Raw genomic sequence first — 230,686 nt, forward strand, 5'->3', positions numbered from 1 at the left:
GTTATAATTTACATGAATTTACCAGGAGCGGGTTTCTTTATTATTCCTGTTTTTGCTTCTTTATTCATTTTAGCAATATTACTGTTTATGAATATTAACAAAGCATCTAGAGCTGCATTATTTGCAATTATATCTATTCCTACAATTTATATGATTGCTCCTATGATTCAGTTATTTCCTGTAGCGCTAGGTTTAAAAACATTATTTATTTCAGCCATACTTTTAGTGTTTCTTTTCGGGTTGATGCTTCCTGTTTTTTATCAGGAAAAAACTAAAAACGGATGGCAAACATTAACTGGTTTTCTTGCGTTATTATTTTTTGGTTATGCAACTTTTGATAGTGGTTTTTCAATAGAAAAGAAAAAGCCTAATAGCTTAGTTTTTATTCAAAATTCTGACACTAACACCTCGTATTGGGCTAGTCATAATAAAACATTAGACGGATACACGAAACAATATTTTAATGATGAATCTAAACAAGGTGGTGCCGATTTAATGGCTGGAAAAAGTAAATACAATACTTCTTTTAATTATTACCAAAAAGCAGAAAATAAAAACATTCGTATTTCTAACATCAAGATTCATCAAGATACCATTATTAATAGCCAACGAAATGTTTCATTCACAATTACACCTACGCGAAACATTGATAAATATGAGTTGTACACAAATACCCAAATAGAGTTAACTAATTTTACTGTTAACGGAACTTTGTACGATAAAGGAAAAGCCTTTACGGCCGATAAAGGAACGCTATTAATTTATCAAATGGCAAATACTGATAAGGATTTGACTATTTCTTTTACAATTGATAAAAATACCCAACCTGATATTGTAATTAATGAAATATCTAATGATTTATTATCGCATCCTAAGTTTACTATACGACCTAGAAGTGAAATAATGATGCCAATGCCTTTTGTGGTTAACGATGCCATTATTTGTACTCGAAAACTTAAATTATAAAACAAAAAGCCCAACTTTTAAAGTTGAGCTTTTTCTATATTTTATTACCTTTATTTAGTCAATATGAGAAACACGTAATGTGTTTACCATACCTTTTGCTTTTACAGGCATTGATGATAAGTTTATCATAAAATCTCCTGTTTTTACATAGCCTTTTTCTTTAGCTATTTCGTTAATATCTTCAATAGTATCATCGGTACTTAGTTCTCTATCGTAAAAATAGGCTCTAACACCCCACAGAAGGTTTAACTTTCCTAAGATTCTTTTCTCAGATGAAAACGCTAGTACGTGTGATTTTGGTCTCCAAGCAGAAATTTGAAAAGCAGTATATCCACTATTAGTTAAAGTCGATATTGCTGCCGCATTAATATCATCTGCCATAAGAGCTGCATGATGGCATACAGATTTAGTTATAAATCTTTTGGTACGGATGTGAGGTGGCTCTTGCGGAACTTTTATTAAATCTGAAAATTCTACACTTCCAATAATTTCTGTCATTTTTTGAATAACTCTTATTGGGTGTTTTCCTACTGAAGTTTCCCCTGAAAGCATTACAGCATCTGCACCATCCATAATAGAGTTTGCTACATCATTTACCTCTGCTCTTGTTGGTACAGAGTTTTCAATCATGGTTTCCATCATTTGAGTAGCAATAATTACCGGAATTCTTGCTTGCTTAGCTCTACGGACTAACATTTTTTGAATTAATGGTACATCTTGCATTGGTACTTCAACTCCTAAATCACCACGCGCTACCATTAAACCGTCGCAATACGGGATTAAAGCATCTATATTTTCAACAGCTTCAGGTTTTTCTATTTTTGCTATTACAGGAACTCTATAACGTGATTTCTGTTTAATGATATCACGTAAAATACGTAAGTCTTCAGGTGTTCGTACAAATGAAAGAGCTATCCAATCTACTTCTTGCTCTAATGCGAAAACTACATCTTTTTTATCCTTTTCTGTTAAAGCTGGTAAAGAAATTTTAGTGTTTGGAAGATTAACTCCTTTTTTAGATTTTAATGCTCCTCCTACTATTACTTTGGTAACAACTTCATTTTCTTTATTTGTTGCTGTTACTTCAAACATCAGTTTACCATCATCAACTAAAATCTTCTCTCCTACTTTTACATCTTTTGGAAAATGCTGATAGGTCATAAAAGCTTTCTCTTGTGTTCCTTCACATTTTTCGGTGGTAAAAGTAAACGTATCACCTGCTTTTAATTCTACTCCCTCTTGCATTACACCAACTCTAAGCTTTGGCCCTTGTAAATCTGCTAATATTGCTACGTTATAACCTCTTTCATCATTTATTTCACGTATTTGACGTATGCGTTCTTTTACTACTTCATAATCGGCATGTGAAAAATTAATTCTAAAAACATTTACACCAGCTGCTGCCATATTGGCCAAAATTTCTTTTGTATTTGTTGCTGGTCCTAATGTTGCTACAATTTTTGTTTTCTTGTTGTGTGGCATATATTAAAAAATTAAAAAATCTTTCGATTTTAATGAATCTACCTCTATTTCATAAGAGGTTATTATTTGAGGGATTTTTTTTATTATGTCTATAATCTTTACAATTGAGTTATGATCAAAATCTCCTTCTAGTTTTAAGAAAAAGTCAACCTTCTTCTTTTCTGGTATCAAACGTGTAATTGAATCACTTTGATTAAAAAGACTTATTGATTCTGCTTCAAGAGTTGACTTATATACATTTGTTATTAAAAACCAATCTTGATATAATTTCGTATTAGTATACTCATATATTGCATAAGATGATTGATTTCCTTTTGTAACAAAATCTAAATCATAAGTTGCTCTATTAAATTTAATTTGTAAAAATTTATTTAGTAAATACGCTAATTTATACTCACTTAGAGTTGTATGAATTCCAATTAATCTATAATTATAATTAGAAAACTCATTTATATTCACCTCGTAAATAGGCATAAAAACAATTATTTGCTTTTGCTAAATTAAGAAATGTATAGAAAATACTATGTAAAATTTATGAAAACGTTTATTGTTTATACGTTAAGATTTTAGCATTTGTTTTTGCATTGCAAAATAAACCCTTTTAGCAGCAATTTCTTCTGCTTTTTTCTTAGAGGTAGCTCTTCCCTTAGCTACAATACTACCATCAATACTTACGCGTACACTAAAATGTTTTTTACTCTGGTTACCTGAGTCTTCGTATGATTCAAACTTATACTTTTTCTTCTGCTTTTGACACCATTCTATAACAAAACCTTTATAACTAGATATTTTACCTTCTAATCTTTCAATATCTACATAAGGCATTATTACTTGCTCGTAAATAAACTGGTGGCAATAATTGTATCCTCTATCTAAGTAAATTGCACCTACCAGAGCTTCAAAAATATTTCCGTGAATATTATTGCTAACATGCTCTTTAGAAATATTACTCTTTATAAATCTGATCAACTCTAGATCTTTACCTAAGCTATTTAAATGCTCTCTACTTACTATTTTAGATCGCATTTGTGTTAAATACCCTTCATCTCCTTCAGGTACTTTTTTAAATAAATAGGAAGCAATTACAGTTCCTAAAATAGCGTCACCTAAAAACTCTAACCGTTCGTAGTTTATTGGATGCCCTTTACTATCTACTAATTTTAAAGATCTGTGCGTAAATGCTTTTTTATAATACGATAACTTAATTGGTTTAAAATTAAGCAGCTCTTTTAATTCGTAGTAGAAGTTTTCATCCTCTTTGTTTTGGGGTTTAACAATTCTACGAAGAAAATTCATAAAAGATTAATCTAGTTTTCTAAAGGCTATACAAGCATTATGCCCACCGAAACCAAATGTGTTGCTTATAGCAACTTTAATATCTCTTTTTTGAGCATTATTCAACGTTAGGTTTAATTCTGGATTGATGTTTTCATCAACATTAACATGATTAATTGTTGGAGGAACAACACCATGTTCCATTGCTAATAGTGATGCTATTGCTTCAATAGCACCTGCAGCCCCTAACAAGTGTCCAGTCATAGACTTTGTTGAGTTAATATTAATATTCTTTGCATGATCTCCAAAAACTTCAGATATTGCTTTTAATTCGGCAACATCTCCTAAAGGTGTTGAGGTTCCATGTGTATTAATATGATCTACATCTTCAGGTTTTATACCTGCGTTTTCTAAGCAGTTTTTCATTACTGCAATTACACCTATTCCATCTGGGTGAGGTGCTGTCATATGGTAAGCATCTGACGATAACCCTCCACCAATAACTTCAGCGTAAATCTTTGCTCCTCTAGCCTTAGCATGTTCATACTCTTCTAAAACTATAGCTCCTGCACCTTCTCCTAAAACGAATCCATCACGTTCAGCATCAAATGGTCTTGAAGCTGTTTCTGGACTTTCATTTCTAGTAGATAGGGCGTGCATAGCGTTAAAACCACCCATACCTGCAATTGTAACAGCAGCTTCACTTCCCCCTGTTACAACTACATCACAATGACCTAGTCGAATATAGTTCAAAGCATCAATCATAGCATTTGCAGACGATGCACAAGCAGATACCGTAGTATAGTTAGGCCCCATAAATCCATTTTTAATAGAAATATTCCCAGGGGCAATATCTGCAATCATTTTTGGAATAAAAAAAGGATTGAAACGAGGAGATCCATCTCCTTCAGCATAGTTTAACACCTCATTTTGAAACGTTTCCAATCCTCCAATACCAGCTCCCCAAATAACACCAACTCTTAATTTGTTAACATCATCTAGATTTAGCTTAGCATCAGCAATTGCTTCATCTGAAGCAACCATCGCATATTGCGTAAACTTATCCATTTTACGCGCCTCTTTTCTGTTTATAAAATCGGTCGCGTTGAAATCTTTAAGCTCACATGCGAAACGAGTTTTGAACTTGGCAGCATCAAAATACGTTATAGGTGCTGCTCCGCTAACTCCGTTAACCAAGCTATTCCAATACTCTTCTTTATTGTTTCCTATTGGCGTTAATGCGCCAAGTCCAGTTACTACAACTCGTTTTAATTGCATATAATCTTATTTTTTTGCGTCTTCAATATAGCTAATCGCTTGACCTACAGTACCAATGTTTTCTGCCTGATCATCTGGAATTTGAATATCAAATTCTTTTTCGAATTCCATGATTAACTCAACCGTATCTAAAGAATCTGCTCCTAAATCGTTTGTGAAGCTTGCTTCGTTAGTTACTTCGTTATCGTCTACTCCTAATTTGTCTACGATAATTGCTTTTACTCTTGATGCAATGTCTGACATAATTTGTTTGTTTTAAAATTTAAAATCGAGGCAAAAATACAAATCTTAGTTATTAATTCTAATTTTTGCTCAAAAATGTGATGTCTAAAATAAAAAAAATACCTGAATATTTTGCTACATACACCACCATTGTTAATAATTATTCTTTTTTTTGTAGTAACAAAACAACTAAATTTTAACATGAAACGCATCGTTATTTTTGCTTCTGGTTCGGGTTCCAATGCCGAAAACATCATAAAACACTTCAATTCAACTAAAACTGCAATTGTTACTCATGTGCTTTCTAACAACCAACGTGCCAAAGTTTTTGACCGTTGCGAACGACTAAACATTGATGCATCTTTATTTGATAGAGAAAGCTTTAGTAAAGATGACACTGTTTTAAACTTTTTACTCGCTGAAGCTGATATTATTGTATTAGCTGGTTTTTTATGGCGTATTCCTTCTAAAATTGTGGAAGCTTTCCCTAATAAAATAATCAATATACACCCAGCATTGTTACCAAAATATGGAGGAAAAGGAATGTACGGAATCAACGTACATAATGCTGTAAAAGAAAATAATGAAACTGAAACAGGTATTACTATACATTACGTGAATGAAAATTATGACGAAGGTGCTATTATCTTCCAAGCTAAAACAGCTATTTCATTTGATGATACTCCAGAGACTATAGCAAAGAAAGTTCATGAATTAGAATATAAACATTTCCCAAAGGTTATAGAAGAGGTTATTTTACACAATGAGTAAGAAGAAAAAATATTATGTAGTTTGGAAGGGAAAAAAAACAGGTGTTTTTTCATCTTGGGATACTTGTAAAAAGCAAATTGATGGTTTTACTGGTGCACAATACAAAGCTTTTGCTGATAAAAACGAAGCTGAATTAGCCTTAAAAAAAAGCTATAATGACTATAAAGGAAAAGATACTAAAAAAATAAGCCTTTCCGCAAAAGAAAAAGCCAAATACGGCTCTCCCATCTTAGAAAGCATTTCTGTTGACGCTGCTTGTGCCGGAAACCCTGGCTTAATGGAATACAGAGGGGTATTAACTCATAACAAGAAAGAAATATTTAAAATGGGACCATTTAATAACGGCACTAATAATATTGGTGAGTTCTTAGCTCTTGTACATGGAATTGCTTTGTTAAAAAGTAAAAATATGGATTCTCTCCCTATTTATTCTGACTCTAAAATCGCTATGAGTTGGGTTAAAAAGAAGCAATGCAGAACCAATATTACATTTGATAGTTCTAATAAAGAAATTTTAGATTTAATTAGACGTGCTGAAAAATGGTTGGAAGAGAATTCTTATAAAAACCCGTTATTAAAGTGGGAAACTAAGGCTTGGGGTGAAATCCCTGCTGATTTTGGTAGAAAATAAAAAGACCGAGTATCTAAAATACTCGGTCTAATTTTCTTATTCTGCAAAATATTAACTTATTTCACTGCCATTTTGGTCTCTTCCTTCCAAGTTTGTACGCTTGCTATGGCATTGTCTTTAAAATCAATTTCTTTTAACCCATCTTCTTTCCACATAAACCATTTACCTACTTTTTTTCCTGCTTCATAATGACCGATAGTTACTTTATTTCCTTTTTTATCAAAAGAAGTCCAAGTACCTGTTAACTTTTTATCTTTGAAAAAACCTTGCTCTTTAATAGTGCCATCTTTATAAAAATAAGTAGCTTTTACTAAGTCTCCTTCAACTTCATATTTTGGTTCCACGTCTTGAGCTTGCATAAATGAAACCGACAACATACAAACTGCTATTATTAATTTTTTCATAATGTAAATCTTTTAAAGTTAATACCTCTTAACACAAATATACAAAAAATTTACATATTAAAAACATTTACATAACATTAAATTAACATTAGATGTTTCATCTACATAAAAACATTATTAAAAGCTTATATTTACATGTATTAATCTTTAAAAAAATTATTATGGCAGTAATGAAAGTTATTGAAATTTTAGCAAACTCTGAAAAAAGCTGGGAAGATGCTACTAGAAAAGCAATTAAACAAGCTTCTAAATCGGTAAAAGGAATTAAATCTGCTTTTGTACAATCACAAAGTGTGGTTGTTAATGATGATGAAGTAACTGAGTTTAGAGTAAACCTAAAAGTAACTTTTGAAGTAAATTAACATCAATATAAACTAGTCACTTACCATATGCAGTTTTAGTAGTTGCTCGAGCAGCATATTTCATCTTTATTAATTATCATGAACATTATACAATATTCTCTTTTAACTCTAGTAGCTATTATTCATTTATATATTCTTGTACTAGAGATGCTTTTATGGACCAAACCTAAAGGAATAAAAACCTTTGGTTTAAAATCAAAAGATTTTGCTGAGGAAACAAAAGTATTAGCCGCTAATCAAGGGTTATACAACGGTTTTCTTGCAGCTGGTTTAACTTGGTCTATTTTATCACAAAAAATTGATGTGGGAATATTTTTCTTGATTTGTGTTTTTATTGCTGGTCTTTATGGTTCTTTTTCTACAAAAAAACCTCGTATTTTTGTCATTCAGTCTATTCCTGCTTTATTAGGTTTAATCAGTTTAATACTATAAAAATCTAACCGCTACTTATTAAAAATCATTTATTAACAACTAAAATTTACCATAAAAATGGAAAAGTATTTTGAAAAATTTCAAGATTTAATAATGACATACGCTCCGAAAGCGATTATGGCTATTATTATTTACATTGTAGGTTCTTACATTATTGGACTACTACTTAAAGCTACAAGAAAAATAATGATTAAAAGAGAAGTAGACATTACGCTACAAAAGTTCTTAGTTAATTTGCTGCATTGGACTTTAAAAATCCTTTTAATAATCACAGTAATAGCAAAATTGGGTGTTGAAACCACATCTTTTGCTGCTATTTTAGCCTCAGCTGGTTTGGCTGTTGGTCTTGCTTTACAAGGTTCTTTAGGTAATTTTGCTGGCGGTGTTTTAATTATGCTTTTTAAACCTTTTAAGATTGGAGATTTAATAGAGGCTCAAGGTGAAATTGGTGTTGTAAAAGAAATAGAAATATTTACTACCAAGCTTACGGGCTTATCTAACAAAGAAATAATTATACCTAATGGTTCTTTATCTAATGGAAACATTGTTAATTACTCTGCCGAAGGTACACGTAGAGTAGATTTAACCTTTGGTGTTTCTTACGATGCTGATATTAAACAAACCAAAGAAATATTAATGAATGTTATTACCTCGCACCCAAAAGTATTAAAAGACCCTGCTCCTACAGTAAATGTATCTGAATTGGCAGATAGTTCTGTAAATTTTGCTGTGAGACCTTGGTCTAAAACAGAAGATTATTGGGCTGTATACTTTGATATAACTGAAAACACAAAAATAGCCTTAGATAATGCTGGAATTGAAATTCCTTACCCTCACTCAGTAGAAATCCACAAAGAGGGTTAACGTTTTTTTTCAGGTGTAACTACAAAATCTTTTAAATAAAAAGGTTCAAAATAAGCGACATCTTCGATGTCGTTTTTTTTGTACTTATCTAAACTTAACTGAACCATTTCTTTTGCAGAAGGAAACTCTCCATCAATAAAAACTGCATTTTCGTTCACAATTACTCCTTTACACTTTTCTGCTCCATCACCTATAAAGTATACCTTCCCTTTAGATAAATATTCTTCAAAAGAACTTTCATTTATGATTTCTGCTTTTATATCTCTTATCTGTTCGTATTTAGAATTATATACAGCTGCATATACTTCCATACGACGTGCGTCTAACATCGGGACAACAACTCCTTCCTTTACAGAAACTTTATGAGCTAATGATTGTAATGTTTCAATAGATATTAAAGGCTTGTCAAAAGCAAAACATAATCCTTTTGCTGCTGACACTCCAATACGTAGTCCTGTATAAGAACCAGGACCTTTACTTACTGCAACAGCATCAATATCATTAAAAGAAAGCTTTGCTTTTTTCATTACTTGTTGAATAAATGGATGCAGCTTTTCAGCATGTGAATAATTTCCATCATTTAACTCTTGTAAAGCTAAAAGCTCTCCTTTTATTGCTACGCTAACCGAACAGTTTTTTGTTGCTGTTTCTATGTGTAAGATTGTTGCCAAATCTGAAAATTTATTTTTGGCAAAGATACATTATAAAGAAAAACCTCATTAGTAAAATTCTAACAAGGCTTTTTCAACAATAAATAAATTTTTCTTAGTTAGTCAACAATTGACTCCCCGTAATAAAATTTCAATACTTTCGTTTTAAATACATAATCATATTTAGCCCTAATCATTGCTCCTTCTGCATTTACTAATCGATTACGTACTTGATCAAAATCAAATTGAGTCATTGATCCATAGTCATAACTAACTTGTGCATTTTTAAAGGCTTCTTTTTGAGCCTCTAATGATACTTGTGCTGCTTCATATGTTTTAGCAGCTGCTTTAGCATCTAAAAAAGCTCTTTCAATTTCTTGTTGCAACTGTAATTTTTGACTTTCCAATCTAAATTCACTAATTGAATTATTTACAATAGATCGTTCAACATTAGCATCATTTCTAAACCCATTAAAAATTGGAATATTAACGCTAAATCCTAGGCTAAAACCTAAATTACCATCTAACTGATCTAAAAGCCTACCTGCTGGAGCTGAAGGGTCTAAAAAATACCTATAATTTGTGTTGGCTCCTAAAGAAGCATTGATAGTAGGATAATATCCTGATTTAGCAATTTCAACACCTAATTTAGTGCTTTCAACATCTAATTTAGCTCTTTCTATATCTGGCCAAACAGTTAATGCTTTTTCATATACCACATTTGCGTTATCATATAATAATGCTGCTGAAGGAGACCCTACTTCAATATCTGCTACATTAAAATCTTTGGAAGGAATTTGTAATAATTGACTTAATCTTAGTAAAGCTATACTCAAAGTATTTTCTTGTAGTACTACATTTTGAACATCATTTGCAGCCGTAGATTCGACGTTTAATAAATCTCCTTTGGGTATTACTCCTCCTTCAAACTGAGCTCTTGCTCTTTCAATTTGCTTTTTACTGATTTCTGCTTGCACCTTAGCTACTGATAAATTTTCTTTAGCAAATAATACATTTAAATACTCATTAACTACATTAAGTGAAATATCATTTTCTACTTTGGCTAAATCTAGTTTACTCCCTTCTACTCCTAATACTGCTTGCTTTTTTTGATTTAAGTTTTTAAAACCATTAAAAACCGTATAACTAGCATTTACACCTAACGCCCCTCCAAATAGGGTTGTATTTTCTGTTCTGTTTTGAGATACAGGGTCAAATGAAGACCCAGTAGAAAGGTTTCCTGATGTTGAAGCATTTATACTTGGTAAAAAATTAGCTTTATTACTTTTAACATCTGCTTCAGCAATCTCAATATTTAAGCGGTTTTGCTTAACTGTTATATTATTTTTTAATGCGTAATCTACACACTCTTTAAGTGTCCATTGTTTTTGTGAAAAAACAGCTACAGAAGTAAAAATAGCTGCAAATAATGCAATTTTAGTTTTCAAAAGATCAATATTTTTTATTTAAACTCAGTTAGTTGATATTTCTAAAAGTAGAAATATATCGCTTTTCTATTAATTACAAAAGCTAGCAAACAATTTTATAACTTAATATGTAAATATGGTAAGTTATTTTATTTATTGCTACTATGTGACGATTAAAACAAAAAAATGTTACAAAAAATTCTTGATTTTTAGGAAAACTAATTTTTTGCTTTCTTTTTGTGACGATAAATAAAGTAAAATAAAAGTCCGACTAATATATATGGAAACACCATTAAATAAGTTATTCCATTATTTACTCCTTCAGCAATAGTTTCATTTCCTCCTTCTATCACTGCCTTACACATTGCACATTGTGCTGAAGTATTGAAAGAAAAACCAAGTAATATTAAAAATATAATCTTTTTAAACATAATAAGGTGATATCATTAAATAAACAACTACTCCAGTAACCGCTACATATAACCATAAGGGAAATGTAATTTTTGCTATTTTTTTATGTTCAGGAAAATTACCCAAACGAGCCCTCATAAAAGTTATCAATACAAATGGAATAATGATTATTGACAATAATATATGAGTAATTAAGATGAAAAAATACACATATTTAATTATTCCTTCTCCTCCAAATTTAGTAGAATCTGAAGTCATGTGATATGCTACATACATCACTAAGAATAGTGCTGAACAAACAATAGCTGTGGTATTTAGCTGTTCATGTAATTTTATTTTTCCGTTTTTGATTGCAACTACTGAAGCGACGAGCAACATAGCCGTAAAACCATTTATACTAGCATAAATAGGCGGTAAAAAAGACAATGGTTCTACATTAGGTATTTTAATTCCAAATAGAGCAGCTACTGCTATAGGGATTACGATAGAAACTATAGTAATAAATTTTTTATATTTTTTTTCTTCTGTTGCACTCATGTTACTCTTTCAGTAATAACTTAATATCTTCTTTTAACTCACTAATTTGGTTTCCGAAATTATGTTCATCTAAGGCTCTGTAATACATAATTGGATTTCCATGTTCATCATATCTTGAACGGATATATCCATCTTTATCTACTAATGCAAACAAACCAGAATGTTCAAATCCACCATGGCTAGCTTCTCCTTTCCCTGCATACAGCTTAAAACCTTCATTTGACAAATTATATACAATATCCTCTGGTTTTCCAGTAAGTAAATGCCAGTTTCTATGGTTTATACCATTATTCTTAGCATATTCTTTCAATTGGTGTGGTGTGTCAATTTCTGGAGTAATTGAAAATGATGCTATACCAAAATTAGGATTCCCCATAAATTCATTTTGAATTTCTACCATTTGTGCATTCATTAAAGGACAGATAGTAGGACAAGTGGCAAAAAAGAACTCAACTACATATACTTTTCCTTCGTAGTCCTTATTGGTGATTGTTCCACCGTCTTGATTGATAAATTCGAAGTCGGGTACTTTATTAAATTTATGCAGATTTGCTGTTTGAAAATGTGCTATAATCTTAGGAATTGCATAAATACCAAAAAGCAATACTATTAGTGAAATACCTATGTATGAATAATTTTGTTTTTTCATGTGAGTCTTCCTTAAATTTCTCTATCTGCGTTATTCTTTTTTAATGCCAAACGATATTCAGCCAATACTACCTTAACATCATCTTTCATTTTATTGTTTAATTCAGCTACAGACTTCATATTATAACCAAACAACTTTCCTCCTAAACTATCTTCATCATCTGTTCTGCCTCTTAAGCTCCCATTTTTATCAATTATAAAAGCTTTTGAAGAATGTAAATTTCTATCTAATGATTGGTTTGTTTTAAAGCTATCATACAGTACCTCAATTTCAGCATCACTAGCAAAGATAAAGTTCCATTTTATCATATTGGTATAAACTCCTATTTCCTTCTGAAGTTTTTCTACTTCTTCTTTTGCTTCTTTAGAAGCAATAACAACTAGCTGAAAGTCTTTGAATCCATAAAATGGTTTATAGATTTTTTCATTGAGATTAAATAATTCTCCTTTTGCGTCTTGTACATTACTTCCTATAAAGGTAACTATTGATATTCTCTTATCAAACTGATCTTTATTACTAATTGATGAGACATCAATTACATTTTCTGTTAGTACAGGTAACTTAGCAAAGTTATTAATTCCTAATGACAAAAATATATAAAACAATAGCGGCACAATAAACAGTGCAAATAACACTATGTTTCTTTTCGTTTTATTCATTTTTAATGTTCTTATATAAAAAAAGGTGGTTTACACCACCTTTTAACTGTTTTTATACGATTACCATTTTACTAATGGTGATAATGTTTCAAATAAGTAATCACCTTCAATTAAAACGAGTGTAACTAAATAGCAAATTAAGAAAACTCCCGTCCAAACTATAGAACGCCTAAGCCATGGCTTTTCTCCTTCTAAATGCATAAAAGCCCATGCTATATAATATGCTTTTACGATTGTTAATATTATAAATATCCAGTTTAACCAACTAGTACCCCAACCATGTAGGTGTAAAGATGCTGGTTTAATAATACCTAATACTACCTCTACTGTTGTAACTATTGTTAAGATTGCTAAAACAACCCAAATTCTTTTTGTATTTGATTCGTGTGCGTGACCCATTTTTACTATTGTTTTTTTAATTATACTAAGTAGAAGAAAGTAAATACAAATACCCAAACTAAATCTACAAAGTGCCAATATAAACCTACCTTCTCAACCATTTCGTAGTGTCCTCTACGTTCGTAGGTACCTAATACAACGTTAAAGAAAATAATGATATTTAAAATAATACCTGAAAATACGTGAAATCCGTGAAATCCTGTAATAAAGAAAAAGAAATCAGCAAAGATAGGATTTCCATACTCATTTTCTATTAAGTTAGCACCTTCAACAACTTTTGTAGCTGTAGCTAACTTTGCAATACTTTCTTCTCTTGACAAAACAATTTTTTGTTTCGTTTCAGGATTAATTTTTTCAATTCTTATTAATAAAGATGGATCTGCTTTAAAAGCTTCTTGTACCTGAGCTACTGAATACTGAGAAATAGTTGCTTCATTTTGAAACCATAAACCATTTTCTCTGGTGTGTTGTATTCTTTCATCTTTTCTATCGTTATGAACAAAATCTGCTAATGCAATTTGATGACCATCTTTTACAAACTGTAAAATATGATTATCTGCAGACTTTACAGCTCCATAAGAACCATTAATAAAGTTTTTCCATTCCCAAGCCTGTGACCCAACGAAAATAATACCAAAAACGATAGTAGCAAACATATACCAAGCTACTTTTTTCTTTTGCATTTTATGACCTGCATCTACAGCTAACACCATTGTTACCGACGATACAATTAAAATAAATGTCATTAATGCTACATAGTACATCGGTGCATGTACACCGTGTAATCCAGGAAAGTGTGTAAATACCTCATCAGCAATAGGCCAAGAATCAATAAATTTAAAACGTGTTAAACCATACGCTGCTAAAAAGCCCGAAAAAGTTAATGCATCTGATACGATGAAAAACCACATCATCATTTTACCATAACTAGCTCCAAATGGTTTTACACCACCTCCGCCCCAGGTCTCTTTGTTGTCAGAATTTACAGCAATATTTGCTCCCATAAATCTCTTATTGTTAATTTTTGTTAAATCAGTGCGCCAAAATTACGCATTTTTCATCATCTAATAAAATAGAAAAAGAAAAATAGATAAATCCATAGCACATCAACGAAATGCCAAAAGATTGCACCTAGTTCAAATCCAAGCATATCAGCTGAAGAATACTTCTTTTTAAAATGATTATAAATAACGACAAAAAGCACTATTACACCCGCTAATAGGTGTAAAACATGCATAAACGTAATTCCTATAATAAATGATGTAGACACTGTGCTTTCAGGACCTGTAAAGTAAAGCCCTACAGCTTTTAGCTCGTTAAACCCTACATATTGATACCATACAAAACCTAACCCTAAGACTAAAGTAATTAGTAATAAAGTAAACGAAGCTTGTATATTATCTTTTTTTAATAGTTTTTGAGAAAAAAACAGCGTAACACTACTCAACACTATTAATACAGTACTTATGTAAAAAGCTTGAGGTAAATCAAACGTCACCCAGTCTTCACGGTTCATACTAACAACATAAGCACTTGTTAACCCTGCAAAAAACATTACCATACTAATCATGGAAATCCACAACATAGGTTTTGCCGATTTACGTTTTGCTACTTTTAACTCTTCTTGTAACGTTTGTTCACTCATTAGTGTAAAAATTTATCTACCACATAAATAATGGGTACAATTGTAATGTAAAAAACACTCGCTAACATTAACTTACGAGCATCTGTATTTTTTTCTGTTTTGTATAACTGTATCGCGTAATACAACATCAACACTCCTAATAATAAAATAATTACTGCTGTTATAGGATATATATAAAAATCTCCCGTCACCTTTAATACAGGCGCAATCGACATTAAAATCATAATACATGTATAAAAGATAATCTGAACAACAGCTCCTTTGTCTTTCTTATCCATTGGAAGCATATGCAACCCTGCTTTATTGTACTCTTCAAACTGAAGCCACCCAATAGCCCAAAAGTGTGGAAATTGCCAAAAAAACTGAATCATAAATAAAAACCCTGCTTCTATACCAAATTTTCCTGTTGCAGCTACCCAACCTAACATAAAAGGAATAGCCCCAGGAATAGCCCCTACAAAAACAGCCAAAGGTGTTACAGCTTTTAACGGTGTGTAAGCACTTGTATATAAAAAGATAGAAATTGCGCCAAATAAGGCACATTTAGGATCGATTACGTATAATATAGCAATACCAGCAACAGTAAATAGTGTAGCAATAATTAAAGCTACAGTTGCTGACATTCTTCCAGAAGGTAAAGGACGGTTTTTAGTACGTTGCATTACGGCGTCAATATCCTTTTCTATTACTTGGTTAAAAGCATTTGACGCTCCAACCATTAAATATCCTCCTAAAGCTAATAAAATTATTGTAGTGTAATTAATCGATTCTGCCCCTAATAAATATCCAGTGATAGAAGTAAAAACCACACTAATAGACAACCCAACTTTCGTTAACTGTTTAAAGTCTTTAACTATTGATTTTATGGAAGTTTTAGTATGTACAGATGAAACAGAATCCACTTCTAATTTTAAAAATTTCTGCAAAGATATTCCATTCTTATTGAACAACCATAAAATTTTATTGGAATTAAAATTAAAAAAAAATGAAAACTGCTTTGTAATTAAAAAAATGGTATTATATTTGCACCCGCATTCGCAGTAATGCACGTTCATTAAAATAAAAAATGACTACGCGAAAGTAGCTCAGGGGTAGAGCATCACCTTGCCAAGGTGAGGGTCGCGGGTTCAAATCCCGTCTTTCGCTCAATCCTTTTTATAAAAGAGTATGCTGAAGTGGTGGAATTGGTAGACACGTTGGACTTAAAATCCAATGAGCCGTAATGCTCGTGCGGGTTCAAGTCCCGCCTTCAGTACCAAGAAACCTCACTTATATGAGTGAGGTTTCATTTTAAAAGTAGTCATTAACAAAGCACATACGCTGAAGTGGTGGAATTGGTAGACACGTTGGACTTAAAATCCAATGGGCCGTAATGCCCGTGCGGGTTCAAGTCCCGCCTTCAGTACAAAAGCCTTAACATTTATTTGTTAAGGCTTTTTTGTTTTATAAAATTTACACCTATCTTAGCTTTTAAAATTAAAAATTATGAAAAGGAATACAGCCCTATTTTTTCTTATAACAGTCCTAATAGTTACTTTGTCTTGTAACAAAGAATACATACTAATAAATAATTACATTTCAAGTAACGAAAATGAAATACTAAGCTTTTCTATCAAAAAAGGAAGTTTTATTAAAAATTTTGAAATTTCAGAAGACTCTATTATAGGTCTAATTCCCGACTACGTAGAACTGGACGATGTTGAATTAGAAGTATTTATTTCTGAAAAATCCACCATAAACCCAGATCCAAAATCAATCACAAAAATAAACAAACCACTAACTTTTACTGTAACCGCAGAAAATGGCACTACTAAAACCTATACTATTGATATTAAAAGAGAATTAAGCGACCAAAACGATATCATTTCTTTTAAAATTAAAACAACAAATCAAACATTAGCAACAAGTATTGATAATATAGAAAATAAAATAACAAAAAAACTTCCTACTTTTTTAAACCTCTCTAACCTAACAACTGAAATAAACATATCAGAAAAAGCTTCAATTTCTCCTCTACCAAGCGATATAATAGATTACTCTTCCCCTGTTAACTTTACAGTTAAGGCAGAAAATGGCGTTGAAAAAACTTACACCGTAATTCTAGAACACGTTAGCAACTCTTTTTCAAACACCTGTAATCAATCAAATGCTAATAAATGGTTTGGCGGAGACAGCAGAACTAACGCTCCAGATATATCACCATACGATAGAAACCTAGGAACTGGTCAAAGTGTATTATTCCAAAACGACACAGAGTTATCCTCTTTTAGTGTTAAACTAGAAAGCAACTTTAAACATCATGAAACTGGAACTCCACATAATAAGACAATTAAACTAAACCTAGACATTAGAAACATAAGAGGTGAAATAGTTTCCACTGCCATAACAGAGTTAGACTCAACATTTCTTGGTGGATGGGTTGACTTTAATCTTTCTGATTTACAACTATTTTTTGAAGCAAATACTGAATATATATTCACATGGTACTTGATTGACGGAGCTAACTTAGGTGTAAATACAGGCTCTTCCGCATACATTAGTAGTGGAAACGGACTTTGTTTTGGACAAGGTTACTCTGGTCAGTCCAATATATCCTTAAATAATAATCTGAAAAACTGGAATACTTGGATAAAACATGAATGGTACTTCAATATAAAACTTCAGGGAAAACAATAATTTTAAAACCTTAACAAATAAATGTTAAGGTTTTTTTGTATCAAACTTTTAAAAATATCCTCTGTAATGTTCCCTCAAAACCTACGTCTAAACTTTAAAATCGAAAATCATGCGAAATATATTTTTACTGTTAAGTTTAGCTTTCTTCTTAAATTCTACTGCTCAAACCAACACTTTTGATGCGTTACTAAAAAAACATGTAAATACAAAAGGAAGTGTTAACTACAAAGGATTTAAACAAGACAAAGCTAAACTTCAAGCTTATTTAAATGAGTTAGCAAACATAAAACCTCAAAAATCTTGGTCAGCTTCAAAAGCTAAAGCCTTTTGGGCAAACGCATATAATGCGTACACCATTCAACTAATTTTGGACAATTATCCTCTTAAAAGCATTATGAATATTAAAAAGAAAGGTAAAGACGCATGGAGTATTCCTTTTGCTAAAGTTGGCGGTAAAACCTATACCTTAAATCAAATTGAACATGAAATTTTACGTAAAAAATATAGCGACCCAAAAATTCATGTCGCTGTAAACTGCGCATCAGGCTCTTGTCCTCAATTACCAAATTATGCCTTCACAGAAAAAAATTATGAATCAAAAACTACTCTTTTAATGAAAAAGTTTATCAATGATTCTTCAAGAAATAAAATCTCAGAAAATAACATCCAATTATCTAAAATATTCGAATGGTTTCAAGGAGATTTCACAAAAAAAGGAGACTTAATCAATTTTCTGAATCAATACTCAAATGTAAAAATTAATCAAAAAGCAAAGGTTAGTTATTTAAAATACGATTGGTCTTTAAATGGAAAATAATCTCATTACCCTTTTGTAAAACAGCTGTGAAAACAATTTGGTATTTTTACTTTTTTAATAGAAATGAAATAACATGTCAAAAACATACTACGATCCAGCCGACTTACGAAAGTTTAGCAAAATAACAGAATGGAGTGAAGAATTAGGAAACAAGTTCTTTGATTATTACGGAAAAGTCTTTGAAGAAGGAGCTCTAACCGCACGTGAAAAAAGCTTAATCGCTTTAGCTGTTGCACATACTGAACAATGCCCTTATTGTATTGATGCATACACTAAAGACGGGTTACAACGAGGTATTACTAAAGAGGAAATGATGGAAGCCATTCATGTAGGAGCTGCCATTAAAAGTGGAGCAACTTTAGTACACGGGGTTCAAATGATGAATAAAGTCAATAAATTAGAAATGTAAGCAGAAAACTAATTTTGAAAATCAAAATTATGTGAATCACTTATCCCGAGCATTAGTTTCAATCAAAGTGTATTTTGATTGAAACTACATTAGGAACTAGTCAAAGGATATTAAACACTAAAAAAGATGAGAAGCTGACCTTATTTCAGCTTTATAGAAAGGATAATGAAAAAATCTTTAAAATCTAGAAACAACGATTTAGCTAACACGCAACGCCAGCTTGAAATCATCTCAAACGGAATTTTTGCTGATGGTGAATTACCTACGTTTGCCAAAAAACTCAAAGAGACCAATCAGTTTCCATTACATCCTAAAAAATTAGAAATTCTTCAAATTAATTTAGGGTACATGTGTAATCAAGTTTGTGCACATTGCCATGTTGATGCTGGTCCTGACCGAAAAGAAATTATGACCACAGAAACCATGGAGCAATGTTTAGATGTGATTCGAAAAACTGGAGCACACACCCTGGATTTAACGGGTGGAGCTCCTGAAATGAATCCGAATTTTCGATGGTTTGTAGAAGAAGCTTCCAAAGCAGGAATTAAAGATTTTATTGTGCGCTCTAACTTAACTATTATTAGAGCGAATAAAAAGTATTACGATTTACCCGAGTTTTTTAAAAAGCACAATGTACATGTAGTTTCTTCTATGCCTCACTGGACTCGTGGAAAAACCGACAAACAACGCGGTGATGGTGTTTTCGACAAATCTATTGAAGCTTTAAAAATGCTAAATGCTGTGGGATATGGAATTGAAGGAACTGGCTTACAACTAGATTTAGTCTATAATCCATCAGGAGCTTTCTTACCAGGAGACCAAGCAGCTTTGGAAGCTGATTTTAAAAAAGCTTTGAAAGAAGATTTTGATATTATTTTCAATTCACTTTTTGCTATTACCAATTTACCTATCAGTCGATTTTTAGATTACTTAATTGCTTCCGAAAATTATGAAGATTATATGTATTCGTTAGTAGAAGCCTACAATCCTATGGCAGTAGAAAATGTAATGTGTACCAACACACTATCGGTAAGTTGGGACGGATATTTATATGATTGCGATTTCAATCAAATGCTAAATCTAAAAGTAGCAAGCAAATCACAGCACATTTCTGAATACAACGAAGCATTATTACAAAACAGAAATATCATTATCAATCAACACTGTTATGGTTGTACCGCTGGTGCAGGAAGTAGTTGTCAAGGAACCGTAGCATAGCTCAATGAATTAATAAAACAATGAAGTTATGTAAAAGTAAAATAATGTCACATCGAGTGGTTTTTCTGACATTTTGGAAGAAAAATTGTATCGAGATATAATCACTTTAATTCTCTATAGATTTTATCAAACACCGTGAATGTTTTTAGATATGAAAAACCTCTTCTTTCTCATATTATTAATATCCGTAAATTCTTTTTCTCAAAAGAACCTAGAACAGTTATTAAAAAAATATAATACTGAAAGTGTTCCGTATATTTCTGTTAGTGAACTACAAAAAGAAAAGCCTTTCGACTCCGCTCAAGGTGACAACACAATTATACTCGACGCTCGTGAACCTAGAGAATTCAAAGTCAGTCATCTTAAAAATGCTATTTGTGTCGGTTATGATCTTTTTAATTTAGAAAACACCTTAGCAAAACTTCCTAAAAACAAGAATACCAAAATTGTAGTATATTGTTCTTTAGGAATTCGTTCAGAAGACATTGCCGAAAAACTACAAAAAGAAGGTTTTATCAACATTTTTAACCTATATGGTGGTATTTTCGAATGGAAAAACCAAGGAAACACAATCGTTAACCTACAAAACAAACCTACAGAAAAAGTCCATGCTTTCAATAAAGAATGGAGTAAATGGTTACACAAAGGAGAAAAAATATATGAATAATCAAAATGAAGTGTCATTTCGAGAGCAGTCGAGAAATCTTCTTCTAATATTTACTAGAAACCCAGAATTAGGTAAAGTAAAAACACGTTTAGCTAAAACAATTGGAGACGAAGCTGCGTTAGATATTTATAAATTCTTATTAGAACACACAAAACAAGTTACCCAAAATTTAACTTGCGATAAAGCTGTATACTACTCGGTAAAAGTTCACGAAAATGATATTTGGAATGCTCCAGTATATCAAAAGCACCTGCAAGAAGGAAACGATTTAGGTATACGAATGCACAACGCTTTTCAACAAGCATTTTCTACTAGATATGAAAAAGTTGTAATTATTGGTAGTGATCTACCTGATTTAACTTCCGAACACATCAATGAAGCTTTTGAAAAATTGAATTCTAATGATGTAGTTATGGGGCCTGCAGAAGATGGTGGTTATTACCTATTAGGCATGAAAAAACTCCATGCTAATATTTTTCAAAATAAAGACTGGGGAACCTCAACTGTTAGAAAAGATACCTTAAACGATTTACAAAACGAATCAGTACATTTGTTAGAAACCTTAAATGATGTAGATGTTTTTGACGACATCAAAAACAACCCAGTATTCAATCAATTTTTAAACTAACCGTCATTACAAGGGAGTATACGAACGAAGTAATCTGCCTATCTCGAAGTCATAACTTAAAGATTGCTTCGCCATCGCTCGCAATGACAAACACAATATAAAATGCTAAAAAAACAACAACTACAAGAAACACAAGAATTTCTTCAACATAAAGGGATTACCAACCCAGAAATAGGAATAGTTTTAGGAACAGGATTAGGAAAATTAGTCGATGAAATAACCATTGAACAAGAAGTACCGTATGCTGACATTCCACATTTTCCACAAGCAACTGTAGAATTTCATTCAGGAAAATTAATTTACGGAACCTTATCGGGTAAAAAAGTGGTAGTGATGTCTGGTCGTTTTCATATGTACGAAGGGTATAATCTATGGGAAGTGACCTACGGTATTAGAACTATGCACGCACTAGGTATTAGAACTTTGTTAGTTTCTAATGCTGCAGGCGCTATCAACCTTTCTTATAAAAAGGGGGATCTAATGCTATTGGAAGATCATTTGAATTTACAAGGAGGTTCTCCTCTAGCCTTTAAAGGAGCAAATGAGTTTGGAAATATTTTTGCCGATATGTTAGAACCATATTCAAAAAAATTGAACACTCAAATGAAAGCTATTGCTAAAGCTAACGACATAGACCTGAAAGAAGGTATATATGCTAGTGTTGTAGGTCCGCAATTGGAAACTAGAGCTGAGTATAGAATGTTACAAATTTTAGAAGTAGATGCGGTAGGAATGAGCACTGTTCCTGAAGTTATCGTAGCAAAACAACTCAACATTCCGTGTGCAGCTGTTTCGGTATTAACCGATGAATGCGATCCCAAAAATTTACAACCTGTAAATATTACCGAAATCATTGAAGTTGCAGGAAAAGCAGAACCTAAAATGATCACGCTTTTTAAAGAATTAATTAATGAATTATAACATCATTCCGAACATAGTGAAGGAATCTTTTTAATGGAAGTAGCATCCAACCTTGAGGTTTCTCGCTTTAGCATGTCTTAAGCGGCAGTCGAAAGGCTCGAAATAACAAAACAAATTATAAAGCAAGACTATTAGAATCAAGAACCTAGACAAACAACACAAGTCTTTATTCTTTTATCTAACAGCGTAGCGGTCTTTAATCTTAAAAAATATGAGTTACTTAGAAACCACCAAAAATGTATATAAAGAAGCAGCGTTAACCCCTGATGTTGGTTTATGCTGTACAACAAACCCTATTTGGGAGTTACCAGGATTAAAAATTCCGAAAATCATGCAAGAAATGAACTACGGATGTGGTTCTACCGTACATGCTCGTGATTTAACCAACAATCCTAAAATATTATATGTAGGTGTTGGTGGCGGAATGGAATTGTTACAATTCTCTTATTTCTCACGTCAGAAAAACGGAGTGATTGGAATTGATGTGGTAGATGAAATGCTAGAGGCTTCTCGAAAAAATTTTGTGGAAGCAGAAGCTCAAAATCCTTGGTTCAAAAGTGAGTTTGTCGATTTACGAAAAGGTGATGCTTTACACTTACCTGTAGAGGACAACTCTATTGATGTAGCTGCTCAAAACTGTTTGTTTAACATTTTTAAAGCTGAAGAACTGAAAAAAGCCATTGCTGAAATATACCGCGTGTTAAAACCTCACGGACGTTTGGTTATGAGTGACCCTACGTGTGAGCAACCTATGAACGAAACCTTACGTAATGACGAACGTTTACGTGCCTTATGCTTAAGCGGAAGTTTACCGATTACGGAATACGTAAAAATGCTGACGGATGCTGGTTTTGGAACTATTGAAATTAGAGCACGTAAACCATACAGAATTTTAGACCCCAAAAATTACCCTACCGATGAATTGATTTATATCGAATCGATTGAAGTAGCTGCGATTAAAGATCCAATGCCTGCTGATGGTCCATGTGTATTTACAGGTAAAGCTGCCATTTACTTTGGAGATGAAGACTATTTTGATGACGGAGCAGGACACACCTTATTAAAAAATCAACCCTTAGCGATTTGTGATAAAACAGCCGCAGCCTTAAAAGCGTTAGGAAGAGACGATATATTTTTCTCAGAATCTACCTATCATTACGATGGTGGTGGATGTTGTTAGACATAAACTACTTTAGTTCTGAACCTCGCTAAAGCGAGGTTTTTTATTGCAAAAAAGGTTAACTTCGCCTCCAAAAAATAAAGTTTTTTATAAACTTACAACCATAAAAACACTTTTAAAAACAACCATGATAAAACCAAAAAAATTACAAAAAGGAGATAAAGTAGCTACAATTTCTTTATCATGGGGAGGTGCTGGAGAAATACCTAATAGATATCAAATAGGAAAAAAACAGATACAAGATAATTTTGATTTAGAAGTTGTTGAAACTAGAAATGCGTTAAAACCTGCTAAATGGATTTATGAAAACCCAAAAGCAAGAGCTGAAGACTTAATAGAAGCTCTTGAGGACAAGTCTATAAAAGCAATCATTTCTAACATTGGAGGAGACGACAGCATAAGAATGCTACCTTTTATCGATTTAGATATTATTAGAAAAAACCCAAAAATTTTTATTGGTTTCTCAGACTCTACTGTAACACATTTTTGTTTTTATAAAGCGGGAGTAACATCTTTTTATGGAACTTCAACACTTGTTGGATTTGCTGAAAATAATGGAATGCATCAATACCAAATAGATGACATTAACCAAACTTTATTTTCTAATAAAATTATAGGGAAAATTAGCCCTAATACTGAAGGTTGGACATCTGAACGATTAGAATGGGAAAATCCAGAAAACCAAAATACATCAAGACAGTTAACAAAACCCAATGGATGGAAGTTTTTACAGGGTACAAAAACAGTATCTGGAGAACTATTAGGGGGATGTTTCGATGTTTTAGAAACCTTAAAAGACACAAAATTATGGGTAACCCCTTCAGATTGGAAAGGTAAAATATTGTTTTTTGAAACATCAGAAGCAATGATGCCTCCCCATTATTTTCTTTGGATTTTAAGAAACTATGTTGCTTCTGGTATTATACATAATATTAAAGGATTAATAGTTGGTAGACCTTACGATAATCAATATGTAGTAGAATATGAGAAAGCATTAATTCAAGTAATTAGAGACGAAGCTGGTTTAACAGATTTACCAATAATTACAGAAATGGATTTTGGACATACTTGCCCTACTTTCACAATTCCCTACGGAATAAAAGCAGAAATAAACCCCGTAGATAAAACTTTTTCTATAATTGAAAGCGCTCTAACAAATTAAAACCAATTTCTAATCACATCTCTCTTAACCCAAACCATTATATTACACTCTTACAATTTTACCAACTAGAATTCGTTATTTTGTACAATGAAAATATTGAAAGAAATACAACTTCAACTTAAAGGAAGTAAGAAATTAACTCTTTTGTTAAAATACGCTACAGGATTAATACTGTTTGGAGTTCTTTTAGTAGTAGTATTATTTTCGTTAGTATATTTTGAAGTCTTTGGGAAGCTCCCTAATAAAGAAGAATTGACATCTATCATCAATGAAGAAGCTTCTTTAATTTATTCATCAGACGAGATAATTATAGGTAAACTATTTGCTGAAAACAGAACCAATGTTCGACTAGAACAAATCCCAAATCATTTAAAAGAAGCTTTAATAGCTACAGAAGATAAACGGTTTTACTCACATAACGGTTACGATGGTCAAAGCTATGCACGTGTTTTCTTTAGAAGTATTTTACTACAAGACGCCTCAGGTGGTGGCGGAAGCACCATTACACAACAGTTAATTAAAAACCTATACGGAAGGCAATACCATGGTTTTTTGAGCATGCCTATCAACAAAATCAAGGAGCTCATCATTGCCAGTCGTATGGAGAAACTATACAGCAAAGATGAGATCTTGTTATTGTATTTAAACTCGGTTCCTTTTGGAGAAAACAATTTTGGGATAGAATCGGCTGCTAATCGATTTTTTAACAAATCAGTTAGTGAATTAAACATTGAGGAGTCTGCCGTACTTGTAGGAATGTTAAAAGCCAACACCTATTACAACCCAAGATTAAATCCAGAGAACGCAAAAAAACGTCGCAATACAGTTCTTCAGTTAATGAATAACGAAGCCTATTTAAGTAATAAAGTTACCGACAGTTTACAAAAACTACCTATTACACTTAACTACAAAAACCTTGATGTAAATGCCACCGCTGGTTATTTTACCTATCAAGTGAAGAAAAAAGCAGTAGAAATTGTAAAAAAAATAAATGATAGCACCAATACTTCTTATAATTTAGAAACCGACGGATTAAAAATTCATACAACACTGAATTACGATATTCAAAAAATTGCAGAAAAATCTGCTAAAGAGCAACTCATCATCAAGCAACAACAGTTGAATAAGGAGCTAGCTTCAAACAGACTAAAAAATAGATGGTTAAAAAAGCAGCAGTTTACAGAAAAAGATAAACAAAACAGAACTATTCAACTTTTTGATTGGGATAGCACAAAAACCATTACTGGTAATAAAATTGATAGTCTTTGGTATTATGATAAAATGCTAAATGCTTCTGTATTAGTTACGAATCCGAAGAATGGCGCAGTAATCAGTTGGGTTGGCGGAAATAACTTTAACACACTTCCTTTTGATATGGTGTTATCACACCGTCAAATAGCCTCTGCCTTCAAACCATTTTTATACGCTACAGCACTAGAAAATAGAATTTCTCCGTGTGATTATTTTGAAAACGAGGAAAAAACCTATCCTGAATACGATAATTGGGAACCGAAAAATGCCGACCATAGCTCAACTCCCGATAAAAAAGTTGCCATGTGGTATGCGTTGATAAAATCTATGAATATTCCTAGTGTAAACCTATATTTTAAACTAGAAAAAGAGTGGTTGATTAATGCTTGTGAAAAGTTACTATTCCCAGAAATTACTGACGATGCTCCTTCTATTGCTTTAGGCACACTAGATTTATCGCTATTTGAAGCCACAAGAGCTTACGGTGCCTTTGCCAATAAAGGTAAAATGAATGATTTGTACATGATTCATAAAATTACCGATAAAGAAGGAAATATCATTTACGAAAGTGAAAAGCAAAAGGCAAAAAGAGTATTTACAGAAGAAAGTACACAAACGTTAACTACTATTTTACAACAAGCTGTAGAGCAAGGAACAGGAGCTAGCATAAGAAATAGGTATAAAATTAAAAGTCCGTTAGCCAGTAAAACAGGTACCGCTCAAAACTATACCAACGCTTGGTTTATGGCGTATACACCGAATATTGTTCTCGGAACCTGGATTGGTACCTCTAAAAATGACGTACATTTTACTAGCGGAAATGGCTCTGGTTCTTCTTTAGCACTGCCTATTGTAGCCAACATTCTAAAAGAAATAGAAAACACACCCGAACTAAAGGAAAGATACTTAACCTCTTTTGGTATTCCTGAAGAGATTTCTTCGTCAATAGACTGCCCTCCTTACAGAGAAAAAGGAATTAAAGGATTTTTAAACAGACTTTTTGGAAAGAAAAAGGAATAGGTTATTCTATTTGGTTAATGAGAATCAACAGGCTATTTTTAAACAAAAAATCAACTAATAAAAAAGAGAACCTAAAAGGTTCTCTTTATTTTTTATTCGAAAGTATAAGCAAAGCTACCATCTCTTAGTCTATGAGCTATTACCCCAGTAGAATCATAGTTCTCAACATCCAACTCAAAAGTACCTTTCACTACTTTCTTATCATTATCAACCAATGTTATTGTTATACTTCCTGATACCGTAACTTGTAAATCATCATCTAATAAATCTATATACTTTATATAAGTATCATTATCTACACTTTCTCTATTTATTTCTATTGTTTTTCCAGCAACTAAATGCTCTCTATTAATCCACATATTTACTTCTTTAGGTAGTAAAGTTCCTTGCAAGTAAATAAATTTATCATTTGGATAATTAGTGTTTATACTATTAGAAGCCTTCTTTGTACCCAAAGCATTATTCATCTCATACACTTCTCCATTAATAGTTACTTTCATAGCATAATTTCCTAGACTTAAATCTTCATCTTCTCCCGAAGAAGAACAAGAAGCAAATCCAAAAAGCACTAACATTACAAGAGGGATAAATAAATTCTTTTTCATTTTTTTTAATATTTAGGTTTATAATTAATTTTCTAAGCAAACAAGGTAGCAAAAGCCTCTTCAATCTTACTTACTAAAATCAGTTTTATAGAATGGTTTTTGCTCGTAATCTTGTTGTATTTTGAGGTTACAAAGGTTTTATATCCTAACTTTTCAGCTTCGGTAATACGCTGATCTATTTTAGAAACAGGACGAATTTCACCTGCTAAACCAACTTCAGCTGCAAAACACACATCTGGATTGATGGCTAGATCTTGATTTGATGATAAAATCGCTGCCACTACCGCTAAATCTATTGCTGGATCGTCTACATGAATTCCACCGGTAACATTTAAAAACACATCTTTCGCTCCTAATTTGAACCCCGCACGCTTTTCTAGCACCGCCAAAATCATATGCAAGCGCTTCAAGTTGTAACCCGTTGTAGTTCGTTGTGGAGTTCCATAAACTGCTGTTGAAACTAGCGCTTGAATTTCTATCATTAACGGACGAATTCCTTCTAAGGTAGATGCAATGGCAGTTCCACTTAAATCAGCGTCTTTTTTTGAAATTAAGATTTCTGAAGGGTTCGATACTTCTCGCAATCCATCCGATAACATTTCATAAATCCCTAATTCAGCCGTAGAACCAAAACGGTTTTTTTGTGAACGTAAAATTCGGTAGGTATGATTTCGATCTCCTTCAAATTGCAACACTACATCCACCATGTGCTCTAAAATCTTAGGCCCCGCAATATGTCCTTCTTTATTAATATGTCCAATTAACAAAACTGGAGTTGCCGTTTCTTTTGCAAATTTTATCAATTCTGCGGAAGTTTCTCGTATTTGGGAAATACTTCCTGGTGACGCTTCAATTGTATCCGTATGTAAAGTTTGGATAGAGTCTATTACCAACACATCTGGCTGAACTTCTTCAATATTTTTAAAAATCTGTTGGGTATTCGTTTCGGTAAGAATTAAACAGTTAGGATTTTTTCCTTCGATACGTTCAGCACGCATTTTTATCTGCGACTGACTTTCTTCTCCAGACACATACAATACTTTTTGCGGAATTTGTAAAGCAATTTGTAACAACAACGTAGATTTTCCAATTCCTGGTTCTCCGCCTAATAATACTACTGCTCCTTTCACCAATCCGCCACCTAAAACAGTGTCTAACTCTTGATTCTTGGTGCCAAATCGCTCTTCTGGATTCAATTGAATATCTTCAACTCGTAAAGGTTTCGCTATTCTTTTTTGTGTGTTTGATGGCGATTTCCAACTTCTTTTTTCTTCTTTTTGAATCACTTCTTCAACAATAGTGTTCCATTCTTTACATGAGCCACATTGCCCTACCCATTGCGCGTGTTGCGCGCCACAATTTTGACAGAAAAAAGTTGTTTTGGTTTTTGCCATTCGATTTGTAAGATTTACTTACAAAGAAAAGAAAACTATTTGTTTTTATTATAGATGGGTAAGAACAAAAATGCTAACCCTCCAAAGACAATAATCATAGCCGTTTGAGCTGTCCACATAATCCAACCAAAGGCTGTTGCAGGTTCTTCAGCAATTCCAAATAAAGCCAAAGCTCCAGCTACGGCAACAGGATACAATCCTATCCCTCCATTAGTCGCCGCAATCGCAAATCCACCAGCGATAAACCCGATTAAAACACCTCCTAACGGAACCTGTAATCCATCAATTGCTGGAATGGTTGCCCAAAACATTAACACATACATTACCCAAATAAATACGGTATGAAATATGAATGCCCATTTATGTTGCATTTTCAAAATACTGGTTACTCCCTCAATTAATCCTGCTACAAAATTTTTGATTTTTAGTCCAATTCCTGATTGCGCTTTTTTTACAAACCTTGTAAAAATCATAAACACTAAAACCAAGCCACCAATAAGAACTCCTATTTTAATTGGATCAAAATTTTTAGTCAGTAATTCATAAATAAAATCAAATTGTACAAAAAGTGTAATTACTATAATACTCAACATCATTAGTAAATCTGCCATTCGTTCGGCAACGATAGTACCAAAACCTTTTTCAAACGGAATGTTTTCATAATTAGTCATTACAGCTGCACGAGACACTTCTCCTGCTCTTGGGACTGCATAGTTTACTAAATACGCTACTAAAACCGCCATAGTACTATTGCCAAAATCTGGTTTATACCCCATAGGCTCCAATAAGAACTTCCAACGATAAGCACGAGATAAGTGACTTAACACCCCAAAAAACAGTCCTAAAGCTATCCATCCGTAATTAGCATCTTTAAAATATTGTACTAAGGTTTCAATTGAAATTTTTGACAATGAATACCAAACTAAAAAACCTCCCAAAATGAGAGGTAATAGTATTTTTGTGATTTTCTTTACTGATATACTCAAACTATTCTAGCAAGTTGTTTTCTTCGTTAGGAAATACTAATTGTGGTTTAAACTTTTTGGCTTCTTCTAACTCCATAAAAGCATATACAATTAAGATAAGTACATCTCCTTTTTGAACCCTACGAGCTGCAGCTCCATTCAAAGTAATTTCACCACTCTTTCTTGGTCCTGGAATTGCATAGGTTTCTAAACGCTCTCCATTATTGTTATTCACAATCTGTACACGTTCTCCTTCAATAATTCCAGCAGCATCCATTAAATCTTCATCAATGGTGATACTTCCTATATAATTTAAATCCGCGTTGGTTACTTTAACACGGTGTATTTTAGATTTTACTACTTGTACTAACATGCTGCAAAAATAATTGTTTTTTAATGAATACTAGATTGTTTTTTGATGATTTTAACATTATTACAAAGCTCATTCTTAAGCTCAAACATTAACTCTTTAAACGAATATTATCTATCAAGCGAATGTCTCCAGCAAAAACAGCTATAAACGCACGATACTTCATATTTTCTTTAGTCTCTGTTACCGTTTGCAATGTTTTTTCATCTGCAATGGTAAAATATTCTAATTCAAGTAACGGATGATTTTTAAATTGTTTTTTCACCCATTTTGTTAACTCTTTTGGATCTTTTACTCCAAATTTCTTTTTTGCTTTTTTTAATGTTTTATAAATAAATGGTGCAGCTTCACGGTATTCTTTTGTTAATCTCGTATTTCGAGAACTCATAGCCAACCCATCATCTTCTCTAAAAATTGGTCTTCCTTTAATTTTTACTGGTAAGTTATATTTTTCTACTAACTTTTTAATAATTTGCAATTGCTGAAAATCTTTTTTACCAAAATAAGCAGTATCTGGTTCTACTATTTCAAATAACGTTTTTACTATTGTTCCAACACCATCAAAATGACCATCTCTAAACCTCCCTTCCATTTGATGTTCTAGCCCATCAAAATCAAACTTTTCTGATGTAATATTTTCGGCATATATTTCTTCTACTGAAGGAAAGAACAACACATCACAATTAGCAGACGTTAACAACTCCACATCACTTTCATAAGTCTTGGGATATTTATCTAAATCTTCTTTATTATCAAACTGTGTAGGATTTACAAAAACACTAACTACTGCAATATCATTCTTCTTTTTTGCTCTTCTAATAAGCGATAAATGCCCTTGATGAAGAGCCCCCATAGTTGGAACAAACCCGATTGATTTTTTATCCTTTTTTTGAGATGATAAAAACTCTTTTATTTCAGATTTTCTTGTGAAAATTTTCATTGTTATTTAATTGAAATGCATGCAAAATTAGCAATTTAACACGATTTTTGCATTAATTTTCGTATTTTTGCACCTTCAATAAAAGAGACCGATTTAATGAAGGATAAGAGAATTTTATATGTTTCATCAGAGGTAACACCATATTTACCAGAAACAGAATTATCGTCTACCGCATTTAACGTTGCTAAAAATGCACATTCTAAAGGAATTCAAACCCGTATTTTCATGCCTCGATTTGGGGTGATTAATGAGCGAAGGCATCAGTTACACGAAGTTATTCGTCTATCGGGTATGAACCTAATTATTAACGACATGGATATGCCTTTAATAATTAAGGTTGCATCCATTCCTAAAGAAAGGATGCAAGTATACTTTATTGACAATGATGAATATTTTAAGCGTAAAGCAGTTTATTCTGACGAAGACGATAAGCTTTTTGAAGATAACGATGAGCGTATGATTTTCTTCGCTAAAGGTGTAGTTGAAACCGTTAAAAAATTAAACTGGGCTCCTGACATTATTCATGTTCATGGATGGATGGCATCTTTATTACCTCTATATTTAAGAGAATATTATAAAGAAGAACCTTTGTTTGCAGAAAGTAAGATTGTAACTTCGCTTTACAATAGCGACATTGAAGATTTAAATAAAGAAATGGCTAATAAAGTTCGTTTTGATAAGATTGAGGAATCAAAGGTAGCAACTATCGAAACACCGAGTCATTTAAACATTTTGAAAAGTGCTATTGAAAACTCAGATGCTATCATAAAAGGCAGTGAAGTTTTACCGGAGGAAGTTGAAACCTATATTAATGACAATAATGTAAAAGTTTTAGATTTTCAATCGGAAGAAACCTTAACTGAAGCATATTTAGAATTTTATAAAGAGAACGTTTTAGAATTAAGCGAATAATGATTAGAAAAATTGGTGTACTTGGTATTAGCTTGCTATGTTTAGCAACTATTACATCTTGTGAAAAAGACTTTAGTGAAGTTGGGACAAATGTTATTAATAATGACAAGTTTGAAACAGGAGAAATTCTATTGGATGTTAAAATAACTCCAATAGACACAAAAAATGTACAAGCTGATAATATTAACGCTACTATTAGTGATTATTGGCTAGGAGTGTATAACAATCCTAATGCTGAAAAAATTGAAGCATCAATCATTTCTCAATTTGGTTATTTATCTGGTTTAAAAAACAAAGAAAATGTTACCGATGGTGATACCATATTTAATTTAGATAAAGTAATTTTAAAAATTCCGTACCAAGCAACATCTAAGGGTACTACAAATGGTATTACTACTTTTAAATTAGATTCGGTATTAGGTAACCCAAATATTGCTACTTCTATACAAGTATTTCAAAATGAAACCTATTTAAATACACTAAACCCAAGTGACCCTTCTAAAAGAAACACTTTTTTTTCTGATAGTGAATACTTAGGTAATACTATTTTAAATGAAGATGGAGTTTATGAAATGAAACCTAAAGCTACAGACACTACATTCATTTTTGATAGAATTGACAGGTCTTCTTCATTAACAAACACAACCACTTATAAATACACCGTTAAAGCAGAAAACTCACAAAAGCTTAAAGTTCCATTTTTAGCAATTCCTTTAGATTTAGCAAAAATGAAAACTTTATTCTGGGATAAATTTGAAAATGGAGAATTTGCTTCAAAAGAGGCTTTTGATAATTACTTCAGGGGTTTAAAAATTATGGCTACTGGAAACGATGGTTCTTTAGTCCCTCTGAATCTCGCAGCTTCTCCGACTCCTTCAGTAGATTTTTACTACACTAAATCAGTAGTAGATGGAACTACAGTAAAAGACACTATACAAAAAGAATATTCCTTCCCCCTTGCAGGAGTAAGAAACAGTATTTATAAAATGACTCCTGCTGCAAATCCTGCTCCCACTAACAACTTTGTTATTCAAGGAACAGCAGGAAGTATGGCAAAAGTTGAAATTTTAGACGATACAAAAGTTCAAGAGTTAAAAAGTAATAACTGGCTAATCAACGATGCCTCACTTACTTTTTATATAAATCAAACAATTAACAATGATGCCAATGTTATTCCTCAGCAATTATTCTTATATCAAAATAAGAAAAACGAGACAAATGGAATTTCTCCAACACAGCTGACAGACTCATATGTTGATCCAGCTTCATTTAGCGGAGTTTTAAAGAAAACTGACGACAATACTCCTGAAAAATATACGTTTAGAATTACCGATTACATTTCTAAATTACTATCAGCTGAAGAAAACACAACTACTGATCCTTTAGTTTTAAAAGTATACAATCCTACAGATGCCCCTGTAGTTAATAATGTTTTAACAACCTCTGTTAAATCCTATAACTGGAACCCAAGGGCTGTAACATTATTAGATGGTAATGAGACTACTAACGGAACTAAAAGAGCTGTTTTAAAAATATCATATTCAAAAGAAAAGTAAGTTGTATGTGTGGAATTACTGGATATATTGGACATAGAGAAGCTTATCCAATTGTAATTAATGGATTAAAACGTTTGGAATATAGAGGTTATGATAGTGCGGGAATCATGATGTATGATGGTGAAACAATGCACTTATCAAAAACCAAAGGAAAAGTTTCTGATTTAGAAATAATTACAAACAAAGAAGAAAAAAGAAAAAATGGAAAAATAGGCATAGGACATACTCGTTGGGCAACACATGGCGTTCCTAATCATGTAAATTCTCATCCTCATTTTTCTCAATCTGGAAATCTTGTAATTGTTCATAATGGAATTATAGAAAATTATGATACCATTAAAAAAGAATTGCTTTCTAGAGGCTATGAATTTAAAAGTGATACCGATACTGAGGTTTTAGTAAACCTTATTGAAGAAATAAAAAAAAGCGAGGAATGTAAATTAGGAAAAGCTGTTCAATTAGCTTTAACCAATGTAATTGGAGCTTATGCAATTGCTGTTTTTGACAAAACAAAACCTAATGAATTAGTCGTAGCTCGATTAGGTAGCCCTATTGCTATTGGGGTTGGAAAAAACAACGAAGAGTTTTTCGTAGCTTCTGATGCTTCTCCTTTTATTGAATATACAAAAGATGCTATTTACCTTGAAGATGGTGAATTAGCTATTATAAAAAAGGATAAAGGGATTAAAGTTCGTAAAATTGAGAGTGATAAAGAAATTGATGCGAATATTCAAAAACTACAATTAAGTCTTGAACAGATAGAAAAAGGTGGTTATGATCACTTTATGTTGAAAGAAATATATGAACAACCTAAAGCTATTATAGATACTTATAGAGGAAGAATGCTAGCCAATGAGGGAATTATACGAATGGCTGGTGTTGATGATAATATGTCTAAATTCTTAAACGCAGACAGAATTATCGTTGTAGCTTGTGGTACTTCTTGGCATGCAGGGTTGGTTGGAGAATATCTTTTTGAAGATATGGCACGTATTCCTGTTGAAGTTGAATATGCCTCAGAGTTTAGATATCGTAATCCTATTATTACCCCAAAAGATGTAGTAATTGCCATTTCTCAGTCTGGTGAAACAGCTGATACTTTAGCTGCTATTAAACTTGCTAAATCTAAAGGAGCTTTTGTTTTTGGTATTTGTAACGTAGTAGGCTCTTCAATTGCTAGGGAAACACATGCTGGTGCTTATACGCATGCTGGTCCAGAAATTGGAGTAGCTTCAACTAAAGCATTCACAACACAGATAACAGTACTTTCTCTAATTGCTTTAAAACTAGCACAAGCTAAAGGAACTTTATCAACATCTGCAGTGAATACTTATTTACAAACGATGCAACAAATTCCTACTCAGGTAGAAAGTTTATTGAAAATTGATTCCCAAGTTAAAGAAATAGCAGCCGTATATAAAGACGCTAAAAACTGTTTATATTTAGGTAGAGGGTTTAACTTTCCTGTTGCTTTAGAAGGGGCTTTAAAACTAAAAGAAATCTCTTACATTCATGCTGAAGGGTATCCTGCTGCTGAAATGAAACACGGACCGATTGCCTTAATTGATGAAAACATGCCTGTTTTTGTCATTGCAACAAGTAGAGGACATTACGAAAAAGTAGTAAGTAATATTCAAGAAATTAAGTCTCGTAGCGGTAAAATAGTAGCAATTGTTACGGAAGGTGATGAAACAGTTAAGGAAATAGCTGACCATGTAATTGAAATACCAGATACAGAAGAAGCTTTTTCTCCTTTATTAACTACAATACCACTCCAGTTACTTTCATACCATATAGCAGTAATGTTGGATAAAAATGTTGACCAACCAAGAAACTTAGCAAAATCGGTTACTGTAGAGTAACAATTCATTTTATTCAAAATACAAATCCTGAGAGTTTTCTCAGGATTTTTTTATCTATCTTTTTCTAGAGTAATATAAACAGGAAAATGATCTGAAAACCCGCCCTTATAAAAAGGTCCTATAAAAGTTCTAAACGGACTTCCTTCATATTTCCCATTGAATATTTTTAACCAATCTCTATTATAAATTTTTGCATCTAAAAATGTGTACTTACTTTTTTTCTCATCAAAAAAATCTCTAGAAAACATAATCTGATCAAATAAATGCCATTCTTTGAAATGAGTGGTTGTTCCTTTACCTCTTTTATATAAAGGCTTCATTGGGTTATACAAATCATCTGACATCAAATACTCTTCAACACTTTTATTTACGGGGTTATCATTAAAATCTCCCATAATAATAAACTTTGCAGTACTTTCTTCTTCTTTAATCTTATCCATAACACTTCGAGTCAATTGGGCTGCTTTTATCCTATTATTTTCAGTTTCTGACACCCCTTCTCTACGTGAAGGCCAATGGTTAACTAAAACGTATACTATTTCATCATTAAGCATCCCTTTAACCACTAATAAATCACGCGTATAATCTACCCCACCTTCTTCATCGTTTAATAAAAGTGAATGCGTTTCTGAAAATATAACCTTAAAAAAGTCTTTGTTATACATCAAAGCAACATCAATACCTCTTTCGTCTGGTGAATCGTAATGAACATAATCATAATTAAATCTTGACAGGTTTTTGTGCTTTACTAAATCGTTTACAACAATGGCATTTTCAACCTCAACCAATCCTATAATAACAGGTGGATATGCTGATTGGTTATTTCCTAACTGACTAATAACAGATGTTATTTTTCTAAGTTTATGACCATACTTTTTTCTATTCCATCTTAGTTTACCATTTGGTGTAAAATCATCATCAAAAGTATTTGGATTATCTACAGTATCGAATAAATTTTCAACATTATAAAAAGCAATTGTATATCTATTTTTTCTCTTATTTGCTGTCATTTAAAAAAATTATCATTCGAAAATACAAAAATCAAGCAAGCTTTATAACATAAAGCTAACCTTAAGTATTTAGGTATTCGATAAATTTTAAAAAACAATCTTATATATTTTAATAAAAATCACTAAACTGTTTAAAATTCATCAAAAAAGAAACTTAAAAAAAGAAATATATTCAATATTAATTATTTGTAAAACAGTTATAAGGCGCTTATTTATTTTACTTTAAAACAATATTTTATTAATTACCAACATCCAATTAAAAACCTCATTTACAATACTTTTACAGTGTTAAATTTTAACAAACAAACTTAAAACAAACCCTAAAACTCTAAAAAATGAAAAAGTTATTTGTATTAATGTTCGTCACTCTAATGAGTACTTCAGTTTTTTCAACAAACGAAAATCCTGCAAAAGAGAAAATTAGAACAAAAATCGTTGAACTATTAGGTAACCCTAACTTTGTTCTAGATAAAGAAGTAAAAACTACCGTAGAATTTTTAATAAACAAAAACGGAGAAATAGTTATTTTGAATGTTAACTGTGATACTGAACAAGTTTGTCACTATGTAAAAAGCAGATTAAATTATAAGTTTATAAATAATGAATTTAAGTTAAAAAACCATATTTATAAAATGCCTTTAACTATACAGAAAAGTAGTAGTAAGTAATTACTTACCGATTATCCCCTAATAAAAAAGCCTCATAGAAATATTTCTATGAGGCTTTAATGTTATTATCTATAAAATTATACCGCTCCTTGATCCAACATTGCATCAGCAACCTTAACAAAACCAGCAATATTTGCTCCTTTTACATAATCAACATACCCACCTTCTTGTGTACCATATTTTACACAAGCTTCGTGAATATTATTCATAATAGAATGTAACTTGCTATCTACTTCTTCACGAGTCCAAGACAAACGTAAAGAGTTTTGAGACATTTCTAATCCAGATGTTGCTACACCTCCTGCATTTGAAGCTTTACCTGGTGCAAATAAGATTTTTGCATTTTGGAATACTTCAATAGCTTCTGGAGTAGATGGCATGTTTGCTCCTTCTGCAACACAAATACATCCATTATCAACTAATACTTTTGCTTCATCTCCATTTAACTCATTTTGAGTTGCACATGGCAAAGCCACATCACACTTAGTTCCCCAAGGTCTTTCACCTTTGAAGAATTTTGCTGATGGGTATTTTTCTACGTATTCATGGATTCTTCCACGTTTTACATTCTTTAACTCTTGTACAAAAGCTAATTTTTCAGCATCAATACCATCTTCATCATAGATATAACCTGATGAATCAGATATAGTAACCACTTTAGCTCCTAATTGAGTTGCTTTTTCAGTAGCATATTGTGCTACGTTACCAGAACCAGAAACAACTACAGTTTTACCCTCGAAAGAATCTCCTTTGGTTTTTAACATGTTTTCTGCAAAGTAAACATCACCATAACCTGTAGCTTCAGGACGGATTAATGAACCTCCCCAAGAAGCTCCTTTACCAGTTAATACTCCGGTAAATTCGTTACGTAAACGCTTGTATTGACCAAACATGTAACCAATTTCACGACCTCCAACACCAATATCTCCAGCAGGAACATCAGTATCAGGACCAATATGACGTGCTAACTCTGTCATAAATGATTGACAAAAAGCCATTACTTCACGGTCAGACTTTCCTTTAGGGTTAAAGTCAGATCCTCCTTTACCACCACCCATTGGTAAGGTTGTTAATGAGTTTTTGAAAACTTGCTCAAATCCTAAAAATTTTAAGATTGATAAGTTTACTGAAGGATGAAAACGTAACCCTCCTTTATAAGGACCAATTGCTGAGTTAAACTCAACTCTATATCCTCTGTTTACTTGAGTTTCTCCGTTATCATCAACCCAAGGCACTCTAAACATAATAGTACGTTCAGGTTCAACCATACGCTCTAGTAATTTCTTACCCTGATATTTTGGATTATTTTCTATAAACGGAATTACTGTTTCTGCTACTTCATGTACAGCTTGCAAAAACTCTGGTTCGTATGCATTACGTTCTTTTACGTAATCCATAAATGCTTGTATGTTAGATTCCATAAACTTAGTTGTTGTTCTGTTATTTTATAATATTAACAATTTTACTATGCAAATATAATTATTTTACTATTCGTTAATTTCTATTTTACCGTTTATTTCCCTTATTTTATTGGTGTTTATGCAAACCCTATTAAAAGTCCTTTTTTTTAGACAAAAAAACGTAAATTTGCACCTTAACTTTTGGAAAGATTATGTTAGACAAGGTAAAAGAATTGATTGAAGAGGTAAAAGCTTTTAATACCACTTCAAAAGAAGAAATTGAAACATTTAGAATTAAATATTTAGGAAGTAAAGGAATTTTAAAAGATTTATTTACTGAATTTAAAAATGTACCTAACGACCAAAAGAAAGAATTTGGGCAAACCATAAATTTACTTAAAACTTCAGCTGAAGATAAAGTAAATTCTTTAAAAGAGGCTATTGAGAATGCTGTTGAGGAAAAAGGTGTTTATGGTGATTTAACGCGTCCATCTGAACCAATCAACTTAGGTTCTCGACACCCGATTTCTTTAGTAAAGAATCAAATTATAGAAGTATTTAACCGTATTGGTTTTACTGTTTCTGAAGGACCAGAAATTGAAGATGATTGGCACAACTTTACTGCTTTAAATTTACCAGAATATCACCCGGCACGTGATATGCAAGATACTTTCTTTATTGAAAAGAATCCTGACACATTACTAAGAACACATACCTCATCAGTTCAGGTGCGTTATATGGAAAACAACGAACCTCCAATTCGTACCATTTCTCCAGGACGTGTGTTTAGAAACGAAGATATTTCAGCACGTGCACACTGTATTTTCCACCAAGTAGAAGGGTTATATATAGATACTGACGTTTCTTTTGCCGATTTAAAACAAACCTTATTATACTTTACCAAAGAAATGTTTGGTAAATCTAAAATACGTTTACGTCCGTCGTACTTCCCATTTACTGAGCCAAGTGCAGAAGTAGACATTTACTGGGGATTAGAAACTGAAACCGATTACAGAATTACCAAGGGAACTGGTTGGTTAGAAATTATGGGATGCGGTATGGTAGATCCTAATGTTTTAAAGAACTGTAATATCGACCCTACAAAATATAGTGGTTATGCTTTCGGAATGGGTATTGAACGTATTGCAATGTTGTTATACCAGATTCCAGATATTCGTATGTTCTATGAAAATGACAAACGTTTCTTAGAACAATTTAAATCTGTAATTTAATTTTAAAGATAAATTCAAAAAATAAAAGACGAAAGCGTTAAACTTTCGTCTTTCCGTTTTAAAAAGTTTTCAATGAGAAAAGATATTGAAATCCCTAAAGTAACAGGTGTAGAAATCGCAGTAGTTTTAGAAACTAATGAAATTGATGGTAAAGAGGATTGGAATGTATACATTCTAAACAGAAAAGATGTTGATTTAGAAATGGTCGTAATTGTTTCACAAGGATTTTCAGATACTAAAACTACTTCTATTTTCAGAAGAAAAATAGATACTCTTCCTGCAAATAGTTATCAAAAGTTTGAATTAATGCAACCTGAATTGTTCGATTTAGACAACCGTTTTCAGGTAACATTTTTTGAAGACAACAGACTACATGATAAAACTTTTATTTTTCAAGCAGAAACCATTCAAAAAGGCTTTTTAAGAGACATTGAATTCTTAGGAAAAAAAGGAATTGTTTGTAAATAAAAATTCACAAAAGAACGATAGTTGTTAAATCACAGCTATCGTTCTTTTTTTACTATCACTTTTTAGTACTTTCGTAAAAATCCTATTTCATGTTTTTAAACATTCAAGACTCAGTTGCTCAATTTTCTTCTTGGGTATGGGGAATTCCCTTACTAATTTTATTAATTGGTGGTGGATTATACCTTTTTATCTATTCAGGGTTAATTCCGTTCAGGTACATTGGTCATGCTATTGCTATTTTAAGAGGAAAATATGACAAAGTAGACTCTCCTGGAGATTTATCACATTACGAAGCCTTATCATCTGCTATTGCAGCTACGGTAGGAATGGGAAATATTAGTGGTGTTGCCATTGCCATTGCAACAGGTGGTCCGGGTGCTATTTTTTGGATGTGGATTAGTGCTTTTGTAGGTATGGCTACCAAATTTTTCACCTGTAGCTTATCAGTAATGTATCGCGGAAAAGATGAAAACGGAAACGTAAAAGGAGGTCCTATGTATGTAATTACTGAGGGTTTAGGAAAAAAATGGAAACCTTTAGCACTATTCTTCTCAGCAGCTGGATTGATAGGTACACTACCTGCATTTCAGGCCAACCAACTAACACAAACATTAGTAGATGTTTTTCAAATACAAGAATCCAGCCATTTTACAGCTAAATTACTATTAGGTATTTCTACTGCTATTATAGTGGCCATGGTTATTTTTGGTGGAATTAAACGAATTGGTAGTGTTGCAGGAAAATTAGTTCCCATAATGGTTGTTATTTATTTACTTACTGTTTTAACCATTTTATTTTTGCGATTAGAACAAGTTCCATCTATTTTTTCTTTAATTTTTGAGGATGCTTTTTCAGGAAAATCTGTTTTAGGTGGTGCTTTAGGGGTTTTGATAATCACTGGAGTAAAACGTGCTGCTTTTTCTAACGAAGCTGGCTTAGGTACTGCACCTATGATGCATGGGACTGCAAAAACCAAAGAACCAATCCGTGAAGGATTAGTCGCTATGCTGGGGCCTGCTATTGACACCTTGTTAGTTTGTTCTTTAACTGCATTAGCCATTTTAGCCTCAGGAGTTTGGGAAAACTTTGAAGGTAATGGAATTTCTATGACACTGGCTGCATTTGATGCGGTACTTCCTTACAAGATTGGAAGTATTATTTTAACCATTTGTGTATTAATATTTGCTTTCTCAACACTGTTCACCTACTCTTTTTATGGATTGAGTTGTTTAAGCTTTTTAACTAACACCAAGATTGGAAAATCATACAATTATATTTACATCATTACTATTGTAATTGCTTCTATTATAAAATTAGACTTTGTTATTAACCTAATTGACAGTGCTTATGCTTTAATGGCAATTCCTACTGTGCTTTCAACACTAATTTTAGCGCCAAAAGTAAAGAGAGAAGCTGCTAAGTATTTTCAGAAGTTAAAAAGAGGAGCTTTTAATGTTTAGCCAAGGGCTCTCCTTCAAAAAGTAAGCCTTCAAAACCTGTTTTTATAAAGTTTCTAATATTTTGATGATCTGTTCCTTCTGGATTATTTAAAACATCTTCAAAATAATACTTTCCAAAACACGCTAAGGTTTCCTTTTTACTAAATCCCTGCTGTATAGCAAACGAAAATACTTTACACGAACCTTGATTTTTTTCAGCTTCGTTGTATAAACTTCCATTTTTAAAGGCAGTAGGAGTGAAACTATACAGACTTTCAATTACCGAAATAGTGTCAGAAAACTCAACTTTTTTTGGTGTATTTTGTATGGTTTGTTTAAATACGTCTAATGTCATTTGAAAAAGGTTTTTATACTGCAAAACAAATGATTTAAAGTCATAAAAACTAAGTCGTGGTAATTTTTTACAAACTAACATTTATAGTTAAATTTGCACAGCAAAAATTTCTAGATTCCGAAACAAGTTCGGAATGACAAATTTGTAAGAAATCTCGCTATGCGAGAATAAAATTTTTAAAAATGTACAGAACGCATACTTGTGGTGAGTTAAGAGCATCGCACATTAATACTGAAGTTACCCTTTCTGGATGGGTACAAAAATCACGTGATAAGGGTTTTATGATTTGGGTAGATTTACGTGACCGTTACGGAATTACACAGTTAATCTTCGACGAGGAACGCACTTCTAAAGACTTAATGGAGAAGGCAAAAACTTTAGGGCGTGAGTTTGTAGTACAAGTTACTGGAAAAGTTATTGAGCGTCAATCTAAAAACGCAAATATTCCAACAGGTGATGTAGAGGTTTTAGTATCTAGTTTAGAAATTTTAAACGAAGCTAAATTACCACCTTTTACAATAGAAGATGAAACGGATGGAGGTGAAGATTTACGTATGAAATATCGTTATTTAGATATTCGTCGTAACCCAGTTAAAAACAGCTTAGTTTTCCGTCATAAAGTATCGATGGAAGTTCGTAAATATTTATCTGACAAAGGATTTATTGATGTGGAAACTCCATATTTAATCAAATCCACTCCAGAAGGAGCACGAGATTTCTTAGTACCTTCTCGTATGAATGCTGGTCAGTTTTATGCCTTACCACAATCACCACAAACCTTTAAACAGTTGTTAATGGTAGGTGGTATGGATAAATACTTCCAAATTGTAAAGTGTTTTAGAGATGAAGATTTACGTGCCGACCGTCAACCAGAGTTTACACAGATAGACTGCGAAATGGCGTTTGTTGAGCAAGAAGATATTTTAGAGATTTTTGAAGGAATGACGCGTCATTTATTAAAAGAAATCAACGGAGTTGAAGTAGACAAATTCCCAAGAATTACGTTTGATGAAGCCATGCGTAAATATGGTAACGACAAGCCAGATATTCGTTTCGGAATGGAGTTTGGTGAGTTAAACGAAGTAGCACAGCACAAAGATTTCAAAGTATTTAATTCAGCAGAATTAGTAGTAGGAATTGCTGTACCAGGAGGAGCTTCATACACTCGTAAAGAAATTGATAAATTAATCGATTGGGTAAAGCGTCCGCAAGTAGGAGCTTTAGGAATGGTATATGTGAAATGTAACGAAGATGGAAGCTTTAAATCATCGGTAGACAAGTTCTACGACCAAGAAGATTTAGCAAAATGGGCTGAAGCTACTGGAGCTAAAGCAGGAGATTTAATTTGTGTTCTTTCAGGAAATACTAACAAAGTTCGCGCGCAATTAAGTGCTTTACGTATGGAAATGGCAGAACGCTTAGGTTTACGTAAACCTGATGAGTTTGCTCCGTTATGGGTAATCGATTTCCCATTACTAGAATTAGATGAAGAAACAGGGCATTACCACGCAATGCACCATCCATTTACTTCTCCAAAACCAGGTCAGTTAGCATTATTAGATACTGATCCAGGAGCTGTAAAAGCAAATGCTTACGATTTAGTGTTAAACGGAAACGAAATTGGTGGAGGTTCTATTAGAATTCATGATAAAGAAACACAAGCTATCATGTTTAAGCATTTAGGATTTACCGAAGAAGAGGCAAAAGCTCAGTTTGGATTCTTAATGGATGCTTTTGAATACGGAGCACCACCTCACGGAGGTTTAGCTTTCGGTTTAGATCGTTTGGTAGCTATTTTAGGAGGTCAAGAAACCATTCGTGATTTTATTGCTTTCCCTAAAAACAATTCAGGACGCGATGTAATGATTGATGCTCCTGCAACTATAGACGATGAGCAATTACAAGAATTGAGCATTAAACTAGATATCAAAGGGTAGTCTACCTTGTTACAAAACAAGAGGGTTACCACATCGAATACAATTTACTTCGTAATAACCAATAAAAAATCCCGTTCTAGAATTAGAATGGGATTTTTCTTTTTTATAAAAACCTACAACTTTTCTTAATAAATTATATCTTTAATTATTCATATTTAGCTTTTCAAAAATTAACTAAGCATCTAGAACACAATGCCTACATCTAAAGAAGCTTATAAAAAAATATTAATTTGGAGATACAAACATATCTCTGAACGACAGTTTGTATATGTTTTAAGCATTTTAGTAGGGTTTTTAGCGGGTATTGGTACCTTAATTCTTAAGAACCTTACTTTTTACTTCCATCGTATTTTAGAAGATGGACTTATTAAAGATTATCATCATTCATTATACTTTATTTTTCCTATCATCGGGTTATTTTTAGTGTATTACATTAAAAAATATCTAATTAGAAAAGATATTGATCATGGTATTTCTACTACTTTACAATCTATTTCTAAAAAGAATGGAATTATTGAACGTTATAAAATTTATGCTTCATTAATTACCGCTCCTATAACTGTAGGTTTTGGAGGTTCTGTAGGGCTACAAGGCCCTGCTGTAAGTACTGGTGCTGCCTTAGGCTCTGGTGTTGCTAGGCTTTTTCATATGAATATGAGAACTCGTATGCTGCTAATTGGTTGTGCTACCGCTGGTGCGATGTCTTCAATGTTCAAAGCTCCTATTGCTGCTATCATTTTTGCAGTGGAAATTTTTAGTTTGGATCTTGCTTTTGCATCTTTAGTTCCTTTATTATTAGCATCGGTTTCAGCGGTGATTACTTCTTATTTCTTTTTAGGAAAAGATGTATTATTTAGTGTACAACTACAAGATGCTTTTGAAATTAACGATCTTATCTTTTACATAGCCTTGGCTATTTTTACAGGGTTTTCTTCTGTATATTTTTCTAAAATCTATTTTAGAATTATTAATTTTTTCAAAAAATACACTCCTTTTAAACGATTAGTATTTGGTGGAATTGCAATTGGTATAATGCTGTTTTTAATTCCTCCTTTATTTGGTGAAGGTTATGGAATTATCAACAATTTATTGTCTGAAAATGCCAGTGCCGCTCTTAAGAATATTCATTACAACATTGATTTTAATAATGTTTGGATGGTTATTATTTTTCTGTTAATTATTGGTGTTTTTAAAGTAATTGCCATGACTACTACTTTTGCTGCTGGCGGAGTTGGTGGTATTTTTATTCCTACACTTGTTATGGGAAGTGCTTTGGGAAATGTTACTGCTAAAATTATCAATCAATTCGGGTTTGATGTCTCAGAAACTAACTTCACATTGATTGGTATGACGGGCTTAATGGCTGGTGTTTTACACGCACCTTTAACGGCTATTTTCTTAATTGCTGAAATAACTGGAGGTTATGATTTATTTGTTCCATTAATGCTTGTTTCTGCTGTTTCCTATGCTATTACCAAGTATTTTGTATCAAATTCTATTTACACAATTGAACTAGCAGAACGTGGCGAGTTAATTACGCATAACAAAGATAAAAATGTGATGATGATGATGAAAACGAGTCAAATTATTGAAAAAAACTTTGTAAAAATTCATCCTGAAATGAGTCTTGGAGATATGCTAAAAAAAGCAGTTGCCAAATCAAAACGTAATATTTTTCCTGTGGTTGATAATGAAGATAAGTTTATGGGGATTGTTTTATTAGATGATATCCGCCCTATGATGTTTAATCAAGAATTATATGAAACTACGAAGGTAAGAGATATTATGAAAATTGCTCCGGCAATTATTTTTTATAATGACACCACTGAAAAAGTCATGCAAAAATTTAAAGAAAGTGGCGCATGGAATTTACCCGTGGTAAAAAACAGAGTGTACATTGGTTTTATTTCTAAATCAAAACTACTTTCAGTATATAGAAAAAAATTGTTAGAGGTTACTGTGTAGCTAAAAACTGACCCATTTTATCTGGAAAATCGGTAAAACCGCCATCAACATTTGCTTCAAAAAACAGTACTTGCATCATTTCTTCAAAAGAAGAAAACTCACCCAATTGATCTGCTCTAAAAGTATATGGATGTACTTGTAATCCTAGTTTATGAGCATCTTTAACTAGTGTTGTAAACTGCCACTTCTCTCCTACTTTTTTATCTAAAATTTGCTTGTACCAAGGTCCCAACCCGTCTGCATACGATGCGAAATGTGCTAATTCTTTGGTTTCTTCAGGGAACTCAATTAATTGTACTAAGAATAATTCGGACTTCAATTCTTTTCGAATTCTTTCCAATTCTTTCGCATCAAAACATTGAAACATACATTTATCGTTTGTTGTTTTGTAGCCATAGCTTGAAAGGATATCCAACGAAATTTTAGCAATATCTTTTCCATTCTTATGATGAAATGCTGGGTTTTTAATTTCTGGATAAATTCCGATATTTTTTCCTGTGGAAGCATTTAATCCTTGAATTAGCTCTATTTCCTCTTGTAAAGAGTGTAATTTAAAGTTACCTCTCCCCTTCGGAAATCGATTCGGGTACACTTGTTCTCCTGTTTTCGGATTAAAACGTTCTGTTACATTTAGTTTTTGTAATTCTCCAAACGTAAAATCAATTACATAAAAACGTTCATCTTCTCGTTTTTTTTCTGGATATTTTTCAGCAACATCTGTAACATCATCCAAATAAATATCATGAATAACAATTGGAATGTTATCTTTACTCAATACTAAATCTTGTTCTATATAATCAGGATTCATTGCGTATGCCATGGCTTTGGCTTCCATCGTGTGTTCTGGTAAGTATCCTGAGGCTCCTCGATGAGCGATTACAACTTTCTCTTTCATATTGGTCAGTTTAGTTTCTGGCTTGCATCCGAAGAAAAATATCAAGAAAAACAGCGCATAAATTTGTTTCATTATTTACAAGTATACTTGGGCGGTTAAAACTAGCATTGTAAAAATTGTTAAGATAATTACTAACGGAATTACAAACTTTAACCATTTATCATATCCTACTTTCACAATGGCTAAAGATGCCAAAATTAAGCCTGTTGGGTTGATAAAAGCAAACAAACCCATACCATATTGATAGGTATTTACAATAACTTCTCTACCAACACCAACTGTATCTGCCAACGGAGACATGATGGGCATCGTTAATACTGCCATTCCTGATGAACTTGGAATAAAAAATGATAGTCCTGAATAAATGAATAACATTACATTGGTAAAAATTCCTTTAGACATTCCTGTAGTAAACTCGCTTGCGTGTTGTAAAATAGTGTCGCTTATTAAACCTTGTTCCATTAATACGGAAACTCCTCGTGCAATACCGATAATAAAAGCAACTCCTAATAAATCTCCAGCTCCTTTAATAAACGTGTTTACAAAGTTTTCTTCTTTCATCTTAGCTAGAAAACCTATTAAAATAGCACCTATTAAAAACACCACGGTCATTTCTTCAAACCACCATCCTAAACGAGATACTCCATAAATCATAATTACAAAACACATGGTAAAAATGGTTAATATAATTCGTAGTCTACCTGTTAAGCTATGTGTACTTGATGTTGAGCTGCCAAAAAGACTTTCAATCATTTCTTTTTGATCGTAAATAATGGATTTTGTTGGATCTTTTTGAACTTTGTTTGCATAACGTAAAATATAAATTACACAAATGATAATTCCTCCAATTAGCATTAACAACCTCCCTGTAAAGCCAGTAGTCCAATTAATTCCTGCTGCATCTGAAGCAATAATAACACTAAACGGGTTTACCGTTGAACACATTGTACCTATAGACGACCCAATATACACACAAGCTAAAGCTACTATAGCATCGTATTTTGCTGCTAAAAATATGGGAATTAGTATTGGATAAAAGGCAATGGTTTCTTCTGCCAACCCAAAAGTTGTACCTCCTACAGCTATTAAGGTTGTTACCACAAATATAAGCCAGTACTCTTTTCCTTTCAATGTTTTTGCTAACCAAGCTATTCCAGCATCAAAAGCACCTGTGAAATTCATTATTCCTATAATTCCTCCTAAAATCAGGACAAATAAAATAATATCTGACGATTGAATGATTCCTTTTATTGGCGATTTAAAAAAGTCTAAAAAACCCTGTGGTTTTGGGGCTAGCTGAGTATACGTTCCTGGTACACTGATTGGTTTTGCGATATCACCGTTGATAAACTTTTCTAATGGAATTTTAATTCCTAAGCTTTCTAATGTTTCTTGACTTGCCTGTATTGTTTTCTCTTCCTCTAAGTGTAAATACGTAAATGAATTATTGTTTTTCTGATACTGTAACGTGTCAAACTTACCTGCTGGTACAAACCATGTTAAAATAGCTACCAACCCAGCAATTAATAATAAGATAGTATGCGGAGTTGGGAATTTAATGTTTTTCAAAATAAAAAGTTATTATTTATCCGCATAAAAGTAAAAAAAACCAAGAGATGTACATCTCTTGGTTTTAAAATAATTATTGAGAACGTCTTAAAAAAAGACTTATTAAACTTATATCATAGAAGACCTCGCTCCTCCTGAAGCAAATAAAGCTCTCATTCTGTTACGCTGACCATCAGTAAACATATACATACAAGCATCGTTTGTATAATCCATATAGTTCATTGTCATATCAGCAGATTTACAGCTAACATCTGGATACGTTGGACATCCGTAGTTTGAGGCATCAGAAGATGGAGTATCAGCTACGAAATCGTCTTGACGACATCTTCCGTCTCCCCAAATGTGACGTAAATTTAAGTAATGACCAACCTCATGGGTTGCAGTTCTACCCATATTATATGGAGCAGAAGACCCTCCTGGTAAAGTTCCTGCTAATAACACTACACCATCTGTAGATAAAGAACCTCCTGGAAATTGAGCATATCCTAAGATACCTCCTCCTATTTCACATACCCAAACATTTAAGTGTGTTTCTGGTGTAATTGGAGGATAAGCAGCCTTAACAGCATCGTTAGTTCCCCAAGATGACCTAGAGTCATCATGCCTAAAAGTGCCTGCTAATGTAAACTGGATTCCTGTATCAGTTGCATCGTTGATAAAATCCGAAGCCCCTGAAGGAAGTTGATTTGTATTTGGATTACTAAAGTCGTCATTCAATACATTCATTTGTGCTTGAATTTGAGAATTTGTAACACTATTAGAGTTTGGTAAAACAATATGTACATATACAGGAATATTAATAGTTCCTAAACCATCTTCTATTGGAGCTACATCTACATCTCCTCCAGTACTTCCTCCCCCTGGTTTACCTTTCTTTGTTGTTATTTTTCTTGTAGCATACTCAATATCATACATTTTTTTGTATAACCCTGGGTTTTCTTTTACCTGCCTGTTTAAAACTCTCATTGAGTGGCATTGTTCTGACCCTCCTCTATGAGAAACTTCTTCTGTTTCTACATAAAAGTCACTCATATCAATTGATTCTTGAGGGTCTAAAGCTTCGTCTTTAGAGTTTTCCTGACATCCTACTAAAAATGAGGCTGCTACAGCTAGTGTTAAAAAAATTCTTTTCATGTTGTGAATAATTAAAAAATTAGTTATTGATAAAACTGCCCATAAGGCAATAAACTTGTTAAAAAACTCAAAAAAAAGGTATCATCAATTAAATTGTTAAATACCTGTAAATTTGATAGTTATTTGAAGGATTTTTTAACGATATGCAATATATGATTTTTTTTAAACGCTAAATAAAAGTTAAAAAAAAGTTAATTTATTAGGTTTTATCACTTGGGAACACCCTTATCCTAACAATCTTAGAATGTTAAAATTTAACAAAAACAATAAAAAAACGTCAATTTTAAACAATAAAAATTTTAAATACGACATTTTTAACACACTCAAATTGTATTTTCTACAACATGGAAAGATAAATTTAAAATCACCTAAAAAACATATCTTTACATCGTATTTAAAAAATTAATTATGGAAAACTCATTTGAACCAAAAGTGCTTGTTGCACAAGTATCAGAAACTGACAGAATTGCTTTTTATAAAAAAACCTATGCGCACGTTGCTGGTGGCGTATTATTGTTTGTTTTGTTTGAATATTTATTTTTACAAAGTGCTACGATTGTAGAATTTGCCTTATCAATGACCCAAGGTTATAAATGGTTATTGTTACTGGGTGGTTTTATGTTAATTACAAACTATGCAGAAAGTACTGCCTTAAAAACTTCTGACAAAAACTTACAATACTTAGCATATTCAGGGTATATCTTTGCTGAAGCATTTATTTTTATCCCTTTAATTTACATTGCTATTTCTTATACCAATAACTTTGATGTTATAAAACAAGCAGGAATTGTTACGTTAGCATTGTTTGTTGGAATTTCATCAATCGTTTTTATTACTAAAAAGGATTTTTCTTTTATTAGAGCTGGATTATCTGTTGGATTCTTTATCGCTATCGGATTAATTATCGCTGGTGCTTTATTCGGATTTAATTTAGGCTTGTGGTTTTCTGTTGGAATGTGTGTGTTAGCTGCTGGTTCTATTTTATACCAAACATCTAACTTAGTTCACAAGTTTTCTACGGATGATTACATTCCTGCAGCATTAGGCTTATTTGCTTCTTTAATGCTATTATTCTGGTATGTATTACAAATATTTATGTCAAGAGATTAGTAAAAAAACTATTATAAACTAAAAAAGCCTCCAAATGGAGGCTTTTTTATATTCTTATGCTAAATTCTTCTAACTTAACATCATTTTCGCTTTCTTAACTGCGTTTACCAATACATCAACTTCTTCTTTCGTATTATAAAAAGAAAAAGAAGCTCTCACTGTTCCTGGAATACAATAAAAATCCATAATAGGTTGTGCACAATGGTGACCTGTACGAACAGCAACTCCTAACTTATCTAAAATAGCTCCAACATCATACGGGTGAATTCCTTCTAAATTAAAAGATATTACTGATGTTTTGTTAGTTGTTCCGTAGATTTTTAACCCATCTATTTTTTCTAATTCTTGGGTTGCGTACGATAACAGTTCGTTTTCTTGTTTCTCTATGTTAGAAAAACCAACTGAATTCATATAATCAACAGCAATTCCAAAAGCAATACCTCCGCAAATATTAGGTGTTCCTGCTTCAAACTTATGAGGTAACCCTGCATAGGTTGTTTTTTCAAAAGTTACGGTTTCAATCATTTCTCCTCCTCCTTGGTATGGTGGTAATAACTGCAATAGCTCTTCTTTACCATACAACATTCCAACACCTGTTGGTCCGCACATTTTATGAGCTGAAGCTACATAAAAATCAGCATCTAATGCTTGTACATCTGGTTTTATATGCGGTACTGCTTGTGCTCCATCAATCAATACATAAGCTCCAAATTTGTGTGCAGCATGAATAATTTCTTTTATTGGATTAATTGTTCCTAATGCATTAGATACATGATTACAAAAAACTAATTTTGTTTTTGGGTTCAACAATTCATGGTATATATCCATGCGTAAAGAACCATCTTCATCCATCGGAATTACTTTTAAAATAGCTCCTGTTTTTTCACATAACATTTGCCAAGGCACAATGTTAGAATGATGCTCTAAAGCTGAAACAATTATTTCATCTCCTTCTTGTAAAATAGACGCGAAACCAGATGCTACAATATTAACCCCATGTGTTGTTCCTGAAGTTAAAATAATTTCATACGAATGCTTCGCATTGAAATGTTTTTGAATCTTAATTCTGGCTTCCTCATACTTATCAGTTGCTTCCTGACTTAATGTATGTACACCTCTATGAATATTTGCATTGTAATTAGAGTAATAATCTACAATAGTGTCAATTACTACCTGTGGTGTTTGTGAAGTTGCTCCGTTATCTAAATACACTAATTTTTTTCCATGTACTTCTCTTTGTAAAATAGGAAAATCAGCGCGAATTTTATCTATACTAAACATATAAAATATCAAATTTAGTACAAAGGTAGGGCTTGCGTTTTAAATACAAACATCAAACAATTAAATTCTTACATTTGCTAGAAACCCATTCCATGAAAAATTTAAAAAGAATTCTTTTACTCGTTTTAATTGCTTTAACAATTGCTGTTTTTTACAACTATCCGAAGTTAAATATTTTGGCAGGATACTCCGCCAAAAATACCGCTTCTTCAGTATTTCTAGCAGAAAGAAGTTTAGCTTTTACCGATGCTAATGACAATAATTTTTCTCCCATAAATATTACTTCTGATAAAATTAATACAGAAGAAAAATCAGCTACTGGTTCTGTATATGGATTGCTAAAAAGAAAAGCTGTATACAGAAAAGGTCTTGGTGCTGTTTTAGTTACAGATGATTTTGATGTTACCAAACCTCAACTTACTCCAAAACGTTCAAAACCTGATAATATCACTCCTTTTCCTTATGGAAATGCAGATCATAAAGACACTATTTTTGCTAACATTGATTATACAAAACTAAACGAAACTATTGATACTATTTTTAATGATAGAAATCAAACACGCTCGGTAGTAGTGGTATATAAAGACAAGATTATTTTTGAAAAATATGATACTGGTTTTACCAAAGAATCGAAGCAGTTGGGTTGGTCTATGACCAAAAGTATTACAGGTACTTTGTTTGGAATTTTAAAATGTCAAGGAAAAATTGATGTTCAAGAAAACAGCTTATTTTCTGAGTGGGAAAACGACAATCGTAAAAACATTACGATTCATAATTTACTACAAATGAATTCTGGTTTGGAATGGAATGAAGACTATAACACTATTTCAGACGTTACAAAAATGTTGTTTTTAGAAAAAGACATGACCAAGGTACAGGTAAGCAAACCATTGGTAGGAAAACCAAACGAAACTTGGAATTATTCTTCTGGAACGTCTAATTTGTTATCGGGTATTTTACGAACAAAATTCAACACACACCAAGAGTATCTTGATTTTTGGTATAGTGGTTTGATTGATAAAATAGGCATGAACTCAATGATTGTTGAAACGGATATGAGTAACCACTTTGTAGGCTCTTCATACGCCTGGGCAACGGCAAGAGATTGGGCTAAACTTGGTTTGTTATACTTACATAACGGAGAGTGGAACGGAGAACATTTGTTTGATAAAGACTGGGTAAACTACGCTACAACGCCTACTCCAACTTCTGATGGTTGGTATGGGGCACAAATTTGGTTAAATGCTGGTGGGCGTTATCCTGATGCTCCAAAAAATATGTTTTCTTTTAACGGATATAAAGGTCAAAATGTATTTATTTTGCCTAGTCAAGATTTGGTTGTAGTTCGTACAGGACTTACCAAAAACGCAGACGTAAATACCTTGTTAAAAGGAATTATAAATTCTATTAAAAATTAAACCATGAATCCATTTTATTATGTGCTTTCTATAAACGGATTGCTTTTTTTATTCAGTATTGTTTTTCATTTTTTTCCACCTAAAAAAATCAATGCTATTTATGGGTATCGTACTAATAAAACTATGAAAAATGATACTATTTGGCAATTTGCTAATACTTTTTTCACCAAAGAGTTTATGAAGTATTCAGCAATTTCGTTAGTTGCTGCTTTGGTTTTAGCCTTTATATCAAAAGAATTAACATGGCAACCTATGGCAATTATGTTATTATCATTAGCCGTATCGGTTGTTAAAACCGAACAAGAAATAAATAAGAACTTTGATGGGGATGGAAATAGGAAGTAAAACTCATCAAGACGTTTTAACCAAAAGACCTTGATGTTTTTGTAAAAACATCAAGGTCTTTTTTTCAACTCATATGTGTCTTTTGTAGAAACCTCCTCTACAAATTACTTTTTATACTCTTCTTTAAGCAGTGTAATATCATCAATAATTTTCTGCATATTTTCTTTTTTAGTTCCATCATACGAACCTCTTATGCGTCCTTCTTTATCAATTAACACAAAATTCTCTGTGTGAACCCAATCACTTTCTCCGCCATCACCTTCATCCAATACAGCAAAATAGTGTTTACGTGCTAAGTTGTAAATATGTTTCTTCTTTCCTGTAGTTACATTCCATTTTCCATCAATCACCCCTTTTTCAGTAGCGTACTTTCGTAATTGTGGAACGCTATCCATTACTGGAGTCACGGAGTGTGATAAAAACATGATGTCATCATCATTTTTATAATGCTCTTGCAACTCACTCATATTATACGCCATCGCAATACAAATAGTTTGACAACGGGTAAAAAAGAAATCGGCTATATAAATCTTTCCTTTATAATCAGCATTCGTAATCGTATCTCCATTCTGGTTAATTAAGGAAAACTCACCTACTCTATGGTTTTTTGTTCTGTTTCTTACAGAACTATCCACCAATTTAGGGTTAATATCAGCAGGGTTATAAATAGGCAGTTTGTTATCAACTTTTACCAAATGATAAAAAACAGGAACTCCAATAGCACAAAAAACTAAAATAAAAATTAAGGTGCTTTTTGATTTTTTAAAGAATTTAATATCCACAGTACTAAAATTTTCTACAAAAATACGACTAAAAACAGCGTTTATAAACCACTATCCTAAAAACTTTGTTAAAACCAAAGGCTAACTTACGTGCAAACTTTTACAACTGTTGTTAAAAACGTACATTTGTCAGATTTTAAATTTAGACGAACACCATTTATGGAGATTTTAATAAAAGCATCACAGTTTATTTTAAGCTTATCGCTCTTAATCGTTTTGCACGAATTAGGACACTTTATTCCTGCCAAATTATTCAAAACCCGAGTAGAAAAATTCTATCTGTTTTTCGATTATAAATTCTCTTTATTTAAAAAGAAAGTAGGAGAAACTGTTTATGGTATTGGTTGGATTCCGTTAGGAGGTTATGTGAAGATTGCGGGAATGATTGATGAGAGCATGGATACTGAACAAATGCAAAAACCTGCGCAACCTTGGGAATTTCGTTCTAAACCTGCATGGCAACGTTTAATTATTATGTTAGGTGGTGTTATTGTAAACTTTATACTAGGTATTTTAATTTATATATGTTTAATGTGGGCTTATGGTGAGAAATACTTACCGAATGAAAGCTTAAAAGATGGAGTTTGGGTTCAAGACCAATTAGGAAAAGATTTAGGTTTAGAAACTGGAGATAAAATCTTAACTATTGACGGACAAAAAATTGAGAAGTTCGGAGAGCTTCCTTTAGAGTTCATCAATGGTACTAATTACACAATAGAAAGAAACGGAACTGTTCTTGAAAAAGAAATTCCTACAGATTTTATCTCGAAATTAGTTGATAGAGGCAAAGATGCTGGAGCTTTTATAATGTACAGGCAACCTTTTGTAATTGGACAAGTTCCTGAAGACTCTCCAAATAGCAAAAGTGAGTTACAAAAGAAAGATATTATAACCGCTATTGATGGCGTTTCTACTCCTTATTTTGATCAAGTTCAAGTAATTTTAGAAAGTAAAAAAGGACAGGAAATAAATGTTACTGTTAAACGAAATAGCCAAAACATTACTATTCCTGCTAAAGTTTCTGACGAAGGAAAACTAGGAATTTATGCTACAAACTTACCTTTAACAGATTTAGAAAAGCTAGGGTATTACAATTTAGCTGAAAAAACTTATTCTTTTGGAGAAGCTATTCCAGCTGGTACCAAAAAAGCATGGACAACCTTAACCAACTATATTAAGCAAATGAAAAAGATTTTAAACCCTAGTACAGGTGCTTATAAAGGTTTAGGTGGGTTTATTTCTATTGGAAGTATATTTCCTTCAGAGTTTAACTGGCAAGCATTTTGGAACATTACAGCATTCTTATCTATCATGTTAGGATTTATGAATTTACTACCAATTCCTGCTCTAGACGGTGGTCACGTGGTGTTTACTTTATGGGAAATGATTACAGGTAAAAAACCAGGTGATAAGTTCTTAGAATATGCTCAAATTACAGGATTTATCTTATTAATTGCCTTATTATTATTTGCTAACGGAAACGATATTGTAAGAGAAGTTAGTAAATTTATGAAATAACAGTAATTATCTTTTACATAAACTAAAAAAGCATCGTACTACTGAATAGTACGATGCTTTTTTAGTTTATGCTATTTTTAACTTGGCCTCTACTTATTTAAATTCTCTGCTGCGCGACGTTCTAATTCTTCTTGAAATTCTTCCATAACAGGTTTTACAGTGCTTTCTGGTATATCTGCTACCTTTATATACATTAACCCATCAATAGCGTTATTAAACTTCGGATCTACATTAAATGCAACTAAACGAGCATTTTGCTTCACATACTTTTTAATTAATACCGGAATACGTAATTCTCCTGGCTCAAGCTCGTCAATAATTTTATCAAACTTTTGCATGTCTGCCTCAGTAGCATCAAATACAAAGTCTTTATCAGCATCTTTTAATTTTACTTTAAATTCTTTCTTCGGACGAATGTATTGTGCCACATACGGATCGTAATAATGAGATTTCATAAACTCAATCATTAACGATTTTGAGAATTCAGAAAACTGATTACTTATGCTTACTCCTCCCATTAAATATTTATGTTCTGGGTAACGTAATGTAACATGTACAATCCCTTTCCACAATAAAAATAATGGCATTGGTTTTTGTTGATATTCTTTAATAATAAAGGCACGTCCCATTTCAATGGTTTTTTCCATCATAGGGTATAATTCTGGCTCTATTCTAAATAATGTTTGAATATAAAAACCATTTATTCCGTGTTTCTTAAAAATATCTTTTCCTAAGCCCATTCTATAGGCTCCAACCAATCTGTTTTGTTGGTCATCCCATAAAAATAAGTGGTGATAATATTTATCAAACCTATCTAAATCAATAGGTTTATTTGTTCCTTCTCCTACTTCTCTAAAGGTAATTTCACGTAAACGACCTATTTCATGTAAAATATTTGGTATTTCTTTTGCACTAGCAAAAAACACCTCGTAGTTCTTACTCTGTAATAATCTACTTCCTTTTTCTCGTAAAGCGTCAACTTCTTTTACAAATAACTCTGGTGATTTTTGAGAAGTGATTTTTTTGGCTTTCTTCGGAATTTTTAAATTGTGTGTTGACAATATTTTCGGAGATGCTTTCTCATACGGATTCGCCAACATATACGTTTTTCTACGTAAAAACTGGTAAAAATCAGGTATTTCAGTAAATGAATCTTGGTCTTTTACTGAAATTGGTTTACCAATTCTTACTTTAATAACTCTGTTTTTCTGAGATAATAATTCTGACGGAAGCTTTGCAGTTCTTAGCGTATCACTAATCTTAGACAATGTGTAAAACAGCTGACTATTTTTAGCGTGAAAATAAATAGGAATAACAGGTACTTTCGCTTTTTTTATCAAGCGTACAGCTCCTTGCTCCCATTCTTTATCAACCATTAGCTTTCCATCACGATACGTAGATACTTCTCCTGCTGGAAAAAGCCCTAACGGCTTTCCTTCTCTTAAATGTAATAAGGCATTTTTAATTCCTGCTACACTCGATTTGGCATCCTTATGATTCTCAAAAGGATTTACTGGCATTACATAAGGCTTTAAAGGCTCTATTCTATGCAGTAAAAAATTTGCTATAATCTTGTAATCAGTTCTATGCTCTAATAAGAGTTTTAATAATAAAATACCATCTATCCCTCCAAGCGGATGGTTAGAAATTGTTATAAAAGGTCCTTCCTTAGGAATACGTTTTAAATCTTCTTCAGGAATTTCAAACTCTATTTGAAACTCATCAAGCAAACCATTTAAAAAAGGTAAATCTTTTTTGTGCTTGTGCTTGTTATAAATTTCATTGGCGGTAGAAATTCGCAAAACTTTCATCAGCAACCAACCTGAAAACGTTCCGAAAACGCCGAACTTGTCGGCTCCTATTGCTTTTGCAACTTCTTTAGGTGTTACTAATCCCATACATAGTTATCAATTGACATAACTGCAAATATAATCGATTTTTTGCAAGCTTTACATGTTTTCTTGAATCACTAACTGTGCTGTTTCAGTATTTATTTGACGAATGATTGATTTTCCTCGCTTTCTTATCGTTTTTATCGCTTCATCATTAAAATGACGAATTGTGTATAAAGTAGTATCCTTATAAGCTCTAATTTTATAAGCGCCTTTTAAATCATTGTAAAAATTCTCAAAATTATTGTACTTATCTTCTATACAAACAGAAAAACTAATCGCTGAATTCTGAATTAGGTTTACTTTTAAATTATAGTCGTGTAACTTTTTAAAGACATCACTAATATTATCTTCTACCATAAAAGAGAAATCTTTTGCTGAAATCGCTACTAAAATTTGATTTTTCTTTACGATAAAACACGGAACTTCTGGTGTTATTTTTTTCCCTCTTCCAACACACGTTCCTGATTTAGTAACATCTTCAAACGAACGTACATATAACGGAATGTTTTTTTGTTCTAATGGCTGAATTGTTTTTGGGTGAATTACTGAGGCTCCGTAAAATGCCATTTCAATAGCTTCTGTATACGAAATTTCTTGTAATAAAGCTGTTTCTGAAAACACTCTAGGATCAGCATTTAATACTCCTTGAACATCTTTCCAAATAGTAACACTATCAGCATCCAAACAATAGGCAAAAATACCTGCGGTATAATCAGATCCTTCTCTTCCTAACGTTGTTGTTTCTGTACCAAACCCTCCTAAAAATCCTTGTGTAATATTTAGTTTAGACACATCAACTTTTTCTTTGATTTGTTGCTCAGTTTGCTCCCAATCTATTTTAGCGTCTCGATAAGTACCATCGGTTTTTATGTACTCTCTTACATCTAACCATTGGTTCTCTACTCCTATTTCAGACAAATAAGCACTTACAATAGTAGTAGATAAAAACTCTCCAAAACCAACCATTTGATCATACACATAATTATAATCTTTAGAAGTGTTTCGAGCCATGAAACCACTCAATTCACCAAATAAATGATTTACTTTATTATATACTTCATGGTTTGTGCTGAACAAATTGTTCAACATATTTTGATGAAAGCCTTCTACAAAACTCAAAGAATCTTTAAGACTTTCTTTTTTATAGAAATAATCATTAACCACCTGCTCAAAAGCGTTGGTCATTTTTCCCATGGCAGAAATTACAACCAACGTATTTTCTGTACCTTCATGTTGCAATACTTTTGCAACATTTTTTACTCCATTCGCATCTTTTACCGATGCTCCTCCAAACTTAAATATTCTCATTACAAAATTGTTCTAAGCTTTGTTCATTCATATGACATACTCTCCACTCATCATATACCGTTGCGCCTGTACTTTTGTAAAAATCAACAGCCCCTGTATTCCAATCTAATACTTCCCACGCCACTCTTTTACAATTGTTTTTATGTGCATAATTCATAACAGCACTATACAATGCTTTTCCTGCCCCAATACCTCTTTTAGATTGCGTTACCATTAAATCTTCTAAGTGAATTGCTTTTCCTTTCCATGTAGAATAACGTTCATAAAACAACGCCATACCTATAATCTTATTACCTTCTTCAGCTACAAAGGTTTTAAACTTCGGTTTTTCAGAAAAACCATCTTTAACAATGTCTTCTACCGTAATTTTAACCGCGTTGGGTTCCTTCTCAAAAACAGCTAATTCGACGATTAAATCTAATATAGCTTGAGCATCTTTTTGCTCTCCTGGTCTGATAATAAAACTCATTTCTTACTTTTTTTGGTAAAGATACTTCTCTTAAAACTTTCTGATAAAACAAATGAAAAATTAAAACACATCATATTTTTTTGTTGAAAATTTTAAAATACTAAATAAAAGTTGGCATCTTTGTACGCACAACACAAAAATTTGACATGAGTAACAAGCATATGACGCTGGGTGAGTTTATCATCAGCAAACAAAAAGACTTTAAATATTCTTCTGGTGAATTATCTCGTTTAATAAATTCTATCCGTTTAGCTGCTAAAGTAGTAAACCACGAAATTAGAAAAGCAGGATTGGTTGATATTACTGGAGCTGCTGGTGATATTAATGTACAGGGTGAAGCACAACAAAAACTAGATGTTTTAGCCAACGATTTATTTAAACAAACATTGATTAATCGTGAAATTGTTTGTGGTATTGCTAGTGAAGAAGAAGACGACTTTGTTGTGGTTGAAGGTCAAAACAAAGCCAACGAAAATAAATATGTGTTGTTAATGGATCCTTTAGACGGATCATCTAACATTGATGTAAATGTTTCTGTAGGAACTATTTTTTCTATTTACAGAAGAATTTCTCCTGTTGGAACTCCTGTAACTAAAGAAGATTTCTTACAAAAAGGTAGCGAGCAAGTAGCTGCAGGTTATGTAGCTTACGGTACCTCAACCATGTTAGTGTTTACTACTGGTAATGGAGTAAACGGATTTACGTTAAATCCTGCTATTGGTACTTTTTACTTATCGCACCCAAACATGAGTTATCCTGAAATTGGTAGAATTTACTCAGTAAGTGAAGGGTATTTCACACATTTCCAAGAAGGAATGAAACGTTTCTTAATTCACTGTAAAGAATTAAACGAAGCAGATAACCGTCCGTATACAGCACGTTATATTGGCTCGTTAGTTTCAGATTTTCATAGAAATATGATAAAAGGTGGTGTATATATTTATCCTGCTACTGCTATAACACCAAAAGGAAAGTTACGTTTATTATACGAATGTAATCCTATGGCGTTTATTTGTGAGCAAGCAGGTGGTAAAGCTTCTGATGGGTTTACTCGTATTTTAGATATTAAACCAACCGAACTACACCAACGTGTACCTTTTTATTGTGGAAGTATACAAATGGTTGAAAAAGCGGAAGAGTTTATGACTAAATTTTCATCTGATGATAAACCAATATACTAAATAATAGTTATTATTTATACTCAAATAAATTATCCATAAGGCAAACAGTTGTTTGCCTTATTTTTTTGGGTTAAATTTACATTCGGAAAAACGAAAAAATTAATCTATTAAAAAACAAATAATTATGGCTTTTAACTTACCAGAATTAGGATACGCTTACGACGCTTTAGAACCACATATAGATGCTAGAACTATGGAAATTCACCATAGCAAGCACCACAACGGATATACTACTAAATTAAATGCTGCTATTGAAGGTACTGATTTAGAAGGAAAATCTATCGAAGATATTTTAACTAACTTAGACATGAACAACGCTGGTGTTCGTAACAATGGTGGTGGTTTTTACAATCACTCTTTATTCTGGACAGTAATGAACCCAGAAGATAGAGGTTATTTATCTGGAGAATTAAAAGATGCTATCGAAGCTGAATTTGGTTCAAAAGAAGCGTTTATCGATGCTTTTTCTAAAGCAGCTGCTACACAATTTGGTTCAGGATGGGCTTGGTTATGTGTACACAAAGGAGGAAAAGTAGAAGTTTGCTCTACTCCTAACCAAGACAACCCATTAATGCCAGGTGTTACTTGTGGCGGAACTCCTATTTTAGGATTAGACGTTTGGGAACACGCTTATTACTTAAACTACCAAAACCGTCGTCCTGATTACATTGAAGCTTTCTTTAAAGTAATCAACTGGAACGAGGTAGAAAGAAGATATGCTGAAGCTAAATAATTTTAGCTTTTGCAATAAATAAAAAAAGACCTGCATTTTGCAGGTCTTTTTTATTATGACACTTTTTGATATCGAAAACTTTTTGTTCTTTCTTCAAAACTAGTTTGTTCTATTGGTAGAACAGCATTTTCAAACAACTCTAATAAATCTTCTGAGTGTTTTGCTGTTGATAATTTTATCAAATCAAAATACACAAAAGAGCTCCAAAGTATTGCTTTCAATTCTGTCTTATCTTCATTCCACATGCGTATTTCAACTAACAAATTTCTTTCTCCATAATGAATTAACTGAGAATCTATCGTTACTGTTTCCATTAAGGTTGCTGGTTTTAAATAAGCTATTTGATGTGAACCTACCACCCAGCTCTTTCCTCGCTCTTTTCCGTGTTGGTAGATATCCAAATTATAATTAGCTATTAATTGATCTTCTCTAGCATTGATAAGATAATTGAAATAGGATGCATTATTTAAATGATTAAAAGGGTCACAATCTTGAAATCTGATTTTTGTTTTACTTTCTAAAATTTTTGGTATTTCCATGGTATTAAGTTTAAAATATACCAAACGGTATATTTTTGATTAAAAAAATAGTTATTTCTGTAATTCTTGTTTTATAATTTGTTGTAATACTGTAGATACATCCTTTAAGTAACTGTCATCTTTCATTATATGTGTCATATATACCGCTCCTTCAATCATGTAAAAAAAGCGTTTAGCATATAACATACTATCTATTGAGTTTTTAATCTCATTGGCTTCTTTTGCTTTTTCAATGAGTATAGAAAACTGTTCTAAAATTCTGTGATTATACGATTGAACCAGTTGAGCAATTACCTTATTTTGATTATTAGCATCTACACCGATGTTTAAAATAGGGCAACCGCCAAATTGCTTATTATATTCATAATAACCTTCATAAAAAAGTGCCACATTAAATAACATTTCTATAGGTGTCTCACCCTTATTAACAGTTTCATTAAGATCTTTTAGTACTTTTCTTACTGAAAACTTAAACGATTCTATGGCTAACTCTTCTTTGTTTTCAAAATGTCCGTAAATGGCTCCTTTAGTCAAACCTGTAGCCTCAGTAATTTTAGATAAACTCATGGCTGCATAACCATTCTTATTAAAAATAGGAGCTACTGTTTCTATTATAAAAGCCTTTGTTCTTTCTGATTTAGACATTTTTCAAAAAAGTTTGAGATACAAATATATATAAAATATACTGAACGGTATATTTTATCCTTGAAAGGATAAAAAAACCGAAGCTTTGATGCTTCGGTTTTTTTCATTTTTATTCTTGGTTGTCTTTTTTATTTAGAAAGTGCCTGCTCTAAATCACCTAGTAAATCATCGATATCTTCTACTCCAACACTTAAACGGATTAAAGAGTCGGTAATTCCTATTTTTAAACGATCAGCTTCAGGAATTGATGCATGCGTCATCGTTACTGGGTGACTTACCAAGCTCTCTACTCCTCCTAGTGATTCTGCCAAGGTGAAAATTTTAGTATTTTCTAAGAAAGATAAGGCTGCTTGTTTACTCTGATCTTTCAATAGGAAAGAAACCATACCTCCAAAACCATCCATTTGTTTTTTGGCGATTTCGTGATTTGGATGATTCTCTAATCCTGGATAAAAGACTTCACTTACTTTTGGATGCTTTACTAAAAACTCAGCCACCGCTTTTCCATTTTCGCAATGACGTTGCATACGTAAATGCAACGTTTTTACTCCTCGAAGCGCTAAAAACGAATCCATAGGTCCTGCAATAGCTCCTGCTGCAAACTGAATAAAATGTAATTGTTCTGCAAGTTTAGCATCCTTTACCATTAAAGCTCCCATCACCAAATCAGAATGCCCTCCTAAATATTTTGTTGCTGAATGCATCACTATATCAACTCCCAAATCTAACGGACGCTGTAAATAAGGGGTTGCAAACGTGTTATCAACAGCTACTAGAATATCTTTATTCTTTGCTTTTACTACTTTTGAGACTTCCTCAATATCCGCAATTTTCATTAGCGGATTGGTCGGTGTTTCTATCCAAATGAGTTTTGTTTTTTCAGAAATAGCATTGGTTACATTCGTAACCTCATTCATATCCACATACCGAAATTGCAATCCGTATTTTTCAAACATATTGGTAAACATTCGATACGTTCCTCCGTAAATATCATCTCCTGCAATGACCTCATCACCTGGATTCAACGTTCTCAATACACAATCTATCGCCGATAAACCAGAAGAAAAAGCAAATCCGTGTGTTCCGTTTTCAAGAGCAGCAAATGCATTTTCTAAAGCAGTTCGGGTTGGATTTGCTGAACGTGAATACGCATACCCTTTGTTCACACCTGGACTCGACTGTGCGTAGGTTGATGTTTGAAATATAGGAGACATTACTGCACCTGTAGCTTCTTCAGGTTTTTGACCTCCATGTATTGTTTTCGTATTGAATTTCATGCTTTGACATTTTTTTACCTGAATGTATACCTGTCTCGTTAGGTTTACACCAATTTGGTCAAATTCATAATAATACCTAAATGCATACCTTCGTGTAAATTATTAAAAGCCATAGCGCTTTCAAAAGAATCTATCACAAAACCTGTACTGGTTTCGTATTCTTCATACGTTTTAAAAATTCCTACTTCAAAATCTTCTTCTAAAGTATCTGGTAATCCAATTAACAGTTCTTTTACTTCTTCAAATTCTTCTTCAGTAAAATCTTTGGTAGGAAATGTTCCTTTTCTGTATCCTTCAATTAACTCATCAGGTGCTAAGCAATCCAATCCAGACATTTTATAATGCAATAGTTGCTGTGTAACCACCAAGTGTGCTACATTCCAAGCAATGTTGTTATTAAATCCTTCTGGAATTATATGTAATTGTTCATGCGATAAACCTTCTATTCTTTTTAAAACTAACGCTCTCGATTTTTTTAAAACTTCAAATTGTTTGTTCATTTTTCTAGTTATTTTAGCTATTTCAAAGATACCTATTTAGCCATGAAAACCTACAATGAGTGTTTGTTATTTAATGGTTAAAACTAAACTATAGCTAATACAATAAAAACGTAAACAGATGAAAAAAGTTTATTTTTTACAAACTTGTGATACTTGTCGAAGAATTTTAAAAGAAGTAAATATTAACGGATTTGAAAAGCAAGAAATAAAAACCAACCCAATTACAGTTGCTCAGCTGGAATCAATGCGCGAGTTAACAGACAGCTACGAAAGTTTATTTAATAAACGTGCTAAACTGTATCGAGAAATGGATTTAAAGAATCAAAATTTAACGGAAGCTGATTACAAACAGTATATTTTAGATGAATATACATTTTTAAAACGCCCAGTTTTTATTGTTGACAACCAAATTTTTATTGGAAACAGTAAAAAAGTGGTGGAAAGTTTGAAAGAACTTGTGGGGTAAAAAACAAGAAAACTCCGACATTTTACAGTCGGAGTTTCTTATAAGTTATATACTTCCCTTCGACTACGCATAGGGAACATAGAAGTCTTTTTAATTTGAAGCTATGCTTTTATTTTTTGTAGATGCTTCTACCATAGCCGATAGTTCATCCATAGTAAGGTTGGTTTTAATTCCTAATAATACCATTTCATCACTTTTATCATGAACATTGACGATAATTTCTTTAATACGATCTTTTGTTTCTCTAAAATATACCGTAACTCTTTCGTTGCCATCCTTAACTCTTACTAAAGTTTTCAATTTATTTCTTCGTGCAAATTTTTTAAAATCTTTTTGTACTGAAGCCATGTTGTTATTGAACACCATGATTTTATAATTTTTAGATTTCTTTAAGAAGACCCCAAACTCATCAGTATCTTCATCAGAGATGAACATATTGGCAAAAAAACTAGGAATATTTAAAGATACCTCGGCTCTATCTTTATTAGATTGGTAAAATGTTTTAAAGTTTTCTTTTTGTGCAAAAGAACTTAACACAAAAAAGCAGAAAAAGATGGTTGCTATTCGTTTCATAATAATAGTGTTTTAATTGAAGACGAAATGACTAATGTTTTGTTACATAAAAATTATATTAGTGTTTAATAATTTTTATTGAGGTATTTTATTTGCTTTTTTGGTTAAGAGAATATTCCTATAAGTATTCCACCTATTATGTAAGCAATACTACCTACTGAAGAATAAAGGTAATATTGCCTAATTTTTCTTTTAAACTTAAATGTTTCAAATCTTTTAATATCTGAATTATGAGAATGAAGAAATATATTAATAACACCAAAAGGAACTAGTACATAAAAAAGCTTCAATTCAAGTTCTAAAGATTCATTAATTCTTTTGTAAGAAACATCAATATTATAAAGCAGACTTTCTGCTTCTTTTATAGTTAAAGAACTTTTATCATAAGCATTGATAAATGTATCTTTACTTATTTTATTATTATATATATACTCTATAAGTTCTTCAATTGAGTATTTTTTTACCTTTTCAATACTTACCATATAGCAATCCTTAATTTAATTTATTAATAACAACCCCAATTATACTCATTATAAATTTGGTTAACTGTTAACACAAAAAAAAGCCTTAACTTATTCAGTTAAGACTTTTTAGTTGGCCCACAAGGACTCGAACCTTGAATATCGGTACCAAAAACCGGTGTGTTACCATTACACCATGGGCCAATGTTTACAGTGCAAATATAAAAACAAAGTTTTATATTTAGAAATCATTAAACACTTTTTATAAAAAAATCCTCACGAAACTCGTAAGGATTTTGTTGGCCTACAAGGACTCGAACCTTGAATATCGGTACCAAAAACCGGTGTGTTACCATTACACCATAGGCCAATTGCTTATTGCGGGTGCAAATATAAAACAAAATTATATTTCAGCAAATTTTTTATACTTTTTTTCGTTCACTTCTTTTTCAACCTCAAAAATTTCATTTAACAGAACTTTATATAAGTCGCTATTTTAGAGAAACTGTTAAAATTATATTTTTGTTTTCAACGAAAAAATCATTAGTAATTAATACATTCGTACTTTATATCTAGACAAAAAACTATGACTGAGTTTAACTATAAAAAGTGGAACATCATTTTAGGATGGGTTTCGTTTGCAGTAGCGTTAATCACTTATACCTTAACTCTTGAACCCACAGTGAGTTCATGGGATTGTGGAGAATATATCGCAACTGCTGTAAATTTAGAAGTTGGACACCCTCCTGGGGCTCCTTTATTTCAAATGTTGGGTGCTTTTTTCGCTATGTTTACTAGTGATCCTAGTCAGTTGGCAAAAATGGTCAACTTTATGTCTGGATTGGCAAGTGCTTTTACTATCCTTTTCATGTTTTGGACAATTACCAATTTAGCTAGAAGAATGGCTATAAAAAATGGAAAGTTAGGTAATAATGAAGCTATTGCTGTATTAGGAAGCGGATTAGTAGGTGCTTTAGCGTATACTTTTTCAGATAGTTTTTGGTTTAGTGCTGTTGAAGGGGAAGTGTATGCTATGTCTTCTTTCTTAATGGCGCTACTATTTTGGTTAGGGTTACGATGGGAAAGTGAATTAAATACTCCTAGAGGAAATAAATGGTTGGTATTAATTAGCTTTGTAGTTGGACTATCTTTTGGAGTTCATATACTTTCTTTATTAGTAATTCCATCAATCGTTTTGGTATATTTCTTCAAAACATATAAGGATATCAACATAAAAACAACGGCAATTGCTACGCTAGTTGCAATACTAGTTTTAGCGTTTGTGTTTAAGTTTTTATTCCCTTTCACTTTAAAATTCTTTAGTGTTGCTGAACTATTTTTTATCAACCAAGTAGGATTGCCTTATAACTCAGGAACCATCATTGCTGGAATTGTTTTAATCGGTTTGTTCTTTTACGGATTAAAATATACACGTAAAAAGAATTTAGTTACTGCAAATACTTTAGTGCTTTCAGTACTATTCATTATGATTGGTTTCTCGTCTTGGTTAATGTTACCAATTCGTGCGAATGCTGATACCATTATTAACGAGAACAATCCATCAAGTGCACGCGAATTATTAGCATATTATAACCGTGAACAATATGGTGATGCAAATGTTTTTTATGATAATTACTATTCTGTAGCTTATGATAGAGAACAAGATGCCGATAATCCTTATAAAGACGATAAACCTAAGTACGAAAAAATAGATGGTAAGTATGTTATTGTAAACAGATACAAAAATGTACTTCCAAATTATTCAAGTAAACACAAAGGGTTTATTCCTCGTATGGTAAATCCTGCTTCTGAACAACAATACAAAAGTATTGCTGGAATTCCTGCTCGAAGTAAAAGACGTCCAACGTTTTTAGAAAACATAAAATTCATGGTTGATTTTCAATTTGGATATATGTACGGGCGTTATTTTATGTGGAATTTTGTAGGTCGCCAAAACGATATTCAAGGACATTTAGACATTGAAAATGGAAACTGGTTAAGCGGTATTAATTTTATTGATGAAGCTCGCTTAGGCTCTCAACAAAATTTACCAGATGATGTTAAAAACAATAAGGGACGTAACACCTACTTCTTTTTGCCTTTTATTTTAGGGCTTATTGGCTTGTTATATCAACTCAATAGAGATAAGAAGAATTTTTATGTGCTAACACTGTTCTTTTTATTCACAGGATTAGCTATTATATTTTACACCAACCCTAAACCTTTTGAACCTCGTGAACGTGATTATGCGGTAGTTGGTTCCTTTTATGTCTTTGCTATTTGGATTGGTTTTGGAGTACTTGCCCTTTATGATTACTTTAAAAAGTATGCTCCTAAAAAGGTAATTGCTATTGCTGTTTCAGTAGTATCATTACTAGCTGTTCCTGCTTTAATGGGCTTCCAAAATTGGGATGATCACGATAGAGCTGACCGTTATTTAGCACAACTAAATGCACAAACCTATCTAGAAAGTTGTGACCCGAATGCGATTATCTTTACTATTGGAGACAACGATACGTTTCCTCTTTGGTATATGCAGCAAGTAGAAGGTGTACGTAGAGATATTAAAATAGTAAATACAAGTCTTTTTCAAACAGATTGGTACATCGATCAAATGAAAAAGAAAACCTACGATGCTGAGCCTATTCCATCACAGTTAACACACGATCAGTACAAGTATGGAACCTTGGATATGGCATACTACTACCCACTTCCACAGTTAAAAGATTCTTTACTTAATATAAAAGATTTCATGCGTTGGATAGCTAGTGATAATGATGCTACTTATTTAGACGCAGGAGATGGCGCTAAGGAAAAATTTTATCCAACCAACAGAATTCGTATTCCTGTTAACAAAGAAAATGCTTTAAAAACTGGATTAGTAGCACAAAAAGATGCTGATAAAATGGTAGATTATATTGACATTACTGTTGATGATAGAGGTTTATCAAAAGCAAGACTTTTAATGCTAGACATTTTAAATAATTTCGACTGGAAGCGACCTATTTACTTTACTGGTGGTGCAAATGCTGATGAAGAATACATTTGGCTAAAAGATTACTTACAATTAGATGGAATGGCGTACAAATTAGTACCTATAAAAACATCTAATAAAGGGAGAACAATTTTTGACATGGGACGCATAGATCCTGAAAAAATGTATAACAATGTTAAAAAATGGGATTGGAAAACAATCAATAACGGAGAAATATACCTAGATGAGCAAAGTAAGCGTAACGCAATTTCATTACGTAATAACTTAATTCGTTTATCTGAAGAATTCTTACAAAAAGGAGATTCTGTAAATGCAAAAGACGTGTTAGATTTATCGTTACACAAAATGCCTATTAAAGATTTTGATCACTACAATTTCTCTTTAGGCTATCCAGAATTGTATTATCGTATTGGTGATATTAATAAAGCTAGAGAAACTGCCGAAACCTTAGCTGATATTTTCCAACAGAAGTTAAAGTATTATAGCACATTTAATACTCAGGACATTGATTTAATCATCGATAATTTAGAAACAACTCTGTACATGTATCAAAACTTAGTTCAGCAAATTACTCGATATGACAAAGATGAAGATTATGGTAAAAAGTTTTTTGAAGATTATATAACACATGCTCGTCTATTTAGTCATTTAATGCCTGAAGAAGAACCTGAGCTTCCGCAAGAACTCGATACTATTAAACCTTAATTTAATGAGGTTCTATTTTATAAAGACACCACGTATACTTAAACGTTTATTCGCTAAATATACGTGGTCTTTTTTTTCTACTCAAAAAGAAATATTTCTAACCTTTGATGATGGACCTATTCCAGAAGTAACAGAATTTGTACTTGACCAACTTCACCAATTCAATGCAAAAGCTACTTTTTTTTGTATTGGTGATAATATTCGAAAATACCCCGCTGTTTTTTCAAGAATTGTTAATGAAGGACATTCGGTAGGAAACCACACTTTTAATCATTTAAACGGCTGGAAAAACAGCAATACAACTTACATTAACAACATAAACAAATGCGAAAACTTATTATCGCATCAAAAAACAAAACTATTTCGCCCTCCTTACGGAAAAATAAAAAGAAAACAAGCCAAACAACTTCTTGCCAATGGTTATAAAATTATTATGTGGGATGTATTGTCAGCAGATTTTGACCCGACTATTACTAAAGAAAAATGTTTACAAAATGTACTCAGAAATGTAGAAAATGGGAGTATTATCGTTTTTCACGATAGTATAAAGGCTAGCGACAAGTTATATTATGTGCTTCCAAAAGTTCTAGAAGAATTTTCGTTACAAGGTTATAAGTTTAAGGCAATTTCTTAAACAAACTGCTGAACTAAGCCTATTAACGTATTAGCGTCTTGCTCTCCAGTTTGGCGCCATTTCATCTCTCCATTTTTATAAATCATAAAAGTTGGATTTCCTTTAACACGTAAGGCATCTGCAAGAATTTCATTCTTGTTAATATCTATTTTAATCACCTTGGCTTTGTCTCCTAATGCAGCAGCTACATCACGAAGTGTATCTAAACTAGGTTCTAGTTCACTCCAATCTGCATAAAAATCGATTAACACAGGTTTGTTAATGCTTATAATTTCACCAAACTTTGTCATCTTTTGCATAAGTTTTATCAGTAAAGTGCCTAAAATTACTAATTTTTTGTTAGGTAATTATTATGATAATCTTAAAAATACTGAAAAATCAAGCTTTTTTTAGCTCAATTACGGTAATTTCAGGCCAAATCCCTACTCTACCAGGAAAGGCATGGTAACCAAACCCTCTATTCACATTAATATACCTATTAAACTCTTTATATAACCCTGCCCATTGTTTATAAACATATTTTGATGGGCTCCATTTTATCCAACCAGGAATTTCAATCCCAAATTGTAAACCATGCGTATGTCCGCTTAAAGTTAAATGATAATTAAAATCGTCTTGTTTTATTTTATATTCCCAATGACTTGGGTCGTGGGACAGTAAAATTTTAAAATCATCTTTACTTACCCCTTCTGATGCTTTTTTAAGATCTCCTGCTTTATTAAAGCCCTTTCCCCAGTTCTCTACTCCAATCAATGCTATTTTTTGTCCGTCTTTTTCAATGTATTTATGCTCATTTAATAATAATTCAAATCCTATTTTTGGATGAATATCTTTTACTGCTTTGAAATTTGCTTTTTTATCTTCTGGTGTTTTCCAATCAGAATAATCTCCATAATCATGATTACCTAATACTGAGTATTTTCCAACAGGTGCCTCTAACTTTGAAAAAACAGAAATCCAATCATCCATTTCGTGTGCAAAATTATTTACAATATCTCCCGTAAATAAAATCATATCAGATTTTTGCTCGTTAATTAAATCTACTCCATATTTAATTTTTTCTTTATTATCAAAACTTCCTGAGTGAATATCGGTAATGTGAGATATGGTAAAACCATCAAAAGCTTCTGGTAAGTCTTTAAAACTTAACTGGTATTTAAGCACTTTGTAATTGTATTTTCCTTTAAAAATACCATACAACATACTTGCAAACGGTAGTGCTGCCAGTCCTAAAGCTAGTTTTGATATGAAAGCTCTTCTACCAACCAAGTCTTTGGTTTCTTCTTTAAACAAAAATGAGATTCCTTTTTGAGACCATCTAACCACATCTTCTCCAAACATTAATAAAAAAATCACCACCTTAGGAACTAAAACAAGTAAAAGCATCCCCATTGCCCATTGAAACTCTCTTGTTTGTCCAGAGCTTCTATCGTAACCAAAAATTACATAAAAAAAGTGTATGTAAGCTAATACCCCAATTAACAACCATCCATAACGAATAATTTTACTTCTTGTAAGTGTTTTTATTGCTTGAAAAGCATATGCTTCAAATACAATAATTATTGCGGATATTATAATAACTGTTACTAACCAACGAGACATCTATTTCATTTTTAAGGAGAAACAAAGATACTGCGATTCTTAAAATTGATTTTTAACATCTTGTTAAAGTTTTGTAGCTTTACCTCCAAAGTTCATAGAAACGATAGTTTTTCTACTTTTTCTGTAAACAAATCGATATCAACATTTTATTTCAATAGGCTTAAGACTTAACATGGCAAATCAAAAACGACTTTTTTTACTCGACGCGTATGCTTTAATTTTTAGAGGATATTATGCCTTTATTAAAAACCCACGTATCAACTCTAAAGGGTTAGACACCTCAGCTATTATGGGGTTTACCAACTCTTTACTAGATGTAATAAAGCGTGAAAAGCCAGATTATTTAGCCGTTTGTTTCGACAAAGGAGGAAGTACTGACCGCGTTGAAGCTTTTGAAGATTATAAAGCAAACCGACAAGAAACACCTGAAGCCATTCGTTTAGCTGTTCCTTACATTGAAAAAATATTAGGAGCCATGAACATACCTGCCATTGTAAAAGAAGGGTACGAAGCCGATGATATTATTGGTACGCTGGCTAAAAAAGCTGAGAAAGAAGGACTACACACTTACATGGTAACGCCTGATAAAGATTTTGCTCAACTGGTTTCTGATAATATTTTTATGTACCGCCCACCTCGTATGGGAAATGGATATGAAAAGTGGGGTGTTGAAGAAGTGAAAACTAAGTTTGGTGTGGAAAACCCGTTACAAGTAATTGACTTTTTAGGAATGATGGGGGATTCTGTTGATAATATCCCTGGATTACCTGGTGTTGGTGAAAAAACAGCCAAGAAATTTCTTGCTGCTTATGGTAGTATGGAAGGTTTGTTTGAAAACATCCATGAGTTAAAAGGAAAAATGAAAGAAAAGGTAGAAGCTAATCAAGAATTAGGCTTGCTTTCTAAAAAACTAGCAACCATTATGCTAGATGTTCCTGTTGAGTTAGAATTGGATAAATTGGTTTTTGAGCAACCCAATGTTGAAGCTACCAAAGAAATTTTTACTGAATTAGAATTTCGTCGTTTAACGGAAAACTTCTTAAAAACATTTGCTCCTTCTGAAGAAACTACTGCTGCAGTAGAAATACCTAAAACAACAAAGACTAGTGCTGCAGGTCAATTTGATTTATTTGCAACTCCTGGTAGTGGAAGCGCTACTAAAGACACAAATATTAACGGTTTTAAAACCATTGAAAATACGAATCATTTCTATCAATTAATAGAAACACCTCTTTCAAGAAAATTATTGTTAGAGAAATTAATGCAACAAAATTCTGTGTGTTTTGATACTGAAACAACTGGATTAAAAGCCTTAGAAGTTGAGCTAATTGGAATTGCTTTTTCATGGGAAGCTGGTAAAGGCTATTATGTTTCATTTCCAGAAGATCAAGAACAAACAAAAGTTATCTTAGAAGAATTTCGTCCATTTTTTGAAGCTGAAATCATTGAGAAAATTGGTCATAATTTAAAATACGATATCAAAGTATTATCAAATTACAACATGCCTGTAAAAGGGAAGTTGTTTGATACCATGATTGCGCATTACCTTATCAATCCTGATATGCGTCATAATATGGATGTACTTGCTGAAACCTACTTAAATTACCAACCTGTTTCTATTACAGAATTGATTGGTAAAAAAGGTAAAAATCAACTTTCAATGCGACAAGTTGAGTTACCAAAACAAACCGAATATGCAGTTGAAGATGCAGACATCACCTATCAATTAAAAGAGCACTTTTCTAAAGAGTTGGAAAGTGGCAATGTTACCAAGTTATTCAACGAAGTAGAAACACCATTAGTTTCTGTATTAACAGCTATGGAAATTGAAGGTATTAATTTAGATACTGACTTCTTAAAAACACTTTCGAAAGCCTTATCTAAAGACATCTCACAACTTGAGCAAAACATATACGAACAAGCCGGTGAAGAATTTAACATTGCATCACCTAAACAATTAGGTCCTATCTTGTTTGATAAGCTAAAACTAGTTGACAAGCCTAAAAAGACTAAAACAGGTCAATATTCTACAGCAGAAGATGTGCTTTCTTATTTAGCTAAAGACCATCAAATAGTTGCTGATATTCTAGAATATCGTCAGTATAAAAAATTACAAAGTACCTACGTTGATGCACTTCCTAATGAAATCAACCCTAAAACAGGAAGAGTACATACCGTATACGCTCAGGCTGTAGCAGCTACAGGACGCTTAAGTTCTAACAACCCGAACTTACAGAATATCCCAATCCGTACAAAACGTGGACAAGAAGTACGTAAAGCTTTTATTCCGAGAAATGAAGACTATGTATTGCTAGCGGCTGATTACAGTCAAATTGAATTACGAATTATCGCTGCTTTAAGTGAGGAAGAAACCATGATTAAAGCCTTTCAACATGGTGAAGACATTCACGCTTCTACTGCTGCAAAAGTATTTAATGTTCCTATTGAGGAAGTAACCCGCGAGCAACGTAGCAATGCTAAAACTGTAAACTTCGGAATTATTTATGGAGTTTCTGCTTTCGGATTGAGTAATCAAACCGATTTATCTCGTAAAGAAGCAAAAGAGTTGATTGACACCTATTATGCAACCTATCCGAAACTACGAAATTATATTTCTAAGCAGGTAGATTTTGCTCGTGAACACGGATATGTGGAAACTGTTTTACATCGTCGCCGTTATTTAAAAGACATCAATTCTCGTAATGCTATTGTTCGTGGTGCTGCAGAAAGGAATGCGGTAAACGCTCCTATTCAGGGTTCTGCTGCCGACATCATTAAACTTGCCATGATTAATATTTACAAGCGATTTGAGCAAGAAAACTTCAAGTCGAAAATGTTACTACAAGTACACGATGAATTGGTTTTTGATGCTCATAAAGATGAATTAGATATTATTAAACCGATTATTAAACAGGAAATGGAAAACGCCTTTAAAATGAGCGTTCCGTTAGATGTTGAAATAGATACAGGAGCAAACTGGTTAGAGGCGCATTAAAGTTTAGTAATTGCCTTTGCTAAAATCTCTTTTACCTGAAGTTTTAAACTTTCAGGTTCAATGATTTTAGCATAATCTGAAAACACAATATACCATCTTGAAAAACTGTGTTCAACATAAGATGTCATGAATGTCATTTCCACTTGGTTTCCTTTTACTTTTTCAGAGACAAAACCGTGTTGCATTTTACTATTGTTAATATATCGCACCACACTTTTATCAACGGAAATAACAACTTTTGTTTTTGGTATATTTTCATACTGACTACGGTATTCATCTAACGTAATGTGTTCTCTAGTAAAACTATGTTGAGTTGATTTTATTGCTAACATTCTATCGGTTCTAAATTGCCTGTAGTCACTTCTTAAATGGCAAAAAGCCAATACATACCAAAATCCTGATTCGTGATAAATACCCACAGGTTCCACAAAACGTTCAGAAGGTGTTTCTCTATTTACCGCCTGATATTTTAAAAATACCTGCCTTTTTTCAGCAATACTTTCAAACAAGGTTTCAAGTGCATTTGGTAAACTATCGTTGAACAATTTATTTGTAGGGTCCACTAATATTTGTGATTCTAAGGCAGAAATCCAATCTTTTTCACGACCACGCAACACTGATTTTAACTTCATCATAGCAGACTCATAATAATTTCCTAATGATTTATCTACAAACTTCTGCATTAGTTTTTCGGCAGCCACAAAACTTCCTACTTCTTCTCTAGTAAACATAACAGGAGGCAAACGGTACCCTTCCATAATAGAATAACCAACACCAGCCTCACTTATTATGGGCACACCTGATGCTTCAAGGGTTCGTATATCACGATAAATAGTACGTAGGCTCACCTCAAATCTATCAGCCAATTCTTGTGCTTTTACTATACGTTTAGATTGTAACTGAATAAGTACTGCCACAATTCTATCAAAACGTTTTACCGTGTCTAAACTCATAATGCTATAACATATTTCCCAAAGATAGGATTTCAGGCTGAAGTATTTTTTAAATTTTAGCTTCAACATAATAACTATACTTTATACAAAGTAACATACAGTAAGTGACAACCGCTTGTCAATAGTCTTTTTAAGATTTATTTTTTTTCTACTGACATAAAGCTGTCACCACCCCATATTAATTTTGATTTCAAATAATAAAAATTACAATTATGGAATCAAAAACAAGCACATTATTAGAACAAGTAATTACACCTTCTGAGTTATTAGCACATTGGCAAGGGCATCGAGGTTTAACCCGAAGAACTATTGAAGCTTTTCCTGAGGAAGCCTTTTTTAATTACTCTATAGGAGGTATGCGTACTTTTGCTGATATGGTTATGGAACTTTTAGGTATAGCTGGACCTGGTATTAAAGAAATTGCTACTGGAGAAATTCAAGAATTAATTGAAAGGGTTGACCACGGTAACAAAAAAGCAAAAATTATTGAACTCTGGGACAAGGCTACTGACGAAATAAACACTTATTGGGCTAAGATAAAACCAGAGCAGTTTCAACAAAACATTAAAATCTTTGGTCAATATGAAGGTACTGTTTGGTCATCAATATTCTATTTTATTGACAATGAAATCCATCATCGCGGACAAGCCTATGTGTATTTGCGCGCTTTAGATATTGAACCTCCATATTTTTATGAACGTTAATCAAACTAAAATGAAAACAGTTTTGGTATTTAAGACATCCATTACAAAAAACAATGAAATTAAAATTGTTCAACCTACTTTAAATCGTTTGATTACCAAAAATGACCGCTGGAATTTTGACTTAGAAGATTGCGATAATATTCTTCGGGTAGAGACTCAAATGATTAAAGCTGATGCCATTTTAAAAGCAATACAACATCATGGTTTTTATTGTGAAGAATTGTTGTAAAAACAGTAATATTTTCTAGAAACAGTAAATATAATGTAAATAAGAAACCGAATGAAGAAACTAATTGCTTCTCTATTCGGTTTCTTTACTCTTTCAAGATGATATTATCTATTTTATTACAAATGTTTCGTTTTGTATCCAATTAGCCCTTAGTTTAAATACAGTTTCTAAATAGATAATTTGCTCTGGCTCTTTTCTTAATAAGAAATTTCCAGTATCCCACATACGATTATTATTTTCATCAACTATAGCTCTAACACTATATTCCTTAGGTTCTAGTAAGATAAATTCTATCTTTTTAGAAGAAGTAAGATACCTTTTTTCTACAACCTTATCTTGACTTAATAATTCAATAATAACAGGATATTCTGTTTCGTTTTTAACATCCAAAACAATACTTCCATAATCTTCCACAGTACGCGTTGTGAATTTATAATCTAACGTATCGTTTGTAGTTTCAAAAACATCAGTTATTCCTTTAGGTAAGCCTTTAAAAATGTATCCATATTTAGGTTTCTTTTCAAACAATACAGCTAGTTTATTAATCGACTGCTTTTGCAATTCAAAAGGTACATCAACAGTATCTTTATCTATCAATGAAAACTTCGATTTATCAAAAGAAACAATTGGATTATTTGTTTTAATAAACATAGTATCTTTCAGGTTAAGAACTCCACTTACACTAGATGACACAGATAAAGAGTCAATTTTCTTTTTTCTTAAAAACACTGTAACAGTATCTTTAAAATTCTGATTATTTACTATAAAATTCAATGAATCTCTCTCTACAGGTGTATACCAATAATTGAGTGTATCTTTATCTTCCTCAAACTGAGTAAACGACTTGTAATCTTGCGGAACTTCCGATAACAGTTCAATACTCATATCTTCCTGCTTCCCTTCAAAACCAAACTGAATTTTTCCTTTTGTTACTTCTTTTCCTCTTTTAAACTCATATGGCTGAATTTCTTTAAAAAAACGAATAGGTTTATTTAGCAAAGTATCTTTTGGTAACGTAATTGTATCTACTACAAAACCAATTTTATCTGTTCTACTATTAAAAATATAATCACTTGAAGGCTCTTTTAATGCTAGCATTAAATATTTTCCTTCACGTAAATTACTAAACTCAAAATTTGTAGAATCTAGCGTGCTTGTTACATAATTTGGCTTTTTCTTAAAAACAATAGAATCGTTGTAGGTACTATCAATCTTATATAACAAAACACTAACTTCTTTCACCTCTTTTTTATCAAAAGCATCAGCTACTGCACCTTTAATTTTTAAAGAATCAATATAGTCTCCTGTTGAAAACACATACTTAAAGCTCTCTAACTTGTTGTTTTCGTTGTTATCTTGAACTGCATTTCCAAAGTTAAAAGTATAGGTGGTATTTTTCTGTAACGTGTCTAATATTTTAATATTAATATACTTACTTGGTGTTCCTTGTGGTGTAATTAACGGTGGATTTTTCATTGGCGGAGAAACTACCAACTGTTTTTGTAGGTCTTTTAAAACAATATACTCATCAAAATAAATACGAATGTTATCATCTTTAAAATGAATAGTTTCATAAGGAGGATTTGCAGTAACCATTATTGGTGCGGTTTCATCCTTTGGACCTCCTTCTGGTCGTCCTTTACGTGCACAACTACTTATTAAAAAAGCGAAAAGAGTTACTAAAATAAAGTGTTTATTTTTCACAAATTATTGGTTTAAAATCCATTTTCAAAAGTAGTAAATTAAGATGGAATGATATTAGTCTTTTTGTGTATACGCCATTGTAGCAACACTTATCTTTATGTTTTGCGTTTTTAAAAGTTCGTTTGCACAAGCTTCTAATGTTGCTCCTGTTGTAATAACATCATCAATAAGTAAAATATGTTTATTTTCAAAAAGTGTTGTATCAACAAGTTTAAACTTTGTTTTGTTATTAGAAAACCGTTCAAATCGTTGTTTTAATGTTTGCGTTTTAGTTTTGGAAGTTCTTATAAGAATATCTGGCTTATACTCTACATTCAAAATATCACTTAATCGTTTTCCAAACATGGTTACTTGATTATATCCTCTACTTTTAAGCTTTTTTAAATGTAATGGTACTGGAATAATATAGTCTATATCTATAAAAGTATTTAATGTTTTTAATCGTTCTCCAAACCAGTCAGCAATAAATATTCCAATTTCTGGCTGATTTTTATACTTTAATTGATGGATCAATTTTTGGGTAACTCCTTTCTTCCTGTAAAAAAGAAAAGAATGTACTGCTTGTATTGGTACTTTCCCATAAAAATTTGACATTAATGTAACATTTATATGCTTATTATCGTCTATAATTGGCAAGTCGTTTTTACAAATAACACAGAGAAGTGTTTCATTTTGTAATAACGTTTTTTCACAATTTACACATAATTTGGGGTAGAATAAGTAGAATATCTCTTTTAAAAATTGCATCTTTACAAGCCTTTTTTAACATAGGAAGATACAAAAAACAACAATAAATTATATTTTGAGTAAAAAGTTTAATTTTTTTAAAGAAGCTGTAAAAAATTACAAAACATCAGGCACAGTTGTTCCAAGCTCTAGATACCTAGCTAACAAGATGCTAAAAGAAATTGATTTTAAATCTGCTGAAGTTATTGTAGAGTTAGGACCTGGAAACGGAGCCATAACACAATATTTACTAAAAAAACTTCAACCCAACACCATATTAATATGTTTTGAAATAAATGATGCTTTCTATAGAGAATTAAAAAAAATACAACATCCACAATTAGTTGTTTTAAAGGCTTCTGCAGAAAACATAAAACTTGAAATACAAAAGCTTGGTTTTTCAAAAGCCAACTACATTGTTTCTAGCTTGCCCCTTACCATAATCCCAAAAGAAATATCGCACGCTATCTTAACAAAAAGCTATAACTTTTTAGCTCCATCAGGACTATTTATTCAATATCAGTATAGCTTAACTTACTACAAAAAACTAAAAGAAGTTTTTGGAGACAACATAAATTTGAGCTTTGAACCATTAAACTTTCCACCTGCTTTTATTTATAAATGTGTTAAAAAATAAATAGTATATTAGCACAGAGCGTCCCCTTTTTTTATACCCTTTAAAATGATGATAGTCTCAAAAATAAAAAATAATAGTTTTGTTGCCTTCTTAATTTTACTAATACTTGTTATTGGTTTTTTGTCTTATCAAAATGCTAGAGACTATTCTGAACTCAAGGCAATTTTTGAACTTGAAAAAAAAGAACTAGAGGGCGAATTAACAAACATTATTGAGGATTATGAAGAAGCTAGCTATAAAAAAAATGAATATTCATTAAAGCTAAAAGGTGGGCTTAACAAAGTAATTCAACTAAGAGATTCTATTAAAAACCTAAAACAAGTAGACTATAAATTTATTGGGTATTTTAGGAAGAGAACAAAAGTACTTATTGAAGAAAACAAAAAGCTTTTTACTGAAGTAAGTCACTTAAACACTATAAATAACAAACTAATTATAAAGAACGATAGTGTTAAAGAAGCATTATTAATAAAAGAAAAACAAAACACTAAACTTACCAACATAAATCGTTTTTTAAGTAATGAAAAGTTAGCTTTAAAGAAAAAAATAGCCACTGCTGAACTTATTGAAGTTTCTTCTATAAAAGCAGAGGCAATGAGAAAAAAAAGAAACGGAAAGTTTACATCTACTTCAAAATCGACAAAAGTAAGTGCTTTTAAAATAGAGTTTGAGTTAATGCAAAATAAAGTAACACCACCTGGTTTAAAAGAAGTTTACATTCAAATAACAGATATGAATAAAAATGTGATTGCCCCATATAAAGAAGTAAATTTACAAAACAATAAAAAAATATGGTGTAGTGATATTTTAATAGCTGAATACAATAACGAACAACTATCTATGATTTCTTTTATCAATATAAAAAATAAAATTAATGCAGGAATATACCATATAAATACATTTGTGAACGGTATTTATACTGGTAATAAATCTCTAGCATTAAAGTAAAACACCCCTTAATAAATAACTTAATATAATCAATTTCCCCTTAACTTATGAATCAACAAAAAACCAAAAATGTTTTAATTTTAGTATTAATTATCTTATTACTTTTCCTATTTTTTTATTCTCATCAAAAATCAAATGAAAATGAAAACCTTCAAAATATTTTTTTAGAAGAAAAAGCTGAGTTACAACAAGATCTAGACGAAATGATTAAAGATTACACAGATGTTGTTGTTGGTAAAAAACGTTTAGCTGACAGGTTAGAAGTAGAGCTAATTAAAATGAAGAACTTAAGAGACTCAATAAAACTCTTAAAATCTGATAACTTTGGACTTATAAGAAAGTACAGAAGTAGAATTGCTAGCTTAGAACGTGAGAATAAGAAACTTTTCATTCAGATAGATTCTTTAAACAGTGCTAACGATGCTTTAACACAAGAAAATGTTATTGCTAATGAAATTTTACAACAAAAAGATAGTGTAAATGAAACTCTAACAGAAAAAAACAAAGAATTAGAGGCAAAAGTAGCTATTGGTGGAATTATTAAAACTAGTCCAGTAAAAGCTATTGCAATGAAAGAACGAAGTAGTGGAAAGCTAACATCTACAAGTAGATCTAGCAGAACTGATGCTTTTAGAATTAATTTCGATTTGTTAGAAAACCCAATTACTAGTGCTGGTGAAAAACGCGTATACATTCAAATTATTGATGAAAACAAAAATGTAATCGCTCCTAAAGGTAAAACTGACTTAAAAAACGGACAAAAAGTTCAATACACAGACTCTTTAGAAGTTAACTACAACAATAACCGTTTAAGTCTTGTATCTTTAATATTAGTAAACAGAGACGATATTAAAAAAGGAAAGTATATAATTAGTGCTTTTGTTGATGGTGTTTATTCTGGAAATACAACAATAAAGCTAAGATAAAACCATAACTATTAATTATTAATAAAAAAGTGAAGGGCTTAATTTATTCTTCACTTTTTTCTTTTTCCATACCCTTAGTTTAAATCCTTATTTTATTTTTGCAATATGGCAAAACAAGAAGATCAATTTAAAAAAGTATTATCACACGCAAAAGAATACGGTTATGTATTTCAATCATCTGAAATTTACGATGGTTTAAGCGCAGTGTATGATTATGCTCAAAACGGAGTAGAATTAAAGAAGAATATTCGTGATTATTGGTGGAAAGCAATGGTGCAAATGCATGAAAACATTGTAGGTATTGACGCTTCAATACTAATGCACCCAACTACTTGGAAAGCCTCAGGCCACGTTGATGCTTTCAACGACCCTTTAATTGATAACAAAGACTCTAAAAAACGCTATAGAGCTGATGTTTTAGTTGAAGATTTTAGAGAAAAAATCAACGAAAAAATTCAAAAAGATATAACCAAAGCAAAAAAACGTTTTGGTGAAGCTTTTAATGAAGATGAATTTAGAAGTACAAACCCTAATGTTTTAAGACGTCAAAAACAAATTGACGAGATAACAGTTGAATTAACTAGAGTTCAAGAAGAAAACGATTTAGAAGGGTTTAGAAATTTAATTATAGACTTAGGCATTACATGTCCTGTTTCTGGTTCTAAAAACTGGACAGAAGTTAAGCAATTTAACTTAATGTTTGGAACGCAATTAGGAGCGTCAGCAGATAGTTCAACGCAAGTATATTTACGTCCTGAAACTGCACAAGGTATTTTTGTAAACTTCTTAAATGTACAAAAAACTGGACGTATGAAAATTCCTTTCGGAATTGCACAAACTGGTAAAGCTTTTCGTAATGAAATCGTTGCGCGCCAATTTATTTTTAGACAACGAGAGTTTGAGCAAATGGAAATGCAATTTTTTGTAAAGCCAGGAACTCAAAAAGAATGGTATGAAAAGTGGAAAGAAACTCGTTTAAAGTGGCATATGTCTTTAGGAATGGGAGAAGAAAATTATCGTTTTCACGATCATGACAAATTAGCACATTATGCTGATGCCGCTGCTGATATTGAATTTAAATTTCCTTTTGGGTTCAAAGAATTAGAAGGAATCCATTCTCGTACTGATTTTGACTTAAGTCAACATGAGAAATTCTCTGGAAAAAAACTACAGTACTTTGACCACGAGGACAACACTAGTTATGTGCCATACGTAATTGAAACTTCTATTGGTTTAGACAGAATGTTCTTAGCTGTTTTCTCTAACTCTTTACAAGAAGAGGAGCTAGAAAATGGTTCAACAAGAACTGTTTTAAAGTTACCTGCAGTTTTGGCACCAACCAAAGCAGCTATTTTACCATTAGTTAAAAAAGATGGTTTACCAGAAATCGCTCGTAAAATTGTTAACGATTTAAAATGGGACTTCAATGTTGTTTATGATGAAAAAGATGCTGTTGGAAGAAGGTATCGTCGTCAAGATGCTGTTGGTACACCTTTCTGTATTACGGTAGATCATGATACTATAGAAGACAACACTGTTACCATTCGTCATAGAGATACTATGGAGCAAAAACGAGTTAAAATAGAAGATTTAAGCAATATTATTAAACAAGAGGTAGATGTACGCTCTTGGTTACAAAAAACGGAAGCATAAATCTAAAAAACGTCAAAATAAAGCAAGAATCCTAAACGTAACTGTTTAGGATTTTTACTTTTGCAATAGTAAATAACTTCTCTTGAAATAAATACGAATGAAAACTATACTTAAAATATTATTCATCATCTTTTTACTTTGGATGATAACTGGTGCTTACCTTTTAAACACAGAGCACCCTAAAGCACAAGTAGTAATAGGACTAGGTGTTTTATACATGTCTTTTATATTAATGCCTTTATTTATCTACTATAGATATAAAGATGGTAAGTATAAAAAATATATTATCAACTCTGATAAAGACAAAAAAAAAGCTAAAGATTAATCTTCAGCTTTTTTACTTTATTTTGCTCTCTATTGTAAGGTAGGTGAGTAATTTGTTGGGTAATCATCTGGTTTAGCTAAACCGTCTTTACCTAAGGTAAAGTTAGATCCGTATGTAGCATCAATAGCAGCTAACATTTTATTAGCCATTAACGCATATCCTCTAGCTGTTAAATGAATTCCATCTAAACCAACTAAACCACCTGTTACTAAACTAGTATTCATATTATAACTTCCAAACTCTAATCCAGTAGTAGAAGCTTCTTGTAAAATAGCTTTAAAATCTACAAAAGCCAACCCTTTTGCTTCAGCCACCGATTTAATAGTTGCATTATAAGAATCCGTAGCATTCTTAACTCTACTTACCTCATCTTTTGTTAATACCCATTTATCTTCAAGAGGTAATGAAACTCCTTCTACAGAAAACATTCCTGCTAGTTCTTGTGATAAACCTTGTGACATTAAAAACGCAACTGAATCTGTATTAACTTCACCTATAATCGCACTACTTGGTAACACTAATAAGTCTTCTTCTGTTGCTTGTCTTGCTTGACCGTAATAAGTACCTAATAAACCTGCTACTTTTTGTAATGTAGTTGCATCAGTAGGTAATCCAAAACTTGCCACAAAAGGAGGGAAAGTAGGACTTGCTAATAAAGCTCCAACAATTTGAGCTGTCTTATTATCTAAAGACTCATCTTTAATTACAACTGCATTTGCAGCATCTGTGGTAAAAACAATTGATCTTTCTGGAACACCAATTGCTTCAAAAACTCCGTTAATAGCCCCAAAAACATTATTTAATGTTGGTATTTGCGCTCCAAAATCAGGGTTACTAGGATCTAATGGCGCATAAGGAACTGTTGTAAAGTAAGGTAACGATGTTATATAAGGTAAATTAGCTACGACTCCTTTTCTATCTCCCGCTGCTAAAGCATCAACGGTACTTGAAAAAACAGAAGCAAAAAGATTTGAATTAGTAATATCATTTGCTCCATAACTTGTTGGGTCTAAGTTTCCTGTTTCATTATGATCTTCTCCTACACCACCAGCTATAGAATATCCTAAAACATCATTTCCTCCTATTTCAGATAATGTAAAAAATGTTGGTTGCTGTACTAATACATCTTGTATAACACTTGCCATAGGGTTGGATGCCATTCTTACATAATAAGGGTTTGCATTTGGTAAAGCTGCTAATGCTCCATAACCTTCTACTCCTAGGTGAAAGCTTTTTAATCCAGGGATTCCCATGTTATTATATGGTCCCGTTTGTATATTACTTATCTCTGTTGTAGGTGTTTTTGATAACCTTGCTGGCCCATCACCATTAAAATAAAACCTTGGCTCTCCTTTTTCTTCTCCTCCTATTAAAAAACCACCTATGTTATCATTCATTAAAGGTTGTGTAAAATCGCCTCCGCCAACCATAGCAAATTTACTAGCTAAGATATTTGGAAAAGAGTTCTCTTGAGAAGATTTAAATAAAGCCCCATCTGAAAATCCTGCTGTAAAAGAGGCTCCTACTGCTACATATTTAGAAAAATCTACACTACCAGCTTCTAGTGTTACATTGTTTTCCTCTTCTCCTTTAATCTCAGGTAATGTATTATCTACGTCACAGGCGGCTAACCCTAAAAATAACACAGACAAAAAAGTATATTTAATTGTATTTTTCATTGTTTCTTTTTTAGTTATTGATAGTCCAAGAAATGTAATATTGAGAACCTACAGCTCCTACTCCTGGCGCACTTAAGTATTCTTCACCTGTTAAATTAGATCCTCCTACTTTAAATACTGATTTAATTGAAGGAACAGAATAATTAATTTGAGCATCAAGAACTGTTCTTTCTTCAATTGTTCCTTCTAAGAAAGTAGACTGCCAATAAAATTCATTTTGCCAACGAGCACTTACATTAAATCCAAAGTTTTCAAATAAATTTGTATGTCCAAATTGCATTTTTACTTTATGCTCTGGTGTGTTAAATCCAGCTTCAAAATCAGGATCAGAAGCTTGATCAAAATCAAACTTAGACCATGTATAGTTTAACCCAACATCAAACCCGTTAAATACTTTTGTGTTTAATCCTAACCCTACTCCATAAGAATTAACATCTGCCGTTGAATTTGTTTTTACACTAAATGTTCTTACTAAGTCTCTATTAGTTAAGTTATTTATGGTAGCTGGCGTATTTGGGTCTACTAGTACAACTACATCTTTATTAGAAATAAAGTCAGAATACATATTATAATATGTACTAAAATCAATAGATAGTTTGTTTTCTCCTAAGGGAAGTGCTGCACGATATCCAACTTCAAAAGATTTAACTTTTTCTGGCTGCACTAAAGCTGTCTTAACTAATGTAGGATCAGGAATATTTGGATTATTTGGTTCATTCGCTTTTCTACTAATTGAAGCAGCAGAATACCCTCTATTAAGAGCATCTTGACCCGTTAAAGTAAATGTTCCTGTAGTTGTTTGAACAGCAGTTGAAAAACGATCAATATTGTCAGGAGCTGTTCCTAAAATAAAGCCTGCTCCTGTTGCCAAACCAATATATTGGTCTTGGGTAGTTGGGTTACGGAAACCTGTTTGGAAAGACGCTCTAAAGTTATGGTTCTTGTTTTCTCCTGCTGCATAGGCTAAAGAGACTCTTGGTGTAACATTTCCATCAAAATTATCAGACTTATCATAACGGATAGATCCTGTAAACTTCAAACGGTCATCCATCATTTTTTTCTGAACTTGTGTATATACACCGTACTCTCCATATTTAATAGGCCCATCACTATCAGTATAAATAGTACCAAAAGAGTTAAGCTTGTACTGCCTGTAAGAACCTCCTACTTGAACTTCAGCCCAATCAATGTAATCACGTAAGTTTAAGTTTGCATCTGCATGATAGTAACTTGTATTATCTCTAAATCTAGACCCTGTCATTAAATCTGGATCAGCAGTTACTTCATTAAATAGTCTTGTAAACTCAGCAGAACCTGCTTCTGGTCTGTTCCTATCAGCAAAAGCTCTTGCTTGATTATGATTGCTTGCCTGTACTCCAGGAACGGATCCTAAATACGCAGCTGCATATTCTCCAAACCAAACTGAGTTCTCTTTCCATTTACTGTTTATATTTATTGCAGCAAAACGAGTATCATAAGAATCTCCAGCGTCTTCACCTGCATAATACCCTCTTACAAAAAAGTTTTTACCTCTTACTTCTAATTTATGTTGCTCCATAAAGAAGTTAGCAAGATTATAACGGTTTTGTCCTTGATAAATGGTATTACCTGTACCGTATTTTGAATTCCAAATTATTTCAACACGGTCATTTCCCAATGGACGGTAATGAATAGCTCCATTAAACTTTACACTTTTAGCTTCGTTAGACATTAAGTCTACTTCTCTATACCCTGTTCTACTAACATTTCCTATTGCTCCTCCCAAATTAACAGATACTTCATCTCCATATATATTTGCTCCATCATAATTTGGATCATCAGTATGACTCATACCTGGAATATATGTACCACCGATACCTGTTGTGTTTCTATAATCAGTTGCATGCCATTCTTCTCCTTTTAAGTAAGAAAAACTAGCTTTAACAGCAAAATAATCATCAAAAGCATGTGCCATTTTAATTGTAGCATCATAATATCCATTATCTCCTGCTGCTTCTTGACTTGTTAAGCCTGTTTTTAGACCAACACTAATACCTTGCTCGTTAAACGGGTTCTCACTACGCATTAACATAATACCGTTAAAAGCATTAGCTCCATATAAAGCTGAAGCTGCTCCTGGTAAAATTTCAACGCTTTTTACATCTACTTCAGAGATTCCCAATAAGTTTCCTATGGCAAAATTTAATGCTGGTGAAGCATTATCCATACCATCAACTAACTGTACAAAACGCTCATTACCAAAGGTAGCAAAACCACGTGTATTTACTGTTTTAAATGTTAAGCCTCCTGAGTTAATATCAACTCCTTTTAAATTTTCTAATCCATCATAATATGAAGCAGAAGCTGTATTCTTTATTGCTCTTGAATCAAAACGCTCAATTGTTACAGGTGATTCCATAACTCGTTCTGGAGTCCTTGAAGCTGATACAACTACCTCATCTAAAGAGGTTGCGTTTTCTGTTAAGCTAATTTCAACAACTTGGTTGTTTTTTGTTATCTCAACTGTTTTTGTTTGATACCCTAAGGAAGAAATTTCAATAGTAAACGGAGGAGTATCTGTTACCGTCATTGTAAATTTACCATCAAAATCAGTAGACGTTCCTACTGTCTTTCTCGAAACTTTAATGTTTGCTCCCGGTAATGGTCCGCCAAGCGAAGCATCACTAACCGTACCTGTAATGGTAGTTTGAGCAACCATTATTGCTGTACCAAATAGCACAAATGCAACAAGTAATAGTTTTTTCATCATAATGTAAAGTAATTTGTTAACTGTAGTGCAAAATACAATTTTTTTTCATTTACAGAATATTTACCCTGTTTTTTTACAATTATACTAATTATACATCGAAAAACTTACCAAAAACAAATTTTACATTTTATTTAAATTTTTATTATTTATCATCTCATACAAATTGTATTTTTGCTTAAATTTATTAGTTATCTTGGAAGTTATACATTCTCTTTTTGACCTTAACCCTTCTCAAAAAACAATAATCACCATCGGTACTTTTGATGGAGTGCATATTGGGCATCAAAAGATTATTGAAAAGTTAGTTAGTGAAGCAAAAGCTAGTAATAAAAAGTCGGTGTTACTAACATTTTTTCCTCACCCAAGAATGGTATTACAAAAAGATGTTTCTATTAAGTTAATCAATACTATTACCGAAAAAGCTCAACACCTAGAAAAATTAGGGTTAGATTATTTAATAATTCATCCTTTTAGTAAAGAGTTTTCAAGACTTACCGCTTTAGATTTTGTTCGTGATATTTTAGTTAATCAACTAAATATTTCTAAACTGATTATTGGTTACGATCACCATTTTGGTAAAAATAGAGAAGGTAATATTGAACAATTAACAGAGTATTCTCATTTATATGATTTTACTGTTCAAGAAATTCCCGCTCAAGATATTGATGATGTATCAGTTAGTTCTACCAAAATTAGAAAAGCTCTTGCTAACGGGCATTTAAAAACAGCTAATAATTACTTGGGATATAATTTTTCTCTTACTGGAAAAGTTGTGAATGGCAAACAACTAGGAGGAAAAATAGGTTTCCCTACCGCAAATATTGATATCCCTGAAGATTATAAATTAATTCCTAAAACAGGTGTTTATATAATAAAATCTATTATTGAAAACACTACTATTTATGGAATGATGAATATTGGTAATCGACCAACAGTTGACGGTGAACACCAAACAATTGAAGTACACTATTTCAATTTTAACCAAAATCTATATTGTAAAGAATTAACTATTGAATTACTTTACTATTTAAGAAATGAACAAAAATTTGATTCTGTTTCTTGTTTAATTTCTCAACTGAAAAAAGATAAACAGAATTCGTTACTTTTTCTAAAAAGTTACGTCAAACCCTAACCTTAAAACTATACTTAAAGCCCCCCGGTTTCAAATATTTTTAGAATTAGTATTATTGACGTAACTACACGCAAAGTTAATTTTTTTAACCCCTATATAATGACAAGTATGTCATTATGTATTTCATATGTTTTTAAGAATTTGTATCAAAAAAAGAATGATGCTGTCAAAAAAAGAGGTTACTTTAAAAAAGGTAGCACTTTGTGTAAAAGCTTTAAGAGAAGAATACCACATTACTTCAAGTGAATTTTATATTGATACTGGAATACACCTAGCTAGAATAGAACAAGGAAAAACAAATGTTACTATCACCACTCTTCAAAAAATATGCGACTATTTTAATATTACTTTATCTGACTTCTTTGTAATGCTCGAAGAAATTTAGTACACAAAACACATTGCTTAAGTCTATAGCTTCTTTTATCTTTGCTTTTCTTAAAAAATTAAAAAGATGTTACAGGTTCAGTTTATTAGAGAAAACAAACAAACTGTTTTAGACGGATTAGCAAAACGTAATTTTGCTAATGCCGAAACAATTATTGAAGAAGTATTAACTGCTGATGAGACGCGTAGAACTACACAAGTTTCTTTAGACACTATTTTAGCTGAATCTAACAAAATATCCAAAGAAATTGGCGGGCTTTTTAAGTCTGGTAAAGTTGAAGAAGCAAATCAACTAAAAGCAAAAACAGGTGAATTAAAAGAGCAATCTAAACAGTTAACAGAAGAATTAAATTCAGCTGCAGAGAAATTAAACGAATTATTATATCAAATCCCTAATATTCCTCACCCATCAGTAAAAGCAGGAAAGAATGAAGAAGATAATGAAGAAGTTTTTAAAGAAGGGATTGTTCCTAATTTAGGAGAAAATGCATTACCTCACTGGGAATTAGCGAAGAAATATGATATTATTGATTTTGATTTAGGTGCTAAAATTACGGGTGCAGGTTTTCCTGTTTATAAAGGAAAAGGAGCTCGTTTACAACGTGCTTTAATCAACTATTTTTTAGATAAAAATACCGCTGCTGGGTATAACGAAGTACAGGTTCCTCATTTAGTAAATGAAGCTTCTGGTTTTGGAACAGGACAATTACCTGACAAAGAAGGACAAATGTACCATGTAACTGGAGATAACTTATATTTGATTCCTACTGCTGAGGTTCCAGTAACTAATATGTTTAGAGGCGATTTAGTTAAAGAGGCTGATTTACCTATTGCAGTTACAGGTTACACTCCTTGTTTTCGTCGAGAAGCAGGAAGTTATGGAGCGCATGTTCGTGGATTAAATCGTTTACATCAATTTGATAAAGTTGAGATTGTTCGTGTTGAGCACCCTGACAATTCATACAATGCTTTAAACGGAATGGTAGAACACATTAAAGATATTTTACATGAGTTAAAATTACCATATCGTATTTTACGCTTATGTGGTGGAGATACAGGGTTTACTTCTGCCTTAACATTCGATTTTGAATTATACTCAACAGCACAAGAGCGTTGGTTAGAAATTAGTTCTGCTTCAAATTTTGAAACTTTTCAAGCAAACCGTTTAAAGTTACGCTTCAAAAATAAAGAAGGTAAAAGTCAATTAGTACATACACTAAATGGTAGTTCTTTAGCTTTACCTCGTGTATTGGCTGGTATTTTAGAAAACTACCAAACTGAAAATGGAATTAAAATTCCTGAAGTACTAGTTCCTTATTGTGGTTTTGATATAATTGATTAATCAATTATAATATAAAAAATGAAAAAACCCCAAGCCTCAATTACGATGCTTGGGATTTTTAATTAATCAATCCCCATTGAAAAAAATATGTTTAATTGGCAACTACTGCTACCATTAATCTCTTGTATTTATTCATTTCTAACAAAGCTTCAAAATACTGAGGTATTTGCCCTTTTCTCATAAATTCATTTGCATTCTGCTTTGCTAACTCATATTGTGTCGTAAAATTTCTCATAGTTTACACTGTTTAGTTGTTTTATTAATAAGACAAAGTTCGTGCCAAAATGTTACACTTCTATTTAAAAAAGCATCTCTTTTAATAGTATTTTAACAATTATGTTCTGTATTTTTGGTAGATAAAACCGCTATTAGCTGAATTAAACATAAAGCAAAACGCTTAAACTTTTCCAAAATGAAGAAAATCATTATTCTATTTAATTTACTCATTTTAAGCTTATTTTGTCACGCACAACAAAATGAGTTTATTATTGCTGAAAATTATTTTAGAAATAATGAGTATGAAAAAGCCATTCAATTATACAAAAGGCTGTATGATCAAAGCCCCTATAATACAACCTATTTAAAAAAACTAATTACTTGTTATCAAGAAACAGAACAATTTATAGCTGCTGAAAATTTACTCACTCAAAAACTAAAAGAACGCCCCAATTTATCTTACTTATATGTAATTCTAGGTTATAATAGTGAACGACAAGAAAAAATAGAAGATGCTAATGAATACTATCAAAAAGCAATTGAGTCCATTAATAAAAAAGCTAATTATGGTTCTTTAATAGCTGGTTTATTTAAAAATTACAGCAAGTTAGATTTAGCTATTGAAGCTTTTAATAAAGTAATGGAAATTAACCCAAAAGCTAATTATGGATTTCAATTAGCACAAATTTATGGTGAAAAAGGAGATTTTGAACAAATGTTCAAGTCGTATATTGATCTGGTTGATAAAAACGAAGGCTACCTCAACAACGTAAAACGTTATACTGGTAAATATTTAACTGATGATAGCGAAGAGGAAAATAACATTTTGTTTAAAAAAGCGCTATTACGAAAGTCAATAAGTAACCCTAAAGATATTTGGAACGATTTACTTTCTTGGTTATTTATTAGGCAAAAGCAATACAGCAAAGCCCTTATTCAAAACAAAGCATTACTTGCAAGAAACCCTGATAATTTGGGTAAAATTAATGATTTAGGTAAAATAGCTTTAGAGAATAAAGACTATGAGACTGCAAAAGAGTGCTTTGATCTTATTATTGAGAAAACGAATTACCCAAGAGATAAGTTCAATGCCATAAACAACAACCTAAAAATAGCAATTGAGACAAAACAACCTGATGTAGAAGAGCGTTTTAATTCCACCTTCAAAGAATACGGAATTAACTCAAAAACACTTTTCATACAAATAGAGTATGCTAATTACTTAACCTTTACAAAAAACAATCCAGAAGAAGCATCTATCATTTTAAAGAATGCCTTAAACTTTACCAATTCAAAATTTATAAAAGCAACTATAAAACTTAAACTTGGTGATGTTTTTGTTTATATGGGTAAGTTTAACAAAGGGCTAATTTATTTTTCTCAAGTTCAAACACTGTTCAAAAATAATTACATAGGTCAAGAAGCCCGCTTTAAAGTAGCGCAAGCTTCCTACTTTAAAAATGATTTTACTTGGGCAAAAGCTCAACTAAAAGTTCTAAAAGGATCTGCTACACAGCTTATTGCCAATGATGCTGCCGATTTGTTCTTAACAATTTCAGATAACGAGCCTAAAGATAGTATTGGTACAGGTTTAAAAGAATATGCGAAAGCTGATTTATTAGCTTATCAAAATAAAAATGACGAAGCAATAGCTATTTTAAGTAATATAATTACTAATTACAGTGGGCAACCTATTGAAGATGAAGCCTTATTTAAACAAGCTCAATTATTTGTTAAAAAGAAACAATATGATAAGGCTATTTTAAATTACACTAAAATAATAGTCCTAGATAAAAAAGGCATTTACGTTGACGATGTATATTATCATATGGCTGAATTATATAATAACGAATTAAATAACTTAGAAAAGGCTAAAGAATACTATCAAAAGATTATTTTTGACCACCCGTCGAGTATCTACCTAGTAGAAGCTCGAAAAAAATTTAGAAAATTAAGAGGAGACGATATTTAATAAACCAAGTTTGAAAATTTATCAATTACTTTATTTTCAAACTTCCAAATTAAAAGAAATGTACATATACAATGTAACAATAAATATAGACGAAAGTATACATGCAGAATGGTTAACATGGATTGAAAGCCATATACCTGAAGTATTAGCTACAGGACACTTTTTAAGTGCTAAAATGACACAAGTGTTGGTTGAGGAAGAAATGGGAGGTATTACCTACTCTATTCAATATACCGCGAAAACACGTGAAGATTTAGATAATTATTATAAACATAGCGCAGACAAACTACGTAATGACGGATTAAAAAAGTTTGCTGATAAAATGCTTGCTTTTCGAACTGAATTGAAAATAGTAAATGAATTTTATCCTACAGTGAATAGTAACTAGAGATGCAAGAAAAAATCTATCAAAAGAAAAAACTACTTATAATAATAGGCATACTCATAGCAACTTTAGGTGGAGTCATGGGGTATTGCACTTATGAAAATAATCCTTGGGAAACCATTAGTGGAGTAATTAGTGGGATAGGTTTTGGACTAACATTTATAGCGTTAACAATAAAATCGCCAACCAAATAGATACAATAAAAATGACCGTAAGAGCTAAAAAACATTTAGGACAGCATTTTTTAAACGATGAAAACATTGCAAAAAAAATAGCTGATACTTTAACTGAAAACGGATACAATAATGTATTAGAAATTGGTCCTGGAATGGGGGTTTTAACAAAGTATTTATTAGAAAAAAAAACTAAGGTTACCGTAATGGAACTAGATTCAGAATCGGTAGCCTATTTACAAGAAACATTTCCTGTTGAACATATTAAGTTAGACACTTCAAAAGAGAAGTTTACCATTATTGAAGGTGATTTTTTAAAAAAAGACTTTACCAAAATATTTGATAAGCAACAAATAGCCATTATTGGTAACTTTCCTTATAACATTTCTTCTCAAATCGTTTTTAAAGCTATTGAAAACCGCGAATTTGTTCCTGAGTTTTCAGGAATGTTTCAAAAGGAAGTTGCTCAACGAATTGCAGAAAAAGAAGGAAGCAAAACCTACGGAATACTCTCGGTATTAACACAAGCTTTTTACAATGCTGAATACTTATTTACCGTACCTCCTTCTGTATTCAATCCACCACCAAAAGTAGATTCTGGAGTTATTAGACTTATCAGAAAAGAGAACTATACACTTCCTGTTGATGAAAAATTATTTTTTAGAGTGGTAAAAACAGCTTTCAATCAACGAAGAAAAATGTTACGTTCCAGTTTAAAATCTTTTAATCTTTCGGATACCTTAAAAGAAGACCCTATATTTGCGATGCGTCCCGAACAATTATCGGTGCAAAAATTCATTGAGTTGACACAAAAAATAGCTCAAAATAATAGTTAAGAGTCCTTTTTAGACAAGAACAAGTCTTCTTTTTGAATTAGATTTCAACATATTCAAAACCTCGATAATCGAGCAAAATTGCAAGTAATGGCACTAGAAATCACAAAAGACTTATTAGAAAACGTAAAAGAACTGATTCAGCAACAAAAAGACACAGCTCTTTCTGAAGTTTTTTCAGATATTCACTATGCTGATATTGCTGAAGTTTTAGATGAACTCACTTTTGAAGAAGCAGTTTACATTATACGTTTATTAGATAGCGAAACAACTTCAGATGTATTAATGGAAGTTGATGAAGAGGTTCGTGAAAAAGTTTTTGAACAACTTTCTGCCAAAGAAATTGCCGAAGAGGTTAATGAACTTGATACCGATGATGCTGCCGATGTTATTGCCGAACTTCCTGAAGAGCGAAAACAAGCTGTTATTCAAAAAATTGAAGACAGAGAGCACGCTAAAGAAATTGTAGAGCTACTTCGTTATGATGAAGACTCTGCTGGAGGTTTAATGGCAAAAGAGCTTGTAAAAGTTAATGAGAATTGGAATGTGCTTACTTGTGTTAAAAAAATGCGACTGCAGGCAGAAGAGGTTACTAGAGTTCATTCTATTTATGTAGTTGATGATGAAGGTAAGCTAAAAGGACGTTTGTCTTTGAAAGACTTGTTAATGGCGTCTACTCGTTCTAAAATTTCAGATGTCTACATTCCAAAAGTAGATTTTGTTCATGTACACGACGATGCCGAAGATGTAGCTAACATTATGCGTAAATATGACCTAGAAGCTATTCCTGTTGTGGATGAATTAGGTGTTTTGGTAGGTAGAATTACTATTGATGATATTGTTGATGTAATTAAAGAAGAAGCTGAAAAAGATTATCAATTAGCCGCAGGTATTACTCAAGATGTTGACTCCGAAGATAGCATTTTACAATTAACGCGAGCTCGATTACCATGGTTATTCTTAGGTTTAATTGGAGGTATTGGAGCAGCAAGAATTATGGGTTTTTTTGAAGGTGCTTTAGAAGATAATGCTGTTCTCTTTATGTTTACACCTCTTATTGCTGCTATGGCTGGTAATGTAGGGGTACAATCTTCTGCCATTATTGTTCAAGGCTTAGCTAATGATGATGTAAAAGGAAGTGTTACTAATAGGTTATTAAAAGAAATGTCTTTAGCTGCTGTAAACGGACTTGTTTTAGCTATTATTTTGTTTTTCTTTATTTGGGTTTGGAAAGGAGATATAACAATTGCCTCTGCTATTTCATCTTCTTTATTTGCAGTAATTATTGTAGCTGGTTTAGTGGGTACTTTTATTCCTTTATTTTTAGATAAAAGAGGTATAGATCCAGCTATTGCTACAGGACCTTTTATTACAACAAGTAATGATATTTTTGGAATCTTAATCTACTTTTCAATAGCCAAAATAATTATTGGTTTTTAATCTATTGATTCTACTTTTTCTATCAGGTTATCAATCTTACTTTCAGGAATAAATCCTTTTAGCATTAATACAGCACCAAAAACAATTAACAATACTCCCATTCCTCGTTTTATTCGATAAATAACTAATGGAGTTAGCCTACTTTTTAATTGTTTAGCAAGTAATATTTTTCCTAAATCTGTAATTGCGTAGCCTGCTATTACAGTACCAAAATACCAAACTAAGTACTTAGGATTCATATCGTATGTTGGTCCTATAACCACGATTAAACCAAGCCAAAAGGCTAATACACCTATATTTATAAAATTTAGGAAAAAACCTTTAAAAAGAAGCTTTAAATAATTATTGCTTTCTGGTAAAACAACATCAGGAGCTTCTGCTTCTTTCTTATTATTTTTATCTAAATAAGTAATTAACCCATAAATAATAAGCACCAATCCTCCAATAAGAAACAAGCGTGGATCATCTTTTATTTTTTCCAACAGACTTCTACTTCCAAAATAGGCTATTAACATAAATGAAATATCACCTAAGATCACACCTATATCAAAGGCTATTGCCGCACGAGCACCTTTTAAAATACTTGTTTTAATGAGCATAAAAAATACTGGCCCTATCATAAAAGCCATGAAAACACCAACAAAGAAGGCGTTTTTAAAGTCGTAAAAATCCATTTTATAAAGTTACGGTTTTACTTATACATCATCAAAGTCTACTACAACTTTCTGCGTCGTAGGATGTGCTTGACAAGTAAGTATTAAACCTTCTTCTAACTCATCATCAGTTAAAATAGAGTTTTTGGTCATAACAGCTTTACCTTCTGTAACTTTTGCAATACAACTACTACAAACACCTCCTTGGCAAGAATAAGGAGCATCTAATTTATTTCGTAAACTTGCAGCTAAAATAGTATCTGTTTGCTTCATTGTAAAGCTAGTTTCTTCATCATCTAACACTACTTTAATTTCTGTTTCTCCTTCTTTTATTAAATCTGTATTTTCCTCAGCTGTTGAAGCTGTAAATAATTCAAAGTGAATAACGCTTTTTGATAACCCATTTTCTTTAAGTGTTTCAGAACCTATCGTAATCATTTCTTCTGGTCCACATAAAAAAGCTGCATCAAACACTACTTCTTTGTAAAGATTCTTTACAAAGTAATTTATGTGTCCTTTGTCAATTCTTCCAAACAATGTGTTCTCTTGACGCTCTCTACTATACACGTAATGTAAATTAAATCGATCAGGATACTCTTGTTGTAATAAATTTAAATCATTATAAAAAATAGTATCATTAATACTTTTGTTACCATAAACTAGCGTAAAGGTTGATGATGAATCTTCTAAAACGCTTTTAATCATTGATAATACAGGGGTAATACCACTACCTGCCGCAAAAGCAATATAATTTTTGTTGTTTTCAGGAGTTAATATAAATTTTCCTTCAGGAGCTGCTACTTCTAATTCATTTCCTTTTTTTAATTGAGTAGTTGCAAATGTTGAAAATTTCCCGTTTTCAACAGCTTTTACTGCTACTTTTAGTTGATTACTTTTCGGTGCAGCACATATAGAATAAGCTCTACGAACTTCTTCTCCTTTAATTATTGTTTTTAAAGTAATGTATTGTCCTGCTATAAATTGAAACTTGCTTTTTAAATCTGCAGGAACATTAAAAAGTATTGAAACAGCATCTTTTGTTTCTTTTATTATTTCTTCTATTGTTAATTTATAAAAAGTACTCATGTAGTCTAATTTGAACAGCAAAAATAACAAACTCAACACGAACAAAAGTTAGGGTTTTACAAAAAGTACATCTAAGATTTTTATACATAAGTAAATTATGTATATTTGTATACCTAAAAATCTTAGGTATAAGAAAACTCATAATCATGGGAAATCAAAAACTATATAAAGGATCATTACAAACTATTATTTTAAAATTATTAGCTCAAAATGATAAAATGTACGGGTATGAAATAACACAAAAAGTAAAAGAGCTTACCAAAGGTGAATTAAAAATTACTGAAGGAGCTTTATACCCAGCTTTACATAAATTAGAAGCTGAAGGTTTGTTGGATGTTGAAGTTACTAAAGTTGGTAATCGCTTACGTAAATATTATAAACTCACGGAAAGTGGCACGAAAGAAACAGTTAATCGTCTTTCTGAAATGCAAGAGTTTTTAAACACCATGCAACAATTGGTAAATCCTAAGTTTAGTTTGGAGTAATTTTTTTAGCTATGGAATTAACAAAAGAACAAATTAAAAGAATAGATATCTTCTTAGAAGGAATAGGAATTGAATATATCGAGATCCGTTTTGAAATGGTAGATCATATTGCTACTGAAATTGAAAGTACAGTTGAAGATACGAATGCTTTTTTTGAAGGCAAAGGTTTTCAAGTACCTTTTATAAAGTATATGTTGAGCAGAAAAAAAGCTCTAAAAAACCGATATGAAAAACAAACTAAAAAATTACATTGGTATTATACTAAAACTATTTTAAAAGACATCTTAAAAAAAGTCATATACCCTAAAAATGTACTCGTTATACTTTTCTTTTTGTTTATATGCTTCTTTTTTGGTCCTAAATATGTTAAAGAAACTTCTGTTTTTATTTTTAGTTCATTAATGCTAAATCTTGTATATACGTCATATGCTTCCTATAATTTCACAAAGAAATATAAGCTTCTTAAAATTGTAAAAACTTACTCTTTTGTAAGCTCATTTGTTATTATTATTGCTTTAAACTTTCCTAATTTTTTAGATATTTTTTATAATGGTAATTATCAAAAAAGTGCTATATATGTTTATCTAACTGCTTTTGTTTTTAATTACTTACTCTCTCAAAGTTTTCTAGAAAAAAGAGATTTTATTGAAAAAAAATATCAGTATTTAATTCAATAGCTATGCAACTAACCGACCAACATATAAAACATTTGTACAAGTTTACACGTCAACACTTTGTTGAGCATTATGATGTCCAAACAGAACTGGTAGATCATCTAGCCAACGATATTGAACAAATTTGGAAAGAAAATCTAACACTAACTTTTGAGCAAGCTCGCGATAAATCGTTTAAAAAATTTGGTGTGTTTGGATTTATGAATGTAGTAGAAGAAAAACAAAAACAGATGAATAAAAAATATTTTCTAATTATTTTAGGTTTTGTAAAACAGTGGTTTTCTATTCCTAAAATAGTATTAACATTCTCTATGTTTTATTGCTTTTATCTTTTATTACAGTTTTCTTTTTCTAAAAATTTATTTAATGGATTTTTCTTTATAGTTATCCTAATAGAGTTTTTTATGTTGTTCAAAAAAAGGAAAAAATTAAATGTAAAATTCAAAAAAACAGGAAAAAAATGGATGTTGGAGGATATTATACAAACTCAAAATCATGGAAATGTTGTATTTCTATTATTTTACATTTTTCAATTTATAACTCCTAGTTCATATGAAAACCTAAGTGGATTTACTTCTGTAATCATAGCTTTTGTTACTACACTAGCAATTATTATTGGTTACATAAGTTTAATAACCATACCCAATAAAGCTAAAAAACTTCTCGAAGAACAGTATCCAGAATATAAATTTACCAACAATTAAAAATTTAAGAATTAAATAATATAAAAAATCTGACCTATTTTTTCCCTTCAACAACAATAACAATTTCACCTTTAGCAGGTTTTTCAGTATAATATGATAGCACTTCTTTTACACTTCCTCGTTTGGTTTCTTCAAACAATTTTGTCAATTCTCTAGAAACAGATATTTGTCTGTCCTCTCCAAAATATTCAGCAAAATTTGCTAACGTTTTTAATAATTTATGCGGACTCTCATAAAAAATCATAGTACGTGTTTCTTCTGCTAAGAATTGTAAACGTGTTTGACGTCCTTTTTTTACAGGTAAAAAGCCTTCAAAAACAAATTTATCATTCGGTAAACCTGAGTTTACCAGTGCAGGTATAAAAGCGGTCGCTCCTGGTAAGCATTCCACCTCTATATCGTTTTGTACACAAGCTCTGGTAAGTAAAAAACCAGGATCTGAAATTGCAGGAGTTCCTGCATCTGAAATTAAAGCAAAAGTTTCACCACTCTGCAAACGTTTTACAATCGTTTCAACCGTTTTGTGTTCATTATGCATATGATGAGATTGCATAGGTGTAGCAATATCATAGTGCTTTAACAACTTCCCACTTGTACGTGTATCTTCCGCCAAAATATAGTCTACTTCTTTTAAAATATTGAGTGCTCTTAGCGTAATATCTTCTAAATTTCCAATCGGTGTAGGTACCAAATACAGTTTACTCATACAACAAAGCTACAACAAAGTTTTCTTACATTTGTCCTATGCCAAAAAAGCTGTTAAAAAATATTGATTTTCCTTCGGATGTAAGGAAATTAACACCTGAAAACCTACCGCAACTAGCAAAGGAATTGCGTGAGTTTATTATTGATGTGGTTTCCACAAAAGAAGGGCATTTAGGTGCAAGCTTAGGTGTGGTTGAACTAACCATAGCACTTCATTATTTATTTGATACTCCTAACGATTTGCTAGTTTGGGATGTAGGACATCAAGCATACGGACATAAAATTTTAACAGGAAGAAAAGACGTTTTTCATACCAATCGTCAATTTGGCGGAGTTTCAGGATTTCCTAAACGCTCAGAAAGTGAGTACGACACTTTTGGTGTAGGACATTCTTCTACTGCAATTTCAGCTGCTTTAGGAATGGCAATTGCCTCAAAATTACAAGACATTGAAAAGCATCATATTGCGGTGATTGGTGATGCCTCTATCGCAAGTGGAATGGCTTTTGAAGCCTTAAATCACGCAGGAGACACCAATGCTAACCTTTTGGTTATTTTAAATGATAATGCGATTGGAATTGATCCATCGGTAGGTGCGTTAAAAGATTATCTAACAAAAATCAAAGCCCCTCGATTAGAGATTGAACAGCATAATATTTTTGAAGCATTAAACTTCGATTATTCAGGCCCTATAGACGGACATAATTTTGAAGAGTTACTACGTGAACTAGATCGATTAAAAAAGATTCAAGGTCCGAAATTTTTACACGTAATTACTACCAAAGGAAAAGGGTTACGACAAGCAGAACAAGATCAAGTAAAATATCATGCTCCTGGAAAATTTGATAAAGTTTCTGGGGATGTATTACCTAAAGAAGAAAGTAAATACACCAAATTTCAAGATGTTTTTGGAAAAACCATTGTTGAACTAGCACAACAAAACGAAAAAATCGTAGGAATTACGCCTGCTATGTTAACTGGAAGTTCGTTAAAATTTATGATGCAAGAGTTTCCTGATAGAACATTTGATGTAGGTATTGCTGAACAACATGCTGTAACCTTAGCTGCAGGTATGGCTACTCAAGGATTGGTTCCTTTTTGTAATATTTATTCTACCTTTTTACAACGGGCTTACGACCAAGTAATTCACGATGTAGCTCTACAAAACTTACCTGTAATTTTCTGTTTAGACAGAGCTGGATTAGTAGGTGAAGACGGAGCAACACATCACGGTGTTTTTGATTTGGCATATTTACGTTGTATACCTAACCTAATTATATTTGCTCCTCGTAACGAAATTGAGTTGCGTAATATGATGTTTACCGCTCAACAAGGGTTAGAGCACCCTGTTGCAATTCGTTACCCAAGAGGTAAGGGAAAACTAGAACAATGGCTACTTCCTTTTGAGAACATTAAAATTGGAAAAGGCATTTGTTTAAAAGAAGGAAATCAAATAGCAGTGCTATCTGTAGGAACTATTGCTGATAATATTTCTGAAGCGATTAATCAGCTTGAAAATAAAGAATTGGTTGCACATTACGATTTACGCTTTGTAAAACCTTTAGATACCCAACTTTTAGATGCTATTTTCTACAAATTTGATACCATTATCACTATTGAGGATGGCACTATCAAAGGTGGATTTGGAAGTGAAGTATTAGAGTATGCTTCCGAAGTAAACTATCAAGGAAAAGTGAAACTATTAGGAATTCCTGATGAGTTTATACATCACGGTACGATTCAACAATTACAAGAAGTTTGTGGAATAAATGTTAATTCAATTAAAAAAACAATTCAAGATTTATTATAAAAGAAAAGCGAACCAAGTTGGTTCGCTTTTTAACTCTTTATTTCAAAATCTATTTCTTCATTATCTTTTCAGAAAGTTTCTTTTGTCCTAATTCATCATATATTTCAACAATATAAATTGAGTTATTTGAAATTGTAGAAACATCTATTGAGTTATTAATTACAGGTATTTCTATTACTTTTCTTCCTGATACGTCTACTATTTTTGCAATCCATAAAAATGTATTCTTTCCTCCTTTAATATAAATCCTATCAACAGCTGGGTTTGGATAAATACTCATTTCTGAATTGTTTGTTTCTTCTGTTTTTTTACTTCTTAATTGTTCCTTTGCAGCAGTAGAAGTATTCAAACAAACTTGTTTGGTTTCAGATGAGCCAAAACTTCCTCCTGAAGCTAATACGTCACCTTTGCTATTTGTTATTTCATATGAACCACTTCCATAACTGCAACATATACCATCACCATATTCGTCATTAATTGTAAAATCATAACATCCTACAGGTATACATTTTGACACAGTAATAGACTCTCCATTTCCTTGAGTATAATCACCTCCGCTTATCACTGTTTGTCCATTGTTATCCTTCAGGATCCAAGAAGTTTCGTAAGAATATTTATCAAAAGTAATTGTTACGTTTATATCCTCACATTCTGGAATCTCTCCTCCTCCATTATCAGGAGATCCTGTACTATAATTAACCATTAATTTTGGAGCACTAGCACTACTTCCATCATATGATTCTGCCGTTCGTTCACCTGTTCCAGAAATATAAAACATCATAGAGTTACCAGAATTCCAATTGGACTTGTTCACAACGTATTGTACCAGTGATTTTAAATCAGGAGTTCTTTGTGCTGTTCCAGATGCCCCAATAGAACTCCAAGAGCTAGGGTTCCAAGCAACCGATTGACTGTAATAACTTCTTGAAGTTATATTATAGCTTTGAGAAGTAATATCTGGTGCATTTGACGAATCTTGAATTTTGATTACTAATGATGTGCTTCCTGAATTTGTTTCATCTGTTGTAAATTGTATATACGCATTCGTTATCGTAGCATTTGCAGGTATATTTAAGTTTCTAAACAGCATTCCTACATGCTGGTTTCCTTTTGAGCTTCCATCATAAACCAATTCTAAATCAGAACTGTTCATATACATTTGCCCTGACGACTCGTATTGTTCAGCATCATCATTGGTACTATTGATTGTTGAAGTAACTGTTTTAGAAACATTTCCTACAAAAACTGAAACTTCTTCAGAAGTAGTTTCATATCCATCATTATCTGTTGCTATTACTTTCAGAATATATGATTGGTTATCATTTGTTGGTGTCCAATTATAAGAGTAAGGAGCACTCATATCGGTTTCTACTAAAGTATTATTTACATAAAATTTAACGCTTGAAATCGTTCCATCACTATCGGTTGCAGTAGCAGAAATTGTTACTGGAGTGTTTACGGTATGTGATGAGCCTGATGATGGACTTGTAATTGCAACTTCTGGATAGCTAACGTTACTACTTATAATTGTTACCACACTACCATTAGATGGGCTCCATATATCTAAATTAGAAGGTATTGTGAATGGGTTTTGATTTGAAACTGAACCTACACTACTCGCATTATCTACCTTAATCGTTCTAACCTCTATTTTAGATTCTTCAACAAAAATCCATTTAAATTGATTAAAGGTACTCGCATCTCTCGTCCAGTTTTTTGAATCATTGGATGAACGTAAAGGAGCACCCCAGCAACCTTCTCCTACATAAACGGTTCCGTTTACATCATCTCTAACAAAACCTTCATCGCAATTACTTCCGCTGGAACAAGGTTTTACTGGCCATGTAGTTTTTACTGTATGAGAATCTGATTCAAATACTAAATTCACTCCTTTGTCATAAAATAATTGAGCCCAACTTGAATACTCATCATTACCTTCTGATTTTGATGATACGTGTGGACGCATCGGTTTATGGTATTGAGCCGACTTCCAAATAGAGTTATTAGCATTCAACTTTTGACTTAGCCATGAATACTGACTCCCTCCTGCAGAAATCTCAGAGTTCAATGTATAAATTGTATACAAGTTATTTCCAAAAGTTATATCGTAATAAACACTCGTTGAAGGAACATTAAACAAGTTATAAATACTATTATTTGAACCTTCGTGGTTTCCTCTTGTTGGTACAATAGGAAACATTCTTCCGTCACTTGCTGTTGTGTATTGCCAATCGTTAAACCAATCTTGCCATTCAGAGCTAGAGTCTCCATTAGTCATATCTCCTCCAAAAAACACAGCAGTAGGTTTTAATTTAGAAACTAATAAGTTAGCATCTCTTCTTGGTGTTCTATTGTTTCTTGAATCTCCACCAGCGATAAATGACATTTTATCATTGGTACTTGGAGCTGTTTTAAACCAGAATCGACTACTCACTCCTTGGCTATCTCTAATTACAAAATAATAATTAGTATTAGGACTTAAACCTGTTAGTTTAGCAAAACTATTACTCATTCCTTTATAAGAAACTGAACGGTCTACAGGTTTGGAATTTGAATAATTTGACCAGTTAGTTCCATTATCAGTCGTTCCATAGTATACAATTGGGTTAGATCCTGAAATTTGGTTCCAACCAATCATTATAGTTGTTGCTGGATTGTCTGTGATGATTAATCGGTACTTATCGTTAGAACCATAAGTACTAAGGACTGCTAAAAATAACAGTGTTAAAATAATTTTTTTCATCGTGAGGGGGCTTTTAAGTTTACTAGTTAGTTATCACAAATATATTTTTTACCTTTCAAATTAATCGTTTGTTTTTATTAAAATTAATTATATAATAACCTGACTAACATTAACCTAACTATTCTTTTATAGTTTACTAATCTTATTTTAACAAACTACATATCCTCTATTTTTACTTTTGTTTAAACTTTACTTTATGAGTACTAAAACCCTTCTTTCTTTTTTAAAAATTTCTTCTTTTTTTATTTTTTCCGGTAGAGCTTACCAGCATTTATTTTGGGATGCTCCATACAGAAGTTTCTTTTGGGACCAACACTTATTAGAACCAGTGATTAATTTTGTTTTTGACGTTAGTTGGCAGTCGTATGTTACAAACCTAAATACAGATTTAGCTATCCAAATTTTAACTAGAAGTATTGGTGTTTTATACTTAGTATGTGCAATCATTTCAATAATAATAAATGAAAATTCAAAAAAATGGATGCGTTGTATCTTAAAATTAGGTGTAGTAAGTTTAATTTTTTTAGCTTTAATGATTACCAAGAATAAGTTTTTTCACCTTATAATGTTTTTTGAGCACACTATTCAGTTTGGAGTTCCTATTGCTTTATTATATTTCTTAAAACACAAAAACGCACTTCTTTTACTTTTTTATCTTAAAGTTTTTATCGCCCTAGCTTTTATATGTCATGGAATGTACGCTATTGGTATTTTTTATCCATTACCTGGTAATTTTGTTACTATGACCTTAAACATCTTACCTGTACAAGAAGAAATGGCTAAAAACCTATTATTCGTAGCTGGTGTTTTAGATTTTATCATTGCTATTGCTATATTTATTCCCAAACTTTCAAAACCAGTCCTGCTATATGCTTGTTTTTGGGGGGGTGTAACTGCTTTGGCTAGAATTTTTAGCGCTTTTCACTATGATTTTTCTTTGAGTATTATGCACCAATACTTATACTTAACAATATATAGGCTTCCTCACGGGTTGATTCCTTTATTAGTATACTTATATCTATATAAGAATAGCTTAGAAAAACAAAAAGGTCAAAACTTAAATAAGCTTTGACCTTTTAAATGATTGAAAATATTATTCTAGTTATTTAAAGCTTCTGCCCCACCAACTATTTCTAAAATCTCGTTTGTAATTGCAGCTTGACGTGCTTTGTTATAAGTTAATAATAACTCATCACGTAATTCTGTTGCATTATCTGTTGCTTTATGCATTGCAGTCATACGAGCACCGTGTTCGGCAGCAAATGAATCACGAATTGCTTTGTATAATTGCGTTTTTAATGACTTAGGAATTAATTCTAAAATAATCTCCTCTTTAGACGGTTCAAAAATATAATCTAAATTAGCATTTGTTTCTCCTTCTATAGGTTGAATTGGCAAGAATTGTTCTACTTGTGGTATTTGAGTCGCTGCATTTTTAAATCTGTTGTAAATGATTTCTATTTTATCGTAAGAACCATCTACAAATAAATTCATTAACTGTTCAGCAACTTCAGCAACGTTATCAAAAGTTAAGTTATCAAAAATATCGTTTCTATTTTCTACAACGGTGTAATCTTTTGATAGAATATCGTTTCCTTTTTTACCAATTGTTAATAATTCAACAGCAGTATTATTATATTTCTCGTTAATTGTTTTAACTGTTTCTTTAATGATAGATGAGTTAAAACCTCCACATAAACCTCTGTTTGAAGTTATAGTAACTAACAATACTTTATTTACTTCTCTTTCTGTTGAATATACTCCACCTGCATCGCTATCTAATGTAGCACTTAAGCTTTGTAATAATTCGGTAAGCTTAGATGAATACGGACGCATTGCTGTAATTGCATCTTGAGCTTTTTTCAACTTTGCAGCCGATACCATTTTCATGGCAGAGGTAATCTGCATTGTTGATTTAATCGAAGTAATTCTGTTACGTATTTCTTTTAAGTTTGCCATTTAATTGAACTTAAAATTTATAAAACCCCCGTTGTAACACGGGGATGCCTTTTTTGTTTTTATTAAGCTGAAAATTTAGCTGAAATTTCTTTAGCAGCGTCTCTTAAAGTATCAATTACTTCATCAGTTAATTTCCCTGCTTTTAAAGTATCTAAAGTATCTCTATGCTTCGCATTTAAGTACTCTAAATAATCTTTTTCAAATTCTTTTACCTTGTTTACAGGCACATCTTTTAACAAGTTCTTAGAACCTGCATAAATAATAGCTACCTGATCTTCTACAGTATAAGGATCGTTTTGAGCTTGCTTTAAGATCTCTACGTTACGCTTACCCTTTTCAATTACATTTAAAGTTGCAGCATCTAAGTCAGAACCAAACTTAGCGAATGCTTCTAATTCACGGTACTGAGCTTGATCTAACTTTAGTGTACCAGATACTTTCTTCATTGATTTAATCTGAGCCGAACCTCCTACACGTGATACAGAAATACCTACGTTAATCGCTGGACGAACCCCTGAGTTGAATAAATCAGACTCTAAGAATATCTGACCATCAGTAATCGAAATTACGTTTGTTGGAATATATGCTGAAACGTCTCCTGCTTGAGTTTCAATAATTGGCAATGCAGTCAAAGATCCTCCTCCTTTTACTTTAGATTTTAATGATTCTGGTAAATCATTCATATCTTTTGCAATAGAATCATCAGCAATTACCTTAGCAGCACGTTCTAATAATCTTGAGTGTAAGTAGAATACATCCCCTGGGTAAGCCTCACGCCCTGGAGGTCTTCTTAATAATAAAGATACCTCACGATACGCTACTGCTTGCTTAGATAAATCATCATAAACAATTAAAGCTGGTCTACCAGTATCACGGAAATATTCTCCAATTGCAGCTCCTGCAAATGGTGCATATACCTGCATAGGTGCAGGGTCAGATGCATTTGCAGCAACGATAGTTGTATATGCTAACGCTCCTTTTTCTTCTAACATGTTAGCAATTGCTGCTACTGTTGAAGCTTTTTGACCGATAGCTACGTAGATACAGTACACTGGTTGTCCTGCATCATAAAATTCTTTTTGATTTAAGATAGTATCAATAGCAACAGTTGATTTACCTGTTTGACGGTCTCCAATGATTAACTCACGTTGACCACGTCCTACTGGAATCATTGCATCGATAGATTTGATACCTGTTTGCATTGGCTCAGTTACAGGCTCACGGAAGATAACTCCTGGTGCTTTACGCTCTAAAGGCATTTCAAAAGTTTCCCCTTCGATTGGTCCTTTACCATCGATTGGTTGCCCTAAAGTGTTAACAACACGTCCTACAATTCCTTCTCCAGCTTTTAAAGAAGCAATTCTTTCTGTGCGTTTTACAGTAGATCCTTCTCTTACTGAAGTAGAAGCTCCTAATAATACAACACCTGCATTATCCTCTTCTAAGTTTAATACGATACCTTCTAATCCGTTATCGAATTCTACTAATTCTCCGTATTGTACGTTAGATAATCCATAAACACGTGCAATACCATCACCTACTTGTAATACAGTCCCTACTTCATTTAATGAAGCTTTAGACTCAAAATTTGTTAATTGTTCCTTTAAAATTGCTGATACTTCAGCTGGTTTAATTGCTGCCATCTTATTTCTTTTGATGTATAATTAAATTTTTGGAATGTAATGACCGTTGTCAAACTCTCTCCTTAACTCATTAAATTGACTAGAGATACTTGCATCATACTGCACATCTCCAACTCGTAAGATAAATCCTCCTAATATCTCTGGATTTACTATATTCTCAATACTTGCATTGTTTCCTGTAAGGGCTACAATTTTAGCTTGTATTTTATCTTCTAACTCTTTTGTTAAAGCTACTGCGGTTGTAACTCTGGCAATTTTTGTGTTCTTATAGTGATCATATATAACTGCATATTGCTTAGCAATAGGGTCTAACATCACCATACGCTTATTTTCCTCTAATAAATTAAACAACCCTTTTACTATGTTGTCTACTTTATCTCCAAAAAGTGCATTTAAAACTTTACGCTTATCTGCAGCTTTAATTACAGGACTTTTAAGCATAACATCTAAATCAGCGCTTTCGGCAATTGTATCTACGATTAACTTCATGTTATCATTTACTAAAGCTTCATTTCCTGATTCTTTAGCTAAATTTAAAATTGCTTTTGCGTAACGTAATGCTGCTCTTGATTCTTTCATCTACTGATTAGTTTAAAGTAACCTCTTCTAACATTCCTTCCACAAGCTTTAATTGTTCATCTTGTGAAGCTAATTCTTTTCTTACTACCTTTTGAGCTATTTCGATAGATAAGTTACCTACTGTTTTCTTTAACTCAGCGATAGCTGCTTGTTGCTCTTGTTTTATTGTAGCTTTTGCATTATCTATCATTATAGTAGTCTGATCCTCTGCTTCTTTTTTAGCATCAGCTATAATTTTATCTTTTATCTCACGAGCTTCTTTCATCATTGCATCTCTCTCTGCTCTGGCTTCTTTTGCTAATCTTTCGTTATCCGCTTGCAAGTTTTGCATTTCCTTACGTGCATTTTCTGCAGCATCTAAAGCACCTTGAATCCCTTCTTCACGCTCATTTAACGCATTTAAAATAGGCTTCCATGCAAACTTTGCCATTATAAAGATTAATAAAGCTAAAATTACTAGTTGCATAAAAAACAACCCTACAGAAAAGTCATTAAATATTCCCATTATTATATATTTTTTGTGTTTTTTTGTTTAATTGTGTAAACAATTCCTGCAACCAACCGTTACAGGAATTTGTTTGTTTTTTGTTGCTTATCCTAAAAGTAAAGCACCGAATGCTAAACCTTCTAATAATGCTCCAATAATAATCATTGCAGTTTGGATTTTACCAGCAGCTTCTGGTTGACGAGCAATAGCTTCCATTGCACTACTACCGATTTTCCCTAATCCTAATCCTGCTCCGATTACGATTAATCCTGCTCCAACTAAATTAAGTGTCATAATAATTGATTTATATATAATTAAACAAATTTTTGATTCTAGTTCTTAGTGATGGTCATGTTCTTCTACCGCCATACCAATAAATAACGATGATAACATGGTAAAAATATAAGCTTGTAGAAAAGCTACCAACAACTCTATAATAGTTAAAAACAAGGTTAAAAAGAAAGAGATACCTGTTGCTCCCGCTGTTCCAAACTTTGCTTTTAATAAAATCATTAATGCTGCGATACCCATAACTACTGAGTGTCCTGCAGTAATATTCGCAAACAAACGCACAAATAAAGAAAATGGCTTAGTTAACATACCCAACACCTCAATTGGTGCTAATACTAATTTCATTAAGACTGGCACACCTGGCATCCAGAATATATGTTTCCAATAATCTTTATTTCCACTAAATTGTACGATAAAAAATGTAAATAAGGCTAAACAAACTGTTACTGCTATTTGACCTGTTACGTTAAAACCTAACGGGGTTAATCCTAATAAGTTTAAAACCCAAATAAAGAAAAACACCGTTAATAAGAACCCCATAAATTTACGGTAATGTTTCTCTCCAATATTAGGACGTGCAATTTCATCTCTTACATATAAAACTAAAGGTTCTAATATACGTGCTACCCCTGTTGGTATTGGCCCTTTTTTGTACCCAGAAGCCAAACTTCTAAATCCAAAGAACATTAACAAACCTGCTAAAAACATACCAAACACACTTTTGGTAATAGACAAATCCAATACTTTCTGTGCGTTAGTAGCATGATGCTCCTCATCAAAAGCAACCACTTCTTCACCCGCATTTAATTCATATATTTTACTATGAATTTTCACCAATTTCACATCACCTGCATTCACAACCAATGTACCATCATCGTTATGATGAAATTTTGACGACATAAAAAACTTAATTCCTTTAGTAGTTTTCACTATAACGGGCAATGGAAAGCCTATATGCTTACGCTCTCCTGCATCATTCGTATATGAAAACAAGTTAAAATCATGAGAATCTGCCAAGTGATGCTTAATATAAGCACCTATCGACTCTTTAGTGTTAATTCTACCACTATCATTAGAAGTTGTATCGTCTCCACCTGCAAATGCAGTTAACGATGAAAACACAAGTGTTAAAAGTGTTAAAAACTTGATAGTTTTGTTTGCTACCATCATACCTTTACTAAATATAGATTTTGGGTCTGTAAATTTCGGTGCAAAGGTACACATTTAATTAAAACTACAAACCCTTTTTTTGCTTAGTTTTAAAGAACACCACACATCGTCATAAACAACTCATCTATTTAGTGTTAAGTATTTTTGACAACGCTACAGTTTCGATAGCTAAAAACACCATAATAGGAATTAATAAGGTTGCTTTTTCTGGGTTTGTTAACCCTGCTTCTGAAAAAATACTCTTTTGGAATAGTAGAATAAAAATTCCGAATTTTACCATTAACATTCCTAAATATAAATATCCTGTTTCATTTGGTAAATATCCAAGTACCCATTCTATTAAAGAATAAATTAAAATAGTTGCTATTACATTAAAACAGTATACTTGTAATACAGAAAAAGAAAGTGTTACACCCGCATTAGAAAGCAAAAAACTGTTTAAAAAGAAGCCTCCTATACCTAAAACTAATATAATAGAAGAAAATACTAAAATTCGTTTACTCATTATTGTCGGTTATCTTAATTACTTGGCGTATTACAGAGTAAATAGCACCAAAAACTGCTGCAAGTGTACAAATTTTTACGTAAAGTTGGTTGTCGTTTGGATATTTTTGGTCTAACCATTTACCTAGCAAACTTCCTAGGTAAATAGTTAATCCCATTTGAAGTGCGATTCCTGTGAATCGTATGTATTTATTAAGCGGTTTTTTCTTTGAGTCCTTGCTCATTTTTATTTAGTTCTTTTACCGCTCCTTTCATGGCACAAGTGGCATTAAATTCTGCTCCTGGTTCTACAGATAATTTTCCTATAACTACATCACCATTTATATTTGCTGAAGATTTTACTGTAAGAGTATTTGAAACAAAAAGCTCTCCTGAAAACTCTCCTTCTATATCTGCATTAGTACATTCAACTTTTCCTTTAATTAAACCAGTATTTCCAATTATTACTCTTCCTTTAGTTTCTATGGTTCCTTCTAATATTCCATCTATTCTAAAATCTCCTTCTGAAATAATCTCACCTATTATTTTAGTGTTTTTTCCTATAATGTTTCTCTCTGCAACTTTGTTTTCTCCTGTTTTTTTACTCTCTTTACCAAACATATTCGGGGAATTTAAGGGGTTATGCTTTATTTAATAGTTCTATAATTTCTTTTGCTTTTTTACCTTCTTGAGTAGTAGCATAACTAACTGCAACAAACTCTAGCGCTTTTTTATAGGTCTCTTTATCTTGATATTTACCTATCGCCAAGGCTTTTAGAAGTGCGAATTTAGGGATTAAATTTGAATTTTTTAGTGTACTTGAAAATTTATCTATTTCACTAACAACCTCTTCAAATTTATTTTCTTTATATAAATAATATATCTCTTTATACTTATTTAAAACCTCATCTTCTTTCTTCTTTTTAACAAGTTTTTTATCTGGGTTTAAAATTATTTGAGCAAAACTTGTTTCTGGATACTTTTCTAGGATAATGTTCTTATAATCATTTGACTTAGCTACATTTCCTTGCTTTTTATATATTTGATACAAGTGGTAACTTATTGGCAGTTCCAACTTATTATTTATACTCACCTGTCTTAAGCGTTCTAGGTTTTTAATTGCTAGTGTAGTGTTTGTAAACTGCTCTTTATAAATTAGTCCTAATTGATATAATGCATCATTTCGCTCTTTTACAAGGTCATTAATTACATTGTCATCAGTTGGTATAGCTTCAAGATATGTTGAAAGCTCATATCTTTTGTTGATTTTTTTTCCATTAGTATCATCAGACACATCTTCTGTGACGCTAATAGATTTGTCTGATAATCGCCAGTTATCTTCTAGAGGGCGTGTTCCCCATATTTTTTGAAAATCTGCTCTTCCAAATCCTAATGCTTGAGTATTGTAAAAGTACCACTTCCCTTTATTTGCACTATTATTTATAGATACACCGCCTCCAAAACCATTTCCAAAGTTCTGAGCATTGAGCATTTGTTGTCTTTTTTCTTCGTCTTCTTTCTTTATTTTTTCTATATATGTCACAAAAAAAGAAGTTCTTTCATCTAGCGTCATTCCAACTAAACTAAGAATACTGTCGTTATTTTTAACAGTTTCCTCATATTTTCTTAAAGTTGTTAACCCTTTACTCTTTCTACGAATTCTACGAATTCTTTTTTCTTGATCAAACTCTTTGGAAACCACCTGCAATACGCTATCATAATATGAGCCTGCTAACAAATAATTCTCTTTTTCAAAAGCTATATTTGCCAAGCGTTCATACGCATATGTTTTTTGGTAATTGTTGTTATGCTTCGCTTGTAAAGATTTTTTATAATATTCTGCTGCCGCTTCAGGATTATTTCTCCCTTCTTGAATCACCCCTGCTTGGTAGTATAACTCGTTTAAAAACTTGCGGTTATCAGAGTTTTTAATCAGTTTTCTTAACCTTGCCAACATTAATATTGATGTTGAATCATTTGGAGTATTTTTAGCAAGTTCAATATTTGCTCGAATACGGAACTTGTCTGGTGCTCTTTTAAATTCTGATAATCTTCGAAACACCATTCTTGCTGAATCTTTTCTATCTAATTCGCTGTAAACCTGACCTAACACAAACATATTTCTTGCTGTTTGCTCTTTATTGTAACGTGTTTTAGTTGCTAATTTTAAATAATCTACCATTTTTTGAATGGTATCGGTTTGTTCATATGCCATTGCCATGGCTGTATAAGCTTGTTCTTTTACCGTTTTATTTATTTTTTCTTTCTCATCTAAAACATCTAATAACAACATTAATGTTTCTATAGCTCTTTTTTCATTACCTAGACGAATATTTGTTTTCGCCCTCCAAATTTTTGTTTCATAATTTAAATTTGCTTTTGGATAATTAACTATTACGTAGTTAAAAGCTTCTAATGCTGGAATAAAACGCTGGGTATAATATCTTGATTTACCTAACAATAAATAAGCGTCATCTATCTGGCTATTTTTTTCATAGCCATTAATATTCATTGAATGTGTTTGAACGGCTTTTATTGCTTTTTCTTCTGCTTTTTCAAAAGGAGTTAGGTTTTTGTCTTCTTCACTCTCTTCAGTATTAAATCCTGTACCTGGTGTAAGTACTTTCGTAGCTAACTTACTTTCATCAAAAGTTATAGGTTCTATTTGTAAGCGTTTCCAGAAATTGTCTTCGTGCTTTTCTTGAATTTCTTCAAGTCCTTTTAAATACGCTTGCTCTCCATTAAAAAGCACATTATATTTAGTAGTAACAGCATGGTAACTTCTATTTAAAAAAGCATCCTTTTTAACACTACACGAATACACAATAGCTACTAAAACACTGAATACTATTATATTTACCCCTTTTTTCATATACTATTACTTTTACAGTACAACAACGTAATAATTGTATTTTTTGTACGTAAAGAGGTAAAAATAATAATTATAAGATGATTTTTACCCTGTTTTATGCAGAAAAATAGCTTTCTAATTCTTGCAGGGTTTCTTGCGATGTGCTTATATCTTTTACTACATTTCCTTTATCTAAGACTACTATACGTTCACATACCTCAGTTACATGACTTAAATCGTGACTAGAAACTAGTACAGTTACATCATTATTTTCTGTAAGTTTTTTAATTATTTTTTTTAATCTAATTTGTGTTGTAGGGTCTAAGTTTGCAAAAGGTTCATCTAAAATTATCACTTGTGGATTCCCCATCATTGCAGCTACAATACCTACTTTCTTTTGATTTCCTTTACTTAAGCTTCGTAAGTATTTTTTCTTTCCTAAAATCTCTTCATTAAAAAACTCGTCAAACTGAGCTAAAAAAGCTTTTACATCAGCTTTATTCATCCCGCGTAAATCTCCAACAAAATCAAAATATTCTTCAGGTGTTAGATATCCTATTAAAAAAGTTTCATCTATAAACGACCCTGTAAATGTTTTCCAGTTTTCACTTTTGTTTACAATTACTTCATTATTTACAATCTCTCCTGTAGTTGGTCTAATTAAATCTAATAACAGGTTAAACAAAGTTGTTTTTCCTGCTCCATTATTCCCTACTAACCCAAAAGCTTGTCCGCTTGGAATATTCAACTCTTCTATGTTTAAAACTTGTGTACTTCCGTATGTTTTTGAAATATTATGTATAGATATCATTTTGTTTAGTTTTTGGATTGTTATGATTTTTGACTGAATGCATGTATTACTGCATACTTACTTTTAATGTATCTTTTTTCTATAAAGTTCATAAAGTAATTTTTGAACGCTAATGCTAGTACTCCTGCAATAGCAATTGCTAAAACTCCTGCATTAAAGCTGACAAACTTATTGAAAACCCAGAATAAGAACATAGGAATTCCGATTATGGGAATTATGATTAAAAAATGGGTTGCACTGGTTCCTTGATAATTTGAAAACCCACTTTTATTTAGGTCTATACGTTTTCGGTTAAAAGAACCTGCAAATAACAAAAAGAGCGAGTTAAAACCAATATTAAATATTGCTCCTGCGGTTATCATTAAAAAAATATTTACTCCATAGAAATAAGCATAAGGAATACTCAATAGGTATAATGCTCCTGACATTACAACCATTAAATACCATTTACTTTCTAAGAATTTTCGGTAACGAATATTTTGACTCATAAGCATGTTGTAGTACTCACTATCCCACGCAGGAATAAATTGTCCATAATTTATCGTAAAACCTCCTGTAACAAAAATTGCAGCAAAAACTAAAAAGGCAGGCATTTTCTCTCGATATGTTTCTTGTCCAAAGAAAATAATTCCATAAAAGAGAAATAAAAATGACATAAAAAATACTGTTTTAGTACGTTTATTCCTCCAAATTTGACGGATGTCATTTTTAATAAATGGTGCTACATCTCCTAATCTATCAACAAAAGATAAGTCTGATTCTTTTGCTACTTCTTCTTTACTTTTTATAGCGTCATCTAAATATGCTTTTTCTCTTAATAATTTAAAGTTTACGTAATACAACCCTACTAACAAGATCGTTCCTATTATTGACAAAGCAGGAAAGTTATATGTTGATTGAAAAACAGGAGCAAACACATCATTTACGTTAAACAGCTGGTATTTATTTCCAAAAAACAATATTGCTAGTACAACAATCATTACTCCTAGTGCATAATTGTTTTTATTTATTAAAAAATTTACGTAGTTAGCACTTAACACTAGCATAACCATTAAAAACAACCATCCTAAAACCCCTATAATATCATAGCCTTGACCTATTAATACTATTGAAAAAGGCACATAAAAAAACAACGGCATTATATTGAAGAATGACACTGCTGATTTTCCTAATACAAAATGGACTAACTTTTCTTTTTTTACCGGTAAGTTTAGAAACGGCTTAATGTTTAGTACTGGTAATTTTTGCATTAAGTAGCGAAAAATTAAATCTCCAAGTAGTAAAAAAACAAGAAATCCATTCACAAAAAAAAGTGGATCTGTATTTGGGTATTCTTTTTTAATGAAAAAATACCCTCCTATTCCTATCATTAAAAATGAAACTAGCATATACAATGCAAAAAAGCCCATGATAATTTTTAATGCAATACTTTTTCCGAAATAAGAAGAGCGAAAAAACTGCTTCCACTCTAACTTTAAAAAATGTGCAATCATTTGGTTTTGTATTTGGTTGATTATCTTATTTGTCTTTTTCTACAACTTTTTGTTACATAAAAAAAGCATCAATTTAAAAATTGATGCTTTTCTACCGTTGTTATGATTTATCTTTTATTTTATTTTTAAAGATTTTGCTATTGCTTCTAACTCAAATATAAAATCTCTTTTATTTACTGAAGGTGCATAAGTAAAGCCTTCAAAAACAAGAACACGGTTGTTTTCTTTATCAATTATCGAGTAATTAATAAACGGTCCTGCCATAAAATCATTCTTTACCTCCCATTTACCTCTAGTTTCATAAGCTTTTCTTCCATCAATTTCTGCATCGAAAGTAAATGGTGTATATGCTTGTTCGGTAATCATGTGCATTCCTTCTTTACTTCCTGGAATATATTTTTTACCAATCGTATCGCGCATTCTTGTTATATTATCTTCTACTTTGCTTTCATCTTCTAATGGATAACTATACACTAAAATGTTGTTGGTTCCATCTCCTCTTGCTATTCCGCTTTTTAAGTGTTGACGTAACCATAAAAAGTCTCCCGTATCTTCAACAAGTTTAAACCTTTCAGGAATGGTTAATGAAATACCTAATTTTTTTATTGTTTTGAATTGGCTTTCATCTAATTTTTCTTTTTTAAAAATGTTTTGAGTAAATTTTACATCTTCATCTTTAAATAGTTTAATAATCTCTTTTCCTCTGTTGCGAATCAAGTCAACCAAAGCTCCTTTACTTTTAGCTGTTGCATAAACTAAAATTTGAGGTTCAGCATATTTGTTTTTTTCTACTGCTATTTTTTCTTTTTCTCCTTCTCTAAGAATCAAAACAGCTCTTGCATTCCTTATAAAACCTTTAAATCCTATAGGATCTATTTGTCCTACTGAAAGTAATGTTTCAGGCTGTGGTAATCCTACCTGATGCTCCCCAAAAACAGAGCGAATTTCGTCACCAATTTTACCTTCCCAATCATTTCCTTTAATTACTACTAATATTTTATTAGTATTTCCATTTGATGTTGGTAAAACATAGTCGCTTTTCTCTCCTTTATTTTTACACGAAACTGTTATAAAAATCAGGGCAAATAATGCTATTAGTTTATTCATAGTTTGTGGTGTTTAGTAGTTGTTTTTTAGCTTTTAAATATTTTAAGTTTCATTCCTGGTTTCAAACTCTTAACACTCCAAATATTGTTCCATTTTTTAATTTCATCAACAGAAACTGATGGATATTTTTTTGAAATAGTCCATAATGAATCTCCTTCTTTAACAACATACACCTCATGCTTACCTGTTGGTGCTTTATATTTTTTCTTTGAAACCTTCTTTGGAACAGCCATTCTTTTAGGATAAACACTTAATCTCTGACCTATTTTTAAATGATGTGTGCGTAAACCATTCCAACGTTTAATATCACTTACTCGTACTCCAAATTTATTAGCTATTTTACCTAAATAATCTCCACTTCGAACTCTGTAACGAATACGTTTATCCATTTCAAAATACTTTGGTAATGGCTTTTCTCTTTTAGCGTCATCTTCATTTGCTAAAGCATATATTTCTTTTTCCTTTTCTAAGAAGTCCATTAAGTTTCTTCGAGGTAATCGAACTGCATAATTTTTTTCTTTTACATATGGAATAATATCTAGCTTATACGACGGGTTTAGAAACGCTAATAAATCAGAATCTATCCCTGTTTTTTCTGAAATCTGATCAAAACTAATGGTTCTTTTTACACGAACTGTATCTGTCTCAAAATTGAAGATTTTCGGTGCTTCAGGGTAAATATGGTGCTTTTCTGCATACTCAAAAATATACATCGTTGCATAAAATGCTGGTACATACCCTGCTGTTTCACGAGGCAAAAAAGGGCGGATATTCCAATAGTTTTTATATCCTCCAGAACGCTTTATTGCCTTTGATACATTTCCTGGACCCGAATTATATGCTGCTAAAGCTAAATCCCAATCACCAAAAATTTTATATAGTTGACTTAAGTATTGACAAGCTGCTTTTGTTGATTTTACTGGATCTTGACGTTCATCTACATACGAATTTACTTTCAAATCAAACTGAACACCTGTTCCATACATAAACTGCCATAAACCTGTAGCTCCCACCCAAGAACGAGCGTCTGGTCTTAATGCTGACTCAACAATAGCCAAATATTTCATTTCTAACGGAATATCATATTGATCTAAGTATTGCTCAAACATTGGAAAATAATATTGAGCACGAGCCATTAATGCTGGATAGTATTTTTTTCGGTATTTTAAATAACTGTTTATTACTTTTTCTAACGCAGGATTATACTCTAAATGAAACGGTGTTTTTACGTTTAGGTCTTGTAATCTTTTCTTTAATAAATCTGTTGTTAGAATTGTAGTTGTATTTCCTAAAATATCTTTATCGTTAATTACATATTGAATACTGTCAAACAACGATGAATTAAATTTTTCTTCAATCAATAAGCTATCAATCATCTTTAAATCTTCTGTAGAAAATAGCTCTTGGTTTTGCGATAAATTTATAGAGTCATTTACCACAACATCAATACTGTCTTTAGCTATAAAAAGACTATCAACAGGTTGTTGCGCAAAAATTGAAGTTGTAAAAAGTAGTAGTGTTAGTAATTTCTTCATGTTGGTTTTATAAATCTAATTCAACTGCAATTGGGCAATGATCTGAATGCTTTGCTTCTGGTAAAATATACGCTCTTGAAATTTTATCTTTTAATGGTTCGGTTACCATGTTGTAATCAATACGCCAACCTTTATTATTCGCTCTTGCATTTGCTCGATAACTCCACCAAGAATACTCTTGTTTTTCTGGGTGCAAGTGACGGAAACTATCAATAAATCCACTATTGATAAACTTCCCTAGCCATTCACGCTCTTCTGGTAAAAACCCAGATACTCCTTTCATTTTCGGGTTGTGAATATCTATTTCTTCATGACAGATGTTGTAATCTCCACAAATAACCAAGTTAGGAATTTCTTTTCTTAACTCTGTAGCATAGGTTAAAATTTCATCCATGTAGTTGAACTTATAGTCTAATCGAGCACTATTAGTTCCTGAAGGTAAATACATACTCATTACAGAGACCTCATCAAAATCTACACGAAGATTTCTCCCTTCAAAATCCATAGATTCTATTCCTGTACCATACTCTACATGGTTTGGTTCTTCTTTACAAAAAATTGCTACTGATGAATACCCTTTTTTCTCTGCTGAAAACCAATAATGGTATGGATACCCAGCGTTTTCAAACTCAGTTACATCTAATTGTTCTTTATGAGCTTTGGTTTCTTGAATACATATTACATCAGGGTTCGCTGCTTGTAACCAATCGATAAACCCTTTTTTTAATGCTGCTCTAATTCCGTTTACGTTGTATGAGATTATTTTCATCTATTTTTAAAATACAAAAACGTAAAGCTTAACACTTTACGTCTTTTTTTTATCCTATAATTTTGTTAAATATTCATTTCTGGAATGTCTCCTTCGACTATTAAAGTTCCTTCTGTAGCTGCTTGAATTTCTTCTACAGATACTCCCGGTGCTCTTTCTAATAAGTAAAATTTACTGTCTTTAATTTCTAATACCGCTAGGTTGGTTACAATTTTAGTTACACAACCTACACCTGTTAATGGTAAGGAACATTTTTTAAGTAGCTTCGACTCTCCTCTTTTATTGGTATGCATCATTGCTACAATAATGTTATCGGCAGAGGCTACTAAATCCATCGCTCCCCCCATACCTTTTACCATTTTTCCTGGTATCTTCCAGTTCGCTATATCTCCATTTTCAGCTACTTCCATAGCTCCTAAAATGGTTAAGTGTACATGTTTACCACGAATCATTGAAAAGCTAGTAGCAGAATCAAAAAAACTAGCTCCTGGCATAGTTGTTATAGTTTGTTTTCCTGCATTGATGATATCAGCATCTTCTTCTCCTTCAAAAGGAAAAGGTCCCATACCTAACACTCCATTTTCTGATTGAAACTCTACTTCAATATCATCACGAACAAAATTGGCTACTAATGTTGGAATTCCGATACCAAGGTTTACATAATATCCGTCTTTTACTTCTTTTGCGATTCTTTTCGCTATTCCGTTTTTATCTAACATAACTAGCTTCTTTGTCTTACTGTTCGTTGTTCAATTCTCTTCTCATATTTTTCTCCTTGGAAAATGCGTTGTACAAAAATTCCTGGAATATGAATTTGATTTGGATCTAATTCTCCTACTGGGACTAACTCTTCAACCTCAGCAACTGTAATTGTAGCTGCCCCACACATATTAGGGTTAAAGTTTCTAGAAGTCCCTTTAAAAATTAAGTTTCCAGCAGCATCACCTTTCCATGCTTTTACAAAAGCAAAGTCTGCTTTAAATGCTGGTTCCAGTACATACATTTTTCCATCAAACTCACGAGTTTCTTTTCCTTCTGCTACCTCTGTTCCATAACCCGCTGGGGTATAAAATGCTGGAAATCCTGCTTGTGCTGCTCTACATTTCTCGGCTAAAGTTCCTTGAGGTGTTAATTCTACTTCTAATTCTCCGGATAACATTTGACGCTCAAATTCATCATTTTCTCCTACATAAGAAGAAATCATTTTCTTTATCTGACGATTTTGCAATAACAACCCTAAGCCAAAATCATCAACTCCTGCGTTATTAGAAATACAAGTAACATCTTTTACTCCTATTTTTACTAACTCAGCAATAGCATTTTCAGGTATTCCGCATAAACCAAACCCTCCTAACATAAAGGTCATTCCATCTTGCACACCTTGCAATGCTTCTTGTACGTTATTTACTTTTTTATTTATCATTATAGTTGTTGTTTTAAGCTTTATCCTACTAGGTGAGATTTTAAATACTTTACAATTTACTAAAAATCCGTATCGTCTGGTACTGTTTCTTCTTCTCCTTCTTTAGCTTCTTCAACTTTTGAACAGTCTAAATTAATACTTATATCTTTAGGTTTTTCAAAATTTCCTTTACTAACCTCTAGCGTTTTATCTTCATAGCATTTTCTCATAAATATTCCCCATGTTGGTAGTGACATTGTTGCCCCTTGACCATATCTTAGTCCTGCAAAGTGTGTTGCTCTATCTTCTCCTCCTGTCCATACTCCAGTTACTAAGTTTGGCACCATTCCCATAAACCAACCATCTGATTGATTTTGTGTTGTACCTGTTTTACCTGCAATAGGATTCGTAAATTTATAAGGGAAACCTGTTACTGCATCTCCTCCTGATGTCCATGTTGATCTTAAACGAGCTCCGGAACCTACTTGAGTTACTCCTTTCATTAAATCTAAAATCACATAAGCTGACTCTTCACTTAACACTTCTTTTGTCTCAGGAACAAACTCTTCTAAAACTGTTCCGTTTTTATCTTCAATTCGAGTAACCATTAGTGGACTAACACGTAACCCTTTGTTCGCAAAAGTTGAATATGCACTAACCATTTCTAATAAAGATAAATCAATTGCTCCTAATGCAATAGACGGATTTGCTTCTAATTTGGATTGTATTCCTGAAGACTCTGCTAGTCGAACTACATTTATAGGTGAGACTTTATCAATTAATTGTGCTGTAATCACATTTACTGATTTTGCTAAGGCGTCTTTTAACGTTAATTCACCTCCATATTTACCTCCTGCATTTTTTGGTGTCCAATCTTCTGGCATTCCATATTTTTCCTTCGGAATGGTGTATGGTGTGTTTGGTAATTTATCACAAGGTGACATTTTTAATTGATTAATTGCAGTAGCATATACAAAAGGTTTAAATGTAGAACCTACTTGGCGTTTTTGTTGCTCAACTGCATCATATTTAAAGTATCTATGATTAATTCCTCCAACCCATGCTTTAATGTGACCTGTTTGAGGTTCAATAGACACCAAACCTGAACGCAAGAAGTGTTTATAATGACGTATTGAGTCATAAGGAGTCATTACTGTATCACGTTCACCTTTCCACGTAAAAATACGCATATCAGTAGCTGTGTTAAACACCTTATCTATTTCTTTTTCAGACTTACCTGCTGCTTTCATTCGCTTATAACGGTCTGAATTTTGCTTTGCTCTTCTTATTATTTTTTCTATGTCCTTTTTCCCTATATCATAAAAAGGAGCTTTTTTATTTCTTTTTTGTTCTTTATCAAAATATGATTGAAGGTTTTCCATGTGTTCATAAACCGCTTCTTCAGCATATTTTTGCATACGAGAATCTATAGTAGTGTAAATTTTTAATCCATCTCTATAAATATTATACTCTTCTCCATTTGGTTTTGGGTTTTCTTTAACCCATTCTTTTAAAATACTTCTTAAATGCTCTCTAAAATATGTTGCTAAACCGTCACTATGTCCTTCTCTGTTTATATTAAGTCCTAGACCTAATTTTTGTAATGAGTCTTTTTGTTTTAAAGTAATAAACTCACTTCTATTCATTTGCTTTAAAACAACATTCCTTCGTTGCTTTACCATCTCTTTTCTCCTTAAAGGGTTAAAAAGGGAAGAGTTTTTAAGCATTCCTACTAGCATTGCAGATTCTTCTATATCTAACTCTTTGGGTTCTTTTCCAAAATAAATTCGAGCTGCTGAACGAACACCTACTGCTTGATTTAAGAAATCATATTTATTCAAATACATGGTTATGATTTCTTCTTTAGTGTATTGACGCTCTAGCTTAACAGCTACTACCCATTCTTTCACCTTTTGAAGTACTCTTTTGAAAATATTGCGAGAAGCTTTTCCTGTAAACAACATTTTTGCTAGTTGTTGGGTTATTGTACTCGCCCCTCCACTTCCTGGTTTTAAAACGGCTCTTGCTGTTCCTCTAAAATCAATTCCTGAATGTTCATAAAAACGCTCATCTTCTGTTGCAACTAACGCTTTTACCATATTTTGTGGAATGTCTTTATATTTTATAGGTGTTCTGTTTTCAACAGCGTACTTACCTAAAGTTTTACCATCAGCTGAAATAATTTCTGTAGCTAAATTATTCTCTGGGTTTTCTAACTCTTCAAAAGTAGGTAGTGCACCAAACACTCCCCAAGAAGCTAGTAAAAATAGTAGGCAAACAAATAAGAACCCTCCTAAAATGATACCCCAAAACCATTTAATGTACTTGCTAAAATTTGTTGTTTTTTTCTCTGTCATTACTTTATTTTTTCTATTCTAAACCCTACATGAGTTATTCCTTCTAATTCTTCAATTCCTTCCAACTTTCCATTTTTTCGCATGGCTTGTCGAACCTTAAAAGTATATTCTCCTTTTCGGGGAAACGTTATGTTTTCTTTATAAAAAAGTTTATTCTCTTTAATGTCTGTAAAACCTTGTCCTAAAAATTTCCCTGTAACGTCTGCCATATCATATTCCAATGTATCTATGATTATTTGTCCGTCAGGAAAATTCATTTGCGTAATTAAAAAAAGATTGCTGTATGCATAATCTTTATTATTTCTAAGGTTTATAAAAAGATTTTTCTTACCAATAGAGTCATTAATTGGAAATGTAAACTGTATTGCATTTTTTTTATTCCATGAGCTTTTAGGAAGCGCAATATAATTGTCAAACTCACTATTTGAGTCGCATGAAGCTAATAGTATGGCTACTAAAAAAATGATGCCAATTTTACTTCTCATTATTGGTATTGTTTTTATTATCGCTATTATTTCTTTTTCGTTGATTGTTGTTTTTTCTTCTGGGATTTCTCGGTTTTTTTTGTTGTCCTTGTGGTTTATCAGTTGTTTTACTTTCTGGTTTTGGCTTTCTAGTTTTTGGATTGTTTTTAGGTCTTGGTTTCCTATTATCAACTCTCTTTTTTTCTGTTTTTTGGCCTCCTTCAGTTTTTTCCGTTTTTCCTTGTGGTTTTTTCTTTTGCCTTTTATTTGTTTGTGGCTGTTTATCTACTTCCGCTTTATTTGCTGGTTTTCTTTTTCTACGCCTACTGTTTTTACGACTTTTTTTAGGTGCATCAAAACGCGTTAAACTATCTTGACCTACAACATTCTCAAAATCGACAGAAACCTCTTCAGCTATCTCCAATTCATATTCTTCTAACGGTAACGCAAGTTCATTATTTTTGTTTAATTCTATAATCTCTTGAACTTGATCTAACGATAGTTTATACCATTTAAAACTTTCCTCTTTGTAGGTATACCAAAGTAATTTTTTGAATATGTCCATTTTAACGAAAACAGCATCTCCTTTTTCTGTTTTTAGCACTTTATCTTGCTTCGGAAAGCTTTGTAATGCATCTAAATACGTATCTAATTCGTAGTTTAAACAACACTTTAGTTTACCACACTGTCCTGCTAACTTTAATGGATTTAATGATAGTTGCTGATAACGGGCTGCTGCTGTATTTACTTTTCTAAAGTCGGTTAACCAAGTAGAGCAACATAATTCTCTACCGCAAGAACCAATTCCTCCTAAACGAGCTGCTTCTTGGCGCATTCCTACCTGACGCATTTCTACTCGTATAGAAAAAGCACTAGCTAAGTCGCGAATTAACTGACGAAAGTCTACACGTTCGTCTGCTGTGTAATAAAAAGTAGCTTTGGTTCCGTCTCCTTGATATTCAACATCAGAAAGTTTCATTTTTAACCCTAAACGGCTAATAATTTCTCTTCCTTTTCGTTGTGTTTCTAACTCTCTTCCTCTGGCTTCTTGCCAAACATCAATATCTTTTTGAGATGCCTTTCTGTAAATTTTCTTTACATCATCACTATCTGCAGTAATTTTTCTTTTTTTCATTTGAACTCTTACTAGCTCTCCTGCTAAAGAAACAATACCAACATCGTGCCCTGAAGATCCTTCAACTGCAACCACATCTCCCATGGAAAGGGTTAAGTTTTCAGGATTTTTATAAAAGTGTTTTCGTCCATTTTTAAAACGGACTTCAAAAATATTAAATGGTGCTTCACCTGAAGGTAAAGTCATATTTGATAACCAATCAAAAACAGCGAGCTTATTTCCACTTCCACATGTACCTGTAGCACAATTTCCGTTACTCTTACAGCCATTTGGCACACCGCTTTTGTTAGTTGAGCAACTGCTACAACTCATACGATAATATATTTTTTTGAAATATTTTTTAAACCTGTGGTATTTACAGTATCAAAAAATATTTTTATTATTTGATTTTCAGCTGTATAAAATTTACTTTATAACAACTATCCTTAATCTGTAAAGATACATATTCTAATGAAAAGTGGAAATTGATTTTTTTGTTAAAAAAAATGCTGCTTTTAAGTTAAAAAGCAGCATTTTTTATTTTTTTTATGTCTTTAGGGGCTATTTGTTCTTCTTTGCCCAATTATCTCTTAGTCCAACCGTTTTATTGAATACTAAATTTTCTGCTGTTGAATCATCATCTACATTAAAATATCCTAAACGTTGAAACTGAAAACGATCTCCAATCTTTGCTGTTTGTAAGCTTGGTTCAACGTAAGCCGTAATTTTTTCTAACGAATTCGGATTTAAAAATTCCATAAAATCTTTGTCTTTATGGCTGTCTGGTGCTTCATCTGAAAACAACCTATCATACGCTCTTACCTCAGCTTTTACTGCATGTTTTATAGAAACCCAGTGTAAAGTTCCTTTGACCTTACGCTTACTTTCTTCTGTTCCACTTCCTGATTTTGTTAATGGATCATATGTACAGTGAATTACCGTAATGTTTCCATTTTCATCTTTTTCTACACTATTAGCCGTGATGAAATACGCATTCTTTAAACGCACTTCTTTTCCTAATTTTAAGCGGAAGAATTTTTTGTTTGCTTCTTCTCTAAAATCTTCACGCTCTATATAAATCTCTCTTGAAAATGGAACTTCTCTTGTTCCTGAGTTTTCATCTTCTGGATTGTTTTCAGCAATTAAAATCTCATCTTGATCTTCTGGATAATTATCTATTACCACTTTTACCGGATCTAAAACAGCCATTACACGATTTGCTGTTTTGTTTAAATCTTCTCTAATTTTAAACTCTAGCAATGCTACATCAATCACGTTTTCACGTTTAGAAACTCCTACCGTTTCAATAAAGCTACGTATAGAAGCAGGTGTATAACCACGACGACGTAATCCTGAAATAGTTGGCATACGTGGATCATCCCATCCTGAAACGATTCCTTCTTCAACCAACTTCATCAACTTACGTTTACTCATTACGGTATAACTTAAGTTTAAACGTGAGAATTCTCTTTGTTTTGGTGGTAATGGGTATTCTGATTGACTATATTCATACACATTATCTCTAAACCAATTGTATAGTTCACGGTGAGGTTTAAACTCTAGTGAACATAGTGAATGAGAGATTTGCTCTATATAATCACTTTCTCCGTGTGTCCAGTCGTACATTGGATAAATTACCCAGTCACTTCCTGTACGGTGATGCTCTTTCTTTAAAATGCGGTACATAATAGGATCACGCATTAACATATTTGGTGAAGCCATATCTATTTTAGCACGTAACACATGAGAACCTTCTTCAAATTCACCGTTTTTCATACGTGTGAATAAATCTAAATTTTCTTCAACACTTTTATCTCTATTCGGACCTGCTACTCCTGGTTGCGTTGGCGTTCCTTTTTGCTCAGCCATTGCTTCAGAAGATTGGTTGTCTACATATGCTTTTCCGTCTTTAATTAATTGAACTGCCCAATCATATAATTGTTGGAAATAATCAGAAGAATAGCATTCTTTTTCCCACTGATACCCTAACCAAGCTACATCTCGCTTAATAGCGTCTACATATTCTTGCTCTTCTTTTGCTGGGTTTGTATCATCAAAACGAAGGTTTACTGGAGCATTGTATTTTTCTCCTAAACCAAAACTAATACCAATAGCTTTTGTATGTCCTATATGTAAGTATCCGTTTGGTTCTGGCGGAAAACGAAAACGCAAATTTTCTTTTGGCATTCCATTTGCCAAATCTTCTTCAACAATTTGCTCTAAAAAATTCAATGATTTCTTTTCTTCTGACATCTTTATAAATTATGTACGTGTTCTATTTTTGTTACCTTCTATTGTTCTCTCTTAAAATAGAATCAATTAAGAGCTTCCTAAAAGGTTTAAGCAACAAAATTACATAGAATCTATGAGATAATTACACAAAGAAAATTATGGATTATTTTTTTTAATAAAAAAACGGAAAACCTGTATAGATTTTCCGTTTTAATAATTTTATTTGGTTTGAACTTACTTTCCGAACGAATTGTTTTCTTGATTTACGTCTGCCATTAGTTTTGATGGATCAATTTCAACTAATTTCACTTCTTTTTTTGTTGTAAAAGTGTACGTTGGATGTGCAAAAGTCCAATCGGTAATAACTGTAGCATTGGTTGGTTTCTCTCCACGCATCATACGTAACGGAATATTAAATGATTCTTTTGAACCGTCTGTATACGTTACCTCAACATCAATAGGCATTGGCATTTGACCAATACGTTCTAAGGTAATTTCTTTTCCGTTTACTGATTTTATTCCGTAATCGATAGTATGTGTTGTTTGCGTCCATTCATTTAAATACCAGTCTAACTGAAGTCCTGAAACTTTTTCAGCTGTACGTTTAATGTCATTTGGTGTTGGATGCTTAAAAGAAAAGTCTTCAAAATATTTCTTTAGTGTTTTTGCTACATTTTCTTTTCCAATAATATATTCTAATTGAGATAAGAAAATGTTTCCTTTTGAATAACTCGCAACTCCATACGCTGTATTTGTATGATACCTATCAGCATGTGTTGTTAAAGGTTCTTCAATATTATTTTTTACCACGTAATTATACCCTCGGTAAGATCCTGCATGTGGATTTTCTTTTCCTTCTCCTAAAATTTCATTTTCTGCTTTGTTTGAAATATAAGTAGTGAATCCTTCATCCATCCAAGGGTGTTTACTTTCGTTAGTTGCTAACAAGAATTGGAACCAAGTATGTGCTAATTCGTGTGCTGTTACTCCAAATAAGCTTCCCCATTTACGTTGTCCTGTAATTAATGTACACATTGCATATTCCATACCTCCATCTCCTCCTTGAATAACTGAATATTGCTTGTATGGATACTGACCTATGTGCTCACTAAAATATTTCATTAATTCAGCAGTTTTAGGTTGTAATTTTTTCCAGTTCTCTAGATATTCAGCGTCTAATGTTTTTTTGTAAAGGAAATGTAAATCGATTCCATTATCCATCTTATAAGTATCGTGAATAAACTCTGGATCTGCTCCCCAAGTAAAATCGTGTACGTTTGGCGCAGTGAATTTCCATGTTAATTTATCTCCTGACGGAAGGTTTAACGGTTTTGTTTTGTCTTCGTAACCATGACCTACTTCTTGTGGGTTTTGTACATATCCTGTTCCTCCAACTACATAATTTTTATCAATATGAAGTGTTACATCAAAATTACCCCAAACTCCATGGAATTCTCTTCCTAAGTATGGTGGTGTATGCCAACCTTCAAAATCATATTCAGCCATTTTAGGATACCATTGTGTCATAGATAAGGCAACTCCTTCAGCACTGTTACGACCCGAACGACGGATTTGTTTTGGTACTTGCGCATCAAAAATCATATCGAACGTTACACTTTCTCCTGGTTGAATTGGTTTATTTAATGTAACTTCTAAAATGGTTCCAACAGTTTCGTGTTTTACTACCGAACCATTTTGTTTTAAAGAATTTACTTTAATGTATCCTATTTCTGAAGGTGATAATTTACTAATACGATCTCCTACTCTTCTATCTGGATCTTGAATATTTCTTGAACGAGCATCCATTTGTGAGTTTGGTTGAAATGCATTAAAATACAAGTGATAGAATACTTTATTTAACGCATCTGGTGAATTGTTTGTGTACACCAATTTCTGTGTTCCTTTGTATTGATATGTTTTAACATCCATATCAATATCCATAGTATAATCAACATGTTGCTGCCAATACCCTTGGTTAGATTGCTTGTGTACTTTTGTCTTTGCTACAGTTTTGTTTTTTGTACTATTTACGGTAGCACAAGAAATAACCGGTAACAATAAAAGGCTTAAAATTATTTTCTTCATGTTTAAACTGATTTAATCCCCATTGAGGTTAGTGTTTTCTTAAAATCACTTAGTTCTTTTTCATTTTTTAATACTGGAAAACTACGTCTTTTTCCATTGCGTAATTTTAGAAAAACCCGCTCTCTTCCATAGGTTTTTCTTGTTTCTATTCCTTCAATTTCATTAAGTAAGTATTTAGATTTCCATGATCTTTTTACCACGTAATAAAATATTACTACTACAGAAACTACTGCAAGTAAAAACATAAAAACAAAAAGAGTTTCATTGTTTTTATAACTCATTAAATACAACTGAACTCCCATGTTAATTCCATTAATTAACATTAAAGAGATAATTAACCATGAATGCATTGGCACTTCATCTTTAATTGTTAATTCCTGTGTTTTTTTGTTAAATTCTAGCTGCATGTGTTTTCCTATAACAAAAAAAGAGCATCAAAAAATAATGCTCTTTTTTAGCTTGCTTATACTGGTTTTATTTTCTTCCGTTTACCATTCTATCAGCCATTCTAACTGCATTGTATGCATTTACAACACGTCCTGAAACTGATAATTCTGAAAAAGGCACCATTTCATCTCTAGTTCCTGGCTTAACAACCTCTAAACCTATTTTAGTTCCAGAGTTCATTAAAATGTGCTTTACTTGACTTGCTGTTAATTCAGGATAGTAAGAACGCACTAATGCTGCAACTCCTGCTGCTGCTGGAGAAGCCATTGAAGTTCCACTAATTGATTCATAAGTATCATCTGGAAAAGTAGAGTAAATTTTCACACCTGGAGCAAATACGTCTACGTTCTTTTTACCATAATTAGAGAAGTTTGCTGGTAATGTTTTATCATAATTAGCACTCATTGCTCCAATTGTTAATACATTGTCTGCAATTTCATTCTCTAAATCTGGTGCATCATTAGGGAAAGTTTTCTCTACGTCTATATTTTTACCGTCATTTCCTGCTGCATTTACGATTAATACATCTTTAGACTCTGCATATTTTATTGCATCGTAAACCCACTCTTTGTTTGGTGAAAAAGCCTTTCCAAAACTTGTATTAATTACTTTCGCTCCATTATCAACTGCATAACGAATACCCAAGGCAACATCCTTATCGTACTCATCTCCTTCAGAAACTGAACGTACAGCCATGATTTTTACATTGGCAACCCCGTTCATTCCTTTATCGTTGTTTCTTGTTGCTCCAATAATACCTGAAACGTGAGAACCATGCGCTTCATCTTTTTCAGAATGTCCTGTATTACCATTTCCGTATCCTGGTTTATCATTAATATCATACGCATCATCTCCAACTACTGTACGGTAATTTATTTTTAGGTTATCTCCTTTAATTGTTTTCTTGGCTTTCTCTAATAAACTTGTTATTTCTTTTTTAGCCTTAGATAAAGACAGTCCAAAACCATTCATTCTTTTAGCTGTTTCTATAGCTAAGAGTAAATTAGAGTCAGATGTATTAATTGCTTCAATTTCTTCAATAGTGTAATCTGATTTATCAAAATATTTCGTTAACTCTTCATCTGACTTACTAACCGCTGCTAAGATCTGACTATAACGTTGCTCATTAGCTTTTGCCTCCTTAATTTTTTCTGCTTGATAAGCTTTTACTTCTGCTAGGGTTTCAGCATCTGCAACTTCTGGTCTCATTAGAATACGCTCGTATTCTAAGTGCTCTTTGTAAGAATCTCCTAAAAAGTTCCATCCATTAATATCATCAACATATCCATTTTTATCATTATCAATTCCATCTCCAGGTATTTCCTTGGTATTTACCCAAGCTACATCAACTAAATCCTCATGTTTTAAATCAGTTCCAGAATCAACGACACCAACTACAACTTCTACATTCTTTTTCCCTTTTAAAAACTCATAGGCTTTATTTACACTCATTCCTGGAATAGTATCTGTAGCCAAGTCTAAATGCTGCCAATTTTCTTGCTCATAGTCTGTTAATTCAGCTTTTTTCGCTGGAATGTTCACTACGGTATTACTTCCTGCTGGCACAGGGATTTTGCTTACTGTTTTACAACTAGCCAAGGTAGCCACTGCAATTGCCGAGTAAAATACGGGCTTTAAAACTCTCATAATCTCTATCTTAATTAAAAATATCTGTAAACTTAAATGTTTCCTTTAAACGAACTCCTTTTTCTGTATGCTTTACGGTTATTACTTCGTTGTAAGCATCATGTTCTAAAAACAGGTAAAATTCTTTATCTGCTGCTTCGTTTAAAAAAGCTTCTTTTTCTTTTAAGGTAAGTAGTGGCCTTGTATCGTACCCCATAACATAAGGCAAAGGAATATGACCTGCTGTTGGTAGTAAATCTGCCATAAACACCAATGTTTTTCCTTGATATTCTATTTTCGGTAGCATTTGTTTTTCGGTATGTCCATCTTTGAACAACACATCAAACCCAACATAATCTTTTGCGTTTAGATGTAAAAAGTTTAGTTGTCCGCTTTCTTCAATTGGTAAGATGTTTTCTTTTAAAAAAGATGCTTTTTCTCTCGCATTTGGGTGTACTGCCCAATCCCAATGACGTTGGTTACTCCAAAAACGTGCGTTTTTAAAAGCTGGTTCATACCCCGTTCTATCTTTGTTCCATTGAATTGCTCCTCCACAATGATCGAAATGTAAATGTGTTAAAAACACGTCGGTAATATCATCTCTATGGAAACCATGTTTTGCTAAAGAAGTATCTAATGAAAAGTCTCCATATAAATAATAATATCCAAAAAACTTATCGGACTGCTTATTACCAATTCCTGTATCAATTAGCGTTAAACGATCACCATCTTCAATCAACATACAACGCATGCCCATTGAAATCATGTTGTTTTCATCGGCAGGATTTGTCTTTTGCCAAATTGTTTTCGGAACTACGCCAAACATGGCACCCCCATCTAATTTAAAGTTTCCTGTTTCTATCGGATAAATTCGCATAACTACAAAGATGCAGAATTTTAGCGAATTAATTTGTTAAGGAAAACAAAAAGTGCCTAGTTTCTAGAAATGCTATCTGCCATAATTAAAGCATTGTATGCATTTAAAATTTTCCCTGATTTTGATAAATGATTAAAAGGTGTTGTTTTATTTTTATCTTCTTTTGTTGGTGTACTCACTTCAAAAGTATACTCCAAACCAGAGTCCATTAAAATATGTTTTATCTGAGAGGCTGTTAAGTTAGGATAGTACGAATATATTAATGCTGCTACACCTGATGTGATTGCAGTTGAAGCTGAGGTTCCTTGTATAAAATCAAACTCATTATTTGGAGTAGTAGTATATATATACTCACCAGGAGCAAAAAGATCAACTTCTCCTTTTCCATAATTACTAAATGAAGATTTTAGTTTTTCATCCAAATATATTCCTGACGATCCTATTTTTAAAAAATTATCAGAAACTTCATTGTGGTCAAAATACCCATGATCATTAGGAAACCAAGCATTCTCTTTACCATCTATATTTTCTCCATCATTCGCTGCTCCACTCACTATCAATACATTCTTTTGTTCTGCATATTTAATAGCTTCTAATACCCATTCTGGATGCAACGAAAACTCTTTTGCAAAACTCATATTAATTACATTAGCTCCGTTATCAACAGCATACCGAATAGCTAGAGCTATATCTTTATCATGCTCATCACCATAAGCAGAAATAGCTAAAGGCATTATTTTAATTTCTTCTTTTTGCCCCACATTAACAATAACCCCAGCCATTTTAGTTCCATGATCAAGTAGCTTCGTATTTACATTGCTAAACAAAGGACTCCCATATTTAATATCTTTCAAGTCCTCTTGGTTATCTCCCTGAATACTTCTATCGTTATAGTTTAAATTTAATAGTTTCTTTAACCTTTCCTCTGTCTTCAATTTATAGTCCTCAATATATTCATTTGTGTAATTTATCTTAATAAAGTTTGACTTCTTAAGTATTGCTTCCTGCAATTTTTCTTCTTTTGGATAAATTAATTTTAAACTATCTAATTCTTTTAAATTATAATTATTCTTTTTCAAGTACTCGAATATAATCTCTTCAGCCTCTTCTTTCCATTGTGCAACATTGTTTATATACATTACTTCCTTTTTTGCATATTCTTCCCTTGCTTTATACTTTTCTTTAGCTTTTTGGTATATAATGTAATTCAAAGAATCGTTTGTGGACAGCCTAACAATATCCTTATCTTCAAAAGATGATTCAAACTTCCTTATTAGACGTGTGTATTCATAATTTACAAATTCATTACTATCCCCCTGGTTATTAGACAAAAAATTCCATCCATTAATATCATCTACATATCCATTTTCATCATCATCAATACCATTAGCCGTTTCCTGTTTATTGTACCATAAAGCCTCTTTTATCCCGTCATGATTTATCTCTACAGCCATATCAATTACGGCTATAACAACTTCTTTTCCTTTTTTATTTATCAACAGGCTATCATACGCTCTATTTAAACTTAAGCCAGATAAAGTATCTAATTCTATATCTTTAAAATGCCAATTTTCAAATTCTTTTACTGTTTGAACTTTTTCTTTTTTCTCTATGTGTTTCTCTAACTTTATCAAACTATGTTTTTTCTGACAAGAGTAAATACATACAACAAATATAAATATAAGCTTATAACTGTTTTTTATCATTATGTGATATTAATTAATTAAACGGCATCCAAAAATAAGAAAAAGAGATTTAAAAGTCTCTTTTTCTTTCTTTACAAAAATTCTTGTTTTATACTTATTGAAGAATTTCCCTAGAAGTTTTTTTACACCTATCTCCACCATTTACAATAATAGTTCCATCTGTTCCGTCTCTAGAGTCCCCTCCTTTGATTACTGACATATTAGTTAATTTTGACACTCTAAATTTCTCCAATGTTAATTTTGCTTTTTTCATTTAGTCTTATTTATTTTTAATTACTTAAACTAAATGCAAATGAAAGTAGTTATCTTCTTTTAACTAGCAAAAAAACATTTAAATTAACCAATATTTATAAAAACAGACTAATTAACCTCCCTTTTTTTCAAGCTCTTTTAAAAAGTAAGATGGTTTTATACCATTTAAATTATAAAATGCTTTTGAAAATGATTCTGCATTATTAAAACCTGCCTCTTTAGCTATAGCTTTTACTGTATACTTTCTTAAAACACCATCTTTTTTTAACCTCTCCACTATATAGGAAATTCTTAAATCACTCAAATATGTAGAAAAAGATTTATCTTTATAATAATTAACTACCTTAGAAAGGTATTGAGTATTAGTGTTTAAATCTTTCGCTAGTGAGCTTAGCGTAATGTTATTAGTAATAAATTTTTGTTCTATTTCAAACTCGTTCAGTTCTTCTAAAATAGTCTCTCTAATTTGTTTAGGTATATTAATATTTTCTTTTTTAGTTTTTACGTCTTTAACAATTTTCTTAGAATTAATTATTTCTTCAAATCGTTGTTTGTAAACTCTCTTCTTGTGATATTGATAAATAAAAAGAACCAATAATAAAACCACTACTAAAGAAATCACTACAATAACAGTGTGAAAGAAAATCTTATTTTTCTTCATTTGTTTTATTACAATTTCTTTTTCGGACTTTAATTTTGGAATATCATACTCTCTATAAATTTTTCTATTTAAATATCTTTCATTATAATTAATAATACTATCATATTTAATCAACTTGTTAATATATAAGAGTTGTTTTTTTAAATCATTTTCCTGTTTATATTTATTTATTAAGCTCTCATAAGCCTCTCTGACAAATGGAAAAATCGGTTTTTCTAACTGAAATAAAGAATCTACTTTTTTATATGCTTTTATTTTATTGTTTTCTTCATTAATCCCCTCAAAAGATTTACCTATGTAAAAATAAATGTACGTTAAGTAATTATTTAGTTTTTTTTCTATAAAAAAGGGCTCTTCTTTCTCAAGCAAGTTTAAAGCTAAACTATAATTCTTTTTATGACACTCAACTATCCCTTGAATCATATTTAGGTGATGATACATTAAAGTATCTTTTAATTTCAATGATAGTTTTTTTCCTATTTTAATATAATATTGAACTGAATCTACCTGTTTTGATTCTGTATAGAGATTTGCTAACTCAATAATTGACATTAAACTTCTCTTTTGTAAGTTGTTTTTTTGGGCATATTCTAAATTCTCTTTAACTAAAATGGCAGCTTCGTCATACATTTTCAGTTTTCTTTTAAGTCCTCCTATACTATACTTCGTACTTATTATTAATGGTTCATTATTATGTTCTTTTGCATATTTAATTGCCAATAAGTAATTATCAATTGCATCGTCATACTGATAATTATCTTGATAATAATATGCTTTCGTTAAATAAGACCAAGATGGGTAGTGTTTTATACTTTTGTTAGACATTAAATTAATAACACTATCACTATACTTCAGTACTCTTTCATCATTATACAGACCAGATAACATATAATAACCCGCAGCAATCCTCTGTCTATTATTTTCTCTTTTAGCTACCTTTAAGAAAGCTTTTATATAACTAATTTTATCTTCTTTTTTCTCACTTTTTTCATAGTAAAAAAACAACTCTTCCATGGTTTTACTTGAAAGTGTATCAACTTTACTTTGTCCAAAAGAACTTATGAACAAAAACAAGAAAAAGAATAGTGTAATCTGTTTTTTATGTGTCTTTATTTTATTCTTCATGTGTTTATTTTTATTGTTTTTCAACGGTCACATATACCCCTCGATGTTTAAAATAATCATTCCGCTGTATGTTTAATAATGATTTTAAACATGTTGGTTTCATTACTCTACTAATTTCTTTTACATTTCTTATACAAAAAATCATATACTACCATTTCATACATTCGTTGCTTACTTTTAAATATTCTATTTACAGACATATGAATCAAGCTTCCTACTAAACCTTCTATAGAAACCAATAGTTTCTTCTCTGTTGCTTTGGTTCTAAAAACATTTATGATTTCTTTTTGTGAGGTACTCAATGCAACTGGCTCTATGTTTAAAAGAGCTTCACTTACCTCACTGTACATCACATTCATTTCCTTTTTCATATTCTTATCAGCATTAAATTCTCTTTGAAATTGATTTTTATATCGTTCTAGAAACAACAACTCTTCATGTTTTGAAAAGTTGAAAGTGTTTATAATTTGCTCTAGGTATTTAAGTGTGTAAATAAGCCTGTCCTTATCATCAATCGTTTGTTCAATAAGACTTAAAACTGTTTCACTATCTCTGTAAAAAAAAGTTTCTGCATCGACAATCGTGTTTTTCCCATAACGTTCCAATTCTCTTTTATAGGTTCCTATTTGAACATCCCAAACTTGTTTAGTTTCAATAAAAGACGCTATATGTTTTTGGAATTCTAAAATAACACTCCCAATATTTTCTGTTTCATTTAAATGAAAACGAATTCGTAAATGGTTGTCAGGATCGGTGTAACGAATGAAAAACCATTTATTTATAAGTTTCTTTTCAAAAAGAATTCCTACTAAAGGTTTTACACATTGTAACAACACATTCTCCGCTACTTCTTTTCCACAATATACTTTGTAGTACACCCACTTTTCTCCTGGAAAAAAATTTCTTTTTATTACAACTTCCATTTTCATCAATTAGTTTTATTGTTATAAAAAGATACTACAAATTGATTGCAAAAAGACGTCCCTTCTCTCTTTACAAGCTCATCATCAACAAATAAGAACTCTTCTAACACAAAGTTCTTTTTTCTTTTAACTGCATTGTATAACATTTGAACCGCTGTCTTATTTTCTAAATAAATAAGTAGTCTGTTGTCTCCTTCAACTAACTCAACATAATTGGGTAATTGCAGTTCCTTTTTCCAATTGACCATTTGTTTAAAAAAGTCTTTGCTTTTTAATATTTCTCCTAATTTATCGGTTTCAAGGTTCCATCTAGTTTTAGAAAAAATAATATCTTTATATACTACTCTTGGTAAAAAAGGTAGGTTCAAAAAAGTTGCATTCCAACTAAATCCTATACTAGCTCTTTTATTTTGAGTTTGTAATTCGCACAAAAAATGATAAATCGGCAATGTACTATTGCTATAATTATGAGCATTCCCTAATCTTGGAATTACTTCTTTATTTAATTTTTTAGAAAAAAGTTTAATCTCATCGTTTTTAACAGTAACTAAAATATCACTTAGTGGAATTTCTCTTTCTTTAGCTACATTGGATTTTCCTAAATAAGGAATTTCATAGTCTCTAAAATTAGGACGCTGTAAGATATTTCCTGTTCTAGCCTCTGGCAAATGGACTATTTCAGCTATGACTTTATCCTTTTCAATATTTTTTTCGGTTTCAGCTATATTATTTATGTGTTGTGACAAGCCTTCGCTACCATGACCAAACCTGCCTAATAAATTTATAGCACTGCTACCTCCAGTTCCTTTTATAAACAGTTTTTCTTCACCTGAACTCTTAAACACTTCTATAATTGACGAAAACGTGTCGGGCAAATCGTCCCATCTTTCTTCTATACTTTCAAAATCTTGATCCGTTAATCTAATTGTAGTTTTTCTTTTAGCCAGTGCCTCAAATAACTTCTCTTGTAAAATACTATCTACATCTCTCCAAACTATATGTTTATATCTTTTCTTTTTGGGAGTGTTTACAATTTTATCTAAAAAAGGAGTGTTGTTTTCTTCTTTTTTTCCATAACCAATACCTGTTTCAACATCTAACACTAAACTTAACGGCAACCATTCACTTTCGTAACGTTTTGTATAAGCTCTTTTAAAATCTTCTAACCTTCCACTTGTAGAACGCAATGTCATTTTATTAAAAATCCTTAACGCTTTGTATAGATTGCTTTTATGTTTTCTGTTTAGTTTATTTTGAGTTGTTTTTGAAAAAGTATCCGTTTGGAATAAATACTTGACACCCTTTTTTGGGGTAACCTGTTTGCTTAGTTCCTCAATTTTTTTATATCTAGATGCTGAGTTTCCAAAAGAATCATCTATCTTATTTAAATGATTTGATAATTCCATAAGTTTGTTTTTAAGTTCTTCATTCTCAGAAATCTCAGAAACTTTTTTTATTAAATTAGAAAAGTAATCGCTTCCTGTAACAGTAACTTCAAGTTCAGACACCAAAATCTGATGCTCAATTAACTCTTCTATAAACCCTTTTGCTTCTATTAATTCAATATCATCGCTAACAAGCACTTTTGCTAACGCTGCAATTGTGTTTCCTTCTTTTGCAGCTTCAAGCACATCTTTCAAATAGGTAGAAAACTTAATTCCTTCAATTGAATACGCTCTTTTTTTGTTTTGTATTACATACTCAACATATCTGTAATGTCCTCCTACTCTATATAAGCTTGAATTCGGAAAAAACAGTAATTGTTTTCTAATTTCATCTTTCTTTATCAACTCTAAAGATAACTCTGCTAAAAAAGTGGTATCAAAACGAGTTATTCTTTTATAGTCCTCTATTGCTGCTAATTGAATTGATGTTTTATCACTAAAACTTCCTTGAGAACAAGAAGCAAATAAACCAAAAGGAGTACAACGAGTAGTTATTCTTGTAAAATATTTTAAAATTGTTAGTTCTAAGCTTTCTTTTTTCTTCTTGTCAAGAATTTCTTGATTTTCCCATTTTTGAATTTGCACTACCAATTCAGGAGAAGCTAAAAATAAAGCCTCTCTAAAAATTTTGTTTTGTAACAAGTTTCTAAAATCCGTTTCTAAAACCCCTTCTCTTTCTATTAAACTTTTATAATCAGAAAGAGAAAATAACGGAGTTCTTAAACAATAAGAATCAAAAATTTGATATGGTATTTTATTCTTTTGAGCCAATTTTTAGTGTCTTTATCCTTGCAAATGTAGTTATTATTAAGACAAGCTCATAAAACAGTTAAACCCTTAAAAAACAGATACAAACTAACAAAATTATAGCTCGAAATTTATAAATAACGTCCATTTTTTTATAAATCTCGCTATATATGGATTTTTTACTGCATTTATTTTGCGTTGGTTTGTAGTGTATTCGTAGACAGGGAAAGTTATACGTGAAAAAGAAAAACCATCCCCCTTTATTTTTACTTTTTGTTCTCAATAAATAAAGGGGTTTTATTTAAAAAAATTATGAGCAAACAAATATTTCCTAAAGAAATTATTGAAAACAGTACCGAAGTGCATCAGTTTAAGCACACCAACAAAAGTAAAATTATTTATAGTGTCTTTTTAGTAGCTTTAATAATTACTATAGCTTCTTTACCTTTTATTAAAATAACTATTTACAATACTTCACAAGGGTTGATACGCCCCGATAAAGAACGAATTTCTTTACAAAACAGCACTAATGGTAAAATTATTTTCCATCAACTTAAAAATAATCAAGAAATACATGAAGGAGACACCTTATTACTGGTAAACAATTTAGCTATTACTCAAAAAATTGAAAACATTGAGAGTCAAACGCATGAAATTAAAACTTTCATTGAAGATTTAGAACTTTTATCTAAAAACAAAAAACGTGGTATTCAATTACAATCGTTAAAATATCAACAAGAATATAATTTTTACCAACAAAAATTAAATGAGTTACGTACTCGCTTTAAAAAACTAAAAGATGATTATAAACGAAATCAACAATTATTTAAAAAAGGAGTTATTGCTAAAGTTGAATTAAACAATAGTCAATTAGAATATGATTTGGCGCTGAATGCTATTTATCAATATAAAAAACAACAAGCTAGCAGCTGGCAATCACAATTGGTAGACTATCAAAATCAATTAAAAGAGTTAGAAAACAATCATACGCAACTACAAGAGAGTACTAATTTATCAATTATAAAAGCCCCTGTTTCGGGTACTTTATTAAATGTGAAAGGAATTGAAAAAGGAAGTTTTATTCCTTCTGGTACACAACTCGCTGAAATATCACCAAAATCAGATCTTATTGTTGAGTGTTTTATAAGCCCAAGTGATATTGGATTGCTAAAAAAAGAAAACAAGGTAAATTTTCAAGTAAGTGCTTTTAATTATAACCAGTGGGGGTTGGCAACAGGAAACATACTAGAAGTAGGAAACGACATACAAATGGTAAACGATACGCCCATGTTTAGGGTAGCATGTTCTTTAAACCAACGTTTTTTAACATTAAAAAATGGCTTTAAAGGACAGCTAAAAAAAGGGATGTTGGTTAATGCTCGTTTTGAACTCACAGAACGTTCTTTATTTGACTTACTCTACGACAAAATGGATGATTGGTTAAATCCTGCAACTCAAATTGCAGAAAATAAATAACCTGTCTTTGTTAGAAATAAAGAAGTCTTCTTACTTAAAAAATAAAATTACACGTCATTGCGAGGAACGAAGCAATCCTTTCTTTTAGTAACGAAAAACTATAAAAAAAGAAAATGAAAAATTTAAAAACACTAGAACGCTTACAGCAACTACATAATTTAATTACAAACGAGAATACAGGAACACCTAAAGAATTGGCTAACTTATTACAAATTAGCCAACGTTCGGTTCATTTATTAGTAGAACAATTAAAAGATTACAATGCGAATATTTGTTATAGTAGAAGCAGAAAAACCTACTACTATTGTGATGATTTTGATTTACAAGTATCTATCTCAGTAAATGTATTAACAAATAATGAGGTAACTCAAATATTTGGTGGTAGTTACTTTTTACAAAATAATTTACACATCGCAAGTTAGTTGCAGTGAACGAAGCTATACTTGTAGTATCAAAACAAACAAAATAGGTGCACATATTTAGGTTGGTTTTGATATGGATTGTGAAACCACAACGTAATACTGAAGTTTTCACAACCAAATATTTAAATATTAATAAAAACAATTTTAATTATGAAAAAGTTAAATAACTATAATGTTAGCGAGTTGGAAAACCATACTCTCAAAGAATGTAATGGTGGTTTCATTGGCGTAATTTTAAGCTCTGCTTTAACTTACTATGTAGCAACCAATATAGACATTGAAGACATTAAAGAGTTAATTTATGCTTAATTATTTTGTTTAATTTAAAAAATGAAAAAAATGAAAAATTTAGAGAGTTTCGGAGTTCAAGAACTGAATTCTAAAGAAATTAAGAAAATTGACGGAGGTGTCATAGGTCTAATTGCTTCAGCTTTTTGGGCTGGTGTTGCTTATGGTTATGTAAAAGAAAAGGTTGAATCTGGTCAGTGGGAAATTTAAAAATTATTAAAAACTCAAATTATGAAAAAATTAGAATCATATAAAGTAAAAGAAATTTCATTAAAAGAAATGAATAAAATTAACGGAGGTATTCCATGGCCTGTAATAATTTCTGCTGCTGCTCTTGTAGGGGCAGGTATGGAATGGGCTTTTGAAAAGGGAGAAGAGCTAGGAAAAGCATTAGCTTAGTAAAACTTTCAAGATTTCAGATATAAAAAACCATTAATTAATGGTTTTTTATATCTTTGAATATCATGTATAAAATATATAATACCTCCAATATGGGAAAACTTAAACCTAAACATTATTACATTATTCTTTTTGTTGTTATTTTAGTATTTTTAGCTATAGGTATAGCTTTTGACAAAGGAGAAGTTTTGGGTAAATTAATCGCTAAGTAATTGTTCTTACACTTTATTGCGTACTCTGTAAGAAACACAAGTACAATTTACCTTACACATACCCAATTAACAAGTATTTAAAAAAGGGAGAAAATATAAACTTCTCTCTTTTAATGTTCTTTTATTTAAGAGCATATTGAGTATAAAACTGATTACTAAATTTAAAAACTAATTTGTTTTTATAAAAATCACCTTGCCTGCAATCAAATTGCACTAAACACTCCTTTCTTTGCCACTCTAAACTGAAAAAGAATGGCAAAAATTACCATAAAACAACACGATATTACCGACTGTGGTGCTGCTTGTTTGGCATCTATCTCAGCACATTATAAGTTACAACTACCTATTGCACGTATACGCCAATATGCAGGTACCGATAAAAAAGGAACCAATGTATTAGGCCTTATAGAGGCCGCTGAAAAACTTGGCTTTGAAGCCAAAGGAGTACGTGGTGAACTCGACAGTTTATTTAAAATACCTAAACCAGCCATAGCCCATGTAATTGTTAGAGAACAGTTACAGCATTATGTGGTTATTTATGAAGTAACTAAAGAGTACATTAAAATTATGGATCCAGGTGATGGAAAAATCCATAAAAAAACACATGAAGAGTTTTTAAAAGAATGGACAGGAATACTGGTATTATTATTACCAAAAGAAGAGTTTTCAGCAGGTAATGAAAAGGTGTCTGTAATCAAACGTTTTTGGTTTTTACTAAAGCCTCACAAGTTTGTTTTGTTACAAGCTTTAATAGGTGCTGTTATTTATACCCTCTTAGGTTTTTCAACATCCATATACATACAAAAAATTACAGATTATGTATTGGTAGGCGGTAATACTAAGTTATTGAACTTACTCAGTATTATAATGCTTGCGCTACTAGTTTTACAAATTGTTATCGGGGTGTATAAAGATGTATTTTTAATAAAAACAGGGCAGCAAATTGATGCTCGATTAATTTTAGGCTACTACAAACATTTATTAAAACTACCTCAACAGTTTTTTGATACCATGCGAGTAGGAGAAATTATTTCTCGTATTAATGATGCTGTAAAAATTAGAACTTTTATCAACGGAGTGTCGCTAAGTTTAACAGTAAACATTCTTATTTTGTTTTTCTCTTTTGGGTTGATGTTCATGTATCACTGGAAGTTAGCGTTAATTATGTTGTTGGTAATTCCTTTCTATTTAACAGTATATTTCATCATTAATAAACTAAACAAGAAAACAGAACGTAAAATAATGGAACGTTCTGCTGATTTAGAAAGTCAGTTAGTAGAGTCTTTAAACTCAGTAGGCACCATAAAGCGTTTTGGTTTAGAAAGTTTTGCCAATATAAAAACAGAAACACGTTTTATTAGTTTATTACACATAGGTTACAAATCGGCTTTAAACTCAGTTTTTTCTGGAACCTCAACTACTTTTATTGCACAGTTGTTTACTATAGTTTTATTATGGAGTGGGTCTTATTTTGTAATTGAAAGGCAAATAACTGCTGGTGAATTAATGTCTTTTTACGCTATTATTGGCTACTTTATGAATCCTGTTGCTAGCTTGATAGGTGCTAACAAGCAAATACAAAACGCTTTAATTGCTGCTGATCGTTTGTTCGAAATTATGGATTTAGAGCGTGAAGAAAACACAGAAAAAGTAGTTCTTACAAAAGAAAAAATAGGAGATATTGAGTTTAAAAATGTAGCTTTTCGTTACGGAACAAGAGTACAAGTTTTTACAGACTTTAATTTAAAGATTAAAAAAGGGAATATTACCGCCATTGTTGGTGAGAGTGGTTCAGGAAAATCAACCTTAATTTCACTGTTGCAAAACTTATATCCTATTCAAAAAGGACAAATTACACTGGGGGATTTAGACTTAAAATATATTCAACATGAAAGTCTACGAGAATTAGTAAGCGTAGTTCCTCAAAAAATAGATTTATTTGCTGGGAATGTAATTGACAATATTGCTGTTGGTGATTTTGCTCCAAATATGGAATTAATTATTGAAATTTGTAAGTCTATAGGTATTTTAGAGTTTATTGAAAGTTTACCTAATGGTTTTGACACCTATTTAGGAGAAAACGGAGCTACTTTATCTGGCGGGCAGAAACAACGAATAGCTATTGCTAGAGCTTTGTACAAACAACCTGAAATACTCGTTTTAGATGAAGCAACCTCATCTTTAGATTCTACTTCAGAAAACTATATTCAAAAAGCTGTAGAAAGATTACGCCAAGAAAACAAAACCATTATCATTATTGCTCATAGATTAAGCACTGTAATTAATGCTGATGAAATTGTAGTTCTAAATAAAGGAAACGTCTTAGAGCAAGGAAACCATAAAGAACTATATGTTGCTGAAGGAAAATATTACAATTTATGGCAACAACAAATGCCTCAAATAGAATTAAACAAAAAAGCTCATCAAATTTGATGAGCTTTTTGAGGTGTCGAGCGGATTCGAACCGCTGTAGATGGTGTTGCAGACCACTGCCTAGCCACTCGGCCACGACACCTTATATTGATAAGGACTGCAAATTTACAGCTTTTATCTTTTTTTGCAAGCTTTTTTTACTTTTTACGCACTTCTGATAAAACAATTGCAACCTCAGCAACATTTCCGCCAATTGGTGGATTAATTTTTGCTACGCTAACCTCCGCTTCATCAACCAGTTGTATTTCTTTAAAGATTCTATCTAAAATTCGTTGAGCAACATGCTCTAGTAATTTAGAACGAATTGCCATCTCTTCTTTTACAATTTTATTTAAATGCACATAATCTACCGTATCAACCAAATTATCTGTTTTTGCAGATGTTTGTAAATCAGCTTTTACTTCAATATCAACTCTATATTCCGAACCGATTCTTGCTTCTTCATCTAAGCATCCGTGATTTGTAAAAACACGAATGTCGTTTACACGTATTATTCCCATACCGCAAAAATAGTAATGTTTCTTTATTAAGTTGTGTAAATTTTATTTCAAAAAAAGAGAAAAACAGTTTTGTTTTTCTCTTTTATAATCTCTTTGTTAAAGAACTTCAAATGTTTGACTTAACTCACCCACTGTTACTTTATATTTCCCTTTAGGTAAATAATACTTGTTATTCTTTGCTTTTTTTACCTTAGCTTCTTTGTTTTTCTTTAAGTACTTTTTTCTTCCTTTTTCAGAAAAAGAAACATCGTACACTACTTCATTAAATCCTTTTGTTGCTTTAGCCTTTATAGTATTTACCAAAACTTTACCCGAATATATTTCTAACACAACTTCTTTATCTGCATTTACATAAAAAGGAATTGTGATTTTTGGTGTATTTGGTTCTAACCATTTACTCCAAGAACTACCCCAAGATTTTCTTTTCTTAATATCCTTCATACTGAAAATAGCTTCTTTGTTATCAAATTCTTGTAAAGAAGTAATATTCGCTTTGTACAAACTACGCCCATGCGTTCCTACTAATAAATGTTTTGCTTTAGGTTGAATTACTAAATCGTGTACTGCAACATTTGGCAATCCGTTGCTAAAAGCTTCCCATGTTGAACCTTGATTGAAAGAAACATACAATCCGTTGTCAGTTCCTAAGTATAGGACATTCTCTTTTTTAGGATCTTCCTTAATCACATTTACCGCAGAAGCTGGAATATTACTACTTATATTTTTCCATGTTTTTCCATAGTCATCAGACATGTATACATACGGTGTAAAATCATCAAAACGATATCCGTTTAACGTAACATATACACGCTCTTTTTTATATTTTGAAGCTATTACACGACTTACCCATAAATTTTGGGGTAAAGAATTAGAGATTTTCTCCCAATTTCCTCCTCCGTTTTTAGTTACTTGTACCAATCCATCATCAGTACCTACGTAGATTAATCCAAATTGAAATGGACTTTCAGAAATAGTAGTTAATGTTCCGTAAGCTACATTTCCTTCCTTTTCTCCTTTGGTTAAATCTCCAGAAATTTCTTCCCAATCATCACCTTTATTTAAAGAACGGTGTAACTTATTTCCTCCTAAGTATAAAATATCTTGATTGTGTTTTGATAGCTGAATAGGAGTTTGCCAATTGAATCGATATGCTGGTTTATCTTTTTTTGGTTTCGGCTGAATATAGGTTTGCTTTCCTGTTGCTCTATCAATTCGATAATAGTTTCCAAATTGATACCCTGTATACACAATATTCGGATTTCTGTCATCAACAGCAACCTGCATTCCGTCACCTCCCATTAAACTTTCGTAAGGATTTTGTCCTGTTTGATGCCAGCTTTTGTCAATTTTTGCATTGTGGTTTCCTACCCAAACTCCGTTGTCTTGTAATCCTCCATATACCTTGTACACTTCTTGATTATCCGCATATACGGTATAAAACTGTCCAACTGCTGGTTGGTTTAATTTAATCCAGCTCTCACCATCATCGTATGAAATATTTAACCCTCCGTCGTTTCCATCAATTAAGTGTCCTTGTTTTTTAGGGTTTACCCATAGCGCCTGATGGTCTGCATGTACATTTTCTTTACTAATAGATGTAAATGTTTTTCCTCCATCTTTCGACTTTAAAATTGGTACTCCCAATACATAGATTCCATTTTTGTCTTGCGGATCAACACGAATTTCTCCAAAATAATACCCGTACGAATAGTATAAATCATCTAAATATCCTTCATGTGTTTTTTTCCACGTTTTTCCTCCATCAATAGTCTTAAAAACCTCCGCTCCTATTACTGGAGTATCAAATAACGCTGCATTTGCATCTTTTAAATAACCAATTAAATCACTTGGCTTCATTTCTCCCGGACTTGAGCGAATGATTTGCTTAATATTTTCCGCACGATATTTTTCTTGAAGACCATTCATTTTGATATATGAATTCAATTTTTTGTCTTTCATATTCAAAAGTTCATCTGCCGAAATTGATGCAAGCTCCTCTTTTGTTAAGGCTCCTGCTCCCTTCTCTTTCTTAGCAGGATCTTTTTTTCTTCGGAATTGACTATCGTGAAAAGCATATACCGTGTTTTGATCATATACTGCTAAACCAATTCTTCCTACTCCATCTCCATTAGGGAAACCATTATTATCAGAAATTTTAGTCCATGTACTCCCAGCATCTGTCGATTTATAAATTGCAGAATTTTTTCCGTCTCCATCAAAATTCCATGCTTTACGTTCACGCTCCCAAGCAGCAGCATATAAAATATTGAAGTTATTTGGTACAGGTTGAATATCTATAATTCCAGTATTTTCATCAATAAACAAGGTTTTTATCCAGGTTTTTCCTCCATCTGTAGTTTTAAAAATTCCTCTTTCATTGTTTGATGAATATAAATGCCCTATTGAACCTACTATTACTTCATCAGGATTTTTTGGATTGATTAAAATTCGTCCAATATGATGTGAATCGAGTAACCCAACGTTTGTCCAAGTTTTACCTTTATCGGTAGATTTTAAAATTCCGATTCCTGCATACGATGATCGAGAAGAATTATTTTCTCCTGTACCAACCCAAATTGTTCCATTTTTCCAATCTACAGCAATATCGCCTACGTTTTGTGTAGGAGAGTTGTCTAGAATTGGAGTAAAAGTTGTTCCGTTATTATCAGTATGCCATACTCCTCCTGAAGCATAACCTACATAAAACTCTGTAGTATTTGCTGGGTTTACATCAATATCCACTACACGCCCACTCATCACTGTAGGTCCTATATTTTTAAAGGGAATATTTTTTACTGTAGAAGTTAAAGTTAATGCTTCTTTTTGTTGTAAAGCTTGTTGTATTTTCTCTGCAGATGTAGGTTGCTGTGCAGCTACTGTAAACGGAAATAAAGCTATTAAAGCTTTGGCTAAGGTTCTCATTATAATTTGGTTTAGAAGAAGTGAAAATACTGTAAGCAAAAACTATTTCAAAAAAATTAACAGAATATTGAGAGACTTCTTTTTGAAGTTCTTGTCAAACAAAAAAATTAGTAGCTTTGTTTAACCTCAAAATTTTTAGGTTATGACTATTTTTATTCTTTCTGTTAGTGACCAGATTTATTCAACACAAAGAATATATAAAGAGGCAAGTCGTCGTGGACATAAAGTTGAAATTATAAACCATTTAAAATGTTTTATAAAACTTGGCGATGGTAAACCTGCTATTCTATACAACGGTAAAAATATTATTGATATTCCTGATGTTATTATTCCTCGAATAGGTGTTTCAGCCATGAAACATGGAACAACAGTTGTAAAAGAGTTTGAAATGAACGGAGTATATAGTACTGCTAGTTATTTAGGTATTGTTGATGCACAGAACAAAGCTCGTACTTTACAAATAATGAGTAGAAATGGACTTCCTATTCCGCAGACTGTTTTTTCTGTTGACGCTGAAAATATTGGTGAGCAAATAGATTTATTAGGTGGTTCTCCTGTAATTATTAAGCTACAAGAAGGAACACATGGCTCTGGAGTAATTTTAGCTGAAAGCAAAAAATCTGCGATGTCTATTATTGATACTATGCACGGAACAAATACCAGTATTTTACTACAAGAATTTATTCAGGAAAGTAACAGTGAAGATATTCGTGCTTTTATTGTAAATGGCAAAGTGGTATCTTCTATGAAACGTAAAGGGCTCGAGGGGGACTTTCGTTCTAACATTCATAAAGGAGGTAGCGGACACAAGGTTACATTAACTCCCGAAGAAGAAGAAATAGCTATTAAAGCAGCTCAACACTTAGAACTTCCTATTGCTGGCGTTGATATGATTCGATCAAAAAGAGGACCTCTATTAATTGAAGTCAACTCAACTCCTGGCTTACAAGGAATTGAATCCTACACCAAAGACAATATTGCTAAAGTTATTATTAAATTTTTAGAAGAAAATGTTCGAACAAAATTTTAAAAACGAAATCATAGAAATTCGTGGACAAAAAATTGGTTTAGGCGAATCTAAATTAATTAAGATTCCAATTGATAGGTTACCTACAGGTACTCTAATAGAAATTCCTGTGTATATTTTTAATGGTAATCAATTAGGTCCTACTATTCTACTACAGGGTGGTCTACACGGAGATGAAGTAAATAGTATTGAATTAGTCAGAAGAATGTTAATTGATAAATCGTACAAAATTCACCGAGGTTGTGTTATCGTGGTTCCTTTACTTAATGTGTTTGGCTTTTTAAATATGTCGAGAGACATGCATGGTAAAGATGTAAATCGTAGTTTCCCTGGTTCAAAAACGGGTTCTTTAGCTAGTAGAATGGCGTATTATTTAATGAAAGAAATTACCAATAATGTAGATTTTGCTATTGATTTTCATACGGGAGGTGAACAACGAAATAACTTCCCACAAATACGATACACTCCTGAAGATAAAAAAGGAGTTCAACTAGCCAATATTTTCAATGCTCCATTTATGTTTGGCTCTAAACTTATTCCGAAGTCTTTTAGAAATCAATGTTATAAAAATAATATTCCTGTAATTGTTTATGAAGGAGGAGAATCGTTACGGCTTGAAGAGCATGCTATTAAACAAGGTATTAACGGAACACTTCGTGTTTTAAAACATTTTAAAATGATAAGTGAAAATATAGAAATACCTAAAAACACTACTTCAATACACATTAATAAACATAAATGGGTTCGTGCTAAAGTAGCTGGCTTATTTACTTCTGTTGTTAAAAATGGTAATCAAATAATAAAAGGACAAATATTAGGGTATATTATGGATACCTATGGAGAAACAAATTTTTCCGTAAAATCACCTTACGATGGCTATATCATTGCTAAAAATAATTTTCCAATCATTAATATGGGAGATGCTTTATTCCACATAGGGAAACCATAACAACTTTTCTTAATTGTTGTTTTTAGTTCTCTCATTAAATCAGTTATATTAATATAGAAGCATCTTAGGTAAGGCTTTTTTTATTTATAGCCGAAGCCCAATAAAATAGCAGTACCTTTGCTGGCTCATAGTAGTATTTTCTTTAAATACTACTGAAGAATTATATATGACATTTACATCGTTAGGTTTATCAAAAGCTTTAATGAAAGCTGTAACCGAAAAAGGGTACGAAACTCCCTCTCCTATTCAAGAAAAAGCAATTCCCGTTATTTTAGAAGGTAAAGACGTATTAGCCTCTGCACAAACTGGAACCGGTAAAACAGCAGGGTTTACTTTGCCTATTTTACAAAACATATCAGAAAAAAAGAATCCGAAATACCGTCCAATTAAAGCATTAGTGCTAACTCCTACAAGAGAATTAGCAGCTCAAGTATATGATAATGTGCGCGAATATAGCACGCATTTAAACATTAAATCTACCGCTATTTTTGGTGGTGTAAAACCAAGTTCTCAAATAGCTACTCTTAAAAAAGGAATAGATATTTTAGTAGCTACTCCTGGTAGATTAATTGATTTACATGAACAAAATCAACTTTCTTTAAAACGTGTAGATGTTTTGGTTTTAGATGAAGCCGACAGAATGTTAGACATGGGGTTTTTACGAGATATTAAAAAAATCATCTCTTTTTTACCACAAAAACGTCAAAATTTATTGTTTTCGGCAACTTTTTCAAAAGAAATAAAAAAATTAGCACAAGGTATTTTACACAACCCGGTTTTAGTTGAAGCAGCTCCTGAAAATACAACTGCCGAAAAAGTAAATCAGAAACTATACAAAGTTCCGAAGAGTAAGAAAACGGAATTGGTTGGTCAGTTGATTTCAAAAGGAAACTGGAGCCAGGTATTAATTTTTACTCGAACCAAGCACGGTGCTAATAGGTTGACTGAAAAACTAATTAAACGAGGAATTTCAGCAGCAGCTATACATGGTAACAAAAGTCAAGGAGCAAGAACCAAAGCTCTAAAAGGCTTTAAAGATAATTCTATCAGAGTACTGGTAGCTACCGATATTGCTGCTCGTGGATTAGACATTCCATTATTACCACACGTTATTAATTTTGAACTTCCCAATGTTCCTGAAGACTATGTACACAGAATTGGTAGAACAGGAAGAGCTGGTGCTAGTGGCGAAGCAATTTCTTTGGTGGCACAAGAAGAAGAAGCTTATTTAAAAAGTATTGAGAAGTTATTAGGGCAAAAAATAACTATTTCTGAATTAGAAGGTTTTGATTTATCTAGTATAAAAAATGAAATAACTACTGAGCGACCAAAGCAGCAATCTAGAAACAAACCGACTAAAAAAACACTTAAAACATCTTCTAATTCAAAGAAAAAAGTGTCAACAGAAAACACTAAAAAACATACTCCTAGAAAACGAAATAATCGTAATAGGAAAAATAATAACAAAACATCTCGTTAACAATTTTACTTCTTTAATTATTAAGTTTTTTGAAGTTTCATTACTAAAAAACTTCTATGTTAATTCTTTGAAAAACTAAAGAAGTTATTAAAATATTAGATAAAAAACCTATACCAGATTAGTTGAGTTAAAATCAATTATCAATACAATTTATTTCAAAGGATGCTGTAAAAAGCATCCTTTTTTATACTTTTAAGCTAAAAATTTATTTCCATAAATGGATGCTTCTAAAAAAGCTATTACACAGCACATACAAAACATTATAAATAATGAAGTCTTAAATATGTTAATTCCAGAAATTATTGACTGTTTTAAAGAGTTTTCCTTATCTAGAAATGATTTTTTTGTTAAAAAAGGAAACGTTTGTTCCTATTTTTGTTTTATAGAAAGTGGCATTTTACAACATGCTGTCTCGGTTTCAGGAGAAGAAAAGACCACTTATTTAGCTTTAAAAAATAGTTTTACCTCATCATTAAAAAGTTTTTTACAACAAACTCCTTCTCCTAAAAACATTAAAGCTTTGAGTGCCTGCAAGCTTTGGATTATTAACATAAGTGATTTTAAACATTTAATGAAACATAATAAGGCCTTTTATCAGTTTTATTACAACTTAGTCGAACATCAAATTTTTTTGATTGACGATTACCGCATTGATTTACTGACTTTAACTCCTGAAGAGCGTTATAAAAAACTACTCGTAAACGAACCTAAACTACTTCAAGAAGTTCCACTACATTATTTAGCTTCTTTTTTGGGAATTTCTACTCGCCATATGAGTAGAATTCGAAAAAACATAAATTAGCGCCAAATGGCTAATATTTGCATAGTTTCTTTCCGTATTTTTGAGGGAATCTTATCAATTTAATTGAAACATTATGAAGTACGACGCAATAAACAGTCAATTATTTATAAAAAACCGTAAAAACTTCATGGCTCAAATGAAGCCTAGTAGTTTAGCTATTTTTAACTCAAACGATATTTATCCTGTAAGTGCCGATAGCACGTTACCTTTTGAACAACACCGTGATATTTTCTTTTTAAGTGGTGTTGACCAAGAAGAAAGTATATTAATTTTATTTCCTGATTGTCCGAAAGAAAATCTACGTGAAGTACTATTTTTACGTGAAACTAACGAGCATATTGCTGTATGGGAAGGTGAAAAACTAACCAAAGAAAGAGCATTAGAGACTAGCGGTATTAAAAACGTATACTGGTTACAAGACTTAGAAAAAGTACTGGCTGAAATGATGGCTTTAGCTGATACGGTTTATATCAACACGAACGAACATTACCGCGCTAGTGTTGAAACTGAAACTCGTGAAGCTCGTTTTACTAAATGGTTATTAAACAAATATCCTGCACATTCAGTAGCAAAAAGTAACCCAATTTTACAACGTTTACGTTCAGTAAAAGATCAAATCGAAATTGATTTAATTCAAACGGCTTGTGACATTACTGAAAAAGGATTCAGACGTGTGTTAGACTTCGTAAAACCTGGTGTTTGGGAATATGAAATAGAAGCAGAATTCATTCACGAGTTCATCAGAAATCGTTCTAAGAAATTCGCTTATACCCCAATTATTGCTTCTGGTAACAATGCAAACGTATTGCACTATATTGAAAACAACCAACAATGTAAAGCAGGTGATTTATTACTGATGGATGTTGGAGCTGAATATGCTAACTATTCTTCGGATATGACTCGTACCATACCTGTTTCTGGTCGTTTTACCGACAGGCAAAAAGCGGTATACAATGCTGTTAACCGTGTAAAAAACGACGCTACAAAAATGTTAGTTCCAGGAACTCTTTGGGCTGAGTACCATGTTGAGGTTGGTAAATTAATGACTTCGGAATTATTAGGTTTAGGGTTATTAGACAAAGCTGATGTGCAAAATGAAGACCCTAACTGGCCAGCATACAAAAAATACTTTATGCACGGTACTTCTCACCACATGGGCTTAGATACGCATGACTACGGATTGTTACATGAACCAATGCAAGCAAACCAAGTATTTACAGTAGAGCCTGGTATTTACATTCCTGATGAAGGTTTTGGTATTCGTTTAGAGGACGATGTTGTTGTTCAAGAAAATGGTGAGCCATTTAACTTAATGCGCAACATACCTATTGAAGCTGACGAAATAGAAGATATTATGAATAAATAGTATCATTTCCCATATTTTAAAAACGTCATTAAAATTTCTATTAAAAGGAGTTTTAATGGCGTTTTTATTTTACTACTTTTAGCATTTAAAAATCATTATGATGACTACCTATATAGAAATGGTTGGAGTATGGCAACTAATTTTAATCTTAATTGTTTTACTTGGAATTATTCCAACAGTAATTGCGCTTATTGATATTTTAAAAAGTAAATTTAAAGGAAATAATAAAATTGTCTGGATTCTCGTTGTTTTATTAGCTAACTTTTTTGGTGCTTTTTTATATTTCCTAATTGGAAGAGAACAAAAAATAAAAGAGTGAACAAAAATCCTTTACCATGAAAACCCTACTTTATATATTCGCTTTTGCATTGATTTCTTGTGCTTCAACTCAAATAAACAAGATTGATAATTCCGATTTGGTCGGAACATGGAATTGGACCAATACTGATGGTGGTTTTGGAAACCATATTCATAAAACTCCCGAAACACTCAACAAAAACGTACAATTAACCTTGTTGAAAAACAATCAGTTTTCTATATCAAAAAATGACTCCCTCATTTCAAAAGGTACATACACCCTAGAAATGAAAAAGGCAATTTATTCAAATAAACAAGAACGTTTTATACAACTTTCCAACGATCAGCAATTTTCAGGAATTGTCCTCTCAGGAATTATTAGACTCATAAAACCAAATACTTTAGAAATTTCTGACAATAACTACGATGGACTTGGAAGTAGATTTGTAAAATTGAATTAAAAAACCCGTTTTTACGGGTTTTTTATTATTAATCAATTATTAAAACACTACTCTACTGTTAAGGTATATTGAGGTGTTGGATTAAGCGGACAAAAGTACACGTACTCCCCTTTTGTTAAAGTTACTTTTTTAGAGCTTGACTTACTGTTGTTTTTTACTAAAGAAGTTACATACGCGTTTTTTATATGATGCTTTTCTTCTGTTTTTCCTTTTGGTGCTAATACAAACCCTACATCGTGTCCTACATTCTTGTTTGAAATTTCAAAAACATAAGTTCCTTCTGAAAGTGTTAACGATTTTTGAGTGAATTTTCCTTTTGTTTGCTCTAAAGAAATGGTTTTTGCTTTTTGTGCATTTGCTGTAAATGCAAACCCTACTAATAATACTAAAATAGCTACTACTTTTTTCATTTTTATTGATTTTTATGATTTTACTTTTTATAGATGAATAGCTCTGTAACCTAAAACCCCGTAACTACACTTTGTCAATAAGGCCACAAGAGCTATTCGTTTTTTATGCACTTTGTGTGAATTTTCCTGCTTCTACTTTTGGAAAATCAACTTCAGTTTCTGCTATATGATTTACATAGTTTGTTAAGGTGTTGGCTACAACATTTAATACAATTTCTAAAATATCTCCGTCGTTATACCCAGCTGCTTTTACCTCAGCTATTTCTACTGAACTTACATTTCCTTTCTTTTTTGTAACACTTTGTGCAAATTTTAAGCCTGCTTTGGTTTTAGCATCAGAAGCCTCTGCTTGTCGGTTTTGTTCAATTTCTTCCTCTGACAAGCCATTGTTTTTTCCTATTGCCGTGTGTGCTGATAAACAATAGTTACATTCATTTTCTTCTGCTATAACTAATGCTAATTGCTCTCTAAATTTGTTTGAAAAATTCCCGCTTCCATTTAATTCTCCCAAGCTTAGATAGCTTTGTAAAAGTGCTGGTGAATTTCCCATTACTTTAATTAGGTTTGGAATAAATCCTAACTTATTTTGAACTGCATCAAACAATTCTTTTGATTTTCCTGTTGTGGTTTCTGGGTTTAAAGTTTCAATTCTTGTGCTCATAATTTTACTATTTTAAAGTTGTCTTTTTAGTTTGTTTTTTCACAGTTACATAATTCTCTTTCAGGAAACTGCTCATCGTATTCTTGATATCCCCAACAATTAGGGCATTGGTTAATTTCTGTTCTCATAATTCGTTGTTCTTGAATTCTGATACAAAGGTGCGACAGGAATAAGCCTTAAAAAATGGACAAAGGTTCTTAAAACTTGGACTAGCTATTTTTGCTAACATTTTTCTTACAAAAAACTAGCTTTTAATTCATGGTTTCGTAAAATACAGGTAACGTAACGACACGTTTATAGTAGTACTTTTAAGGCGTCGAAAAGGTTGTTTGTATTAGTGTAACAAAAAACTTTATTAGTTGTGTAGTTTACCACGCGTTGCGTGGTTTTTTCTTTTATAAGCTATAGCTTCTTTTAAATTGTTTTGGCGATTGCCCTGTAGCTTTGGTAAAAAACCGAGAAAAGTACGCAGGATCATTAAACCCTAAATCAAAAGCAACTTGTTTAATAGAATCATCTGTATACAACAACAGTCTTTTTGCTTCGGTAATAATTCTGTTTTTTATAAAGTCGCTTGGAGTTTCCGTTCCTATTTTTTGAAGGTGTTTTGTTAGTGATTTTGGTGATAAGCCTAACCGATAAGCATATCCTGTAACTCGGTGTATCTTTTTAAAATTTTGCTCTACCAACAGGCTAAAATCTTTAAAAAGCTTGGTTTCTACACTCTCTTTTACAACATCTTTTTCTTTTTTTATTCGTACTGAATATACAATAAACTGTTTTAAAAGCGATTGTAGCATATCGTATTGAGCTGTTTCTTCTAACTCAAACTCTTCTTTTAGGTTTTGAAGAATAAAATCTAATTTTTGCGTTTCTTTTTCTGAAGGTACTACAAAAGGTGTTTCATATATATTATTAAACAATACTCCATTACATGATACCTCTGCATCGTGTGTTTGAATACAATAAAAATCTCTTGTAAAACTAAGTTGATAGGCTTCTTTAATTTTTTCGGAATCTACTGAAAATACTTGTCCTGGTGATAAAAATAATAATACTCCATCTTCAAAAGAGTAACTTTTAAAATCGATATTATACTTACCTGTTCCTTCTTTTATCCAAAATACTTTGTATTGATTTATTTGCTGTGGTGAGTTTACTACACATGATTCTTCAAACTGAACTGTTTGCAACGAAAAAATATTTTGATAGGAGTAGTTTTGAATATCTTGTACCGCCATTTATACATAGTTTTATTGTTTGTCGAAAAAAATAGAGAGAGCTGACAAGTTTTTTAAAAACTTAAAATTCGTTTTAATACCCGAATAGTTTATTGTTCGGGTATTAAAACGAATTTTTAACTTCTATGGTTGAAAATTAATTCTTTTAATTCAACAATCGATACCCTACACCTACATTATGAGTAGGTTGATTGAGTTGGTTGATATTTAATCGGTAACTAGCAAACCATTTTCCTTTTCGGTTGTATTGTAATCCGAAACTAAGGTTGTCAAAGGTTTGTGGATTTCCTCCTATGTCGGTAAAGAGATACAAGCCACTTCTGTAGGTTTTTGGATGCTCAATCGTTTTGGTAATAGTTATTTCTCGGGGTACTTTGAGTTTATACGATAACTGACTATCTAACAATTTTCCTTTTACCAAATCGTAGTTATAAATTTCTATATCGGCATTCTTTAAAGTATCTCGGTATATTTTTGCAGCTACATAGTTGTTAGTGTCTTTGATAAAAATGGTGTCTTTTACAATCTTGGTTACATCATTTTTATGGACATACACTTTTTGGTATTTAATGGTTTGTACCTTAAACGTATCTATTTTGGTTTGCCAAACGGTGTCTTTTACGACAGTTATTTTAGGTTCTTGAGGTACTAATTTTTGATTTCTCTTAGTAAAAAGATTGATAAATAACAGCACTATAATGACACCCAATAATAACCTGTCGGTTTTATGATTAAAAAAATTCATGCTATTTTGTTTTAGGGTTTATACCTTTTACAACTTGAAATTATAACTGGTATTAGAAAAATGTTTGTCAGTTCAAAGAGCGAAGAATGAGTGACGTAAAATCTCTTAAAGATGAGATTTCTCCTCATATCTCGTCGAAATGACACCAAACACTAAAAATTAACAGGAAAAAGAACCACTAAAAACGATTGTTAGGGGTTAGACTTTAGTTTTTGGTTATTCTCTCTATCAAACCAATTGAGGAATAAATTTAACCATTGTTGCAACTCCTGAAGCATCAATATCTTGATAGTATAAATCTATACTATCATCTGGTTGCTTATAATAATTAGTAAAATTAAAGTTATAATTATATTTATCTCCACTGTACGCACTTACTGAAGGTATATTTAACCTACCTGTTAATTCTTTTATATTAAACTTCGCACCCCAAAAGCTTACCTTATTCTTAGGGTAAATTATTTCAAAGTCATTTATAGATGTATTAAATATACATTCTTTAAATGTAACTAAATTAGTGTAAGACTCACTAATGGGAACGTATGTACTTTCATCAAACTGGAGTTTAAAAGAATTTATTTTTCCATTAAAAATTACATTATATAATTCAGCAAAACAAGTGAATCCGTTTACCGTATTATTAAATGTTGTTCTTCTTACGTTATTAATAAAGTAACAAAATTCAATGTCTCCTTTAAATATTCCACTTAAACTTCTTCTAACAATAGTCCCTATTATTCTAACTCTATTGCTCGAGTTATCACTTTTAAGAAATATTGAGTTGTTTATACTACTAATGTAACCATAAGATATAAACAAGTCAGGTGCACTATCAATCCCCTTACTTAATTCTGTTTCTCCATTAAGAATCTCTAAATTACTTAAGTTAAAAACTACTGTATTTCCACTTATATTCACCAACTTTTTTTGCATCTCTGTTATACTTCCTAAAAAAACAGTACCAGGTGCTGCTGAAGAGTTTGTTTCATTTCTACCTACCATCAGTCTAACTTCTGAACAATTGGTTATAGTAACTCCTTCATTATATTCTGAATTAACATACTTTATCTCACAATCAAAAGCTTTACCTTTAATCACTATATTTCTATTATGAAGCTTTACCTTACAAGCTTGTTCTTTTGTAGGAATTGCTGTATTAGAAAAAGTTAAATACTCTTGTGAGTCGTTTACATCAATAACAATATTCATGTAAGCTTTAGTTTTTGTGTAATTATAGTCTTCAAAAAAAGTAGTTGTAGTACCAAAAGGTTGCCTATTCCAATAAAACAGGTTATTTATATTGTCACCTGCAGAAGAATTATCATTTTTATAAGCTACTCTCATATAACTCAAATCTTCTGGAGCTTTTGCCAAACTATATCTAGGATAACTAATTGATGAATCATATACAGGTATTGAACCTTTATATCTTACAAATTTTTCTGTTCTAAAATCGTAAGGAGTTTCAATTTCTAACTCCTTGTCAATCCTATTCAAAATAGTTCCTTGGTTAGCTATATTTGTTACAGGACTGTTTGCCTCATCTACTCCATCAAATGTTACAGTAGATACATCATATTCAACTTTATCATTTACATAAGTTAAACTTCTTGCTGTAGAAAATAAAGTATTATTAGTTTCTGCTTTTACGACTAGTTTTTCAACAGGTGAATCTTGCTTAATAACATCTGTATCAATCTGTTTATAGATATTTTTAAAATCAAAAGAGTATTCTTGATTTGGTACTAAACTATTTGTTGATATTAAATTTAATAAGTCATCATAAGTCGTTTCAATGACTGACAGCTCTGTTCCAATAGTCCCCACTAATGAAGATATATCAATACTAAAAGCACTATCATCATCTCTTTTAACAATAAGGTTGTTTCCTTGTACTTCTCCACTTACCAATCGTGCTAAATTTATATTATCTAAATAAGGCGTTAAGTCAATTTGTGAAACGCTTACGCCATCTTTTAATAAATCAACCGTGTTAGTTCCAGAAATGGGAGATAATGTATATTCAGGTGCTTGTTGCTCAGAAGCAATACTAACCTCTCCTGTTTCATTAATGACAAATCTGCGGTTGGCTTCTCCTTCGGGTTGTTTGGCATCTATATAACTATCAATTAAATCGGCATATTGTTGTTGTGTTGGCTTATCGCCTGTTTCAAAAAATTGTTTTAATGTTTCTTTGTTTTGTTTCATTTTTGTTCTTTTTTATCGTTTTTAAATTGTTTTTGATAAAAAAGAGCCACTAAAAACTACTTTTGTTAGGGGCTATACTTTTATTTTTAATTTATGGTGTGTATACATTTGTTATATATGTTCCTGTGATACTTAATTCATGAGCAACTCCTCCTCCATTAAAAACAACATCAGTTACTCTACTAGTTCCATCAGCATCTACCAAAAGTAAACCGCTAGAAGTCACTAATACTTTTACATCCTCAATATTAACTCCAGCTTCAATAGAGGTAGGTCTAAAAGTTACTAGACTCCCTCCAGCAGCATAAGAAATTCCGTTCAAAGAAACAGGAATTGGTAACCCTGTAACAACAACTCCATTATTTCCAGTTATATTTGTTACTGGAGGATCTGTTATATCTCTAAAGCTTATTTCAAAATAAACTTTGTTTCCCGTTCTTATTGCTCTTCCATTTTTAGTACTAGAACCATACTCATTTGCTAAACCGGTTGAACCTGTTCCTAAAAACATTTGGGGGGTAAATGTATATTCTTCATAATAACCATTTGGTAATCCTGATTCTCCAACACTATTAATCACTGGTTGTAAAGGATCTGTTTCATCAATCATAATATTAGTTCCTGCTTGGTAAGTTGGAACTTGTTGTTCAGAAGTTACACTTACCTCTCCTGTTTCATCAATAACAAACCTTCGGTTTGCTTCTCCTTCGGGTTGTTTGGCATCAACATAACTATCAATTAAATCGGAATATTGTTGTTGGGTTGGCTTGTCGCCTGTTTCAAAAAATTGTTTTAATGTTTCTTTGTTTTGTTTCATTTTTGTTCTTTTTTATCGTTTTTAAATTGTTTTTGATAAAAAAGAGTCGCTAAAAAAAGTGTTAGCGACTAAACTTTTTCTTTGTCGTTGTTTTTTTGTTTTTCGGTTGTTTGCTCTAAGGTACCTTGCATACCCGCTTGTTTTAACAAACTGTGCAATGCTTTAAAGGGGTTTACTCCATAAATTTTGTTGTAGTTTTCTAAAATTGACTTTGTTTCGGTAATAGCTATAAATCCTGCTATTATTTTTAAAAAAGGAACTTCATTTACAATGTGTTTTTCTAAAAAATAAGCTGATATAATTACCAAGTTATAAATAACAAACTTAGAAATGGTATGTCCAATTCGTTCGCTTTTTATAGGTATTTGTAACTTTAAAGAAGCATAGGCTCCTGTAATAAAATCAACTACGATTAGTAACATCATGGTAGTTAACACTCCATTTAAAGGCGACAATAAAGCAAGCAACCAAAAAATGAAATGTGAAAATTTATCCATTCTTTTTTAGTTTTCTAAAGTCTAATACCCTGTTTTTAGGATACGCTTTAATGCTTACACTATTTCCTTGATTACCTCCTAATAGATATACATATCGCTTGGTTTCTTTAATTAAAAAGCCAACATGCCCTTTCCAGCTATTAGGGTTATCTCTCCATAAAACCACCACATCTCCTGGTTCTGGATTTGTAGTAGAATCTCCTACCGACAACCAACTGCGCGCAGTTAGCTGGTTTGTGTGTTCATAACCTGCTTTTTTAGCTACCCAATTTGCAAAGGCACTGCACCAAGCGGTTTCATCTTTAAATTTTCCTCCATCAAAACCTAATGAAGTAAAATAGTTTACAATTTGAGGATGATCTTTTGAGCCTTTCACCTCTTTGACTCCGTATTGCGATAACGCTACCGATATTAAATTATTCATACAAATGTTTAATTTTTTAAAGCGCTTGCAGACAAAACTTGTAAGTTGTTGATTCTTTTTCTTTTTCCTAGACCTGAAAGGGGTTAATCATAACTTTTTTTCGTTTCTGCTTACATTAAAGATTAATAAATAACAATGAACTGTTAGAAAAGCAAGACAAATATACAACATATTACAATTAAAAACAAAACAAATTACAAATATTTTGCATTATGTTTTAATTTAGAAATGTTCTCTGAAATTTTATAAAAGAAAAAACCAACTAAATTTAACTTTAGTTGGTTTCAATATTAATACCTAAATTACAAGGAAACTCACTAGATTACATTCTTTAAATAAAGCTAATCTTCTATATTTTATATAAGTGCTGATAAAAAATTAACTCTTCTCAATATATAATGAGAAACTATTTTAATCCTTCTATAAACTCCTCAAAAGAATCACAAATAAATTGTAATTCACTCCCATCCCAATAATGTAGATAAACAACACCATAATCTTCACCTTTAGTAGAAATACAATATGTAGCTCCTCCAGAATTCTGTCCAAAAGGATACAAAAAAGTAGGTAACTCCTTATCATTAATCTGATAGTTATCTATGATTTCATTAACTGTCACTAAATCATCTATAGCATCCAATACATCTTTATCCTCATACTTTGAATCAATTGAGTAGAAAAAATCGAAATCAAACTCTAAATCTACTTTTTTAGAATAAAAAAAAGATTTATCTGGATAACCTCCATTATTTTCCAGAATAAATTCTATATATGATTTAGGTAAGTTTAAATTATATACTTTTACAAACTCACCAAACTCATCTGGTGAAATTCTTTCAATATTGTCTGTTATTTGAATTTTATTCATAATTAAATTTTTATTTTGTTTTTGATCTCGCAATACCAAAGAAAAGCTCTATTATACCGGGAGCTCCTTTATGAGGAAAACATGCTGTATGTATTTTTGTTTTTACTAACTGCATTGTACATTCTCCTGTAATAGGATTATAATCATCCATATGATGCCATGTATATTTATTAGGCTTATTCTTACCATTTGACACATACTTTTTTGTAAATCCAGGCATAAATTTTTCTACAGCTTCATTACATAGGCGAAAATCGTCACTATCAACCCCTGTAACCTTTATCTTAATCTCTCCAAATCTTTTATCAGCATTAAATAAAAATTCTGGTGTATGCAAAAAATCAGGAACCAAACCTCTTCCTTTTTCAACTCCTCCTTTGAGTCCACTTTTTAAAATATTAACACCTTGTTTTCTATATTTTAATAACGCTTTTTTTAATGGATCAAATCTTTTAGAATCATTTTTAACTGCTATTTTAAGTACCTCATCAAACTCAGAAATAATTTCTTCATTACTTTTTCTCATTTTTTCAAGATACTTCTTAATATCATCTTCCTTACCTTTCATCACAATATCTCCATGCTTATCTAAAACTGAAACATTTGTACTAGCTCCTTTTTCCCTCAAGACTTTTAACCCTCTTTTATCTAATACACTTCTATACTTTAAATTTAAACTCTCAGCCAACTCATCCAAATAATTTTGAACTTTCTTTTTGCTATTTCCTCCACTAGAACGAATTTCATCTATTTTTTTAGCAAATTTTCGAATAGCATCTTCAGTCCCTTCTAAAATGGTTTTATCTCCTTGTTTAATAGTATAAATAACTCCGTCAGGGCTTACTAAAACTTTTCCTGTGTTAGGATCTAGTTTCTCAAAAATAACAACTCCTAAATCATACAACAACTCTAAAACTGCTTCGAAGCCTTTAAATAATTGGTTTACTGTACTCGCAAGCTTCTCTATAAACTCTCCAATCCATTTTTTAAGATTATCTAAATGTTTCGCAAAGTTTTTAGCAAATTCTTTAAGCTTTCTAATCGCAGCTAAAACTACATCTACTGTTATTTCTGCTGTTTTTACCACTTTTTTAGCTACTACATTCGCTAACTCTTGATACGATTTTAATACTGCTTTGGTTGCTTTGGCTATATTCGCTGTTCCTCCAGTAGCAATAAACTGTACTACTTCCGAAGCTATAAAACCAACTAAAAACCCTATATAATACCCTAAAGCACCTGGATCTATCGTGATTTTTGTATTGGATGCCTTAGCAAATAAACCTATTAATAGTTTAGCAGTAGTTATAGGCATTTCTATTAAAAACTGCATCCATGCTTTTAGGTTTGTTAACGTGAAGGTATTGAGTACTAAATCGATAAGGTTTTCAAAACCTTCTGCTAATAAACGTAGGTAATGACCTGGTTTTTCAAAGAACTTTCCTGTTTGGATAACGCCGTTTAAAACATCTACCAAAATAGCTAAAATATCAAAGATAGATTTAAAGAAATCAATAATACTATTAATAAGCCCTACTAACAATCCGTTAATAAAATCGTAGGTGTTTTGTACGTTTTCTTTTACACCATCTAAAAACTCTTTAAGTATGCCTGGTACGTGCTTAAATAACTTAGTAATACGTTCACTTTTAAAAGGCATAAGCTCTTTAAACAACCAATGTTTGTTAAATCGCTCTGCAAACGTTACAATTGGAGCTTCAACAGGAACTACATAATTTTTATAAATTGAATTTGCCAATTCCTCGGAAGAAAAACTCTCATTAATATTAAACTTAGGCAATAACGGATTGTATTTTGAGTTCTCTTTTCCTTCATCCGTTGTTTTCCAATAGTTTTCACCTAACTGTAACTTACCTATTTCTTCGCCTGAGCTTTTTAAGAATTTAGACAAGTTACTTAAAGTAACATCCGCTCCCCAACGTACTATTTGCCCTCCTTTTTTCAATACCAAATAAAAATCGCTCTCTGTTGATTTTTTAAGTTCTTGTTCCAGCATTTTACTTAGCTCGTTCGTAAATACATCTACTCCATAAGCTCTAACAATTTCCGCTATGCGAATTCTGTTCGTTTCTATAAGAGAATTTACATTTTTCCCTTTTTTTATTCTAAACACTGTTCCGAAAAGGTTACTTCCTGAACTGCGTTCAATAAAAATAACTACCTCGTGTGCACTTACATTTTGTATCGCTTCATAAGCTTGTAATAATTGCGCTCCATCTTCAGAAATAAATACAGTTGTAAAAGCTTCATATTGGATACTTTTAACATCTCTGGTAGTTGGTGAAGGGGTTGCATTTACAATTACCTCCTCTAAATCGATACTATTATCAAGTTGGATATAAAACTTTTCATTAATTTTATAATAAGGCAATGTTCCGTTTTGAAAATCAACAATGGTATTTTGAATAAATGCAAAGTTTTCATCATTTTCTTCATATTGCAGTTTATTAATTTGCCCATAAGGCGAATTATTTTCTAGAAAAAAATCTCCATATTCACCAGACAATCGACTATTAAAATGTAGTAACCATTTATTTGCAGTTTTTACTCCTTTTTCTATTTCTACATATATATTGGGACTTGGAACTGCGGTTTCTTTTATTTTTTGTTGCTGAACATCTGAAAACACCACCAAATCTTTAAAATTGGTTTTGTGTTTAAAATGTTTGCTTCCATATTCATGAGCATGCATATTTTTTTGTTTTTTATGATTAATAAAAAACAAACCTCACCCTTCTCTTCTCTTTTAAAGCAAAGAGAAGAGAAGTGTTATTACGAGCTATACTTGGCAATCCTTTAAGTTTAAAACTCTTGATACATAGATTGCTTCATTTTTTTCGCAATGACGTAAAAAAATATAGGGTGAGGTTTGTGACTGTGTGTATAGAAAAATGTTTGTTTAACAAACATTTTTACTGCACTTATGCTACATTGTTGGTCTCGCCTACAATATCGTAATCTACACCATCAGGTCCCTGTCCTATCTTATAAGTACTTACATCAAATAAGCCTTGACCTTCACAGTCTGGATTACACGGCAAACCTCCTTCATTTAATACTACAGAATCTGCTTGTAACACAGTTAACGTTGTTGGCACACGGGTTTCCCAAGTGCCTTCTACTTCACCTTCAATAGTTTGCATTTCTTCGGCAACAGAAACATATAAATCATCGTCCATATCGGTAACCATACCTTGACCATTCCAAATTTCACCCGTTTTCATATACCAGTTTACCATTTCTTCAAAACCAGGACGCACTGGTACTACGGCTCTTGCCATACCACTTTGTAAAAAAGCTTGGAAAATAGGGTCGCTACCTTCGTTATATTCAAAATTAGCATCCCAATCACCTTTGTCTGCATAAAAGTATGGGTAAAAAGTATATGCCATAATCTCCCAATCAAAAGCTTGTTCAAAAAACTTAACCGTTTCAGCATGGGTTTGGAATTCTGGTGTCCTTGTAATGTTTTTAGAACTTTCACCATCGTAGTTATCTCGAGCAAACTCTACATTTTTATGCTTCATTAAACTTACGGCAATACGTTTTAGCTCACGTTTTTCGATACTACGATTGATTTGAGAACTCAACTCTTTTTTCTTTTCATTAGGTTTGTTTTCTTGATTTTGAGACTGTATAAAGTCATTATATGCTAACACTTGTTCATTGTATGCTTCCACAATGGCTTTATAAGCTTCATTTTGCCATTTTTTTAACGCTTCTTCTGTTCTAATACACTTGACAACAACGTTAAAATTTCCCGTTAATGAATCAAAGCTTGAGGCAGAAACTGCTAATAAGTTTTTTGCTCTTGAAAAACTATCGTCTGATTTAAACGAGAATTTCGTATCTCCTTTTACTTCATTTTCCTGAATAGTATTACCTACTGCTATACGAAGTCTCCCTCCAATTTTACCTGAATCATGGGAGTATAAATTACCTACCACCTCAAAAGATTCTGTAATATAATTTTCTGAAATTTCAATTTCATCAGCAATAACACTTCCTTCTTGGCCCTTTAAGTCTTGAAAATCTAACTTATAAGATTTCATTATATTAATCTCATTTTCAGGATAATCAATATAATCAACTCCATATTGAGATAAAATATTAGCATAATTACCTTCATTCAAATCAGAAGATTTTTCAATCTTTTTAGACAACTTACTAGGGTGTACTGGTTTTTTAGGAATAATTAGCCCTTCTGTTGTCTTTTCGTCTCCATTATTGTTTTTTAAATATGAATCAATATAAAACTTTGCAGGTTCTGGTAAGGCAAATTCATACATTAAGCGCTTACCATAATTTATCAACTTATTTTTATAAATCTTATCTACCCAACGATACACTCCTGTAACATGTTTATCTCCTTTACGGTTATCAAATCCATGAGTATTATTCTCTTCAAACTCACGTAACATGCGAGACGTACGTTTGGTACTAATTTTTTGAACCACGCGCTCTAAAGCCCTTTCTGTAACTTCCTGTGCATACGTTTGTGCTTGTAAATTAGAATTTGATACTGAGTTTGAAGAAGAGGAATTAAAGTTTGTACCAAAACTATACTTTGGACCAATACTCCCACCACCACTTACACTTGCATTCGCTCCAAAACTAGTAGCACTATCGCTATTTACAATAGAAGACGCTTCACTTTGTAATTCATTGCGCTCAGTAGAAGTCGTATCCGTTAGGTTTTCTACTTCTTTTTCTGTTGCTGTTTCCGTTGTTGTTTCTGAAACTCTTAAATCTCTAGTAGAACGCTCTTTATATTCGCGTGCCATGATGTTTTCAATGTGCGACACCTCACCTGGTACATAACAACACACCTCTTGCTCCACACGTCTAAAATCAGCAATTCCCAATTGAGAAACTCCATACAATACAGTATTTTCAGCATCTATCGCTGTATTTTCATTTGTAGCAGTTTCACTTCCTTCTATAACTTTGGTTCCAATTCCTGAATACACACCAAAACGCTCTAACTCTCCTAACTTAATAGGATCATATATATCCTCAAAACTTGGTGAATTCCCTGTAATATATATTGATGAACTAAACTGTATCTTAACATCATTACTTAATGTTACCTCTCCCGAAAAAGTATTCTCTCCCAATGTAAAAACTTCTCCACCAGAGAAAAACTGTAAGTTTAATAAATTATCAGTACTTGATAGTTTTCTTACATCACTTCCTGTAATCATATTTCCAAGCGCATCTTGTAATTGGTAGCTTGCACTTTTTACAAATGCATTGGCATACCCTACATTTATACTCATAGACATCACAAACCTATCTAGTAAAACAGCTGGTTTTATATTTCCTGAATACGAATACAACTGTGTTCCTCTCATAGCGCTTAGCGTTACTGTAGTATCTCCTACACTCACTTTTTGAGCCTCTTGAGGAGTATCATCGTACACTAACTGATAATCCTTCTTAATTCGATCTCTTAAAATAGGTTTTACTTCATCAAAAGTATCATATACACTTAAACTATCAGAGTTTATTATGTTTAATGTTTCTGTAGATAAGTTTGTTGTCGCTACATCCCTATCAATCTCTAAAGCGCTTTCAAACTCAAACTTTGGCAATTGTAAGTCTGGATACGTTTTTATTTGTCTTGTAGAACCTGTGTCTGCATAAAATACTGTTTGAATTTCAGAAATTGCCTCTTCTTGTAATTGATCAATAGTGGCGTCGTAAGCTTTGAGTTCTGTTTTGTAACGTGTTGTCTCAGCCTTTCTATATAGCGTTTCTGCGTAGTCTAAATCTTTTAATACAGCTTCGTGTAATTGAATTCTGTCTTTTGCTAAAGCTACCTCTAACTGAGATTGCATATAGTCTTGTGAGCTTTTTGAAATAACGGGTTCTGTATAAGAAAACTCATTTTGCGCAGCAATAATCACCTCTTTAGGTACAATAACACTTGCATTCGCTAAACGCAGAAATTCTTTTTCATTTTCTTCAGTAAAAACAATTTCCCCTTCTGTACCTTCCGTAAAACTATTCGTAAAAGCACGAAACACTTTTAAGAACTTATTTGCTACTAATACTTGTATCAAAGCTTCTCTTACAGCAACTAACTCTTTGTCAATTGTTTGATGAAATAAATTTTCCCATAACACAAACTCTTCGTTTATAGTAAGTTCTTGTGCTGCATTCAAATTAGCTTCAATACTAGCATACGATAGCACATTCTTGTTGCGCATTAACCACCCAGAAAACTGATACAACTCTGGATGTAAGTTTTTAATTTCAAGCCTACTATTTATCGGAGTAAAACTTGTACTGTAAGCCCCTTTTAATGCTGTTTTCCTTTCTTCGTCTGTGGTCGCTCCTTGTACTGCTTGAAAAGCTAAACTTTCTGCTTTTTTTTCTTCTGGAAAGGAAACAAATCCAGTTTCTTTGTCTTCAATTAATTGTGGACTACGTAATGTTACAAACCTAAATAGGTTTGATTTGATTGGTTTTTTACTCATTTTTATAAAATTTAATTAATTTTTTAATCAAGCTCAAAAAGAGCCCTGTTTAGTTGCTTTTCTAACAGTTCTTTTTTCTTGATTTTTGTTTTATTCAAAAAAATGTTTGAATAAACGAGTATAGATTTCAAAAAAGTGAAGAAAATCAAGTTGAAATCTTAAAAACACAATCGCTAAAACCACACAAATGTTTGATTATTACAATTTTTTTGTATATTAGCAATTCATTAATGAGGCAAACATAAAACATATTACACATTTAAACAAACAAAAGTTTAATTATTTTTGCAATATGTAAAAACATAAAATGTTATGGGAATTTCCGAAAAAATAGCAGCAATTAGAGATGCTTTTAACTTAAATAACTTTTCTTTTTCAAAAAAAATAGGTGTTACTGGAACCACTATAGATAGCATTATTAATGGGAGACCTCAATCTGACGGTAGTAGAAAAAAAACAAAACCTGGTTACGATGTTCTTACTTCTATTATTAATGAATTTAACATTAATCCTGATTATTTATTTGGAAAAAGTGATATAATGCTAAAAACAAAATCTACAGATATTCAAACATATTCTGGAGTTCCTCAGGTTGTTTCTGTGAATTCTTCAGGTAATGAAAACGTGGTTTATGTTCCTATACAAGCAAGAGCTGGTTATTTAAATGGTTATGGAGATTCAAATTATATAGAACAACTTCCTTCTTTTAATATGCCTCATCTTAACAATGGCACCTTTCGTTGTTTTGAAGTACAAGGAAACTCTATGGTGCGTACTTTTTTTGATGGAGATTTAGTTTTTGGAAAGTATGTTGAGAATTTACATGATATTAAAGATGGTCGTGTATATATAATTGTAAGTAAAAATGATGGTATTGTTTTAAAACGTGTAATTAATAGAATAGAAGAAAGAGGTAAACTTATTTTAAAAAGTGATAATAAAGATGGTAACTACCCTACTTATACCATAAATGCTGAGGAAATTATGGAAGTTTGGTATGTAACTATGTTCGCCTCTAAACAAATGCCTGAACCTGTTGATGTTTATGATAGATTACACGATTTAGAAAGTAAAATTGTTGAATTAGAAGAGCAAATTAGCAGTAAAAATTAATTTTTATGCTTAAAAAACTGCTTTTTTTAGTTCTTTTACTGCCTTTTTATACCACTGCACAATCCAACTGGCAACAATTTAAAAAATTACAAGGAGCTCAAAAAACATGGGTACTACTCCATCCTTTTAAAGCAAAAAAAGCTTTTATTGTTTCACGTGAAGCATCAAGAGTAAGTGACTCTCTAAGAGTTTCTCCCTTGTTAGATAGCGATCATGCTGGTGGACAAGTAGATGCATTTCGTCATGCTTTTTGGATGGCTTTATTAAAACAATCAATTGGTGAAAATGCTGCTCGTTCACTTGGCAAAGCTCACGAAAAAGACAACTACAAAACCTACAAAGAACGAAAGTTAGAAGATGGTGTTATTCCTGATCAAATTTCTTCTGATATGGATTTATTTAACAACGAAGTTGGTTTAACTTTATCCAAAAAGGGCAACAACCTTCCTAAAAGGGGATTGATTTACAGAGTAATCAACGCCATTCATCAAGGAAAATTAAAAATTATTAAAAAAGATAAAAACGGTAATTTTCTAACTTGTAATAATGAGATAATTCCTAAAAAAACATTAATCGGCAAGTGGAAGAATAACAAATGTTTGGTTAGTTCTAATTATAATAGATAAATGCAAAAAGTATATGTAATTTCAGGTACCATGTGTACGGTAGATTTATGGCAATATGTTTTTCCTAAACTAAAAAACATATTGCCAGTCCATATTGATATTACTCCTGCTAATTCTTTTGAGGAAATTAATCAAATGATACTGAATCACGTTGAAGAACCAGCCACTATCATTGGGTTTTCTTTAGGTGGGTTTTCCGCTATGAACTTTAGTGCTCATTATCCTGAAAAAGTAAAAAAGTTAGTTGTAGTTGCTGCCAATACTGATGTATTGAGTGATTCAGAAATTCAACTAAGAAAAAGCACTATTGACTTTTTAGAAAAACACACCTACAAAGGAATCTCTCAAGCAAGAATTCAACAGTTTTTACACCCAGATAATCACCGTAATTCCGAAATTATTTCTGTTATTAAAAAAATGGATGCCGATTTAGGAAAAGACGTACTACTTCGTCAGTTAAAAGCAACTTCAACTAGATTAAATATTTCACAAGAAGTTTTAAATTTAAACATCCCTATCTTTTTTATTGCTGCCGAAAATGATGCGCTTATCAACCCAAAAAAACTAAAAGAGTTTGCCAATAAAACTGAAAGAGGAACATACGTAATGATTAAAAATTGTGGTCATATGGTTCCTCTTGAAAAACCTGAAGAACTGGCATCAATAATGAACCTAACCATCAACGAATAATATAAAATGTCAACCAGCCTTAATAATGTTATCAGTTACAGCCCTAATTTTTTAACTGAAAAAGATGCTACAGAGTTATTTAAACAATTAATAAGCCTGTCTGAACTTACAAATATGATGGAAATGAGACTTTCATCTGATAAGGTAATTAAATACAACTTTGGTAAATTAATGTTTATTGACCCTGATTTAATGGAGAAAAATGTTTTTCAAAAATCAGCTTGGGGAAACACTATGATATGGCCAAAATATATGCTTCCTTTAAAAAAGCAAGTTGAAGAACACACTAGACAAGAATTTAAAACTTGTGTATGTATTTATTATCCTAATGGAAATTCTGGCATTGATTATCATTCAGATAAAGTTGCTTTTGGAAATACTGATATTATTCCTTCCCTTAGTTTAGGTGAAGAACGTATGTTTTATCTTCGAGAAAATAAAACGATGATTGAAAACAATATACTTCTGGAGCATGGAAGTTTATTAGTTATGAAAAAAGATTGTCAAGAATACTACGAACACAGCCTACCCGAAAACCCTGAATATTTAAACCCAAGAGTAAATTTAACATTTAGAAAATACGGTTTTTGAAACCCCATACATCAAAAAAAGCTTAAATTCACTCTCATTTTTTCCTCTACAAATATCAAAAAAACTGTTTTCTTAAATCACTATTTAAACCCATTCTAAATATTTAAGAAAACAATTCGTAAAGTTTGTTCAAGTACTGTCATCCTCTTAAATTTGTGCTATTATTTAATCAATAAACAAAATAATGAGCGGATTACTAAAATCTTCTATCGGAAGAAAGTTTGCCATGGCACTTTCGGCATTCTTCCTGATGTTTTTCTTATTACAACATTTTGCAATTAACATTACTTCGATTTTTCCAGATAACGGAGCTACATTTAACAAACTGTCGCACTTTATGGGAACAAACCCGTTAATTCAATATGTAATGCAACCAATTTTAATATTTGGTGTGGTATTTCACTTTGTAATGGGATTCGTCTTAGAAATTAAAAACAAAAGTGCTCGTAAGGTTAGCTATGCTAAAAATAATGGAGCTGCAAACTCTACTTGGATGAGTAGAAACATGATTTACAGTGGTGCTGCTATTTTAGCTTTTATTGTATTACACTTTATCGATTTTTGGTTTCCAGAAATCAACACCAAATTTATTCAAGGTGACTGGAGTGGTTTACACGATGGTGAGTTTAGATACTTCCACGAACTACAGCACAAGTTTTTAAGCCCAATTAGAGTTGGTGCTTATGTAATTGCTTTTGTTTTCTTAGCATTACATTTATTACACGGATTTAATTCTGCTTTCCAATCTGTGGGAGCAAATAATAAATATACTAAAGGATTGAAAACTTTTGGTAAGCTTTACGCAATCTTAATTCCGTTAGGATTCGTAATTATTGCATTATTTCATCATTTCAATCACTAATACGCAACAAGTATGGCAACTTTAGATTCAAAAATTCCAAAAGGTCCATTAAAAGATAAATGGACAACTTATAAAGATAAAATTGACTTGGTAAACCCTGCTAACAAACGTTTAATTGACGTTATTGTAGTGGGTACTGGTTTAGCGGGTGGTTCTGCTTCTGCAACGTTAGCAGAATTAGGATATAACGTTAAAGCTTTTGCTTACCAAGATTCACCTCGTCGTGCACACTCTATTGCAGCACAAGGTGGTATTAACGCAGCAAAAAACTATCAAGGTGATGGTGATTCTTTTTACCGTTTATTTTATGATACAGTAAAAGGTGGAGATTACCGTTCTCGTGAAGCAAACGTTTATCGTTTAGCTGAGGTTTCTGCAAATATTATTGACCAATGTGTGGCTCAAGGAGTTCCTTTTGCACGTGATTATGGTGGTCAATTAGATAACCGTTCGTTTGGTGGAGTATTAGTATCTCGTACCTTCTACGCGAAAGGTCAAACTGGTCAGCAGTTATTATTAGGAGCATATTCTGCAATGAACCGTCAAATTGCTCGTGGTAAGATTGAAATGTTCAATCGCCATGAAATGTTAGATTTGGTTATTGTTGATGGAAAAGCTCGTGGTATTATAGCTCGTAACTTAGTTACTGGTGAAATTGAGCGTCACTCTGCACATGCAGTAGTAATTGCTTCTGGTGGATACGGAAATGTATATTTCTTATCAACTAACGCAATGGGATCTAACGCAACTGCTGCTTGGAAAGTTCACAAAAAAGGAGCTTTCTTTGCGAACCCTTGTTATACGCAAATTCACCCAACTTGTATTCCACGTTCAGGAGACTATCAGTCTAAACTAACCCTAATGTCTGAATCGTTACGTAACGATGGTCGTATTTGGGTTCCTAAGAAAATGGAAGATGTATTAGCTATTAGAGAAGGAAAATTAAAACCAACTCAAATTGCTGAAGAAGATAGAGATTACTACTTAGAAAGAAGATATCCTGCCTTTGGTAACTTAGTACCTCGAGATGTGGCTTCTCGTGCTGCAAAAGAGCGTTGTGATGCTGGTTATGGTGTAAATGCTACTGGTGAAGCTGTTTACTTAGATTTTAAATCAGCTATTGAGCGTTACGGTAAAGAGCAATGTAAATTACATGGAATTAAAAACCCTTCACAAGAGAAAATTATTGCTGAAGGTGAAAAAATAGTAGAAGCTAAGTACGGGAACTTATTCCAAATGTATGAAAAGATTGTAGATGACAATCCTTACAAAACACCAATGATGATTTATCCTGCAACTCACTACACCATGGGTGGAATTTGGGTAGATTATAACTTAATGACTACTATTGATGGTTGTTATGCTATTGGTGAAGCAAACTTCTCTGATCACGGTGCCAACCGTTTAGGGGCTTCTGCATTAATGCAAGGTTTAGCTGACGGATACTTCGTGTTACCTTATACAATTGGTGATTATTTATCTAATGATATCCGTACAGGTAAAATTTCAACAGAAACTAAAGAATTTGAAGAAGCTGAAAAAGCGGTTAAAGATCGTATTAATTTCTTCATTAACAATAAAGGAGAGCATTCTGTAGATTACTACCACAAAAAATTAGGAAAAATTATGTGGGAAAAATGTGGAATGGCACGTAACGAAAAAGGTTTAAAAGAAGCGATGGCTGAAATTAAAGAGTTACGTGAAGATTTCTGGAAAAACGTAAAAGTTCCTGGAGAGGCTAATGAAATGAACCCAGAATTAGAAAAAGCTGGAAGAGTAGCTGATTTCTTAGAGTTAGGAGAATTATTTGCTAAAGATGCCTTAAACAGAACTGAATCTTGTGGAGGACACTTTAGAGAAGAGTCTGTTGAATTAGACGGACCTCAAAAAGGAGAAGCAAAACGTGATGATGCAAACTTTGCTTATGTAGCTGCATGGGAGTATAAAGGAGAGCCAGCTGATGCTGTATTACACAAAGAAGAATTAGAGTTTAACGATATTGAATTAAAACAACGTTCATACAAATAAGAGAGAATTATGAATTTAACACTTAAAATTTGGCGTCAAAAAAACGCAAGTGATAAAGGAAAAATGGTCGAATATAAGGTGACCGATATTTCTGAGCATATGTCTTTCTTAGAAATGATGGACGTATTAAACGAACAATTAGTTAATGCTGGTGAAGAGCCTGTAGCATTCGACCACGACTGTCGTGAAGGAATCTGCGGAATGTGTTCAATGTATATTAACGGTGAAGCACACGGACCAGATCGTGGAGTAACTACATGTCAGTTGCACATGCGTATGTTTAACGATGGAGATACTATTACAATTGAACCATTTAGAGCTGCTGCTTTTCCAGTAATTAAAGATTTAGTGGTTGATAGAGGTTCTTTTGAAAGAATTCAACAAGCAGGCGGTTATATTTCAGTAAACACATCAGGAAACACCACAGATGCCAATGCTATCTTGGTTCCTAAAGAAAATGCTGATAAAGCAATGGATGCTGCCACATGTATTGGTTGTGGTGCTTGTGTTGCTACTTGTAAAAACTCATCTGCCATGTTATTTGTTGGAGCAAAAGTATCTCAATATGCTTTATTACCTCAAGGACAGGTTGAAGCGACTGAGCGTGTTAAAAACATGGTTGCTCAAATGGATTTAGAAGGTTTTGGTAACTGTACTAATACTGGAGCTTGTGAAATTGAATGCCCGAAAGGAATTTCTTTAGAAAACATTGCTCGTATGAACTCAGAGTTCTTAAAAGCTAGCTTTAAAGGATAAAAATAAAACTTAACCGTATTAAAGCGTTACTATTTTCTAGAATTAGAAATAATTAAAATACAGATAAGAAAGTTGTCTTATCTGTATTTTGTTTTTATTCTAATTTTATTTTGCTTATTGTTTTATGTAGGTATTAGCATTTCATATGATAAATACGTTCTTTTGTATTATACAATATCAACTCTTTACTTCGTATTTTTCATCATTCTAACATTATTTGTATTAATATTTATTAAGAATTCTTTATTTATAAATGTAAAGATTTAAACAAACTTGTAAAAGAATCAGTATAGCTTATACTAAAAGATCTTTGAAGCTAAATTTCAAAGATCTAAATTAATACTTTATAAAAACTATCAACCTATACTAGGTCGACTCAAAGTCTTGGTTATATTACTTTCCTAAAGCTTTAGCAATAACTTTATAAGACTCATGTGCTTTTGACATTTTAGCATATTCTAAGGCAGTATATCCTCTTTCAGACTTTGTTTTTAATTTTGCTCCGTTATCAATTAATAATTGAACAATATCTGCTTTGTTATATCTAGCAGCAAACATTAAAGGAGTTAGTCCTGTAGACTTTCTGTTAATATCTGTTCCGTTTTCAACCATAGCTTTTACAGCCTCAAAGTTTCCAGCTCTAATTAATTTACAAAAAGTACTTACATTAGGGTATTCTAGGTTAGTTTTAACAGGTGTTTCATATGGAGTTGAAGTAGCAGTAATAGTTCCGAAGGATAAAGTAATTGCTAAAGCTGATAAAATTAATTTTTTCATGATGTTGTGTTTTTATGATTAGGTTACAGCTAAAAGACGCCTATTAAAACAAAACGTTTCACCAAAAACAGACACTTAACAATTATTTAAGATAAGGTCTTAAAAATCTCTTAATGATATTTTACTTTTCGTATTACTCGCATAGCTTCTTTGTATTTAATATAGGTAGTTTTATCTTCTAAGTTTTTGATATAATTTTTTGCTTTTTTAAGTTGTAGAGGAGCAATTTCAAATCCATTTAAATAACAGATTAGATAGGTAGTAGGTAGTCGATATACATCTTCATGTTCAATAACAGAAAGAGGTTTGTCGTTCATAATTTTAGCGACAATACTATTATTATTATCATAAATAAGTTGTAAAATATCGTTATGGTATTGAGGAGCTTCAAATAAAAATTCCGTAACAATATCATGCTTTCCGTTATCTTTAAAGTTAATAATGGTTTTTTCTAACGGATAGCGTTTTTCACTCTTATCAATCCCTAAAACAATGTATTCGGTGATAATAAAAGACTGTTCGTTGTAACTAATTTGTACATCATCTAACGAAGAAAAAAACAAACGTACTTGTTCGTTTACCAACTCAATATCAACACGAGTAAAAAACGCTTCATTATTTATAATTTTCTTTTTTCCTGCCCAACAAAGCACAAACTGTTCGTTAAATACTTTGTATTGCGGATTATATTCTGGTTTGTGCCTATTAATAAAGTCGAAAACGCCATCAAGGGTAAGTTGAATATTGTTACTTGCGTTTTTTTCAATGGCTTCAACAATAGCTTTGTTGTTATTCTTTAAAATAAAACCTTCTTCAGCAGGCATAGAATTACTACCTCTACGATAAAAAATAGTTCCTTTACGATATTTCCAGACATTTTTGGCTAAAGAGGTAATTAATTTGGTAGGATAAATAGTTACTAATCCAATTACTTTGTGGCGTTGTAAACGTGGAAAAGGAACATTTTCATATTCTATTTTTGGTGGATTATTCAGATAAGCATTTACCAAATTTTGAATTTTGCTATCATCATAAAAATCAACTCCTATAATTTTATTTTCTTCATCCTCAATACCAATAACAATATATGAGTTGTTGTTAGGGTTTGAATTAGAAAGTGCACAAACGTGTTTTATAAACTTAGCTTTTCCTTCTTTAGAACCAAAGGATAATTTTTGTTTTTTATCATAAAAACTATTCTCGTCGTTATGAGACAGTAAGTTTTTAATTAAAAGACGTTTGTTAATCACAACTTAAGCGTTTTTGTTCACAATAGTTGCACTAGCTTGCGCTGTAGGGTATACAATTAAATCTTCAATATTTACATGATACGGACGAGTAACTACAAAGTGAATAATATCTGCTATATCTTCAGGTTGTAGTGCTTTGTATCCTTGATATACAGTTTTAGCTCTTTCGGAATCTCCTTTAAAACGAACATCAGAAAACTCAGTTTCTACCAATCCTGGGTGAATGGCACATACGCGAATGTTGTGTTGATTCAAATCAATACGCATTCCTTTATTTAAAGCGTTTACAGCGAACTTTGACGCACAATACACATTTCCGTTAGGATACACATCTTTTCCTGCGATAGAGCCAATATTTACAATGAAACCATTGTTTCGTTCTACCATTTGAGGAATAATAGCTTTTGAAATGTATAATAAGCCTTTAACGTTTCCGTCAATCATAGCGTCCCAATCGTCAATATTTCCATTTTGAATGCTATCTAATCCATGAGCATTTCCAGCATTGTTAATAAGAATATCAATATGTTTAAATTCGTCAGGTAAACTATTGATCGCATTTTGTACTTCTTCGTTATAACGAACATCAAACTGAAGTATATGTACTTTGGTAAATTTTGATAATTCTTGTTGCAGTTTTTGTAGCTTTTCAACACGTCTACCACAAAGAATTAAGTTGATGTTATTTTTAGAAAAAAGTTGAGCGGTTGCCTTACCAATACCTGAGGTTGCTCCAGTAATTAAAGCAGTTTGTTGCATGGTTTTTTGTTTTGTATAAAGGTAATATTTTTTATGTTAAGCCACCATTATAAAATGAAAAACCGCCCCTAGCGGAGCGGTTTCTTTTAGTTGGCTACTACACCAACCAAAAATCAACTAACCAAACTTTATTTTTATTTCCTTTTAGGAACTGTTTCTCTTTTTATTTTAGTACGTTTTCTACCGCTACTCCTTACAGCTGGTTTTGTAGTACTTGTTTTTTCTGCTTTTAAATACTGGATAAATTCTATACCAGAAAAAATATATGTTGTTCTTGAACTTACGTGCTTTAATCGTATTGTTTTGTCATTTATAACGGTTAAATCAAACTCTTCAGTATCTCCGTTATCATAATTAAGTGTTAAATATTTTAGATTGTTTTCTCCTATAACATTTCTAACAATATAACTTCCTTCAAAATCCCAGTTTATATAATCAACATTTGTGCCAAAAGGGTCATGTGATGAATAGAATGTCACATCATTTTTATGGGTAAATTTTAGATAATGCTCGTTATCAAAAGGATTTGGAGTACCTCCAGTTTCATCAGTTCTTTCCCAAGCTTTAAATTCTTGTAAGAAATACTCAATATTTTCATAAAACAACATGTTATAATCAAATGTATCTGTTTGATACCCTACTAGATAATAACTTACATTTTGTGATAAATCATCAATTCTAATTTCGTTATTAGAAAGTTGTACTACATCAAATTCAAAATATCCATCTATATCATGACGCGTTTCTAAAATTGTTCCGTGTGTACCATAGTTACCAACAGCTATACCTAAACCATTTCCTGTTTTACCAATATCAACAATATTATTATTTGCATACATGATTCCGTTTAAAAAAGAAATAGTAAAAGCTCTTGATAAAAAAGGAACTTCGCCACTACCAGTTGTTCTGTGATAATCTACATACCATAAATCATAACTTGAAATATATTCGTTTAAAGAAAAACCATCATCTACAATTTCATTTCTTACAACACATGACGTAAGTGTTACACCACCAATAAGTAGTATTAAAAGTAATTTTATACGTTTCATAAGCATTCATTTTATGGTTATGCTTATAGGTTTTCAAATTACGTGCCAAAAATAAAAAACACCTCTTTTTTGAGGTGTTTAAAGTTATTCTATACTAAGGTTTTTATTGCATAAAGACCTTATCTTTTTTTATAATGTTTTCTATTTTAACGTAGTGTGTTTTCTCTTCAATAATATAAGAAACCATTGCTTCATTTTCTTTTAATTCAAAAGGAAATTCTTCTGCAGGAGTGTTACCAAACTCTTTTTTAGGATCAGCATGTAAAATAAGATCATTTAACTCATTAGATGAGGTTTTATAACGAGCAGCAATGTATTGTTTATCGTTATGTTGCTCAACAACAGCTTTGGTAATCCTATTTTGAAAATATACTTTTTGAAAGTCAACTGGCTTCTCAGCAGTAAAATTAATAATCAAGTTAGTAGAGTTATAACTACCTTTTACACCTCCTGTTACATGAGAATAACTTGCAGATTCTATTTTGAAAGGATGATTGTTCTCCATTTTTACACTTGCGCATTTCGTAAAGCTTAGAGCTAAAATTAAGATTCCAATTAATTTCATAGAGTTGTTTTTTAATGTTTAAATTTAGACATTCAAGGAGTGTGCCAAGTCACAAATATAATCAGATTTATATGAAGTTGAATTTCAGTTACTGGGAACTAAAAGAGTGGTTTACAAATGTTGATTTTACTGTAGTAGGAAGTGGAATTGTGGGGTTAAATTGTGCATTACAATTAAGAGAAAAATACCCCAAGGCAAAAATTCTAGTTTTAGAAAAAGGAGTGTTACCACAAGGAGCCAGCACTAAAAATGCAGGTTTTGCTTGTTTTGGAAGTTTATCTGAACTGATAGATGATTTAAATACACATACCGAAGAAGAGGTTTTTAGCTTGGTAAAAAAACGTTGGCAAGGTTTACAGCTTTTACGCACCACACTGGGCGATAAAAACATAGATTTTCAACAAAATAAAGGATATGAATTGTTCTTAACAACAGAATTATACGAATCGTGTTTAGAGCAAAAAACATCGATAAATGAGCTTTTAAAGCCGTTGTTTTCTAAGGATGTTTTTTCGGTTGATGATAACAAGTTTGGGTTTCAAAATATTCATCAACAATATATAACCAACCAGTTTGAAGGGCAAATAGATACTGGTAAAATGGCGGCTAATTTGTTAAAAAAGACATTGTCTTCAGGAATAAAAATTATCAATAATATTCAAGTTAAAGAATTTATAGAAAACAACGATGAAGTAGAAGTAAAAACGAATCAGATTGAGTTTACTACTAAAAAATTATTCATTGCTACCAACGGATTTGCAAATAAATTATTGAAAGAAAATGTACAACCTGCACGAGCACAGGTATTAATTACGAAACCGATTGAAAATTTACATATAAAAGGAACTTTTCACCTAGATAAAGGATATTATTATTTTAGAAATATTGATAATAGAATTTTGTTTGGAGGAGGAAGAAATTTGGATTTTAAAGGTGAAGAAACTGATGAGTTTGGACAAACATTGCTTATTCAAAACAAATTAGAAGAAATTTTAAAAACAACAATTTTACCGAATACTAAAGTTGAAATAGAACATCGCTGGAGTGGAATTATGGGGGTTGGAAATCAGAAAAAAGCGATTGTAAAACAGCTTTCAAATAATGTGTTTTGTGGTGTACGATTAGGAGGAATGGGAGTTGCTATAGGAAGTTTAGTAGGAAAAGAGTTAGCACAACTTGTAAATTAGTATTACTTAGAAAAGTAAGAAATGAATATTAAAGAAGAACTATACAAACAATGTGAGTTGTATGTAAATAAACGTTTACAAACTGTAGAAGAAACAATTTCTTCTCATCAAAAAGCATTACAATCTGAAACAAAAAGTTCTGCAGGAGATAAACATGAAACCGGTAGGGCAATGTTACAGTTAGAAATGGAAAAAGCGAGTCAGCAACTTAGCGGAGTTTCTCAAATGAAAGAAACACTTGCTAAAATTAATACAGATACAACTTCAAAAATTGCTCATTTAGGCAGTGTAGTTATAACCACCTCAACTATAAACTATTTCATTAGTGTGAGTGTAGGATTGTTAACTTTTGAAAATAAAAAATACTTTGCAATATCTCCATCTTCACCCATAGGAAAGTTAATTTTAGGTAAAAAGGAAGGAGAATCTTTTGAGTTCAATGGATTAAAAAGTGTCATTAGAGAAATTTTTTAAGAAAAAGTAGGGTAAAACAAAAATAACTTGTTTTACATGCAGGAAAGGTTGTTATAACCAGAACAGAAAAAGAAGCTATAATACACTTTTATCTTTTGGTGTTTAAGATGGTAAGGGTGTATTTTTTTAGAAAAATAATTTATTTTAAGATAGTTGAGTAATAATTATTGAGATAGTTATTATTGGTTTAAACAGTCTCTTTTAACTTAAATGAGACTGTTTTTTTATGCTCAATATTTTCAAAGTGGTTTATAAAAATGGATTGGTTGTTATAAGCAACTTCTATTAGCCAATACCCCCCCTTAAAATAAGATTTCAATACAGTTCCTTCTAGTTTTGATGGTTTTTTGGTAATCTCAAGTAAGTTAGGATATAGTAATAATGTTTGTTTATTTATGGTGAGTTCGTTTACATCATCAAATAAAGAAGCAACATACTTTTCTTTTGGGGTTCTATATAAGTTTGCTGGACTGTCATGCGCAATGATTTGGTTGTTGCGGATTACCATCATGGTATCAGCAAAAGAAAGAGCATCATTTCCATCGTGCGTAGCAACAATACAGGCAATATTTTTCTTTTTTAAATAAGCAAACAATCGTCTTCTTAATGAGTTCTTTTTAAAGTTATCTATTTGACTGAAAGGTTCGTCTAACAATAATAATTCTGGTTCTTTAGCCAACGCTCTAGCAATGGCTACTCTTTGTTGCTGTCCACCACTTAAGTTTTTAACTTTTTCGTTCGCTAATTCGGTCATTTCAATAACATCAAGAAGTTCTTGTGTTCTTTCTTCAGCTTCTTTAGGGTAAAATCGTGACAAGAACTTTTTAATATTTTCACTTACAGATGTGAAAGGCATTAAGTCAAAATCTTGCGCTACATATTTGAAAAACTCCATTCCAGGAACTAAATGATGTTCAGGTCCTAAAATTTGAATATCATTCCAATATAAGTTCCCTTTATCAACATCTAGTAAACCATATACAATTTTTAAAAGTGTAGATTTTCCACAACCGCTTTCACCCATTACACACAAGTGCTCACCTTTTTGAAGTGTAAAATGGATGTTTTCTAAGGTTTTTTCTTTAGATGGATAAGTGAATGAAATATTATTTACTTGTAGCATGGTTGCAAAAATACATAAAGGTTTAAGATAAATTATAAACAAGATTTTTCATTCCAAGTTTCTCTTTAAATAGTCTTCTTTTTTAAAAATTAGCTCTAAGTATATTTGTTATAAATGGTATGAAGAGTTTTTTAAAAAAAAATGCAATAGAAAATAAAAAGTACGTCTTTATAATTGAGGAGCTCAAAGAAAGCCTATAAATGAACCAAGAAACGGAAAATAAAAAGAAATTAAAAGCCTTTTTTGATAAAGAATATGGTGCCCTTAAGTCTTATGTTGGAACTAAAATTAAACAAAGTATTCATCAAGATGCAGAAGATATTATTCAAGAAGTTGCTTTAAAATTGTTTTCTGGAGTTAATGGAAATTCACCTATAAACAATGTAGCTAGCTTTGTTTACAGGTCTCTAAAAAATAAAATCATTGATAATTTAAGAAGAAAGAAATACGAAGCTTCAGCTTCAAATATTGATGAAATAAAACTGATTGAATTTACAGAGGTTTTATATGGTACTCCTGATAATACGTACTCTGAAGTAATGAAAAAGGAACTAGAATTAAGAATAATGAACCTTAAACCTGTATATAAAGAAATAATTATAGCTATTGATTTTGAAGGGTACACATACAATGAACTATCGGAGGAACTTAAAGTACCTGTTGGAACATTAATGTCAAGAAGACATCGAGCATTAGGAATATTACTTAGAAAAATTGAAAACAAAAAATAAAAATAAAAGATGGAAAATTTGTTTAAAGAAAGAAGAGATGGAGAATCTCCAGGAATATTTGTAGGAAGAATAATATTCGGAATAATTGCAGTTTTAATGCTTGCAATACTTTTTGGATATGCAATTATGTGGCTTTGGAATAACCTTATGCCAGATATTTTTGGATTACCAGTTATTAACTACTGGCAAGCAGTAGGATTATTTATTTTAGCTAAAATTTTATTTTCTTCTAGTGAATGTGGAGGAAAACATAAATCAAAGAAATATTCTAACAAAAGAAGAAAACACAAGTTCAAATCACATTATGAAAAGAACTGTAAAGGAAAGTTTTCAGAATGGGAACATTATGATAGGTTTTGGAAAGAAGAAGGCAGTGAAGCTTATCAAAAATATGTAGACAAATTAAATAAAGAAACGGAACAAGAATAAAAACCATTGAGTTATGAAACTATTTATCTATGGAACCGATATTGACACAAAGAAAAAAGAAGATTCTATACGTCAGTTATTTAATAAAGATAATAATATAATTAATATATCTATTGATCTTGAAGATGTTGATAATGTTTTAAGAATAGAGGCAACTGATATTATAACAGAAGCTGACATTATAAATAAAGTAAAAGAAAAAGGATTTAACTGTATGGAATTAGCAGATTAAATATTAAAACAAAACCGACATTAAATAATGTCGGTTTTGATTTTAAGCACTTCTTTCTACGTAACGTATAATACTTTTTGCTATATCTTTTCCAGTGGCTTTTTCAATGCCCTCTAAACCAGGAGAAGAATTAACTTCTAAAATCAAAGGACCTCTATCAGACTGTAACATGTCTACACCGGCGATACCTAATTTCATTGCTTTTACAGCTTTTAAAGCAGCATTTTCTTCTTCATCAGTTAATTCTATAATTTCTGAAGTTCCTCCCCTATGTAGGTTGGATCTAAATTCACCTTCTTTTCCTTGACGCTTCATAGCTCCAACAACAACACCATCTACCACAAAAACACGAATATCAGCACCTTTAGCTTCTTTAATATATTCTTGAACAATTACACGAGCTTGCAAACCATTAAAAGCTTCTATAACAGATTCTGCGGCTTTTTTGGTTTCTGCTAACACAACACCTAAGCCTTGTGTTCCTTCTAAAAGTTTAACAATTAAAGGAGCTCCTCCTACTTTTTTTATAATTTCTGAAGTGTCTTTTGAATAATTAGTGAAAACCGTTTTTGGAAGTCCTAAATTTGCTCTTGAAAGTACTTGTAAACTACTTAGTTTATCTCTAGAGCGTACCAAAGCTTGAGACTCTACAGCAGAAAATACTTTCATCATTTCGAATTGACGTACAACTGCGGTACCATAAAAAGTAACTGAAGCACCAATACGAGGAATAATAGCGTCAACATCGGTTACAAGCTCATGATTGTATACTATCGCAGGCTTTCTTTTTTCGATAATAAGATCACATTTGGTATGGTCTAATACGACCATTTCATGTCCTCTTTTTTCGCCTGCTTCTACTAAGCGTTTGGTTGAATATAATTTAGGGTTTCTAGAAAGAACAACAATTTTCATTTTTTATATTTCTTTTGATGTGATGTTTTTTTGTGAAACGTCCACAATAAATTTTTTGTTTAAAAATTTTCTACCAATTAATACTGGATAATTCATTTTACCTCTATCTGATAACGATAGCTTTATTTTGTATTTTTTACCATAAAAAATAGCGGATGTAGAAACAACATATCTTTTTTGTTTCTTTCCGTTTGAGCTTCTTATGCTTTTTACTTTATACTTTGTTGTTTGAAGCAATTTATTATTATATTTTTCTGTTTTTGGGCAGAGTAATATAAACTCTAATACACCGTCTTTTTCTTCAATATGCTTACAATGTATTGCAGAAGTATAGGCTCCTGTATCAATTTTTACAGGTAAATCTTCTATTTCCCAGTTTAAAAAGGATATTTTTTCAATCCTTCCAATTAGTCTCATTCTATTAAAAATTAAGGAGGGCGAATTACTTACTATTTTTTGGAATATACAAAACTTGTTGTTAATTTTTGGAAAACAAAAAACCAGTGTATATACACTGGTTTAAAGGTACTTATTTTTTAATTGAATTTACCAAATTCTTACACGATCTTCTGGTTTTAAGTACATTTTGTCTCCTTCTTTAACATCAAATGCTTCATAAAAAGCATCTACGTTTTTAAGAGGCATATAAGCTCTGTACATTCCAGGAGCGTGTGTATCAGTCATGATACGGTTTTTTAATGCTTCATCACGCATTTTAGTTCTCCAAATAGTTCCCCAAGAAAGAAAGAAACGTTGTTCAGGAGTAAATCCGTCAATTTTTTCTGGACGACCATTCTTTTCTAAGAAAATTTGTAATCCTTCATAAGCAGCTTGTACACCACCTAAATCACCAATATTTTCACCTAAAGTAAACTCACCATTTAAGTTCATACTATCAATAGCAACAATATCACTAAATTGCTTTATTAATTTACTTCCTGCTTCTTTGAACTTTTCTGAATCTTCTTCTGTCCACCAATTTTTTAAGTTTCCGTCACCGTCAAAACGAGCTCCAGAATCATCAAAACTATGTGAAATTTCGTGGCCAATAACAGCTCCAATTCCTCCATAGTTTACAGCTTCATCAGCTTTGTAGTTATAGAAAGGAGGTTGTAAAATAGCTGCTGGGAATACGATTTCATTGTTTACAGGGTTAAAGTAAGCGTTTACTGTTTGAGGAGACATTCCCCATTCAGTTCTATCCACTTCTTTACCTAACTTGGCCATATCTTTTTCAAAGTTCCACTTGCGAACATTAACAGCGTTGTCAAAATATGTACCTCCCTCATCTAATCCTTTAACAAGTAAAGTTGAGTAGTCTTTCCATTTATCAGGATATGCAATTTTAACAGTTAATTTGTGTAATTTTTCTAAAGCTTTTTCTTTAGTTTCAGCACTCATCCAAGGTAATTGCGCAATACGTTTTTCAAAACCTAACATTACGTTATCAATCATTTCCTTAGCTTTTTGCTTCGCTTCTGGTGGAAATTTCTCATCTACATATAACTTACCTAAAGCTTCGCCAATAGCTCCATTTAAATTAGCTAAAGCACGTTCGTCTCTTGGACGTTGTTGTTTAGCTCCACGCATTTCTTTACTGTAGAATTCCCAGTTAGCTTTTTCTAAATCAGTAGATAATAAACCTAATGAGTTGTTAATAGCATTCCAACGTAATGATAATTTAACTGTTTCAATAGGACTATTTTTAAGTACTTCATTCATTGCTTTGAAATATCCTGGATCTGTAACAATAATCTTTTCAAGACCTTTAGAACCATCTAATCCTTCAAGATCAACACCAATTCCTTTTAAATGAGCTTCCCAATCAATTACAGGAGCCAATTCAGCTAATTCAGCAAGGGTCATTGGGTTGTAAATTTTACGTGTATCTCTACGCTCTTCTTTTGTCATTCTAGGTTCAGCTAAACTCTTTTCAAAAGCAACAATAGTTGCTGCATTCTTTTTAGCTGTAGCTTCATCATCACCAAACTCTTGCAACATTTTAGCTACAAACACCTCATATTTTTCAAGCTTGTCTTTTACCTTTTCATCTACGTAGTAATCTCTTGATAAACCAAGTCCGCCAGCTCCCATGTAACCAGCATTCATACTACTGTTCTTAAGGTCATTAAAAACGCCAAAACCATAAAAACCGGCACCTCCATAAGGAGCCATATTGGTAATGAAAGTTTGTACGTCGTTTAAGTCTTTAATTTCTTCAATTTTTTGAAGGAAAGGTTGTACAGGTGCTTTACCTGCTTTATTTCTAGCTACGGTATCCATGATGGTTTCGTAGTAGTTTACCGCTTTTTCTTGATCAGAATCTATTTCTTTTCCTTCAGCATCTTTTATTTTTGGGAAGTTACCTTCTTCAATAGCCTTGTTTAAGATAGCTAATACATCTTTGGTAGTGGTTTTTCTTAATTGATTAAATCCTCCCCAAGAAGTTTCATCAGCAGGAATTTCAGTGTTATCAATCCAAGAACCGTTAACATATCTAAAGAAATCATCGGTAGGCTTAACCGAAGTATCCATGTTTTCTAAAACAATTGCCTGTACTTTTTCTTCAGGCTTTTTATCTGTTTTACATGCAATAACTCCTAAAGAAGCAACGGCAGTAGTAAACAGCATTTTGTGAATGGTTTTCATTTTTAATGTTTTTTGAATGAATCTTAATTTTAACAAACTACCTCGAGGATTTTGCCCCGAGGTAGTAAATTTACTCTAAATAAGAGTCTGTTTTTATAAAAATGTTACAGTTTTTAACTTTTTATTTTCGATTTTGGAGCATTTGGTAATGTTTCAAAGCCCATGTTGAATAATGTAAATCCAAAAATATCAGCATACTGCTCAATAGTTTTTGCTACAGGAGTTCCTGCTCCATGACCCGCATTGGTTTCAATTCTAATTAATACAGGGTTGTCTCCTTGTTGTTTCTCTTGTAATTCAGCAGCAAACTTAAAACTGTGAGCTGGTACTACACGATCGTCATGGTCTCCTGTGGTTACCATAGTTGCAGGATATTGAGTACCTTCTTTTACATTGTGTACTGGTGAATATCCTTTTAAGTATTCAAACATTTCTTTGCTTTGTTCAGAAGTTCCGTAGTCATACGCCCAACCAGCCCCAGCTGTAAATGTGTGGTAACGTAACATATCTAATACGCCTACAGCAGGTAAAGCTACCTTCATTAAATCAGGACGTTGTGTCATCGTAGCCCCTACTAATAAACCTCCGTTTGACCCTCCTCTAATTGCTAAATAGTCAGAAGAAGTATAATTTTCTTTAATTAGGTATTCAGCAGCAGCAATAAAATCGTCAAAAACATTTTGCTTTTTTAACTGTGTACCTGCATCGTGCCATTTTTTACCATATTCACCACCACCACGTAAGTTTGGTACAGCATATACACCACCTTGTTCCATCCAAACCGCATTGGCAATACTAAAGCTAGGAGTTAAGCTTACATTGAATCCGCCATAACCATATAAAATAGTTGGATTTTTACCGTTTAACTCTAATCCTTTTTTATAGGTAATAATCATAGGAACTTTTGTTCCATCTTTTGAAGTATAAAATACTTGCTTACTTTCATACTCATCTGCGTTGAACGAAATAGCAGGTTTCCAGTATAGTTCATAAGTTCCATCTTCTGGGTTGAACTTATATGAAGAACTAGGAGTGTTATAATTGGTAAAAGAAAAGTATAATTCTTTTGCATCAGTTTTTCCTCCAAAACCACCTGCAGAACCTACGCCTGGTAATTTTACTTCTCTGATTAATTTTCCGTCAAAATCATATTGTAATACTTTAGAAACAGCATCTACCATATATTTTGCAAAGAAGTATCCAGCTCCTGTTGATGGAGATAATACATTTTCAGTTTCAGGAATAAAATCTACCCAGTTTTCTGGAGTTGGGTTTGCAGCATCTACAGTAACAATTTTCTTATTAGGAGCATTCAAGTTGGTTACTAAGTATAACTTACTTCCTCTACTGTCTATTACACCAGTATCACTATCAAAATTGTCAATGATAGGTGTTAATTTACTATTAGGGTTTGTTAAATCTTTAATAAATAACTTGTTTCCAGAAGTTGAGGTTGAAGCAGAAATTAATAAATATTTGTTGTCTTCTGTTAAATATCCACCAACATAACGGTGTTTTTCTTCTGGAGTAGCCCCAAAAATAACTTCATCGGAACTTTGAGGAGTTCCTAACTTATGGAAGTATAATTTATGTTGATCTGTTTTAGCAGATAATTCACTTCCTTTAGGTTTGTCATAACTAGAATAGTAAAAACCTTCGTTTCCTTTCCAAGCTATTCCAGAAAATTTTACATCAACTAAAGTATCTTCTTTAATTTCTTTGGTTTCAGCATCCATTATAATAACCTTTCTCCAATCACTTCCTCCTTCAGAGATTGCATAGGCTACAGTTTTTCCGTCTTTGGTAAAGCTTACTGAACCTAACGATGTAGTTCCATCTTCAGCAAACGTATTAGGATCTAAGAAAACTTCTTCTTTACCCTCTTTATCTTTTCTGTATAGAACATATTGGTTTTGCAATCCATTGTTTTTATAAAAATAGGTGTAATCACCTTCTTTAAATGGAGTTCCTACTTTTTCATAGTTCCATAATTCAGATAAACGGTCTTTTAACTGTTTACGATATGGAATTTTGTCTAAGTAATCGAAAGTAACTTCATTTTCAGCTTTTACCCAAGCTTCAGTTTCGGTACTTCTATCGTCTTCTAACCAACGATAGTTATCAGTTACTTTAGTACCAAAATATTCATCTACAACAGGCTTTTTAGTTGTTTCTGGATAGTTCACACTAATATTTTTTTTAGATTGCTTTTCTTCTTTACAAGAAACTAAAATTGTTCCTGCACAAATAATGGGAAGAAGGATTTTTCTCATGATTAAAAAATTGGTTAATTAGACCAAAGTTAGAAGAAAAACACTCATAGTCATTTATTTTAAGATGATTTTAACAAAAACAGCTTTGTAAATCTATTGAAATAAAAACGACTACCTTTACGTAATTATAATACAATAAGCATGACTGAAAATTTAAACAAAGAAGCTTTTTTAAAAAAGGTTTTTAATTATGAAGAAAATAAAGAATGGAAGTTTGAAGGAGAATTACCTGCAATAATTGATTTTTATGCTGATTGGTGTGGACCATGTAAAGCATTAGCTCCTGTTTTGGAAGAATTAAGTGCAGAGTATGAAGGGAAAGTTCATATTTATAAAATAGATACAGAAGCAGAACAAGAATTAGCTGCTGCTTTTGGAATAAGAAGTATTCCTTCTATGTTATTTTGTCCTGCTAACGATGAACCTCAAATGGCTCATGGAGCATTACCAAAAAAACAAATTGAACAAATAATAGAGGATGTTTTAAAGGTTAAAAAATAACCTAAAAAAGAAGAATACAAAGGTTTAAAAAGTGGCGCAAAAAGTGTCACTTTTTTTATGTTTAAACACAAAATAAGAAACTCAGTGAGTATCACTTGTCAAGCATTTTTTTTAATTTTAAGTATTTGATTTGTAGGTTTTTGTAAAATGTAAAAAATATTGTAAATTGAAGAAAAAAAAGTGTTTTGTTAAAAACTTCAAGGGATTTGTGAATAAGTATAGCTTTCAAAATATAGCAATTTTTCCAATCTTTGTTTCTGTACTCAGGGAATAAAAATAACACACTAAAAAGAGCTTAAAAAGCATGGCATCGATTGAACCAATTTTACAAGAAAACAAAGACAGATTTGTAATTTTTCCAATTCAACATAATGACTTATGGGAATGGTATAAAAAGCAACAAGCTTGTTTTTGGACTGCTGAAGAAATTGATTTACATTCAGACTTAACAGACTGGAACACTAAACTAACAGACGATGAGCGTTACTTTATTAAGCATGTTTTAGCATTTTTTGCTGCATCTGATGGAATTGTAAATGAAAATTTAGCAGAAAACTTTGTAAACGAAGTTCAATACTCAGAAGCAAAATTCTTTTATGGTTTCCAAATCATGATGGAAAATATTCATTCAGAAACGTATTCATTATTAATTGATACATATATAAAGGATGAAGAAGAGAAAGATAGGTTATTCAAGGCAATTGAAGTTTTTCCAGCAATTAAAAAGAAAGCAGATTGGGCTTTAAAATGGATTGAATCTGATTCGTTTGCTGAGCGTTTAATCGCTTTTGCCGCAGTTGAAGGAATTTTCTTTTCAGGTTCTTTCTGTTCAATTTTCTGGTTAAAGAAACGTGGGTTATTACCTGGGTTAACATTCTCAAACGAGTTAATTTCTCGTGATGAGGGTATGCATTGTGATTTTGCTGTACACTTACACAACAATCACTTAGTAAACAAAGTTCCAAAAGAAAGAATAAGAGATATTATTATTTCAGCTTTAGATATTGAAAGAGAATTTATAACGGAATCTTTACCTGTGAGTTTAATAGGTATGAATGCAACGTTAATGACTCAGTATTTAGAATATGTTACCGATAGACTACTTTTAGAATTCGGATGCGAAAAAGAGTATGAGTCTACCAATCCATTTGATTTCATGGAAATGATTTCTTTGGAAGGAAAAACTAACTTCTTTGAAAAAAGAGTATCAGAGTACCAAAAAGCCGGAGTAAAATCTGGAGGTACAGGAAGCATCAGCTTTGATGCAGATTTTTAGGAACCAATAAGCTGCTATTTCCCCTACATGCAGTATTACTCAGCTAGAGCACTTTTTTCAGTGCTTTAGCGTTATAATCGTTTCAAAAGAAACAAACTAGTATTAACATTTTACATGTTGTCATAAACAACTATGTTTTGACGACGCTATTAACCAACAAAAACCAATATCAATATGTATGTAGTAAAAAGAGACGGCAGAAAAGAGCCTGTGATGTTCGATAAAATCACAGCAAGGGTTAGAAAAATGTGTTATGGATTAAACAATATAGTTGATCCAGTAAAAGTAGCAATGCGTGTTATTGAAGGACTGTATGATGGGGTAACTACTTCTGAATTAGATAATTTAGCAGCAGAAATTGCTGCGACAATGACAACTGCTCATCCTGATTATGCAAAATTAGCAGCGAGAATTGCCGTATCTAACTTACATAAGAATACCAAAAAATCGTTTTCGGAAACAATGACCGATTTGTACGAATATATCAATCCACGTACAGGAAATAAAGCTCCTTTACTAGCAGATGATGTGTACAAAATTATCATGAATAATGCCGATAAATTAGATTCAACAATTATCTACAGTCGTGATTTTAATTACGATTATTTTGGTTTTAAAACATTAGAACGTTCTTATTTATTAAAGTTAAACGGAAACATTGTTGAACGTCCACAACAAATGTTAATGCGTGTTGCGATAGGTATTCACAAAGAAGATATTGACGAGGCAATTGCTACATACGAATTGATGAGTAAAAAATATTTTACCCATGCAACACCAACATTATTTAACTCAGGTACGCCAAAACCACAAATGTCATCTTGTTTCTTGCTACAAATGCAAGACGATAGTATTGATGGAATTTATGATACTTTAAAACAGACAGCTAAAATTTCACAATCTGCAGGAGGTATAGGTTTATCTATTCACAATATCCGTGCTACGGGAAGTTATATTGCAGGTACTAACGGAACATCAAATGGTATTGTACCAATGTTACGTGTATTTAACGATACAGCACGTTATGTAGATCAAGGAGGAGGAAAACGTAAAGGTTCTTTTGCAATGTATTTAGAGCCTTGGCATGCAGATATTTTTGACTTTTTAGACCTGAAGAAAAACCACGGTAAAGAAGAAATGCGTGCGCGTGATTTATTCTATGCAATGTGGATTTCAGACTTATTCATGAAGCGTGTGCAAGAAGATGCTGACTGGACGTTAATGTGTCCACATGAGTGCCCTCATTTATACGATACGTATGGTGAAGAGTTTGAGCGTTTGTATACAAGTTATGAAGCTGCTGGGAAAGGAAGAAAAACTATTAAAGCACGTGATTTATGGGAGAAAATCTTAGAATCACAAATAGAAACAGGTACTCCGTACATGTTGTATAAAGATGCAGCAAACCGTAAGTCAAATCAAAAGAATTTAGGAACGATTCGTTCTTCAAATTTATGTACTGAGATTATGGAGTATACTGCAGAAGATGAAGTAGCAGTATGTAACTTAGCATCAATAGCAATACCAATGTTTGTTGCAGAAGATGAAAACGGAAGTAAGTTCTTCGATCATCAAAAGTTATTTAAAGTAACGAAAAAAGTAATCCGTAATTTAGATACAGTAATTGATCGTAACTATTATCCTGTAAAAGAAGCAGAAAACTCTAATTTCCGTCACCGTCCAGTAGGATTAGGAATTCAAGGGTTAGCTGATGCTTTTATTATGTTACGTTTACCGTTTACTTCAGAAGAAGCGAAGAAGCTTAACCAAGAAATTTTTGAGACATTATATTTTGCAGCTGTAACCTCATCAATGGAAGTTGCTAAAACAAAAGGGGCCTATTCAACTTATGAAGGTTCCCCAATGTCACAAGGAGAATTCCAGCACAATATGTGGGGAATCAAAGACGATGAGTTGAGCGGTCGTTGGGATTGGGAAAAACTACGAAAAAACGTAAAAAAACATGGAGTTCGTAACTCATTATTAGTAGCGCCAATGCCTACAGCATCTACCTCTCAAATATTAGGAAACAATGAAGCTTTTGAACCATATACTTCTAATATCTACACACGTAGAGTATTATCAGGAGAGTTTATCGTAGTAAATAAACATTTATTAGAAGATTTAGTAGAGTTAGGTTTATGGGATAATGATATGAAGGAAGATATTATGCGTGCCAACGGATCAATTCAACATATTGATGCTATTCCACAAAACTTAAAAGATTTATACAAAACCGTTTGGGAAATGAGTATGAAAGATATTATCGATATGGCACGTCATAGAGGATACTTCATCGATCAATCTCAATCGTTAAACTTATTTATGCAAGATCCTGATTATGCGAAGTTAACCTCAATGCACTTCTACGCATGGAAATCTGGATTAAAAACAGGAATGTATTATTTACGTACCAAATCTGCTGTAAATGCGAAGCAGTTTACGTTAAATATAGAAAAGAAGGAAGAAGACAAGCCAATGAGTACAGATGAATTCAAAGCGATGGTTGAAGCTTCTAAAAATGCAGAAGGACCAGACGATTGTTTAATGTGTGGATCTTAAGCTAGAATTAAATTAAAAGTGATAAAGAGAAGTCGATAGGCTTCTCTTTTTTAATATTTTAGAGGTCTATGGAGATAAAATATTTTATAATTCTTGGCATTTTTTCCGCCGCTGTTGCTATTTTAAGAAAGAATAACAGAATTGATTCAGGTAAAATAGAAAAGAAAAAAGCTGTTAGGAGTAAAGCAAAAAGTTTGCTAGATAAATTTAGGAATTCTACTGATTACAATCATCCTATTTCTAAAAGTATAGTTAGGTTATTAGAAAACTACCATTATCATGAGAATGTTGGAAAAACATTAACTGATGAAGAAATTAAAATGATTGAAGAGAAGTTAAATCTAAAACTCCCAAAGTCATATAAACTATTTCTGAAATATTTTGGAGATGGAGGCGATTGGGTTTTTGTACAAAATATAGATAGCATCCAAAATGGAGGCTTTTATAAAGAATACGATTACAATAAAACTTTAAACGAATTTGTTTATTTAGGAGAGGAGAAGATTATGACAGAAAGTTTACTTTCTTTAATGATAGGAGACTCAAACGGAGGAGCATGGTGTTGGTTAACTCATGAAGAGAGAAAGGATAATGAATGGTCATTAGCTTATTATATGGATGGATGTTTACATTACAAGGTGAAAAATTTTACAGAATGGTTAGAAGTAGCTGCGTCGGATAGAGAGGTTATTAGAGAATATGATATAGAAGAAAAACTAGGTTTAGGGTAAAGATTTTGTATTTTCGACAAAATTTTATTTACGAATGATGAACTGGGAACAACTCCTTTCTTTAAAACGTTTTGGTGATACCCAAAAACGTGAACGTGCAAAACAAGATGAAACTCGTTTAGGTTTTGAGGTAGATTTTGATAGAATTATATTTTCATCGGCTTTTCGTAGTTTGCAAGATAAAACACAAGTAATTCCATTATCAAAAACCGATTTTGTTCATACACGTTTAACGCATAGTTTAGAAGTATCAGTTGTAGGGCGCACGTTGGGACGAAGAGTAGGTAAAGAATTACTAGAGCGCCACCCAAAATTAAAAGAACTAGGATACACTTTTAATGATTTTGGAGCTATTGTAGCTGCGGCATCAGTAATGCACGATATTGGGAATCCACCATTCGGACATTCAGGAGAAAAAGCCATTGGAGAATATTTTAAAACGGGAAAAGGTCTTCAGTATAAAAATCAATTAACTGATTCGGAATATCAAGATTTAATAGATTTTGAAGGAAATGCCAACGGGTTTAAAATCCTAACAGAAAATAGAGAAGGAATTCAAGGAGGTTTACGTTTGTCATATGCAACACTAGGAGCTTTTTTAAAGTACCCTAAAGAGAGTTTGCCAAAGAAACCAACAAATCATATTGTAGATAAGAAATACGGCTTTTTTCAGTCAGAAAAAGATGCTTTTTTAGATGTAGCTGAAGATTTAGGGTTATTGAAAAAAGAATCTGAAGGAGTTTCTTATTATCGTCACCCATTAGCATACTTAGTTGAAGCAGCTGATGATATTTGTTATACAATTATCGATTTTGAAGATGGAATCAATCTAGGTTTAATTGAAGAAGATTATGCCTTAGAATATATGATTAAGTTGGTAAAAGATACGATTGATAGTAAAAAATACCATTCATTACAGCATACTAAAGATCGTGTAAGTTATTTACGTGCCTTAGCCATAGGAGTATTAATTAATGAAGCAGTAGCCATCTTTTTAGATAATGAAAAAGCTATTTTAAATGGAACCTTTGATAAAGGGTTATTAGATAAATGTAAATATGAAGCTCAGATTAATGATATTATTAAATTAAGTGTTGATAAAATTTACAGAAGTAAAGAGGTTGTTGAAAAAGAAGTTGCAGGATATAAAATCATAGCAGATCTTCTAGATGTTTTTGTAACTGCTTTAAATAATAAATTTGATGATAAACAATCTAATTATGATAAGTTAGTACTTAATCTAATTCCACAGGAATATCAACAAGATAAAGAAAGCTTATATGATAGAATTATGCAAATTTCAAGCTATGTTGCAGGTTTATCTGATGGATATGCTATTCGTTTACATAGAAAAATAATGGGAAATATTAGTTAAGTATATATACTAATAAGATAAAAAACGACGCTAAATAGCATCGTTTTTTATCTTATTTTTTTAAATATTTTTCTGCTGTTTTTTCAAGTTCATCATACCAGTTTTGGCCGAACTTTCTAATTAAAGCTTGTTTTACAAATTTGTATACAGGAACTTGTAATTCTTTACCTAAAGAACAAGCATCGTCGCAAATTTCCCATTTGTGGTAGTTTACGGCAGCAAATTCACTATAATCCTTTACACGAACAGGATACAAATGGCAAGAAACGGGTTTTTTCCAATCTACAATACCTTGGTTATATGCTTCTTCAATGGCACATAAGGCAGTGCCTTTATCATCAAAAATAACATAAGCACAATCGGCATCATTAATTAAAGGAGTTTCCAGTTCACCAAAATCACTAGTAATCCAAGTACCTTGTTTTTCAATAGCTTCAATTCCTTCTTTTCGTAAAAAAGGTTTAATTTTTGGGTATATTTCTTCTAAAATTATTGTTTCCTCTTTTTCAAGGGGTGCTCCCGCATCGCCATCTATACAACAAGCCCCTTTACATGCAGATAAGTTACAAACAAACTCTTTTTCTATAAGGTCTTCTGAAACGATGGTTTTTCCTAATTGAAACATAAAATGTCTTTAATATTGGGAAGTTTATATTAACTTCTTGTAAATTTAAATGCAAAAATACTAGATTGTAACATTACTTATATAATTTTGCACGCGAAAATATAGCAACTATGGACTTTAACTTCAAAGAAATCTTCACAGCCTTTATGGTATTATTTGCGGTAATTGATATTGTTGGAAACATTCCTATCATTATTGATTTACGTAAAAAAGTAGGACACATTCAATCAGAAAAAGCTTCTGTAATAGCAGGATTTATTATGATTCTGTTTTTATTCTTAGGACAGAGACTATTAAATTTAATAGGTATAGATGTACACTCATTTGCAGTGGCAGGTGCTTTTATCTTGTTTTTCCTAGCATTAGAAATGATATTAGGAATTACTCTTTATAAAGAAGATGATGAGGAAGCATTAAGTGCAACTGTTTTTCCTTTAGCTTTCCCATTAATAGCAGGTCCTGGTAGCTTAACAACACTACTTTCATTACGTGCGGAATTTAACCTTGAAAATATTATTGTAGCCGTTTTATTAAATGTAATTGTAATTTATATTGTGTTAAAAACGTCCAGAAAAATTGAAAAAGTAATTGGACCAAACGGAATAAAAATTATAAGAAAAATATTTGGTGTAATCTTGTTAGCTATAGCAGTTAAATTATTTGCGGCTAACTTTAAAATGTTAGTAGCTTAACTATGGTTTTTGATGTACTTATTGTTGGAGGAGGAGTATCAGGTATGCAATGCGCTTTAGTTTTAGGTTCTGCACTTACTAAAGAATATGCAAAAGGAAAAACAGTTGGAATTATAATGCATCAGCGTTCTTCTCACCTACAAGATGCTCTCTTTAATAATGTTTTAGGCTTAGCTCCAGAAACTTTAGGAAAAGATATTCTAGAAAGCGGTAGAAATCAGTTAAAAAATTTATACCCAGAAGTATCTCAAATTGAAAATGAAAAAGTGATAGCTGTTTTGGATGATGAAAATGGATATAAGATAATCACTAATAAAAATGAATATTACAGTAAAAAAGTTGTTATAGCCCTAAACTATTCAAAGCCTTTTGAAATAGCTGGTTTAGAACAATATGTAGAGCGTCATATTAGAGCAAATGCTATGAAAGATAGAATTCAGTTACGTAATTTCAACCACTTAATAAAAGAAGGGTTATATGTTTGCGGAACCTTAGCTGGGTGGAGAAGTCAGTTTGCAATTGCAGCAGGAAGTGGAGCAAGTGTAGCGACAGATATTTTAACAGTATGGAATGATAATGTACCTACCAAAGTACATGATAAACATAAAAAAGACTAATTATTTAAGATAGAATCATGAAGAAAATAATAGGAATAATAACAATTTTAATGTTGTTTATTAATTGTGGAGGAAGTGATAGTGATGTTGTACCAACAGAAGATAAAGTAGTAGCTGTTGATGATTCCTTTGAAGCTGAAGAAAATAAAGAGAATGTATTAGCTAGTTTTTTAGAGAATGATACTTATACTTCAGGAAATGTAAAAGTAACGTTTGAGACTAGTTCTGCAAGAAATGGAACTATAGTTAAGAGCAATAATGCTTTTATATACACGCCAGCACAAGATTTTGTAGGTACAGATTCTTTTAAGTATACTATTTGCAGTACAATTACGCCAAGTAATTGTTCTACTGCAACGGTAATCATTAATATAAATGCTTCAGCCAATGGTAATCCAGGAAGTTTTAATATCCCTTCTGAATTATCAGAATATTATAAAGATGTAGACTTTACCTTAACAGGAAGTTCTTTAAAAGATATTTTAGCTACTGAAATTATTAATAGTCATACTACCTTCTTAGATTATACGCCAGATGTTTGGAATGTATTAAAACAATCAGATTTAGACCCTAACGATAATAGCAAAGTAGTTTTAATTTATGGTCATGACGATACAGATGGTAATTATGTAACAGATAGAACTCGTAGTAAAGATGCCAATGGAGGAAATACAGGAGATTGGAATAGAGAGCATGTATACCCTAAGTCATTAGGAAATCCAAATTTAGGAACTTCAGGTCCAGGGGCAGATGCGCATCATTTAAGGCCTTCAGATGTAACTTTTAATTCTCAAAGAGGGAATAAATTATTTGCTGCAGGTACAGGGAATGCCGGAGACGTTTCAGGGAACTGGTACCCTGGTAATGAATGGAAAGGAGATGTTGCTCGTATGATGATGTACATGTACTTGCGATATGGAGATAGATGTTTACCAAAGAATGTAGCTGTCGGTTCTGTTACAGCTTCTGATAGTAATATGGTTACTTTATTGTTACAGTGGAATGCTGAAGATCCTGTATCTGATATAGAGATACAACGTAACAACGCAGTTGCTAATGCGCAAGGAAATAGAAATCCGTTTATTGATAATCCGTATTTAGCTACGGTTATTTGGAATGGTGATGCAGCTGAAAATACTTGGGAGTAGTCCCAATAACCTATTGATTCTTAATTTTTAAAAGAGTCAATAGGTTATTTTTATAAGTTCTACCAATAGGAATTTTGATGTTTTCTATATAAAGAAAAGTTCCTGTATATTTTTCAATCTTTTCTAAATTTACAATATATGATTTGTGTATTTGTACAAATTTGTTTGAATTTAGAGTTTCATTCCAGTTTTTTAATGAATCTATAATCGTCAATTTTTTTGATGAGGTGATAAAATGCACATAGTTTCGATCAGATTCTAAGTATAAAATATCGGCTAGATATACTTTATGTATAATTTTATCTATATTTAAATAAGTAGCTTCTTTTTCTGAAGTTTTTGATTTTAATAATTGACTTTCTACTTTACTAATTGCTTTTAAAAAGCGATCAAAAGAAAAGGGTTTTACCAAATAATCAACAATTGTTTCTAACTCAAAACTATTTACTGCATAATCAGGATATGCAGTTGTAATAACTATTTTAGGAGGGTTTTTAACTGTTTTTATAAAGTCTAATCCAGAAATATCAGGTAAATTAATATCTAGAAAAATAACATCAACAGTATTGTTTTTCAGAAACTCATTAGCTTGTATGGCTGTTTGAAAAGCATGTACAATTTCAGTATCTGGAATTTTACCGATATACTTTTTCAAAATAGCTTGCGCAGGCAACTCATCTTCAATAATTATACATTTCATAATTGATCTATTTTCAGTTCTATAGTAAAAACATCTCCTTTTTGATGAATGTAAAGAGAATGATTATCTGGATAAATTAATAGCAATCTCTTTTTTAAGTTTTCTAAGCCAATGGCTTTGGTATTTTTATTTGTGTTTATATTGAATTGATTACTACTTATTAAATGTAATTGATGGTTAGTAACGTTGATAAAAATACCAATCTTACTATATGCAATGCTATGTTTAAAAGCATTTTCAATAATGGTAATTAAAAGGAGTGGAGCAATTTGGTATTGATTACTATCAGTTTTATAATGGTAATCAATTTCTTTCACTCCTTCAGTTCGAATTTTTTGAAAATCGATATAGTTTTGTATGAAAAGTAGTTCTTTTTCAAGAGAAACCTTTTCAGAAATTGTCTCATATAAGACATGTTTAAGGTTTTCTGAGAGTTTTAAGATTAAATCAGGGGTTTGGTTAGGTTTGTCAATAGAATACGCATAAATCGTGTTTAAATTATTTAAGAGCACATGCGGATTTATTTGTGATTTTAAAAATTTCAACTCCATTTCTGTTCGTTCTTGGGTTGTTTGTGCTAATTTTTCTTGTCCGTCTAAAAACTTAAACAACATCCATATAAAAGAGAAAAATAATAGAGGGACTAGAGTTTGCCATAAATAATCGCTTAAGCACTTCATAATGGAACATCCACAACGTGCAAAAACATTACAGTATAGTTGAGTTGCTAAAACAGAAATAAGAACAAAAGCAATTCCGTATAACACATACCATTTCTTTTTAACGAATAGCGGTAACAATAGTTGATTGTTAGTATATACGATAATGATAAGAATAAAAAAGTACTGTAAAAAAGGGTTTTCTGCCCAATAATATTGGGTAAATACAAAAAGTGAGATAAAGATAAATAAAGCCCAAAAAAGTAAGTGGATTAAAATTTCAGCGCTATGTTTTTTTAAAAGGCTCATTGTGTATTTCAAAGTAAACAAAATATAAGCTGTAATCAAAGTAGAAAGTACTAACGACGTTTTTCTTTGTATCAATAACATGTTATAAGTTGTTTGTACATGTTTTATAGTAGTGTATACGATTAGTTTTTTTATGGGGAGATATTAAGATACATTCGAAGAAATAAAATATTTATTACTAACTAAAAAATATTAAAAATGAGAAATACTGTATTATGTGTAATTGTAGGATTAATGGCAATTATGGCAAACGCTCAAGAGTTTCAATTTGAAACAGCATCAATCGATTACGGAAAAATTAAACAAGGCGCTGATGGGGTTCGTGTGTTTGAGTTTACAAATATTGGTACTGAACCGTTGATTATAAAAGATATTAAATCCACTTGTGGGTGTACAGTTCCTAAAAAACCAGAAAAACCAATTATGCCAGGTGAAAAAGGGCAAATAGAAGTATTATATGATACAAGAAGAGTAGGAGGGTTTTCAAAAGCCATTACGATTATATCGAATGCTAAAGCATCTAGAAAAATGTTAAAAATAAAAGGGCATGTTGAAAAAGAGAAAGAAAAAGATAGAGTTTAATAATTTAAAAGCCTGAGTTTATAAGCTCAGGCTTTTTATCTCTAATTGGAGATATGATTGATTTAGTAATAGATAGCCCCCCCGGATTACCATATTGTAATCATCGGAGACAAATGTATATGCTTTTCATTTCTTTAAATTTTAAAAAGGCATAAGTGTGTAAATATTAAGTATAAAAGAAGGTATAAAAAAACCGAGGCTAATGCTTCGGTTTTTTAGAACCTATGATTTTTAAAAATCAATTATGACATATCAAAATAATTGATTTTTGTAATTTTTTTAGTAGTTTGATCAAAATTAATATTAATAAAAACATCACAACTATCACATTCAGCATATAAAATACTCTTAGAGCCATTTCTACCAGTTGTTAAAGCAACTTCTCCTAACTTACTTATTGGATCTCCAACAGTAATTGTTATTCCTTTAATAGTAAAAGTAGCTTCATTACTTAAAACATCTAAAGACTCGATATATGGTTTTCTTCCAGAAGTAGAAAAATCTAGTTTTAAACCATTAAACTTAAAATAGTAATAAAAACCATTATCTTCAAAAGAAACAGTTGCACCTAATAAAGACTCTACTTTAGCTTGTTTACCTAAAGTTTTTTTAATATCAGTTAAGGCAATATTATTTATTTTAATATTATCAAAATCAGAGTTCGAAATAATATTAGTTTGACTTTTTGCTATAAACGCGGTTAATAGAAAAAATACTAGTATTAGTTGTTTCATATTACTTAAAAATTAATTGTATAAACCCTTTCGAAGAACGAGGGTTTTGCAGTCGCCAAAGATATAATACTCGATTAATTTTCTATGTAAGAAACTAGTTAAATTTTAAGGTTAAAGCTATTTTTTTATCCAATTCTTGTTGATGTTTTAAAGTTGTATTTTCATCCCAATTAAAGCGGCTTGTAAATTCTTGAATAACAAAGTTTTTATAAAGATCAACACTAGGTTTATCAAAAAATAAACGACCAGTTCTTCTCATAAAGAAGTCGGTAGGAGTACAGGTCATTTCATGCTTTATTACAAACCATATTTCAGCTTTTAATAAGCGCTCTTGTATATTTTCTTCATTAAGCTCATCAAACTTATCTAAAATAAGTTCGGTTTGTTTACCATAGTTATATACTAAATAACTGGCATCTTTTTCAGTAAAACCATGTAATTTTAGTTGTTTATAAATTTGATTAATGTATAGTTTTACTGATTTATAATTTTGAAAAGGCCCTCCTGATAAAACAATTTCTTCAGTTTGAATTGGATCAAATTCAACTTCAAAACGACGTTTCATTTTTTTCGCAACAATATCCACAATCCGTTCTGCCATTTTTCTATAACCTGTTAATTTTCCTCCAGCAATTGAAATTAACTTGGTATCAGAAACAAAAATTTCATCTTTTCTAGATAATTCTGAAGCCGATTTTCCTTCTTCGTGAATTAACGGACGTAATCCTGCCCAAGATGATTGAATATCATCTATAGTTAATTGAATATCAGGAAACATGTTATTTACGGCTTCAATTAAATACAAAGCATCCACCATTGAGGTCTCTACAGTATTTTTATCCTGTTGGTAATTGGTATCAGTAGTTCCAAAATAAGTTACCTTTCCACGAGGAATAGCAAACATCATACGACCGTCTGGAATATCGAAATACACAGATTGTTTTACAGGCAACTTTTCATGCGGAACAACTAAGTGAACTCCTTTGGTTAAATGCAAACGTTTTCCAATTTTAGAATTGTTAATTTGGCGTAATTCATCTACCCATGGTCCAGCTGCGTTTACTACATATTTAGCTCTAATATCATAACTTTCTTCAGTAAAAGCATCCGTTACTTTAGAACCTACCACACGCTTATTTTCGTAAATAAATTCGTCTGCACGCGTGTAGTTTAATATTTGTGCGTCGTATTGACTTGCTGTTTTTAAAACTTCTATAGTTAAACGAGCATCATCAGTACGATATTCTGCATAAAAACCTGCACCGTTTAAAATACTTTTAGGTAATAAAGGCTCTTTTTCTAACGCTTCTTTTTTATCAAGCATTTTACGTTTATCATCTCCTTCAACAGAAGCTAACACATCGTATACTTTTAATCCGATAGATGTTAGCCATGAACCGTAAGTTCCACCTTCAATTAATGGTAAAATCATTTTTTCAGGAATTACCAAATGTGGCGCTAGTTTATGAACAATAGCACGCTCAGTACCCACTTCTTTTACCAACCAAAAATCAAATTGTTTTAAGTAGCGTAAACCTCCATGAATTAGTTTGGTAGATTTACTAGAGGTTCCCGAAGCAAAGTCATTTTTTTCAATTAAAGCGACTTTCATTCCACGTGAGGCAGCATCTAAAGCAATACCTGCACCTGTAATACCACCACCAATCACTAGAATATCAAATTCGGTAGTTTGTAATTCTTGTTGAATGTTTTTTCTATTGAAAGAAGAGAAATTATTCATAGAGCTGTTTTTATTAACCAAAAATAAGAATAAAAAGAAACGATAAGCATAAAAAAAGAGCTGAAATTATCAGCCCTTTTAGAAGTCGCCCCCACAACTATTAAATCTAAAACTAACGATTCAATTTTTTCCAATTAGTATCTGCTTGTTTTTTGAGCTCTTCTGGATTTTCTTTTAACCACATTTTTAAAGTATTGGTTCCCCAAGAGTTATAAAATAAATACAGTTTACCATCTCGTATTTCAAAAGTTTTCGGATCAATATCCACCTTTTCACCAGTTTTTCCAATGGCATAGGCGCAGTACCCTCCATATTGTGGATTGTATTTTTGAGGATTTTTAAGGAAAGTAGCTAAATTTTCTTTTGACGAAAAACGAAAGGAAACGTTATTATATTTAGTTGTAATTTTTTTATTTCCTTTTTCGGCTTTATTATGAAAATAACTTACTACATCGTAACCTTTAGCAATAACTCCGTTTTTGGTATTGTATTCTTGTGAGAAGACAATACTTGAAAAAAATAGAAAGAAGATAAATATATGTTTCATTTTATTTTTTTTTATGTTTTAGTTCTTCCCAGTTTATATCTCCCTGATTTTGTAACTTTTTAGTATCACCATTTTTCCAATCATCAAGTTTGCTAGAAAGCCAAGAACTATAAAAAAGATATAATTTACCATCTCTAATTTCATAAGCTTCTGCATCAATATACATTTTAGTTTTCTTAGCAGCTACAGCATATGCACAATATCCACCATATTGAGGAATGTATTTTATTGGATTTTCTTTGAAAAGGGATAAATTTTCTTTTGAAGAAAACTTGAATTTAGCTCCATCATAAGTTGTTTGAAACTTCTTTATTCCTTCAACAGGTTCACTATTTGTAAAGTAAGAAACAACATCGTAACCTTCGGCTACATAACCTTTTTTTGTATTGTAGTCAGTTTTTTGAGCGTATAATGCAGTAGAGACTACTACTAAAAGTAGTGTAATAAAGTTTTTCATTGTTTGTAGATTTTATGAGTAGTCGATGAAAAACAAAAAACATTACAATTGAATAATTAAGAATTATTTAATAATTGCCAAGGCTGTTGAATTTTACCGTTTTTAATAGGCAAAATTTTTCCAAATTGTAAAAAAACAAACTCACTTTGGTGTGGTCTTAAAAAGACAAAATCATCTACTTGTAAAGGTATGTTTTTAGGAACATTAATCATTGTTTGATTAGTAGAAGAACCAAACAAATTATTCTGTTTTACCCCTATAGGGTAGTAATAGTCAGCTTTCCAAAAACCGCCATAAATAAAAGCAGATTTCTTACTAAAAATTTGTTTTACTTTTTCTAAACCTGGAAGCGTTGTATTTGAAAAAGTTTTTAAAACTGGTGTTGCTATAAACGTTGCTGGTTTATAGTTTTTTAATGAAAGAATATCAAATGTTGTAGGTTTTACAAAGCATGAACCAATGGCAATATCGTTTATTGGAGAATTTTGTTCTTTGTGTAAGTTTAAAGTAGGGCTTCCGGCTCCGTTAAAGGTTAAATTTTCATTCCATAGCTCTGGAAAATCATTTTTAACTAAGGTTTTACAGTCTTCATAATATTGATTCGCTAATCGTAGTGCTTTCTTTTGAGAACGAATAATCTTTGGAAGTTTTACTACATGTGGATCATAACCCATAAACCCAGAAAATTCAACAAAATTTTGATTGTTTTCAATAAGTGATAGTACTTTTGTTAAACTTTTTAAAGAAGAAAACCCACCGCGGTGTAAACCCACATCAATTTCAATATTCAATCGTAATTTTTGATTGAGTTGTTTGGCTAAATTGATGTATTCTTCAATTCTTTTTTTGGTATCAACTAACCATTGAATTTGAGTAAATGGGTTAAATCCGTTGTACTCTTGAGGTAAGTTGTTGTAAAAATATTCCGCAGTTTTTATTGGCATGGGTTTACCCAATAAAATATCAGCTTTGTCCCCCAATCGAGCAACTAAATCAGTTAAAAAAGGTTGATGAAAAACCATCAACTTGCTTGAATGTGTTTTTTCTAATATATATTCAATTAATTGGACCGAAGGCAATGATTTTATCACAACTCTGAGTGATGCATCTTTTCTAAAATTAGAAATTACTTCTGTAATATTTTCATCTAGAATATCTAAATCTACTAACAAACAAGGAATGGCCCGTTGGTAGTTTTTAAGTTCTTTATTTAAGATTTTAAAATAAGCATCCATAATATTAAATACCTAATAGTTTTTGAAGATACGGGTTCACAAATATATTTTCTGGATCATGTTCTTTTCTGAAAGTCATAAAGTTGGTGAATTTAGGGTACATTCTAGCAATATCATCCGAAGTAAATGTATTCATTTTACCCCAATGAGGTCTTCCGTCATAGGCTTTAAAAACTTCTTCTAAAGCAGCAAAATAAGCACTACTATCTTTTTTATTGTATACGTGACAAGCAATATATGCCGAATCCCTTCTGTAGGCAGGGCTCATAAAAACATCATCTCCTTTTACCCAGCGATTTTCAATAGGAAAATGAATATTGAACTTTTTTGAGTTGACAATTTTTTGCACATCCTTAAATACATCTTGATAGGCTTCTGCAGGAATATTATACTCCATTTCATGAAACTTTACCATTCGCTGTGTTGCATATACTTTATGACTGTGATATACTTTTTTTACGTTACTTATACTAGCTGCTGTAATGTTAGCAACTGTTTTGTTTTGTGAAGGAAAAACTTTTGCAAACTCGCACATCAACTTAAAAACATAGTTTTCGAGTACATATTCTGTCCAATAATTAAAAAAGTTTACTTTATCAGGCTCAGAATATTCAACAATATTTGAAGTTTTTGTCCATGCTGTGTTTGTGTATGGAATCCAGTAAAACTCAAAATTACGGTTTTGAGAATTTCTTTTGCCCAAAGTAGCCAATACATCACTTAACTTTTCCTTTTTATTTTGAAGTTTTAGTTTATAAGCAGGAACACATTGTAAAGTAATTTCAGTAATAATACCTAAACAACCTAATGATACTTGAGCAGCTTTGAATAACTCAATATTTTTTTCGGTAGAACACTCAATGATTTCACCTTTTCCATTCACAAATTTTAATCCAACGACTTGGTTACTGATAGATTTAAGTTCGATACCTGTTCCATGTGTACCTGTACTTATAGCTCCTGCAATTGATTGAACGTTGATGTCTCCCATGTTTTCCATAGCTAATCCTTCTTGAAAAAGAAGTTCTCCTAATAAAGAAAGTTTTGTTCCTGCTTTTACAGTAGCTTGATTTTTTTCTTTGTTTATTGAAATGAGTCCTTGAAAGTTATCGAGAGTTACTAATATTTCGTCAGTACTACATAAAGAAGTAAAAGAGTGACCAGAACCAATGACTCTAATTTTTTGATTAAATTGTATAGCTTTTAAAACAAGTTGTTGAATTTCATTTTCCGAATGAGGAAATGCAACTGCAGATGGATTCCACCGTACATTTTCTGCCCAGTTTTTCATAAGACCTTGAAATAATAGATGTTAATTGACTGGGAAGATAGTAAAAAATAAAAAAGGATTATAAAACCATCAAATTACAACCGCGTATATCTGAATTATCAAAACGTCCTATAATTTCAAAACTATTGTCTTGGTATACCTTTCCTAAATCTTGTGTAGCAATAAAAGAACAAGAATTGTAGTTTGCTAAATCAATTACATTAATTCCGCCTGATTTTCCTTTAGGTAAAATAATCAAAGCATCTTCAGTATCACGAGTTAAGACTTGCATCCAAGGCGGACAGTTAAAAACACCATTTCCTTTTGAATATCCTTGACTTAATAATTCTGTCATTCCATATTCAGAATGAATTTCATTTACTCCAAAACCATTGCTTAAAATCGCATGTAATTCGTTACGAATAAGTTCTTTTCTTCTTCCTTTCATTCCACCAGTTTCCATAATAATGGTATTAGAAAGATTGAATTCATATTGTTCTACCAAATCTAATAAAGCAAAAGAAACGCCTATAAGTAATACTTTTTTTCCTTGTGAATCTAAATTTGTAAGCTTTTGAGCAAGTTCATCTAAATTGTTGAGGTAAAATCCACTTTCAGGATGTTGAGAACGTTTAATTAAGTCTTCAACCATATAAATCAAAGAAGATCCTTTACGTTCTAAATAATTGGGTAACAAAGCTAGTACAACATAGTCTTCAATATTACCGTAAAAATGTTCAAAACCTTTTAAATAGCTGGTTTCGTACCAAGATAAATCGGTAACTAAATGCTTACTGGTTGTACTTCCTGTAGTACCAGAACTTGTAAAGGTTTCTTGAATTTCATTTGTAGACGAAAGTACTTCTCGAGTTTTAAAAAACTGAATAGGTAAAAACGGAATTTGTTCAATAGTATGTATATCAGAAGGATGAACGTATATCAAATCACAAAAAGAACGATACACTTTATTATTTGTAAACTGATGTTTAAAAATTTGTAGTGTAGTTTTATTAAAATCTTCTGTAGACTGTATGTTAAAAATGGTGTTCTTCATAAACTTTTACAAAAGTAAGAGTATTCGACGCAACCTTTTTAATTTTTTTTCATCTACTATATAAACCATGGAAAGTTAAAATAATAACCCTAATTATATATGTCATGAAAAAAATTTTAATCCTTTTTTTAAGTGTATTTACGTTTTATTCTTGTTTAGATGATGACAGCCCTAATGTTAGATATGAGTTTTTAAAGGTTGATAGTGCCACAACTCCTGAAAGTTTTACATTCGGAGAAGTTGATACAATTAAGATAAAGTATACACTACCCAATAGTTGTTACTCTTTTAATGGATTGTATTATCAAAAAGTGGATACAACTAGAATTGTAGCTGGCACAGCAATAGTAGCTCTTGATGTTGCTTGTACTCAAGATGTAAGACAAGAAGAATATGCTTTTCCTGTTGAGGCAACACAAGAAGAAGATTATGTTTTTAAGTTTTGGAAAGGTAAAAATGATGAAGGAGAAGATGTATACGAAGAAGTGGTAATTCCAGTAAATTTGTAACATCAATTTAGAAAAACTCATACAAGGATGCTGTCATCAAAATATCACAGCGCAAGCGCAAGTTTACCAGTTGTTTTCTGGTAAACTTTTTGCGCTGTGTTTAAAGTATTCACGTAATTATCAAGATGCAGAAGATACTTTACAAGATAGTTTTTTAACTATTTTTAAAAAGATGCCTCAATATCAGCATAAAGGTTCTTTTGAAGGATGGATGAAGAGAATAACTATAAATACAGCATTACAAAAGTATAGAGAAAAATCACCTTTACAGTTAGTTTCAGAAGCTCCTGATGAGGAAATAGTAGAAGAAATAGAGCTTGAAACTGAAAATGTGAATATTGATGTTTTATTAGAGCTCATTCAAAGTTTACCAGATAGGTATCGTTTAGTTTTTAACTTATATGTATTAGATAATTATTCACATAAAGAAATAGCAGAATTATTAAATATTTCTGTAGGAACATCAAAATCAAACTTATCACGAGCAAGACAGATATTGAAAAAAGAAATGGAATTGTATCAAGCAAAAGAGGCAAAAGCATAACTGATGGAAGAAAAAAATATCGATAGACTATTTCAAGAAAAACTTAAAGATTTGGAGGTAACTCCAAATGAAAATGTATGGAATGCTATTGAAGAAAAGCTCCAAAAAAAGAAAAAACAGCGTGTTTTTCCTATTTGGTGGTTTTCTGGAGGGGTTGCAGCTATGCTTGTTTTAGGTTTTTTGTTTTATCCCTTTACTTATGAAAAGGGAAATATAGATGATACAGATGTAATTATAGTTGAATCACCAAAACCAGCAACTAAAGAGCAAGAAAATAAAAATGAAGAATTAAAAGATAATTTATTAATAAAACCAACAAAAGAAAATATAAGGGAAATACTTGTTGTAAAAGAAGTAACGAAAAAGAAAAATAATTTGAAAGAAAAACATCGTAAAAACGAAGTTTTAACCGCTAATCATGTTGTGAAGGTTAGTAAAAAAGAATTGCAAGAAAAAGATAGCAATAACGTGTCAAGTAGAGTAGTTGAAGGGGCTTTACTGGCTAAAAATGATGTTGTGAAAGGAGAAAATTCTGCTGGCAAGCTTGAAAATAGCTTGCCAGTTCTTAAAAAAGGAGAAAAAAGTTTTTTCAAAAAAAACAATGATACAATTCGTAAGATTATAAAACCAAAAAAAGATTTTTTAGCGGTTGTAAATGCTGAAAAGGATAAAAAAGAAGAGGATAAGATAAAGAAACTTTGGACCGTTTCTCCAACAGTAGCAGTATTAAACTCAAATTCTTTTTCTAAATCATCTCCAATAGATGCAAGTTTATCAAACTCTACAAAAGGAAGTACAAGTTATTCTTATGGTGTTCAAATTGCTTATCAATTAAGTAAAAAATGGTCTATTCAGTCAGGAGTACACCTCCAAGAAATGGAGTATTCTAATACCAACGTAGCTGTTAATCCTGCAAATTCAAGTAGTGCAAGTGTAGCTTTTAGTTCAGGAGAAAGTTATGAGTTAAATGATACTTCTCAAATAAATTTTAGTACAAATTCAGTATCCATTAGCTCAGGTAGTCTAGATGGTAAGTTGAATCAAAGTTATGGATATATTGAAGTTCCAGTAGAAGTTAAGTATAGTGTATTAGAAGGAAAAAAGCTAAAAACACAATTAGTTATGGGTTTTAGTTCTTTGTTTTTAAATAAGAATGATGTAAACTTAAAAACTACCGATTTTTCAACATCAGGAGAAGCAAACAACTTAAATAGCGTTAACTTTAGTGGAAATTTAGGGGTAGATTTTAGTTATAAGTTCAGTAAAAAATGGTCTCTAAATATTAATCCAATGCTAAAAACCCAGTTAAATACATTTAAAAACGATTCAAATGGGTTTCAGCCATACTTTATTGGTGTTTATACAGGTTTAAATTATCAGTTTTAATCGTTGTAAATTTTAATTACTAAATTACCTTTATCATCCATTGAAGCTCTGTACATTCCTGCAGTATTAAACTCAAAAGACATATTTCCATTTTTATCAAGTGCAACAACACCACCTGTTCCACCAAGTTTGGTTAATTTATTTTGAATCACATCTTTGGTAGCTTCTTTTAATGATTTTTGTTGATATTCCATTTGAGCAGAAATATCATACGCTACTTGAGATCTTATAAAGTATTCACCCCAACCAGTTGAAGAAACACCACAGGTTTTATTATTTGCATAAGTACCTGAACCAATAATAGGAGAATCTCCAATTCGTCCCCAACGTTTGTTAGTCATACCTCCAGTAGAAGTTCCTGCAGAAATGTTTCCTTTTTTATCCAGAGCAACGCAACCTACTGTACCGAATTTACTATTTTTAATGTCAATATCATAAAAAGCAGCTTCTTTATCATCATGATCTAACTCCGTTTTTTCTTTGTCTTTAATTCGTTGTAAAGATTTAAAGCGATTTTCAGTATAAAAATAACTCGGGTCTACAATTTTCAACCCTTGTTCTTTAGCAAATTTGGAAGCTCCACTTCCAGAAAGCAGCACATGATCGGAGTTTGTCATCACCGTTCTAGCAGCTTCAATAGGGCTTTTTATATCTTTTACCCCAGCTACAGCACCTGCATTCAATGTTTTTCCATCCATAAAAGAAGCATCTAATTCATTAGTTTCTTCATGTGTAAATACAGCTCCTTTTCCAGCATTGAAAAGAGGAGATTCTTCCATAACCTGAATAGTTTTTACAACAGCATCACCACTAGAACCACCGTTCTTTAAAATCTCATATCCTGTTTTTATAGCTTCCTCTAGCTTAGCTTTATAAGCAGTTTCTTTTTCGGGAGTCATATTCTCTTTTAAAATGGTACCAGCACCCCCATGAATAATAATAGCGAACTCATTAGTAGGAGTATTATTTAGCTCTTTGGAAGTTACTTTAGATTGATTGCAAGAAAATAGTAACAAAATTAAAGCAAGGTAGTTGTAAATATTTTTCATTATTTTGTTAATTTTTAAACAAACTAAGTTGTTTTTGTTTAATTTATTAATTGTAAAATTATTCGTAGTTTTGAGTTTTAAATATAAAAACTAAAATTACAATATAAAACATGGCAGATTTTGGTATTAAAGAAGCTTTAGCTCAATTAGGCTTAAAAGATATAAACAACGGAACTTCTACAGGTTCAGTAAACTTTGCAAATGGAGAAGTTATTGAAAGTTATTCACCTGTTGATGGTAAGTTAATTGGTAAAGTAGTAGCAAGTACTCGTGAAGATTATAATAAGGTGATGGATGTAGCTACAACTGCTTTTAAAGAGTGGAGAGCAATGCCTGCACCTCAACGTGGAGAAATTGTTCGTCAATTTGGAAACAAGTTAAGAGAATTAAAAGAACCATTAGGTAAGTTAGTTTCTTACGAAATGGGAAAATCTTACCAAGAAGGTTTAGGTGAGGTTCAAGAAATGATTGATATCTGTGATTTTGCTGTAGGTTTATCTCGTCAGTTAAACGGACAAGTAATTCCATCAGAAAGACCAGGACACGTAATGAGAGAGCAATGGCACCCATTAGGAGTGGTTGGTATTATATCAGCATTTAATTTCCCTGTGGCTGTTTGGTCTTGGAACACAGCATTAGCTTGGATTTGTGGTAACGTATGTGTATGGAAAGGTTCAGAAAAAGCTCCTTTATGTTCAGTAGCTTGCCAAAATATTATAGCTGAGGTTTTAAAAGCTAACGATTTACCAGAAGGAATTTCTTGTATTGTTAATGGAGATTACAAAGTTGGTGAATACATTACTGAAGATACTCGTATTCCTTTAGTATCAGCTACTGGTTCTACAAGAATGGGACGTATTGTTGGTGCTAAAGTTGCTGAGCGTTTCGGTAAATCATTATTAGAATTAGGAGGAAACAATGCAATTATTATTACTCCAACTGCTGATTTAAAAGTAGTAGTTCCTGGAGCTGTATTTGGTGCTGTAGGTACTTGTGGTCAGCGTTGTACATCAACACGTCGTTTAATCATCCACGAATCTGTATATGATAAAGTAAGAGATGCGATTGTTGGAGCTTACGGTCAAATTAAGATTGGAAACCCATTAGATGAAAACAATCACGTTGGTCCATTAATTGATAAAGATTCTGTAAATACATATTTAGCTGCTATTGAAAAAGCAAAAGCTGAAGGAGGTAAGGTATTAGTTGAAGGAGGCGTTTTAGAAGGAGAAGGTTATGAAAGTGGTTGTTACGTTAAACCAGCAATTATTGAAGCTGAAAACCATTATGAAATTGTTCAACATGAAACATTTGCTCCAATTTTATACTTGATGAAGTATTCAGGAGATGTTGAAAACGCTATTGAATTACAAAATGGAGTAGCGCAAGGATTATCTTCTTCAATTATGACAGCAGAAATGAAAGAAGCTGAAAAATTCTTATCATTTGCAGGATCTGATTGTGGAATTGCAAATGTAAATATAGGAACTTCTGGTGCTGAGATCGGAGGTGCTTTCGGAGGTGAAAAAGAAACAGGTGGTGGACGTGAGTCTGGATCTGATGCTTGGAAAGTATACATGCGTCGTCAAACAAACACAGTAAACTATTCTGATGAATTACCTTTAGCACAGGGAATTAAGTTTGATTTATAAGAAAATATAATTTTCAAAACATAAAAAAAGCCCAGAAACAAAGTTTTTGGGCTTTTTTATGTCTGTATAATTAATCTTATTATTCTTCCTTCTCATGCTCTTCCAAATCTTTAGTTAAATCTAACTTTCTAAGCGTTGGATTTAAAACTCCAGTAGTAATAACGGTAATTAAAGTCATAGTACCACCAAAAACCACTGCTGTTACTGTTCCCATTAACTTTGCTGTTACCCCACTTTCAAAAGCTCCTAATTCGTTAGAAGAACCTACAAACATAGAATTTACTGAAGCTACTCTACCACGCATATGATCAGGTGTTTTTAACTGTAAAATGGTTTGACGAATTACCATAGAAACACCATCGGTTACACCACTAAAAAATAGGGCTACAATAGAAATCCAAAAAACGGTTGATAAACCAAATACTATAATACAAATTCCGAAACCAAATATAGCTGTTAAAAGCTTCATTCCTGCATTTCTACTTATAGGTATATATGCAGTAACTAACATCGTTAAAAAGGCTCCTATGGCTGGTGCTGCACGCAATGCACCAAACCCTTCTGGTCCAACTTTTAAAATATCTTGAGCATATACTGGTAATAATGCTACTGCTCCACCAAATAATACCGAAATCATATCTAATGTAAGTGCTCCTAAAATAGCTTTTGTTTTATATACAAAACGTACTCCTTCTTTTAAACTTTTCATTACGGGTTCTCCAATTTTTGGATTTAGAATTGGTTTCTTTTTGATAAAAAATACCGTAAAAAATGATATTGAAACTAAACCAAATACAACACATAAAGACCAATGTACTCCAATCCAAGAAATAGTAAACCCTGCAAAAGCTGGTCCTAATACTGAAGCTATTTGCCAAGTTGAACTACTCCATGTTGCAGCGTTAGGATATAATTTTTTAGGTACAATTAAAGCAATTAATGAAAAAATCGTAGGTCCGAAAAAAGAACGTAATAATCCACCAAAAAAGACCAGAGCATAAATAGCATATAGCACAGTATTTTTATTCCAATCTTCAATAAAACTAGGCAATGTTAAAAAGAATAGTCCTAAACTTATGAGTGAAAATAGGCCAATACACAAGGCTAGTAGATTTCTTTTTTCTTTTTGATCTACAATATGACCAGCAAACAACGCCATGGATACTGCAGGAATTACTTCCATTAGTCCAATAATTCCTAATGATAATGGATTTTTAGTGATACTGTAAACCTGCCATTCGATAATAATAAATTGCATAGACCATGCAAATACTAAGGCAAAACGTACTAAAAGAAAAATATTAAATTCTTTAATTCTTAAGGAAGCATAGGGGTCTTTTTTTTCCATAAATTAATTTAATTTCAAATCCATTAAAATTGCAAATGTTTCATTTACATCTCTTTCTTTTACTACTATAGTCATTTCATGTGTTGTAGAAATTACTTCTTGTACCGCTATATTTGCCCAAGCAAATTGTTTTAAAATAAAATAGTATATACCTGATTGATCTAAGTTTCCTTTTGGTAGTTTTATAGTTATAGAAGCTAAATCGTTTACATTATTAATTAATGCTTCTTTCTTAAAAATTTCTTCAACAAAAGGTTGTAAGTTTTTACTTGTTACAATATTTGTTTCAAAAATACCTTGTGAAACCGTTAAGAAATAATCTTTACTATCTGCTGATTTACTTAAAATTTTAGCAATTTCTTTTAATAAAGACGTTGTATTTTTGAATGTAAAATCACATAAATCAGAACGGACAATCACGTCACCCAAATTTAAAGCAAGTCTTTTAATATTTTTTCTAACTCTCAATTCATTTGCTGGAGATAACCTGTTAATAGCCATCATTACAGCACCTACTTTTACTTCTTTTTTTAAAAGTTTAGAAACTTCAGGTAAAATTTCTCTTGCTAACGATGACACATTAATTAACTTTTCATTAAGAGCCTCCTCTATGAAAGGAGTTTTTCTGATAGTTATTTCAACAGCTTCTTGAATTGTTTTCATTTTTTGTTTAATTTTAAACCAAAGAAACAAAAATAAAACTTATAGTAAAATTATTTCATAATTAAAATATCTAATATTTTTAATTAAAAACTTTGTTAATCAGAATTTTAATCTAAATTTGTTACTATTGTATCTTGTATACAAGACCTATACACAACTAAATATAGGAGCGATTGATGGGGCTTCTTAATTTTTATTAAGAAGGATTATTTGTACAAATGCAAACAACTAATCTAATCTATTTGTTAACTTTAAAAACTCATCTTTCGCTTCTTTCTTGTCGTATAAAACGTTATAAACAGCGTTGATTATTGGAGTTTTAGCTTTGTTTTTTTGATTAATTTTATAGGCACTTTTTGTTGCATAGTATCCTTCAGCAACCATACTCATTTCTAACATAGCAGATTTTACGGTATAGCCTTTTCCTATCATATTTCCAAACATTCTATTTCTACTAAATGTAGAATATCCAGTAACTAATAAATCACCTAGGTATGCTGAATTGTTAATATTGCGCTTCATTTTATGAATCTTTTTAATAAAGCGTTTCATTTCTCTAATACCATTACTCATTAATACCGCTTGAAAATTATCTCCATAGCCTAAACCATGAGCAATTCCTGCAGCTATAGCATAAATATTTTTTAACATCGCTGCATATTCAGTACCAATAATATCATCAGAAATTTTAGTTTTAATATAACGTCCTGAAATAGCTTCACTAAGTTTTTTTGCTTTTTCTTCATCTTGACAAGCAAGTGTTAAATACGATAAGCGTTCCATTGCTACTTCTTCTGCATGACATGGTCCAGATATTACCCCAATATTTTCATATGGTATATTGTATTTTTCATGAAAATGTTCGCCAACAATTAATCCTGATTCTGGTACAATTCCTTTAATGGCTGAAAAAATAACTTTATTCTCTAAAGAAGCAGTAAGTTTTTCTAATTCTCCGTTTAAAAAAGCAGAAGGAACGGCAAAAATTAACACGTCATAATTTTCTACAATGTAATTTATATTTTCAGACAAATCTAACTGTTCAGGATGTAACTCTGCAGAACTTAAATAACTAGGATTATGTTTGTTACGTTTAATATGTTCAATAGCATATATGCTGCGCATATACCAACCAATAGTTTCTAAGTTTTCAGATAACATTTTAACAATAGCTGTTGCCCAACTTCCACCTCCTAAAACGGCTATTCTAGTTTGATTGCTCATAAGTAGTATTTGTTTGTAGTACAAAATTAAGAAATCTATAATCGACTCTCTAAACTTAAAGGTTATTATATTTGAATTTTAAAAACTATATGAAACATATGAACGTACAAATCATAAACAAATCCAAACATCAAACACCAACTTATGAAACCGAGGGATCTGCAGGAATGGATTTACGTGCTAATATAAACGAAGCAATTATTTTAAAACCCTTAGAAAGAGCAATTATTAAAACTGGATTATTTATTGCGCTTCCTGTTGGGTATGAAGCTCAAGTTCGTCCACGTAGTGGACTCGCAGCCAAAAAAGGGATTACCGTATTAAATTCTCCTGGTACAGTTGATGCTGATTATCGTGGAGAAATTGGGGTGATTTTAGTAAATTTATCTAACGAAGATTTTACAGTTAACGATGGTGAGCGAATTGCGCAATTAGTTATTACAAAACACGAACGTGTAAACTGGCAAGAAGTAGAAGTTTTAAACGAAACTGAACGTGGTGCTGGTGGTTTTGGTAGTACTGGAATTTAAACACATATCTTATTCTTTCTAAAGAAAAAAAGCTGTTGAAGTTTTCAACAGCTTTTTAGTAATAGTTAGAACTTTTAAATTTAAAACTTAATCTTGATTTTCAATAGCATCTTTTATTTTATTTTCTAACTCTTCCATTAATTCAGGGTTGTCTTTAATAACACCTTTTACAGCATCTCTACCCTGACCTAATTTAGTGTCTCCATAACTAAACCATGAACCACTTTTCTTTATAATTCCGTATTCTACTCCAATATCCAAAACTTCACCAACTTTTGATATTCCTGCACCATACATAATATCAAATTCTGCTTGTTGGAATGGTGGAGCTACTTTATTCTTTACAATCTTAACTTTAGTACTGTTACCAATTACTTTATCCCCATCTTTAATTTGTGTTCTACGACGAATATCTAAACGAACAGATGCATAAAACTTTAAAGCGTTACCTCCTGTTGTAGTTTCTGGGTTACCAAACATAACTCCAATCTTTTCACGTAATTGGTTAATAAATATAACTGTACAGTTTGTTTTACTAATTGTACCTGTTAATTTACGTAGAGCTTGTGACATTAAACGTGCATGTAATCCCATTTTAGAATCACCCATTTCACCTTCAATTTCAGATTTTGGTGTTAATGCTGCAACCGAGTCAATCACTACAATGTCAATAGCTCCCGAACGAATTAAGTTATCAGCAATTTCTAATGCTTGTTCTCCATGATCTGGTTGGGAAATAATTAAATTATCAACATCTACACCTAAACTTTCAGCATAAAAACGATCAAAAGCATGTTCCGCATCAATAAAAGCAGCAATACCTCCTGCTTTTTGAGCTTCTGCAATTGCATGTATTGTTAAAGTTGTTTTACCTGATGATTCTGGTCCGTAAATTTCTATAATTCTTCCACGAGGATACCCTCCTACTCCTAAGGCTAAATCTAATCCTAAAGAACCTGACGATATTGCATCTACATCTTCTACTTGGCTATCTCCTAACTTCATTACGGTTCCTTTACCGTAAGTTTTGTCTAACTTATCTAGTGTAAGTTGAAGCGCTTTTAATTTCGCTTCTTTTTCTTTATCTGCTGCCATAAATCGTACTAATTATTTTAAGTAATAAGAACGGCTAAGTTATGAAAAACTAGCTTTAGTATCCTATCTTTTTATGTTACATTTTGTAATATTGTACTTCTTAAAAAAGAAAAGATGTCAAACCATCGTCACTTCATGATTTACAAACCTTATGGTTTTTTATCACAATTTATTACGAATCAAAAAAAAGGAGGTAAACACAAATTGTTAGGTGAATTATACAATTTTCCTGAAAAAACAATGGCTGTTGGTAGATTGGATGTAAAATCTGAAGGTTTATTATTACTTACAACCGACGGAAAAGTAAGTGATTTTATTACTACCAGAGGTGGAGTTGAAAAAGAATATTATGTCCAGTTAGACGGAGCAATTACTTCAGAAGCTATTGATCAATTAAAAAATGGGGTTGAAATTGGTTTTGACGGAAAGAAATATATAACTAAAGCTTGCAAAGTCAGAGCAATGGATACGCCAGATTTACCTGAACGTTCTAAAAAAATTAGAGATGCTCGTCACGGTCCTACTCCCTGGATATCAATTACCTTAACCGAAGGAAAATTCAGGCAAGTACGTAAAATGACCTCAGCTGTTGGTTTTCCTACACTTCGTTTAGTACGTGTTCGTGTAGGTGACATTAAATTAGGTAATATGCAAGTTGGTGAAGTTAAAGAAGTTGAGGAATTGATTTAGTTTGTTACTTTTACAGCTTTATAAAAAAGCTATGAAAAAATATATAACTCTTTTACTTTTCTTTTTTACTTTATTTTCTTACTCACAAAATACTTATGTACCCGATGATAATTTTGAACAATTTTTAATTGATTCAGGCTATGATTCTGGTCCTTTGGATAATTATGTTTTGACTAGTAATATTGAAACAATAAAAAAATTAGATCTAGAAAATAAGAATATTAGTGATATGACAGGTATTCAAGATTTTGTTTCTTTAACATACTTAGATTGTTCTGATAATTTTTTTACCAATATTGATGTTAGTCAACTTATTAAATTAGAAACCTTAATTTGTGGTGCAGGTAATCTAAATACATTAGATGTAACAAATAACACTTTAATAAAGTTTCTTTCTGTTAATGATTCAAAACTTTCTAGTATAAATGTTACCAAGAATATTAAATTAGAGCACTTTGTTATTTATGGTAATAATCTTAGTGACCTAGATATTTCAAATAATCTTAAATTAAGGTTTTTAAGTTGTTCAAGTAATAATCTTACTCAACTAAATACTTCTAACAATCCCGATTTATATTGGTTGGATATTTATTTTAATAAAATATCAAGTTTAGATTTAAGTAATAATTTAAAATTAGCAAGATTAGATTGTTTTAATAACTCCATTAAAGAGTTAAATTTAATTAATAATAAAGAACTAACATTTTTAAACTGTAGATACAATCAATTAACTAATCTTGATATAAGAAACAATAACAACACTAATATTTTATCAAATAGTTTCGATTTAAGATATAATCCTAACCTTACATGTGTTTTAGTTGATAATGTAAACTATAGTATAACAAACTGGACTCAAATAGATGATAATACTGTTTTTAAAGAAAATACAAATGAATGTAACCAAACTACATGTACTATTACAGTAGATACTTTAAATGATGTTATCACCTGTGATAATTACTCTTTACCTAGTTTATCTGATGGAAAATACTATACTGAATCTAATGGAAATGGAAATCGATTGAACCCTGGAGATATTATAAATAAATCTCAAACAATTTTTATTTATAACGAAGATTCAAGTAATCCTTCTTGTTCAATTGAATCTTCATTTATGGTTACTATAAACAATTCACCTGATGTTGATATTTTAAATGATGTTTTTGCTATTAATGAATTTACTTTACCTAATCTAATAAATGGAAATTATTATACTGAATCTGGAGGAAATGGAAATCAATTAAATTCTGGAGATATTATTACTGATTCTCAAACAATTTATATTTATAATGTAAACCCTATAAATACTAGTTGTAATAATGAAAGTAGTTTTACCATTCTTATAGAGGAAGAAAGAGATGTTACCATTACAAACTTTTTTACTCCAAATAACGATGGTAACAATGATACTTGGATTGTAAACGCTAATAACAATCTTATTAAAGAAATTTATATTACTGATAGATTTGGAAAGATAGTAGGTAAAATTAAACCAAACACTATTGGTTGGAATGGTTTATACAATGGAAAACCACTTCCAAGTACTACATACTGGTATCAAATAATTTTTACAAACGGAGAGGCTAAAAATGGTGCTTTTGCTTTAATTAGAAACTAATTTCTAACCATTCTTATATGCGGAATACCATCTTCTAAATAACCTTCACCTATTTGTTTAAATCCGTGAGATTCGTAGAATTTTTGCAAATAGGTTTGTGCAGAAATCGTTATGGTAGTTTCATTGTAGTTATCAACAATAGCTTTTATGGATGCTTTAATCAAATCGTGTCCGTAACCATATTTACGTTCCGTTTCTTTAACTACTACCCTACCAATACTTGGTGTATCAAAATATTCACCACTATTAAATAATCGTGTATAAGTTACTATTTTACCTTCTTTAACTCCTATAACGTGTAAAGCCTTTTGATCTTTACCATCAATATCTTGATACACACAATCTTGCTCAACAACAAAAACTTCAGAACGTAATTGCAAAAGCTCATACAGTTCTGAAGTTGTTAATTCTTGAAATCTTTTTACTATAAAATTCATTAACAGCAAGCTATTTTATTTACTCTATTCGCGTGACGACCTCCTTCAAATTCGGTAGATAAGAAAATCTTTACAAAACCTAAGGCTTGTTGTAACGAAACAAAACGCGCAGGAATTGTTAAAATGTTAGCATCATTATGCTGACGTGTTAATTCCACCAATTCATTGTTCCAACACAAAGCTGCACGAACTCCCTGGTGTTTGTTAGCGGTCATTTGCGCTCCATTACCACTTCCACATAAAATAATTCCCATTTCTGCTTGTCCTGTCTCCACAGCTTCAGCAGCTGGATGAATTGTATCTGGGTAATCCATACTATCGGTTTCATTCGTACCAAAGTTGATTACTTTATGCCCTAATTCTTCTAAAAGTTTAACTATTTCAAATTTGTATTCGGTGCCTGCGTGATCATTTCCTACAGCGATTGTCATAATTTGTTGATTTTAATTCAGTTGTGAATTACAAAAATACAGTTATTCACGGTTATCAACAGTAATTAACAATGCTTTTTTTAGCATTCTTAATAACCTATTTAAAATTAAGAAGTTAAGCTATATTATCAAATTGTTAAGAAGTAATAGTATATTCTGAAAAGAAAATTTGATTTTCTAGATATTTTTTACAATACAAGAACAAGAATTAATTATGCAACTTTTTTTTTGAGATTTTAATGAACATTTATCAACATTAAATTAACCCTTTTTTTACATTGAAAAGAATATTAACTATTCAAAATTTTCAGTGAATTGCTGTTTATAACTTTTGTTAATAACTCTATTTTATAGTTGATTTTTAAAGTTTTATTTAACTAATAACTTGTTTATTTATTTTAATAAGTCACTTCACCAAAAATAAAATCCACTTTTTATGCTACATATTAACACACTATAATAACAATCATTTCTTTTTTTAAATTTTTAAAATCTCTTTTATTAATAATATAATATGTTAATAACAGTTTTTTTGAAGTTTGAGTTTTACAAATTCTTCTACTAATCATTTACTGATTTAAAAAAACTAGTGTAACCTTTTTGTCTTCTTTTAGGGCAAATTGCAAAAAATAAGGCGTAAATACTACGTTTGTTGAAAAGTGATAATAAGTGAGTAAAAAAGGCTTATACGGCTTTCTTAGAAGCTTTGATAAGGTAAATAGTATCTTTAGTTACTACTTCTGAAGGAGTTTTTTTATTTAAAGTTGTATTTATACTCACTACTGTTACGATAATTCCTGTAATGAATATGAAAATAAACAGTGCTATTATTTTGCGTAAGTTTTTCATTTATAACGACTTTCTTACTATAAAGACGTATGAATTTAAGAAACGTTACAATTTTATTAAGTTTTTTTTAACTTTTTAAGGAATAACTATTTGAATAGCACTTTTTAGAATACTAACTTTAACTTGTCCTCTACCTATTAACTCACCATCTGCTTGAATATAAGGAAGTTCATCATTGTTTTTGGGAGTTATTAACAATGAGTTAGCCAAATGCGTTTCTACTTTTTTATGCTGAAGAATTTTTCCGTTGTATAATTTTTTAATTGAAAATAGTAAGTCCCAAAAGGACAGATTTTTAGCTATTGTTATATCAAATAAACCATTATTAGAACCTTTATAATCAGTTAATTGCATACTTCCTGCCGAATATTTACAAATACCAAACAAAGTCATTAAACACTTTGTTTCAACAGATTTATTGTTAATAGTTATGTTAAAAGTAGTTTTTTTGTAGAGTAATAAACCCGCTATCCCACTCAATAAGTAGGCTATAGATCCAAATCTCTTTAATTTATTCAACTTATTAGCAACATATCCGTCATAACCAATACCAGCTACATTATTAAAATAGGAAGAAGTATCAGGTAATTCTAAGTAACCGATGTCTTGAAAAATAGTTTTTCCGTGTTTTATTAAACTAACGGCAGCTTTTATATTCTTAGGTATATTATAAGTTTTAATCCAGTCATTACCAGTACCTAATGGAATAACAGCAATAGTTATTTCTTCAGGTTTTATAGTATTTTGAGTCATAATTCCGTTAATAACATGATGTAAAGTACCATCACCCCCAACAGAAATTATTTTCTTATAACCTTTGTTAATAGCTTGTTTAACAATAATTTTTTCGTGATTTGAATATTCAGTTTTTGCATATTCATAGGTTATATTATTAAATTTTAATTCCTGTTGAATATCTGACCAATATTTATTGAACTTACCATTACCAGCTACAGGATTAACAATAACAAACCAAGAATTATTCATACTATCACTTTAAATAAAGATTGGAAAAGTACGAAATCAATTTATAACAGTTATTTAAATTACTAGCATTAATTTTATTCGTACTTTGGTTGAAAATTAAATAAGACGAAAGATTAATGACTAGAAAGAAAAAAATCTACAAAAAAAAGGGTAAAGTTATCAAAGATCTTACCCGTAACATTTTCAAAATACTTAACGAAGACAGTAATAAATATTACAATTACAAACAGATTGCTTCTAAATTGAAAGTTTCTGATACTGATGGTAAAAATCAGATTATAAAAAAATTAGCAGAATTAACAGCTAATAAGAAAATTAAAGAAGTTGATAGAGGTAAATATCAAATAAATGAAGACCGTAAATACCATGTTGGTACTTTAGATGCTACCTCTAATGGCAATGCTTATTTTATTTGTGATGATTTTGAACACGATATTTTTGTGCCTTCAGTAAATTTAGGAAAAGGTTTACATAACGATACTGTAAAAGCCTATGTGTATAAAAAGCGAAGAAGCAATAAACTTGAAGCTGATGTTGTAGAAATTATTGAGAGAGCAAAAACTGAATTTGTTGGTGTATTACAAATGAATAAAAATTTCGGATTTGTTATACCAGATAGTACTAAAATGTATGCAGACATTTTTATTTCTCAAAGTAAATTAAATGGGGCAAAAGATGGTGATAAGGTTGTTGCTACAATGACTGATTGGCCAGAGAATTCTAAAAATCCGTTTGGAAAAATTACTCAAGTTTTAGGAAGACCAGGAGATCACGATACAGAAATCCATTCTATTTTATTAGAATATGGTCTACCTTATGAATTTCCTACTGAAGTAGAGAAAGAAGCATCTGAATTACCTATTGAAATTACTAAGGAGGAAATAGCTAAGCGTAGAGATATGCGAGGAGATTTAACATTTACCATAGATCCTAAAGATGCTAAAGATTTTGACGATGCTTTATCATTTACAAAACTTGAAAATGGTAATTATGAAATAGGTATTCATATTGCTGATGTTTCTCATTATTTACAACCAAAAACTGTTTTAGATGATGAAGCTTATGATCGTGCTACATCAGTATATTTAGTTGATAGAGTGGTACCAATGCTACCTGAAATGTTAAGTAACGGAGTTTGTTCTTTACGACCAAATGAAGAAAAATTAACTTTTTCAGCAGTATTTGAAATAAACGAGAAAGCACATGTTATTAACCAATGGTTTGGAAGAACTGTTACTTATTCTGATAAACGCTTTGCTTATGAAGAAGCACAAGCAATCATTGAGAATAAAAATAATATAATTCCTGCTGATGTTTCTTTAACTGGAGAAGTATATGAAGTTGATGAAACTATTGTTGAAGCTACATTAAAACTTGATGAACTAGCTAAAAAAATGCGTAAAAAGCGTATGAAATCAGGAGCTATTTCTTTTGATAGAGTTGAAGTTAAATTTCATTTAGATGAAAATGCTAACCCTACAGGAGTTTTCTTTAAAGAAGCTAAAGACGCTAATAAACTAATTGAAGAATTTATGTTATTAGCAAACAAAAAAGTAGCTGAATTTATAGGGCTTTCTGCAGGGAGACCAAGTAAGAAAACTTTTGTTTATCGTGTACACGATGAACCAGATGTAGAAAAACTAGCATCGTTACAAAATATTGTTAGTAAATTTGGATATAAAATCAATACAGAAACACGCCAAAAAACATCGGATAGTTTAAATAAATTATTATCAGACGTTCATGGCAAGGGAGAAGCCAACATGGTAGAAACCTTAGCCATTCGTTCAATGAGTAAAGCTGAATATACTACACAAAATATAGGTCACTATGGTTTAGCTTTTGATTATTACAGCCATTTTACTTCACCAATACGTCGTTATCCTGATGTGATGACACATCGTTTATTACAACACTATTTAGATGGCGGAAACTCACCAAAAGCCGAAATTTATGAAGAAAAGTGTAAACATTCTTCAAAAATGGAAGAATTAGCTTCAAAAGCTGAAAGAGATTCCATTAAATATATGCAGGTTAAATACATGCAAGATCATAAAGATCAAGAATTTGAGGGAGTAATTTCAGGTGTTACAGAATGGGGAATTTATGTTGAAATAAAATCCAATAAATGCGAAGGTATGGTACGTATTAAAGACATTAAGGATGATTATTATATCTTTGACGAAAAACAATATGCTGTGGTTGGACAGTCAACTAAAAACATTATTCAATTAGGGGATGAAGTTGTTGTAAAAGTAAAACATACCGATTTAGAACGTAAACATTTAGATTTTAACTTAATATCACATTAAAAATTATATATAAAAAACTATGAAAATTTGGATTACTACTGAAGAAGAAAAAAATAATATTTATCTAATTGCTAATAAGAAATCCCTGTGGATAACAGAACAACCTGTTGAAGTTGATGTTAGTAATCTAATTTCAGAACAGAAGTTAACAAATACTACTATTATAAGATTTGAAGAAATAAAAGAAATTTTATTAAATGATACAGATCAGATTATAACAATTAGTTTAAAGGATGATAAGGAAAATGAAATTGAAATAATAATTAATTCAGCTACTTATTCAGAAATTAAAACATATTTATTAAATAATTTAAAAGGTATAGTAGTAAAAAATTATTCACTTTTCAAACAAATTAAATCTTATATATTTGGTTTATTATTATTTGGAGTTGTTACCTGGATCCTACATAACACTGCTCTAAGTTTACAAAATGGTGAAACATTAAACACAAGTGGCAGAAGAGGTTTAATAAAAAAAATATTTGTAGGAGTAGCAGACTTTTTGGGACCAACTGGAGTATTAATAATTGGAGGAATTTTTATACTTATTTTTATAGTAGGCCTTGTTAATACAATTAAGAAACCTAAAGTAGGAGAAATTATAAAATTTAAGAATAATACAGAATTAATATTCAGTTAAAAACAATATTTTTAAGTATTTACCTTTATAGTATTGGTATAATTATTGGTTATACTCAATTAACTAATGGAATTTATTATGAAGAAGTTAGCAATATTAAGTTTGTTCTTGATGACCGTTTTAGCATCAGCTCAAACAACCATAACTAAGAATTTAGGAGACTTTTCAATAGTAAAAGTGTACAATGGTATAGATTTAAAACTAGTAAAATCTGATGAATCTAAAATAATAGTTACTGGCGAAAAAACAGACAAAGTTAAAATTAAGTTGGATGGAACGACCTTAAAAGTATTATTAAGGTTCCCAGAAACTACTGCCGATGGTAAAGTTAAAGCAACGTTATATTACAATAAAACTTTATCAATTATTGATGCAAATGAAGGAGCAACGATTACAGGTAAAGACATTAACCAACAAAAAGTCGAAATTAGAGCTCAAGAAGGAGCTTTTATCAACCTTGTGGTGAATGTTAAGCATTTAAATGTAAAAAGTTCTTCAGGAGCGGTTATTAGGCTTTCTGGAGCAACAAAGAATCAAAATGTTAATGCTGATCTAGGAGGAATGTATCACGGTTACAAATTATCGGTAGAAGAAATGACAGCTGTAAAAGCAGGATCTGGTTCTAAGGTTGAAGTACAAGCTGGAGAAACCTTAGATGCTAAAGTATCGTTTGGAGGCTCTATTTTTTATAAAGGAAAACCAGAAGTATTTAGAGACAAAAAAGTAATTGGCGGAGTAATAGAACACCGAAGTTAATTTTGTATCTTTGTAGCGCAAAATTTAATAAAAATGAATTTACTTACTATATTTTTAGGAATTATTGGACCATGGCAAATAGCTATAGTCGTTGCATTAGTATTATTATTATTCGGAGGAAAAAAAATTCCTGAATTAATGAGAGGTTTAGGTACTGGTATTAAAGAATTCAAAGATGCCACTAAAGATGAAGAGAATACTGATAAAGTAGAAGAAAAGAAATAAGATCATTATCTTATTAACAATAAAAAGAAAACCGAAACATTTAATGTTTCGGTTTTTTATTTAATTAAAGTTTTACCGCTGTTCCAGAAGCAGTAACCATTAACATGCCTCCATTGGCGCCAACGGTTTCATAATCTAAGTCGATTCCTATAACTGCATCAGCTCCCAATCTTAGAGCTCTCTCTTCCATCTCTTTCAAAGCTATTTCTTTAGCTTCTCTTAGAACTTTTTCATAAGAACCAGACCTACCTCCTACTATATCTCTAATACCGGCAAAGAAGTCCTTAAAAATGTTTGCACCTATAATTGTTTCACCAGTAACAATACCTAGATATTCTTTAGCTGGTTTATTTTCTATTGAAGGTGTAGTTGATAGTATCATAATTATTCTTTGTCTTTATTTTCTTGTGCTTTCTTCATTGCCTCACCTATTTGATTACTTGCTGTAAAGCTAGCTACCATATCATTTAACATATTACTACCTGCTTGTGGTGAATTTGGTAGTAAAATTAAGTTACTGTTAGTTTCTTCACCAATTGATTGTAAAGTATCGTAGTGTTGTGTAACAACAATTAAAGCTGATGCTTCTTGACTGTTAATTCCTACTTTATTTAAAACTTCAACAGATTCTTCTAAACCACGAGCAATTTCTCTACGTTGATCAGCTATACCTTGTCCTTGCAAACGTTTGCTTTCAGCTTCTGCTTTAGCTTTTTCAACAATTAAAATACGTTGTGCGTCTCCTTCAAATTGAGCTGCGATTTTTTCACGTTCAGAAGCATTAATACGGTTCATTGCTGCTTTTACTTGTGCATCCGGATCAATATCAGTTACTAAAGTTTTTATAATGTCATAACCATAATCAGCCATGGCATCATTTAATTCAGTTTTAACGGCGATTGCAATATCATCTTTTTTAACAAATACATCATCTAATTTCATTTTAGGTACTTCTGCACGTACTACATCAAATACATAAGATGTAATTTGATCGTGCGGATAATCTAGCTTATAAAAAGCATCGTACACCTTATCACGAATTACTTTGTATTGTACAGAAACTTTTAACTTAACAAATACATCGTCTAAGGTTTTTGTTTCCACAATTACATCTAGTTGTTGAATTTTTAAACTCAACTTACCAGCAATTCTATCCACAATAGGAATTTTTAATTGTAAACCAGAATGACGAATGCTTTGAAAGCGACCAAAACGCTCAATAATAGCTGCTGTTTGTTGCTTAACAATAAAGAATAATGATAAAAATACTAGAATCCCGATAACAATAACCGGATACATATAAATTGACATAGTTTTTAATTTTTAAATGTTAGTAATTTTTTTGATAAAGATACTATTTAATAGTAGATAATTATTAGACGAATTTTATTTGAATTGTTACAATTCTTATTTAAAATTTATATTTGTAAAAAATCAATTATATGGAACTTATACAACAAAGCATAACAGAAATCTTACTTTTACTTTTTTTAATCGTTACTTTTTTACAATCCGGAATAGATAAGGTAACAGACTGGAAAGGAAATTTATCTTTTATCAGAGGGCACTTTAAAGACTCTCCCTTAAAAAATTCGGTTCCTCTTTTACTTGCTATAATTTTAGTAATGGAATTATTAGCTGGTGCATTAATGTTTGTTGGAATTTTTCATTTATCAACAACAGGTAACCACAATATAGCTTTAATTGGTGCTGAGTTATCAGCAGTAACTTTAATCTTTTTATTAATTGGTCAGCGATTAGCAAAAGACTATGCAGGAGCTATGACATTAGCAGTTTACTTTATAATTGCAATTTTAGCTGTTTATTTATTAAATAGATAAAAATTATATATATTCATATTTAATATAATTTTTGATTATTTAAAAACCTCTTAAAAAGTGCTTTTTAAGAGGTTTTTAAATTTTAGTAAGGTATTTGTATATTTTATTTTTAAAAGTAGTTAAAAACAATGTTAAATTAAGTTTTAATTGTTTTTTAAGATGTAAATCAAAGAAGAATACTCACCAGAACGATTTGCTTTAAAATTTGATTTCAATCCAGTTAAAAAAGCACGAATTGGTCTTGATTTTTTTGTTTTATATTTTTCAGATAATAAAGAAACATAAAAAGAATCAAATTTCATTGGAAGTGTTTTTTCTACTTTCATTTCAACCAATGAAAATATTTTTGAAATTGATATTCTTGAAAAATGCCACAAGTGTCTTGGAACATCATAAGCTGCCCAAAATTCTTTGTAGTGTTTTGCATCAAAGCTTTTATGATTAGGAACAGCAATAATTAAAACACCATTTGTTTTTAAAAGTGATTTTAATTGTTGTATGTATTCTGTTAAATTAGGAATATGTTCTAAGACATGCCAAAGAGTAATAACATCAAATTGTTTGCCTTCTATTTTTGAAAGATCTTTTAAAAGATTTATGTTTTTATTTTTAGCAAAACTTCTTGCTTTTTCAGAAGGTTCAACACCAGCAATTTTCCAACCACCATTTTCACATACTTTTAAAAAATCACCAGTACCAGCACCAACATCTAAAATTAATTTATCTTCTGTGTTAAAAGAGTTAATTAATTTTAGTTTCTTTTTTAAAGTATAGTTTTTTACAAACTGATATGTTTTATCAAAAAGAGATGTTTTATTATCTGTATGTGAAATATAATTTTCACTAACATAATATTTATCT

Annotated in this window: 226 protein-coding genes and 6 tRNA genes (2 of these 232 cut by a window edge); 104 read left to right on the forward strand and 128 right to left on the reverse strand. The window is 31.6% G+C overall.

Annotated elements, in window-relative coordinates; all coding sequences use genetic code 11:
• Positions 1–966, forward strand: partial view of a M28 family peptidase gene (locus tag ABHQ57_RS01000; protein ID WP_167712503.1) — the 3' end only. The gene continues 1,335 nt to the left of window position 1, outside the view; 966 of the gene's 2,301 nt are visible here — the last part of the coding sequence; its start codon lies beyond the left edge, outside the window; it ends in the stop codon at positions 964–966.
• Between the two features lie 54 nt (positions 967–1,020).
• On the opposite strand, the gene pyk is transcribed toward ABHQ57_RS01000, so the two are convergent.
• From pyk to ABHQ57_RS01025, 5 genes are all read right to left on the reverse strand, one after another.
• Entirely contained in the window at positions 1,021–2,448 is a 1,428-nt protein-coding gene (gene pyk, locus ABHQ57_RS01005; protein WP_047788249.1) for a pyruvate kinase, read from the reverse strand.
• 3 nt (positions 2,449–2,451) lie between these two features.
• The gene (locus ABHQ57_RS01010; protein ID WP_389861952.1) at positions 2,452–2,922 is read right to left on the reverse strand and encodes an IPExxxVDY family protein; all 471 of its coding nucleotides are present in this window, start codon (positions 2,920–2,922) and stop codon (positions 2,452–2,454) included.
• A gap of 84 nt (positions 2,923–3,006) precedes the next feature.
• Complete coding sequence (gene rnc, locus ABHQ57_RS01015) at positions 3,007–3,744, reverse strand: ribonuclease III (protein WP_047788247.1); 738 nt, start codon at positions 3,742–3,744, stop codon at positions 3,007–3,009.
• Positions 3,745–3,750: 6 nt separating this feature from the next.
• Positions 3,751–5,001, reverse strand: coding sequence for a beta-ketoacyl-ACP synthase II (gene fabF, locus ABHQ57_RS01020; RefSeq protein WP_047788246.1), 1,251 nt, complete (start codon positions 4,999–5,001; stop codon positions 3,751–3,753).
• 6 nt (positions 5,002–5,007) lie between these two features.
• A complete protein-coding gene (locus ABHQ57_RS01025) occupies positions 5,008–5,244 on the reverse strand; it encodes an acyl carrier protein (RefSeq protein ID WP_028891431.1) in 237 nt (78 codons plus the stop codon).
• A 180-nt stretch (positions 5,245–5,424) separates the two neighbouring features.
• Here ABHQ57_RS01025 and ABHQ57_RS01030 point away from each other — a divergent pair, with 180 nt between their 5' ends.
• A complete protein-coding gene (locus ABHQ57_RS01030) occupies positions 5,425–5,994 on the forward strand; it encodes a phosphoribosylglycinamide formyltransferase (protein WP_047788245.1) in 570 nt (189 codons plus the stop codon).
• Positions 5,987–6,625, forward strand: a complete 639-nt coding sequence (locus ABHQ57_RS01035) for a viroplasmin family protein (RefSeq protein WP_047788244.1) — start codon at positions 5,987–5,989, stop codon at positions 6,623–6,625. Before ABHQ57_RS01030 ends, ABHQ57_RS01035 begins: the two co-directional genes overlap by 8 nt.
• Positions 6,626–6,681: 56 nt before the next feature.
• Here the strand turns inward: ABHQ57_RS01035 and ABHQ57_RS01040 are convergent, their stop codons facing one another.
• Positions 6,682–7,029 (reverse strand): toxin-antitoxin system YwqK family antitoxin, encoded by a 348-nt coding sequence (locus ABHQ57_RS01040; RefSeq protein WP_047788243.1) that lies wholly within the window; start codon positions 7,027–7,029, stop codon positions 6,682–6,684.
• 161 nt (positions 7,030–7,190) lie between these two features.
• Here ABHQ57_RS01040 and ABHQ57_RS01045 point away from each other — a divergent pair, with 161 nt between their 5' ends.
• The 3 genes from ABHQ57_RS01045 (at position 7,191) to ABHQ57_RS01055 (ending at position 8,687) form a co-directional block, all read left to right on the forward strand.
• Positions 7,191–7,391 carry a dodecin family protein gene (locus tag ABHQ57_RS01045; protein ID WP_047788376.1) on the forward strand — a complete coding sequence of 67 codons (201 nt, stop codon included), beginning with the start codon at positions 7,191–7,193 and terminating at the stop codon, positions 7,389–7,391.
• A 78-nt stretch (positions 7,392–7,469) separates the two neighbouring features.
• Positions 7,470–7,823, forward strand: a complete 354-nt coding sequence (locus tag ABHQ57_RS01050) for a DUF1304 domain-containing protein (RefSeq protein WP_047788242.1) — start codon at positions 7,470–7,472, stop codon at positions 7,821–7,823.
• 57 nt (positions 7,824–7,880) lie between these two features.
• Positions 7,881–8,687 (forward strand): mechanosensitive ion channel family protein, encoded by an 807-nt coding sequence (locus tag ABHQ57_RS01055; RefSeq protein ID WP_047788241.1) that lies wholly within the window; start codon positions 7,881–7,883, stop codon positions 8,685–8,687.
• Here ABHQ57_RS01055 and tsaB read toward each other — a convergent pair.
• The 10 genes from tsaB to cyoE form a co-directional block, all read right to left on the reverse strand.
• Entirely contained in the window at positions 8,684–9,358 is a 675-nt protein-coding gene (gene tsaB / locus ABHQ57_RS01060; RefSeq protein ID WP_167712504.1) for a tRNA (adenosine(37)-N6)-threonylcarbamoyltransferase complex dimerization subunit type 1 TsaB, read from the reverse strand. The two genes, ABHQ57_RS01055 and tsaB, sit on opposite strands and share 4 nt — an antisense overlap.
• 98 nt (positions 9,359–9,456) lie before the next feature.
• Positions 9,457–10,785 carry a TolC family protein gene (locus tag ABHQ57_RS01065; RefSeq protein WP_047788239.1) on the reverse strand — a complete coding sequence of 443 codons (1,329 nt, stop codon included), beginning with the start codon at positions 10,783–10,785 and terminating at the stop codon, positions 9,457–9,459.
• 197 nt (positions 10,786–10,982) lie between these two features.
• Positions 10,983–11,195, reverse strand: coding sequence for a hypothetical protein (locus tag ABHQ57_RS01070; RefSeq protein WP_047788238.1), 213 nt, complete (start codon positions 11,193–11,195; stop codon positions 10,983–10,985).
• On the reverse strand, positions 11,188–11,712 hold the full coding sequence (locus tag ABHQ57_RS01075; protein ID WP_047788237.1) for a DUF420 domain-containing protein: 525 nt from the start codon (positions 11,710–11,712) through the stop codon (positions 11,188–11,190). Before ABHQ57_RS01075 ends, ABHQ57_RS01070 begins: the two co-directional genes overlap by 8 nt.
• Position 11,713: 1 nt before the next feature.
• Positions 11,714–12,361, reverse strand: a complete 648-nt coding sequence (locus ABHQ57_RS01080; protein WP_389861965.1) for an SCO family protein — start codon at positions 12,359–12,361, stop codon at positions 11,714–11,716.
• Between the two features lie 11 nt (positions 12,362–12,372).
• Positions 12,373–13,020, reverse strand: a complete 648-nt coding sequence (locus ABHQ57_RS01085; protein ID WP_047788235.1) for a hypothetical protein — start codon at positions 13,018–13,020, stop codon at positions 12,373–12,375.
• A gap of 60 nt (positions 13,021–13,080) precedes the next feature.
• Positions 13,081–13,419, reverse strand: coding sequence for a cytochrome C oxidase subunit IV family protein (locus ABHQ57_RS01090; protein WP_047788234.1), 339 nt, complete (start codon positions 13,417–13,419; stop codon positions 13,081–13,083).
• Positions 13,420–13,439: 20 nt separating this feature from the next.
• A complete protein-coding gene (locus ABHQ57_RS01095; protein WP_047788233.1) occupies positions 13,440–14,423 on the reverse strand; it encodes a cytochrome c oxidase subunit 3 in 984 nt (327 codons plus the stop codon).
• A gap of 56 nt (positions 14,424–14,479) precedes the next feature.
• Entirely contained in the window at positions 14,480–15,064 is a 585-nt protein-coding gene (locus ABHQ57_RS01100) for a cytochrome c oxidase subunit 3 (protein WP_047788232.1), read from the reverse strand.
• Positions 15,064–15,966 (reverse strand): heme o synthase, encoded by a 903-nt coding sequence (gene cyoE / locus ABHQ57_RS01105; protein WP_047788375.1) that lies wholly within the window; start codon positions 15,964–15,966, stop codon positions 15,064–15,066. The genes ABHQ57_RS01100 and cyoE overlap by 1 nt, the downstream gene beginning before the upstream one ends.
• Positions 15,967–16,138: 172 nt before the next feature.
• On the opposite strand from cyoE, the gene ABHQ57_RS01110 reads away from it, so the two are divergent.
• The 13 genes from ABHQ57_RS01110 (at position 16,139) to ABHQ57_RS01170 (ending at position 27,013) form a co-directional block, all read left to right on the forward strand.
• Positions 16,139–16,210 (forward strand) — tRNA-Gly (locus ABHQ57_RS01110).
• A 23-nt stretch (positions 16,211–16,233) separates the two neighbouring features.
• Positions 16,234–16,322, forward strand: a tRNA-Leu gene (locus tag ABHQ57_RS01115).
• Between the two features lie 61 nt (positions 16,323–16,383).
• Positions 16,384–16,469, forward strand: a tRNA-Leu gene (locus ABHQ57_RS01120).
• A gap of 80 nt (positions 16,470–16,549) precedes the next feature.
• Complete coding sequence (locus ABHQ57_RS01125; protein ID WP_167712506.1) at positions 16,550–17,740, forward strand: DUF5018 domain-containing protein; 1,191 nt, start codon at positions 16,550–16,552, stop codon at positions 17,738–17,740.
• 109 nt (positions 17,741–17,849) lie between these two features.
• Positions 17,850–18,557, forward strand: coding sequence for a DUF547 domain-containing protein (locus ABHQ57_RS01130; RefSeq protein ID WP_167712507.1), 708 nt, complete (start codon positions 17,850–17,852; stop codon positions 18,555–18,557).
• A gap of 73 nt (positions 18,558–18,630) precedes the next feature.
• On the forward strand, positions 18,631–18,966 hold the full coding sequence (locus ABHQ57_RS01135; RefSeq protein WP_047788229.1) for an arsenosugar biosynthesis-associated peroxidase-like protein: 336 nt from the start codon (positions 18,631–18,633) through the stop codon (positions 18,964–18,966).
• Positions 18,967–19,128: 162 nt separating this feature from the next.
• A complete protein-coding gene (gene arsS, locus ABHQ57_RS01140; protein ID WP_125064410.1) occupies positions 19,129–20,184 on the forward strand; it encodes an arsenosugar biosynthesis radical SAM (seleno)protein ArsS in 1,056 nt (351 codons plus the stop codon).
• A gap of 151 nt (positions 20,185–20,335) precedes the next feature.
• On the forward strand, positions 20,336–20,851 hold the full coding sequence (locus tag ABHQ57_RS01145; protein ID WP_047788227.1) for a rhodanese-like domain-containing protein: 516 nt from the start codon (positions 20,336–20,338) through the stop codon (positions 20,849–20,851).
• Positions 20,844–21,479 carry a TIGR04282 family arsenosugar biosynthesis glycosyltransferase gene (locus ABHQ57_RS01150; protein WP_167712508.1) on the forward strand — a complete coding sequence of 212 codons (636 nt, stop codon included), beginning with the start codon at positions 20,844–20,846 and terminating at the stop codon, positions 21,477–21,479. The genes ABHQ57_RS01145 and ABHQ57_RS01150 overlap by 8 nt, the downstream gene beginning before the upstream one ends.
• 102 nt (positions 21,480–21,581) lie before the next feature.
• Positions 21,582–22,400, forward strand: coding sequence for a purine-nucleoside phosphorylase (locus ABHQ57_RS01155; protein ID WP_073182476.1), 819 nt, complete (start codon positions 21,582–21,584; stop codon positions 22,398–22,400).
• A 211-nt stretch (positions 22,401–22,611) separates the two neighbouring features.
• Positions 22,612–23,580 carry an arsenosugar biosynthesis arsenite methyltransferase ArsM gene (gene arsM, locus ABHQ57_RS01160; protein WP_167712509.1) on the forward strand — a complete coding sequence of 323 codons (969 nt, stop codon included), beginning with the start codon at positions 22,612–22,614 and terminating at the stop codon, positions 23,578–23,580.
• Positions 23,581–23,707: 127 nt separating this feature from the next.
• Positions 23,708–24,742, forward strand: a complete 1,035-nt coding sequence (locus tag ABHQ57_RS01165) for a S66 peptidase family protein (protein ID WP_167712510.1) — start codon at positions 23,708–23,710, stop codon at positions 24,740–24,742.
• Between the two features lie 87 nt (positions 24,743–24,829).
• The gene (locus ABHQ57_RS01170) at positions 24,830–27,013 is read left to right on the forward strand and encodes a transglycosylase domain-containing protein (RefSeq protein ID WP_167712511.1); all 2,184 of its coding nucleotides are present in this window, start codon (positions 24,830–24,832) and stop codon (positions 27,011–27,013) included.
• 92 nt (positions 27,014–27,105) lie between these two features.
• Here the strand turns inward: ABHQ57_RS01170 and ABHQ57_RS01175 are convergent, their stop codons facing one another.
• From ABHQ57_RS01175 to panC, 5 genes are all read right to left on the reverse strand, one after another.
• Positions 27,106–27,618, reverse strand: a complete 513-nt coding sequence (locus ABHQ57_RS01175) for a hypothetical protein (protein WP_389861976.1) — start codon at positions 27,616–27,618, stop codon at positions 27,106–27,108.
• Positions 27,619–27,650: 32 nt separating this feature from the next.
• Positions 27,651–29,012 (reverse strand): DNA repair protein RadA, encoded by a 1,362-nt coding sequence (gene radA / locus ABHQ57_RS01180; RefSeq protein WP_047788221.1) that lies wholly within the window; start codon positions 29,010–29,012, stop codon positions 27,651–27,653.
• Positions 29,013–29,047: 35 nt separating this feature from the next.
• Positions 29,048–29,998: a lysylphosphatidylglycerol synthase transmembrane domain-containing protein gene (locus tag ABHQ57_RS01185; RefSeq protein WP_231128361.1), complete on the reverse strand. Its 951-nt coding sequence runs from the start codon at positions 29,996–29,998 to the stop codon at positions 29,048–29,050.
• Position 29,999: 1 nt separating this feature from the next.
• Complete coding sequence (gene panD, locus ABHQ57_RS01190; protein WP_028891458.1) at positions 30,000–30,350, reverse strand: aspartate 1-decarboxylase; 351 nt, start codon at positions 30,348–30,350, stop codon at positions 30,000–30,002.
• Between the two features lie 88 nt (positions 30,351–30,438).
• Positions 30,439–31,287, reverse strand: coding sequence for a pantoate--beta-alanine ligase (gene panC / locus ABHQ57_RS01195; protein WP_239178420.1), 849 nt, complete (start codon positions 31,285–31,287; stop codon positions 30,439–30,441).
• Positions 31,288–31,383: 96 nt separating this feature from the next.
• Between panC and ABHQ57_RS01200 the strand changes: the two genes are divergently transcribed.
• Genes ABHQ57_RS01200 through glmS form a run of 3 tightly spaced genes read left to right on the forward strand, consistent with a single transcriptional unit; the run spans position 31,384 to position 35,617 of the window.
• Positions 31,384–32,199 carry a glycogen/starch synthase gene (locus tag ABHQ57_RS01200; protein ID WP_159488958.1) on the forward strand — a complete coding sequence of 272 codons (816 nt, stop codon included), beginning with the start codon at positions 31,384–31,386 and terminating at the stop codon, positions 32,197–32,199.
• The gene (locus ABHQ57_RS01205) at positions 32,199–33,755 is read left to right on the forward strand and encodes a DUF4270 family protein (RefSeq protein WP_167712513.1); all 1,557 of its coding nucleotides are present in this window, start codon (positions 32,199–32,201) and stop codon (positions 33,753–33,755) included. Before ABHQ57_RS01200 ends, ABHQ57_RS01205 begins: the two co-directional genes overlap by 1 nt.
• 5 nt (positions 33,756–33,760) lie before the next feature.
• A complete protein-coding gene (gene glmS, locus ABHQ57_RS01210) occupies positions 33,761–35,617 on the forward strand; it encodes a glutamine--fructose-6-phosphate transaminase (isomerizing) (RefSeq protein ID WP_167712514.1) in 1,857 nt (618 codons plus the stop codon).
• 50 nt (positions 35,618–35,667) lie between these two features.
• Here the strand turns inward: glmS and ABHQ57_RS01215 are convergent, their stop codons facing one another.
• On the reverse strand, positions 35,668–36,627 hold the full coding sequence (locus ABHQ57_RS01215; RefSeq protein ID WP_047788215.1) for an endonuclease/exonuclease/phosphatase family protein: 960 nt from the start codon (positions 36,625–36,627) through the stop codon (positions 35,668–35,670).
• A 335-nt stretch (positions 36,628–36,962) separates the two neighbouring features.
• Between ABHQ57_RS01215 and ABHQ57_RS01220 the strand changes: the two genes are divergently transcribed.
• Positions 36,963–37,295, forward strand: a complete 333-nt coding sequence (locus ABHQ57_RS01220) for a hypothetical protein (protein ID WP_125064411.1) — start codon at positions 36,963–36,965, stop codon at positions 37,293–37,295.
• 77 nt (positions 37,296–37,372) lie between these two features.
• Here the strand turns inward: ABHQ57_RS01220 and gdhA are convergent, their stop codons facing one another.
• Complete coding sequence (gdhA, locus tag ABHQ57_RS01225; RefSeq protein WP_389861984.1) at positions 37,373–38,716, reverse strand: NADP-specific glutamate dehydrogenase; 1,344 nt, start codon at positions 38,714–38,716, stop codon at positions 37,373–37,375.
• A 191-nt stretch (positions 38,717–38,907) separates the two neighbouring features.
• Here gdhA and pheS point away from each other — a divergent pair, with 191 nt between their 5' ends.
• From pheS to ABHQ57_RS01240, 3 genes are all read left to right on the forward strand, one after another.
• Positions 38,908–39,927, forward strand: coding sequence for a phenylalanine--tRNA ligase subunit alpha (gene pheS / locus ABHQ57_RS01230; protein ID WP_073182468.1), 1,020 nt, complete (start codon positions 38,908–38,910; stop codon positions 39,925–39,927).
• A 72-nt stretch (positions 39,928–39,999) separates the two neighbouring features.
• A complete protein-coding gene (locus ABHQ57_RS01235) occupies positions 40,000–40,395 on the forward strand; it encodes a hypothetical protein (RefSeq protein WP_073182467.1) in 396 nt (131 codons plus the stop codon).
• An 89-nt stretch (positions 40,396–40,484) separates the two neighbouring features.
• Positions 40,485–41,855 (forward strand): sodium:alanine symporter family protein, encoded by a 1,371-nt coding sequence (locus ABHQ57_RS01240; protein WP_167712515.1) that lies wholly within the window; start codon positions 40,485–40,487, stop codon positions 41,853–41,855.
• On the opposite strand, the gene ABHQ57_RS01245 is transcribed toward ABHQ57_RS01240, so the two are convergent.
• Complete coding sequence (locus ABHQ57_RS01245) at positions 41,845–42,189, reverse strand: HopJ type III effector protein (RefSeq protein WP_167712516.1); 345 nt, start codon at positions 42,187–42,189, stop codon at positions 41,845–41,847. The genes ABHQ57_RS01240 and ABHQ57_RS01245 overlap by 11 nt on opposite strands.
• Positions 42,190–42,371: 182 nt before the next feature.
• Between ABHQ57_RS01245 and aspS the strand changes: the two genes are divergently transcribed.
• Together aspS and ABHQ57_RS01255 are read left to right on the forward strand one after the other, a co-directional pair.
• A complete protein-coding gene (gene aspS, locus ABHQ57_RS01250) occupies positions 42,372–44,126 on the forward strand; it encodes an aspartate--tRNA ligase (protein WP_167712517.1) in 1,755 nt (584 codons plus the stop codon).
• A 192-nt stretch (positions 44,127–44,318) separates the two neighbouring features.
• Positions 44,319–46,091, forward strand: a complete 1,773-nt coding sequence (locus tag ABHQ57_RS01255; protein WP_073182464.1) for a chloride channel protein — start codon at positions 44,319–44,321, stop codon at positions 46,089–46,091.
• On the opposite strand, the gene glpQ is transcribed toward ABHQ57_RS01255, so the two are convergent.
• From glpQ to ABHQ57_RS01270, 3 genes are all read right to left on the reverse strand, one after another.
• Positions 46,081–46,986: a glycerophosphodiester phosphodiesterase gene (gene glpQ / locus ABHQ57_RS01260; protein ID WP_231128362.1), complete on the reverse strand. Its 906-nt coding sequence runs from the start codon at positions 46,984–46,986 to the stop codon at positions 46,081–46,083. The genes ABHQ57_RS01255 and glpQ overlap by 11 nt on opposite strands.
• Positions 46,987–47,061: 75 nt before the next feature.
• Positions 47,062–48,555: a YfcC family protein gene (locus ABHQ57_RS01265; protein WP_167712519.1), complete on the reverse strand. Its 1,494-nt coding sequence runs from the start codon at positions 48,553–48,555 to the stop codon at positions 47,062–47,064.
• Positions 48,556–48,663: 108 nt separating this feature from the next.
• Positions 48,664–49,689: a zinc metalloprotease gene (locus tag ABHQ57_RS01270; RefSeq protein WP_047788205.1), complete on the reverse strand. Its 1,026-nt coding sequence runs from the start codon at positions 49,687–49,689 to the stop codon at positions 48,664–48,666.
• Positions 49,690–50,097: 408 nt separating this feature from the next.
• Between ABHQ57_RS01270 and ABHQ57_RS01275 the strand changes: the two genes are divergently transcribed.
• On the forward strand, positions 50,098–50,799 hold the full coding sequence (locus tag ABHQ57_RS01275) for a Bax inhibitor-1 family protein (protein ID WP_082118594.1): 702 nt from the start codon (positions 50,098–50,100) through the stop codon (positions 50,797–50,799).
• A 69-nt stretch (positions 50,800–50,868) separates the two neighbouring features.
• On the opposite strand, the gene ABHQ57_RS01280 is transcribed toward ABHQ57_RS01275, so the two are convergent.
• A complete protein-coding gene (locus tag ABHQ57_RS01280; RefSeq protein ID WP_167712520.1) occupies positions 50,869–52,080 on the reverse strand; it encodes an aminotransferase class V-fold PLP-dependent enzyme in 1,212 nt (403 codons plus the stop codon).
• 92 nt (positions 52,081–52,172) lie between these two features.
• Here ABHQ57_RS01280 and ABHQ57_RS01285 point away from each other — a divergent pair, with 92 nt between their 5' ends.
• Both ABHQ57_RS01285 and ABHQ57_RS01290 read left to right on the forward strand, forming a co-directional pair.
• Positions 52,173–53,498, forward strand: a complete 1,326-nt coding sequence (locus ABHQ57_RS01285; RefSeq protein WP_167712521.1) for a serine hydrolase — start codon at positions 52,173–52,175, stop codon at positions 53,496–53,498.
• Positions 53,499–53,501: 3 nt separating this feature from the next.
• The gene (locus tag ABHQ57_RS01290; RefSeq protein WP_167712522.1) at positions 53,502–53,843 is read left to right on the forward strand and encodes an SdpI family protein; all 342 of its coding nucleotides are present in this window, start codon (positions 53,502–53,504) and stop codon (positions 53,841–53,843) included.
• A gap of 104 nt (positions 53,844–53,947) precedes the next feature.
• Here the strand turns inward: ABHQ57_RS01290 and ABHQ57_RS01295 are convergent, their stop codons facing one another.
• Positions 53,948–54,625, reverse strand: a complete 678-nt coding sequence (locus ABHQ57_RS01295; RefSeq protein WP_073182457.1) for an SCO family protein — start codon at positions 54,623–54,625, stop codon at positions 53,948–53,950.
• Between the two features lie 159 nt (positions 54,626–54,784).
• On the opposite strand from ABHQ57_RS01295, the gene rseP reads away from it, so the two are divergent.
• Positions 54,785–56,143, forward strand: coding sequence for an RIP metalloprotease RseP (gene rseP, locus ABHQ57_RS01300; protein WP_159488923.1), 1,359 nt, complete (start codon positions 54,785–54,787; stop codon positions 56,141–56,143).
• 89 nt (positions 56,144–56,232) lie between these two features.
• On the opposite strand, the gene ABHQ57_RS01305 is transcribed toward rseP, so the two are convergent.
• From ABHQ57_RS01305 to ABHQ57_RS01315, 3 genes are read right to left on the reverse strand one after another with little or no spacing between them, the layout of a single operon-like run.
• Positions 56,233–58,041, reverse strand: coding sequence for a lysophospholipid acyltransferase family protein (locus tag ABHQ57_RS01305; RefSeq protein ID WP_047788198.1), 1,809 nt, complete (start codon positions 58,039–58,041; stop codon positions 56,233–56,235).
• 51 nt (positions 58,042–58,092) lie between these two features.
• Positions 58,093–59,346, reverse strand: coding sequence for an aspartate kinase (locus tag ABHQ57_RS01310; RefSeq protein WP_167712523.1), 1,254 nt, complete (start codon positions 59,344–59,346; stop codon positions 58,093–58,095).
• Positions 59,333–59,815, reverse strand: coding sequence for a GNAT family N-acetyltransferase (locus tag ABHQ57_RS01315; RefSeq protein ID WP_167712524.1), 483 nt, complete (start codon positions 59,813–59,815; stop codon positions 59,333–59,335). The genes ABHQ57_RS01310 and ABHQ57_RS01315 overlap by 14 nt, the downstream gene beginning before the upstream one ends.
• A 146-nt stretch (positions 59,816–59,961) precedes the next feature.
• Between ABHQ57_RS01315 and fbp the strand changes: the two genes are divergently transcribed.
• The gene (gene fbp / locus ABHQ57_RS01320; RefSeq protein ID WP_159488919.1) at positions 59,962–60,996 is read left to right on the forward strand and encodes a class 1 fructose-bisphosphatase; all 1,035 of its coding nucleotides are present in this window, start codon (positions 59,962–59,964) and stop codon (positions 60,994–60,996) included.
• 124 nt (positions 60,997–61,120) lie between these two features.
• On the forward strand, positions 61,121–61,729 hold the full coding sequence (locus ABHQ57_RS01325; RefSeq protein ID WP_159488917.1) for a superoxide dismutase: 609 nt from the start codon (positions 61,121–61,123) through the stop codon (positions 61,727–61,729).
• Between the two features lie 53 nt (positions 61,730–61,782).
• Here the strand turns inward: ABHQ57_RS01325 and ABHQ57_RS01330 are convergent, their stop codons facing one another.
• The 4 genes from ABHQ57_RS01330 to ABHQ57_RS01345 form a co-directional block, all read right to left on the reverse strand.
• Positions 61,783–62,268, reverse strand: a complete 486-nt coding sequence (locus ABHQ57_RS01330; RefSeq protein ID WP_125066472.1) for a thioesterase family protein — start codon at positions 62,266–62,268, stop codon at positions 61,783–61,785.
• Positions 62,269–62,319: 51 nt separating this feature from the next.
• A complete protein-coding gene (locus ABHQ57_RS01335) occupies positions 62,320–62,913 on the reverse strand; it encodes a TetR/AcrR family transcriptional regulator (protein ID WP_159488915.1) in 594 nt (197 codons plus the stop codon).
• Between the two features lie 128 nt (positions 62,914–63,041).
• Positions 63,042–64,214 carry a cystathionine gamma-synthase gene (locus ABHQ57_RS01340; protein ID WP_262886541.1) on the reverse strand — a complete coding sequence of 391 codons (1,173 nt, stop codon included), beginning with the start codon at positions 64,212–64,214 and terminating at the stop codon, positions 63,042–63,044.
• Positions 64,215–64,234: 20 nt separating this feature from the next.
• On the reverse strand, positions 64,235–64,690 hold the full coding sequence (locus tag ABHQ57_RS01345; RefSeq protein WP_167712526.1) for a DinB family protein: 456 nt from the start codon (positions 64,688–64,690) through the stop codon (positions 64,235–64,237).
• Positions 64,691–64,808: 118 nt separating this feature from the next.
• Here ABHQ57_RS01345 and ABHQ57_RS01350 point away from each other — a divergent pair, with 118 nt between their 5' ends.
• Positions 64,809–65,156, forward strand: a complete 348-nt coding sequence (locus ABHQ57_RS01350; protein WP_167712527.1) for an arsenate reductase family protein — start codon at positions 64,809–64,811, stop codon at positions 65,154–65,156.
• A 90-nt stretch (positions 65,157–65,246) separates the two neighbouring features.
• Here ABHQ57_RS01350 and ABHQ57_RS01355 read toward each other — a convergent pair whose 3' ends face one another.
• From ABHQ57_RS01355 to ABHQ57_RS01370, 4 genes are all read right to left on the reverse strand, one after another.
• Positions 65,247–65,729, reverse strand: coding sequence for a DUF4252 domain-containing protein (locus tag ABHQ57_RS01355; protein ID WP_125344031.1), 483 nt, complete (start codon positions 65,727–65,729; stop codon positions 65,247–65,249).
• A 104-nt stretch (positions 65,730–65,833) separates the two neighbouring features.
• A complete protein-coding gene (locus ABHQ57_RS01360; RefSeq protein ID WP_047788187.1) occupies positions 65,834–66,211 on the reverse strand; it encodes a hypothetical protein in 378 nt (125 codons plus the stop codon).
• A gap of 112 nt (positions 66,212–66,323) precedes the next feature.
• A tRNA-Gln gene (locus tag ABHQ57_RS01365) sits at positions 66,324–66,394 on the reverse strand.
• A gap of 95 nt (positions 66,395–66,489) precedes the next feature.
• Positions 66,490–66,560: transfer RNA gene (locus ABHQ57_RS01370), tRNA-Gln, on the reverse strand.
• A gap of 216 nt (positions 66,561–66,776) precedes the next feature.
• Between ABHQ57_RS01370 and ABHQ57_RS01375 the strand changes: the two genes are divergently transcribed.
• Positions 66,777–69,890, forward strand: a complete 3,114-nt coding sequence (locus tag ABHQ57_RS01375; RefSeq protein WP_167712528.1) for a DUF2723 domain-containing protein — start codon at positions 66,777–66,779, stop codon at positions 69,888–69,890.
• Between the two features lie 4 nt (positions 69,891–69,894).
• On the forward strand, positions 69,895–70,524 hold the full coding sequence (locus tag ABHQ57_RS01380) for a polysaccharide deacetylase family protein (protein WP_167712529.1): 630 nt from the start codon (positions 69,895–69,897) through the stop codon (positions 70,522–70,524).
• Here the strand turns inward: ABHQ57_RS01380 and ABHQ57_RS01385 are convergent.
• Both ABHQ57_RS01385 and ABHQ57_RS01390 read right to left on the reverse strand, forming a co-directional pair.
• Positions 70,521–70,814 (reverse strand): co-chaperone YbbN, encoded by a 294-nt coding sequence (locus ABHQ57_RS01385; protein ID WP_047788184.1) that lies wholly within the window; start codon positions 70,812–70,814, stop codon positions 70,521–70,523. The genes ABHQ57_RS01380 and ABHQ57_RS01385 overlap by 4 nt on opposite strands.
• Positions 70,815–70,902: 88 nt before the next feature.
• Positions 70,903–72,126: a metallophosphoesterase gene (locus tag ABHQ57_RS01390; protein ID WP_073182443.1), complete on the reverse strand. Its 1,224-nt coding sequence runs from the start codon at positions 72,124–72,126 to the stop codon at positions 70,903–70,905.
• 172 nt (positions 72,127–72,298) lie between these two features.
• Between ABHQ57_RS01390 and polA the strand changes: the two genes are divergently transcribed.
• The gene (gene polA, locus ABHQ57_RS01395) at positions 72,299–75,121 is read left to right on the forward strand and encodes a DNA polymerase I (protein ID WP_167712530.1); all 2,823 of its coding nucleotides are present in this window, start codon (positions 72,299–72,301) and stop codon (positions 75,119–75,121) included.
• Here the strand turns inward: polA and ABHQ57_RS01400 are convergent.
• The gene (locus ABHQ57_RS01400) at positions 75,118–76,074 is read right to left on the reverse strand and encodes a YafY family protein (RefSeq protein ID WP_167712531.1); all 957 of its coding nucleotides are present in this window, start codon (positions 76,072–76,074) and stop codon (positions 75,118–75,120) included. The two genes, polA and ABHQ57_RS01400, sit on opposite strands and share 4 nt — an antisense overlap.
• Positions 76,075–76,286: 212 nt before the next feature.
• On the opposite strand from ABHQ57_RS01400, the gene ABHQ57_RS01405 reads away from it, so the two are divergent.
• Both ABHQ57_RS01405 and ABHQ57_RS01410 read left to right on the forward strand, forming a co-directional pair.
• The gene (locus tag ABHQ57_RS01405; RefSeq protein WP_167712532.1) at positions 76,287–76,778 is read left to right on the forward strand and encodes a DinB family protein; all 492 of its coding nucleotides are present in this window, start codon (positions 76,287–76,289) and stop codon (positions 76,776–76,778) included.
• Positions 76,768–77,007 (forward strand): hypothetical protein, encoded by a 240-nt coding sequence (locus tag ABHQ57_RS01410; protein ID WP_231128363.1) that lies wholly within the window; start codon positions 76,768–76,770, stop codon positions 77,005–77,007. The genes ABHQ57_RS01405 and ABHQ57_RS01410 overlap by 11 nt, the downstream gene beginning before the upstream one ends.
• Before the next feature lie 108 nt (positions 77,008–77,115).
• On the opposite strand, the gene ABHQ57_RS01415 is transcribed toward ABHQ57_RS01410, so the two are convergent.
• Positions 77,116–78,711 carry an Ig-like domain-containing protein gene (locus tag ABHQ57_RS01415; protein WP_047788178.1) on the reverse strand — a complete coding sequence of 532 codons (1,596 nt, stop codon included), beginning with the start codon at positions 78,709–78,711 and terminating at the stop codon, positions 77,116–77,118.
• A gap of 54 nt (positions 78,712–78,765) precedes the next feature.
• Positions 78,766–79,305: a ComF family protein gene (locus ABHQ57_RS01420; RefSeq protein ID WP_231128364.1), complete on the reverse strand. Its 540-nt coding sequence runs from the start codon at positions 79,303–79,305 to the stop codon at positions 78,766–78,768.
• Positions 79,306–79,513: 208 nt separating this feature from the next.
• On the opposite strand from ABHQ57_RS01420, the gene ABHQ57_RS01425 reads away from it, so the two are divergent.
• From ABHQ57_RS01425 to ABHQ57_RS01445, 5 genes are all read left to right on the forward strand, one after another.
• Complete coding sequence (locus ABHQ57_RS01425) at positions 79,514–80,074, forward strand: class I SAM-dependent methyltransferase (RefSeq protein ID WP_047788176.1); 561 nt, start codon at positions 79,514–79,516, stop codon at positions 80,072–80,074.
• Between the two features lie 45 nt (positions 80,075–80,119).
• A complete protein-coding gene (locus tag ABHQ57_RS01430) occupies positions 80,120–81,022 on the forward strand; it encodes a hypothetical protein (protein WP_073182438.1) in 903 nt (300 codons plus the stop codon).
• Positions 81,023–81,069: 47 nt separating this feature from the next.
• Entirely contained in the window at positions 81,070–81,948 is an 879-nt protein-coding gene (locus tag ABHQ57_RS01435) for a hypothetical protein (RefSeq protein WP_073182437.1), read from the forward strand.
• A gap of 105 nt (positions 81,949–82,053) precedes the next feature.
• Complete coding sequence (locus ABHQ57_RS01440) at positions 82,054–83,601, forward strand: glycine--tRNA ligase (RefSeq protein ID WP_047788173.1); 1,548 nt, start codon at positions 82,054–82,056, stop codon at positions 83,599–83,601.
• Positions 83,602–83,698: 97 nt separating this feature from the next.
• A complete protein-coding gene (locus ABHQ57_RS01445) occupies positions 83,699–83,926 on the forward strand; it encodes a hypothetical protein (RefSeq protein WP_047788172.1) in 228 nt (75 codons plus the stop codon).
• A gap of 29 nt (positions 83,927–83,955) precedes the next feature.
• Here ABHQ57_RS01445 and ABHQ57_RS01450 read toward each other — a convergent pair whose 3' ends face one another.
• Both ABHQ57_RS01450 and ABHQ57_RS01455 read right to left on the reverse strand, forming a co-directional pair.
• Complete coding sequence (locus ABHQ57_RS01450; RefSeq protein WP_167712533.1) at positions 83,956–85,605, reverse strand: G-D-S-L family lipolytic protein; 1,650 nt, start codon at positions 85,603–85,605, stop codon at positions 83,956–83,958.
• A gap of 10 nt (positions 85,606–85,615) precedes the next feature.
• Positions 85,616–88,354, reverse strand: coding sequence for a TonB-dependent receptor (locus tag ABHQ57_RS01455; protein ID WP_047788170.1), 2,739 nt, complete (start codon positions 88,352–88,354; stop codon positions 85,616–85,618).
• A 193-nt stretch (positions 88,355–88,547) separates the two neighbouring features.
• Here ABHQ57_RS01455 and ABHQ57_RS01460 point away from each other — a divergent pair, with 193 nt between their 5' ends.
• The 3 genes from ABHQ57_RS01460 to serS all read left to right on the forward strand — a co-directional run bounded on the left by ABHQ57_RS01460 (position 88,548) and on the right by serS (position 91,212).
• Positions 88,548–89,486 carry a bifunctional riboflavin kinase/FAD synthetase gene (locus ABHQ57_RS01460; RefSeq protein ID WP_047788169.1) on the forward strand — a complete coding sequence of 313 codons (939 nt, stop codon included), beginning with the start codon at positions 88,548–88,550 and terminating at the stop codon, positions 89,484–89,486.
• A gap of 157 nt (positions 89,487–89,643) precedes the next feature.
• On the forward strand, positions 89,644–89,871 hold the full coding sequence (locus ABHQ57_RS01465) for a helix-turn-helix domain-containing protein (protein WP_047788168.1): 228 nt from the start codon (positions 89,644–89,646) through the stop codon (positions 89,869–89,871).
• A 66-nt stretch (positions 89,872–89,937) separates the two neighbouring features.
• A complete protein-coding gene (serS, locus tag ABHQ57_RS01470; RefSeq protein WP_167712534.1) occupies positions 89,938–91,212 on the forward strand; it encodes a serine--tRNA ligase in 1,275 nt (424 codons plus the stop codon).
• A 91-nt stretch (positions 91,213–91,303) separates the two neighbouring features.
• Here serS and ABHQ57_RS01475 read toward each other — a convergent pair whose 3' ends face one another.
• Complete coding sequence (locus ABHQ57_RS01475; RefSeq protein WP_164505161.1) at positions 91,304–91,447, reverse strand: hypothetical protein; 144 nt, start codon at positions 91,445–91,447, stop codon at positions 91,304–91,306.
• A gap of 177 nt (positions 91,448–91,624) precedes the next feature.
• Between ABHQ57_RS01475 and ABHQ57_RS01480 the strand changes: the two genes are divergently transcribed.
• From ABHQ57_RS01480 to mgtE, 5 genes are all read left to right on the forward strand, one after another.
• Complete coding sequence (locus ABHQ57_RS01480; protein ID WP_167712535.1) at positions 91,625–93,400, forward strand: tetratricopeptide repeat protein; 1,776 nt, start codon at positions 91,625–91,627, stop codon at positions 93,398–93,400.
• A gap of 58 nt (positions 93,401–93,458) precedes the next feature.
• Entirely contained in the window at positions 93,459–93,788 is a 330-nt protein-coding gene (locus tag ABHQ57_RS01485; RefSeq protein ID WP_167712536.1) for a DUF4286 family protein, read from the forward strand.
• Between the two features lie 2 nt (positions 93,789–93,790).
• Positions 93,791–93,979 carry a hypothetical protein gene (locus ABHQ57_RS01490; RefSeq protein WP_047788164.1) on the forward strand — a complete coding sequence of 63 codons (189 nt, stop codon included), beginning with the start codon at positions 93,791–93,793 and terminating at the stop codon, positions 93,977–93,979.
• A gap of 11 nt (positions 93,980–93,990) precedes the next feature.
• Positions 93,991–94,794: a 16S rRNA (adenine(1518)-N(6)/adenine(1519)-N(6))-dimethyltransferase RsmA gene (gene rsmA, locus ABHQ57_RS01495; RefSeq protein ID WP_159610724.1), complete on the forward strand. Its 804-nt coding sequence runs from the start codon at positions 93,991–93,993 to the stop codon at positions 94,792–94,794.
• Between the two features lie 87 nt (positions 94,795–94,881).
• Positions 94,882–96,231, forward strand: coding sequence for a magnesium transporter (gene mgtE, locus ABHQ57_RS01500; RefSeq protein ID WP_047788162.1), 1,350 nt, complete (start codon positions 94,882–94,884; stop codon positions 96,229–96,231).
• On the opposite strand, the gene ABHQ57_RS01505 is transcribed toward mgtE, so the two are convergent.
• Positions 96,228–96,905, reverse strand: a complete 678-nt coding sequence (locus ABHQ57_RS01505; RefSeq protein WP_047788161.1) for a LysE family translocator — start codon at positions 96,903–96,905, stop codon at positions 96,228–96,230. The genes mgtE and ABHQ57_RS01505 overlap by 4 nt on opposite strands.
• Before the next feature lie 21 nt (positions 96,906–96,926).
• Entirely contained in the window at positions 96,927–97,970 is a 1,044-nt protein-coding gene (locus tag ABHQ57_RS01510) for a ferredoxin--NADP reductase (RefSeq protein WP_047788160.1), read from the reverse strand.
• 146 nt (positions 97,971–98,116) lie between these two features.
• On the opposite strand from ABHQ57_RS01510, the gene ABHQ57_RS01515 reads away from it, so the two are divergent.
• Genes ABHQ57_RS01515 through ABHQ57_RS01525 form a run of 3 tightly spaced genes read left to right on the forward strand, consistent with a single transcriptional unit; the run spans position 98,117 to position 99,833 of the window.
• On the forward strand, positions 98,117–98,455 hold the full coding sequence (locus tag ABHQ57_RS01515; RefSeq protein WP_167712537.1) for a PadR family transcriptional regulator: 339 nt from the start codon (positions 98,117–98,119) through the stop codon (positions 98,453–98,455).
• Positions 98,456–98,466: 11 nt separating this feature from the next.
• Positions 98,467–99,132, forward strand: a complete 666-nt coding sequence (locus ABHQ57_RS01520) for a hypothetical protein (RefSeq protein ID WP_167712538.1) — start codon at positions 98,467–98,469, stop codon at positions 99,130–99,132.
• A 2-nt stretch (positions 99,133–99,134) separates the two neighbouring features.
• The gene (locus ABHQ57_RS01525) at positions 99,135–99,833 is read left to right on the forward strand and encodes a hypothetical protein (RefSeq protein ID WP_167712539.1); all 699 of its coding nucleotides are present in this window, start codon (positions 99,135–99,137) and stop codon (positions 99,831–99,833) included.
• A 34-nt stretch (positions 99,834–99,867) separates the two neighbouring features.
• On the opposite strand, the gene rsmI is transcribed toward ABHQ57_RS01525, so the two are convergent.
• On the reverse strand, positions 99,868–100,539 hold the full coding sequence (gene rsmI / locus ABHQ57_RS01530) for a 16S rRNA (cytidine(1402)-2'-O)-methyltransferase (protein WP_159610718.1): 672 nt from the start codon (positions 100,537–100,539) through the stop codon (positions 99,868–99,870).
• A gap of 38 nt (positions 100,540–100,577) precedes the next feature.
• Between rsmI and dxs the strand changes: the two genes are divergently transcribed.
• Positions 100,578–102,347, forward strand: a complete 1,770-nt coding sequence (dxs, locus tag ABHQ57_RS01535; RefSeq protein ID WP_167712540.1) for a 1-deoxy-D-xylulose-5-phosphate synthase — start codon at positions 100,578–100,580, stop codon at positions 102,345–102,347.
• Between the two features lie 49 nt (positions 102,348–102,396).
• Here dxs and ABHQ57_RS01540 read toward each other — a convergent pair whose 3' ends face one another.
• Positions 102,397–105,090 (reverse strand): Ig-like domain-containing protein, encoded by a 2,694-nt coding sequence (locus ABHQ57_RS01540; RefSeq protein WP_167712541.1) that lies wholly within the window; start codon positions 105,088–105,090, stop codon positions 102,397–102,399.
• Positions 105,091–105,286: 196 nt separating this feature from the next.
• On the opposite strand from ABHQ57_RS01540, the gene ABHQ57_RS01545 reads away from it, so the two are divergent.
• The gene (locus tag ABHQ57_RS01545; RefSeq protein WP_167712542.1) at positions 105,287–106,162 is read left to right on the forward strand and encodes a hypothetical protein; all 876 of its coding nucleotides are present in this window, start codon (positions 105,287–105,289) and stop codon (positions 106,160–106,162) included.
• Positions 106,163–106,188: 26 nt separating this feature from the next.
• On the opposite strand, the gene atpG is transcribed toward ABHQ57_RS01545, so the two are convergent.
• The 30 genes from atpG to ABHQ57_RS01695 form a co-directional block, all read right to left on the reverse strand.
• Entirely contained in the window at positions 106,189–107,049 is an 861-nt protein-coding gene (gene atpG, locus ABHQ57_RS01550) for an ATP synthase F1 subunit gamma (RefSeq protein WP_047788152.1), read from the reverse strand.
• Positions 107,050–107,111: 62 nt separating this feature from the next.
• Positions 107,112–108,692, reverse strand: a complete 1,581-nt coding sequence (gene atpA, locus ABHQ57_RS01555; protein WP_047788151.1) for a F0F1 ATP synthase subunit alpha — start codon at positions 108,690–108,692, stop codon at positions 107,112–107,114.
• Between the two features lie 21 nt (positions 108,693–108,713).
• Positions 108,714–109,271, reverse strand: a complete 558-nt coding sequence (gene atpH, locus ABHQ57_RS01560) for an ATP synthase F1 subunit delta (RefSeq protein ID WP_047788150.1) — start codon at positions 109,269–109,271, stop codon at positions 108,714–108,716.
• Between the two features lie 7 nt (positions 109,272–109,278).
• The gene (locus tag ABHQ57_RS01565) at positions 109,279–109,776 is read right to left on the reverse strand and encodes a F0F1 ATP synthase subunit B (RefSeq protein WP_047788149.1); all 498 of its coding nucleotides are present in this window, start codon (positions 109,774–109,776) and stop codon (positions 109,279–109,281) included.
• Between the two features lie 87 nt (positions 109,777–109,863).
• A complete protein-coding gene (gene atpE / locus ABHQ57_RS01570) occupies positions 109,864–110,052 on the reverse strand; it encodes an ATP synthase F0 subunit C (protein ID WP_028891526.1) in 189 nt (62 codons plus the stop codon).
• Between the two features lie 45 nt (positions 110,053–110,097).
• Complete coding sequence (gene atpB, locus ABHQ57_RS01575) at positions 110,098–111,219, reverse strand: F0F1 ATP synthase subunit A (protein WP_167713632.1); 1,122 nt, start codon at positions 111,217–111,219, stop codon at positions 110,098–110,100.
• Positions 111,220–111,343: 124 nt separating this feature from the next.
• Entirely contained in the window at positions 111,344–111,724 is a 381-nt protein-coding gene (locus ABHQ57_RS01580) for a DUF6168 family protein (RefSeq protein WP_073182425.1), read from the reverse strand.
• A complete protein-coding gene (locus tag ABHQ57_RS01585) occupies positions 111,717–111,947 on the reverse strand; it encodes an AtpZ/AtpI family protein (RefSeq protein ID WP_159488822.1) in 231 nt (76 codons plus the stop codon). The genes ABHQ57_RS01580 and ABHQ57_RS01585 overlap by 8 nt, the downstream gene beginning before the upstream one ends.
• Entirely contained in the window at positions 111,916–112,323 is a 408-nt protein-coding gene (locus ABHQ57_RS01590; protein ID WP_167712543.1) for a polymer-forming cytoskeletal protein, read from the reverse strand. The genes ABHQ57_RS01585 and ABHQ57_RS01590 overlap by 32 nt, the downstream gene beginning before the upstream one ends.
• A gap of 19 nt (positions 112,324–112,342) precedes the next feature.
• Positions 112,343–114,574, reverse strand: coding sequence for a tetratricopeptide repeat protein (locus ABHQ57_RS01595; protein ID WP_167712544.1), 2,232 nt, complete (start codon positions 114,572–114,574; stop codon positions 112,343–112,345).
• Between the two features lie 94 nt (positions 114,575–114,668).
• Positions 114,669–115,364, reverse strand: coding sequence for an ABC transporter ATP-binding protein (locus tag ABHQ57_RS01600; protein WP_167712545.1), 696 nt, complete (start codon positions 115,362–115,364; stop codon positions 114,669–114,671).
• Between the two features lie 20 nt (positions 115,365–115,384).
• Positions 115,385–116,857 carry a DUF5687 family protein gene (locus ABHQ57_RS01605; protein ID WP_167712546.1) on the reverse strand — a complete coding sequence of 491 codons (1,473 nt, stop codon included), beginning with the start codon at positions 116,855–116,857 and terminating at the stop codon, positions 115,385–115,387.
• Between the two features lie 114 nt (positions 116,858–116,971).
• On the reverse strand, positions 116,972–117,964 hold the full coding sequence (locus tag ABHQ57_RS01610; protein WP_073182420.1) for a DUF4837 family protein: 993 nt from the start codon (positions 117,962–117,964) through the stop codon (positions 116,972–116,974).
• 26 nt (positions 117,965–117,990) lie between these two features.
• The gene (locus ABHQ57_RS01615) at positions 117,991–119,499 is read right to left on the reverse strand and encodes a lytic transglycosylase domain-containing protein (RefSeq protein ID WP_073182419.1); all 1,509 of its coding nucleotides are present in this window, start codon (positions 119,497–119,499) and stop codon (positions 117,991–117,993) included.
• 7 nt (positions 119,500–119,506) lie between these two features.
• Positions 119,507–120,268 carry an exodeoxyribonuclease III gene (locus ABHQ57_RS01620; RefSeq protein ID WP_047788142.1) on the reverse strand — a complete coding sequence of 254 codons (762 nt, stop codon included), beginning with the start codon at positions 120,266–120,268 and terminating at the stop codon, positions 119,507–119,509.
• Positions 120,269–120,333: 65 nt separating this feature from the next.
• Positions 120,334–120,987: a CoA transferase subunit B gene (locus ABHQ57_RS01625; RefSeq protein ID WP_073182418.1), complete on the reverse strand. Its 654-nt coding sequence runs from the start codon at positions 120,985–120,987 to the stop codon at positions 120,334–120,336.
• A 2-nt stretch (positions 120,988–120,989) separates the two neighbouring features.
• Entirely contained in the window at positions 120,990–121,691 is a 702-nt protein-coding gene (locus ABHQ57_RS01630; RefSeq protein ID WP_073182417.1) for a CoA transferase subunit A, read from the reverse strand.
• A 59-nt stretch (positions 121,692–121,750) separates the two neighbouring features.
• Entirely contained in the window at positions 121,751–124,027 is a 2,277-nt protein-coding gene (locus tag ABHQ57_RS01635; protein WP_167712547.1) for a penicillin-binding protein 1A, read from the reverse strand.
• On the reverse strand, positions 124,027–124,512 hold the full coding sequence (locus ABHQ57_RS01640) for a gliding motility lipoprotein GldH (RefSeq protein WP_073182415.1): 486 nt from the start codon (positions 124,510–124,512) through the stop codon (positions 124,027–124,029). Before ABHQ57_RS01640 ends, ABHQ57_RS01635 begins: the two co-directional genes overlap by 1 nt.
• Positions 124,502–125,938 carry a regulatory iron-sulfur-containing complex subunit RicT gene (gene ricT, locus ABHQ57_RS01645; protein WP_159488807.1) on the reverse strand — a complete coding sequence of 479 codons (1,437 nt, stop codon included), beginning with the start codon at positions 125,936–125,938 and terminating at the stop codon, positions 124,502–124,504. The genes ABHQ57_RS01640 and ricT overlap by 11 nt, the downstream gene beginning before the upstream one ends.
• Before the next feature lie 228 nt (positions 125,939–126,166).
• Positions 126,167–127,858, reverse strand: a complete 1,692-nt coding sequence (locus ABHQ57_RS01650; RefSeq protein WP_167712548.1) for a glutamine--tRNA ligase/YqeY domain fusion protein — start codon at positions 127,856–127,858, stop codon at positions 126,167–126,169.
• 213 nt (positions 127,859–128,071) lie between these two features.
• Complete coding sequence (locus tag ABHQ57_RS01655; RefSeq protein WP_167712549.1) at positions 128,072–129,922, reverse strand: M1 family metallopeptidase; 1,851 nt, start codon at positions 129,920–129,922, stop codon at positions 128,072–128,074.
• Between the two features lie 2 nt (positions 129,923–129,924).
• The gene (locus tag ABHQ57_RS01660; RefSeq protein ID WP_167712550.1) at positions 129,925–130,329 is read right to left on the reverse strand and encodes a hypothetical protein; all 405 of its coding nucleotides are present in this window, start codon (positions 130,327–130,329) and stop codon (positions 129,925–129,927) included.
• Between the two features lie 67 nt (positions 130,330–130,396).
• A complete protein-coding gene (locus tag ABHQ57_RS01665; RefSeq protein ID WP_167712551.1) occupies positions 130,397–132,016 on the reverse strand; it encodes a S8 family serine peptidase in 1,620 nt (539 codons plus the stop codon).
• Between the two features lie 10 nt (positions 132,017–132,026).
• Positions 132,027–132,872 carry an MBL fold metallo-hydrolase gene (locus ABHQ57_RS01670; RefSeq protein ID WP_047788132.1) on the reverse strand — a complete coding sequence of 282 codons (846 nt, stop codon included), beginning with the start codon at positions 132,870–132,872 and terminating at the stop codon, positions 132,027–132,029.
• 56 nt (positions 132,873–132,928) lie between these two features.
• Complete coding sequence (locus ABHQ57_RS01675) at positions 132,929–134,506, reverse strand: S8 family serine peptidase (protein WP_167712552.1); 1,578 nt, start codon at positions 134,504–134,506, stop codon at positions 132,929–132,931.
• Between the two features lie 166 nt (positions 134,507–134,672).
• A complete protein-coding gene (locus tag ABHQ57_RS01680) occupies positions 134,673–134,831 on the reverse strand; it encodes a hypothetical protein (protein ID WP_389862043.1) in 159 nt (52 codons plus the stop codon).
• 111 nt (positions 134,832–134,942) lie between these two features.
• Positions 134,943–136,616 carry an AraC family transcriptional regulator gene (locus ABHQ57_RS01685; protein ID WP_167712553.1) on the reverse strand — a complete coding sequence of 558 codons (1,674 nt, stop codon included), beginning with the start codon at positions 136,614–136,616 and terminating at the stop codon, positions 134,943–134,945.
• Positions 136,617–136,726: 110 nt separating this feature from the next.
• Positions 136,727–137,539, reverse strand: coding sequence for a thiopeptide-type bacteriocin biosynthesis protein (locus tag ABHQ57_RS01690; RefSeq protein WP_167712554.1), 813 nt, complete (start codon positions 137,537–137,539; stop codon positions 136,727–136,729).
• 5 nt (positions 137,540–137,544) lie between these two features.
• The gene (locus ABHQ57_RS01695) at positions 137,545–139,755 is read right to left on the reverse strand and encodes a lantibiotic dehydratase family protein (RefSeq protein ID WP_167712555.1); all 2,211 of its coding nucleotides are present in this window, start codon (positions 139,753–139,755) and stop codon (positions 137,545–137,547) included.
• Positions 139,756–140,043: 288 nt separating this feature from the next.
• Between ABHQ57_RS01695 and ABHQ57_RS01700 the strand changes: the two genes are divergently transcribed.
• From ABHQ57_RS01700 to ABHQ57_RS01725, 6 genes are all read left to right on the forward strand, one after another.
• A complete protein-coding gene (locus ABHQ57_RS01700; RefSeq protein ID WP_167712556.1) occupies positions 140,044–141,207 on the forward strand; it encodes an HlyD family secretion protein in 1,164 nt (387 codons plus the stop codon).
• Between the two features lie 113 nt (positions 141,208–141,320).
• A complete protein-coding gene (locus ABHQ57_RS01705; RefSeq protein WP_167712557.1) occupies positions 141,321–141,629 on the forward strand; it encodes a DNA-binding protein in 309 nt (102 codons plus the stop codon).
• Positions 141,630–141,779: 150 nt separating this feature from the next.
• The gene (locus ABHQ57_RS01710) at positions 141,780–141,938 is read left to right on the forward strand and encodes a hypothetical protein (RefSeq protein ID WP_167712558.1); all 159 of its coding nucleotides are present in this window, start codon (positions 141,780–141,782) and stop codon (positions 141,936–141,938) included.
• 30 nt (positions 141,939–141,968) lie between these two features.
• Positions 141,969–142,127, forward strand: a complete 159-nt coding sequence (locus ABHQ57_RS01715; RefSeq protein ID WP_167712559.1) for a hypothetical protein — start codon at positions 141,969–141,971, stop codon at positions 142,125–142,127.
• A 21-nt stretch (positions 142,128–142,148) separates the two neighbouring features.
• Positions 142,149–142,316 carry a bacteriocin gene (locus tag ABHQ57_RS01720; protein ID WP_167712560.1) on the forward strand — a complete coding sequence of 56 codons (168 nt, stop codon included), beginning with the start codon at positions 142,149–142,151 and terminating at the stop codon, positions 142,314–142,316.
• A 464-nt stretch (positions 142,317–142,780) separates the two neighbouring features.
• A complete protein-coding gene (locus ABHQ57_RS01725) occupies positions 142,781–144,961 on the forward strand; it encodes a peptidase domain-containing ABC transporter (RefSeq protein ID WP_167712561.1) in 2,181 nt (726 codons plus the stop codon).
• Between the two features lie 11 nt (positions 144,962–144,972).
• Here the strand turns inward: ABHQ57_RS01725 and ABHQ57_RS01730 are convergent.
• The 3 genes from ABHQ57_RS01730 to ABHQ57_RS01740 all read right to left on the reverse strand — a co-directional run bounded on the left by ABHQ57_RS01730 (position 144,973) and on the right by ABHQ57_RS01740 (position 148,383).
• A tRNA-Cys gene (locus ABHQ57_RS01730) sits at positions 144,973–145,043 on the reverse strand.
• A 55-nt stretch (positions 145,044–145,098) separates the two neighbouring features.
• Positions 145,099–145,461: a dihydroneopterin aldolase gene (gene folB, locus ABHQ57_RS01735; protein ID WP_159610666.1), complete on the reverse strand. Its 363-nt coding sequence runs from the start codon at positions 145,459–145,461 to the stop codon at positions 145,099–145,101.
• 96 nt (positions 145,462–145,557) lie between these two features.
• Complete coding sequence (locus ABHQ57_RS01740) at positions 145,558–148,383, reverse strand: glycosyl hydrolase (protein WP_167712562.1); 2,826 nt, start codon at positions 148,381–148,383, stop codon at positions 145,558–145,560.
• 142 nt (positions 148,384–148,525) lie between these two features.
• On the opposite strand from ABHQ57_RS01740, the gene ABHQ57_RS01745 reads away from it, so the two are divergent.
• From ABHQ57_RS01745 to ABHQ57_RS01775, 7 genes are all read left to right on the forward strand, one after another.
• Entirely contained in the window at positions 148,526–149,413 is an 888-nt protein-coding gene (locus ABHQ57_RS01745; protein WP_073182409.1) for a RimK family alpha-L-glutamate ligase, read from the forward strand.
• Positions 149,394–150,359 carry a succinylglutamate desuccinylase/aspartoacylase family protein gene (locus ABHQ57_RS01750; RefSeq protein ID WP_167712563.1) on the forward strand — a complete coding sequence of 322 codons (966 nt, stop codon included), beginning with the start codon at positions 149,394–149,396 and terminating at the stop codon, positions 150,357–150,359. Before ABHQ57_RS01745 ends, ABHQ57_RS01750 begins: the two co-directional genes overlap by 20 nt.
• Positions 150,360–150,525: 166 nt before the next feature.
• Positions 150,526–151,839 (forward strand): DEAD/DEAH box helicase, encoded by a 1,314-nt coding sequence (locus ABHQ57_RS01755; protein ID WP_167712564.1) that lies wholly within the window; start codon positions 150,526–150,528, stop codon positions 151,837–151,839.
• A gap of 217 nt (positions 151,840–152,056) precedes the next feature.
• Positions 152,057–152,641: a Crp/Fnr family transcriptional regulator gene (locus ABHQ57_RS01760; RefSeq protein WP_073182406.1), complete on the forward strand. Its 585-nt coding sequence runs from the start codon at positions 152,057–152,059 to the stop codon at positions 152,639–152,641.
• Positions 152,642–152,714: 73 nt separating this feature from the next.
• A complete protein-coding gene (locus ABHQ57_RS01765; RefSeq protein ID WP_073182405.1) occupies positions 152,715–154,007 on the forward strand; it encodes an aminopeptidase P family protein in 1,293 nt (430 codons plus the stop codon).
• A gap of 97 nt (positions 154,008–154,104) precedes the next feature.
• Positions 154,105–154,326 (forward strand): PLD nuclease N-terminal domain-containing protein, encoded by a 222-nt coding sequence (locus ABHQ57_RS01770; RefSeq protein WP_231128365.1) that lies wholly within the window; start codon positions 154,105–154,107, stop codon positions 154,324–154,326.
• A gap of 16 nt (positions 154,327–154,342) precedes the next feature.
• Positions 154,343–154,765, forward strand: a complete 423-nt coding sequence (locus ABHQ57_RS01775) for a hypothetical protein (RefSeq protein WP_047788124.1) — start codon at positions 154,343–154,345, stop codon at positions 154,763–154,765.
• Positions 154,766–154,812: 47 nt separating this feature from the next.
• Here ABHQ57_RS01775 and ABHQ57_RS01780 read toward each other — a convergent pair whose 3' ends face one another.
• The 11 genes from ABHQ57_RS01780 to ABHQ57_RS01830 form a co-directional block, all read right to left on the reverse strand.
• Positions 154,813–155,175: a cupredoxin domain-containing protein gene (locus ABHQ57_RS01780; RefSeq protein ID WP_073182403.1), complete on the reverse strand. Its 363-nt coding sequence runs from the start codon at positions 155,173–155,175 to the stop codon at positions 154,813–154,815.
• Between the two features lie 103 nt (positions 155,176–155,278).
• The gene (locus tag ABHQ57_RS01785; RefSeq protein ID WP_159610662.1) at positions 155,279–155,836 is read right to left on the reverse strand and encodes a carboxymuconolactone decarboxylase family protein; all 558 of its coding nucleotides are present in this window, start codon (positions 155,834–155,836) and stop codon (positions 155,279–155,281) included.
• A 395-nt stretch (positions 155,837–156,231) separates the two neighbouring features.
• Positions 156,232–157,077, reverse strand: a complete 846-nt coding sequence (locus tag ABHQ57_RS01790; RefSeq protein ID WP_167712565.1) for a helix-turn-helix domain-containing protein — start codon at positions 157,075–157,077, stop codon at positions 156,232–156,234.
• 145 nt (positions 157,078–157,222) lie between these two features.
• The gene (locus tag ABHQ57_RS01795) at positions 157,223–157,822 is read right to left on the reverse strand and encodes a hypothetical protein (RefSeq protein WP_167712566.1); all 600 of its coding nucleotides are present in this window, start codon (positions 157,820–157,822) and stop codon (positions 157,223–157,225) included.
• 228 nt (positions 157,823–158,050) lie between these two features.
• Positions 158,051–160,030 (reverse strand): hypothetical protein, encoded by a 1,980-nt coding sequence (locus tag ABHQ57_RS01800; RefSeq protein WP_167712567.1) that lies wholly within the window; start codon positions 160,028–160,030, stop codon positions 158,051–158,053.
• 91 nt (positions 160,031–160,121) lie between these two features.
• Positions 160,122–160,847, reverse strand: a complete 726-nt coding sequence (locus ABHQ57_RS01805) for a hypothetical protein (RefSeq protein ID WP_167712568.1) — start codon at positions 160,845–160,847, stop codon at positions 160,122–160,124.
• Between the two features lie 68 nt (positions 160,848–160,915).
• Positions 160,916–161,344: a phage holin family protein gene (locus tag ABHQ57_RS01810; protein ID WP_047788116.1), complete on the reverse strand. Its 429-nt coding sequence runs from the start codon at positions 161,342–161,344 to the stop codon at positions 160,916–160,918.
• The gene (locus ABHQ57_RS01815; protein ID WP_167712569.1) at positions 161,337–161,768 is read right to left on the reverse strand and encodes a TIGR02594 family protein; all 432 of its coding nucleotides are present in this window, start codon (positions 161,766–161,768) and stop codon (positions 161,337–161,339) included. Before ABHQ57_RS01815 ends, ABHQ57_RS01810 begins: the two co-directional genes overlap by 8 nt.
• Positions 161,769–162,174: 406 nt before the next feature.
• Positions 162,175–162,636, reverse strand: coding sequence for an SMI1/KNR4 family protein (locus ABHQ57_RS01820; RefSeq protein WP_159610653.1), 462 nt, complete (start codon positions 162,634–162,636; stop codon positions 162,175–162,177).
• A 10-nt stretch (positions 162,637–162,646) separates the two neighbouring features.
• Complete coding sequence (locus ABHQ57_RS01825) at positions 162,647–165,349, reverse strand: HNH endonuclease (protein ID WP_196781596.1); 2,703 nt, start codon at positions 165,347–165,349, stop codon at positions 162,647–162,649.
• A gap of 229 nt (positions 165,350–165,578) precedes the next feature.
• The gene (locus tag ABHQ57_RS01830; RefSeq protein WP_167712570.1) at positions 165,579–169,139 is read right to left on the reverse strand and encodes a hypothetical protein; all 3,561 of its coding nucleotides are present in this window, start codon (positions 169,137–169,139) and stop codon (positions 165,579–165,581) included.
• Between the two features lie 312 nt (positions 169,140–169,451).
• Between ABHQ57_RS01830 and ABHQ57_RS01835 the strand changes: the two genes are divergently transcribed.
• The 7 genes from ABHQ57_RS01835 (at position 169,452) to ABHQ57_RS01865 (ending at position 175,805) form a co-directional block, all read left to right on the forward strand.
• On the forward strand, positions 169,452–170,252 hold the full coding sequence (locus ABHQ57_RS01835) for a LexA family transcriptional regulator (RefSeq protein ID WP_167712571.1): 801 nt from the start codon (positions 169,452–169,454) through the stop codon (positions 170,250–170,252).
• A 5-nt stretch (positions 170,253–170,257) separates the two neighbouring features.
• Positions 170,258–170,878: a DUF6973 domain-containing protein gene (locus ABHQ57_RS01840; RefSeq protein WP_167712572.1), complete on the forward strand. Its 621-nt coding sequence runs from the start codon at positions 170,258–170,260 to the stop codon at positions 170,876–170,878.
• Entirely contained in the window at positions 170,879–171,568 is a 690-nt protein-coding gene (locus ABHQ57_RS01845; RefSeq protein ID WP_167712573.1) for an alpha/beta fold hydrolase, read from the forward strand. It begins immediately after the preceding gene.
• A gap of 6 nt (positions 171,569–171,574) precedes the next feature.
• A complete protein-coding gene (locus tag ABHQ57_RS01850) occupies positions 171,575–172,159 on the forward strand; it encodes an alpha-ketoglutarate-dependent dioxygenase AlkB (RefSeq protein WP_167712574.1) in 585 nt (194 codons plus the stop codon).
• A gap of 184 nt (positions 172,160–172,343) precedes the next feature.
• Positions 172,344–173,021 carry a succinate dehydrogenase cytochrome b subunit gene (locus tag ABHQ57_RS01855; RefSeq protein WP_073182389.1) on the forward strand — a complete coding sequence of 226 codons (678 nt, stop codon included), beginning with the start codon at positions 172,344–172,346 and terminating at the stop codon, positions 173,019–173,021.
• 12 nt (positions 173,022–173,033) lie between these two features.
• Positions 173,034–175,049, forward strand: coding sequence for a fumarate reductase/succinate dehydrogenase flavoprotein subunit (locus tag ABHQ57_RS01860; protein WP_167712575.1), 2,016 nt, complete (start codon positions 173,034–173,036; stop codon positions 175,047–175,049).
• Positions 175,050–175,058: 9 nt separating this feature from the next.
• The gene (locus ABHQ57_RS01865) at positions 175,059–175,805 is read left to right on the forward strand and encodes a succinate dehydrogenase/fumarate reductase iron-sulfur subunit (protein WP_073182387.1); all 747 of its coding nucleotides are present in this window, start codon (positions 175,059–175,061) and stop codon (positions 175,803–175,805) included.
• 393 nt (positions 175,806–176,198) lie between these two features.
• Here ABHQ57_RS01865 and ABHQ57_RS01870 read toward each other — a convergent pair whose 3' ends face one another.
• The 5 genes from ABHQ57_RS01870 to ABHQ57_RS01890 all read right to left on the reverse strand — a co-directional run bounded on the left by ABHQ57_RS01870 (position 176,199) and on the right by ABHQ57_RS01890 (position 180,208).
• On the reverse strand, positions 176,199–176,582 hold the full coding sequence (locus ABHQ57_RS01870) for an ankyrin repeat domain-containing protein (RefSeq protein WP_047788101.1): 384 nt from the start codon (positions 176,580–176,582) through the stop codon (positions 176,199–176,201).
• A gap of 110 nt (positions 176,583–176,692) precedes the next feature.
• On the reverse strand, positions 176,693–177,832 hold the full coding sequence (locus ABHQ57_RS01875; RefSeq protein WP_073182386.1) for an ATP-binding protein: 1,140 nt from the start codon (positions 177,830–177,832) through the stop codon (positions 176,693–176,695).
• A 3-nt stretch (positions 177,833–177,835) separates the two neighbouring features.
• On the reverse strand, positions 177,836–178,591 hold the full coding sequence (locus tag ABHQ57_RS01880; protein WP_159488744.1) for an SDR family NAD(P)-dependent oxidoreductase: 756 nt from the start codon (positions 178,589–178,591) through the stop codon (positions 177,836–177,838).
• Positions 178,592–178,725: 134 nt separating this feature from the next.
• Complete coding sequence (locus tag ABHQ57_RS01885) at positions 178,726–179,643, reverse strand: hypothetical protein (RefSeq protein ID WP_167712576.1); 918 nt, start codon at positions 179,641–179,643, stop codon at positions 178,726–178,728.
• A gap of 103 nt (positions 179,644–179,746) precedes the next feature.
• Entirely contained in the window at positions 179,747–180,208 is a 462-nt protein-coding gene (locus tag ABHQ57_RS01890) for a hypothetical protein (protein ID WP_167712577.1), read from the reverse strand.
• 77 nt (positions 180,209–180,285) lie between these two features.
• On the opposite strand from ABHQ57_RS01890, the gene ABHQ57_RS01895 reads away from it, so the two are divergent.
• A complete protein-coding gene (locus ABHQ57_RS01895; protein ID WP_159488762.1) occupies positions 180,286–181,395 on the forward strand; it encodes an FAD-binding oxidoreductase in 1,110 nt (369 codons plus the stop codon).
• 21 nt (positions 181,396–181,416) lie between these two features.
• Positions 181,417–181,869, forward strand: coding sequence for a GreA/GreB family elongation factor (locus ABHQ57_RS01900; protein ID WP_159610623.1), 453 nt, complete (start codon positions 181,417–181,419; stop codon positions 181,867–181,869).
• A gap of 187 nt (positions 181,870–182,056) precedes the next feature.
• Here the strand turns inward: ABHQ57_RS01900 and ABHQ57_RS01905 are convergent, their stop codons facing one another.
• On the reverse strand, positions 182,057–182,992 hold the full coding sequence (locus ABHQ57_RS01905) for an ABC transporter ATP-binding protein (protein ID WP_159488760.1): 936 nt from the start codon (positions 182,990–182,992) through the stop codon (positions 182,057–182,059).
• A gap of 200 nt (positions 182,993–183,192) precedes the next feature.
• Here ABHQ57_RS01905 and ABHQ57_RS01910 point away from each other — a divergent pair, with 200 nt between their 5' ends.
• From ABHQ57_RS01910 to ABHQ57_RS01920, 3 genes are read left to right on the forward strand one after another with little or no spacing between them, the layout of a single operon-like run.
• On the forward strand, positions 183,193–183,723 hold the full coding sequence (locus ABHQ57_RS01910) for an RNA polymerase sigma factor (protein ID WP_167712578.1): 531 nt from the start codon (positions 183,193–183,195) through the stop codon (positions 183,721–183,723).
• Positions 183,724–183,732: 9 nt separating this feature from the next.
• Entirely contained in the window at positions 183,733–184,152 is a 420-nt protein-coding gene (locus ABHQ57_RS01915) for a hypothetical protein (protein WP_073182380.1), read from the forward strand.
• A 13-nt stretch (positions 184,153–184,165) separates the two neighbouring features.
• Complete coding sequence (locus ABHQ57_RS01920) at positions 184,166–184,384, forward strand: hypothetical protein (protein ID WP_047788095.1); 219 nt, start codon at positions 184,166–184,168, stop codon at positions 184,382–184,384.
• Between the two features lie 42 nt (positions 184,385–184,426).
• Here the strand turns inward: ABHQ57_RS01920 and rimK are convergent, their stop codons facing one another.
• The 4 genes from rimK to ABHQ57_RS01940 all read right to left on the reverse strand — a co-directional run bounded on the left by rimK (position 184,427) and on the right by ABHQ57_RS01940 (position 190,221).
• A complete protein-coding gene (rimK, locus tag ABHQ57_RS01925; RefSeq protein ID WP_047788094.1) occupies positions 184,427–185,299 on the reverse strand; it encodes a 30S ribosomal protein S6--L-glutamate ligase in 873 nt (290 codons plus the stop codon).
• Between the two features lie 3 nt (positions 185,300–185,302).
• On the reverse strand, positions 185,303–185,716 hold the full coding sequence (locus ABHQ57_RS01930) for a RimK/LysX family protein (protein WP_047788093.1): 414 nt from the start codon (positions 185,714–185,716) through the stop codon (positions 185,303–185,305).
• Between the two features lie 129 nt (positions 185,717–185,845).
• Entirely contained in the window at positions 185,846–187,948 is a 2,103-nt protein-coding gene (locus ABHQ57_RS01935; protein WP_167712579.1) for a M13 family metallopeptidase, read from the reverse strand.
• A gap of 113 nt (positions 187,949–188,061) precedes the next feature.
• Entirely contained in the window at positions 188,062–190,221 is a 2,160-nt protein-coding gene (locus ABHQ57_RS01940; protein WP_073182376.1) for a prolyl oligopeptidase family protein, read from the reverse strand.
• A gap of 141 nt (positions 190,222–190,362) precedes the next feature.
• On the opposite strand from ABHQ57_RS01940, the gene trxA reads away from it, so the two are divergent.
• From trxA to ABHQ57_RS01965, 5 genes are all read left to right on the forward strand, one after another.
• Entirely contained in the window at positions 190,363–190,722 is a 360-nt protein-coding gene (trxA, locus tag ABHQ57_RS01945; RefSeq protein ID WP_047788090.1) for a thioredoxin, read from the forward strand.
• A 304-nt stretch (positions 190,723–191,026) separates the two neighbouring features.
• Positions 191,027–191,998, forward strand: a complete 972-nt coding sequence (locus tag ABHQ57_RS01950; RefSeq protein WP_047788089.1) for a ribonucleotide-diphosphate reductase subunit beta — start codon at positions 191,027–191,029, stop codon at positions 191,996–191,998.
• A 174-nt stretch (positions 191,999–192,172) separates the two neighbouring features.
• The gene (locus ABHQ57_RS01955) at positions 192,173–194,560 is read left to right on the forward strand and encodes a ribonucleoside-diphosphate reductase subunit alpha (protein ID WP_167712580.1); all 2,388 of its coding nucleotides are present in this window, start codon (positions 192,173–192,175) and stop codon (positions 194,558–194,560) included.
• Positions 194,561–194,628: 68 nt separating this feature from the next.
• Positions 194,629–195,291: an SMI1/KNR4 family protein gene (locus tag ABHQ57_RS01960; protein WP_167712581.1), complete on the forward strand. Its 663-nt coding sequence runs from the start codon at positions 194,629–194,631 to the stop codon at positions 195,289–195,291.
• Between the two features lie 37 nt (positions 195,292–195,328).
• Positions 195,329–196,666 (forward strand): deoxyguanosinetriphosphate triphosphohydrolase, encoded by a 1,338-nt coding sequence (locus tag ABHQ57_RS01965; RefSeq protein ID WP_047788086.1) that lies wholly within the window; start codon positions 195,329–195,331, stop codon positions 196,664–196,666.
• Between the two features lie 52 nt (positions 196,667–196,718).
• On the opposite strand, the gene ABHQ57_RS01970 is transcribed toward ABHQ57_RS01965, so the two are convergent.
• Positions 196,719–197,291: a DUF3109 family protein gene (locus ABHQ57_RS01970; RefSeq protein ID WP_047788085.1), complete on the reverse strand. Its 573-nt coding sequence runs from the start codon at positions 197,289–197,291 to the stop codon at positions 196,719–196,721.
• A 110-nt stretch (positions 197,292–197,401) separates the two neighbouring features.
• Between ABHQ57_RS01970 and ABHQ57_RS01975 the strand changes: the two genes are divergently transcribed.
• From ABHQ57_RS01975 to ABHQ57_RS01985, 3 genes are read left to right on the forward strand one after another with little or no spacing between them, the layout of a single operon-like run.
• Positions 197,402–197,983 (forward strand): MarC family protein, encoded by a 582-nt coding sequence (locus ABHQ57_RS01975; RefSeq protein WP_047788084.1) that lies wholly within the window; start codon positions 197,402–197,404, stop codon positions 197,981–197,983.
• A gap of 2 nt (positions 197,984–197,985) precedes the next feature.
• On the forward strand, positions 197,986–198,600 hold the full coding sequence (locus tag ABHQ57_RS01980) for an FAD-dependent oxidoreductase (protein ID WP_159610635.1): 615 nt from the start codon (positions 197,986–197,988) through the stop codon (positions 198,598–198,600).
• Positions 198,601–198,617: 17 nt separating this feature from the next.
• On the forward strand, positions 198,618–199,748 hold the full coding sequence (locus tag ABHQ57_RS01985; RefSeq protein WP_167712582.1) for an endonuclease: 1,131 nt from the start codon (positions 198,618–198,620) through the stop codon (positions 199,746–199,748).
• Positions 199,749–199,758: 10 nt separating this feature from the next.
• Here ABHQ57_RS01985 and ABHQ57_RS01990 read toward each other — a convergent pair whose 3' ends face one another.
• Positions 199,759–200,448 carry a LytTR family DNA-binding domain-containing protein gene (locus ABHQ57_RS01990; protein WP_167712583.1) on the reverse strand — a complete coding sequence of 230 codons (690 nt, stop codon included), beginning with the start codon at positions 200,446–200,448 and terminating at the stop codon, positions 199,759–199,761.
• Positions 200,445–201,416, reverse strand: coding sequence for a sensor histidine kinase (locus ABHQ57_RS01995; RefSeq protein ID WP_167712584.1), 972 nt, complete (start codon positions 201,414–201,416; stop codon positions 200,445–200,447). Before ABHQ57_RS01995 ends, ABHQ57_RS01990 begins: the two co-directional genes overlap by 4 nt.
• 198 nt (positions 201,417–201,614) lie before the next feature.
• Here ABHQ57_RS01995 and ABHQ57_RS02000 point away from each other — a divergent pair, with 198 nt between their 5' ends.
• Positions 201,615–201,998, forward strand: a complete 384-nt coding sequence (locus ABHQ57_RS02000) for a DUF1573 domain-containing protein (protein WP_167712585.1) — start codon at positions 201,615–201,617, stop codon at positions 201,996–201,998.
• 242 nt (positions 201,999–202,240) lie between these two features.
• On the opposite strand, the gene ABHQ57_RS02005 is transcribed toward ABHQ57_RS02000, so the two are convergent.
• The 7 genes from ABHQ57_RS02005 to ABHQ57_RS02035 form a co-directional block, all read right to left on the reverse strand.
• Complete coding sequence (locus ABHQ57_RS02005; RefSeq protein WP_047788080.1) at positions 202,241–202,732, reverse strand: hypothetical protein; 492 nt, start codon at positions 202,730–202,732, stop codon at positions 202,241–202,243.
• A 94-nt stretch (positions 202,733–202,826) separates the two neighbouring features.
• Positions 202,827–204,473 (reverse strand): glycerol-3-phosphate dehydrogenase/oxidase, encoded by a 1,647-nt coding sequence (locus ABHQ57_RS02010; RefSeq protein WP_389862083.1) that lies wholly within the window; start codon positions 204,471–204,473, stop codon positions 202,827–202,829.
• A gap of 112 nt (positions 204,474–204,585) precedes the next feature.
• A complete protein-coding gene (locus ABHQ57_RS02015; RefSeq protein ID WP_073182369.1) occupies positions 204,586–205,020 on the reverse strand; it encodes a YHS domain-containing (seleno)protein in 435 nt (144 codons plus the stop codon).
• A 1-nt stretch (position 205,021) separates the two neighbouring features.
• The gene (locus ABHQ57_RS02020) at positions 205,022–205,477 is read right to left on the reverse strand and encodes a YHS domain-containing (seleno)protein (protein WP_073182368.1); all 456 of its coding nucleotides are present in this window, start codon (positions 205,475–205,477) and stop codon (positions 205,022–205,024) included.
• Positions 205,478–205,533: 56 nt separating this feature from the next.
• On the reverse strand, positions 205,534–206,712 hold the full coding sequence (locus tag ABHQ57_RS02025; protein WP_389862087.1) for an alanine racemase: 1,179 nt from the start codon (positions 206,710–206,712) through the stop codon (positions 205,534–205,536).
• 4 nt (positions 206,713–206,716) lie between these two features.
• On the reverse strand, positions 206,717–208,003 hold the full coding sequence (locus tag ABHQ57_RS02030) for a D-arabinono-1,4-lactone oxidase (RefSeq protein WP_167712587.1): 1,287 nt from the start codon (positions 208,001–208,003) through the stop codon (positions 206,717–206,719).
• 58 nt (positions 208,004–208,061) lie between these two features.
• A complete protein-coding gene (locus ABHQ57_RS02035) occupies positions 208,062–209,036 on the reverse strand; it encodes an acyl transferase (protein WP_389862090.1) in 975 nt (324 codons plus the stop codon).
• A 104-nt stretch (positions 209,037–209,140) separates the two neighbouring features.
• On the opposite strand from ABHQ57_RS02035, the gene ABHQ57_RS02040 reads away from it, so the two are divergent.
• From ABHQ57_RS02040 to ABHQ57_RS02050, 3 genes are read left to right on the forward strand one after another with little or no spacing between them, the layout of a single operon-like run.
• A complete protein-coding gene (locus ABHQ57_RS02040; RefSeq protein ID WP_047788073.1) occupies positions 209,141–209,545 on the forward strand; it encodes a hypothetical protein in 405 nt (134 codons plus the stop codon).
• A 43-nt stretch (positions 209,546–209,588) separates the two neighbouring features.
• On the forward strand, positions 209,589–210,089 hold the full coding sequence (locus tag ABHQ57_RS02045) for a sigma-70 family RNA polymerase sigma factor (protein WP_317125563.1): 501 nt from the start codon (positions 209,589–209,591) through the stop codon (positions 210,087–210,089).
• Positions 210,090–210,092: 3 nt separating this feature from the next.
• Positions 210,093–211,475, forward strand: a complete 1,383-nt coding sequence (locus ABHQ57_RS02050) for an outer membrane beta-barrel protein (RefSeq protein ID WP_167712589.1) — start codon at positions 210,093–210,095, stop codon at positions 211,473–211,475.
• On the opposite strand, the gene ABHQ57_RS02055 is transcribed toward ABHQ57_RS02050, so the two are convergent.
• Complete coding sequence (locus ABHQ57_RS02055) at positions 211,472–212,524, reverse strand: isoaspartyl peptidase/L-asparaginase family protein (RefSeq protein WP_167712590.1); 1,053 nt, start codon at positions 212,522–212,524, stop codon at positions 211,472–211,474. The genes ABHQ57_RS02050 and ABHQ57_RS02055 overlap by 4 nt on opposite strands.
• Positions 212,525–212,634: 110 nt before the next feature.
• Between ABHQ57_RS02055 and ABHQ57_RS02060 the strand changes: the two genes are divergently transcribed.
• Positions 212,635–214,176 carry an aldehyde dehydrogenase family protein gene (locus tag ABHQ57_RS02060; RefSeq protein WP_167712591.1) on the forward strand — a complete coding sequence of 514 codons (1,542 nt, stop codon included), beginning with the start codon at positions 212,635–212,637 and terminating at the stop codon, positions 214,174–214,176.
• A gap of 79 nt (positions 214,177–214,255) precedes the next feature.
• On the opposite strand, the gene ABHQ57_RS02065 is transcribed toward ABHQ57_RS02060, so the two are convergent.
• The 3 genes from ABHQ57_RS02065 to ABHQ57_RS02075 all read right to left on the reverse strand — a co-directional run bounded on the left by ABHQ57_RS02065 (position 214,256) and on the right by ABHQ57_RS02075 (position 217,411).
• Positions 214,256–215,524, reverse strand: a complete 1,269-nt coding sequence (locus tag ABHQ57_RS02065; RefSeq protein WP_047788068.1) for an MFS transporter — start codon at positions 215,522–215,524, stop codon at positions 214,256–214,258.
• A 3-nt stretch (positions 215,525–215,527) separates the two neighbouring features.
• Positions 215,528–216,187 (reverse strand): hypothetical protein, encoded by a 660-nt coding sequence (locus ABHQ57_RS02070; protein WP_047788067.1) that lies wholly within the window; start codon positions 216,185–216,187, stop codon positions 215,528–215,530.
• 228 nt (positions 216,188–216,415) lie between these two features.
• On the reverse strand, positions 216,416–217,411 hold the full coding sequence (locus ABHQ57_RS02075; RefSeq protein ID WP_167712592.1) for an NAD(P)H-dependent glycerol-3-phosphate dehydrogenase: 996 nt from the start codon (positions 217,409–217,411) through the stop codon (positions 216,416–216,418).
• Between the two features lie 98 nt (positions 217,412–217,509).
• Here ABHQ57_RS02075 and dut point away from each other — a divergent pair, with 98 nt between their 5' ends.
• On the forward strand, positions 217,510–217,941 hold the full coding sequence (dut, locus tag ABHQ57_RS02080) for a dUTP diphosphatase (protein ID WP_167712593.1): 432 nt from the start codon (positions 217,510–217,512) through the stop codon (positions 217,939–217,941).
• Positions 217,942–218,028: 87 nt separating this feature from the next.
• Here dut and recA read toward each other — a convergent pair whose 3' ends face one another.
• Positions 218,029–219,036, reverse strand: coding sequence for a recombinase RecA (gene recA, locus ABHQ57_RS02085; RefSeq protein ID WP_047788064.1), 1,008 nt, complete (start codon positions 219,034–219,036; stop codon positions 218,029–218,031).
• A 114-nt stretch (positions 219,037–219,150) separates the two neighbouring features.
• On the opposite strand from recA, the gene ABHQ57_RS02090 reads away from it, so the two are divergent.
• Entirely contained in the window at positions 219,151–219,726 is a 576-nt protein-coding gene (locus tag ABHQ57_RS02090) for a pseudouridine synthase (protein WP_167712594.1), read from the forward strand.
• Positions 219,727–219,757: 31 nt separating this feature from the next.
• Entirely contained in the window at positions 219,758–221,347 is a 1,590-nt protein-coding gene (locus ABHQ57_RS02095) for a T9SS type B sorting domain-containing protein (RefSeq protein WP_167712595.1), read from the forward strand.
• Here ABHQ57_RS02095 and ABHQ57_RS02100 read toward each other — a convergent pair.
• The 4 genes from ABHQ57_RS02100 to ABHQ57_RS02115 all read right to left on the reverse strand — a co-directional run bounded on the left by ABHQ57_RS02100 (position 221,344) and on the right by ABHQ57_RS02115 (position 224,051).
• Positions 221,344–221,784, reverse strand: a complete 441-nt coding sequence (locus ABHQ57_RS02100) for a GNAT family N-acetyltransferase (protein WP_047788061.1) — start codon at positions 221,782–221,784, stop codon at positions 221,344–221,346. The two genes, ABHQ57_RS02095 and ABHQ57_RS02100, sit on opposite strands and share 4 nt — an antisense overlap.
• Positions 221,784–222,215 carry a ribose 5-phosphate isomerase B gene (gene rpiB, locus ABHQ57_RS02105; protein ID WP_073182358.1) on the reverse strand — a complete coding sequence of 144 codons (432 nt, stop codon included), beginning with the start codon at positions 222,213–222,215 and terminating at the stop codon, positions 221,784–221,786. Before rpiB ends, ABHQ57_RS02100 begins: the two co-directional genes overlap by 1 nt.
• A gap of 684 nt (positions 222,216–222,899) precedes the next feature.
• Entirely contained in the window at positions 222,900–223,064 is a 165-nt protein-coding gene (locus tag ABHQ57_RS02110) for a hypothetical protein (protein ID WP_164505163.1), read from the reverse strand.
• 75 nt (positions 223,065–223,139) lie between these two features.
• A complete protein-coding gene (locus tag ABHQ57_RS02115; RefSeq protein ID WP_167712596.1) occupies positions 223,140–224,051 on the reverse strand; it encodes a diacylglycerol kinase family protein in 912 nt (303 codons plus the stop codon).
• Between the two features lie 116 nt (positions 224,052–224,167).
• Here ABHQ57_RS02115 and rnr point away from each other — a divergent pair, with 116 nt between their 5' ends.
• The 4 genes from rnr to ABHQ57_RS02135 all read left to right on the forward strand — a co-directional run bounded on the left by rnr (position 224,168) and on the right by ABHQ57_RS02135 (position 227,984).
• Complete coding sequence (gene rnr / locus ABHQ57_RS02120; RefSeq protein ID WP_159488703.1) at positions 224,168–226,363, forward strand: ribonuclease R; 2,196 nt, start codon at positions 224,168–224,170, stop codon at positions 226,361–226,363.
• A 19-nt stretch (positions 226,364–226,382) separates the two neighbouring features.
• Positions 226,383–227,003: a hypothetical protein gene (locus ABHQ57_RS02125; protein WP_159488701.1), complete on the forward strand. Its 621-nt coding sequence runs from the start codon at positions 226,383–226,385 to the stop codon at positions 227,001–227,003.
• A gap of 78 nt (positions 227,004–227,081) precedes the next feature.
• On the forward strand, positions 227,082–227,759 hold the full coding sequence (locus ABHQ57_RS02130; protein ID WP_047788360.1) for a head GIN domain-containing protein: 678 nt from the start codon (positions 227,082–227,084) through the stop codon (positions 227,757–227,759).
• A 33-nt stretch (positions 227,760–227,792) separates the two neighbouring features.
• Positions 227,793–227,984, forward strand: a complete 192-nt coding sequence (locus tag ABHQ57_RS02135; protein ID WP_047788056.1) for a twin-arginine translocase TatA/TatE family subunit — start codon at positions 227,793–227,795, stop codon at positions 227,982–227,984.
• 64 nt (positions 227,985–228,048) lie between these two features.
• On the opposite strand, the gene ABHQ57_RS02140 is transcribed toward ABHQ57_RS02135, so the two are convergent.
• Both ABHQ57_RS02140 and ABHQ57_RS02145 read right to left on the reverse strand, forming a co-directional pair.
• Complete coding sequence (locus ABHQ57_RS02140; RefSeq protein WP_167712597.1) at positions 228,049–228,366, reverse strand: heavy metal-binding domain-containing protein; 318 nt, start codon at positions 228,364–228,366, stop codon at positions 228,049–228,051.
• Between the two features lie 2 nt (positions 228,367–228,368).
• Positions 228,369–229,295 carry an SPFH domain-containing protein gene (locus ABHQ57_RS02145; protein ID WP_047788054.1) on the reverse strand — a complete coding sequence of 309 codons (927 nt, stop codon included), beginning with the start codon at positions 229,293–229,295 and terminating at the stop codon, positions 228,369–228,371.
• 131 nt (positions 229,296–229,426) lie between these two features.
• Here ABHQ57_RS02145 and ABHQ57_RS02150 point away from each other — a divergent pair, with 131 nt between their 5' ends.
• Positions 229,427–229,825, forward strand: a complete 399-nt coding sequence (locus tag ABHQ57_RS02150; protein WP_167712598.1) for a DoxX family protein — start codon at positions 229,427–229,429, stop codon at positions 229,823–229,825.
• 143 nt (positions 229,826–229,968) lie between these two features.
• Here the strand turns inward: ABHQ57_RS02150 and ABHQ57_RS02155 are convergent, their stop codons facing one another.
• On the reverse strand, positions 229,969–230,686 hold the 3' portion of the coding sequence (locus tag ABHQ57_RS02155) for a class I SAM-dependent methyltransferase (protein WP_389862108.1). 176 nt of this gene lie beyond the right edge of the window; only the last 718 of its 894 coding nucleotides appear in the window; its start codon lies beyond the right edge, outside the window; its stop codon occupies positions 229,969–229,971.

It is taken from the genome of Tenacibaculum sp. ZH5_bin.1 (assembly GCF_042865525.1).
GTDB lineage: Bacteria > Bacteroidota > Bacteroidia > Flavobacteriales > Flavobacteriaceae > Polaribacter > Polaribacter mesophilus.

Coding starts and splice junctions, on each gene's coding strand:
- ABHQ57_RS01290 (WP_167712522.1), top strand. CDS start 53,502: ATGAATCCATTTTATTATGTGCTTTCTATAAACGGATTGCTTTTTTTA.
- atpG (WP_047788152.1), bottom strand. CDS start 107,049: ATGGCAAACTTAAAAGAAATACGTAACAGAATTACTTCGATTAAATCA.
- ABHQ57_RS01215 (WP_047788215.1), bottom strand. CDS start 36,627: ATGACAGCAAATAAGAGAAAAAATAGATATACAATTGCTTTTTATAAT.
- ABHQ57_RS01590 (WP_167712543.1), bottom strand. CDS start 112,323: ATGTTTGGTAAAGAGAGTAAAAAAACAGGAGAAAACAAAGTTGCAGAG.
- ABHQ57_RS01490 (WP_047788164.1), top strand. CDS start 93,791: ATGCAAGAAAAAATCTATCAAAAGAAAAAACTACTTATAATAATAGGC.
- ABHQ57_RS01435 (WP_073182437.1), top strand. CDS start 81,070: ATGAATCAACAAAAAACCAAAAATGTTTTAATTTTAGTATTAATTATC.
- ABHQ57_RS01665 (WP_167712551.1), bottom strand. CDS start 132,016: ATGAGAGTTTTAAAGCCCGTATTTTACTCGGCAATTGCAGTGGCTACC.
- ABHQ57_RS01975 (WP_047788084.1), top strand. CDS start 197,402: ATGGACTTTAACTTCAAAGAAATCTTCACAGCCTTTATGGTATTATTT.
- radA (WP_047788221.1), bottom strand. CDS start 29,012: ATGGCAAAAACCAAAACAACTTTTTTCTGTCAAAATTGTGGCGCGCAA.
- ABHQ57_RS01920 (WP_047788095.1), top strand. CDS start 184,166: ATGAAACTATTTATCTATGGAACCGATATTGACACAAAGAAAAAAGAA.
- ABHQ57_RS01685 (WP_167712553.1), bottom strand. CDS start 136,616: ATGAAGAATAAAATAAAGACACATAAAAAACAGATTACACTATTCTTT.
- ABHQ57_RS02135 (WP_047788056.1), top strand. CDS start 227,793: ATGAATTTACTTACTATATTTTTAGGAATTATTGGACCATGGCAAATA.
- ABHQ57_RS01390 (WP_073182443.1), bottom strand. CDS start 72,126: ATGTCTCGTTGGTTAGTAACAGTTATTATAATATCCGCAATAATTATT.
- ABHQ57_RS01970 (WP_047788085.1), bottom strand. CDS start 197,291: ATGTTTCAATTAGGAAAAACCATCGTTTCAGAAGACCTTATAGAAAAA.
- ABHQ57_RS01245 (WP_167712516.1), bottom strand. CDS start 42,189: ATGACATTAGACGTATTTAAACAAACCATACAAAATACACCAAAAAAA.
- rimK (WP_047788094.1), bottom strand. CDS start 185,299: ATGAAAATTGTTGTTCTTTCTAGAAACCCTAAATTATATTCAACCAAA.
- ABHQ57_RS01430 (WP_073182438.1), top strand. CDS start 80,120: ATGATGATAGTCTCAAAAATAAAAAATAATAGTTTTGTTGCCTTCTTA.
- ABHQ57_RS01145 (WP_047788227.1), top strand. CDS start 20,336: ATGAAAAACCTCTTCTTTCTCATATTATTAATATCCGTAAATTCTTTT.
- ABHQ57_RS01125 (WP_167712506.1), top strand. CDS start 16,550: ATGAAAAGGAATACAGCCCTATTTTTTCTTATAACAGTCCTAATAGTT.
- ABHQ57_RS01705 (WP_167712557.1), top strand. CDS start 141,321: ATGAAAAATTTAAAAACACTAGAACGCTTACAGCAACTACATAATTTA.
- ABHQ57_RS01635 (WP_167712547.1), bottom strand. CDS start 124,027: ATGACAGAGAAAAAAACAACAAATTTTAGCAAGTACATTAAATGGTTT.
- rpiB (WP_073182358.1), bottom strand. CDS start 222,215: ATGACAATCGCTGTAGGAAATGATCACGCAGGCACCGAATACAAATTT.
- atpE (WP_028891526.1), bottom strand. CDS start 110,052: ATGACACTTAATTTAGTTGGAGCAGGATTAATCGTAATCGGAGCAGGA.
- panD (WP_028891458.1), bottom strand. CDS start 30,350: ATGTTAGTACAAGTAGTAAAATCTAAAATACACCGTGTTAAAGTAACC.
- ABHQ57_RS01950 (WP_047788089.1), top strand. CDS start 191,027: ATGGCATCGATTGAACCAATTTTACAAGAAAACAAAGACAGATTTGTA.
- ABHQ57_RS01010 (WP_389861952.1), bottom strand. CDS start 2,922: ATGCCTATTTACGAGGTGAATATAAATGAGTTTTCTAATTATAATTAT.
- ABHQ57_RS01280 (WP_167712520.1), bottom strand. CDS start 52,080: ATGTTTAGTATAGATAAAATTCGCGCTGATTTTCCTATTTTACAAAGA.
- pyk (WP_047788249.1), bottom strand. CDS start 2,448: ATGCCACACAACAAGAAAACAAAAATTGTAGCAACATTAGGACCAGCA.
- ABHQ57_RS01380 (WP_167712529.1), top strand. CDS start 69,895: ATGAGGTTCTATTTTATAAAGACACCACGTATACTTAAACGTTTATTC.
- ABHQ57_RS01900 (WP_159610623.1), top strand. CDS start 181,417: ATGAATATTAAAGAAGAACTATACAAACAATGTGAGTTGTATGTAAAT.
- ABHQ57_RS02000 (WP_167712585.1), top strand. CDS start 201,615: ATGAGAAATACTGTATTATGTGTAATTGTAGGATTAATGGCAATTATG.
- ABHQ57_RS01095 (WP_047788233.1), bottom strand. CDS start 14,423: ATGGGAGCAAATATTGCTGTAAATTCTGACAACAAAGAGACCTGGGGC.
- trxA (WP_047788090.1), top strand. CDS start 190,363: ATGACTGAAAATTTAAACAAAGAAGCTTTTTTAAAAAAGGTTTTTAAT.
- ABHQ57_RS01090 (WP_047788234.1), bottom strand. CDS start 13,419: ATGGGTCACGCACACGAATCAAATACAAAAAGAATTTGGGTTGTTTTA.
- ABHQ57_RS01165 (WP_167712510.1), top strand. CDS start 23,708: ATGATAAAACCAAAAAAATTACAAAAAGGAGATAAAGTAGCTACAATT.
- ABHQ57_RS01585 (WP_159488822.1), bottom strand. CDS start 111,947: ATGAGCAAGGACTCAAAGAAAAAACCGCTTAATAAATACATACGATTC.
- ABHQ57_RS01805 (WP_167712568.1), bottom strand. CDS start 160,847: ATGAAACAAAACAAAGAAACATTAAAACAATTTTTTGAAACAGGCGAC.
- ABHQ57_RS01630 (WP_073182417.1), bottom strand. CDS start 121,691: ATGATAAATAAAAAAGTAAATAACGTACAAGAAGCATTGCAAGGTGTG.
- ABHQ57_RS01775 (WP_047788124.1), top strand. CDS start 154,343: ATGAAAACCCTACTTTATATATTCGCTTTTGCATTGATTTCTTGTGCT.
- ABHQ57_RS01880 (WP_159488744.1), bottom strand. CDS start 178,591: ATGCAACAAACTGCTTTAATTACTGGAGCAACCTCAGGTATTGGTAAG.
- ABHQ57_RS01075 (WP_047788237.1), bottom strand. CDS start 11,712: ATGAGTGCAACAGAAGAAAAAAAATATAAAAAATTTATTACTATAGTT.
- ABHQ57_RS02125 (WP_159488701.1), top strand. CDS start 226,383: ATGAAAATTTGGATTACTACTGAAGAAGAAAAAAATAATATTTATCTA.
- ABHQ57_RS01310 (WP_167712523.1), bottom strand. CDS start 59,346: ATGAGAATATTTAAGTTTGGAGGAGCATCGGTAAAAGATGCGAATGGA.
- ABHQ57_RS01505 (WP_047788161.1), bottom strand. CDS start 96,905: ATGGATTTTTACGACTTTAAAAACGCCTTCTTTGTTGGTGTTTTCATG.
- ABHQ57_RS01305 (WP_047788198.1), bottom strand. CDS start 58,041: ATGGGATTAGTAACACCTAAAGAAGTTGCAAAAGCAATAGGAGCCGAC.
- ABHQ57_RS01455 (WP_047788170.1), bottom strand. CDS start 88,354: ATGATGAAAAAACTATTACTTGTTGCATTTGTGCTATTTGGTACAGCA.
- ABHQ57_RS01345 (WP_167712526.1), bottom strand. CDS start 64,690: ATGAACAAACAATTTGAAGTTTTAAAAAAATCGAGAGCGTTAGTTTTA.
- ABHQ57_RS02030 (WP_167712587.1), bottom strand. CDS start 208,003: ATGAAAAACTGGGCAGAAAATGTACGGTGGAATCCATCTGCAGTTGCA.
- ABHQ57_RS01810 (WP_047788116.1), bottom strand. CDS start 161,344: ATGGATAAATTTTCACATTTCATTTTTTGGTTGCTTGCTTTATTGTCG.
- ABHQ57_RS01755 (WP_167712564.1), top strand. CDS start 150,526: ATGACATTTACATCGTTAGGTTTATCAAAAGCTTTAATGAAAGCTGTA.
- ABHQ57_RS01625 (WP_073182418.1), bottom strand. CDS start 120,987: ATGTTAGATAAAAACGGAATAGCGAAAAGAATCGCAAAAGAAGTAAAA.
- ABHQ57_RS01525 (WP_167712539.1), top strand. CDS start 99,135: ATGCAACTAACCGACCAACATATAAAACATTTGTACAAGTTTACACGT.
- ABHQ57_RS01995 (WP_167712584.1), bottom strand. CDS start 201,416: ATGAGCCTTTTAAAAAAACATAGCGCTGAAATTTTAATCCACTTACTT.
- ABHQ57_RS01790 (WP_167712565.1), bottom strand. CDS start 157,077: ATGGCGGTACAAGATATTCAAAACTACTCCTATCAAAATATTTTTTCG.
- ABHQ57_RS01935 (WP_167712579.1), bottom strand. CDS start 187,948: ATGAAAACCATTCACAAAATGCTGTTTACTACTGCCGTTGCTTCTTTA.
- ABHQ57_RS01375 (WP_167712528.1), top strand. CDS start 66,777: ATGACTGAGTTTAACTATAAAAAGTGGAACATCATTTTAGGATGGGTT.
- ABHQ57_RS01955 (WP_167712580.1), top strand. CDS start 192,173: ATGTATGTAGTAAAAAGAGACGGCAGAAAAGAGCCTGTGATGTTCGAT.
- rnc (WP_047788247.1), bottom strand. CDS start 3,744: ATGAATTTTCTTCGTAGAATTGTTAAACCCCAAAACAAAGAGGATGAA.
- ABHQ57_RS01405 (WP_167712532.1), top strand. CDS start 76,287: ATGGAATCAAAAACAAGCACATTATTAGAACAAGTAATTACACCTTCT.
- ABHQ57_RS02150 (WP_167712598.1), top strand. CDS start 229,427: ATGGAACTTATACAACAAAGCATAACAGAAATCTTACTTTTACTTTTT.
- ABHQ57_RS01175 (WP_389861976.1), bottom strand. CDS start 27,618: ATGAAAAAGAATTTATTTATCCCTCTTGTAATGTTAGTGCTTTTTGGA.
- ABHQ57_RS01355 (WP_125344031.1), bottom strand. CDS start 65,729: ATGAAACGAATAGCAACCATCTTTTTCTGCTTTTTTGTGTTAAGTTCT.
- ABHQ57_RS01855 (WP_073182389.1), top strand. CDS start 172,344: ATGAGCGGATTACTAAAATCTTCTATCGGAAGAAAGTTTGCCATGGCA.
- serS (WP_167712534.1), top strand. CDS start 89,938: ATGTTACAGGTTCAGTTTATTAGAGAAAACAAACAAACTGTTTTAGAC.
- ABHQ57_RS01610 (WP_073182420.1), bottom strand. CDS start 117,964: ATGAATAAACTAATAGCATTATTTGCCCTGATTTTTATAACAGTTTCG.
- ABHQ57_RS01485 (WP_167712536.1), top strand. CDS start 93,459: ATGTACATATACAATGTAACAATAAATATAGACGAAAGTATACATGCA.
- ABHQ57_RS01870 (WP_047788101.1), bottom strand. CDS start 176,582: ATGAAAAAATTAATTTTATCAGCTTTAGCAATTACTTTATCCTTCGGA.
- ABHQ57_RS01235 (WP_073182467.1), top strand. CDS start 40,000: ATGAGAAAAGATATTGAAATCCCTAAAGTAACAGGTGTAGAAATCGCA.
- ABHQ57_RS01885 (WP_167712576.1), bottom strand. CDS start 179,643: ATGAAACGTATAAAATTACTTTTAATACTACTTATTGGTGGTGTAACA.
- ABHQ57_RS01035 (WP_047788244.1), top strand. CDS start 5,987: ATGAGTAAGAAGAAAAAATATTATGTAGTTTGGAAGGGAAAAAAAACA.
- ABHQ57_RS01770 (WP_231128365.1), top strand. CDS start 154,105: ATGATGACTACCTATATAGAAATGGTTGGAGTATGGCAACTAATTTTA.
- ABHQ57_RS01715 (WP_167712559.1), top strand. CDS start 141,969: ATGAAAAATTTAGAGAGTTTCGGAGTTCAAGAACTGAATTCTAAAGAA.
- ABHQ57_RS01335 (WP_159488915.1), bottom strand. CDS start 62,913: ATGTCTAAATCAGAAAGAACAAAGGCTTTTATAATAGAAACAGTAGCT.
- ABHQ57_RS01440 (WP_047788173.1), top strand. CDS start 82,054: ATGGCAAAACAAGAAGATCAATTTAAAAAAGTATTATCACACGCAAAA.
- ABHQ57_RS01055 (WP_047788241.1), top strand. CDS start 7,881: ATGGAAAAGTATTTTGAAAAATTTCAAGATTTAATAATGACATACGCT.
- ABHQ57_RS01825 (WP_196781596.1), bottom strand. CDS start 165,349: ATGCATGCTCATGAATATGGAAGCAAACATTTTAAACACAAAACCAAT.
- ABHQ57_RS02015 (WP_073182369.1), bottom strand. CDS start 205,020: ATGAAACATATATTTATCTTCTTTCTATTTTTTTCAAGTATTGTCTTC.
- ABHQ57_RS01985 (WP_167712582.1), top strand. CDS start 198,618: ATGAAGAAAATAATAGGAATAATAACAATTTTAATGTTGTTTATTAAT.
- ABHQ57_RS01740 (WP_167712562.1), bottom strand. CDS start 148,383: ATGAGAACCTTAGCCAAAGCTTTAATAGCTTTATTTCCGTTTACAGTA.
- ABHQ57_RS01860 (WP_167712575.1), top strand. CDS start 173,034: ATGGCAACTTTAGATTCAAAAATTCCAAAAGGTCCATTAAAAGATAAA.
- ABHQ57_RS01710 (WP_167712558.1), top strand. CDS start 141,780: ATGAAAAAGTTAAATAACTATAATGTTAGCGAGTTGGAAAACCATACT.
- ABHQ57_RS01605 (WP_167712546.1), bottom strand. CDS start 116,857: ATGATTGCACATTTTTTAAAGTTAGAGTGGAAGCAGTTTTTTCGCTCT.
- ABHQ57_RS01475 (WP_164505161.1), bottom strand. CDS start 91,447: ATGAGAAATTTTACGACACAATATGAGTTAGCAAAGCAGAATGCAAAT.
- aspS (WP_167712517.1), top strand. CDS start 42,372: ATGTACAGAACGCATACTTGTGGTGAGTTAAGAGCATCGCACATTAAT.
- ABHQ57_RS01130 (WP_167712507.1), top strand. CDS start 17,850: ATGCGAAATATATTTTTACTGTTAAGTTTAGCTTTCTTCTTAAATTCT.
- ABHQ57_RS01205 (WP_167712513.1), top strand. CDS start 32,199: ATGATTAGAAAAATTGGTGTACTTGGTATTAGCTTGCTATGTTTAGCA.
- ABHQ57_RS01200 (WP_159488958.1), top strand. CDS start 31,384: ATGAAGGATAAGAGAATTTTATATGTTTCATCAGAGGTAACACCATAT.
- ABHQ57_RS01050 (WP_047788242.1), top strand. CDS start 7,470: ATGAACATTATACAATATTCTCTTTTAACTCTAGTAGCTATTATTCAT.
- ABHQ57_RS01700 (WP_167712556.1), top strand. CDS start 140,044: ATGAGCAAACAAATATTTCCTAAAGAAATTATTGAAAACAGTACCGAA.
- ABHQ57_RS01930 (WP_047788093.1), bottom strand. CDS start 185,716: ATGAGACTAATTGGAAGGATTGAAAAAATATCCTTTTTAAACTGGGAA.
- ABHQ57_RS02025 (WP_389862087.1), bottom strand. CDS start 206,712: ATGGATGCTTATTTTAAAATCTTAAATAAAGAACTTAAAAACTACCAA.
- ABHQ57_RS01240 (WP_167712515.1), top strand. CDS start 40,485: ATGTTTTTAAACATTCAAGACTCAGTTGCTCAATTTTCTTCTTGGGTA.
- glpQ (WP_231128362.1), bottom strand. CDS start 46,986: ATGAAAGAGAAAGTTGTAATCGCTCATCGAGGAGCCTCAGGATACTTA.
- ABHQ57_RS02060 (WP_167712591.1), top strand. CDS start 212,635: ATGGCAGATTTTGGTATTAAAGAAGCTTTAGCTCAATTAGGCTTAAAA.
- ABHQ57_RS01510 (WP_047788160.1), bottom strand. CDS start 97,970: ATGAGTACTTTTTATAAATTAACAATAGAAGAAATAATAAAAGAAACA.
- dut (WP_167712593.1), top strand. CDS start 217,510: ATGAACGTACAAATCATAAACAAATCCAAACATCAAACACCAACTTAT.
- fabF (WP_047788246.1), bottom strand. CDS start 5,001: ATGCAATTAAAACGAGTTGTAGTAACTGGACTTGGCGCATTAACGCCA.
- ABHQ57_RS01915 (WP_073182380.1), top strand. CDS start 183,733: ATGGAAAATTTGTTTAAAGAAAGAAGAGATGGAGAATCTCCAGGAATA.
- ABHQ57_RS02110 (WP_164505163.1), bottom strand. CDS start 223,064: ATGAAAAACTTACGCAAAATAATAGCACTGTTTATTTTCATATTCATT.
- ABHQ57_RS01540 (WP_167712541.1), bottom strand. CDS start 105,090: ATGAAAAAAATTATTTTAACACTGTTATTTTTAGCAGTCCTTAGTACT.
- ABHQ57_RS01045 (WP_047788376.1), top strand. CDS start 7,191: ATGGCAGTAATGAAAGTTATTGAAATTTTAGCAAACTCTGAAAAAAGC.
- ABHQ57_RS01220 (WP_125064411.1), top strand. CDS start 36,963: ATGAAAAAGTTATTTGTATTAATGTTCGTCACTCTAATGAGTACTTCA.
- ABHQ57_RS02145 (WP_047788054.1), bottom strand. CDS start 229,295: ATGTCAATTTATATGTATCCGGTTATTGTTATCGGGATTCTAGTATTT.
- ABHQ57_RS01785 (WP_159610662.1), bottom strand. CDS start 155,836: ATGAGCACAAGAATTGAAACTTTAAACCCAGAAACCACAACAGGAAAA.
- ABHQ57_RS01410 (WP_231128363.1), top strand. CDS start 76,768: ATGAACGTTAATCAAACTAAAATGAAAACAGTTTTGGTATTTAAGACA.
- ABHQ57_RS01640 (WP_073182415.1), bottom strand. CDS start 124,512: ATGAGAAGTAAAATTGGCATCATTTTTTTAGTAGCCATACTATTAGCT.
- ABHQ57_RS01040 (WP_047788243.1), bottom strand. CDS start 7,029: ATGAAAAAATTAATAATAGCAGTTTGTATGTTGTCGGTTTCATTTATG.
- ABHQ57_RS01760 (WP_073182406.1), top strand. CDS start 152,057: ATGGATGCTTCTAAAAAAGCTATTACACAGCACATACAAAACATTATA.
- ABHQ57_RS02140 (WP_167712597.1), bottom strand. CDS start 228,366: ATGATACTATCAACTACACCTTCAATAGAAAATAAACCAGCTAAAGAA.
- ABHQ57_RS01600 (WP_167712545.1), bottom strand. CDS start 115,364: ATGATATCTATACATAATATTTCAAAAACATACGGAAGTACACAAGTT.
- ABHQ57_RS01080 (WP_389861965.1), bottom strand. CDS start 12,361: ATGAAAAAACAAAATTATTCATACATAGGTATTTCACTAATAGTATTG.
- panC (WP_239178420.1), bottom strand. CDS start 31,287: ATGAAAATTTTCACAAGAAAATCTGAAATAAAAGAGTTTTTATCATCT.
- ABHQ57_RS01655 (WP_167712549.1), bottom strand. CDS start 129,922: ATGAAGAAAATAATTTTAAGCCTTTTATTGTTACCGGTTATTTCTTGT.
- ABHQ57_RS01545 (WP_167712542.1), top strand. CDS start 105,287: ATGAGTACTAAAACCCTTCTTTCTTTTTTAAAAATTTCTTCTTTTTTT.
- ABHQ57_RS01445 (WP_047788172.1), top strand. CDS start 83,699: ATGAAAACTATACTTAAAATATTATTCATCATCTTTTTACTTTGGATG.
- ABHQ57_RS01100 (WP_047788232.1), bottom strand. CDS start 15,064: ATGAGTGAACAAACGTTACAAGAAGAGTTAAAAGTAGCAAAACGTAAA.
- ABHQ57_RS01155 (WP_073182476.1), top strand. CDS start 21,582: ATGCTAAAAAAACAACAACTACAAGAAACACAAGAATTTCTTCAACAT.
- ABHQ57_RS01360 (WP_047788187.1), bottom strand. CDS start 66,211: ATGGTAAGTATTGAAAAGGTAAAAAAATACTCAATTGAAGAACTTATA.
- fbp (WP_159488919.1), top strand. CDS start 59,962: ATGAGTAACAAGCATATGACGCTGGGTGAGTTTATCATCAGCAAACAA.
- ABHQ57_RS01025 (WP_028891431.1), bottom strand. CDS start 5,244: ATGTCAGACATTGCATCAAGAGTAAAAGCAATTATCGTAGACAAATTA.
- ABHQ57_RS02050 (WP_167712589.1), top strand. CDS start 210,093: ATGGAAGAAAAAAATATCGATAGACTATTTCAAGAAAAACTTAAAGAT.
- ABHQ57_RS01420 (WP_231128364.1), bottom strand. CDS start 79,305: ATGTCAAATTTTTATGGGAAAGTACCAATACAAGCAGTACATTCTTTT.
- polA (WP_167712530.1), top strand. CDS start 72,299: ATGGCAAATCAAAAACGACTTTTTTTACTCGACGCGTATGCTTTAATT.
- rseP (WP_159488923.1), top strand. CDS start 54,785: ATGGAGATTTTAATAAAAGCATCACAGTTTATTTTAAGCTTATCGCTC.
- ABHQ57_RS01670 (WP_047788132.1), bottom strand. CDS start 132,872: ATGCGAATTTATCCGATAGAAACAGGAAACTTTAAATTAGATGGGGGT.
- atpH (WP_047788150.1), bottom strand. CDS start 109,271: ATGAAAGAATCAAGAGCAGCATTACGTTACGCAAAAGCAATTTTAAAT.
- ABHQ57_RS01400 (WP_167712531.1), bottom strand. CDS start 76,074: ATGAGTTTAGACACGGTAAAACGTTTTGATAGAATTGTGGCAGTACTT.
- ABHQ57_RS01765 (WP_073182405.1), top strand. CDS start 152,715: ATGAAGTACGACGCAATAAACAGTCAATTATTTATAAAAAACCGTAAA.
- ABHQ57_RS01315 (WP_167712524.1), bottom strand. CDS start 59,815: ATGAGTTTTATTATCAGACCAGGAGAGCAAAAAGATGCTCAAGCTATA.
- ABHQ57_RS01820 (WP_159610653.1), bottom strand. CDS start 162,636: ATGAATAAAATTCAAATAACAGACAATATTGAAAGAATTTCACCAGAT.
- atpA (WP_047788151.1), bottom strand. CDS start 108,692: ATGGCAGCAATTAAACCAGCTGAAGTATCAGCAATTTTAAAGGAACAA.
- ABHQ57_RS01890 (WP_167712577.1), bottom strand. CDS start 180,208: ATGAAATTAATTGGAATCTTAATTTTAGCTCTAAGCTTTACGAAATGC.
- ABHQ57_RS01350 (WP_167712527.1), top strand. CDS start 64,809: ATGAAAAAAGTTTATTTTTTACAAACTTGTGATACTTGTCGAAGAATT.
- ABHQ57_RS01720 (WP_167712560.1), top strand. CDS start 142,149: ATGAAAAAATTAGAATCATATAAAGTAAAAGAAATTTCATTAAAAGAA.
- atpB (WP_167713632.1), bottom strand. CDS start 111,219: ATGATGGTAGCAAACAAAACTATCAAGTTTTTAACACTTTTAACACTT.
- ABHQ57_RS01845 (WP_167712573.1), top strand. CDS start 170,879: ATGCAAAAAGTATATGTAATTTCAGGTACCATGTGTACGGTAGATTTA.
- ABHQ57_RS02010 (WP_389862083.1), bottom strand. CDS start 204,473: ATGAATAATTTCTCTTCTTTCAATAGAAAAAACATTCAACAAGAATTA.
- ABHQ57_RS01830 (WP_167712570.1), bottom strand. CDS start 169,139: ATGAGTAAAAAACCAATCAAATCAAACCTATTTAGGTTTGTAACATTA.
- ABHQ57_RS01170 (WP_167712511.1), top strand. CDS start 24,830: ATGAAAATATTGAAAGAAATACAACTTCAACTTAAAGGAAGTAAGAAA.
- ABHQ57_RS01615 (WP_073182419.1), bottom strand. CDS start 119,499: ATGAAGAAATTACTAACACTACTACTTTTTACAACTTCAATTTTTGCG.
- ABHQ57_RS01815 (WP_167712569.1), bottom strand. CDS start 161,768: ATGAATAATTTAATATCGGTAGCGTTATCGCAATACGGAGTCAAAGAG.
- ABHQ57_RS01960 (WP_167712581.1), top strand. CDS start 194,629: ATGGAGATAAAATATTTTATAATTCTTGGCATTTTTTCCGCCGCTGTT.
- ABHQ57_RS01070 (WP_047788238.1), bottom strand. CDS start 11,195: ATGTTTAAAAAGATTATATTTTTAATATTACTTGGTTTTTCTTTCAAT.
- ABHQ57_RS01465 (WP_047788168.1), top strand. CDS start 89,644: ATGATGCTGTCAAAAAAAGAGGTTACTTTAAAAAAGGTAGCACTTTGT.
- ABHQ57_RS01270 (WP_047788205.1), bottom strand. CDS start 49,689: ATGAAAAGAATTTTTTTAACACTAGCTGTAGCAGCCTCATTTTTAGTA.
- recA (WP_047788064.1), bottom strand. CDS start 219,036: ATGGCAGCAGATAAAGAAAAAGAAGCGAAATTAAAAGCGCTTCAACTT.
- ABHQ57_RS01325 (WP_159488917.1), top strand. CDS start 61,121: ATGGCTTTTAACTTACCAGAATTAGGATACGCTTACGACGCTTTAGAA.
- ABHQ57_RS01905 (WP_159488760.1), bottom strand. CDS start 182,992: ATGCTACAAGTAAATAATATTTCATTCACTTATCCATCTAAAGAAAAA.
- gdhA (WP_389861984.1), bottom strand. CDS start 38,716: ATGGAATCTAACATACAAGCATTTATGGATTACGTAAAAGAACGTAAT.
- ABHQ57_RS01990 (WP_167712583.1), bottom strand. CDS start 200,448: ATGAAATGTATAATTATTGAAGATGAGTTGCCTGCGCAAGCTATTTTG.
- ABHQ57_RS01650 (WP_167712548.1), bottom strand. CDS start 127,858: ATGTCAGAAGAAAAGAAATCATTGAATTTTTTAGAGCAAATTGTTGAA.
- ABHQ57_RS01940 (WP_073182376.1), bottom strand. CDS start 190,221: ATGAGAAAAATCCTTCTTCCCATTATTTGTGCAGGAACAATTTTAGTT.
- ABHQ57_RS01850 (WP_167712574.1), top strand. CDS start 171,575: ATGTCAACCAGCCTTAATAATGTTATCAGTTACAGCCCTAATTTTTTA.
- ABHQ57_RS01690 (WP_167712554.1), bottom strand. CDS start 137,539: ATGGAAGTTGTAATAAAAAGAAATTTTTTTCCAGGAGAAAAGTGGGTG.
- ABHQ57_RS01865 (WP_073182387.1), top strand. CDS start 175,059: ATGAATTTAACACTTAAAATTTGGCGTCAAAAAAACGCAAGTGATAAA.
- dxs (WP_167712540.1), top strand. CDS start 100,578: ATGCCAAAAAAGCTGTTAAAAAATATTGATTTTCCTTCGGATGTAAGG.
- ABHQ57_RS02075 (WP_167712592.1), bottom strand. CDS start 217,411: ATGAGCAATCAAACTAGAATAGCCGTTTTAGGAGGTGGAAGTTGGGCA.
- ABHQ57_RS01515 (WP_167712537.1), top strand. CDS start 98,117: ATGGGAAATCAAAAACTATATAAAGGATCATTACAAACTATTATTTTA.
- ABHQ57_RS02065 (WP_047788068.1), bottom strand. CDS start 215,524: ATGGAAAAAAAAGACCCCTATGCTTCCTTAAGAATTAAAGAATTTAAT.
- ABHQ57_RS01595 (WP_167712544.1), bottom strand. CDS start 114,574: ATGAAAAAAGGGGTAAATATAATAGTATTCAGTGTTTTAGTAGCTATT.
- ABHQ57_RS02035 (WP_389862090.1), bottom strand. CDS start 209,036: ATGAAGAACACCATTTTTAACATACAGTCTACAGAAGATTTTAATAAA.
- ABHQ57_RS02040 (WP_047788073.1), top strand. CDS start 209,141: ATGAAAAAAATTTTAATCCTTTTTTTAAGTGTATTTACGTTTTATTCT.
- glmS (WP_167712514.1), top strand. CDS start 33,761: ATGTGTGGAATTACTGGATATATTGGACATAGAGAAGCTTATCCAATT.
- ABHQ57_RS01795 (WP_167712566.1), bottom strand. CDS start 157,822: ATGAATTTTTTTAATCATAAAACCGACAGGTTATTATTGGGTGTCATT.
- ABHQ57_RS01030 (WP_047788245.1), top strand. CDS start 5,425: ATGAAACGCATCGTTATTTTTGCTTCTGGTTCGGGTTCCAATGCCGAA.
- ABHQ57_RS01980 (WP_159610635.1), top strand. CDS start 197,986: ATGGTTTTTGATGTACTTATTGTTGGAGGAGGAGTATCAGGTATGCAA.
- ABHQ57_RS01150 (WP_167712508.1), top strand. CDS start 20,844: ATGAATAATCAAAATGAAGTGTCATTTCGAGAGCAGTCGAGAAATCTT.
- ABHQ57_RS02115 (WP_167712596.1), bottom strand. CDS start 224,051: ATGAATAATTCTTGGTTTGTTATTGTTAATCCTGTAGCTGGTAATGGT.
- ABHQ57_RS02070 (WP_047788067.1), bottom strand. CDS start 216,187: ATGAAAACAATTCAAGAAGCTGTTGAAATAACTATCAGAAAAACTCCT.
- ABHQ57_RS02055 (WP_167712590.1), bottom strand. CDS start 212,524: ATGAAAAATATTTACAACTACCTTGCTTTAATTTTGTTACTATTTTCT.
- ABHQ57_RS02130 (WP_047788360.1), top strand. CDS start 227,082: ATGAAGAAGTTAGCAATATTAAGTTTGTTCTTGATGACCGTTTTAGCA.
- ricT (WP_159488807.1), bottom strand. CDS start 125,938: ATGAGTTGTAGCAGTTGCTCAACTAACAAAAGCGGTGTGCCAAATGGC.
- ABHQ57_RS01725 (WP_167712561.1), top strand. CDS start 142,781: ATGGCAAAAATTACCATAAAACAACACGATATTACCGACTGTGGTGCT.
- arsM (WP_167712509.1), top strand. CDS start 22,612: ATGAGTTACTTAGAAACCACCAAAAATGTATATAAAGAAGCAGCGTTA.
- ABHQ57_RS01580 (WP_073182425.1), bottom strand. CDS start 111,724: ATGAGTAAACGAATTTTAGTATTTTCTTCTATTATATTAGTTTTAGGT.
- ABHQ57_RS01085 (WP_047788235.1), bottom strand. CDS start 13,020: ATGAATAAAACGAAAAGAAACATAGTGTTATTTGCACTGTTTATTGTG.
- ABHQ57_RS01620 (WP_047788142.1), bottom strand. CDS start 120,268: ATGAAAATAATCTCATACAACGTAAACGGAATTAGAGCAGCATTAAAA.
- ABHQ57_RS01800 (WP_167712567.1), bottom strand. CDS start 160,030: ATGAAACAAAACAAAGAAACATTAAAACAATTTTTTGAAACAGGCGAT.
- ABHQ57_RS01450 (WP_167712533.1), bottom strand. CDS start 85,605: ATGAAAAATACAATTAAATATACTTTTTTGTCTGTGTTATTTTTAGGG.
- ABHQ57_RS01750 (WP_167712563.1), top strand. CDS start 149,394: ATGTTCGAACAAAATTTTAAAAACGAAATCATAGAAATTCGTGGACAA.
- rsmI (WP_159610718.1), bottom strand. CDS start 100,539: ATGAGTAAACTGTATTTGGTACCTACACCGATTGGAAATTTAGAAGAT.
- ABHQ57_RS01780 (WP_073182403.1), bottom strand. CDS start 155,175: ATGAAAAAAGTAGTAGCTATTTTAGTATTATTAGTAGGGTTTGCATTT.
- ABHQ57_RS01910 (WP_167712578.1), top strand. CDS start 183,193: ATGAACCAAGAAACGGAAAATAAAAAGAAATTAAAAGCCTTTTTTGAT.
- ABHQ57_RS01660 (WP_167712550.1), bottom strand. CDS start 130,329: ATGCAGCTAGAATTTAACAAAAAAACACAGGAATTAACAATTAAAGAT.
- ABHQ57_RS01965 (WP_047788086.1), top strand. CDS start 195,329: ATGAACTGGGAACAACTCCTTTCTTTAAAACGTTTTGGTGATACCCAA.
- ABHQ57_RS01835 (WP_167712571.1), top strand. CDS start 169,452: ATGGGAATTTCCGAAAAAATAGCAGCAATTAGAGATGCTTTTAACTTA.
- ABHQ57_RS01480 (WP_167712535.1), top strand. CDS start 91,625: ATGAAGAAAATCATTATTCTATTTAATTTACTCATTTTAAGCTTATTT.
- folB (WP_159610666.1), bottom strand. CDS start 145,461: ATGGGAATAATACGTGTAAACGACATTCGTGTTTTTACAAATCACGGA.
- pheS (WP_073182468.1), top strand. CDS start 38,908: ATGTTAGACAAGGTAAAAGAATTGATTGAAGAGGTAAAAGCTTTTAAT.
- mgtE (WP_047788162.1), top strand. CDS start 94,882: ATGGCACTAGAAATCACAAAAGACTTATTAGAAAACGTAAAAGAACTG.
- ABHQ57_RS01135 (WP_047788229.1), top strand. CDS start 18,631: ATGTCAAAAACATACTACGATCCAGCCGACTTACGAAAGTTTAGCAAA.
- ABHQ57_RS01385 (WP_047788184.1), bottom strand. CDS start 70,814: ATGACAAAGTTTGGTGAAATTATAAGCATTAACAAACCTGTGTTAATC.
- ABHQ57_RS01285 (WP_167712521.1), top strand. CDS start 52,173: ATGAAAAATTTAAAAAGAATTCTTTTACTCGTTTTAATTGCTTTAACA.
- ABHQ57_RS02100 (WP_047788061.1), bottom strand. CDS start 221,784: ATGAATTTTATAGTAAAAAGATTTCAAGAATTAACAACTTCAGAACTG.
- ABHQ57_RS01330 (WP_125066472.1), bottom strand. CDS start 62,268: ATGGAAATACCAAAAATTTTAGAAAGTAAAACAAAAATCAGATTTCAA.
- rsmA (WP_159610724.1), top strand. CDS start 93,991: ATGACCGTAAGAGCTAAAAAACATTTAGGACAGCATTTTTTAAACGAT.
- rnr (WP_159488703.1), top strand. CDS start 224,168: ATGACTAGAAAGAAAAAAATCTACAAAAAAAAGGGTAAAGTTATCAAA.
- ABHQ57_RS01840 (WP_167712572.1), top strand. CDS start 170,258: ATGCTTAAAAAACTGCTTTTTTTAGTTCTTTTACTGCCTTTTTATACC.
- ABHQ57_RS02095 (WP_167712595.1), top strand. CDS start 219,758: ATGAAAAAATATATAACTCTTTTACTTTTCTTTTTTACTTTATTTTCT.
- ABHQ57_RS01680 (WP_389862043.1), bottom strand. CDS start 134,831: ATGAAAAAAGCAAAATTAACATTGGAGAAATTTAGAGTGTCAAAATTA.
- ABHQ57_RS01565 (WP_047788149.1), bottom strand. CDS start 109,776: ATGGGAATATTTAATGACTTTTCTGTAGGGTTGTTTTTTATGCAACTA.
- ABHQ57_RS02005 (WP_047788080.1), bottom strand. CDS start 202,732: ATGAAACAACTAATACTAGTATTTTTTCTATTAACCGCGTTTATAGCA.
- ABHQ57_RS01745 (WP_073182409.1), top strand. CDS start 148,526: ATGACTATTTTTATTCTTTCTGTTAGTGACCAGATTTATTCAACACAA.
- ABHQ57_RS02090 (WP_167712594.1), top strand. CDS start 219,151: ATGTCAAACCATCGTCACTTCATGATTTACAAACCTTATGGTTTTTTA.
- ABHQ57_RS01520 (WP_167712538.1), top strand. CDS start 98,467: ATGGAATTAACAAAAGAACAAATTAAAAGAATAGATATCTTCTTAGAA.
- ABHQ57_RS02020 (WP_073182368.1), bottom strand. CDS start 205,477: ATGAAAAACTTTATTACACTACTTTTAGTAGTAGTCTCTACTGCATTA.
- ABHQ57_RS01255 (WP_073182464.1), top strand. CDS start 44,319: ATGCCTACATCTAAAGAAGCTTATAAAAAAATATTAATTTGGAGATAC.
- ABHQ57_RS01275 (WP_082118594.1), top strand. CDS start 50,098: ATGGAAAACTCATTTGAACCAAAAGTGCTTGTTGCACAAGTATCAGAA.